Raw genomic sequence first — 228,942 nt, forward strand, 5'->3', positions numbered from 1 at the left:
CGAGATCGCCCAGATTGCCGGCCTGGTGTTTGGCGGATATCCGGCGGCGCAAAAAAGCCTGCGGCAGATCCAGGCCTCCAGCGGGTTGTTCTACGAGGTATTCCGCAAGCATGACGCCGACAACCTGCTGCTGGGCCAGGCGCGGGACGAGGTGTTGAACGAGGAGCTGGAAATCGAGCGACTGCATCGGCAACTGCTGAAAATGGCGCAATTACGCCTGGATCTGCGACAGCTGAAGCGGACCGGGCCGTTGGCGTTCGCCCTGCTGGTGGAAGGCATGCGAGAAACCTTGAGCACCGAGAAACTGGCGGACCGGATTGCGCGAATGGTCGCGGAACTGGAAAGCGCGGCGGAGGGTTGCGCATGACCGCGTCTTTATCCATCGAGCACTGTGGCCAGGTGCTCTGGCTGCTTGCGGACAAGGCCCTCTATTGGCCCTCACGTCGGGCCCTGCTGGTCGCCGATGTGCACATCGGCAAGGCGGCAAGCTACCGTGCCCTGCACCAACCAGTACCACGCGGCACCACCGAAGCGACGCTCGCCCGGCTGGATGCCTTGTTGGCGGCGCATGATTGCGAGCAATTGATCGTTCTGGGCGACTTTCTGCATGCGCGCACAGCACGGGCGCCGGCAACGCTGGCCAGGCTGCAAGCGTGGCGGGAACGACACGAAAATCTGAGGATCGTGCTGATACGCGGCAATCACGATCGCAACGCCGGCGATCCGCCGGCATCGCTCGGCATTGAGGTAATGGACGAACCTTGGCTGCTGGAACCCTTCGCCCTACAGCACGAACCCGCCCCCCATCCAACTCATCCGGTGCTGGCGGGCCATGTACACCCGGTGTTCGTGCTGCGCGGCAAGGCGCGGCAACGCCTGCGACTGCCCTGCTTCCTGATCGATGTCCAGGTCAGCCTGCTGCCGGCGTTTGGTGAGTTTACCGGGGGTTGGGAAATCGCCCCCAACGGCAGCCGGGTGTACCTGGCCGGAGCAGACCGCGTCTGGCCTGTGTAGCGACGCTCAGGCGACAGGCGCAGGAGGCGGCTCGTCAGGCAGGGTTGGCTCGCCTGGTTCCATGGGGGGCGTTTCGCCCGGTTCCGGCGGTTGCGGGGTGTCCGGGTCAGGCTGGTGGGGCACGCCCCCCGCCTGCATCGGCAGCGGGTGCGCCAGCAGTGACCATGGTAGCAACCCGACGTGGTTAGGCTGCAGAACTGCCAGCTTGGCACTGATTGTGGGGTGGAGTTTCATTGGCTGCTCCTGGCAAGGCCGCCACGCATCATGCGTACCGGCGTTATCCAGTTGGAGTGCCAAAGGCGCGGGGAATTCCCCGCGCTTGTCGGCTCAGGTACGCGGCAGGGTGACGCCGCGCTGGCCCTGATACTTGCCGCCACGGTCCTTGTACGACACTTCGCATTCTTCGTCGGACTGCAGGAACAGCATTTGGGCCACGCCTTCGTTGGCGTAGATCTTTGCTGGCAGCGTGGTGGTGTTGGAGAACTCCAGCGTCACGTGGCCTTCCCACTCGGGCTCGAGCGGGGTGACGTTGACGATGATACCGCAACGGGCATAGGTGCTCTTGCCCAGGCAGATGGTCAGCACGTCACGCGGAATGCGGAAGTACTCGACGGTGCGCGCCAAGGCGAAGGAGTTCGGCGGGATGATGCACACGTCGCTCTTGATGTCGACAAAACTGCCGGCATCGAAGTTCTTCGGGTCGACGGTGGCCGAGTTGATGTTGGTGAACACCTTGAATTCGTCGGCGCAGCGCACGTCGTAGCCGTAGCTGGAAACGCCGAAGGAGATCACCCGGCTGTCCTGTTCGCCGCGCACCTGGCGCTCGACGAACGGTTCGATCATGCCGTGTTCCTGCGCCATGCGGCGAATCCACTTGTCCGATTTGATGCTCATGGCGGGTTGTCCTGAAGAGTTGCGAGGTGAAAATTCGAGACGCGCATCTTACCGGTCCCGGCGCCCAGGTTAAAGTTCCATGCCTCATCCCGCGCCGGGCGGGGGCTGCAGCCGCCGTCGATCCGAATTTGCATAAAGCGGCTTCTGACCATTGGCAGGTTGCGGAAAGTGGGGTAAGGTGTTGCCACTGTGCTGCACGTGACACCGAGAATATCTAGTTTGATGCACGATCCTGATCGGCCCATCGCTGAATTTTCTGCTCTCTTTGCGCTCAGTCCCGGCCAGGGTTTTTCCTGACCGTTATCAAATTGTCCAAGGAGACAGAAAAATGTCCAATCGTCAACAAGGCGTTGTTAAGTGGTTCAACGATGAGAAAGGCTACGGCTTCATCACCCCTCAGTCGGGCGACGACCTGTTCGTGCACTTCAAAGCCATCCAAGCTGACGGCTTCAAAACCCTGAAAGAAGGCCAGGCTGTTACTTTCGTCGCTACCCGCGGCCAGAAAGGCATGCAGGCTGAAGAAGTTCAGATCGCCTAAGTCGATCGAAGCTTCCTAGCTTTCAAAAAAACCCGCCTTCCGGCGGGTTTTTTTATGCCTGGTCGAAAGATCGAGTCAACCTCTTCGCGGGTAAACCCGCTCCCACAGGGTCCGCGCGGTATTTGAAGGCTGCGCGATACCTGTGGGAGCGGGTTCACCCGCGAAGCAGGCGACTCGGTCTGACAGATCAATCTTCGCTGATGGTGATGCTCGGCATCGCCGGCGCCGCCGCTTCCTGCAGCACGATGCGCGCCCCTACCTGACGGGCCAGTTCCTGATAGACCATGGCAATCTGGCTTTCCGGTTCGGCGATGGCGGTCGGCTTGCCATTGTCGGCCTGCTGGCGAATCACCATCGACAGCGGCAGCGACGCCAGCAGGTCGACGCCATACTGGCTCGCCAGCTTCTCGCCACCGCCTTCGCCGAACAAGTGTTCGGCATGGCCGCAGTTCGAGCAAATGTGCACGGCCATGTTCTCCACCACGCCCAGCACCGGGATGTTGACTTTGCGGAACATCTCCACGCCCTTCCTGGCATCCAGCAGGGCCAGGTCCTGTGGAGTGGTGACGATTACCGAACCGGCCACCGGCACCTTCTGCGCCAGGGTCAGCTGGATATCACCGGTGCCCGGCGGCATGTCGATCACCAGGTAATCCAGGTCGTCCCAGGCGGTCTGGGTCACCAACTGCAGCAGCGCGCCGGAAACCATCGGGCCACGCCAGACCATCGGGGTGTTGTCGTCGGTAAGGAACGCCATGGACATGACTTCCACGCCATGGGCCTTGATCGGCACGAACCACTTCTGCTCGCGAATCTGCGGGCGGGTGCCTTCGGCGATGCCGAACATCACGCCTTGGCTGGGGCCATAGATATCCGCATCGAGAATACCCACCCGCGCACCCTCGCGGGCCAGCGCCAGGGCCAGGTTGGCCGCCGTGGTCGACTTGCCCACACCACCCTTGCCCGAGGCCACGGCGACGATGTTCTTGACGTTGGCCATGGCCGGCACCTGGGCCTGAGCCTTGTGCGCGGCAACCACGCAGTCGATCGACACCTGGGCACTGCTGACGCCCTCGAGGTTGCCGATGGCGGTCTGCAGCACCTGGGCCCAGCCGTTCTTGAACAGCCCTGCGGCATAACCCAGCTGCAACTGCACGCTGACCTGCCCGCCCTGGATATCGATGGCACGCACGCAGCCGGCGCTGACCGGGTCCTGGTTCAGGTAGGGGTCGGTGTACTGGCGAAGCACGCCTTCGACGGCGGCACGGGTGACGGCACTCATGGAGACTCCCAATGGCAAACTGAATGTAAAACAGGCGCCTATCCTAACCCGTCAATCGTCAGCAGATGCGCATGCGGGGTGAAATATCTTCGCCAGCCCTTTATAGTGGCCGATCAACCTCATTTTTACCCCGTCGCCAGATAAGTAGCCAAGCCACCATGTCCGAGCCACGTCAGATTCTCGTCACCAGCGCCTTGCCCTATGCCAACGGATCGATCCACCTTGGCCATATGCTCGAGTACATCCAGACAGACATGTGGGTCCGCTTCCAGAAGCTGCGCGGCAACCAGTGCATCTACGTCTGCGCCGACGATGCCCACGGCTCGGCCATCATGCTGCGCGCCGAAAAGGAAGGCATCACCCCGGAACAGCTGATCGCCAACGTCCAGGCCGAACACAGCAGCGACTTCGCCGACTTCCTGGTGGACTTCGACAACTTCCATTCGACCCACAGCGAAGAGAACCGCGAGCTGTCGGGCCTGATCTACGCACGCCTGCGTGACGCCGGGCACATCGCCACCCGTTCGGTGACCCAGTACTTCGATCCGGAAAAGGGCATGTTCCTCGCCGACCGCTTCATCAAGGGCACCTGCCCCAAGTGCGCGGCCGAAGACCAGTACGGCGACAACTGCGAAAAATGCGGCGCCACCTATGCGCCTACCGAGCTGAAGAACCCCAAGTCGGCCATCTCTGGTGCCACCCCGGTACTGCGTGATTCCCAGCACTTCTTCTTCAAGTTGCCGGACTTCCAGGCCATGCTGCAGCAGTGGACCCGCAGCGGCACGCTGCAGGACGCGGTGGCCAACAAGCTGGCCGAATGGCTGGACTCGGGCCTGCAGGAATGGGACATTTCCCGCGACGCGCCGTACTTCGGCTTCGAGATCCCGGGCGAGCCAGGCAAGTACTTCTACGTGTGGCTGGATGCACCGATCGGCTACATGGCCAGCTTCAAGAACCTCTGCGCACGCCGCCCGGAGCTGGACTTTGACGCGTTCTGGAACGAAGGCTCCAAGGCCGAGCTGTACCACTTCATCGGCAAGGACATCGTCAACTTCCACGCCCTGTTCTGGCCAGCCATGCTCGAAGGCGCAGGCTTCCGCAAGCCAAGCGCGGTCAACGTCCACGGCTACCTGACCGTGAACGGCGCCAAGATGTCCAAGTCGCGCGGTACCTTCATCAAGGCCCGCACCTACCTCGACCACCTGCAGCCGGAATACCTGCGTTACTACTACGCGGCCAAGCTGGGTCGTGGCGTCGATGACCTGGACCTGAACCTTGAAGACTTCGTGCAGAAGGTGAACTCCGACCTGGTCGGCAAGGTGGTCAACATCGCCAGCCGCTGCGCCGGCTTCATCCACAAGGGCAACGAAGGCGTGATGGTGGCTGGCGATGCCGCACCGGAGCTGACCGAAGCCTTCCTGGCGGCAGCCCCGTCGATCGCCGACGCCTATGAAGGCCGCGACTTCGGCCGTGCCATGCGCGAAATCATGGCGCTGGCTGACCGCGCCAACGCTTGGATCGCCGACAAGGCCCCGTGGTCGCTGGCCAAACAGGAAGGCAAGCAGGATGAAGTGCAAGCCATCTGCGCCCAGGGCATCAACCTGTTCCGCCAGCTGGTGATCTTCCTCAAGCCGGTGCTGCCGGTGCTGGCCGCCGACGCCGAGGCTTTCCTCAACGTGGCACCGCTGACCTGGAACGACCACCTGTCGCGCCTGGAAAACCACCAGCTGAACCCGTTCAAGGCACTGATGAGCCGCATCGAACCGGCCAAGGTCGAAGCCATGGTCGCCGCCAGCAAGGAAGACCTGCTGGCCGCCGAAGCCAAGGCCCCGGCCGGCAACGGCGAGCTGGCCAAGGACCCGCTGTCAGCGGAAATCGAGTTCGACACCTTCGCTGCCGTCGACCTGCGCGTGGCGCTGATCGTCAAGGCCGAGGCCGTAGCGGGTGCCGACAAGCTGCTGCAACTGACCCTGGACATCGGTGACGAGCGCCGCAACGTGTTCTCCGGCATCAAGTCGGCCTACCCCGACCCGTCCCAGCTGGAAGGCCGCCTGACCATGATGGTGGCCAACCTCAAGCCACGGAAGATGCGTTTTGGCGTGTCCGAAGGCATGGTAATGGCGGCCGGGCCTGGCGGTGAAGAGATCTACCTGTTGAGCCCGGACAGCGGTGCCAAGCCGGGCCAGCGCATCAAGTAACTGACCTTGCCGGGGGCTGCTCTGCAGCCCTTTCGCGACACAAGGCCGCTCCTACAGGGGATCGCATTTCCCTATAGGAGCGGCCTTGTGTCGCGAAAGGGCCGCAAAGCGGCCCCAATGCCTCACACCAATCCCGGACAATCGCCCCGATTCCCGGCTATCGTCATCTCATGAGCGATTATCTTCTGGTGCTGATCAGCGCCGCGCTGGTCAATCACCTGTGCCTGCAACAACAGCCAATCCCCAGGCTGCACCTGCATGTGCACGGCCTTGCCTGCGCACTGTGCATTGCCTTGGGCGTGATTGGCGCACAACTTCTGGTGCGCGGGGTGCTTGCCCCGCTGCAGGCCCAGGACCTTGCCCTGTTCCTGTTGTTGCCCTGGCTGGCCATGCTTGCCTGGGGCGTGCCATGGCTGCTGACAAGGTGGCGCCCGACCTGGCCGACAACGCAATTGCCCACGCTGCTTTTGAGCAACGCGGTAGTACTGGGGTTGACCCTGCAACAGGCAAGTGATGACAGCACATGGCTCGCTACCCTGCTGCGAGGCCTGCTGTCCGGCAGCGGCTTCTGGCTGGCGCTAGTGTTGTTCGCCGACCTGCGCCAGCGCAGCGCTCATGCCGACGTCCCCGGGGCAATGCGCGGCCTGCCCATCGAACTGCTCGGTGCCGGGGTGATGGCCATGGCGTTTTCAGGCTTCAATGGGCTGTTCGCCCAATGACTGCCAAGCCCGACCCGCGGCTCCGTACCAGCATGGGCCTGGTGTTGCTGGCTTGTGTACCTGGCCTGCTGGCGCTGTTCTGGCTGCATGGCTGGAGTTTGCTGCTGAACCTGTTGCTTTGCGCCAGTGCCGCGCTGCTGTGCGAGGGGTTGGTACTCACATTGCGAGCACAACCGTGGAACACGGCGCTGAATGATGGCAGCGCGCTGGTCACTGCCGTGCTGCTGGCCGCCGCCCTCCCCCCCCTGACGCCATGGTGGTTGCCGGTGATCGCTACCAGCGTTGCCATCGGCATCGGCAAGCAGGCCTTTGGCGGAGTCGGGCGCAACCTGTTCAACCCGGCCATGGTCGGCTATGCCTTCGTGCTGCTGAGCTTCCCGTTGCAGATGAACCATTGGCCAGGGCCAGCACCTGGCCTGCTCGACAGCCTGCAACAGGTATTCATCGGCAGCGATCAGATCGATGCCTGGGCCCGGCCGACACTGCTCGACGGCCTGCGTCACAACCGCAGCCTGACCATCGACGAGCTGTTCGCCAGCCACCCGGGCTTCGGTAGCATCGGGGGGCGAGGCAGCGAATGGGTCAACCTGGCATTCCTGTTGGGCGGCCTGTTCCTGCTGCAACGCAAGGTGATCAGCTGGCATGCGCCGGCAGGCCTGCTGGCAGGGTTGTTCCTGTTCAGCCTGCTGGGCTGGAATGGCTCGGGTTCGGACTCCAACGGCTCCCCCCTGCTGCACCTGTTCTCCGGCTCGACCATGATGGCGGCGTTCTTCATTGCCACCGAACCGGTGACCGCGCCCCGGCAGGAGTGGGCGAAGCTTGGGTTCGGCCTGGGGGCAGGCCTGCTGATCTACCTGATCCGCACTTGGGGTAGCTACCCGGACGGCACGGCGTTCGCCATCCTGCTGATGAACCTCACGGCGCCGAGCCTGGAACGCCTGGCCTTGCAGCGCCAGCGGGTTGCCCGATGAAGCGCCTGATACGTGATATGGGCGTGCTGCTACTGACTGGGGCACTGGCGCTGTCGGCCACCCTCGCTTGGCGGCACTGGACCAGCGCGGCCGTCGCCGACGCAGAGAAACAACTCAACAGCAGGCAGCGGCTGGCGGTACTGCCAGAGGGCAGTTACGACAACCAACCCCTGGACAGCCCCCTGCCCAGGCCCGCCGCACAGCGGCCAAACAGCCGGATCCTGGCCGCTTATCGGGCGACACTGGCGGGCAAACCGGTCGCCATCATCCTGGTCACCCAGGCACAAGGCTATGCTGGGCCGATCATGCTGAGCGTGGCCATCGCCGCGGACGGCCGGTTGATCGGCAGCCAGGTGGTAGAGCAACAGGAAAGCCCCGGGCTGGGTGCACGCCTGGGTGATCCGCAACTGAACTGGCTGAGGCAATTTGCCAACCGCCAGCTGGGCGATCGCTGGGCGCTGAAGCGCGACCAGGGCGACTTTGACCAGTTGGCCGGCGCAACCGTGACCTCACGGGCAGTGATCGGCGCGCTGCAGGAAGCGCTGAGTTACTTCGATGAACAGCGCAGCGTATTGCTCGAGGGCGCCACGCATGACTAGGTTCTACCTGCTCGGCGCAAGCCTGGTGCCGCTACTGGGTGCCACCCGAACATTGAGCGAAGGCGCCACCATAGGCGTGTGTGCGGTGCTGATGAGCAGCCTTCACCAGCTGTTGCTGGCACCCCTGCGCCAGCGGCTCGCTACATGGACCTATGTACTGGCCAGCCTGCTGGTATTGGCGGCCCTGGCCAGTTGCCTGCAACTGGCACTGCGTGCCTGGCTGCTGCCACTGGCACTCGCCCTCGGCCACTACCCCGCACTGCTGTGCCTGCAATGCCTGGCCATTGACCACCTGTTGCCCGGTCAAGGCCGCTGGCGCGTGCTCGCTGGCCACCATTGCGCGCTGCTCGCCACATGCCTGCTGCTCGGCGCCAGCCGCCAATGGCTGGCCGATGGTACCGGCCTGCACCTGGCTACCCTGGCCCCGGGTGGTTTGCTACTGCTTGGATTGTTGCTGGCCTTGTACAATCGCCTGCGTCCGGGTCCCGCCCAATCACACCGTCAAGGAAAGCTCTGATTTCATGAATGCCGCCAAACGCCTGGAGATCTTTCGCAGGCTGCACGAAGACAACCCCGACCCGAAGACCGAACTGGCCTACACCACCCCGTTCGAACTTCTGGTCGCCGTGACGCTGTCCGCGCAGTCCACCGATGTCGGCGTCAACAAGGCCACTGCACGCCTGTTCCCGGTCGCCAACACCCCCGAGACCATCTATGCGCTGGGCGTCGAAGGCCTGAGTGAGTACATCAAGACCATTGGCTTGTACAACAGCAAGGCCAAGAACGTCATCGAAGCCTGCCGGCTGCTGATCGAACGCCATGACAGCCAGGTACCACAAACCCGCGAAGCCCTGGAGGCGCTACCCGGCGTGGGTCGCAAGACCGCCAACGTAGTGCTCAACACAGCGTTCCGCCAGCCGACCATGGCCGTGGATACCCATATCTTCCGGGTCAGTAACCGCACAGGCATCGCGCCAGGCAAGACAGTGCTGGAGGTGGAGAAGAAGCTGATCAAGTTCGTACCAAAGGATTATCTGCTCGACGCTCACCACTGGCTGATCCTGCACGGGCGCTATGTATGCCAGGCGCGCAAGCCACGCTGTGGCAGCTGTCGGATCGAAGATTTGTGCGAGTACAAGCACAAGACCTCTGACGATTGAGCCGATAGCTGAAAACCACTTGCGGCGATTGAAAAAATCTTTTTTACCAGCGTCTGCTTTCTGGTTATAAGGACGGCCAATGGCCCCTTGGCTTGGAGCGACTCATGAGTAGCGATAAAGACGACCTGCCGATCGAAGATGATTTTGTTGCCGTGGATGACGAAGCGGAACCCCAGCTGGAAACCGCAAAGACCAACCTGAGCAAACGCCGCACCATCGACAATATGCTTGAAGAAAGGCGCCTGCAGAAGCAGCTGGCCGACTTCGACTACGATCTGTAACCCGGGCAAAGCCTCCTGGCTGGAGGCTTCACGGCCTTGGCGGTCAGTTCAACCCTTGCCGTTGCGCCAGCTCGATCAGGTCGACCAGCGACCGCGCATTGAGCTTGAGCAACAGGCGTGACTTGTAGGTACTGACCGTCTTGTTGCTGAGGAACATGCTGTCGGCAATCTCCTTGTTGGAACGCCCTCGCGCCAGCTGTTGCAGCACTGTCATCTCGCGCGCCGAAAGGCGGTTGACCATATCCGTCTCGCTTCCGCCCCTTCCTCGTGACACATGCAGGGCCTGGTTGGGGAAATAGCTGTACCCCGACAAAACGGCCTTGATGGCGCTCAGCAGTTCTGTGAGTTCCTGCTGCTTGCACACATACCCTGCCGCCCCCGCCTGCATGCAGCGCATCGAAAAGTTGCCGGGGGCCTGTGATGTCAGCACCAGCACCTTGCTGCCCGGGCTGAAGGCCGTCATGCGGCCGATCACCTCCAGGCCATCCAGCTTGGGGATACCGATATCGAGCACCACGATATCCGGCAGGTGTTGCCGTGTCAGTTGCAACGCAGCCACTCCGTTGTCCGTTTCCGCCACGACGTCATACCCATGCCGCTCCATCAGCATGCGTACGGCCAGGCGTATGACCGGATGATCATCCACGATAAGCACTTTATTCATGCGATATCCATTCATTGCTTTTGCTTTGGCACGCCAAGATAACCTACAGAGCGCTTGCTGGCGCGGCGATTTAGCGGCGAAACAAATGAACAGATGGAACCTACAACACTTACAGAAATTTCCTACACTCAATTGATGTACTTGTAACAATCAAATTCCTTGTTACCAAATGAACAGTATCACCGACCTGAAAGTGCACTCACTTGAAAACCGGCCAATACCTGATGAAATAACCACTCAAATACGCTGAATAGACATTTCGTCTGCAATTCGAGCGATTACTCTCACCCGGGAAACAATCCAGTCTTTAGTTGAGCATCGTCAAAAGGTAAAGATGTGCAAAATCGCTGGAGACGACCCATATGCACCAAGTACAACCTGTCGCCCCGCTGACGATCATTGCCATCTTCGCAGGGATTATCGAAGCCTCGGCCCTTGCCACATTGCCGTTTCTCAGCGAGTCCAGCCAAAAGCTCTACACCTGGTTCCTGGTAGGCTTCCCATTCTTCCTGACGGCACTGTTCTTCCTCACGCTCAACTTCAATTACAAGTCGTTCTACGACCCGTCGCCAAACACAAAGGCAAACGGCAAGGCGTCGACACAGAGCGATGTCGCCAAACATGCGATGCCCGGTGATACCAGCGAAGCGCTGCAGGGCGAGCCTGTCACATTCATGTTTTCCGGCCCTGATGCCTGTCGCTTGATGGAACAGCAACTACTATCCGCCCTTGCCCAACCGCCTCAACCAACGCGCACCTGGCGCTTTTGCAACCTGGACAGACGCCAGTGCGCGCAACTATCGATCAGCGCGCTTGATGGACAGGTGGCGAACGACGGCCATTGAATGCCCCAGGCTTTCCACAGGGCAAAAAAAACCCCGGCCTGCGCCGGGGTTCTTGCTGCACATGCCAGCGATCAGAGCAGCGAGCGGCCCTTGTTGGCAGCAATGCGCATACGCAGGGCGTTGAGCTTGATGAAGCCCGCAGCGTCCGCCTGGTTGTAGGCGCCGCCATCTTCTTCGAAGGTAGCGATGGTGGCGTCGAACAGCGAGTCGTCCGACTTGCGGCCGACAACGGTGACGTTACCCTTGTACAGCTTCAGGCGTACCACGCCGTTCACGTTGACCTGCGACGCGTCGATCATCTGCTGCAGCATCAGACGCTCCGGGCTCCACCAGTAGCCGGTGTAGATCAGGCTGGCGTACTTCGGCATCAGCTCATCCTTCAGGTGAGCGACTTCGCGGTCCAGGGTGATCGACTCGATGGCACGGTGGGCCTTGAGCATGATGGTGCCACCTGGGGTCTCGTAGCACCCACGCGACTTCATGCCGACGTAACGGTTCTCGACGATGTCCAGACGGCCGATGCCATTGGCACCACCGATACGGTTCAGGTCGGCCAGGACGGTGGCCGGGGTCTTCTCGACGCCGTCGATGGCTACGATGTCACCGTTGCGGTAGGTCAGCTCGATGTAGGTAGCCTGGTCCGGGGCGTTCTCGGGCGAGACGCTCCAGCGCCACATGTCTTCTTCGTGCTCGGTCCAGGTATCTTCCAGAACACCGCCTTCGTAGGAGATGTGCAGCAGGTTGGCGTCCATCGAGTACGGCGACTTCTTCTTGCCGTGGCGCTCGATCGGGATGCCGTGCTTCTCGGCGTAGTCCATCAGCTTCTCGCGGGACAGCAGGTCCCACTCACGCCATGGGGCGATGACCTTGACGCCTGGCTTCAGGGCGTACGCACCCAGTTCGAAACGCACCTGGTCGTTGCCTTTGCCGGTGGCGCCGTGGGAAATGGCGTCGGCGCCGGTTTCGTTGGCGATTTCGATCAGGCGCTTGGCGATCAGCGGACGGGCGATGGAAGTACCCAGCAGGTACTCGCCCTCGTAGACGGTGTTGGCGCGGAACATCGGGAACACAAAATCACGCACGAATTCTTCGCGCAGGTCGTCGATGTAAATCTCTTTAACGCCCATTGCCTGGGCCTTGGCACGAGCCGGCTCGACCTCTTCGCCCTGCCCCAGGTCAGCGGTGAAGGTCACCACTTCGCAGTTGTAGGTATCCTGCAGCCACTTGAGAATCACCGAAGTATCAAGGCCGCCGGAATACGCCAGTACGACCTTTTTTACGTCCGCCATGCCATCACTCCACGGGGTTGTACGGAAAGGGATCGATTCTAACGACGTTACGGATAAATTTACAGTGGGGCGACAGCTTCTGACGACAAAGCGACAGGAACTTTCGGAAGGGCGACTTACCGTCGGAAAGTATGAAGTGCCGTGTAGGAGCGGCCTTGTGTCGCGATGGGCTGCGCAGCAGCCCCGGCAATTTTCGCTGCTTGGCTGAGATCCGGGGGCTGCTGCGCAGCCCATCGCGACACAAGGCCGCTCCTACAGAAAGCCCTGCAGACTTCATGACTTGGCAGGCGTTGGCTCAGGAGCCTTTTCGACAGGTTTTTCACCCGGCTTCTCGATCACCGTCACCCGATCCAGTTCGATATTCACCCGCCGGTTACGCGCCCGGTTGGCTGCACTGTTGTTCTTGGCCAACGGGTAACGTTCGCCATGGAAACGCACGGTAATCTGCTCCTCCGGAACGCCATGGGCCTTGAGGTAGTCGGCCACCGCCAGTGCCCGGCGGCGCGACATGTCGCGATTGGTCAGGCGGTTGCCACTGTTGTCGGAGTGGCCGTTGAGCTCGACATGGTTCACCGTCGGGTCAGCCTTCATGTAGTCGAGAATCACATCCAGCCGCGCCTTGGCCGAGGCATCCAGCTCGAAGCCTCCCCCCGGGAAGCCCACCTGGGTCTGACGCACCTGATCGTAGTTCATCGGCAGCAGCTTGCCGGCACAGGCCTGATAGTCGTTGTAGGCCTTGGCAAAGCTGACCGGCAGTACCCGCACTTCCATCGGCCTGCCCGCCTCGCCGGCGTAATTGCGTATCACCGTGCTGCGCCCATCGAGCAAGCCATTGATCAGGCGACTGGCCTGGCCCTGGGAGGAACTGAACAACAGCCCGGTGCGGGCCATGCGCACGCTGCCCAGGTTGATGTCGCTGCGCCCGGGTTGCCACGGTGCAGCAGCTGCCAGCAATGTGGCCGTGCCCGCACCCAGTACGTTGCTGTCCGAGCGCAGCTGGAACACCGGCTGCTCGCCCGCGCGGCGCACGAACTCGCCACTGCCGAAACCGTCGATAGGCTGGATCAGCCGGCATTCGAACTGGTCACCCTCGACCTTCCAGGCAATGTTCTCCATGCGCGTCTGGAAGGTCAGTGCACCGGCCGGCAGGCTGGCGAACAGGGTCAACAGGGCTAGGTAACGCTGGCGCACGGGCGGCTCCACAAATTCTGACGGCTTACCTGCAGGCTATCGGACGCCTGGCTGAAAACTTGATAGCCGTGCTCCACCCAGGGTTTTCCGGTAGCATTGGCGCTTGAGTTCGACCCGCCTGGAATCCCCAATGTCCGATCGCCTGACCCTCCTGCGTCCCGACGACTGGCACATCCATCTGCGCGATGGTGCCGTCCTGCCCCACACCGTTGGCGACGTGGCGCGTACTTTCGCCCGTGCCATCATCATGCCCAACCTGGTTCCGCCGGTACGCAATGCCTCCGAGGCCGGCGCCTACCGTGAGCGCATCCTGGCCGCCCGCCCGGCTGGCAGCCGCTTCGAGCCGCTGATGGTGCTGTACCTCACCGACCGCACCAGCCCCGAGGACATCCGCGCGGCCAAGGCCAGCGGTTTCGTGTACGCCGCCAAGCTGTACCCGGCCGGCGCCACCACCAATTCCGACTCGGGCGTGACCAGCATCGACAACATCTTCCCGGCCATCGAAGCGTTGGCGGAAGTTGGCATGCCGCTACTGGTGCATGGCGAAGTGACCCGCAGCGAGATCGACGTGTTCGACCGCGAGAAGCGCTTCATCGACGAGCACATGCGCCGTGTGGTCGAGCGCTTCCCGACGCTGAAGGTGGTGTTCGAGCACATCACCACCAGCGATGCCGCGCAGTTCGTCACCGAGGCCCCGGCCAACGTCGGCGCGACCATCACCGCGCAGCACCTGCTGTACAACCGCAACCACATGCTGGTTGGCGGCATTCGCCCGCACTTCTATTGCCTGCCGATCCTCAAGCGCAACACCCATCAGGTGGCGCTGCTTGACGCAGCCACCAGCGGCAACCCGAAGTTCTTCCTGGGTACCGACTCTGCCCCGCACGCCCGTCACGCCAAGGAAGCCGCCTGCGGTTGCGCCGGTTGCTACACCGCCTACGCAGCCATCGAGATGTACGCCGAAGCATTCGAGCAGCGTAACGCGCTGGACAAACTGGAAGGCTTCGCCAGCCTGCACGGTCCGGCGTTCTACGGCCTGCCGGCCAACACCGACACCATTACCCTGGTTCGCGAAGAATGGACCGCCCCGGACAGCCTGCCTTTTGGCGAGCAGACCGTGGTCCCGCTGCGCGCCGGCGAAAAACTGCGCTGGCGCCTGCTGGAGGAAAACGCGTGAGCGAAGACCTCTACGAAGACGACCTGGACACCCAAGGCAGCAGCGGCTCGCGCCACCCGATGGCCGAGCGCTTCCGCGGCTATCTGCCGGTAGTGGTGGATGTTGAAACCGGCGGCTTCAACAGCGCTACCGATGCCCTGCTGGAAATTGCCGCAGTCACCATCGGCATGGACGAAAAGGGCTTCCTGTTCCCCGAGCACACCTACTTCCACCGGGTGGAGCCATTCGAGGGCGCCAACATCGAGGCGGCTGCGCTGGAGTTCACCGGGATCAAACTGGACCACCCGCTGCGCATGGCGGTCAGCGAGGAAAGCGCGCTGACCGACATCTTCCGTGGCGTACGCAAGGCGCTCAAGGCCAATGGCTGCAAGCGGGCAATCCTGGTCGGCCACAACAGCAGCTTCGACCTGGGCTTCCTCAATGCGGCGGTGACACGCAATGACCTGAAGCGCAACCCGTTCCACCCGTTCTCCAGCTTCGACACCGCTACGCTGGCCGGCCTGGCTTATGGCCAGACCGTACTGGCGCGGGCCTGCCAGAGCGCCGACATCGACTTCGACGGACGTGAGGCGCACTCGGCGCGTTATGACACCGAGAAGACGGCCGAGCTGTTCTGCGGCATCGTCAACCGCTGGAAAGAGATGGGCGGCTGGCGCGACTTCAACGACTGAGTTGGGATCGCATTCGCGGGTAAACCCGCTCCCACAAGGATCCACATTGGCTCAGACCTGTGGCTCTCCTGTGGGAGCGGGTTTACCCGCGAAGAGGCCGGCACAGGAAGGCACAAAAAAACCGGCCACCAGGGCCGGTTTTTTCATGCTCGCGGCAATTACAGCTTGCCAGCGTTCTCGCTCAGGTAGGCAGCAACGCCTTCCGGCGAAGCGTTCATGCCTTTGTCGCCTTTTTTCCAGTTGGCAGGGCAGACTTCGCCGTGCTCTTCGTGGAACTGCAGGGCGTCGACCAAGCGCAGCAGCTCGTCCATGTTGCGGCCCAGAGGCAGGTCGTTGACGATCTGCGAACGGACAACACCGTTGGTGTCGATCAGGAAGGCGCCACGGAAGGCCACGCCGCCTTCGGACTCGACGTCGTAGGCCTTGCAGATTTCGTGGGTCATGTCGGCAGCCAGGGTGTATTTGACCTGGCCGATACCGCCGTTGTTGACCGGGGTGTTACGCCAGGCGTTGTGGGTGAAGTGCGAGTCGATCGACACGCCGATCACTTCCACGTTGCGTGCCTGGAAGTCAGGGATGCGGTTGTCCAGGGCGATCAGCTCGGACGGGCAGACGAAGGTGAAGTCCAGCGGGTAGAAGAACACCAGGCCGTACTTGCCCTTGATGGCCGAAGCCAGGTTGAAGCTGTCGACGATCTCGCCATTGCCCAGCACGGCCGGCACGGTGAAATCGGGGGCTTTCTTACCAACGAGTACGCTCATTGTAATCTCCTGATGAGGGTGAAAAACCGTTTGCCGGGCCAGACGGGCTTGCCCGACATCCAACAAAGGCTGACCATCATACACGGCTTCTGGTGACAGGCCGACTCCAACGACGAAGCAACCGCCGGTCGCTCAAGCACGGCCATTTCAGAAACCACTTTGACAAGCATTCTCATTAACATTAAGCTCCACTCCATCGAGCCCACCAACGATGGTCAGCCTTTATGTATGTGTGTCTTTGTGTCGGCGTTACCGACGGACAGATCCGCGATGCGATCTATGAAGGATGCTGCAGCTACAAGGAAGTGCGAGCCGCGACCAACGTCGCCAGCCAGTGTGGCAAATGTGCCTGCGTGGCCAAGCAGGTGGTCCGCGAAACGTTGACCGAGCTTCAGGTCAGCCAGGCAGCCCTGCCCTACCCCGTGGAATTTACCGCGGCCTGAAAACCCAGAATTCGAAGAACCGGACCTTGCGTCCGGTTTTTTTATGTCTGCAATTCAATAAGTTAGCGCTTCAACGCGGTTCACAAACATTCTTATTTCCATTAATTTTCATTTATTATTCAAGAACTTAGGTTTGACACACCCAAGTATCGGGCTCAAACTTCCCTGTATTGGCACATCTCTACAGGGCAGGAACCCGACATGAAAGGCGACGTAAGCGTCATCCAGCATCTCAACAAGATCCTCGGAAACGAGCTGGTCGCGATCAACCAGTACTTCCTGCACGCACGCATGTACGAAGATTGGGGCCTGAACAAACTCGGCAAGCACGAGTACAAGGAATCCATCGACGAGATGAAGCACGCTGACAAACTGATCAAGCGTATTCTCTTCCTCGAAGGCATCCCCAACGTCCAGGACCTGGGCAAGCTGCTGATTGGCGAGCACACCAAGGAAATGCTCGAGTGCGACCTGAAGATCGAACAGAAAGGCCTGGTCGACCTCAAAGCAGCCATCGCCCATTGCGAAACCGCTGGCGACTTCGGCTCGCGTGACATGCTCGAAGACATCCTCGAATCCGAGGAAGAACACATCGACTGGCTGGAAACCCAGCTGGGGCTGATCGACAAGATCGGTATCGAGAACTACCTGCAGTCGCAGATGGGCGAAGAATAGAATTTCGCCCCATAAAAAAACCCGCCATGTGCGGGTTTTTTTATGTCTGCCGGAAATCAGGCCTCGGAAGCCTTGGCCTTGGCAGCCGCTTCCTTGATCAGGGTCTGCAGCTCACCCTTCTCGAACATTTCCAGCATGATGTCGCTGCCGCCGACCAGTTCACCAGCTACCCACAGCTGCGGGAAGGTCGGCCAGTTGGCGTATTTTGGCAAATTCGCACGGATTTCCGGGTTCTGCAGGATGTCGACGTAGGCGAACTTCTCGCCACAACCCATCACGGCCTGCGATGCACGCGCAGAGAAGCCACACTGCGGGGCATTCGGCGAGCCTTTCATGTAAAGCAGAATGGTGTTGTTGGCAATCTGCTCTTTGATCGTTTCGATGATATCCATGTAGCACCTCGGCTGAACTTTCCGACGCGGTCGTCGGCACGGTGACGCATTGTAACGGAAAGCCGAGCAGCATGCTCGGCCTTACCATTCCTTACGCGGCCTCTACCTGCACGGGTACGCCATTGAGGGCCGCATTGCCGGAAACCTGGTCACGCAGGCGCTCATCGGTGAGGTCGTTGGCGCTCACGCCAGGTTGCGCCTGGGCGATCTGCATGTGCACGCCCTGACGAGAGTGACCGAAGCCATGAGGCAGGCTGACCACACCCGGCATCATGTCCTCGCAGGCCTGCACCTCGACTTCAAGGTCCCCGGTACGCGAGCGGATACGAACCCGCTGGCCGTCCTGCAGCTGCCGCTGCTGCAGGTCCTGCGGGTGCATCAACAACTGATGTCGCGGTTTGCCTTTCACCAGCCGATGAAAATTGTGCATCCACGAATTGTTGCTGCGTACATGACGACGGCCGATCAGCAGCAGCTCGCCCGGCGCCGGAGGGGCTTGTTGCGCCAGCCGGCCGAGGTCGTCCAGCAGTACCTGGGGCGCCGCTTCGACTGCCTTGCTGGCAGTCGTCAGGCGTGCAGCGAGATTGGCACGCAATGGCCCAAGGTCGAGGCCATGCGGGTGCTTGTCCAGCGCTGCCAGCGACAACTGCCAGGGCGTCGCTTCACCATAGCGCCCCTTGCGCAAGGCCAGGTCGATCATCTGCGCTGGAGCCCAGGTCGGCTTCAATTCCAGCTCGGCGCGTTTGGCGAACGCTTGGGCCAGCCCGACGAAAATCTCCCAGTCATGCAATGCGCCTTCGGGCTTGGCCAGGATCGCCCGATTGAAGCGTGTCACGTTGCGCACGGCCAGCAAGTTGAACGTGCTGTCGTAATGGTCGTTTTCCAGCGCCGAGGTGGAGGGCAGGATCAGATCGGCATGGCGGGTGGTTTCGTTGATGTACAGGTCGATGCTGAGCATGAATTCCAACCCCTCCAGCGCCACATCCAGCTGGCGGCCGTTCGGCGTGGACAGCACCGGGTTGCCGGCCACCGTCACCAGCGCGCGCACCTGCCCTTCGCCGGGTGTGAGCATTTCCTCGGCCAAGGCCGCCACGGGCAGTTCGCCGCCGTACTCGGGCAAGCCCGACACCCGGCTCTGCCAAGCGTTGAAATGGCCACCCGAGGTGGTCGCCACCAGGTCGACGGCAGGCTCGGTGCACAACGCGCCGCCTTCACGGTCAAGGTTGCCGGTCACCAGGTTGATCAGTTGCACCAGCCAGTGGCAAAGGGTGCCGTAGGCTTGGGTCGAAACCCCCATGCGGCCGTAGCACACCGCCCTGTCGGCCGCGGCGAAGTCCCGTGCCAGCTGGCGGATGTCTGTCGCGGCAATGCCACAGTGCCCACTCATGGCCTCCGCGCTGAACGGCGCGATCGCTTCGCGCACCTGCTGCAGGCCGGCGACCGGCAAGTGCGAGCCGCGCGCCAGGCCTTCAGCGAACAGGGTATTGAGCAAGCCACACAACAAGGCCGCATCCCCTCCAGGGCGAATGAACAGGTGACTGTCGGCCATCGCCGCTGTTTCGCTGCGTCGCGGGTCCACCACCACCAGGCGCCCACCCCGGGCCTGCAGGGCTTTCAGTCGTTTTTCCACGTCCGGCACGGTCATGATGCTGCCGTTGGATGCCAGCGGGTTGCCGCCAAGGATCAGCATGAAACCGGTCTGGTCGATGTCCGGGATCGGCAGCAGCAGGCCATGGCCGTACATCAGGTGGCTGACCAGGTGCTGCGGCAACTGGTCCACCGAGGTGGCAGAGAAGCGGTTGCGGGTTTTCAACAGGCCCAGGAAGTAGTTGCTGTGGGTCATCAGGCCGTAGTTGTGCACGCTCGGGTTGCCTTGGTACACCGCCACGGCATTGCGCCCACGGGCCCGCTGGATCGCCCACAGCCTGTCGGCGGCCAGGGCAAAGGCTTCGTCCCAGCCGATGGCCTGCCAATGCTCGCCCACCCGCTTGTGCGGTTGGCGCAGGCGGTCGGGGTCATTCTGGATGTCCTGCAAAGCCACGGCCTTTGGGCAGACATGGCCACGGCTGAACGGGTCCTGGGGGTCGCCCTTGATCGAACTGATCAGCGCCCGCCCGTCGACGTCATGGCTGACTTCGATGTTCAGCCCACAGATCGCTTCGCACAGGTGACAGGCACGGTGATGCAGGGTCTTGGTCATGGCCGCCTCTGCCTTGTTGTTATGGAGGATGTGTAGAGGGTTGTCGAACATCGACTATGCGCCCAGCACCGGCCACCGGCCAGCGCGCTTCGTGGCGTGAATCCACCGACATCAGGCACACGATTTGCGACAGCCATTTGCCAAATTGCCGGCAAGCCGTGTACAACCCTCTGTAGCAAATAAAAAACAGCACTGCCCGTCGGGTAAAGACACCCTTTGCAACACCCTTTGATACTGGGCAGCTGTTTCCCCTCTTGGCTTCAGGCGACATTTACTTATAGTATTGCGCCTTTCCCTATTTCGTCCGCCCCCGTGCGGCTTACGCCGCAGGTCACTCCCGTTGTCAAAAAAAACCATACGGTCGACCTGCATACAGTTGCAGATAAGGTAGTCAATCATGAGCGCTAGGCACTTTCTCTCCCTGCTGGACTTCACCACCGACGAATTGCTCGGTGTGATCCGCCGCGGCATCGAGCTGAAGGACCTGCGCAAGCGAGGCGTGCTGTTCGAGCCCCTGAAGAACCGCGTGCTGGGCATGATCTTCGAGAAGTCCTCGACCCGTACCCGCGTGTCGTTCGAGGCCGGCATGATCCAGCTCGGCGGCCAGGCCATCTTCCTGTCCCCGCGCGACACCCAGCTGGGCCGTGGCGAGCCGATCGGCGACAGCGCCATCGTGCTGTCGAGCATGCTCGATGTGGTGATGATCCGTACCCACGCCCACAGCACCCTGACCGAATTCGCCGCCAATTCGCGTGTGCCGGTGATCAACGCGCTGTCCGACGAGTCGCACCCATGCCAGCTGCTGGCCGACATGCAGACCTTCCTCGAACATCGCGGCTCGATCCAGGGCAAGACCGTCGCCTGGATCGGTGATGGCTTCAACATGTGCAACTCGTACATCGAGGCAGCCAGGCAGTTCGACTTCCAGCTGCGCATCGCCTGCCCGGAAGGCTACGAGCCGGACCCACGCTTCATGGCCATTGGTGGTGAGCACGTGCAGATCGTGCGTGACCCGAAGGAAGCCGTGCGCGGCGCCCATCTGGTGACCACGGATGTCTGGACTTCCATGGGCCAGGAGGAGGAAACTGCACGGCGCCTGGCGCATTTCGCGCCTTACCAGGTCACCCGCGAACTGCTCGACCTGGCGGCACCCGACGCCCTGTTCATGCACTGTCTGCCAGCCCACCGTGGTGAGGAAATCAGCCATGACCTGCTCGACGACCCACGTTCGGTCGCCTGGGACCAGGCTGAAAACCGCCTGCATGCACAGAAGGCCCTTCTCGAATTCCTTGTAGAACCGGCTTACCACCACGCATGAGTCAACCCCTACTGCTCAACCTGCGCAACCTCGCCTGCGGCTATGGCGACCAGCGCATCGTCCAGAACCTCAATCTGCACCTGAACGCAGGCGACATCGGTTGCCTGCTGGGTTCATCCGGTTGCGGCAAAACCACTACCCTGCGCGCCATCGCCGGTTTCGAACCCGTGCACGACGGCGAGATCCAGCTGGCCGGCGAGGTCATTTCCCGGGCCGGCTTCACCCTGGCCCCGGAAAAGCGCCGCATCGGCATGGTGTTCCAGGATTACGCGCTGTTCCCGCACCTGACCGTGGCGCAGAACATTGCCTTCGGCATCGCCAAGCACCCGCGCCAGGCCGAGGTCATCGAAGAGATGCTCGAGCTGGTCAAGCTGGGCGGCCTGGGCGGGCGCTACCCGCATGAACTGTCCGGCGGCCAACAGCAACGGGTCGCCCTGGCCCGTGCACTGGCACCGGAGCCGCAACTGCTGCTGCTCGACGAGCCATTCTCCAACCTCGACGTGGAACTGCGCCGGCGCCTGAGCCATGAGGTTCGCGACATTCTCAAGAGCCGCGGCACCAGCGCCATCCTGGTGACCCATGACCAGGAAGAGGCCTTTGCCGTCAGCGACCAGGTCGGCGTGTTCAAGGAAGGCCGCCTGGAACAATGGGATACACCCTACAATCTTTACCACGAGCCGCAGACGCCATTCGTGGCCAGCTTCATTGGCCAGGGGTATTTCATCCGTGGGCAGATGATCAGCCACGAGGCGGTCAATACCGAGCTGGGTGAATTGCGCGGCAACCGTGCCTACATCATGGCGCCGGGCAGCTCGGTGGATGTGCTGCTGCGCCCTGACGATATCGTCCACGCACCGGGCAGCGCACTGCAGGCGAACATCGTCGGCAAGAGCTTCCTTGGAGCATCGACCCTGTACCGCCTGCAGTTGCCGACCGGCAGCCAGCTGGAGGCGATCTTCCCTAGCCATAACGACCATCAGGTCGGTGAGGATGTGGGAATTGCGGTCAAGGCCGATCACCTGGTGCTGTTCCCGGTCCCGGGCAGCGTGGCGGCGCAGTTGCCGCGGCAGGAGAACGGCGTGCGCCGGTACAGCTCGGCGACCTGATTCGAAATTTTGGGGCCGCTTTGCGGCCCTTTCGCCGGCAAGCCAGCTCCCACAGAATCACCACATGCCCTGAAGGCAACGCTGTACCTGTGGGAGCTGGCTTGCCGGCGATGGACTGCAAAGCAGCCCCAAGATTCTCAGCCTCTACCGATCCCGGCAAACTTGCCCTGGGTGTGCTCGGCCAGCACTACGGCCGCCAATTCCACTTCCAAGCCACGCCGCCCGGCGCTGACATGGATGGTTGCAAAGTTCTGCGCCGAGTCATCGATGAAGGTGCGCAGGCGCTTCTTCTGCCCCAGTGGGCTGATCCCCCCTACCAGATATCCCGTGGCCCGCTGTGCCGCCGCCGGGTCGGCCATCTCGCACTTCTTCACGCCCGCGGCATGGGCCAGGGCCTTGAGGTCCAGCGTACCCACCACGGGCACCACCGCCACCAGCAATTCTCCCTTCTCGCTGCTCGCCAGCAAGGTCTTGAATACCTGCTGCGGGTCGAGACCGAGCTTTTCCGCCGCCTCAAGGCCATATGACGCCGATTTTGGGTCATGTTCGTAACTGTGCACACGGTGCTCGGCACGGTGTTTCTTCAACAGGTCTAGGGCGGGGGTCATGCAGGGGCTCCGGTCGGGACAGCTCGGCGGCTACTTTAGGACAATTCCCACACCGCAGCCAGCGCACCGCAATTGCGCGCCTCTAGTACGCGGATCCGCACCTGAAATCAGCATCCAGATCGTGACCGACCGTTCACTTTCGACCTTTGACATCAGCGTTTCTTGTCTATATTTTTTCGTTTCTGAATAAATGGTGCACTTTTAAGGTGCAATTCCTACATCTGCCTGGGGTCAACGGGGATAGACTCCGGGCTTTGCTGTCGAGCGCCACGCGCCTCACAACAAAAAAAACGAGGTCATACATGACGACTGCTCTACGCCAACCTGCGCTTTCCAGCCAATGCCTGGCCGAGTTCCTCGGCACTGCACTGCTCATCTTCTTCGGTACCGGCTGCGTCGCCGCGCTCAAGGTCGCGGGCGCCAGCTTCGGCCTGTGGGAAATCAGCATCATCTGGGGCGTGGGCGTCAGCATGGCGATCTACCTGACCGCCGGGATTTCCGGCGCGCACCTGAACCCGGCGGTGAGCATCGCCCTCACCCTGTTCGCCGGCTTCGACAAGCGCAAGCTGCCCTTCTACATGCTGGCCCAGGTGTGCGGCGCGTTCTGTGGCGCAGCATTGGTCTATACGCTGTACAGCAACCTGTTCTTCGATTTCGAACAGGCCCATGCCATGTTGCGCGGTAGCGAAGCCAGCCTGGAGCTGGCCTCGGTGTTCTCCACCTACCCGCACCCATCGTTATCCACCGGCCAGGCGTTCCTGGTCGAAGTGATCATCACCGCCATCCTGATGGCCGTGATCATGGCCTTGACCGACGACAACAACGGTCTGCCGCGCGGCGCCATGGCCCCACTGCTGATCGGCCTGCTGATCGCCGTGATCGGCAGCGCCATGGGCCCGTTGACCGGCTTTGCCATGAACCCGGCACGCGATTTCGGGCCAAAACTCATGACCTTCCTGGCCGGTTGGGGCGAAATCGCCTTCACTGGCGGTCGGGACATGCCTTATTTCCTGGTTCCAGTGTTCGCACCGATCCTTGGCGCCTGCCTGGGCGCCGCGACCTATCGCGGCTTGATCGCCCGCAACCTGCCAATGGCAGCCGCTGTGAACCCTGAGACAAATGACAATCGCCAGGGCGATACTCAAGTCAATTGACGCCGGCATCACGCCCAGCCCTGACCCCCCTATTTTCGCAAGGCCTACGACCATGACAGACACCCAGGATAAGAACTACATCATCGCCCTGGACCAGGGCACCACCAGTTCGCGGGCCATCATTTTCGACCGCGACGCCAATGTGGTGGGCACCTCCCAGCGCGAGTTCGCCCAGCATTACCCGCAGGCGGGCTGGGTCGAGCACGACCCGATGGAAATCTTCGCCACGCAGAGCGCGACCATGGTCGAGGCCCTGGCCCAGGCGGGCATCAGCCATGCCCAAGTCGCGGCACTGGGTATCACCAACCAGCGTGAAACTACCGTGGTGTGGGACAAGGAAACCGGCCGTCCGGTGTACAACGCCATCGTCTGGCAGTGCCGCCGCAGCACCGAAATCTGCGCGCAGCTCAAGCGCGACGGCCATGAAGACTACATTCGCGAAGCCACTGGCCTGGTCACCGACCCGTACTTCTCCGGCACCAAGCTGAAGTGGATCCTCGACAATGTCGAGGGTGCCCGCGAACGCGCCGAGCGCGGCGAACTGCTGTTCGGCACCATCGATACCTGGCTGATCTGGAAGTTCTCCGGTGGCAAGGTACATGTCACCGACTACACCAACGCCTCGCGCACGCTGATGTTCAACATCCACAGCCTGCAATGGGACGACAAGCTTCTGGAAATCCTCGGTATCCCACGGCAGATGCTGCCCGAGGTACGCCCTTCTTCCGAGGTATACGGCCACACCAAGAGCGGCATCGCCATTGCCGGTATCGCCGGTGACCAGCAGTCGGCACTCTTCGGCCAGATGTGCGTGGAGCCGGGCCAGGCCAAGAACACCTATGGCACCGGCTGCTTCCTGCTGATGAACACCGGCGATCAGGCGGTGAAATCGTCCCATGGCCTGCTCACCACCATTGCCTGCGGCCCCCGAGGCGAAGTGGCTTACGCGCTGGAGGGCGCGGTGTTCAACGGTGGTTCCACCGTGCAGTGGCTGCGTGACGAACTGAAGATCGTCAACGACGCACTGGATACCGAATACTTCGCCAGCAAGGTCAAGGACAGCAACGGCGTATACCTGGTGCCCGCCTTCACCGGCCTGGGTGCACCGTACTGGGACCCGTATGCCCGTGGCGCACTGTTCGGCCTGACCCGTGGCGTGAAGGTGGACCACATCATCCGCGCCGCACTGGAATCGATCGCCTTCCAGACCCGCGATGTGCTCGACGCCATGCAGCAGGACTGCGGGCAACGCCTGTCCGAGCTGCGCGTGGACGGCGGTGCGGTGGCTAACAACTTCCTCATGCAGTTCCAGGCCGACATCCTGGGCACCTGCGTGGAGCGGCCGAAGATGCGCGAAACCACGGCGCTGGGTGCGGCCTACCTGGCAGGCCTGGCCTGCGGTTTCTGGAGCGGCCTGGACGAACTGCGCGACAAGGCGATCATCGAGCGCGAGTTCAGCCCGCAGCTGGATGAAACGCAGAAAGAGAAGCTGTATGCCGGCTGGAGGAAGGCAGTGGACCGTACCCGTGACTGGGAAGATCACGAGGCCTGATGCCCGGCGCGAAAGCTTGCCCAAACCCTGTGGGAGCGGGTTTACCCGCGAAGATGGCACCGGCTACGCCGGTGTTCGCGGCTGAAGCCGCTCCCACAGGGACCAGTACAGCTTTTGGGTTTTGTGCATGACGAGCGCCGCAGCAAGGACCGCGTGAAGCAACGGGCCTGTTAGTCTACTGGTCGTAATCCCCGTCCTACGGCATCATTGCAGCATTTGTCCGGCAGCCCCAAAGGACCGCCCATGAATCTGCCCCCTCGCCAACAACAAATCCTCGAACTGGTGCGCGAACGCGGTTACGTCAGTATCGAAGAAATGGCGCAGCTGTTCGTCGTTACACCGCAAACCATCCGCCGTGATATCAACCAGTTGGCCGAGCTCAACCTGCTACGTCGCTACCACGGGGGCGCGGCCTACGACTCGAGCATCGAGAACACCGCCTACGCCATGCGCGCCGACCAGATGCGTGACGAAAAGCAACGCATCGCCGAAGCCGTGGCCCGGCAGATTCCCGACCATGCCTCGCTGTTCATCAATATCGGCACCACCACCGAATCCATCGCCCGGGCGCTGCTCAACCACAACCACCTGAAGGTCATCACCAACAACCTGCATGTGGCCGCGATCCTTGCCGCCAAGGACGATTTCGAAGTGCTGGTGGCGGGTGGCACGGTGCGCCGTGATGGCGGCGTTGTCGGCCAGGCCAGTGTCGACTTCATCAACCAGTTCAAGGTCGACTTCGCCCTGGTGGGCATCAGCGGCATCGATGAAGATGGCAGCCTGCTCGATTTCGACTACCAGGAAGTGCGGGTGTCCCAGGCGATCATCGCCAATGCCCGACAAGTGATCCTTGCTGCCGACTCCAGCAAGTTCGGGCGCAACGCCATGGTGCGCATGGGCTCGATCAGCCTGGTCGACTGCCTGGTGACCGACCAGGCGCCAACACCAGCCCTCACCCAGCTGCTGAACCAATACAAGATACGCCTCGAAGTAGTTTGAGCCGCCAGCGGGCTGTAAGCGGCCCGCCATTTTCGTAAATGTTCACTTTATTGTCATCTGATCAGTTTTTTCTATAAAGACTGACTGGCGACCGGCTTTCTGTTGCGCTAGTATTTTCGAAAACGAACATCAATGTTCATATTCGATGTGAACAGCCCCAGGAGGCCTTGCCCGTGTCCCAGCCCGTTTCGTCCCAGCCCCCAGTCGCCGACTGCTATGACCTCGTCGTGATCGGCGGCGGCATCAATGGCGTGGGCATCGCTGCCGACGCCGCCGGGCGTGGCCTCAAGGTATTTCTCTGCGAAAAGGACGACCTGGCCCGGCACACCTCGTCGGCCAGCAGCAAACTGATCCACGGCGGCCTGCGCTACCTGGAGCACTACGAGTTCCGCCTGGTGCGTGAAGCGCTGGCCGAGCGCGAAGTGCTGCTGGCCAAGGCCCCGCATATCGTCAAACCAATGCGCTTCGTGCTGCCGCACCGCCCGCACCTGCGCCCGGCCTGGATGATCCGCGCCGGCCTGTTCCTGTATGACCACCTGGGCAAGCGCAAGCGCCTGGGCGCCTCGCGCAGCCTGCGCTTCGGCCCGGGCTACCCGCTCAAGCCGGCGATCACCCGCGGCTTCGAGTACGCCGACTGTGCCGTGGACGACGCTCGCCTGGTAGTGCTCAACGCCATGGCTGCCCGCGAACATGGCGCGCAGATTCGTACCCGTACCCGCTGCCTGCGCGCCGAGCGTTCAGATGGCCTGTGGCAGGTTGAACTGCAGCATGCCGACGGCAGCTTGCAGAGCATTCGCGCCCGCGCCCTGGTCAACGCCGCCGGCCCCTGGGTCGCCAGCTTCATCAAGGACGACCTCAAACTCGACGCGCCTTACGGCATCCGCCTGATCCAGGGCAGCCACATCATCGTGCCGCGCCTGTACGAAGGCGAACATGCCTACATCCTGCAGAACGAAGACCAGCGCATCGTTTTCTGCATCCCCTACCTCGACCGCTTCACCCTGATCGGCACCACCGACCGCGAATACAGCGGCGACCCGGCCAAGGTGGCGATCACCGAGCAGGAAACCGACTACCTGCTGAATGTAGTGAACCAGCACTTCAATCACCAGTTGAGCCGCAGCGATATCCTGCACACCTACTCAGGCGTTCGCCCGCTGTGCAACGATGAGTCGGACAACCCCTCCGCGGTCACTCGCGACTACACCTTGGCGTTGTCCGCAGGCGAAGGCCAGGCACCCTTGCTGTCGGTATTCGGCGGCAAGCTGACCACCTACCGCAAGCTGGCCGAGTCGGCCATGGGCGAGCTGAAGCCGTTCTTTAACCAGATGCGAGGCAGCTGGACAGCTGAGGCCGCGCTCCCCGGAGGTGAAAACATGACCACCGTCCATGCCCTGGTCGACGCCATCCTGGCGCGCTGTTGCTGGTTGCCGGTAGACATCGCCAAACGCTGGGCAGTCACCTACGGCAGCCGCGTCTGGCGCCTGCTGGATGGCGTGCATGGGCCTGAAGATCTCGGCCAGTCGATTGGCGGTGGCTTGTTCAGCCGCGAAGTGGACTACCTGTGCAACGAAGAATGGGCATGCGACGCCGAAGACATTCTCTGGCGCCGCACCAAGCTGGGGCTGTTCACCAGCGCCAGCGAACAGCAAGTACTCAGGGAGTATCTGCAACAACGCGGACAAGATCAGGCACGCATCCAAGCGGCCTGATCGGTGCCGCCTCGCAGCCTTCAGGCGCGGGGCGGTTTACACTAGGTTGCATAGCGCGAGCGCGCCCACACTTCGGTGGTCAGGATGCGCATCAAGTTCGACTCTTCTGCAGCGTGCTGCTGCATCAGGGACCGTGCTCGCTCGTCATACTCGTGTTCCTGGCCAGCCCTGGCCTGTTCTTCGAGTACCTCCAGGCGATCATGGTACGGCGCGCCCAGCACCTCGAAACGCTCCGGGAAAGTTTCGCGCAGGTAGCTCTGCCAGAAGGGGCGTTCGACAAGTGCGTCCAACATGGCAACCGGGGTCCTGGAACGCAGTACCTCAAGTTCCGCATGGCTCAGGTCGGCCATGGTCACATTGGCGAATGAGGCAAAGTGCATTTCATCGGGCGGTACCGGCAAGTCGAGTGCTCCCGCTAGCCGCGAGCGGTAGTACAACCGCACCTCGATTTCATCGACCCTGCGCAAGCCCTCCTGGCGCAACCGCTGTACATGCCTGTTGGCGATCTCGTCCAGCAAGTCCAGGCGGTGCAATTGCCGCCCCAGACGCAACAACCGATTCGCCCTCAGCTCAGTGGGTATCCCCTCGATACCCCGGTAGGCCAGGATGCCGACTTCCAGCTGGTTGAGCATCAGCAACAGGCGGTCCTCGCAACTGCGCGGCGCATCGGCTTCGCGGAACAATAACTCACGTAATGCTTCGTTGTTTTCGCAGGCATCAAGGATGCGCCATATGCGGCGACGGAAATAGCGCGGGTGGGATTCGAAATCCTCACTTTCGGCAAAGTCGGCCAGGAACCTGAACAACCCACCCGAACCAGGCTCTTCAGTCAGGCGATCCCAGGTAGCTTCCCGCTGACTCCTGAGCAGATCGCTCCTGGACATGACCCAGTTAGCCCGGGTCTGCTCATCGACCACCTCATGGGTATAAGCTGCACTGCCTCTGGCAGCCGCGTCGTTGAAACCACGTGCTTCGTCCAGATATTGCACACTGCTTTCCGTCAACGGGTTGTCATGAAGGTTCAGGCGCTGAAGACGCAAGCGCAGGCCGCGCATTTCCCGTTGCAACTCGCTGATCCTGTTGTCACGCAAATCGATATGGGCGCGCAACGTCACGTTTTCATGGACCTGGCGGATATCCACCTGCCCGGTAGAGCGTAACCGCACATCGCGAACATGCGGCAAGGCGGAGAGGTCCGGCATGCCATTGAGCGGGTTGTAGCTCAATATCAACGTATCAAGGCGGCGTAACTGGGCCAGGCGCTGGCTGCCCGTCTCGTCCATGACGATACGGTTGTTGCCCAGGTCCACCCTTCTGAGCTGGGTCAGGCGCTCGATTCCGTCCGGCACCTGGACAAGCTGATTACCGCTCAGGTCGAGATCGACAAGGTTCGGGAACAGGCTGAGGAACTGGGCGTCGATGGCCGGCAGCTGCATATTGCGCAAAGCCAGACGGCGCACATGCACAAAATCCACACCTGCCGGCAAGGTCGGCAACGCCCCTACCTGCTCGCCTTCGATGGTCAGTTCGTACTGATCGTTGCTATCGACCAACTTGCGTCGCCAACTGCGCCGCAGTGTGTCCGCAACACGGCGACGACGGATGGCATCGATCGGTGTCCGCCAGCCGGCCTGCCATTGTCGCAATGCCTCACGCAGCTCGGTGAGTTACTGGCGCGAAGTGTTTCCAGAAGGGAAGCACTGCTGTGATCCAGAATTTCCTGAGCCCCTCTGGGCGACAGGCCCTTGAATGCCTCCATCAATTGCTTCCCGTCATCCGAAGGCGTTTCACTCAGCGTTTGCAGTTCGTCCTCGAACGCAGTGCCGGTGAGGGCTGGATACCGTCGGCCCAGCTCGATGCGCTCATGGATGTCCAGCAACCGCGCCGGAGGGGCTGCATCTTCCAGGCTCAAGCGCCGCAACTGAGCAAGTTGAATGCCGGTAACTTCGAGCATTAAGCTGGCATCATCCGACAAGGTATCGGCAAAGTGCTCTCCTTGCAGTTGATCGAGCAACGCCAACACCTGCTCTTCAACAGGTGCATAACGAGGCGCTCGACCCAGCTTCACACCGCCCTCAGGCGTTACTTTTGGCGCCAACCCATCGACAAAAGGTAGCCGCCTCGCTATGTGGACCGCCCCTGCGGTCACACCTGCCAGTACCAGACCCTGCGCAACGGCAAACAGATGGTCCAGCGCCCCTTGACGATCACCCAACTGCCAGTCCTGATATCCCTCATACACCTCATCAAGCAGCTGCACCGCGCCAACGGCCAACATCAGCTCGCCCAGCCCGGGCACGAAGAAAGCTGCCATACCCATCAGGTCCAGACCCGCGCTGGCCATTTCCTGCAAACGCTTGTGCCTGGTCATTCGATCTTCAACCCCCGTCGGGACAGCGAGGTAGCAAGCGTCATCGAATATTTTTGCCATCAGCAAGGCTCGTACATGAGCGAACATGTCGCCGTCGACAGGCCGATTTCGTCCGTCCAGTTCCATTGGCTTGCCGGGCTCCGATGCGGCCAGCAAGCGCATCAGGTTCTTCTCGAACTGGCTTTTGTCCTGCGCCTTGATGAAACGGCCGAAGAACCGACGGAAAGACTGCTGCTGCAGGCGAATGAAAAAAGCGCTGTACACTTCATCCCATGAGTCGTAATAACGCAGGCTTTTTTCTGGGTCATCAGGAATCCAGACAATGATTTCGTCAATGTCTGCATCCGGCGCAGGCCGCCATTCGAAGGCGACAACCCCGACCATACATTTGCCCAGCAGATACAGTTGGCTGGGTGTCAGCGTACCTCCCCGGTATGTCGGTGAGGGCGACTTGAAGACCTTTTGCAGCCGCTGCAGATCCCGCTCGTCCAGTTCACCCTTTAACCGTCCCTGATAAAGCGAAACCTGCATCTGGGTACGCACGCTGCTCTCGAACAGCTGCTCTATCTGCCTTCCGGCCTGATGCTCAGGTTGATTGCGACCGGCCTTGGGGTGCAGGAGCCGCTTCAGGAGCGACTGATACTGCCCGCCAATGTCCAGCGTGCGAGTCAGCCTGGCAAAATCCTCATACGTCATGGCCAGCCTTACCCCGTTCGGGTCGACAAGATGGGCCTTGCGCATCAGCCATGGCAGGGTTTCATGCTCTTCGAAATTATGCAGCGCGGCCGCAAGAAGGCTCTGCCGCGTTGAATACGTGATCCTTGGCTGATAAAGCTTTTCCGCAGCCGAAGGGAGAGGAAATTCTTCGGAAACGACCACGCACGCCCGTCGTGTGTCGATATCACCAAGCCCCTGCTCCAGCAAAGCCTGCTGCAGCAGCGGGGCGGCGAAGTCTTCAAGGCCAGGGATGCTGCCAAGCAAGTGCTTCAAGTCATTTGCACTTTGTTGCTGCGCCCGCAGCGCCTGGTGATAAGCGCTGATGTGATGCTTTTCGGCAGTTGTCAGCCAAGCAGGTAGTTGCCGCGCGATCAGATGATCGATAGAGGTCGTGGGGATGCTTTGCGCAGTTGCCATGTTGGTGTTCTCCGTACCTGAAAGGTTCAGGACACCACGCTGCTGGTGCGTACTGGCGGTATATAAAGCCCCTCGGCCTGCCAGGCACCCGGACACCTTCGTTCGGATTCCCGAACAGCAACTAGCAACTCATTCGGAAACCCGTTCGAAAAAAGCGGTAAAACCTAGGCCAAAAAAGATTAATCCCATGGATTTTCGCGGCGTTATGATCGTTATCAGAGCTTGGCACGACTCATGCTCTACACTTGGTAGCCGAATGCACTCGCTTCTAGCGGTATTCGTTGAACGAAAGAGTCCGCCAACGGCTCCATAAAAAAAACAAACACGTCGAGGAAAATTTGATGCGCATCGTTCGTCAATTGCTGGGCGCCGCCATCGCGGCCGCTGTGATCGCTTCGCCGGCCATGGCCGAAGAACTGACCGGCACCCTGAAGAAGATCAAGGATTCGGGCACCATCACCCTGGGCCACCGCGACTCCTCCATCCCGTTTTCCTACCTGGCCGGCAAGCCCGAGCCCGTGGGTTACTCGCATGACATCCAGCTGGCCGTCGTCGAGGCCCTGAAGAAGCAGCTGGGCACGGACATCAAGGTCCGTTACAACCTCGTCACCTCGCAGACCCGCATCCCGCTGGTGCAGAACGGCACCGTGGACCTGGAGTGCGGCTCCACCACCAACAACGTCGAGCGCCAGCAGCAGGTCGGCTTCTCGGTCGGTATCTTCGAAGTCGGTACCCGCCTGCTGACCAAGGTCAAGGACGGTCAGCCAGCATACAAGGACTTCCCGGACCTGGCCGGCAAGAACGTGGTGACCACCGCTGGTACCACCTCCGAACGCATCCTCAAGGCGATGAACGCCGACAAGCAGATGAAGATGAACGTGATTTCCGCCAAGGACCACGGTGAAGCCTTCAACATGCTCGAAAGCGGCCGAGCCGTGGCCTTCATGATGGACGACGCCCTGCTCGCCGGTGAAATGGCCAAGGCTCGCAAGCCGGCGGACTGGGTCATCACCGGTACCCCACAGTCGTACGAAATCTACGGCTGCATGGTGCGCAAGGATGACGCGGCCTTCAAGAAAGCGGTCGATGACGCCATCGTCGGCTACTTCAAGTCGGGTGAAGTCAACAAGAGCTACGACAAGTGGTTCCAGCAGCCAATCCCGCCAAAGGGCCTGAACCTGCAGTTCCCGATGAGCGACGAGCTGAAGAAACTGATCGCCGAGCCGACCGACAAGGCTGCGGACGAGAAGAAGTCCTGACTCTCAGATAGTGGCCTGGTGCTCAACAGCACCAATCAATACTGCAGGCCACTCATTAGTGTCTAACCTTTCATCCGAGGGCGCCAAGCGCTCTCGGATGCTCGAAGGTGCCCGTGAAACAATCGTCTGAGGGGAAATCCCGATGAATTACAACTGGGACTGGGGCGTGTTCTTCAAGTCCACCGGCGTGGGCAGCGAAACCTATCTGGACTGGTACGTCACCGGCCTGGGCTGGACCATCGCCATCGCCATTTCCGCCTGGATCATCGCCTTGCTGCTGGGCTCGGTCCTCGGTGTCATGCGTACCGTGCCGAACCGTCTGGTAGCAGGTATCGCCACTGCCTACGTGGAGCTGTTCCGCAACGTACCGCTGCTGGTGCAGCTGTTCATCTGGTACTTCCTGGTGCCGGACCTGCTGCCCGAAGGCCTGCAGGAATGGTTCAAGCAGGACCTCAACCCGACCACTTCGGCGCTGATCAGCGTGGTCATCTGCCTGGGCCTGTTCACCGCCGCCCGCGTGTGCGAACAGGTGCGTACCGGCATCCAGGCGCTGCCCCGCGGCCAGGAAGCCGCCGCCCGCGCCATGGGCTTCAGCCTGTCGCAGATCTACACCAACGTGCTGCTGCCGCAGGCCTACCGGATCATCATTCCGCCGCTCACCTCGGAATTCCTGAACGTGTTCAAGAACTCGTCGGTGGCGTCGCTGATCGGCCTGATGGAACTGCTGGCACAAACCAAGCAGACCGCCGAATTCTCGGCCAACCTGTTCGAGGCCTTCACCCTGGCCACGCTGATCTACTTCACCCTGAACATGGGCCTGATGCTGCTGATGCGCATGGTCGAGAAGAAAGTCTCGGTGCCCGGCCTGATTTCCGTAGGGGGCAAATAAATGGACATGGATTTCAGCGAAATCATCCCGGCCCTGCCCGCCCTGTGGGAAGGCATGGTCATGACCCTGCAACTGATGGTCATGGGCGTGGTCGGCGGCATTGTACTGGGGACCATCCTGGCCCTGATGCGCCTGTCGTCGAGCAAGCTGCTGTCGAACGTGGCCGGCGCCTACGTCAACTACTTCCGCTCGATCCCGCTGCTGCTGGTAATCACCTGGTTCTACCTGGCGGTACCATTCGTGCTGCGCTGGATCACTGGCGAGGACACCCCGGTGGGTGCCTTCACCTCCTGCGTGGTGGCCTTCATGATGTTCGAGGCCGCGTACTTCTGCGAAATCGTCCGCGCCGGCGTGCAGTCGATCTCCAAGGGCCAGATGGGCGCCGCCCAGGCCCTGGGCATGACCTACGGCCAGACCATGCGCCTGATCATCCTGCCCCAGGCCTTCCGCAAGATGACCCCGCTGCTGTTGCAGCAGAGCATCATTCTGTTCCAGGACACCTCGCTGGTATACACCGTGGGCCTGGTGGACTTTCTCAACTCGGCACGCTCCAACGGCGACATCATCGGGCGCTCCCATGAGTTCCTGATCTTCGCCGGTGTCGTGTACTTCCTCATCAGCTTCTCCGCTTCGTGGCTGGTCAAGCGCCTGCAAAAAAGGATCACCGTATGATTTCCATCAAGAACGTCAACAAGTGGTACGGGGACTTCCAGGTACTGACCGACTGCAGCACCGAGGTCAAGAAGGGTGAAGTGGTGGTGGTGTGCGGCCCGTCGGGCTCGGGCAAATCCACCCTGATCAAGTGCGTCAACGCCCTGGAGCCGTTCCAGAAAGGTGACATCGTGGTCGACGGCACCTCGATCGCCGACCCCAAGACCAACTTGCCCAAGCTGCGCTCGCGCGTTGGCATGGTGTTTCAGCACTTCGAGCTGTTCCCGCACCTGTCCATCACCGAGAACCTGACCATTGCCCAGCGCAAGGTGCTTGGCCGCAGCGAAGCGGAAGCGACCAAGAAGGGCCTGGCCCTGCTCGACCGCGTCGGCCTCGGTGCCCACGCCAAGAAGCACCCCGGCCAGCTGTCCGGCGGCCAGCAGCAGCGCGTGGCCATTGCCCGCGCCCTGTCGATGGACCCGATCGTCATGCTGTTCGACGAACCGACCTCGGCGCTGGACCCGGAAATGGTCAACGAAGTACTGGACGTGATGGTCGAACTGGCCCACGAAGGCATGACCATGATGTGCGTGACCCACGAAATGGGCTTCGCCCGCAAGGTGGCCAACCGCGTGATCTTCATGGACAAGGGCAACATCATCGAGGATTGCCAGAAGGAAGACTTCTTTGGCAACCCGAGCGCCCGCCACGAGCGTACCCAGCACTTCCTCAGCAAGATCCTGCAACACTGATTTTGCTTCACTGAAGCGGTCGGCGCCGCTGCCCTTTCGGGCAGCAGGCGCTGGTCGTGACAAGGCCACTGTGATGAAATGCGATCCTTCGCTTCTTCTCCCTGCCAAGCCTGCCGTGAAATCCCGCCTGCTCCGCCAATTGCTGTTGCCGCCACTGATCATCCTGCTGATGGTCGGCCTGGGAACGGCCGGCTACCTGATCAGCGAGAGCAACGGTATCCGCGCCCTCAGCGAAAACGGCGAGCGCCAGCTGGAGCTGCACGCGCGCACGGTCGAGAGCGAAATCAGCAAGTACACCTACCTGCCGAGCCTGCTGGAGCTGGAAGACAGCGTCTCGCACCTGCTCACCGACCCTGACGGCGGCTCGCGGCAGGCCGTCAACGAATACCTCGAAGGCCTGAACCGGCGCAGCCGCAGCCGGGCCATCTTCGTGCTCGACACCAATGGCCGGGTCCAGGCCACCAGCAACTGGCGCGATGCCGACTCGTTCCTCGGCGAGGACCTGTCGTTCCGTGCCTACTTCCAGACCGCCGTGCGCGGCGAACCCGGGCGTTTCTACGGTATCGGCAGCACCACTGGCGAGGCCGGTTATTACCTGGCGCATGGCCTGGAGGAACACGGCAAGGTCATTGGCGTGGCGGTGATCAAAGTGCGGCTGGATACCCTGGAAGAGCGCTGGCAACGTGCGCGCCTGGAAGCGTTCGTCAGCGACGAGAACGGCATCATCATCCTCTCCAGCGACCCGGCCCGGCGCCTGAAGTCGGTACGCCCGCTGACCCCGCAAATCAAGGAGCGCCTGGCCCGTAGCCTGCAATACTACTGGTGGCCGCTGAACGAGCTGCAGCCCCTGGCCCGGGAAACACTGGCCGATGGTGTGGAAAAGCTGACCTTCCCGGCCAACAGCGAAACCGCACAGGGCAAGGCCCGCGAAATGGCCTACCTGGCCCAGACCCGGCGGCTGGTCGACACGCCCTGGCATTTTACCTTGCTGACCCCGCTGCAGGACCTGCGCCGCGAATCCATGGTACAGGGCGTCCTGGTGGGCGTGGCCTTCGCCTTGCTGGCAATCCTCGGTATCGCCTGGAACGAACGACGCAAGGTCATCGCCACCCGCCTGGCAGCCCGCGAGGCCCTGCAGGAAGCCAACAGCCAACTGGAGCGACGGATTACCGAACGCACGGCCGACCTGCGTGCCAGCAACGAGCGTCTTAAGGGCCAGATTCGCGAGCGCCGGCATGCCGAACAAACCCTGCGCCACGCCCAGGATGAACTGGTACAGGCCGGCAAGCTGGCCGCCATCGGGCAGATGTCCACCAGCATTGCCCACGAACTGAATCAGCCGCTGGCCGCGCTGCGCACGTTGTCCGGCAATACCATACGCTTCCTCGAACGCGGGGCGCTGGAAACCGCCAGCACCAACCTGCGCACCATGAACGACCTGATCGACCGCATGGGTCGCATCACCGCCAGCCTGCGTTCGTTCGCCCGGCGCGCTGACGACAGCGGCCAGGCCTCGCTTGCCAAGGCGGTTGACGCTACCCTGCAGGTGCTGGCCAACCGCATCAGCGCCTGCCACCTGCAGTTGCACAATCAGTTCGAGGACCAGCAGCTGGCGATCGACCAGACCCGGTTGGAGCAGATCCTGGTCAACCTGATCGGCAACGCCCTGGATGCCATGGCCGCCCAGCCGCTGCCGCAACTGTGGCTGGAAGGCGAGCTGCAGGGCGACAAGTACCGTTTGCAAGTGCGCGACAATGGCCATGGCATCGACGCCGAGGCGCGCAAGCACCTGTTCGAACCTTTCTTCACCACCAAACCGGGCGAACATGGCCTGGGCCTGGGCCTGACCCTGTCGGCGAGCCTTGCCGCCGCCGCCAAGGGCAGCCTCAACGTCGAGCACCCCGCCAGTGGCGGCACGGCGTTCGTCCTGGCCCTGCCCCTGGCCTCCCCCCCTAGCGAATCGGCAGAGCACCCATGACCCAAGCGCCTCTTACTGTCCTGATCGTCGAAGACGACCCGCATGTGCTGCTCGGCTGCCAACAGGCGCTGGCCCTGGAGGACATCGCCTGTGAAGGCGTGGGCAGCGCCGAGCAGGCGCTGGAACGCATCGGCGACGACTTCGCCGGCATCGTCGTCAGCGATATCCGCCTGCCGGGCATCGATGGCCTGGAGCTGCTCAACCGCCTCAAGGCCCGCGACCGCAGTCTGCCGGTGGTGCTGATCACCGGCCACGGCGATATCGACATGGCGGTGGGCGCCATGCGCAATGGCGCCTACGACTTCATGGAAAAACCCTTCTCCCCAGAGCGCCTGGTCGACGTGGTGCGCCGTGCCCTCGAACAGCGCGGGCTGTCGCGCGAAGTGGTGGCCCTGCGCCGCCAGCTGGCCGAGCAGAGCAGCCTGGAGGGGCGCATCATTGGCCGTTCGCCGGCCATGGAGCACCTGCGCGAACTGATCGCCAACGTCGCCGATACCTCGGCCAACGTGCTGATCGAAGGCGAAACCGGTACCGGCAAGGAACTGGTCGCCCGCTGCCTGCACGACTTCAGCCGCCGCCAGGGCCAACCGTTCGTGGCGCTGAACTGTGGCGGCCTGCCGGAAAACCTGTTCGAAAGCGAGATTTTCGGCCACGAGGCCAACGCCTTCACAGGTGCCGGCAAACGCCGCATCGGCAAGATCGAACATGCCAACGGCGGCACGCTGTTCCTCGACGAAGTGGAGAGCATGCCGATCAACCTGCAGATCAAGCTGTTGCGCGTGCTGCAGGAGCGCACTCTGGAGCGGCTGGGCTCGAACCAGAGCATTGCGGTGGACTGCCGGGTGATCGCCGCCACCAAGTCCGACCTGGATGCCATGGGCCAGAGCGGCCAGTTCCGCAGCGACCTGTATTACCGGCTGAACGTGGTAACCCTGGAGCTGCCACCGCTGCGCGAGCGCCGCGAAGATATCCTGCAGCTGTTCGAGCACTTCCTGCAGCAGTCGGCCCTGCGCTTCGACCGTGAAACACCTGCATTGGACAGCCAGACCCTGTCGCGCCTGATGGCCCACGACTGGCCGGGCAATGTGCGTGAACTGCGCAACGTCGCCGAACGCTATGCCCTCGGCCTGCCAGCTTTCAAGAAAGGCCCCAGCGGTGGTGCCAGCCAAGGTTTGGGCTTTGCCGAGGCGGTGGAAGCATTCGAGCGCAACCTGCTCGGCGATGCCCTGCAACGTACCGGCGGCAACCTTAGCCAAGCCAGCCAGGAGCTGGGCATGGCCAAGACCACGCTGTTCGACAAAGTGAAAAAATACGGCCTCGGCTGACCTCAATCCCAACTGGAAAGACAACGTGGACCTGGTATTCAAAGCGGCCCTGGGCGCTGGTGTGGTATTGCTGCTGGCGGTGCTGTCGAAGACGCGCAATTACTACATCGCCGGGCTGGTGCCGCTGTTCCCGACCTTCGCCCTGATCGCCCACTACATAGTCGGCAAGGGGCGCAGCATTGCCGACCTGAAGACCACCATCCTGTTCGGCATGTGGGCGATCATTCCGTACTTCGTGTACTTGGCGACCTTGTATGTGCTGGTCGACCGCATGCGCCTGGAGGTATCGCTGGCGTTGGCCACCGTGGCCTGGCTGATGGCCGCGACGGTTCTAGTGACCTTGTGGGTGCGGATGCACTGAGACTGACCGGCTGACTCCGGCCTTTGTGGGAGCGGGTTCACCCGCGAAGAATCCAGCGCGGTGTATGGCACCGGCGTTGCCGGTGTTCGCGGCTAAAGCCGCTCCCACAGGTACCGCGTAAACCTTAAACCTGTACTGCACCTGTGGAAGCAGGCGCGCCGGTTCAAAGCCCTGCGATATGCGTGTCATCCTGCCGATGTGCCTGCAGATAGGGCAACACCGCCCCCAGCAACGGCGCCTTGAACGGCTCCTGGAAGCGGTGCGCCAACCCCGGTATCAAGCGCAGCTGGCTGCCCTGGATATGCGCCGCCAAATGCACGCCATGCATGACTGGCAACAAAGGGTCGGCCGTGCCGTGCACCACCAATGTCGGCACCCTCAGCTGGTTCAATAGCTCAACCCGGCTCGGCTCGGCCAGTATCGCCATGATCTGGCGCTTGGCCCCGTCAGGGTTGAACGCCCGGTCATAGGCCACCGCCGCCTGCTGCAGCAACGCCGCACGGTCGTCACGCACGTCGGGGCTACCCAGCGCAGCCAGCAGGTCGGCCTGTTGCTCGATGGCCACTTCGCGGTTCGGTGCGCTGCGCCGGGCCAGCAACTGCACCAGCGCCGGGGCCGGCGCTGGCAGCCCCGCCGCCCCTGAACTGGACATGACCAAGGTCAGGCTGCGCACCCGCTCGGGCGCCATTGCAGCCAGGTGCTGAGCAATCATGCCGCCCATGCTCACACCCAATACATGAAACTGGCGCACACCCAATGCATCCATCAGGTGCACGCCATCATCCGCCATGTCGGTCAGCGTGTACGGCGCCGCCATCGGCAGGCCCAGCTTGTAGCGCAGCAGTTCGACCGTCAGGTTGGCCGACGGCGGCACCTGGTTCCAGCGCGACAGCCCGACATCGCGGTTGTCATAGCGGATCACCCGAAAGCCCTGTCGGCACAACGCCTCGACCACATCGTCCGGCCAGTGAATCAACTGCCCGCCCAGGCCCATCACCAGTAGCAAGACCGGGTCGCGTGGCGCGCCGACGCTCTGGTACACCAGGCTGACCGCGCCCAGTTCGGCACGCTGCACCGGCACGTGGGCGTCACAACGCTGTTCAGCAAAACCCGCAGGAACGCCGAATACAAAGAAAAGAAAAAGCCAAAAAGCCCGCATGAAAGAAACACCAGAATGCAGATCCCCAGTAGAACGCGAGTCTGATGAATTCTGTTCGGGCGCGCTGCCACAGTTCGGTGACAGTTTGATGACTCCCGCCAGGCGGTGCGGCCGAACGCCCAGTCGACAGGCACGGCAACATGAGGGAAACTCAACTCATTCCCTGTTTCCTCAAGTCCACACACCGGAGTCAGCTGTGCTGGAGATCCGTCACCTGAAAACCCTTCATGCCCTGCGCGAGGCCGACAGCCTGGTAGAGGCCGCCGAGCGCCTGCACCTTACCCAGTCGGCGCTGTCACACCAGTTCAAGGAGCTGGAAGAACGCCTGGGCCTGCCGCTGTTCGTGCGCAAGACCAAGCCGATCCGCTTCACCAGTGCCGGTTTGCGCCTGCTGCAGCTGGCCGATGCCACCCTGCCGCTGCTGCGCGGCGCCGAACGTGACATCGCGCGCCTGGCCGGCGGCACCGCCGGGCGCCTGCACATGGCCATCGAATGCCACAGTTGTTTCCAATGGCTGATGCCGACCATCGACCAGTTCCGTGACGCCTGGCCGGAGGTGGAGCTGGACCTGGCCTCCGGCTTTGCCTTCGCCCCACTGCCGGCCTTGGCCCGCGGCGACCTCGACCTGGTAGTGACTTCCGACCCGCTGGACCTGGCGGGCATCACCTACGTGCCGCTGTTCACCTACGAGGCGATGCTGGCGGTGGCCAACCAGCATCCGTTGGCCAGCAAGCCCTACATCGTGCCGCAGGACCTGCTCGACCAGACCCTGATCACCTACCCGGTGGAGCGCGACCGCCTGGACATCTTCACCCGCTTCCTGGAACCGGCCGACATCGAGCCCGCTGCCGTGCGCACCTCGGAGCTGACGGTGATGATGATGCAACTGGTGGCCAGCGGCCGTGGCGTGTGCGGCATGCCGCACTGGGCGCTGCACGAGTACAGTTCGCGCGGGTATGTGAAGGGCAAGCGCCTGGGTGAGAAAGGCCTGTTCGCCACGCTTTATGCCGCCGTGCGCACCGACATGCTCGATGCGCCATACATGCGCGACTTCCTGCTGACGGCCAAGGACACCTCGTTCGCCACCCTCGATGGCGTCAGTGCGGTGCGCTGACGGCCTGGCGGTAAAGCGGCAGGATCAGGTCGCGGGTCAGGGGCGCCAGCTGCATGGCGGGTACCTGGTCAGCGGCCAGCCACACCACCTCCTCTATCTCCGCGGCCGGCAGCACGGCTGCGGCGCTGTCGACACGAAACAGTTCGGCCTGTACCTCGAAGCCTGGCTCGTTGGCGGCCGGGGCACTGAACTGGCCCAGGTGCACGGCCTGGGCCGGGTCAATGTGCAGGCCCAGTTCCTCATGCAGCTCGCGCACCAGCGCCTGCACCGGGGTTTCGCCAGCATCGATCTTGCCGCCGGGCTGCATGAAGGCCTGGGTGCCGCGTTTGCGTACCAGCAGGGTGCGGCCTTGGGGGTCGATCAACAGGGCGGCGGCGATGCGGATGGTGTTGGGCATGGGTGGGCTCACCTGAAACAATGGCCGGGGAGGATCCCATGGGGGTCATTGGCCTGACAAGGCCGGTGTTTCCTGTGCCGGCCTCTTCGCGGGCGCGCCCGCTCCCACAGGTGCACCCACAGGGCCAGAGAGCGGCGCTGTACCTGTGGGAGCGGGTTTACCCGCGAAGAGGCCAGCACAGGTCAAAGCTTATTTCACAGACGAACGGCCCCTTGCCAACCCGCCCCACACCCTCCATAACCAACACATGAACCTGCCCGCCAAACACCACCCGGTGCTCGAGCTGTTCCACCCCGCCGTGCGCACCTGGTTCCGTCGCCACTTCGCCACGGTGACCGATGCCCAGGCCCAGGCGTGGCCGTTGATCCATGCCGGCCAGTCGATGCTGCTGGCCGCGCCGACCGGTTCGGGCAAGACCCTCAGCGCGTTCCTTGCCGTGCTCGACGAACTGTTTCGCCAGGGCCTGGAGCATCAGGGCGAACTGCCCGCACGAACCCAGGTGGTCTATGTTTCGCCACTCAAGGCGTTGTCCAACGACATCCGTCTGAACCTGCAGGCGCCGCTGGAAGGCATCAGCCAGGCCCTGGCGGACCAGGGCCTGAACGCCCCGCGCATCACCACGGCCGTGCGCAGCGGCGACACCCCACAGAAGGAGCGTGCCGCCATGCGCAAGCTGGCGCCGCACATCCTGGTGACCACACCCGAATCGCTCTACGTGCTGATGGGCTCGGCTTCGGGCCGTGAAGGCCTGGCCAGCGTGCACACGGTGATCGTCGACGAAATCCATGCCTTGGCCGGCAACAAGCGCGGCGCCCACCTGGCACTGACCCTGGAGCGCCTGCAGGCCCTGTGCAACCGGCCATTGCGGCGTATCGGCCTGTCGGCCACGCAACGCCCGGTCGAGCGAGTGGCGCAATTCCTGGTCGGCAACGACCGTCCCTGCGCAATCGTCGATGTCGGCCATGCTCGGCAGCGCGACCTGGCCATCGAGGTGCCGCCAGTGCCGCTGGGTGCAGTGATGGCTACCGATGTCTGGGGCCTGGTCTATGACCGCCTGGCCACCCTGGCGCGCGAACACCGCACCACCCTGGTGTTCGTCAACACCCGGCGCCTGGCCGAGCGCATCACCCGCCACCTCAGCGACCGCCTGGGGAAAGAGGCGGTTGCCGCGCATCACGGCAGCCTGGCCAAGGAACTGCGCCTGGATGCCGAACAACGCCTGAAAAACGGCCAGTTGCAGGTGCTGGTGGCCACTGCGTCGCTGGAGCTGGGCATCGATATCGGCGACATCGAGCTGGTCTGCCAGATCGCTTCGCCAGGTTCGATCGCGGCCTTGCTGCAGCGGGTCGGCCGCGCTGGCCACCAGGTCGATGGCGTGCCCAAGGGGCGTCTGTTCCCGACTTCGCGCGATGACCTGATCGAATGCGTGGCCCTGCTCGACTGCATACGCCGGGGCGAGCTGGACGAACTGCACATTCCTCGGGCGCCGCTGGATGTGCTGGCCCAGCAGATCGTAGCCGAGGCCAGCAACCAGCCCTGGCACGAACAGGCCCTGTTCGACTGCCTGCGCCAGGCCACGCCCTACGCCGAACTCGACCAGCAACATTACCAGGCGCTGCTGCGCATGCTCGCCGAGGGCTACAACGGCCGCCAGGGCGTGCGCAGTGCCTACCTGCACCGCGATGCGGTGAGCGGCACCCTGCGTGGCCGTCGTGGCAGCCAACTGACCGCGCTGACCAGCGGCGGCACCATCCCCGACAACGCCGACTACGCCGTGCTGCTCGAACCGCAGGCGCTGAACATCGGCAGCGTCAACGAAGACTTTGCCGTGGAAAGCATCGCCGGCGATATCTTCCAGCTGGGCAATGCCTCCTATCGCATCCTGCGGGTCGAACCAGGCCGGGTGCGGGTGGAGGATGCCCATGGCCTGCCACCGACCATCCCGTTCTGGCTGGGCGAGGCGCCGGGGCGCAGCGACGAGCTGTCTGCCGCGGTGGCCCGGCTGCAGGCGCAGATCGACCAACAGCTGGCTGACAACGACCAGGCCGAGGTGCTGGCATGGTTGCAGGGTACTTTCGAGCTGGGCGAAGGCGCCGCCAGCCAGTTGCTCGACTACCTGGCCCGCACCCGCGAAGTGCTCGGCGCCCTGCCCTCGCAGGACACGCTGGTGATGGAGCGCTTCTTCGATGAGTCCGGCGGTACCCAGCTGATCATCCATTCACCCTACGGCAGCCGCATCAACCGCGCCTGGGGGCTGGCCCTGCGCAAGCGCTTCTGCCGCACCTTCAACTTCGAGCTGCAGGCGGCGGCGAGTGAGGACGCCATCGTGCTGTCGCTGTCCTCCAGTCACAGTTTCGAACTGGACGACGTGTGGCGTTACCTGAATAGCCGCAGCGCCGAGGCGATCCTGGTCCAGGCGCTGCTCGATGCGCCGCTGTTTGGCGTGCGCTGGCGCTGGAATGCCGGCGTGACCATGGCCCTGCCGCGCTTTGTCGGCGGACGCAAGGTGGCGCCACAGATCCAGCGGATGAAGAGCGAAGACCTGATTGCCGCCGTATTCCCCGAGCAGATCGCCTGCCTGGAGAACATCGTCGGCGAGCGGCAGATTCCCGATCATCCGCTGGTCGAGCAAACCCTCGACGACTGCCTGCACGAGGCCATGGACAGCGAAGGCTGGCTGGCGCTGTTGCGGCGTATGGAAAGCGGCGCAGTGCGCCTGCTGTGCCGCGACCTGCCCGCCCCTTCGCCGCTGGCGTCGGCCATCCTCAACGCACGGCCTTATGCCTTCCTGGATGACGCACCACTGGAAGAACGGCGCACTCAGGCAGTGCTCAACCGGCGCTGGAGCGAGGTGCAGAACGGCGACGACCTGGGCGCGCTGGACGCCGATGCCATTGCCGCCGTCGCGGCCGAGGCCTGGCCGCAGCCGGGCAACGCCGACGAAATGCATGAAGCGTTGATGGGCCTGGGTGCCATCAGCCAGGACGAAGTGCAGGGCAATGCCAGCTGGGAGCTGCTGCTCAGGCAGTTGGCCAAGGCCGGCCGGGCCCTGCGCCTGGTGGATGAAAAGCTGTGGCTGGCGCGTGAGCGGTTGAGCCTGCTGCAGGCACTGTACCCCGGCTCCCGGCTGGAACCTGCGTTGCAGGTACTGCCTGGCTTCGATCAGGTCATCGAGCCGGACGTTGCGCTGGTCGAACTGTTACGAGCCCGCCTGAGCGGCCATGGCCCGCTGACCCGCGCGCAGATTGCGGCAGCACTTGGCAAGCCGCCGCAGGCCATCGAACAGGCCTTGGCCCGCCTGGAGGCCGAAGGCTATGTGCTGCGTGGGCATTTCAGCCCTGGCGCAAGCGAACTGCAATGGTGCGAGCGCCATTTGCTGGCACGCATCCATCGCTACACGGTCAAACGCCTGCGCCGGGAGATCGAGCCGGTCAGCCTGCAGGACTTCATGCGCTTTCTGTTCGACTGGCAGCACCTGGCCAACGACACACACCTGCGTGGCCCGCAAGCGGTGGCTGAGGTCCTTGGCCAGTTGCAAGGGTTCCCGAGTGCCGCCGGAGCCTGGGAAGCCGAACTGCTGCCGGCACGTATCAAGGACTACAGCCCGCACTGGCTCGACGATGCGTGCCGTAGCGGGCAGTTCGCCTGGAGCCGGCTGGCGGCGACGGTGTCGAGCAACACCCTGTCGAGCACACCGCTGGTACTGCTGCCGCGCGAGCACCTTGGCCTGTGGCGCAGCCTGGCCCCCGTGCCTGCGGTGGATAGCCTCGGCGCACGGGCGCAACGCGTCCACCAGGTGCTGAACGCATATGGCGCGCTGTTCTTCGACGAGCTGGCACACGACGCCCACCTGCTGCCCAGCGAGTTGGAAACGGCCTTGCAGGAACTGGTAGGCGCAGGCCTGGTGGGAGCCGACAGCTTCACCGGCCTGCGCAGCCTGATCACCCCGGCGGCGAAACGCACATCGCGCAACAGCCGACGCGGCCACCCGCCGCTGTCCAGCAGCATGTCCCATGCCGGGCGCTGGGCCTTGCTGCGCAGGGGCGCTGTAGACGACAGCCAGCGCCTGGAGCACATCGCCCGGGCCCTGCTTCGGCGCTATGGCGTGGTGTGCTGGCGCCTGCTGGAGCGTGAAAGCGATGTGCTGCCGCCCTGGCGTGAACTGCTGCGCTGCTATCACAGGCTGGAAGCGCGTGGCGAGATTCGTGGCGGGCGCTTCATTGCCGGGCTCGCCGGCGAACAATTCGCCTTGCCGGAGGCGGTGGGGCTGCTGCGGCAGGTGCGGCGGCGTGAATTGGACGGGGCATTGGTGGTGGTAAGTGCCAGTGACCCGCTGAACCTGGTCGGGTCGTTGCTGCCGGGGGCGAAAGTGCCAGCGGTGAGTGGCAACCGTTTGTTGTATCGCGACGGAGTGCCGGTGGCGGTGCGGGTGGCCGGGCACTATTCGTACCTGGTCGAAGCGCCGGCACAAGAGCAGGAAAGCTGGCGGCAGAAGCTACTGCGCGACACTTTCTGAATGCCTTCACGGCATGCACAGGCCCTGTAGGAGCAGCCTTGTGCTGCGAAGAGGCCATTATTGCCGAAGACAATCTGTATCCCTGCTGGCCTCTTCGCAGCACAAGGCTGCTCCTACAAAAGCCCGCGTTGGCCTGAAGACCGTTGCCAGGTCTCTGCGAGAATGATTTTCGCTACCCCGAATTTCATTTTCAGCACCGCCCAAACCGGGCTATGGTCGGGGTTTGCCCCAGGCCCTGAGCCTGACCGCGCCATCGCAAGGACCCTGTATGAGCCTGTCACTTCTCAGTCGCTATGCCCTCTTCGCCGCCTGTGTACTGTTCACCTTGGCAAGCCTGCCCTTCACCCACCACGAATGGTTGTGGCCGTTCACCCTGAGCACCGCCATCCTCAGCCTGATCGGCCTTTTCGACCTGTTGCAGCAGCGCCACGCGGTACGCCGTAATTACCCGATCCTGGGCAACATCCGCTACCTGGTCGAAGCCATTCGCCCGGAAATCCGCCAGTACCTGCTGGAGGCAGACAGCGACGCCCTGCCGTTCTCCCGCGCCCAGCGCTCGCTGGTGTATGCCCGGGCGAAGAATGAAGCCTCGGACAAACCCTTCGGCACCCTGATCGATGTGTACGAGTCCGGCTTCGAATTCATCGGCCACTCCATGCGCCCGGCGCCTTTGGCCGACCCGGCAAGTTTCCGGGTCATCGTCGGTGGGCCGCAGTGCAGCCAGCCATACTCGGCGTCGATCTTCAACATATCGGCGATGAGCTTTGGCTCACTCAGCGCCAACGCCATCCGCGCCCTCAACCAGGGCGCCAAGCTGGGCAATTTCCACCATGACACCGGCGAGGGCAGCATCAGCCCCTACCATCGCGAGCATGGCGGCGACCTGGTCTGGGAACTGGGCAGCGGCTATTTCGGCTGCCGCACGCCGGACGGGCGCTTCGACCCCGAACGCTTCGCCGCCCAGGCACGCAGCCCGCAGGTGCGGATGATCGAAATCAAGATGAGCCAGGGCGCCAAGCCCGGCCATGGCGGCATCCTGCCCAAGCACAAGGTGACCCGGGAAATTGCCGAAACCCGTGGCGTGCTGATGGGCGAAGACTGTATCTCGCCGTCACGCCACAGCGCCTTCTCCACCCCCATCGAGATGATGCAGTTCATTGCCCAGCTGCGTGAACTGTCTGGTGGCAAACCGGTAGGCTTCAAGTTCTGCCTGGGCCACCCGTGGGAGTTCATGGGCATCGCCAAGGCCATGCTGGAAACCGGCATCCTGCCCGACTTCATCGTCGTCGACGGCAAGGAAGGTGGCACCGGCGCGGCACCGGTGGAGTTCACCGACCACATTGGCGTACCACTGCGCGAAGGGCTGCTGTTCGTGCACAACACCCTGGTCGGCCTGAACCTGCGTGACAAGATCAAGCTTGGCGCCAGCGGCAAGATCGTCAGCGCCTTCGACATTGCCAGCGTGCTGGCCATTGGCGCTGATTGGGCCAACTCGGCGCGCGGCTTCATGTTCGCCATCGGTTGCATCCAGTCGCAGAGCTGCCACACCAACAAGTGCCCGACCGGTGTAGCCACGCAAGATCCACTGCGCCAGCGTGCGCTGGTGGTGCCGGACAAAGCCCAGCGGGTGTTGAACTTCCACCACAATACCTTGCGAGCCTTGGCCGAAATGCTGGCTGCTGCGGGGCTGGAACACCCGGCGCAGCTGGAAGCCAAGCATCTGGTGCGACGCATCTCGGCCACCGAGATCAAGCTGTTCTCGCAGATGCATGTGTTCTTGAAGCCGGGTGAGCTGCTGACTGGCGAGGTGAATGGCCAGTTCTATTCGCGCATGTGGCAGCTGGCGCGGGCGGACAGCTTCGAACCAAACAGCGAAGTGGCAGCCTGATAGAACCCTGGGGCCGCTGCGCGACCCTTTCGCGACACAAGGCCGCTCCTACAGGAAATCGCGACCCATGCTGCTGTCGCGGTCGCCTGTAGGAGCGGCCTTGTGTCGCGAAAGGGCCGCAAAGCGGCCCCAGCCATTTCAGATCAGGAAGCAGTACTGGCCACACCCTGCGCGTCTTTCGGCGCCAGGCGGAACGCGTAGTACAGCACCGTCAGCAGCACCAGGAACGCCGGGCCGATGTACAGCGCCACGCGGGTATCCTCGAAGTACGCCATCAGGCCGACCACCAGCACCAGGAAGGCCAGCGCCAGGTACGAGCTCAACGGCCATAGCCACATGCGGTATTTCAGCGCCTTGCGTTCAGTGGAGCTCAGGCCGGCGCGGAACTTCAGCTGCGCCAGCAGGATCATCACCCAGGTCCAGATCGCGCCGAAGGTGGCGATCGAAGTAACCCATACGAAGACCTTCTCCGGCACCAGGTAGTTGGCCAACACGCCCAGCAGCAGCGCGCCGATGGACAACAGCAGCGCGTTGCGCGGCACGCCGTTCTTCGAAGTACGGGCGAAGGCCGCCGGGGCCTGGCCGTTCTGCGCCAGGCTGTAGAGCATGCGCCCGGTGCTGAAGATGCCGCCGTTGCACGACGACAGTGCTGCAGTGATGACCACGAAGTTGATGATGCCGGCGGCGGTCTTGATGCCCAGGCGCTCGAAGGTCATGACGAACGGGCTGCCCTGGCTGCCGATCTCGTTCCACGGGTAGATCGACAGGATCACGAACAGCGCACCGACATAGAACAACAGGATGCGCCAGAACACCGAGCCGATGGCCTGCGGGATGGTCTTTTGCGGATTGCGTGCTTCACCGGCGGTCAGGCCGATCATTTCCACGCCCAGGTAGGCGAACATCACCATCTGCAGCGACATCAGCACGCCGGTCACGCCATTGGGCATGAAGCCGCCGTTGCTCCACAGGTTGGAGATACCCATTGCCACACCGTCATTGCCGAAGCCAAAGGCAATGATGCCGATGCCGCCAAGGACCATGGCAATGATGGTAACGATCTTGATCAGGGCGAACCAGAACTCGAACTCACCAAAGGCCTTGACGGCCACCAGGTTGACCGCACCCATGCTGCCCAGCGCCGCCAGGGCCCAGATCCAGCGCGGTACGTCGGGGAACCAGATGCCCATGTAGATGGCCACCGCAGTGATTTCGGCAACGCAGGTCACCAGCCACAGGAACCAGTAGTTCCAGCCAGTAAGAAAGCCCGCCAGCGGGCCGAGATAGTCCTGGGCATAACGGCTGAACGAGCCAGCGACAGGGTTGTGCACGGCCATTTCGCCAAGGGCGCGCATGATCACCAGAATGGCCAGGCCGCCGATGATGTAGGACAGCATGATAGCGGGGCCGGCCATTTCGATGGCCTTGGCCGAACCGAGGAAAAGACCGACACCGATACAGGCGCCCAGCGCCATCAGGCGGATGTGCCGTTCGCCCAGTTCGCGCTTGAGCGGGCCGCCTTCAGTGGCCTGGCCGTGGGCAGGATGGTTGCCGACTGGCATAGCAATACAACCTCATTTTGTTATTGGATTTGACCTTCGTGCAGCACCGGCCACGCCGATAGGCGAAGCGTTGGCTTGCCGGGCTGGCCTCGTGGGCCGGCCCGTGTGCCGGAATAGAGCGCCCGGCAAGGCGAAGGGGGCGAGCAGTATAGGAAGACCGTTGTAGGGATTTTCGCTGTATAAACAGGAAAATTCAGCTAGATTTCTGGGGCGCGAAGCGGACCCAAAATCGCCCGGCCACCATAGCAACATCGCCGTATCAAGAAACCCACACCAAAGCCGCATAGCCCTACGCCACTTTTCGCCGTCTCTTACAAATTTTTCACCTGACCCGCTCAACGTCTAAGCTTCAGACAAGCAAGACGAAAATACCTGGCCGGATTGAAGACTATGGGCGCACTGTGGCAATCGGAACCAAGCAGAACGGAAGCACCCGAGATACCTCCGGCCGAGACGCCACAACCCAAATCCCCCCGTCAGCGTCGGCTATGGTGGCGGCTGATCATCCTTATCCTGCTGGTGGCGCTGGTGGCCATCGGCTTCGCTGCGTATGACGAATTCCGCACCTCCAACCTGCAGTCACGGGAATTCAGCAAGCTGGCCAGCACCCTCACCTATTCGCTGCAACCAGGCCCCAGCGATGCCATCGTCTACCCTGGCGAAGGGCCGTTCGACAAACGCCTGGGCTACAGCGCCCTGAGCGAATTCCTGCCGCGCCTGCTCAAGCGCGACTACCTGATCAGCGAACAAGTGAGGTTCTCGCCGGCGTTGATGAACTACGTCGATCATGGGCTGTTCGCCCCCTATATCGAGAAAATCCAGGCAGGCCTGTCGATCACCGACTGCCGCGGCGACGTACTGTACCAGTACAACTACCCACAACACCTGTACCCGGACTTCGCTGCGATCCCGCCGGTGATCGTCAACAGCCTGCTATTCATCGAGAACCGCGACCTGCTCGACACCAAGGACCCGCGAAACAACCCGGCCGTGGACTGGCCGCGCTTCGCCAAGGCCGCCTACAGCCAGGTGGCCAAATACCTGGCCCTGCCCGGCCAGTCCGCTGGCGGCAGCACCCTGGCCACGCAACTGGAAAAGTACCGCCATTCACCGGACGGCCTGACCGTTTCCGGCGCCGAGAAGATCCGCCAGATGATTTCCGCCAGCGTGCGCGCCTACCAGGGCGGCCCCGACACTACCGAGGCACGCCAGCGCATCGTGCGGGACTACCTGAACAGCGTGCCGCTGTCGGCAGTGCCCGGGCATGGCGAAGTGCATGGCATGGCCGAAGGCCTGCGGGTGTGGTACGGCGCCGATTTCGACCAGGTCAACCAGACCCTGAATTCCACCGCCAGCGACCCCGAAAGCATGGCCGCACGCGGCCTGGCCCTGCGCCAGGTGCTGTCGCTGATGATTGCCCAGCGCCGGCCCTCGCACTACCTGTCCAAGGGTCGGCTCGAACTGGCCGAACTGACCGATGCGCACATCCGTGTGCTGGCCGCCAACAAGGTCATCGAGCAGCCACTGGCCGACGCGGCACTGGCCAGCAAGGCGGTATATCGCGATTGGGTGGCGCAACCGACCATCGTGCCGATCGTCACCAACAAGGGCATCAGCCTGGCACGCAACCGCCTGGCGGCCATGCTCAATCGCCCGCTGTACGACCTCGACCGGCTCGACGTGTCCGCCACCAGTACCCTGCAGTCCGACCTGCAACTGCAGGTCAGCCAGTACCTGAAAAACCTTGCCGACCCTGAATTCGCGGCGCAGATCGGCCTGATCGGCGAACGCCTGCTCACCGCCAAGACCACTGACCAGGTGAGCTACAGCTTCACCTTGTTCGAGCGCACCGCCGACGGCTCGCGGGTACGGGTGCAGACCGACAGCACCGACCAGCCCTTCGACATCAACGAAGGCAGCAAGCTGGAACTGGGTTCTACCGCCAAGTTGCGGGTGCTCACCACCTACCTGGAAATCATCGCCGAGCTGCACGACAAGTACGCCGGCAAGCCTGCCGCCGAGTTGAAGAAAGTCGAAGTCGCCGAACTCGACCGCATCAGCCAGTGGTCGCTGGAATGGCTGGCACAGAACAGCAAGAACCAGAGCCTGGACGCCATGCTCGATGCCGCGTTGGAGCGCAAGTATTCAGCCAACACCGGCGAAGCCTTCTTCACCGGCGGCGGCATGCATGTGTTCAACAACTTCCGCAAGGAAGACAACAGCCGCAACCCAACCCTCAAGGATGCATTGCGCGAATCGATCAACCTGCCGTTCATCCGCCTGATGCGCGACCTGGTGCGCTACGTGACCTACCAGCAGCCGTACAACCGCGTGCCGCTGCTCAAGGACGACTCCGACCCGCGCCGCCAGGAATACCTGGCCCGTTTCGCCGACAAGGAAGGCACCAACTACCTGATGCGCTTCTGGAAGAAGTACCAGCGCAAGACCTCGCAGCAGCGCCTGGACACCTTCCTCGACAGCATGCGCGTGACCCCGCAACGGTTGGCGGCCGTACACCGCTACCTGTTCCCCGAGGCAGGCCAGGAAACCTTCAACGCGTTTGTCCGTGCCCACCTCAAGGGTGACAAGATCGTGCTGGGCAAACTGACCGATGGCCGCCTGTCGGAGATGTACGACGCCTATGGCCCGGGCAAATACGACCTGCCCGATCAGGGTTATATCGCCAAGGTCCACCCGCTGGACTTGTGGCTGCTCGGTTACCTGCTGAAGAACCCCGGTTCGACCTTGACCGAAATGGTCAATGCCAGCCGCTTCGAGCGCCAGGAGGTATACGGCTGGCTGTTCAAGAGCCGCCATCAGGGCGCCCGTGACAGCCGCATTCGCACCATGGTGGAGATCGAAGCGTTCCTCGACATTCACCAGCGCTGGAAGCGCGTGGGCTATCCGTTCGACCACCTGGTACCCTCGCTGGCCACCGCCATCGGTAGCTCGGGGGATCGACCTGCCGCCCTTTCCGAGCTGGTCGGCATCATCCAGAACGACGGCGTGCGCCTGCCGACCTTGCGCATCGACACACTGCACTTCGCGGCCAACACGCCCTACGAGACCAAGCTGGTCACTGACCCGGACCGGGGTGTGCGGATACTGCCGGTCGAAGTGGCGCGCGCCCTCAAGGGCGCCATGTCGCAGGTGGTGGATGCGGGCACTGCGCGGCGTATTTCCGGCAGTTTCAAGCTGCAGGACGGTACACCATTGGTGATGGGCGGCAAGACCGGCACCGGTGACAACCGCATCGAAAGCTTTGGGGCTGGGGGCCGGCTGATCGGCTCGCGCTCGCTGAACCGTACCGCCACTTTCGTGTTCTTCCTGGGCGACAACCACTTCGGTACCTTGACCGCGTTCGTGCCGGGGCGCTCGGCAGAGGCCTTCAAGTTCACCTCGGCGCTGCCAGTGCAGGTACTCAAGGGCATGGCACCGATCCTCATGCCGTACCTGCAGCCGGGCAATCCGAATGAGTGCAAAGCGCCGCAGGTGGCGCTTAACGCGCCACGCGCTCCTTGAAGCAGCCTTGACCCGTTCACCTTGATTCGCGAAAAGGGCCGCAAGGCGGCCCAAAGGTTTCAGCAGCCGTGCAAATTGCGACGCTGACGGACCTGGAATACATAGGCGAGCACCTGAGTCACTTCTCTATCGGAATGAGTCCGTTACCAAACACCGCCGCAAAAAGTTGCGCGCGCCATATACAATCAGATAGATGCTCGGGATCACATGGTTAAAAAGGACGCGAGTACCAGTAGCTTTTCTACACCAGCAAACCATTCCCGCCTGCAGTTGCCACCCCAATCAATGTAGAAGAGCTGACTTTTTGATTCTGGCAGCCTACAAGACTCTGTGATACCTTCGCCACCGCCGTCACCCTCGCTGGCCCGGAGATCATTATGACCAACTCTCTCGATAGCTTTAACGTTCCCGAAAAGCATCGTCATAAGACTGCTATGGGATTTGTCGTGGAGTCACTGCGCGAAGCCATATTGTCGGGAGCGATAGCTGAAGGGACGCCACTGCGTCAAGAAGAGCTAGCATTGAAATTCGGCTTAAGCCGTATGCCAATCAGGGATGCCATCAGACAACTGGAGGCTGAAGGGCTCGTAACCTATGAAGTGCATAAGGGCGCCTCTGTTGCGGTTATGACAATTGCAGATATTGCCGAAATCTATGACATGCGAATCATGGCCGAGTGCACAGCGCTAGATTTCAGCTTTGATAATATCTCTGAAAGCGATTTGACTACGTTGCACGAAATTGTCAGCGAGATGGAAACAGTTATCGAACCTCATCAGCTCAGCGAGCTGAATGAGAAGTTCCACTTTATGCTGTACTCGAAGGCAGATCGACCTCGATTACTGGCTCTGATCAAGTCACTACACGACTCAGTGGACCGTCATCTGCGATTCTTATTGACCAATCTGGATTATCACAGGCAGTCGCAGCTTGATCACAGAAATATCCTGAACGCGTGTGCGAAGGGTGACCGCGTTGCGGCCCAACGATGCCTGGCCAAGCACCTTTCAGAGGGCCGGGATTCGATCGTTTCATTTCTTGAAGCCCGACGCAACAGCGGTCTTCTATAGTCGATCGCACGCATTCCATAAAACTGCATAATCTACTATTTCGCCTACAAGCCGAGGCAAGGGAAAACCGGAACACTCAAGTATTTTCGGGTACATGCTTGTGCTCGTAAAACCCGGCAGCGTATTGACTTCGTTCAGGAGAACCGTTCCGTCATTCCGCAGAAAAAAATCGACCCTGGCATAACCTGTAAGCTCAAGGCACCTAAAGGTCTTCTTTGACAACTCCTGTATGGAGCTGACTATCGATTGTGGCAACTGACAAGGTACACGGATATCCGCGGCATCAGCCACATCATATTTCGCTTGATAATCATAAAATCTCTGTCCCTCCTTGGTTACAATCTCGCCCACCACCGAGGCTAGTAATCCACCTGCAGACTCCAAGACACCGCATTCCACCTCTCTACCCAAAATCTCCACTTCCACCAACACCTTGGTATCTATCCGCGCCGCGACAGCGTAAGCCTGTGCATATTCCGATGCATTGCTAACTCTTGACACTCCTATTGACGACCCTGAAGTCGCAGGTTTTACAAAAAGAGTTGTGCTGCCCAGGCATTCGACAACCTCGTCCCATGAGCGCATGGTTCTCATAGCCATCCATGGTGCCACAGCGACTCCCGAGAACTTGAGCAACCGCTTGGTAATGTCTTTGTCCATTGACACGGCCGAACCGAGCACGCCTGATCCGACACATGGAATGCCACACATCGCTGCCAGTCCCTGGATGGTCCCGTCCTCACCCCACCGCCCGTGCAATGCAGGAAAAAGCAGATCGATGTCAACCTCTACTGCTCGTTGTCCGTTCGCCTCATATGTCAGCGAGCGCCGACCGGGACAAAGTGACACTACTGGTGCAGCGCAGTTTACCTCGCCTGGACAGGCTCTCGGCTGCCCCTGATACCTCCAAGTCCCTTCCTGATCAATCGCTATGCAGTGCACCTGATGACCTAACGCCAGGAGTGCAGTGTGAATCGCTGCGGCTGAACGTAGGGACACAAAATGTTCAGTGCTCCTTCCCCCGAAAATCAGTGCAATCACAATTTGTTTCATTTTAGCTGCCTCGCTGAATCGATTTTTGGCTACTGTATCCAATATCCAATAAGAAAAACAACAGCCAATCGCCGAAAGCGAGGTAACGAACACCATGCTCGAATCCTCCAACGGGAAGTGCTCAAACGCGTCTTCTCATAACGTGTGTGCCACCTCTACCAGACAAACAATCCGAGCCATCGCAGTTTCTGCTCCTGACTACATCAGGGGCACCAAGTCGCGTAAGGCCCTGAACAGCCCGGATCCCGTTAGCCTTTTCAACGCTTGCCGCTGCGCTGCCAATGCTGCTGTACGGGGAGATGGCGCTTGGGGTGAAAGTAACTGGGCACAGACAGGAAAAAAGCTCAGAAATAATTTTCTACTCATGTACTCACTAGATGACATGCATCTACTCAAAGATCTCTTGCAGTCTGAACAACCAAACATAGTCTTTATCGGTGCAATGACTTTGTGCATGCCCGGCGCTATCGAATGCGCAAAGCTAGTTAGAGAAACACTGGGGGGCTACACATTAATAGTGCTCGGCGGCCGCCACATAAATGAAACTATTTTCCTAACTGAAGAGAATCAGCGATTCCGATCATCAGTTATGCATCACACCGCATCACCAGGACGACTTATCAGAGACGGAAAAATACCACCACTCTTTGACATCATAATTTCCGGTGAAGCAGAACTGCTGATAAAGCGGGTCGGAGAATTAGTTACACAGGCTTCGCAACAACCGGCACCCTATATTGCTGAACATCTGGATCGGCGAATTGCCGGACGCTGGATTATTGATTTTCCACACCTTGACAAGACGCTGGTAAGCGCTGGCACTCCCCTAAAGCACGATGAACTACCATCGGTTGTGGAGACGTTTGGAATCACAGCCTCCTTTGAGGTCTTCGGTGGGCGGATGACCTCACATGTCTTTAGTGACACTGGACCAGGATGTGTCTACGACTGCGTTTTTTGTAGTGAGCGCAGGAGCGTGACCGGAAACATTCAAGAAATTAAGAGCGCCGCCGGGCGACTCTACAAACAGTTCAGAGCAACCGTCAACACGGTGAGGCAACACCACCCATACAAGAAAGCGAGTGCATTCGTTGAAGACTCCATATTTCTTAGTGGTAGCCAAAATGCAATAAGCCAACTGTGTTGCCTACTAGAGCAACAACCCCTAGATATTATTTTTGGAGGCCAATTCACCATAGATCAGATCATTAATAAGTCGGGCATAATTAAGCGCCTTGCACAGAATGGGCTCACATATGTATTTATCGGCCTAGAAACTCTAGAGCCAATTGAGATAGGTGGATTGAGCAAAGATCTTGGAAGCAAAAAAGACACTTGGGAGAACCGTTTCATACAAGTTCTAAACATACTCAAAGACAATGGAATATCCTGCGGATGCGCCCTATTGTTCGGCTTAGGCGAAACGCATACCAGTCGCAAAAAATTAGTAACGCGGCTGACACTTTCCAAAAGGGATATAGGACAACCGATCCTCATCAGTGCAAACTGGGCTGTTCGACACCCATTAAGAAATGACGACGAAAGTGATAGTGAAGATTTTCTCCGCTGGGGAACACCAGAGGGCGAACTCCTGGAGTGCTTCCACAGCTTTGGCGAAGCTTCTCTAGAATATCCTCTACCCAATGTTGCGCCACCTACAGTCACCGAGGTTAGGGAAGTTCTTCACCTCTTAAAAGAATTCGAGGCAATCCGTGTCTAACCTTAATCTCAGCAATTTGGCCCAGATAGGAATTTTTCCAGTAGGTGACACATATTCTTCGCATACACCAAGCATGGAGTGCACTACCTTCCTAGCCGATAAGGTCCAGTTGCTACCTAAAATAAACAAAAGAAACCTTATAAAGACAAACAACCAACTTTTCAACGGACTCTATTACGGAGGCGTAGATACTCCAACCACTCGCCAATTGGCTTCAAAAATAGCAAGCATTGAAAAAGGTCAATTTTCAGTACTTACGCCTTCTGGACAGTCGGCGATCAGCTTATTGCTACTGAGTTTTCTCAAACCCGGCGACCACATACTTGCCATTGACACAGTCATATACTCAACAAGATGGTTACTTGATCATTGTCAACACATGGGCGTTGCAGTCGAGTACTTCACACCCAAGGACGCGAGCACACTGGAAGCAAAATTGAGGCGTGAAACAAAACTAATTTTCATTGAGAACCCCGGCTCTATTACATACGAACTAGTTGATATCTGCACTATTATTAATTCATGCAGCGACCACCCGGCGCTGATCGTTACCGACAACACTTGGGCTGCATCGTTTTATCAGCACCCACTAGAGTTAGGTGCTGATATCAGCCTTATTTCAATGAGCAAAACGCATGCTGCAATAGAAGGTATTTCATTGGGTGCACTGATCACTCGGCGCAGAGATCTTTTTGTAAAACTTAAAACAATCTCAGCTTTAACTGGCAATCATGTTAGCTCGCACACTTGCGCCGCAGCTTTACGAGCGCTCAGCACATTGGGCGCTCGCTTATCTTTTCAGATGAACACCACTCGAATAGTCGTCAAACACCTCGAAACCTCTCCATTGTGCAAAAAAATATTACACCCTACAGCTCAATATACAGACGACACCTTACGGCACTTTAGGATAAATGGATTTAACAGCTTGTTGACCCTTGAACTCTCATGTTCTCGTGATAATTTGATAAACAGGATAAACCGTCTAAGGCTTATCAAAATTGGATATGGATGGGGAGGTTCAATAAGCGTTATAAATCTTGCTAAAACAAGCAATCTGCCATCGGCAAAGCGCTTTAACCTTAGTTCTTCTTGTGCAAGATTGTACTTAGGGCTGGAAGACCCGCACGATCTGCTCATTGACCTGGACAACATGCTTAAGAACTGAATCCAATCAGCATTTATTATGGGGCTTTATGATATGCGCACAATAGCCACAACAGAAACATATTCATTCAGTGAAAAAGCGCTTCTCGAAAAGATCTACGAATTCATTAATCTCCACAGCTTTGGCACTCTCCACATCATGGCTGGACACTTCATGTTGTTTTTTGACCATCAAGACAAACAATTACGGCCGGGCATATTTGAAGACATCCGCAACCCTATCCTGCAGGAGCAAGTTAAATCTCGAGTTGGCATATTCCCTACATACACATGGAAACTGGCAATCCAGCTCGCTGAGCATCAAAAAATAACCAACAACAAATTGGCAAAGCTCATACTTCTGATAAACGACTGGCAGTACATACCCGGCGACCAAAGCGATACTGACTACAGGACCGAGTTCTACGAACGTTTTACCAAACTACCTGACTCATACCTTTCATTACTGGAGGCGTCAAACACCATTTCAACCAAAAACATATGCGAAAGTCGAAGACACTCAATATGCTTTCCTGAAACCTGGCTGAAAAATCGCTTCCAAAATGAGGCTGCGCGCTTGGTCAAGCAAAAAAAACTTGAGAAGCGTTATCTACCGGATAGACCAGAAATGTCAGAAATTACATTTACTGATGCTTCAGGCACAACATTGCCACTAATAAGTTGCGGCATGACTGGTTGCGCTGGCGAAATAACGGAAATGATTTCTGAAGTCTATAAATCCGGATCACGTCTCCTAGTTATTTTTGCACCAAGCGAATGCCATTCACCCATCCGGAAGGGCATTGAAGTAGCACTATCACTCTATGATTTTGAGTCTGTAAGCATATTGGTAGCAGATTTGGGAGGATCTGGAGAACTTACACACGAGGAGATATTTAGCAAAGGTGCTCAAGTCGTCACCTATGAAACATGAGGAAAATACAATGTCGCAATCACCTGTTATCTACTTAGACGCCGCGTCAACTACTCCGTGCCACGATGAAGTTTTAAAGGAGATGCATGAATTCAGCAAAAACACCTTTGGAAATCCATCTTCCTCCCATCTCATGGGTCGACTTGCAAAAAGCGCCATATGCGAAAGCACTTCAACCATCGCCACTCTGCTTGGCTGCCGAACAAATGAACTTATATTTACCTCCGGAGCAACCGAAAGTAATAATATTGTTATTCTTGGGTCTGCTAAGATCAGCCACGCCAGCAACATCATAGTCTGCCCCATCGATCATAAATCCAGCCTTGCCGCGGCAGAAGAACTAGAGCGGCGAAATGTCGAAGTACGCAAAATGCGCGTAACCACAAACGGACGAGTAGACATCGAGCATCTCTACAGCCTGCTGGATGAACGCACGACTCTACTTTCAATATCATACGTCAATTCGGAAATTGGAACAATTCAGAACCTGAAAGAAATAAAAAAAGCACTTACCAAAAAGACAAATGCTTTATTTCATGTTGATGCTGCCCAGGCATTTGGAAAGATCCCCATAAATATCAAAACACTTGGAATTGATTGCGTCTCGCTTTCCGCGCATAAGATAGGCGGCCCAAAAGGTATAGGCGTTCTATATGCATCTCAAGCTGCCATTTCACGCTTGCAGCCACTGACATTTGGCGGTGGACAGTCCCCACTTCGAAGTGGGACCTTGCCTACACAGCTTATCGCTGGCTTCGGTGCTGCTGCGCGCCGCATACAACGCCAAAACCATCGCGAATCTTGGAATGCTGCCTCCCAACGCAGAGCAGCAATCCTTGAAATTTTTAACACTCATAAAATACCCTACCTGATCAACTCCCCTCGTTTTAAGTCTACTCCCCACATCCTCAATATTACCATCACCGGAATTCGTGCTGAGATACTGATCAGCCACCTTGGAAAGGTGTGCATTTCATCCGGCTCAGCTTGCAACGCTCATGATTTAAGACCTTCACATGTCATCACCGGCATAGGACATGATGCGGAAAGAGCCGCTAGTTCAATTCGACTATCATTTGCCAGCGACATGGACATTAATCTAATCCGTAGCGGAGCTGAAATCATCTGCAAAACTGTATTTGCATTGAACCAGTTCATCCACAGGAGCAATCAACATGACTAATAACATCGCCATCATAACCGGGGGCGTCTCCTCAGAGCGGGATGTTTCACTTCAAACTGCCGACGCCGTCTCCAACTCTTTGGAGCGATCAAATATTCGCCACGAAGTTTTCACGATAACTGATTTCAAAGAGCTTCTCAATTTAGATCTTAGTAAATTCACACGTGTGTTCCTGGCTCTCCATGGCGGCTTTGGTGAAAACGGAATGGCTCAGAGCTATCTTGAGGCCCTAGGGATACCCTACAACGGCCCCTCTCCCCAGACCAGCGCAATATGCATGGACAAACTGCTAACCAAGCATGTCGCACAGGGCTTAGGCATCAGCGTCGCAAACTATATGTACTTCAAAAACAAATGCACTGTTGATTTCCAAACAGTACAGGCGCGTCTGGGCAATACATGCATTGTCAAACCAAATCGCGAAGGCTGCAGTTTTGGCGTATCCCTCATCCGTGGTAATTCGTTTGATTTTTTGACAGCCATTAACAGAGCTGAAGAATTCAAAACCGGTATTCTCATCGAAGAGTTTATCACTGGGCCAGAGCTTTCAGTAAGCTACTATTATGGCTGTCTACTTCCCGTTTATACGCTCGACTTCGAAAGCGAGTTTTTCTCATACGATGCAAAGTTCACATCCACCAAAACTACGGCTACACTTGCCACTCTCGATAAAAATTGCTACCGAAAACTTAATATTGATTGCCTTGCCATTGCACAAGCGCTAGATCTCGATTACTTTCGGGCAGACTTCATAATTCACAACTCAGCACCTTATTTAATCGAACTCAACACGCTTCCTGGGTTGACTAGTCACAGCCTATTTCCAAAGGCATGCCTGGAACATGGTATTTCCTTTGACGACTTGATTCTTCGCTTAAACAATTTACACAGGAGCGGCGCACCAGGTCTAAAACATGACTTGCCACACAAAAAAATCAAATAACCCACTCTACATGCAGAATTTTCAGACCCAATGGACGCCAGGCGAGGCGCGGCAAGAAGCTTTCCAACTTGCCAGAGAATGGAAACTTTTTTTGTAGGCGCGGCCTTGTGTCGCAAAAGGGCTGCGCAACAACTCCAGTTCTTTGCGCAACTCAGCTGAAACAAAGGGGCTGCTGCGCAGCTCTTTCGCGACACGAGGCTGCGTCTACTGGATACCTATCGATAAAGTAGATGATAATCATCTGCAATTGAAGGCTTGTCTTTAGATATATCTTGAGTAATATCTTACGATATATCGCAAACGACGGAGCCTTGCCCCATGCGCGAACACACCCCCCATGACCCCTTCGAACGGCGCCCCGGCCGTGGCGAGCGCGGACCACGCGTCTTTGCCCCCGGCGACCTCAAGCTGCTGATGCTGGACCTGCTCGCCGAGCAGCCTGGCCACGGCTACGACCTGATCCGCCAGATCGAAAACCTGTTCGACGGCAGCTACAGCCCAAGCCCCGGGGTGATCTACCCCACCCTCAACTTCCTCGAAGAGGCCGAGCTGATCAGCGGCCAGGTGCAGGGCAGCAAACGCCTTTATGCCATCACCGAAGCCGGTCGCACCGCCCTGGCCGAACAGGCTGTCGCGCTGGACGGCGTGCGTATGCGCATCGAAGTCAGCAAGCGCGCCCTGCGCGGCCACGACCGCCCACCAGAAATTCATGAAGCGGTCGGCAACCTGCGCCACGCGCTGCACATGCATAGCGGCCGGTGGACACCGGAAGAAATCGAGCGGGTTCGCGACCTGCTCAACCATACCGCCAAGGCCATCGCCTCTGGGCCGGCCGAACCTGTCAGGGAGACACCCCATGAGTGACACCATTCACCGCGTGAACCACGAAATCCGCCAACGCCGCCTGCAGGTGCTGCGGGTCACCGAACTGACCCCGCGCATGCGCCGCATCACCCTCGGGGGCGCCGAGCTGCAAGGCTTCACCAGCGTGGGCAGCGACGACCATATCAAGCTGCTGTTCGCCGAAACACCGGAGCAACAGCAAGCCATCGAGGCTCGCAACCTGGGCCGAGAGGGTGGCGCACGGCCTACCATGCGCGAATACACGCCACGGCGCATCGACCTGGTGGCCAATGAGCTGGACATCGACTTCGTGCTGCACGGCGATGGCCCTGCCTCCACCTGGGCCGCGCAGGCGGCACCCGGGCAAACTCTGGACATCGCCGGGCCGCGGGCTTCGATGGTGGTGCCGGACATCTTCGACAGCTATCTGCTGATCGGCGACGAAACCGCCCTTCCGGCCATTGGCCGCCGCCTGGAGGAGTTGCCTGCGGGGCGCCAGGTGCTGGCGGTTATCCAGATCGAAGACGAGCAGGAACGCCAGCCGCTGCCGAGCAAGGCGCAGGTGGAGGTGATCTGGGTACGTCGCCAACAGGAAGACTTGCTGGCGCTGGTGAAAAACCTGACCTTGCCGCAAGGCCGGTTATACGCCTGGGTGGCACTGGAAAAAGCCCTGTCCCGCCAGGCCAAGGCACTGTTGCTGGAGAAAGGGGTGCCTGAAGATGCGCTGAAGGCTGTAGCGTACTGGCGTGCCGACGGGACTGCGGACGACGAATGATTGTTTATTGCTGCCCCGGCCTCTTCGCGGGTAAACCCGCTCCCACAAGGGCGGCGCTGTTCCTGAGGGCAGCGCAGTACTTGTGGGAGCGGGTTTACCCGCGAATGGGGCGCCACCGATCCAGCCCCAGCAGCACCAGCCCGATTCCCCAGAACCCCGCCAACACCCCCAGGGCATTGAGCATCACCTGCCCATACCCCAGGCTCGCCACATCGATGAACGGGTAGGCATATACGCCAATCTCGCTCCCCCGCCACAACGCGTAGGCAAAATACGTTGCCGGATACACCGCCCAGACCGGCAACTGCCATAGGCGCAACCTGCCCTTGGGCACCTCGCACCACCAATACAAGGCATATAGCACGGGCATCACATCATGCATCAGCTCGTCGGCCAGCCATTGCCAGCCCTGCGGTTGCCACAAGTGACGCAACAGCACGCTGTAGGCCAATGCCACCAGCACGATGCTGGCGGCCACCGCGGAACTCACTGAAGGCGACAGGAAAAAACGCTTGGCACGGCCTTCCCGGCCGAATGCCGCATAACTGAGCACCGTTGCCACCAGGGTATTGGTCAACACGGTGAAATACCCGAACACATTGATCAGGCCACCCACCAGGCTGGCCTGCTCCTGCCAACGCGCCAACAGCACCAGGTACACCTGCACGGCCAGGCCGAACCAGCCCAGCACGGCCATGCCGGTCAGCCAGGGACGGCGCGGCATGTCAGGCCTGGCGCTGCAGCTTCACGTACAACTGCTCGACCTTTTCCCGTGCCCACGGCGTCTTGCGCAAGAAAGTCAGGCTCGACTTGATGGTCGGGTTGCTCTTGAAGCAGCGCACATCGATGCGCTCGGCCAGGCCCTGCCATTGGTAGTGCGCAACCAGCTCGGTGAGGATCTGTTCGAGGGTCTTGCCGTGCAGCGCGTTGTGTTGGGCCGTGCTCATGCCAGTGCTCCGTAGGAAAGATGCGCACCTTACACGAGTGTAGTGGTGGGTGGGATCAGATGAGTCGACAGAAAAACCGCTGGCCAGGCGCAAAACCTCTGTGCTGAAATAGAGATGTTATATTGTAACAATACAAAAGCATCTGCCAAGGAACGCCCCATCCCCATGCTGTACACACCGCTTCGCCTCTCTCCTCTCGCCGTCGCACTGTGGCTGGCCGCATCACCCAGCCACGCTGTGGAACTCGAACCCCAGGTCATCACCGCCAACCCTTTGGGCAACAGCCAGCTGGCCGCCCCCAGCACCGTGCTCGACGGCGACAACCTGCTGCAACAGCAGCACGGCAGCCTCGGTGAAACCCTGAACAAGCAGCCGGGGGTCGCTTCCACCTGGTTCGGCCCTGGCGCCAGTCGCCCGGTAATCCGTGGCCTGGATGGCGACCGCATTCGCATCCTGCGCAATGGCGTCGGCGCCCTGGATGCTTCATCGCTGTCCTACGACCACGCCGTGCCGCTGGACCCGGTGACCGTCGACCGCATCGAGATCGTCCGTGGCCCCGCTGCCCTGCTCTACGGCGGCAACGCCATCGGCGGCGTGGTCAACACCTTCGACAATCGCATCCCGGATACCCCCATCGAGGGCATCCAAGGTGCCGGTGAACTGCGCTACGGCGGCGCCGATACCACCCGCAGCAGTGCTGGCAAGCTGGAAGCCGGCAACGGTGCCTTTGCCCTGCACCTGGATGCCAACAGCCGCCAGTTCAACGACCTGCGCATCCCCGGTTACGCGCGCAGTTCCAAGGTGCGCGATGCCGACGAACCCGGCAGCGAGCACCGCCTGGAAAACAGCGACGGTCGCCAGGACGGTGGCGCCGTGGGTGGCGCCTACCATTGGGACCACGGTTACGCCGGCCTGTCGTACAGCCGCTACGACAGCAACTATGGCTCGGTAGCCGAGCCAGGTGTGCGCCTGGACATGAAGCAGGACCATTACGCCTTCGCCTCCGAACTGCACGATCTGCAAGGCCCGTTCACTTCGGTCAAGGTCGATGCCGGCTACACCGACTACGAGCACCGTGAAATCGAAGAAGGCGAGGTTCACACAACCTTCAGGAACAAGGGCTATGAAGCACGTATCGAAGCCCGCCACCAACCGCTCGGGCCGGTAGAAGGCGTGATCGGTGCGCAGGTCAGCCGCAACGAATTCTCCGCCTTGGGCGAGGAAGCCTTCGTCCCGCACACCGACACCGATAGCCTGGCGCTGTTCATGCTGGAACAGTGGCAAGCCACCGAGCGCCTGAACCTGAGCCTGGGCGCACGCATGGAGCACACCCGGGTCGACCCGGATGCCAAAGGCAACGAGAACTTCGCCGACGCCGACAGCGCCAGCAGTTTCAACGCCTTCAGCCTGTCTTCCGGGGCGGTGTACCAGCTCGACCCGATCTGGGCGCTGGCCGCCAACCTCGGCTACACCGAGCGCGCCCCGACCTTCTACGAGCTGTATGCCAATGGTGCCCACGTGGCCACCGGAGCCTTTGAAGTCGGCGATGCCAGCCTGAACAAGGAAAAAGCCATTTCTGCCGACCTGGCCCTGCGTTTCGACAACGGCACCCACAAGGGCAGTGTCGGGGTGTTCTACAGCCACTTCCGCAACTACATCGGCCTGATCGGCACCGGCAACATCCGCGAGGGGCATGGCCACGACCATAACGAGGATGACCACGACCACGATCACGACCATGACGGTTTCCCGGAGTACCAGTACCAGGGCGTGCGGGCGCGCTTCTATGGCATCGAGGCCCAGGACCGCTGGCAACTGGTCGAGAACCGTTATGGCAGCTTCGCCCTGGAGCTCTCCGGCGACTACACCCGGGCGAAGAACCTCGACAATGGCGAACCGCTGCCACGTATCGCCCCGCTGCGCATGAACAGCGGCCTGGTCTGGGAGCTGGACCGCTGGCAGGCGCGGGTCGATGTGCAGCATGCCTCGTCGCAGCATCGCAAACCTGCCAACGAAACCAGCACCGACGGCTACACCACGCTGGGGGCCAGCGTTGGCTACCGCTTCGAAGTTGGCCAGAGCCAGTGGCTGGCGTTTGTGCGCGGCGAGAACCTGACTGACCAGACCGTGCGCTATGCCAGCTCGATCCTGCGCGATATCGCCCCGGCGCCGGGGCGCAGCGTGGAAGTGGGCCTGCGTACCACCTTCTAACCTGACGCGATGCCTGTGGGAGCGGGTTTACCCGCGAATGCGATGCCAGGGCCACCGCCGCATTCGCGGGTGAACCCGCTCCCACAAGGTCCCTCCTTTATCCTCCTATCATCTGTACTGTTACCAGACAAGCAACAATCCAGTGCGACAATTTGTCTTTTTTTCTTACAACTTCCTCTATATCCTCCCCGCCGCAAGCTGAATCGCTTCATCGAAACCATCTTGTTGCCATATCCATTGAAGGGCGCGCCCTTCGATGCGCTTGCCGTTTATTCAATAATCAGAAGATAGCGCTATCTCATGCTCCAACTGCCCAAAACCTGTTACATCGGCCTTGCCCTCAGTGCGCTGGCGACTCCCACCGGCGCCAGCGAGATGTTCGCCAGCGATTCCCCATGGATGCTCGGCGACTGGGGTGGTACCCGCAGCGAACTGCTGGAAAAAGGCTACGACTTCACCCTCGGCTACACCGGCGAGATGGGCAGCAACCTGCAGGGTGGCTACGACCACGACCGCACCGCGCGCTACAGCGACCAGTTCACCTTCGGTAGCCACCTCGACCTGGAAAAGATCCTCGGCTGGCACGACACCGAATTCCAGCTGACCATCACCGAGCGTCATGGCGACAACATCAGCAACGACCGCATCAACGACCCACGTGTCGGCGGTTTCACCTCGGCCCAGGAGGTCTGGGGCCGTGGCGAAACCTGGCGGCTGACGCAGCTGTGGGTCAAGCAGAAGTACTTCGACGGCGCGCTGGACGTGAAATTCGGCCGTTTCGGCGAAGGCGAAGACTTCAACAGCTTCCCCTGCGACTTTCAGAACCTGGCCTTCTGCGGCTCGCAGGTAGGCAACTGGGTGGGTGGCATCTGGTACAACTGGCCGGTCAGCCAGTGGGCCCTGCGCGTGCGCTACAACCTCAACGATGCGCTCTACGCCCAGGTCGGCGTGTACGAGCAGAACCCCTCCAACCTGGAATCGGGCAACGGCTTCAAGCTCAGCGGCAGTGGCACCCAGGGCGCGGTAATGCCGATAGAACTGGTATGGAGCCCACGGGTCAATGGTCTGAAAGGGGAATATCGCGCCGGCTACTACTACAGTAATGCCAAGGCACAGGATGTTCTCAAGGACAGCAACGGCCAGCCGGCAGCCCTCAGCGGCGCCGCCTACCGCAGCAGTTCGAGCAAGCACGGCTTGTGGCTCGGGGCCCAGCAGCAGGTGACTTCGCTGGCGTCCGACCAGTCGCGTGGCCTGAGCCTGTTCGCCAACGCCACGGTGCACGACAAGAAGACCAATGCCATCGACAACTATGTTCAGGCAGGACTGGTATACAAAGGGCCCTTCGACGCCCGCGCCAAGGACGACATCGGTTTCGCCCTCGCCCGCGTGCACGTCAACCCTGCCTACCGCAAGAACGCGCGCCTGGCCAACCAGGCCAGCGGTATCGACGACTACGACAACCCCGGTTTCCTGCCGGTGCAGGACACCGAGTACAGCGCCGAGCTGTATTACGGCATCCACCTGGCCGACTGGCTCACGGTACGCCCCAACCTGCAATACATCCGCCACCCGGGCGGGGTGTCGCAGGTCGATGGCGCCCTGATCGGCGGCCTGAAGATCCAGAGCAGTTTCTAACCCCTTTTTGACCTGACGGAGAACCTACGATGAGCACTGAAGGTGCCAACAATGGAAGCCGCTGGCTACCGCGCCTGATCGGCGCGCTGCTGTTGCTGATGGGCCTGGCCCTGCTGGCCGGTGGCATCAAGCTCAGCCAGCTGGGCGGATCGCTGTACTACCTGATCGCCGGTATCGGCTTTGCCCTGTCGGGCATCCTGCTGCTTGCCCAGCGCCGCATCGCCCTTGGCCTTTACGGCCTGGTACTGCTGGGCAGTACCGTATGGGCACTGCTCGAAGTGGGCCTGGACTGGTGGCAACTGGTACCGCGCCTGGCCATCTGGTTTGCCATCGGCGTGGTTCTGCTGCTGCCCTGGGCGCGTCGCCCGCTGATCGGCCCGGCCAGCAAGGCCAATACTGCGCTGCTCGGCGTTGCAGTGGTCGCTTCGGGCGCTTGCGCCCTGGGCAGCCAGTTCACCCACCCCGGTGAAGTGTTCGGCGAACTGGGCCGCGACAGCAGCGAGATGGCCAGCGCCGCCCCGGCCATGCCCGACGGTGAATGGCAGGCCTACGGGCGTACCGAGCACGGCGACCGCTATTCGCCACTGCGCCAGATCACCCCGCAGAACGCCTACCGCCTGGAGGAGGCATGGCGCATCCGCACCGGTGACCTGCCAACCGAAAACGACCCGGTGGAGCTGACCAACCAGAACACCCCGCTGAAGGTCAACGGCATGCTCTATGCCTGCACCGCGCACAGCCGCCTGCTGGCTCTGGACCCGGACACCGGAGCGGAAATCTGGCGCTACGACCCTCAGGTCAAGAGCCCGGTCGGCACCTTCAAGGGCTTTGCCCACATGACCTGCCGTGGCGTTTCGTACTACGACGAAAACCGCTACGTCAGCCGCGACGGCAGCCCGGCACCGAAAATTACCGACGCCGGCCAGGCCGTGGCCCAGGCCTGCCCTCGCCGCCTCTACCTGCCGACTGCGGACGCCCGCCTGATCGCCATCAACGCCGACAACGGCAAGGTCTGCGAAGGCTTCGCCAACCAGGGCGTGATCGACCTTACCACCGGCATCGGCCCGTTCACCGCTGGCGGCTACTACTCCACCTCGCCAGCCGCGGTTACCCGTGACCTGGTGATCATCGGTGGCCATGTCACCGACAACGAGTCGACCAACGAGCCATCCGGCGTGATCCGCGCCTACGACGTGCATGACGGCCACCTGGTGTGGAACTGGGACAGCAACAACCCGGACGACACCCAGCCACTGGCGCCCGGCAAGATGTACAGCCGCAACTCGGCCAACATGTGGTCGATCGCCAGCGTCGACGAAGACCTCGGCATGATTTATCTGCCTCTGGGCAACCAGACCCCGGACCAGTGGGGCGCGAACCGCACCCCGGGTGCCGAGAAGTACAGCGCCGGCGTTGTCGCCCTGGACCTTGCCACCGGCAAGGCTCGCTGGAACTACCAGTTCACCCACCACGACCTGTGGGACATGGACGTCGGCAGCCAGCCGACCCTGGTCCACCTGAAGACCGACGATGGCGTGAAGCCGGCAATCATCGTGCCGACCAAGCAAGGCAGCCTGTACGTGCTCGACCGCCGCGACGGTACGCCGATCGTGCCGATCCGCGAAATCCCCACCCCGCAAGGTGCGGTGAAGGGCGATCACACCTCGCCGACCCAGGCCCGCTCCGACCTCAACCTGCTTGGCCCCGAGCTGACCGAACAGGCCATGTGGGGTGCCACGCCGTTCGACCAGATGCTGTGCCGCATCCAGTTCCGCGAGCTGCGTTACGAAGGCCAGTACACTCCACCGTCCGAGCAAGGCTCTCTGGTCTACCCGGGCAACGTCGGTGTGTTCAACTGGGGTAGCGTGTCGGTCGACCCGGTGCGCCAACTGCTGTTCACCTCGCCCAACTACATGGCTTTCGTGTCGAAGATGATCCCGCGTGAGCAAGTTGCCGAGGGCAGCAAGCGCGAAAGCGAGACCAGCGGCGTGCAGCCGAACACCGGCGCGCCGTACGCAGTGACCATGCACCCGTTCATGTCGCCACTGGGCGTACCGTGCCAGGCCCCGGCCTGGGGCTATGTCGCCGCCATCGACCTGTTCACCAACAAGGTGGTGTGGAAGCACAAGAACGGCACCACCCGCGACAGCACCCCGGTGCCGATCGGCCTGCCGGTTGGCGTGCCGAGCATGGGCGGCTCGATCGTCACCGCTGGTGGCGTCGGCTTCCTCAGCGGCACCCTGGACCAGTACCTGCGCGCCTATGACGTGAACAACGGCAAGGAACTGTGGAAAGCCCGCCTGCCAGCGGGTGGCCAGGCCACGCCAATGACCTACAGCGGCAAGGATGGCAAGCAGTACGTGCTGGTGACTGCTGGCGGGCATGGCTCGCTGGGCACCAGGATGGGCGATTACATCATCGCCTACAAACTGGCTGAGTAATCCAGAGATGCGGCAGTGAACCTGCTGCCGCATTCGCGGGTAAACCCGCTCCCACAGATACGGCGCTGCCCCCAAGGTCGGCGCCGTATCTGTGGGAGCGGGTTTACCCGCGAAAAGGCCGGTACAGGTATCACTTCTCTCTGCGCCCTTCGTCTACCATTGAAACCCATCCCCCCGCGCCCCATCTAAGCACCATAGTCATTCACGCAGGTGCCCCATGAGCGACCAGCAGGATTTCCCGGAACATCCCGACGAACACAGCGAAGTCGAACACACCACTCCCCAGGCCGAAACCGGCCACGCCCTCGCCCTGCCCGGCCAGCAGTTGCCGGACAAGGTCTACGTGATCCCGATCCACAACCGTCCGTTCTTCCCGGCCCAGGTGCTGCCGGTCATCGTCAATGAAGACCCTTGGGCAGAAACCCTCGACCTGGTAGCCAAGACGCCAGATCACAGCCTGGCCCTGTTCTTCATGGATACTCCGCCAGAAGATCACCGCCATTTCGACACCTCGGCGCTGCCCCAGTACGGCACGCTGGTGAAGGTGCACCACGCCAGCCGCGAAAACGGCAAGCTGCAGTTCGTCGCCCAGGGCCTGACCCGGGTACGCATCCGTACCTGGCTCAAGCACCACCGCCCGCCGTACCTGGTAGAGGTCGAATACCCGCGCCAGCCCGCCGAGCCGACCGACGAGGTCAAGGCCTACGGCATGGCGCTGATCAACGCGATCAAGGAGCTGCTGCCGCTCAACCCGCTGTACAGCGAAGAGCTGAAGAACTACCTCAACCGCTTCAGCCCCAACGACCCGTCGCCACTCACCGACTTCGCCGCCGCCCTCACCTCGGCTACCGGCAGCCAGTTGCAGGAAGTGCTCGACTGCGTGCCCATGCTCAAGCGCATGGAAAAGGTCCTGCCGATGCTGCGCAAGGAAGTCGAGGTCGCGCGCCTGCAGAACGAGATCTCGGCCGAGGTCAACCGGCAGATCGGCGAGCACCAGCGCGAGTTCTTCCTCAAGGAACAGCTCAAGGTCATCCAGCAGGAACTGGGCCTGACCAAGGACGACCGCAGCGCCGACCTCGAGCAGTTCGAGCAACGCCTCGAAGGCAAGACCCTGCCGGACCAGGCGCGCAAGCGCATCGACGAAGAGATGGGCAAGCTGGCCATCCTCGAAACCGGCTCGCCCGAATACGCCGTCACCCGCAACTACCTGGACTGGGCAACCGCCCTGCCCTGGGGCGTGTACGGCAAGGACAAGCTCGACCTCAACCACGCGCGCAAGGTCCTCGACCAGCACCACGCCGGCCTCGATGACATCAAGGAGCGCATTCTCGAATTCCTCGCCGTGGGCGCCTGGAAAGGCGAGATCAGCGGCTCGATCGTGCTGCTGGTTGGTCCGCCCGGGGTCGGCAAGACCAGCATCGGCAAGTCCATCGCCGAATCGCTCGGCCGGCCGTTCTACCGCTTCAGTGTCGGCGGCATGCGTGACGAGGCCGAGATCAAGGGCCACCGCCGCACCTACATCGGCGCCCAGCCCGGCAAGCTGGTGCAGGCCCTGAAGGACGTCGAAGTGATGAACCCGGTGATCATGCTCGACGAGATCGACAAGATGGGCCAGAGCTACCAGGGCGACCCGGCTTCAGCACTGCTGGAAACCCTCGACCCGGAGCAGAACGTCGACTTCCTCGACCACTACCTCGACCTGCGCCTGGACCTGTCCAAGGTACTGTTCGTGTGCACCGCAAACACCCTGGACTCGATCCCCGGACCATTGCTCGACCGCATGGAAGTGATCCGCCTGTCCGGCTACATCACCGAAGAGAAGCTGGCCATCGCCAAGCGCCACCTGTGGCCCAAGCAGCTGGAAAAGGCCGGCGTGGCCAAGACCAGCCTCGGCATCAGCGACAGTGCGCTGCGCGCAGTGATCGAAGGCTATGCCCGAGAAGCCGGGGTGCGCCAGCTGGAGAAACAACTGGGCAAGCTGGTGCGCAAGGCAGTGGTCAAGCTGCTGGATAACCCCGAGGCCAAGCTGAAGATAGGCACCAAGGACCTGGAAGCCGCGCTTGGCATGCCCGTGTTCCGCAGCGAGCAAGTGCTTGCCGGCAAAGGCGTGATCACCGGCCTGGCCTGGACCAGCATGGGCGGCGCCACTCTGCCGATCGAAGCCACCCGCATCCACACTCTCAACCGGGGCTTCAAGCTGACCGGCAAGCTGGGTGATGTGATGAAAGAGTCAGCCGAAATCGCCTACAGCTACGTCAGCTCCAACCTCAAACAGTTCGGTGGTGACCCGGGTTTCTTCAACGAAGCGTTCATTCACCTGCACGTGCCCGAAGGCGCCACGCCAAAGGACGGCCCGAGTGCCGGCATCACCATGGCCAGCGCCCTGTTGTCGCTGGCCCGTGACCAGGCGCCCAAGAAAGGCGTGGCCATGACTGGCGAGCTGACGCTGACCGGGCAGGTGCTGCCGATTGGCGGTGTGCGCGAGAAGGTGATTGCGGCGCGGCGGCAGAAGATCTTCGAACTGATCTTGCCGGAGCCTAACCGTGGGGACTATGAAGAACTGCCGGATTATCTGCGCGAAGGCCTGACCGTGCATTTTGCCAAGCGCTTTGCCGACGTGGCGAAAGTGCTGTTCTAGCCAGCACCGGCCTCTTCGCGGGTAAACCCGCTCCCACAGGGATAGCGCAGGGCTTGAGCCCAGTGAGATCACTGTGGGAGCGGGTTTACCCGCGAAAGGGCCGGCACAGACAACACAAATCTACTCGATCATCGGTTATCCTCAGGCCATCGTCAGCCTCCGGAGCCAACATGACCGCCCCTCGTCTGCTCGTTCCCCTGAGCTTCGCCCTGCTTTCTGCCTGCGCCAATCAGCCCACCCGGCCGGTTGCACTCGATGCCGAAAGCGAATGCCCGACGCGCCTGCAGGTTGGCCAGACGCTGACCCTGACGCTGCCAAGCAACCCGTCCACCGGTTACCGCTGGCGGGTCGAAAACCCAGCCGCGAACGTGCTGCAAAGCCTCGGCCCGGAGGTGTACAGCGCCCCGGAAGAAGACGATGTGGTCGGCAGCGCCGGTGTCTCGACCTGGCGCTACCAGGCCAGCGGCACCGGCGATGGCCAGTTGGTGCTGATCTACCAGCAGCCGTGGGCTGCAGATGTTGCCCCGGTACAGACTTTCGATTGCAGGATCGTCGTCCGCTGACCGCAGCGGCTGCTCCATGAACACCCTGAGGCTGAAGCGCTGCCATGGCAAGAATCGCGGCCTTTGGCTAAAATGCGCCTCCGTTTCACCCTGTATCGAGCCCTCCGTGAGCAAACAACCCGACCGCCTTTTCGCCCAGCCCCTGGAGCAGGTGCCCGACTTCGTCTTCAACGAGGATGTGGTGCGTGTGTTCCCGGACATGATCAAGCGCTCGGTGCCGGGCTACCCGACCATCGTCGAGAACCTCGGCGTGCTGGCCGCGCGCTTCGCCCAGCCGCACACCACGCTGTACGACCTGGGTGCGTCGCTGGGCGCCGTTACCCAGTCGCTGCGCCGCCATGTGCGCAGTGACGGCTGCCGGGTTGTTGCCGTGGACAACTCAGCGGCCATGGTCGAACGTTGCCGTCAGTACCTCACCGCCCAGGACTCGATGTTCCAGGAACTGCTGCCGGTGCAAGTGCTGGAAGCCGACATCCTGGCCCTGCCCTTCGAGCCCGCCTCGGTGGTGGCGATGAATTTCACCCTGCAGTTCATCGCCCCCGACCAGCGCCTGGAACTGCTCGGCCGTATCCGCCAGGCGCTGTTGCCCGGTGGTGCGCTGATCCTCTCGGAAAAACTGCGCTTCGCCGATGATGAACAGCAGGACTTGCTCAATGAACTGCACCTGGACTTCAAGCGTGCCAATGGCTACAGCGAACTGGAGATTGCCCAGAAGCGCAGCGCCATCGAGAACGTGATGAGGCCCGATACCCTCGAAGCCCACCAGGCGCGCCTGCGCGCAGCCGGTTTCTCGAAGGTGGTGCCCTGGTTCCAATGCCTTAATTTCGCCTCTTTGATTGCCCTGCCATGATCGATCTGTCCCCCCTCGTCCGCCGCCTGGCGGGCACGCCCCTGGCTTCCTGGTCGCAAGGCCTGCAAGCGCAACTGGAAGCCAAGCTGGAGAAGGGCCACGGCGACCTCGACCGCTGGCGTGGTGCGCTGGAAGCCCTTCCCGCCCTGCAGCCGAGCGAAATCGACCTGGCCAACGGGCTGCGCCTGGACTGCGATTGCGACGACGCGACCCGCGCGCAGATGCGTCAGGCATTGATGGGCCTGTCGCCTTGGCGCAAAGGGCCGTTCGACCTGTTCGGGGTGCATGTGGACACCGAGTGGCGTTCGGACTGGAAATGGTCCCGGGTTGGCCCGCACCTGGACCTCAAGGGCAAGCGTGTGCTCGACGTGGGCTGCGGCAACGGCTACTACCAGTGGCGCATGCTCGGTGCCGGTGCCGACATAGTTGTTGGCGTCGACCCGAACTGGCTGTTCTTCTGCCAGTTCCAGGCCGTCCAGCAATACCTGCCAGAGTTGCCCGCATGGCACCTGCCGTTCGCCCTCGAAGACCTGCCGGCCAACCTCGAAGGTTTCGATACGGTGTTTTCCATGGGGGTGTTCTATCACCGCCGCTCGCCTATCGAGCACCTGCTGGCGCTCAAGGACTGCCTGGTCAAAGGTGGCGAACTGGTGCTGGAAACCCTGGTGATCGAAGGTGACGAAAACCAGGTACTGGTACCTGAGGACCGCTATGCACAGATGCGCAACGTCTGGTATCTGCCGTCGGTACCAGCCCTGGAGCGCTGGTTGCGCCGGGCCGGTTTCAGCGATGTGCGGTGCGTCGACGTAAGCGTGACCAGCGTCGAAGAACAGCGCAGCACCGAGTGGATGCGCTACCAGTCACTGGTCGACTTCCTTGACCCGAACGACCACAGCAAGACCATCGAAGGCCTGCCGGCTCCACGTCGCGCCACCCTGCTGGCACGCAAATAAAAAAAGACGCCCGGATGGGCGTCTGAATACATCTGCGCCGAGGAACTGACGCGGCGCAGGTGCTGTAACTTCAATCCTTGGCCAACTCGCGGGCCCTCTCCTGCGCCTTGCGCTCACGTTCGGCAACGGCCTGTTGCTTGTCGCCGTGCAGGCGCTGCTGGTCTTCGCGGAACGCTTGCCAGAATTGTTTCGAACGTTCCGCACCGCCCTCGGCATAAACACTGGCGCTGCCCAGGGCAAGGGTGGCCAACAGCAGGTATTTGGTCAGGTTCATCGTGGTTGCCTCGTGATAACCGATCAGACACGGCCATCCTAGCGAGGGCTAGCTAACAGCAAGGTGAGGCGCGGATTACAGTCTTGCAATGTGGCCCTGTGTTGTCAGTGCTGGCCGCTTCGCGGGTAAACCCGCTCCCACAGGAACTGCGGGGATTTTCAGCGTCTGTGAAGACCCTGTGGGAGCGGGTTTACCCGCGAAAGGACCGCAACAGACAGCCAGATAACACCAGCATTACAAATCCGTTATCTGCGCCGCACGCCCTTACTCATGCCGTAACATCCTGCCCCTTGACCCTGATGTCACTACAGGGTCGAGAATCGCCCCCCTTTCATCACACCGAGCCTCCCATGCGTCTACTGCTCATAGAGGACGAACTGCGCACTGCCGACTACCTGCAGCAGGGCCTGCGCGAGAACGGCTACGTGGTCGACTGCGCCCACACCGGCACCGATGGCCTGCACCTCGCCCGCCAGCAGCCCTACGGCCTGGTCATTCTCGACGTCAATCTGCCCGAACTCGATGGCTGGACCGTGCTGCAGCGGCTACGTGCCGAATCGACCACACGTATCATGATGCTCACCGCCCACGGCCGCCTGGCCGACCGGGTCAAGGGCCTGGACCTGGGGGCCGACGACTACCTGCTCAAACCCTTCGAGTTTCCTGAACTGCTGGCCCGCATCCGCAGCCTGCTGCGTCGCAACGATCAGCAAGTGCAGCCCAGCACCCTGCGCGTCGCCGATCTGGAGCTGGACCCCGCCCGCCACCGCGCTTACCGTGCCGGGCAGCGTATCGACCTGACCGCCAAGGAATTCGCCTTGCTGCACCTGCTGATGCGCCAGACCGGCGAGGTGCTGTCGCGCACCCAGATCATCTCGCTGGTGTGGGACATGAACTTCGACTGCGACACCAATGTGGTCGAGGTTTCGATCCGGCGCCTGCGGGCAAAGATCGACGACCCGTTCGACGACAAGCTGATCCATACCCTGCGTGGCGTCGGCTACGTGCTCGAGGCACGCTTTTGAACAACGCCAGCCTGTCACTGCGCCTGGGCCTGAGCGTGACGCTGATGGGCGCCGCACTGGTGCTGCTGCTGGCTTGCCTGGCCGTGTTCGCGCTTGATCACGAACTGGACAACCGCGCACGCAAGGACCTGGCGCGCAAGATGCTGCAGGTCGAGCACAACCTGCGCGTCGACCTGCGTAGCGAAGACCTGGGCAGCCGCGCCCATCCCTTGCTCGACCTGGTGATGGGGCACGACAACCTCAGCCTCAGTGTGCTGGCCCTGGAAGGCCGCCACCCGCACCTGCTCAGCCTGGGACCAGCGCTTGAATCGCAGGTAGGCGAGCTGCGCACCGATGCCCGCCTGGCCTTTCATGCCTGGCGCGACAGCAAAGGTAACCAGATCCTTACCGCGACCCGGCTGATGCGCCTGCGCGACGACACCCCAGTCAGGGTGATGATGTCGCTCAACCGCGCCGACGACAACGCCCTGCTACAGGCTTACCTGCATTCCACCTTGCTGGCGTTACCGCTGCTGTTGCTGCTGATCGGCGCCGGCGCCAGGTGGCTGACCCGGCGCGGCCTGAAGCCCTTGCGCCACTTCCGCCGCATTGCCGGGCAGGTGTCGGCGCAAGACTTGCAACATCGCCTGCCAGCGAGCGGCCTGCCGCTGGAACTGGCAGAGCTGGCCAGCAGCATCAATGTGATGCTCGATCGGCTCGATCAGGGGGTCAGCCAGCTGTCGCAGTTTTCCGACGACCTCGCCCATGAGCTGCGTACCCCCTTGAGCAACCTGATGGGCAAGGCCCAGGTGACCCTGGCCCGTGAACGGGACAACGCCAATTACCGCGAAGTGCTGGAAGACAGTATCGAAGAGCTGACCCGGCTCAACCGCATCATCAACGACATGCTGTTTCTTGCCCAGGTCAGCCAGCCTCAAGCCCAGGTGGTGTTGAAACCCATGGCATTGGCCGACGAAACTGCTCGGGTTGTCGAACTTTTCGCGTTCAGTGCCGAACTGAAAGACGTTGAGCTGCGTGTTCAGGGCTGGGGGACGGCACTGGGGGATCGGCTGATGTTTCAACGGGCATTGTCGAATCTGCTGAGCAATGCGATTCGGCACTGCCCCGATGGCAAGCCCGTAGAGTTGCGCATCGAGCGCCTGAGTAGTGAAATTCGGCTTTCGGTGGAAAACCAGGGGCCTGGTATTGCTGCAGAGCACCAGTCGCGCTTGTTCGAGCGGTTTTACCGGGTTGGCTCGGGGCGCTCGCGGCTGGAAGGCGGGACCGGGTTGGGGCTGGCGATCGTCAAGTCGATCATGCAGCTGCATGGCGGGCGGGTCGAGGTCAGCAGCAGCCCATTGGGGCCTACCCGGTTTACCCTGGTGTTTCCTGCCGATTGATCTTTCGCCTGTGCCGGCCTCTTCGCGGGTGAACCCGCTCCCACAGGTACCCTACAGGGCTGGGGCTTGTGCGCCCCCTCTGGGAGCGGGTTTACCCGCGAAGGGGCCGGTACAGGCGACCAACGATCAGCGCGAAGCCGCCACGATCAGCGCCTTCATCTCGGCCACAGCGGCCTTGAAGCCCACGAACAAGGCATGCGCCACCAGCGCATGGCCGATGTTCAGTTCATTGATGCCCTTGATCGCGGCCACCGCCTCGACGTTGTGGTAATGCAACCCGTGACCAGCATTGACGATCAGCCCCTGCCCCACCCCGAACGCCACACCATCGACGATACGCTTGAGCTCCTCAGCCACATCAGTCGGGGTTTCGGCGTCGGCGTACCGCCCGGTGTGCAGTTCGATGGCTGGCGCTCCAACACGATGCGATGCCTCGATCTGCCGCTCGTCGGCATCGATGAACAGCGACACTTCGGCACCGGTACGCGACAGGCGCTCAACCGCAGCCTTGATCCGTGCCTCCTGGCCCGCCACGTCCAGGCCGCCTTCGGTGGTCAGTTCCTGACGGGTTTCGGGTACCAGGCAGATGTGCGCCGGGCGAATCTTCTCGGCAAAGGCCATCATCTCTTCGGTGACGCCCATCTCGAAGTTCATGCGGGTCTGCAGCACGTCCTTGAGCAGCACCACGTCACGCTCCTGGATATGCCGGCGGTCTTCACGCAGGTGCACGGTGATGCCATCGGCGCCTGCTTCCTCGGCATCCAGGGCAGCCTTGACCGGATCAGGGTAACGCGTGCCCCGGGCCTGACGCAGGGTCGCCACGTGGTCGATGTTTACGCCGAGAAGCATGCGATTGCTGTGAGTCACGAAAGGCTCTCCTGAAGATTGAGCCCCACAGCATACGTCGTGATCAGCGCTTGCGAAACAGTTCCCGGCTGACCAGCGGTTTTCCCCCCAGGTGAACCGCCAGGGCCTGGCGCATCAGGCGCTTGGCGGCGAGCAAGGCACCCGGGGCATCCCAGTCGGCTTCGGCCAGGGCCACCAGTTCGGTGCCGCGGAACAGGCCGGGTTGCGCCAACTCCACCCGCTCCAGGCCGGCGTCCACACGCAAGCGGTACAGGCCGTCGACCGCGATCGGCTGGTCATTGACGTCGTGATGCAACGAAAACGCGTAACCGAGCTCGTCCAGCATCCGCCATTCGAATGAGCGCAGCAGCGGCTCTAGCGGGCGACCGGCGGCCAAGGCCTGCAAGGTCAGGGTGTAGTGCTCGAACAGCGCCGGGAAAGGCGCTTCGGCGGGCAGCAGGCGCATGAGCAGTTCGTTGAGGTACAACCCGCTGAACAGGGCATCGCCGTGCAGCCAGGCGGCGATGCCGGCGCTGTCCATGCGGCCGACATTCTTCAGCTCGCCACGCCCGCGCAGCTCCAGCTCCAGCGGCACGAACGGCCGCACCAGGCTGCCACCCTTGCCACGCGCACGGCGCAGCACGGCGCGCATGCGGCCCTGCGGGGTGAAAAAGTCCACCAGCGCGCTGGTTTCCTTGTAGGCACGGCTGTGCAGCACGTAAGCTGGCTGGCCAACAGGTTGTTCCATAAACGCTCTCTAAAAGCCCCAGACAACTGTGGGAGCGGGTTTACCCGCGAATGCGATGGTGAACCCACTGACGCATTCGCGGGTAAACCCGCTCCCACAGAGTAACCTGAGCCGTCAGGCGAATTTACAGGTCGCCGTAGCCCAGCGAACGCAGGGCACGCTCGTCGTCGGACCAGCCGCCTTTCACCTTGACCCACAGGTTGAGCATGACCTTGGAGTCGAACAGCACCTCCATGTCCTTGCGCGCCTCGGAGCCAATGCGCTTGATACGCTCGCCCTTGTCGCCAATGATGATTTTCTTCTGGCCGTCGCGCTCGACCAGGATCAGCGCGTGAATGTGCAGCACATGGCCCTGCTGCTTGAATTCTTCGATCTCCACGGTGATCTGGTACGGCAATTCCGCACCCAGCTGGCGCATGATCTTCTCGCGCACCAGTTCGGCGGCCAGGAAGCGGCTGCTGCGGTCAGTGATCTGGTCTTCGGGGAAGAAGTGCTCGTTCTCGGGCAGGTGCTTGGCGATCTGTGCTTCCAGCGCCTGGAGGTTGTGCCCCTGCTGCGCGGAAATCGGCATGACCTCGGCGTTCGGCAATTGCTCCTGCAGCCACTGCAAGTGCGGGATCAGCTCGGCCTTCTCTTCCATGCGATCGGTCTTGTTGACCGCGATGATCAGTGGGCCCGTCACGTACTGCACGCGCTCCAGCACCAGTTGGTCCTCGTCGGTCCATTTGGTGCGGTCGACTACGAAGATCACCACGTCGACGTCTTTCAGGGCCGCCGAGGCATTGCGGTTCATGTAGCGGTTCAAGGCCTTGTCGTTGGCCTTGTGCATACCTGGGGTATCGACGTAGATCGCCTGCACGTCACCCTCGGTCTTGATGCCGAGCATGTTGTGACGGGTGGTTTGTGGCTTGCGCGAGGTAATCGCCAGTTTCTGGCCGAGGATGTGGTTGAGCAGGGTCGACTTGCCCACGTTGGGGCGGCCGACGATGGCCACGTAGCCGCAGCGGGTCGGGTTGCTATCAGTCATTGCCATTCTCCACGCCCAGGGCGATCAATGCAGACGCGGCGGCGACTTGCTCGGCAATACGCCGGCTGACGCCCTGACCACGGCTCTTGTTGTTCAGCAGCACTACCTCGCATTCGACGAAGAAGGTACGGCAATGAGGTTCGCCCTGGATATCCACCACTTCGTAACGTGGCAGCTCACAGCTGCGCGACTGCAGAAACTCCTGCAGGCGGGTTTTCGGGTCCTTGTTGGTATCGACCAGGGTCAGCCCCTCGAACTCGTCGGCCAGCCAGGCCAGCACGCGCTCACGGGCAGTTTCCATGTCGGCGTCCAGGTAGATGGCGCCAATCAGCGCCTCCAGGGCATCGGCCAGGATCGACTCGCGGCGGAAGCCACCGCTCTTGAGTTCCCCCGAGCCCAGGCGCAGATAGTCACCCAGGTCGAAACCACGGGCCAGACGAGCCAGGGTCTCACCCTTGACCAGGCGCGCACGCAGGCGCGACAGCTGGCCTTCGCGGGCCTGCGGAAAGCGCTCGAACAGCGCCTCGCCGGCGACGAAGTTGAGAATGGCGTCACCGAGAAACTCCAGGCGCTCGTTGTTGCGCCCGGCGTAGCTGCGATGGGTCAGGGCCAGAAGCATCTGGTCCTGGTTCTTGAAGGTATAGCCGAGCTTTCGCTCCAGACGGGCAAGGGAAGCAGTCATGCGGCCACCCGTTCGTTGTTCAACGCGTTGTTCAAATCAACATCCTGAAAGACTGTTTGGCTGTGGCCCGCCGCGATGTGCGGCGAATCTCCCGATCCCTGAGAACACAGCCTATGTCAGAAATGCATTCGGCGCTGCCTGCTGGCCAGCGCCGATGGGTATCAATGGATCAGACCGACCCGCGACAGGTTGGGCAGGTGGCTGAGTTTGGGCTCTGGCCAGCTCATCCACACCGCGAAGGCCTTGCCGACGATGTTCCGGTCCGGAACCATGCCGTGCAGTTCCTTCGGGATGTTCGGATCATCCCAGTAACGGCTGTCGTTGGAGTTGTCGCGGTTGTCGCCCATCATGAAGTAATGGCCTGCCGGCACGGTCCATTGCTGGTCCGGCGGCATGCGGTAACGGCTCATTTCCTTGCGGATCAGGTGTTCGGCCTCGCCGAGCTTTTCCTTGTACAGCTCGGCGCTGCCCAGGGTGCCCGGTTCGGTGCCCACCAGTTGTTCGGCAATTGGCTGGCCGTTGACGAACAACCGCTTGTCGCTGGTGTAGCGCACCTGGTCGCCCGGCAAGCCAACCACTCGTTTGATGTAGTTGACGTTCGGGTCGCTCGGGTAGCGGAACACCATCACATCACCGCGTTGCGGGTCACCCACTTCGATGACCTTCTTGTCGATCACCGGCAGGCGAATGCCATAGGAGAACTTGTTCACCAGGATGAAGTCGCCCACTTCCAGGGTCGGTTTCATCGACCCCGACGGAATCTGGAACGGCTCGACCAGGAACGAACGCAGCACCAGCACGATGAACAGCACCGGGAAGAACGACTTGCCGTATTCAACCAGCAATGGCTCCTTGCCCAGGCGCTCGACCACCGCCATCTCGGGCTGGCTGACGCTGCCCTGGTAGTTGGCGATTGCCGCACGCCGGCGCGGGGCCAGGAACAGCAGGTCGATCAAGCCCAGCAGGCCGCAGACGAAGACGGCGATGACTAGCAACAGCGGGAAATTTAGCGACATAGGACCTAGCTATCCAACCTGAGCACGGCGAGGAAGGCTTCCTGTGGAATCTCCACGTTACCCACCTGTTTCATGCGTTTCTTACCGGCCTTCTGCTTCTCCAGCAGCTTCTTCTTACGGCTGACGTCACCACCGTAGCACTTGGCCAGTACGTTCTTTCTGAGCGCCTTGACGGTTGTCCGCGCGATGATCTGGCCGCCGATAGCTGCCTGGATCGCCACATCGAACATCTGCCGAGGGATCAGTTCCTTCATCTTTTCGGTCAACGCACGGCCCTTGTAGGCCGCGTTGTCGCGGTGCACGATCAATGCCAGGGCATCGACCTTGTCGCCGTTGATCAGTACATCCAGCTTGACCAGGTTGGCCGACTGGTAGCGATCGAAATGATAGTCCAGCGAAGCATAGCCGCGGCTGGTGGACTTGAGCCGGTCGAAGAAGTCCAGCACCACTTCGTTCATCGGCAGGTCGTAGCGCACCTGCACCTGGCTGCCGAGGAACTGCATGTCGCGCTGCACGCCACGCTTCTCGATGCACAGGGTGATGACGTTGCCCAGGTGCTCTTGCGGCACCAGAATGGTGGCGGTGACGATCGGCTCGCGGAAATCGGCGACAGCTGAAACGTCTGGCAGCTTCGACGGGTTGTCGACGGTGATGGTTTCACCGGTTTTCAGTTCCAGCTCGTAGATCACGCTTGGCGCGGTGGTAATCAGGTCCAGGTCGTATTCGCGCTCCAGGCGCTCCTGGATGATTTCCATGTGCAGCATGCCGAGGAAACCGCAACGGAAGCCGAAGCCCAGGGCGTCGGAGCTTTCCGGCATGTACTGCAGCGACGAGTCGTTCAGGGTCAGCTTCTGCAGCGCATCGCGGAAGTCCTCGAAGTCGTCGGAGCTTACCGGGAACAGGCCGGCATAGACCTGCGGCTGGATCTTCTTGAAGCCTGGCAGCACCTCGACCTCAGGGGTCGTGGACAGGGTCAGGGTGTCACCGACCGGGGCACCGTGGATGTCCTTGATGCTGGCGATAATGAAGCCCACTTCGCCGGCCTTCAGGTCGGCGGTCTGGGTGTGCTTCGGGGTGAACACGCCCACGCTGTCGACCAGGTGCACCTTGCCGGTGGACTTGACCAGGATCTTGTCGCCTTTCTTGACGCGGCCCTGGCGCACGCGCACCAGCGAGACCACGCCCAGGTAGTTGTCGAACCAGGAATCGATGATCAGCGCCTGCAGAGGGGCGTCGATCTCGCCTTCAGGCGCCGGAATGGTATGCACCAGGCGCTCGAGCACCTCGTCCACGCCCATGCCGCTCTTGGCGCTGCAGGCCACGGCGTCGGTGGCGTCGATGCCGATGATCTTCTCGATCTCGTCCTTGACGCGATCCGGGTCGGCCTGGGGCAGGTCCATCTTGTTCAGAACCGGCATGACTTCCAGGCCCTGCTCGATGGCGGTATAGCAGTTGGCCACGGACTGGGCCTCGACACCCTGGCCGGCGTCCACGACCAGCAACGCGCCTTCACAGGCTGCCAGGGAGCGTGAGACTTCGTAGGTGAAGTCGACATGGCCGGGGGTGTCGATGAAGTTCAGCTGGTAGGTCTTGCCGTCCTGCGCCTTGTAGTGAAGCGTGACGCTGTGGGCCTTGATGGTGATACCGCGCTCACGCTCCAGGTCCATGGAATCGAGCACCTGGGCTTCCATTTCGCGTGCCGACAGGCCACCGCACATCTGGATGAAACGGTCGGCCAGCGTCGACTTGCCATGGTCGATGTGGGCGATGATGGAGAAATTGCGGATATGACTCAAATCACTCACGGGTCAACACTCGAAAAGGCTGCGAGCCGGACGCCCGCCGAAAAATAGCCGGGAATTGTACCTTAAGCTGCCGGGATATGGGAGATTCCTCTATCGGGCTGTGCACAGCATTCGCCCCGGCAATTGTGAATTTTCATGAAAAAGGGCAGCCGAAGCTGCCCTTTTCTCCTTGCGAACCCGCTTACTCAGCCAGCTTGAAGGTAATGAAGCTGGCACGGCCCTGACGCAGCACGCGCATCGACACCGAACGGTTCTTTGGCAGTTCCTTGGCGATTTCGGTGAATTCCTTCGCCGAACCGATGGCCTGGTTGTTCAGGTGGCTGATGACATCACCTGGGCGCAGGCCGATCATCGCGGCCGGGCCATCCTGGACTTCCTTGATGACCACGCCGCCCTTGAGTTCCAGGGCTTTCTTCTGCTCGGCGGTCAGGTCGGCCACCGAGACGCCCAGGCGGTTGCTGCTGCGCTCTGCGCTGCCTTCGGCACCGGTACCGATGTCGGCGTCTTCGTCGGGGAGTGCGCCAACGCTGATGTCGAGGTTCTGGCGCTTGCCGTTGCGGATGATCTCCAGCTTGGCCTTTTCGCCATCCTTGAGGCTGCCGACCAGATGCGGCAGGTCGGCCGACATGATGATCGGCTGACCGTTCATGCTCAGGATCACGTCACCCACCTGCAGGCCGCCCTTGGCTGCCGGGCCGTTTTCCAGCACCTGTGCCACCAGGGCACCGGCCGGCTTGTCCAGGCCGAACGATTCAGCCAGGTCCTTGTTGACTTCCTGGATCACCACGCCCAGCCAGCCGCGGCTGACCTTGCCGTCTTTCTTCAGCTGATTGGAGACATCAATCGCCACATCGATCGGAATCGCGAACGAAAGGCCCATGAAACCGCCGGAACGGGTGAAGATCTGCGAGTTGATACCCACTACTTCGCCATTCATGTTGAACAGCGGGCCGCCGGAGTTGCCCGGGTTGATGGCCACATCGGTCTGGATGAACGGTACGTAGGTGTCGTTGGGCAGGGTACGGCCCTTGGCACTGACGATACCTTTGGTCACCGAATGGTCGAAGCCGAACGGCGAACCGATGGCCAGTACCCACTCGCCCACCTTGAGCTTCTCGGAGTCACCCAGCTTGACGGTCGGCAGGTTCTTGCCCTCGACCTTGAGCAGGGCCACATCGGTGCGCGGGTCGGTGCCGACCAGCTTGGCTTGCAGCTCGCTGCGGTCCGACAGGCGGACGATGATCTCGTCGGCATCGGCTACCACGTGGTTGTTGGTCAGCACGTAGCCATCGCTGGAAATGATGAAGCCCGAACCCAGCGACTGGGCTTCGCGCTGGCGGTCGCCACGCGGCGAGCGTGGCTGCTGCGGCATATTGCGCTCGAAGAATTCGCGGAACATCGGCGGCAGGCCTTCCAGGTCGGGCATCTGCCCGGCGGCCATGCGGCGGTCCGGCAGTTTCTGCTTGGTACTGATGTTGACCACGGCCGGCGAGGCCTGCTCGACCAGGGTAGTGAAGTCCGGCAGGGCTTCCTCGGCCTGGGCGCTGAGCACCTGGCCGAGCATCAGCACGGCGGCGAACATCGATAGGTAGGATTTCAAGCGTGGTATTGACATACGGCTCCCGTCACAACGAGCGGTAGTTTAGAAAGGCCCCTGCACAAAGCAGGAAAGGCCAGGCTCCTAGAAGCCTGACCTATAGAAAATTTGCCGATGGATTGCAAATGACAATGCTTTAATTTCATTTCAGCGGCATGCCCGCGTGCCTTGCGTCAGGCCCGCAAAAGCGCGCCATCACTGGCGCGCCTGGCCATCCTGTGGGCGCATGGACAGCGCCACACGCTCTGCGGTACCCAGCGGAATTTCGCCGACCACGGTAACCATGACCTTACCCTTGGGGGTGTTGAGGCGACGGGAAACCGCCGAAGTCGGGCCTAGCTGAGTGCGCATGTCGGTCCCGCCCTCATCCTTTACCGGCTCGAGGAACACCGAGAAACGTGCCAGGCCATCGTCATACATCAGGCTGCTGACCGTGCTGTCCTGCTTCGGATCGCGGCGTACCGAACTGTTGACCAGTTCGAAACCAGGCGGCAGCCAGTCCGAGCGCCAGCCGGCGACCGTGTCATGGGCGCTAGCGGCCACATGCTGCACCGGCTTGCACGCAGTGCTGGCGCGCAGCTGGTCATCGCTGGGCGCTGCAGTATCGAGACGGGTCATCTGGAAGCGCTCCAGCAATTGCCCCTTGTCGTTGACCATCAACGAGCGCAGCGGCAGACCGGTAGCACGGTCCAGATGCAATTCGAAGGCATAGCGGTGCTGGTCGCGCGGGGTGAGCGTCACGATCACGGCATCGCGCCCGGCGACCCGTGACTTGCCCGCCACGCTCAAGTCATACCAGCCCATCAGTTTCAGTGGATCAAGCACACGCTGCGCGGTGTCCGGGGGCGCCGTCACACCACTGGCCAAGGCCCCGCTGACGCACTCTACCTTGCCATCCAGGCGCACGATCTCCTGGGCAGTACCATCGAGCTGCAACAGCCGCTCGCTGACCTTGCCGTCGTCGACCCTGTGCCAGATCTCGTGGGAAGAGAAACTGCCGTTGCGTTCGTAGACAAAAGAGCCTTGGTAGCTCTGCTTTTGCTCGGCCTGTGCCAGCTTGCTCAGCCACTCGCTCGCCTCGGGCGAGGAGTTGGCGGCCAACGCTGGCACCGTCATGCAGCTGCCAATCAGCAGCGACAGGAGAGGTAGCGCGCGCATGATCCTCCTTACTTAACGGTTTTCCAGGCTGGCGGCGCGGGCATATGGCAATGCGGTTTCAGTGCCCTTGAGCGCAGATTCCTGGGCATGCTGGCGCAGGTAGCCTGGCAGACGCTGATCCCAGCCGGCCTGGTTCTGCAGCACGCCGTTGGCCATCGGCCCGGTCGGTTGCTCACTGCTCTCACTATAGCCTGCCAAAACGGCGGGGCCTTGTGCTTGTGGCACACTCAGGCCTTGCTGGGCAGGTTGCTGGGCAGCAAGCTCGGCGCCAGTGATCTCGTCCTGGTTGTACATGCGCACACCGGCCAGCACCGCTACGGTGACCGAGGCAGCCACCGCCAGGCGGCCAATGCTGCGCCATGGCCCTTTCTTGGCCTTGGCCGGCACGGCTTCGTCAGCCAGCGCTGCAGACACCGCCGAGGCGATATCCAGGTCAGGCAGCAGCAGCTCCTTGTGCATGGCTGCGCGGGCAACCTGGTAACGCGACCAGGTGGCTCGGGTTTCAGCATCGTCTACGGCGTTCAACACACGACGCAGTTCAAGCTCGTCCGCTTCGTTATCCATCACCGCGGACAGCGATTCCTGCAAAGCTTCACGACTCATGGCGGTTCCTCTCTTGGCTGTCGCCGCTGTCTCAGGTTTCCTGCAGCAAAGGTTGCAGGGCTTTGTCTATTGCCTCCCGAGCGCGGAAGATTCGAGAGCGCACGGTACCCACCGGACATTGCATGACACTCGCAATGTCTTCGTAACTCAGCCCGTCGAACTCGCGCAGGGTCAGCGCCGTACGCAGGTCTTCGGGCAGTTGCTGGATGGTGCGATGGACAGTGCCTTCGATTTCATCCCGCAACAACGAGCGTTCTGGGGACTCGAGATCCTTGAGACCATGATCGCCGTCGTAAAACTCCGCATCCTCGGAGCTCACATCACTATCTGGTGGCCGTCTTCCACGGGACACCAGGTAATTCTTCGCCGTGTTGATGGCGATGCGGTACAGCCACGTATAGAACGCACTGTCGCCGCGGAAGTTGCCAAGCGCACGGTAGGCCTTGATGAAGGCTTCCTGTGCTACATCCTGGGCCTCGTGGGTATCGTGAACGAACCGCACGATCAACCCGAGAATCTTGTGCTGATACTTCAGCACCAACAGATCGAACGCTCGCCTGTCGCCGCGCTGAACGCGCTCGACAAGCTGCTGATCCTCTTCCTGGGTTAGCATGAACACTCCTCAGTGAACTCGAAGGAGCGCTGCATCAGCCATCGTTCAGGCTTGCAACCATAGACTCGGGCTTTGCGCAAAAGTTCTCCCCTCCAAGCAAGTTTCCTGCAGCCCTTGGTCGGCTTGCACGAAAGACGCGGCACGGTCACGGCCGGCTACGTCGATAATCAGGTTTCGAGTACGCAGGGACAGCCCGGACAGGCCTGCCGCCCTGCGTCGCCGCGGCAAGTTGTGGCGCGTGGGCAGCCTTCATAGGATTTGCGGCCATGCCGGAAAGTTCCCACAAAGGTTGTCGCGACCAGGCAAGTGGCATGGAAATTGGCCACCGGGGGCTGCTATAAAGGCAACCCGGCCAGCTTTAACGATAGTTTCACAATGCCATCGGCGCGTGACTATTGTGCCGCGCCCCCTCCAAAGAATACTAGTGTCCCGACATGAGCCAACAATTCCAACATGATGTCCTGGTGATCGGCAGCGGTGCCGCCGGTCTCAGCCTGGCACTGAACCTCCCCAGCCACCTGCGAGTCGCCGTACTCAGCAAGGGCGACCTGGCCAACGGCTCGACCTTCTGGGCCCAGGGCGGTGTCGCGGCAGTGCTGGACAATACCGATACCGTCCAGTCGCATGTCGAGGACACCCTCAATGCCGGCGGCGGCCTTTGCCATGAAGAGGCAGTACGCTTTACCGTCGAACACAGCCGCGAAGCCATCGAGTGGCTGATCGAGCAAGGTGTGCCCTTTACCCGTGACGAGCACTACAGCGTCGACGACGGCGGCTTCGAGTTCCACCTGACCCGCGAAGGCGGTCATAGCCACCGGCGCATCATCCACGCTGCCGATGCCACCGGCGCCGCTATCTTCACCACGCTGCTGGGGCAGGCCCGCCTGCGTCCGAACATCCAGTTGCTGGAGCAGCGCGTGGCGGTCGACCTGATCACCGAGCGTCGCCTCGGCCTGCCTGGCGAACGCTGCCTGGGTGCCTATGTGCTCGACCGCAACACCGGCGAAGTGGACACCTTCGGCGCGCGTTTCACCGTGCTCGCCACTGGCGGTGCGGCCAAGGTCTACCTGTATACCAGCAACCCCGATGGTGCCTGCGGCGACGGCATCGCCATGGCCTGGCGGGCCGGTTGCCGGGTGGCGAACCTGGAGTTCAACCAGTTCCACCCGACTTGCCTGTATCACCCACAGGCCAAGAGTTTCCTGGTCACCGAAGCCCTGCGCGGCGAAGGCGCCCTGCTGCGCCTGCCCAATGGCGAGCGTTTCATGCCACGCTTCGACCCCCGCGAAGAACTGGCCCCGCGCGACATCGTGGCCCGCGCCATCGACCACGAAATGAAGCGCCTGGGCGTGGACTGCGTTTACCTGGACATCACCCACAAGCCGGCCGACTTCATAAAGAGCCACTTCCCCACCGTGTACGAGCGCTGCCTGGGCTTCGGCATCGACATCACCCGCCAGCCGATCCCGGTGGTACCGGCAGCGCACTATACCTGCGGCGGGGTGATGGTCGACGATCGCGGCCACACCGATGTGCCGGGCCTTTATGCTATCGGCGAAACCAGCTTCACCGGCCTGCATGGCGCCAACCGCATGGCCAGCAACTCGCTGCTGGAATGCTTCGTCTATGGCCGTGCCGCTGCGGCCGACATCCAGGCGCACCTGGATGAAGTAACCATGCCCAAGGCCCTGCCCGGCTGGGACGCCAGCCAGGTCACCGACTCGGACGAGGACGTGATCATTGCGCACAACTGGGACGAACTGCGGCGTTTCATGTGGGACTACGTCGGCATCGTGCGCACCAGCAAGCGCCTGCAACGGGCGCAGCACCGTATTCGCCTGCTACTGGACGAAATCGACGAGTTCTACAGCAACTACAAGGTCAGCCGCGACCTGATCGAATTGCGCAACCTGGCGCAGGTGGCCGAATTGATGATCCTGTCCGCCATGCAGCGCAAGGAAAGCCGCGGGCTGCATTACACCCTGGATTACCCGGGAATGCTGGATGAGGCCAAGGACACTATTCTTAGTCCGCTCTGAAAGTTGTAGCGCCTGCGAGATCGAGCGCCGCCCGCGCGGCGCTCGATCTCGCAGGCGCTGTAGCTGCCACGACGAACACCTGTCAGCCCTGACTCGCCCCCACCTCGCCCCACCTGCGCCGACTGAATTTCAGCCGCACCCGCAAACGCCGATGCTCATCAGCGCCCATTGCATCCCCCGGTACGCACTGGCTCTGCCCCATCCATCGCTCCGCCCGTACAAAGCGCAACACCACCAGCCCCGGCAACGCCACGCTGTCCCGGCACAAGCGCACCGGCTGCCAGCCACGGGCACGGCTGAACACCTGCCAGCCGCGCACATCACGGCGCAGGCCGACAACGGCATGCTCATGCGTCAGCAGAATACGTCGGGGAATGGCCCAGCCAGCGTGGGCAATACAGGCGATGACAACAGCAAGGGCCGGCCACCTGGGCAGCGGGCTCGCCCATACGGCGAGCCAAGCCAGTACCTGGCAACCCAGGTAGGCCGCCAGCAGCAGGCGCGAGCCTTGCCAGCGGCACTCGAAGCACTCACTTGGGCTGGACACGGTCCAGGATGATGCGGACCATGCGCTGCAGCTCCGGGTCTTCGGACTCGGTGCGTTCCATGAACCAGCCGAACATGTCCTGATCCTCGCAGCTCAACAGGCGCACGTAGAGTTCACGGTCGGTCTCGTTGAGAGTGGGGTAGACTTCCTGGGTGAAAGGCACCAGCAGTACGTCCAGTTCCAGCATGCCGCGGCGGCTGTGCCAGAAAAGCCGGTTGAGTTCAGTTTGTTCGACCATGGGGCCCTCCTCGAATGGCCCGCCAGTATACAGCCAGGCGAGCGAAGCGGCACCGGGCGTTGGTCTAGTCAACTACCTATTTTGTTACCGGCGTTCTATGATGGCCGCCAGTCTTTAGCCACCGCGATGACCCATGGCCGATTCCGCTTTCTTCTGCCCCCTGTCCCACGAGGGCATCCTCGCCGTCCGCGGCTCCGATGCAGGCAAGTTCCTGCAAGGCCAGCTGACCTGCAACATCAACTACCTCAGCCCGGAATACGCCAGCCTTGGCGCCCGCTGCATGGTCAAGGGCCGCATGCAATCGAGTTTCCGCATCCTGCCCGAAGGCAACGGCTATCTGCTGGCCATGGCCAGCGAGCTGCTCGACGCCCAGCTGGCCGACCTCAAGAAGTACGCCGTGTTCTCCAAGGCCACACTGACCGATGAAAGCGCTGCCTGGGTACGCTTCGGCCTGCAAGGCGGCGATGCAGCGCTGCAGGCCCTGGGGCTCGATGTGCCTGCGGCAGCCGGCAGCACCGTGCGCCACGACGGCTTGATCGCCATTGCCGTGTCCGCTGGCCGCGTGGAACTGTGGGTACCTGCGCAGAACGCCGACAGCGTTCGCCAGGTGCTGGCCGCCACGCTGCCCGAAGGCAGCCTCAACGACTGGCTACTGGGGCAGATTCGCGCCGGTATCGGCCAGGTCATGGGGCCGACCCGCGAGCTGTTCATCCCGCAGATGATCAACCTGCAGGCCGTCGACGGCGTCAGCTTCAAGAAAGGCTGCTACACCGGCCAGGAAATCGTTGCCCGCATGCAATACCTGGGCAAGCTCAAGCGCCGCCAATACCGCCTGGCCCTGGACCAGCAGGCCATTCCGGCCCCGGGCGCCGAGATCTTCTCGCCCACCCATGGTTCGTCGGTCGGTGAAGTGGTCATTGCTGCCAGCAACGGCACAGGCTGCGAACTGCTGGCGGTGCTCAGCGCCGAAGCGGTGGAAGACGACAACCTGCATCTGGGCAGCCTGGAAGGCCCGCGCCTGCAGGTGCTGACCCTGCCCTACGAACTGGACCGCGACCGGGAAATCCAGCGCTGACCAGCCTGCCCCGCCTACGTGGCGGGGCCGCACCACCACTGCGGTAGACACGCCCATGAACAAGCTGGCCGAGATGGTTCAAGCACAATTGCTCGATGCCATCGAAAAGGATGACCTGGTCCTGCCCACCCTGCCCGAGGTTGCCTTGAGCATCCGCGAGGCAGCTGAAGACAGCGAGATCAGCGTAGCGGCCCTGAGCAAGGTGATCGGTCGCGACGCGGCCCTTTCAGCGCGCCTGATCAAGGTCGTCAACAGCCCGCTGCTGCGCGCGGCGGTCGAGGTCACCGACCTGCACACCGCCATCACGCGGCTGGGCATCAACTACAGCTGCAACCTGGCCATTGGCCTGGTGATCGAGCAGATTTTCCACGCCCGGGCGCCGGCGGTGGAGCAGAAGTTACGTGATATATGGGCCAACAGCCTTGATGTGGCTGGCATCAGCTACGAAATATGCCGCCGCTTCACCCAGCTCAAGCCCGACCAGGCTACCCTCGGCGGGCTGGTCAACCAGATTGGCGCGCTGCCAGTGCTGATCTATGCCGAAGAGCACAACGAACTGCTGTCGGACCCTGTGTGCCTGCATTATGTGATCGAGCAGATCCAGCCGGTGCTGGGCGACAAGATCCTCAAGGCCTGGGAGTTTCCGGAGCAACTGGTCAACCTGCCGAGCCAGGTGCAGGACCTGGACCGGCAGACCGACAAGATCGACTACATCGACATCGTGCAGATCGCCCGCTGCATCAGCCAGCGCGGGCGCCACCGGCCGCTGGCCGCACTACCGGCATACCGCCATCTGGGCCTGCCGTACGGCACCGAGCTGGAAGTGGGTGAACTGATCGAGGCGCGGAGCATGTTGCGCTGACCGGTGTCAGCCTGTGCCGGCCTTTTCGCGGGTAAACCCGCTCCCACAGGACCGCCTCGCTGCTGAAGGCTGCGCTGTACCTGTGGGAGCGGGTTCACCCGCGAAAGGGCCGGTACAGGCAACACATCAATCCGCGATAAAGCTCACCCGCACCCGCAACCCGCCATTCGCACCGTCATGCAGACTCACCTGCGCCAGGTGCGCCCGGCAGATCTCGCCGACAATCGCCAAGCCAAGCCCGCTTCCCTGCGCACTGCGCCGGTAGAAGCGCTCGAACACCCGTTCACGCTCGGCCTCGGGAATCCCCGGCCCGTCATCCTCTACCTCCAGCACCGCCGGCGCCATCACCCGCAAGATCACGTTGCCACCCGCTGGCGTATGGGCCAGTGCATTGTCCACCAGGTTGCTCAACAGCTCGTTGAGCAGCGTCGGCTCCCCCTTCAGCCACACCGGCGCCTCGGCCTCCAGAGCCAGTGCCACCCCGCGCTTGTGCGCCAGCGGTGCCATGGCCATGCCCAACTCACGAGCCAACTGGCTCAAGTCCAGGCGTTGCGCCCCGCCTTCGGCAATCGCCCGCGCACCGTTCTCGACCCGCGCCAGCGATAGCAGCTGGTTGGCCAGGTGGGTCAGCCGATCAGTGCCCTGGGCCGCAGACTCAAGCGTCTGCCGCCACTCCTGCGGCTCGGCTGAACGCAAGCCCAGCTCGACACGCGCCTTCAGCGCGGCCAGTGGCGTGCGCAACTCGTGGGCGGCATCGGCGATGAACTGCGCCTGGCGCTCGAACTGGCCACGCAAACGCTCGGTGAAATGGTTCAAGGCCCGCACCAGTGGGCTCAGCTCACGCTGCACCTGTACCACCGGCAACGCCCGCAGGTCGTCCGGCTGGCGCTCTTCTACCGCCGTGCGCAGGCGCTCCAGCGGTCGCAATGCGGCACTCACGGCAAACCACACCATCACCAGCGCGCCCAGCGCCAGCATGCCCAGGCGCAGCAGCGTGTCGGTCATCAGGTCACGGGCCATGCGCACCCGCGCTTCCTCGGTCTCGGCCACACGGATTTCCGCCATGCCGTTCATGTTCGGTTCGCTGACCGCCTTCAACAGGCTGACCACACGTACATCCTGGCCCTGGTAGGTGCCGTTGTAGAAGCGGGCCAGCGCCGGGTAATCGTCGGTACGCGGCGTGCCTGGCGGCGGCGGCGGAAGGTTTTCATAACCGGAAATCAGCCGCTGCTGGATATCCAGTACCTGGTAGTAGATGCGCCCGGCACTGTCGTAGGCGAAGGTGTCCAGGGCCACATAGGGCACATCCGCACTCAGCGAACCATCGCGCTGGGACAGGCCTGCGGCAATGGTCCGCGCCGAGGCCAGCAAGGTCCGGTCGTAGGCGGTATCGGCGGCCTCGCGACCGTTCCAGTAGGCGCTCAGGCCGCTGGCCAGCATCAACACCACCAGCAACAAGGCCAGGTTGCCGAGCAAGCGCCCACGCAGGCTGCCATTGTCACGCATCGCGGTGCTCGAGCAGGTAGCCCAGGCCACGGAAGGTGACAATGGCCACCGGGTGGCCGTCGAGCTTCTTGCGCAGGCGGTGGATGTAGATTTCGATGGCGTCAGGGCTGGCTTCTTCGGCCAGGCCGAACACCTGGGCGGCCAGTTGCTCTTTGCTCATCACCCGGCCCGGACGGGCGATCAGCGCTTCCAGTACGCTTTGTTCGCGCGAGGTCAGGGTCAGGTTGTCGCCACCCAGGGTGAAACGCCGAGTGTCCAGGTCGTACACCAGCGGCCCGCAGCGTTGCTGGCGCTCGCCACCAAGCACGCTACGCCGCAGCAGGGCCTTGACCCGTGCTTCCAGTTCGGTCAGCTCGAACGGCTTGGCCAGGTAGTCGTCGGCCCCCAGGTTCAGGCCGTGGACCCGGTCCTTGACGTCGCTGCGCGCGGTCAACATCAGCACCGGCAGGGTCTTGCCACGGCCGCGCAGGCGCGCCAGCACCTCGAAGCCGTCCATGCGCGGCAAGCCGACATCCAGCACGGCCACGGCATATTCCTCGCTGGCCAGGGCCAGGTCGGCGGCCACGCCGTCATGCAGCACATCCACGGTAAGGCCATGGCTTTTCAAGGCCTGGGCCACGCTTTCGGCCAGTTGCAGGTGGTCTTCGACCAGCAGCACACGCATCGGATTCTCCCTGCTCGGGTGGGACGGTGGCGCGGAGTGTACCGCTGTCGGCAGGCCTGTGAAGCCCTGTCGACAAACCTTTCACGCTGAAAGGTTAGCGAAAGGTTGGTTACCTAGCATCGCACTACGGCTGCCCTTCGCGCCGAAAAAAGCACCAGCAAGGTGCAACGAATAAGAACAATAAACGGAGCCATCAGTGATGCTGTCATCGCAACCGCAGGCGTTCGCGCCTACCCGTTCCTTTGCCGCACGCCCCTCCGCCATCGCCAGCGCCCTTGCGCTTGCCGGTGTCGCCCCGATGAGCCAGGCCGCCTTCTTCGAAGACAGCACGGCCACCTTCGAAACCCGCAACATGTACTTCAACCGCGATTTCCGCGACGGCACCAGTGCGCAGCAATCCAAGCGCGACGAGTGGGCGCAGGGCTTCATCCTCAATTTCGAGTCTGGCTACACCGATGGCACCGTAGGCTTCGGCCTGGATGCGCTGGGCATGCTCGGCATCAAGCTCGATTCCAGCCCCGACCGTACAGACACCGGCCTGCTGCCGACCCACGATGACGGCAAGGCTGCCGATGAGTATTCCAAGCTTGGCCTGACCGGCAAGGTGAAGATTTCGCAAACCGAACTGAAAATCGGCACGCTGATCCCGGAATTGCCGACCCTGCAGCCAAACGACGGGCGCATCCTGCCGCAAACCTTCGAGGGCGGCCTGCTTACCTCGAAGGAAATCAAAGGCCTGACCTTCACCGGCGGGCGTCTGGACAAGGCCAAGGACCGCAACGACACCAACTGGGAAGACCTGGCCCTGAACAACAAGAACGGCCGCTTCGGTGGCTCGTTCAGCGCTGATAACCTGACTCTGGGCGGCCTTGATTACCAGTTCACCGATCGCATCACCGGCAGCTACCACTTTGCCCAACTAGACGACATCTACCGCCAGCACTTCATCGGCATGGTCGCCACCCAGCCATGGGGCCCAGGCACCTTCGGCGCAGACCTGCGCCTGGCCGTGAGTGACGACGCCGGTGCCGCCAAGGCCGGCAACATCGACAACACCACCGTCAACGGCATGCTCAGCTACGCCCTGGGCGGGCACAAGGTCAGCGCCGCCTGGCAGCAGCTGTCTGGCGAAAGCGCCTTCCCGTACGTCGATGGTGCCGACCCGTATCTGGTCAACTTCGTCCAGATCAACGACTTCGCCGGTGCCGACGAACGCTCCTGGCAGGCGCGCTACGACTACAACTTCACCGCGCTCGGCGTGCCCGGCCTGACCTTCATGACGCGCTACATCAGCGGCGACAACGTCAGCCGCGCCGCCGGTGGCGAGGGCAAGGAGTGGGAACGCGATACCGAGATGAAGTACGTGGTACAAAGCGGCCCGTTGAAGAACGTCGCCGTGCGTTTGCGCAACGCCACCTTCCGCTCCAACTTCGCCCGCGATGCCGACGAAGTGCGGCTGCTGGTGAGCTACAGCGTGGCCCTTTGGTAAGCCAACAGCAGTAACCCGATAACAACAATACTCACGGAGATTGACGATGACCCTTTCACTGCGCCGCCTCGTCCTCGCTACCAGCTGCCTGCTGTTGGCCGGCAATGCCCTCGCTGCCGAACCGAAACGCCCCGAATGCATTGCCCCCGCCTCGCCAGGCGGCGGCTTCGACCTGACCTGCAAACTGGTGCAGAGCGCCCTGGTGCAGGAAAAGATCCTCACCAAGCCGATGCGCGTCACCTACATGCCCGGCGGTGTCGGCGCGGTGGCCTACAACGCCGTGGTCGCCCAGCGCCCGGCCGATGCCGGCACCCTGGTGGCCTGGTCCAGCGGTTCGCTGCTGAACCTGGCCCAGGGCAAGTTCGGCCGCTTCGACGAGAACGCGGTGAAATGGCTGGCCGCCGTCGGCACCAGCTACGGCGCCATCGCGGTGAAAAGCGACTCGCCCTACAAGACCCTCGACGACCTGGTCGCGGCGTTGAAGAAAGACCCGAGCAAGGTGGTGATCGGCTCCGGCGGTACGGTCGGCAGCCAGGACTGGATGCAAACCGCCCTGATCGCCAAGGCCGCCGGTATCAACCCGCGTGACCTGCGCTATGTGGCCCTGGAAGGCGGCGGCGAAATCGCCACGGCGTTGCTGGGCGGGCATATCCAGGTAGGCTCGACCGACATCTCCGACTCCATGCCGCACATTCAGAGCGGCAACATGCGCATCCTCGCGGTGTTCTCGGAAAACCGCCTGGACGAGCCCGAGATGAAAGACATTCCCACCGCCAAGGAACAGGGCTACGACATTGTCTGGCCAGTGGTACGCGGCTTCTACCTGGGGCCAAAGGTAAGCGACGAGGACTACGCCTGGTGGAAACAGTCGTTCGACAAGATGCTGGCCTCGGAAGACTTCGCCCAGCTGCGTGACCAGCGCGAGCTGTTCCCGTTCGCCATGACCGGCGCCGAGCTGGACGTCTATGTGAAGAAGCAAGTGGCTGACTACAAGGCATTGGCCAAGGAATTTGGCCTGATCCAGTAAGCCTCCACGACCTGTCACAGCCCCCTGTGGGAGCGGGTTTACCCGCGAATGCCTCAGCTCGGACAGCACCGTTGTGGCGCCTGACGCTTTCGCGGGTAAACCCGCTCCCACAAACGAGGACTCCTTCATGATCCTGCAACGCATCTTCGCCCTGGCCCTGCTGGCGGTGTGCGCCGCCCTGGCCGTCATGGCCTGGCCTTACCAGGCGGCGTTTTCCTATGAACCGGTGGGCCCGCGCGCCTACCCGCTGTTGATGCTCGGCCTGCTGGGCCTGGGCCTGCTGTACCTGGTGTTCCGCCCCACGCCCATCGTGCGCAAGGACGACGAACCGGAACTGGACCGCGAAACCCTGACCAAGATCGCCGCCTGCGTCGGCCTGCTGATCGTTTTCGCCAGCACCTTCGAAGCCCTGGGCTTCATCCTCAGCGCCATCCTGATCGGCGTGCCCATGGCCCGCCTGTACGGCGGCCGCTGGCTGCACAGCGCCATCGTGGTGATTGGCATGAGCCTGTTCCTCTACTGGCTGTTCGACCGCGTGATGGACGTGCCCCTGCCCCTTGGCCTGCTGAGCGTACTGGAGAACTGACACATGGATACCTTGAGCTACCTGGGCCAGGGCTTCGGCGTCGCCCTTTCCCCCTACAACCTGGTCACCGCCCTTTCCGGCACGCTGATCGGTACCGTGGTCGGCCTGCTGCCGGGCCTGGGCCCGATCAACGGCGTGGCCTTGCTGATTCCCATTGCCTTCGCCCTAGGCCTGCCGCCGGAATCGGCGCTGATCCTGCTGGCGGCGGTGTATCTGGGCTGCGAATACGGTGGGCGCATCAGTTCGATCCTGCTGAACATTCCCGGCGAAGCCTCGACCGTAATGACCACCCTCGATGGCTACCCGATGGCCCGCAACGGCCTGGCTGGCGTAGCGCTGTCGCTGTCGGCCTGGAGTTCGTTCATCGGTGCGCTGATCGCCACCTGCGGCATGGTGCTGTTCGCCCCGCTGCTGGCGAAATGGGCAATCGCCTTCGGCCCGGCGGAGTACTTCGTGCTGATGGTGTTCGCCATCGTCGCTCTCGGTGGCATGGCCGGCGACAAGCCGCTGAAAACCTTCATTGCCGCACTGATCGGCCTGTTCCTGTCGGCAGTCGGCATCGATGCCAACAGTGGCGTGTACCGGTTCACCGGCGACAGCGTGCATCTGGCCGATGGCATCCAGTTCGTGGTGCTGGTGCTGGGCCTGTTCTCCATCAGCGAAATCCTCCTGCTGCTGGAAAAGACCCACCATGGCCACCAGGCGGTCAAGGCCACCGGGCGCATGCTGTTCAACTTCAAGGAAGCGGCCTCGGTGTTCGTGGTCAACATCCGCTGCGGCCTGCTGGGCTTCATCATGGGTGTGCTGCCCGGCGCCGGTGCAACACTGGCTAGCGCCGTGGCCTACATGACCGAAAAACGCCTGGCTGGTGAAAAGGGCAAGTTCGGCAAGGGCGACGCCCGCGGCCTGGCCGCCCCGGAAACCGCCATCGGTGCATCCTGCTGTGGCGCCCTGGTGCCGATGCTGACTCTGGGGGTACCCGGCTCGGGCACCACTGCGGTGATGATCGGCGCCCTGACCTTGTACAACATCACCCCGGGCCCACTGTTGTTCGAACAGCAGCCAGACATCGTCTGGGGCCTGATCGCCTCGTTGTTCGTCGCCAACATCATGCTGGTGATCCTCAACATCCCGATGATCCGCATCTTCACCCGCATTCTCGCCGTGCCGAACTGGGCGCTGGTACCGGTGATCGCCATCATCACGGCGATCGGCGTGTACGCCGTGCATGCCACCACCTTCGACCTGTTCCTGATGGTCGGCATCGGCATCATGGGCTATATCCTGCGCAAGCTGGACTTCCCGCTGTCGCCGATCCTGCTCGGCTTCATCCTCGGTGGGTTGATGGAGCAGAACCTGCGCCGGGCGCTGTCGATCTCCAACGGCGAACTGGGCATCCTCTGGTCGAGCCCGATCAGCATGTCGGTATGGGTACTGACCATTTGCATGCTGACCCTGCCGCTGCTGCGCATCTGGCGCAAACGCAGCCAGCAGCGCCGGGCGATGGCCGATGCCTGATCGCTCGTTGCCGTTGTTTGTCGCGACCGGGCTGGTCGGCCTCGCTGGCGGTTTTGCCGCCAGCAAGGTCGGCTGGCCTTTGCCGTGGATGGTCGGCTCATTGCTGGCGATCATCCTGGTGCGCTGCCTTACACCCTGGCAGCTGCCGGAAATCCCCAATGGCCGCAAATGCGGGCAGTGGATCATCGGCATCGGCATCGGCTTGCACTTCACCCCGGCTGTTATCGAACAAGTGGCCAGCCATTTTGCGCTGATCTTCTTCGGCGCCCTGTTCACTACCCTGTCCAGCGTGATCAGCGTATGGCTGCTGCGGCGCACCGGGGAAGACCGTGCCACGGCATTCTTCGCCAGCATGCCAGGCGGTTCGGGAGAGATGGTCAACCTTGGCGCGCGCAATGGCGCAGTGCTCAGCCAGGTGGCAGCGGCGCAGAGCCTGCGCGTACTGGCGGTGGTACTGTGCGTGCCGGCGCTGTTCAAGTTCCTGCTGGGTGACGGGGTACCGCTGAATCATACCGGCAGTGTGAGCTGGGGCTGGCTGGCGCTGATTGCCCCGCTGGGCGTTGCCGTCGCCCTGCTCTGGCAGCGCTTGCGCCAGCCCAACCCGTGGTTGTTCGGGCCATTGTTGGTGGCAGCCACCGTGAGCCTGGCGGGCAACCTGCAGATAACCCTGCCCAATGGCGCCAGCCAGATCGGCCAGTGGTTGATCGGCAGTGGCCTGGCCTGCCACTTCAACCGCGCGTTCTTCCGCCGCGCACCGTCGTTTCTGGGGCGTACCCTGGTGGCCACAGCGTTGTGCATGGCGATTGCCGGCAGCGCGGCGTGGGCATTGAGCGTGATGACTGCGCTGGATCTGCGCTCGCTGACATTGGGGATGATGCCGGGCGGCATTGCCGAGATGAGCCTGACGGCAGAGACCTTGCAGTTGTCAGTGCCGCTGGTGACGGCGCTGCAGGTGATGCGCTTGTTGTTCGTGCTGTTTCTGGCAGAGCCTTTGTTCCGGGTGTGGAATGCAACCCCGGAATGACTGTGACGGCCTCTTCGCGGGTAAACCCGCTCCCACAGAGACCACACAAGCCCTGAAGGTGGTGCAGTACTTGTGGGAGCGGGTTCACCCGCGAAGCAGGCGACGCGGTATGTCAGGCCATCACAACGGTGGCAACGCCCAGTTGATCGGCGCCAGCCCACGCTGCTCGAGGAAACTGTTGGCCCGGCTGAAATGCCCGCACCCCAGGAACCCACGGTAAGCCGACAACGGCGACGGATGCACCGATTTCAGCACCAGGTGCTTGGTCCCGTCGATCAGCTTCTGCTTGCTTTGCGCATGCGAGCCCCACAGCAGGAACACCACGTTCGGGCACTGCTCGCTGACCACCTGGATGATCCGGTCGGTAAAGAACTCCCAGCCCTTCTTGGCATGCGACGCGGCATTGGCGCGCTCCACGGTCATGGTCGTGTTGAGCAACAGCACGCCCTGCTCGGCCCAGCTCTGCAAGTAGCCGTGACTGGCAATCGGAATGTTCAGGTCGCGCTGCAGTTCCTTGTAGATGTTGACCAGCGACGGTGGCGTGGCCACGCCCGGCTGCACCGAGAAGCACAGGCCATGCGCCTGGCCCGGCCCGTGGTAAGGGTCCTGGCCAAGGATGACCACCTTCACCTGGTCCAGCGGCGTCGAGTTGAGCGCATTGAAGATCAACGGCCCTGGCGGGTAGATCTCTTTGCCGGCGGCGTACTCGCTGCGCAGGAACTCGCGCAACTGATGCATGTAGGGCTGGTCGAATTCGGCGCGCAAGGCGGCCTTCCAGCTGGGTTCGAGTTTGATGCGATCGTCGTCAGTCATGGGGCCTTCCATAAACAATGGCGCGACACTAGGTAAGCCCTTCCCGCTTGTCAAACGATCCGACCGACGACCGGCATGTTCGGCCAGGCAAGCCATACTTGTGCGATGACTTGCGCGAGGTAGTCCATGGCCATTCATTGCGAGGTACTCACCGGCGCCGATGGCGCCCGCATCGGCATCGCCACCCTGGATGCGCCCAAGGCGCTCAATGCCCTTAGCCTGCCGATGATCGAGGTATTGGGCGAACAGTTGCACGCCTGGGGTCGCGACCCGGGAATCGTCTGCGTACTGCTGCGCGGCAACGGTGCCAAGGCCTTCTGCGCCGGCGGCGATGTACGTGCGCTGGTGCAAGCCTGCCGCGACCACCCCGGCAGCGTCCCCCCGCTGGCCGCCACCTTTTTCGCCGCCGAATACCGCCTGGACTTTGCCCTGCATACCTATCCCAAGCCGCTGCTGTGCTGGGGCCACGGGCATGTGCTGGGCGGTGGCATGGGCCTGCTGCAGGGCGCCAATGTGCGTATCGTCACACCTAGCAGTCGGCTGGCCATGCCGGAAATCAGCATCGGCCTGTATCCGGACGTGGGCGCCAGCTGGTTTCTTACCCGGCTACCGGGCAAGCTGGGGTTGTTCCTCGGCCTGACAGGCGCCCCGATCAATGCCCGCGACGCCCTTGACCTGGGCCTGGCCGACCGCTTTCTGGGTGAGTACCAACAAGAGGCGCTGATCGAGGAACTGCTGCAACTGAACTGGCAGGAACAGACCGCTCTGCAACTGAACAGCCTGCTCAAGGCCGAACAGCACCGCGCCTGCGCCGAGTTGCCCGAGGCCCAGTGGCTGCCACGGCGACAGGTGATCGACCAGTTGCTCGACGTGGCCGACGCAGCCGCCGCCTGGCGTGCGCTGGAGGGGCTCAAGCACCACGGCGACCCGCTACTGGCCGCTGCTGGTCAACGGTTGCATGAGGGTTGCCCGCTGACCGCACACCTGGTGTGGGAGCAGATCCGCCGGGCACGGCACCTGTCGTTGGCGCAGGTGTTCCAGATGGAATACAGCATGAGCCTGAACTGCTGCCGCCACCCGGAGTTCAGCGAAGGCGTGCGTGCGCGCTTGCTGGACAAGGACAACCAGCCGCACTGGCACTGGCCCGATGTGGCGCAAGTGCCGGCGGCAGTGGTCGAGGCGCATTTTGCCAAGGTGTGGGAGGGGCGGCATCCGCTGGCGGATCTCGGGTAGCTTCGAGAAGCTGGGGCTGCTTTGCAGCCCATCGCGACACAAGGCCGCTCCCACAGGTACAGCGATGGTTTCCAATGCTGCGCCGTACCTGTGGGAGCGGCCTTGCGTCGCGAAAGGGGCACAAAGCGCCCCCGGTTTTCAGTTCACCTACCGCTGCCAACTCCTCCCTTGCCCGTGCCCGCGCCGCCCGTCTCCACGACGGTCACCATCCCCCCGCCCATTGGAATGCCAACGGTCATTCTGGTAACGCTGGCTACCACCGCGATAATCATGTCGATCCCGATCGCGCCCATAGTCATACCGCTGACGGTTGCCATAGTCATTGCGCGGGTTGCCATACCACTGCCTCATCCCCGGCTGCGGATGAGACCGGTAGTGAGGCGCAGGCGCCGAGCGGTAGTAGTAGCGCGGTGCCGGCTGGTAGTAATAGCGCGGTTGTGGTGTTACGTAATAGCGGTCATAGCGGTAATAATCCGGTGACACATAACGGTCAGAGTAGTAGTGGTCCGATCGGTAGTAGCCCCCGCTCTCGTAGTACGGAACGCAGGCGGAAGTCATCAGCCCCAGCAGGGCGATCAACAGGATTCGATAGGACATGGCGGCCTCCTGGACCGCTGGAGTGCCCGAACAGCGGCGCTGGCGAGCGTCGACGTGAAATGCGATCATCGACATTGAATAAGACAGTGCCGCCAAGGTGCAGTGCCATTTCCGCAATAATTTGATACAGGTGAGCGGCAGCCATGCCCGACAACCAGCACTGCCCTGCTTGTGGCGCCCTCAACCAGTGCAGCTTGGCCGACCCGCGCCGGGCTACCCAGGAATGCTGGTGTTACAGCGTGACCATCGACCCTGCCGTGCTCAAGGCCCTGCCCGCCGAACTGCGCGACAAAGCCTGCCTGTGCCCGCGCTGCGCCGCCGTCGAACAACAACTTGGCTCCCCCGCTTCCCACTGACCGTCTGTCATGCGCCTCGACCGTTTCCTCGCCAACCTGCCCAGCCACAACCGCCAGCAAGTCCGGCTCATGCTCGCGCAACGCCGTGTGCGGGTGGATGGCCAGGTTGTCAGCGACCCACTGGCCGAAGTGCGCGAATTCAGCCGCGTGGAGCTGGACGACCAGCTGCTGCAGGCAGGCCGCCCGGCGCGCTACCTGATGTTGCACAAGCCCGCAGGCTGCGTCAGCGCCACCCAGGACCCGCAACACCGCACCGTGCTCGACCTGCTGCCAGCCGCGTTGCGTGAGGACCTGCACATTGCCGGGCGGCTGGACTTCAACACCACCGGCCTGATGATCCTGACCAACGATGGCCAATGGTCACGGCGGCTTACCCAGCCCGCGACCAAGCTGCCGAAGCATTATCTGGTGGAAACCGAGGACGAGATTGGCGAGCACTATGTGGCCAGGTTCCTCGAAGGTTTCTACTTCGCCTTCGAAGACCTCACCACCCTGCCCGCCCAGCTGGACATCCTCGGGCCGCGCCAGGCGCGGCTGGCGATCGTCGAAGGGCGCTATCACCAGGTGAAGCGCATGTTCGGCCATTTCGACAACAAAGTGGTGGGGTTGCATCGGGAGAGCATGGGGGCGATCCGGCTGGACCCGGGGTTGCCACCGGGGGCGTTCCGTGAGCTGACGGCGGATGAAATAGCGACAGTCTAGATTGGCTGTTCCGACGCCTTCGCGGGTGAACCCGCTCCCACAGGTGCTCCATTGCCCTTGCAAGCGGCACGGTGCCTGTGGGAGCGGGTTTACCCGCGAAGAGTCCGGAACAGACATTTCGGGGTTGTCATACGACCGCTCAGCGACAAAAGTCACATTTTCCCCCGAACGGCACTTGCGGGATAACCGACCCACTGCTTGAATCCAAATCGTCAGTCCGCATGTGACTAACAAGTCACACTTGCGGTCGAAGACACTTTTTGCCGGCCACCCGGGGCCTCGATGCCTTGGGGCACGGCAAATTGCCTGCCAAAAACAATACCGTCGACGCAAGTGCCAAGGATCGACACAGGGCCCCCGGTTTCTCTTCAGGCAAATGCCTACCTGTCATAAAGAACGTGCACCCTAGGTGACGCGAATACCCTTTTTGCGCCAGGAGTCGATGACATGAGGCCAGAAATCGCTGTACTTGATATCCAAGGTCAGTATCGGGTTTACACGGAGTTCTATCGCGCGGATGCGGCCGAGAATACGATCATCCTGATCAACGGCTCGCTGGCCACCACGGCCTCGTTCGCCCAGACGGTACGTAACCTGCACCCGCAATTCAACGTGGTGCTGTTCGACCAGCCATACGCCGGCAAATCCAAGCCGCACAATCGCCAGGAACGCTTTATCAGCAAGGAGACCGAAGCGCATATTCTCCTGGAGCTGATCGAGCACTTCCAGGCAGACCACGTGATGTCGTTCTCGTGGGGTGGCGCAAGTACGCTGCTGGCGCTGGCGCACCAGCCTCGTGGCTTGAAGAAGGCAGTGGTGAGTTCTTTCTCGCCGGTAATCAACGAACCGATGCGCGACTACCTGGACCGCGGTTGCCAGTACCTGGCCGCCTGCGACCGTTATCAGGTCGGCAACCTGGTCAACGACACCATCGGCAAGCACCTGCCGTCACTGTTCAAGCGTTTCAACTACCGCCACGTCAGCAGCCTGGACAGCCACGAGTACGCGCAGATGCACTTCCACATCAACGAGGTGCTGCAACATGACTTGGAGCGGGCGCTGAATGGCGCACGCAATATCGACATCCCGGTGCTGTTCATCAACGGCGACCGCGACGAGTACACCACGGCCGAGGATGCGCGGCAGTTCAGCAAGCATGTGGGCCGCAGCCACTTCAGCGTGATCCGCGATGCAGGCCACTTTCTTGACATGGAGAACAAGACCGCTTGCGAGGACACCCGCAGCGTCATGCTGGGGTTCCTGAAGCCAACCGTGCGTGAGTCTCGTCAACGTTACCAGCACGTACAACAGGGGCAGCATGCATTGGCCATCTGAGCAGCTCGGCGTCCTGTGACTGAATCCCGCAAGTCATTGGGCGCCGACAAGCTTTTTTATAACTTGGGCTTCTAATTCGTTGAAGGTTCTGGTAAAAAGTGCTGCGCAAACGCGGGTATAGTTTAGTGGCAAAACGAAAGCTTCCCAAGCTTTAGTTGAGGGTTCGATTCCCTCTACCCGCTCCACATCGCATTCCCGCATGGCGTTCCCGCAACGTCATCGCTGTCAAAAGGAGCCCAGGCTCCTTTTTTCGTTTCCCCCCTTCCCTTTGACCTGCCCCATGGCCATTTGCCTGCCGATCCGCTTCAATGCCTGCATGGATTCGTGAAGCATTTCGAAAGGACGACGCATGTTTCTCTCCCGCTGGCTACCGGGCCTTGCCAACCTGCTGCATTACCGCCGCGAGTGGTTCCACGCCGACCTGCAGGCCGGCCTTTCGGTGGCGGCGATCCAGATCCCCATTGCCATCGCCTACGCGCAGATCGTCGGCCTGCCGCCGCAGTACGGCCTGTACGCCTGTGTGCTGCCGATGATGGTCTACGCCCTGATCGGCAGCTCGCGCCAGCTGATGGTCGGCCCAGACGCCGCCACCTGCGCGATGATCGCCGGCGCCGTGGCGCCGTTGGCCCTGGGCGAGCCGCACCGGATTGCCGAACTGTCGGTGATCGTCACCTTGCTGGTCGGGGTGATGCTGATCGCGGCCGGTGTGGCCCGGGCCGGGTTCATCGCCAGCTTCTTCTCGCGGCCGATCCTGATCGGCTATCTCAACGGTATCGGCCTGAGCCTGATCGCCGGGCAGTTGTCCAAGGTAGTCGGGTTCAAGATCGAGGGTGACGGCTTCATCCTCAGCCTGATCAACTTCTTCCAGCGCCTGGGCGAAATCCACTGGGTGACGCTGCTCATCGGCCTCGCCGCACTGGGCCTGCTGATCTGGCTGCCACGGCGCTACCCGCGTCTGCCTGCGGCACTAATGGTTGTGGCGCTGTTCATGCTGCTGGTCGGTCTGTTCGGCCTCGACCGCTTCGGCGTCGCCATTCTCGGTCCGGTGCCTGCCGGTATCCCGCAGCTGGCCTGGCCACACAGTAACCTGGCAGAAATGAAAAGCCTGCTGCGCGACGCCCTGGGTATCGCCACCGTCAGTTTCTGCAGCGCCATGCTTACCGCACGCAGCTTTGCCGCCCGACACGGCTATGCGATCAACGCCAACCACGAGTTCGTCGCCCTGGGCGTAAGCAACCTGGCTGCCGGCGTTTCCCAGGGCTTTGCCATCAGCGGCGCAGATTCGCGCACTGCGGTCAACGACATGGTCGGTGGCAAGAGCCAGCTGGTAGGCATCATCGCCGCGCTGGTCATCGCCCTGATCTTGCTGTTTTTCACCGCGCCGATGGCGTGGATCCCGCAGGCCGCGCTGGGCGCCGTGCTGTTGATGGCCGGCTGGGGGCTGATCGACATCAAGTCGCTGGGGCACATTCGCCGCCTGAGCCGCTTCGAGTTCTGGCTGTGCCTGCTGACCACGGTCGGCGTGCTGAGCCTGGGCGTGCTGCCCGGCATCGTGTTTGCCGTGACCCTGGCGATCCTGCGCCTGCTGTACAGCATCTATCAGCCCACCGACGCGGTGCTGGGCTGGCTACCGGGCACCGAAGGCCAGGTGGACATTCGCAAACACAAGGATGCCCGCACCGTGCCAGGCCTGGTGGTGTACCGCTTCGACGACGCGATCCTGTTCTTCAACGCCGACTACTTCAAGATGCGCCTGCTCGAAGCCGTGCAGAGCCAGGATCAACCCAAGGCGGTGCTGTTCGATGCCGAAGCGGTAACCAGCATCGACGTAAGCGGCATCGCCGCCCTGCGCGAAGTGCGCGACACCCTGGCGGCCCAGGGTATCTACTTCGCCATCTCCCGCGCCCGCGGCACCTTTCTGCGTATGCTGGTGCGCTCGGGGATGGCCCGGGAGATGGAAGACAGACTGCTGTTCGGCTCGGTACGGGCGGGCATCCGTGCGTATCGGGTGTGGCGTAACAGGAGTCGCAGCGCGCAGGTGGCTGGAGAAGGTTGAAGAGGTGCATTGTTGCCGCTGGCCCTATCGCCGGCAAGCCAGCTCCCACAGATATTGCACTGCTATAAGACCTGCGGTGAACCTGTGGGAGCTGGCTTGCCGGCGATAGGGCCAGTACAGGCTTCACAAGGCAGGCGCCTGGATACAACCCTCGCACACCTTGCATGACATGCTAAAGTCGCCCCGTTCCCGCTCCACCCAATGGACCCCAGCATGCCCGCACTAGACGCCACCCTCACCCCTTGGCCAGAACTCGCCGCCTGCCACCCTTGCGACGCACTGCTGCTGGGCAACGGTGCCAGCCGCGCGCTGTGGAAGCCGTTCGGCTACTTCTCGCTGTTCGAGCAAGCGCAACGTGCCGGCCGCAAGAAAGGCCTGGCCGTCAGCGACCAGGCACTGTTCAAGTCGCTGGGTACGGAGCTGTTCGAGCCGGTGCTCAGCGCCCTCAACACCACTGTGCGCACCAATGCCGCGCTGGCCATCAACTCCACCGCGCCGCTGAACCGCTACTACTCGATCAAGGAAGCGCTGATACACGCCATACGCACGGTGCACCTGCCGTGGCCACTCATGCCGGCCGTCACCCTGGCAACCCTCAACCAGGCCCTGCGCGGCTACCGCAGCGTCTATACCAGCAACTACGACCTGCTGCTACCGTGGGCCGTGCAACACGCCCCGCACGGCTTTGCCGAACTGTTCGACGAGCAAGGTTTCTTCGACGTGCGCCGCACCAGTGCCGAAGGCACCCGGGTGCTGCACCTGCATGGCGGCCTGCACCTGCTCAAACTGCCCGACGGCACCACCCGCCAACGCAGCGCCGACAGCGCCGAACTGCTCGATGGTTTTGCCGTGAACATCCCGGGCGAAGTGCCGCTGTTCGTCAACGAGGACCGCAGCGACGAGAAACTGCGCGCCATCCGCAACTCGGATTACCTGAGCTGGTGCCTGGGGCAGCTGGCGCGGGAAAGCCAGGGGCTATGCCTGTTCGGGCAGCACCTGGACAGCAGTGATCAGCACCTGCTCGAAGCCATCCGACAGGCCCGGCCGAAGCATCTGTCGATTGCCATCAGGCCGTTGAGCGAGGCATCGGTGATCAACCAGAAGCAGCATTTTGTCGACAGGTTCGGGGATATGCCGGGGACGGTACTGCACTTCTTTGATGCCAGTACGCATCCGTTGGGGCAAGCAGCGTTGGCTATTGAAGCACCGCTTACCCGCAGGTGAAGTGGACCAGCTGGGGGCCGCAAAGCAGCCCCCGTTAATGCTATCTCACAGGCATCAGGGTTTGCCCGCTGAAGCTCTCGGCCCCGTCAAGGCGCCGATGCCGTTGTCACCTGCACGGCCGGGCCAACTGCAACCGGCTCGGGCATCGCTACATCGCCACCCAGCTGGCGGATTTGCCGAATCTGCTGGACCCTGTTCAGGTTTTCCCAGGCGACGGGATAGTGCCCCGGCGACAACTCGATCGCGCTGCGGAAGAACTGCTCAGCCACATCCAGCTTGCCCTCCACCAGGCAGACATAGCCAACATCATTGCTGGCCTCGGCACGCTTTTCGACCTGTTCGAAGGCAGACACCGCCTCCTCATAGCGCCCCATGCGAGCCAGCAGCAACCCATAGTTGCGCCAAAGCGGTTTGTAGGTGCCGTCGTAGCTCACACCACGTTTGTACCGGAGCTCGGCATCGGCCCATTGCCCGGCCATGTAGTAGGAATACCCAAGGCTGTTCTGCACCAACGCCGAACGTGGATCGATGAGCTCGGCCAGGCGGTAGTAGGTCTGCGCCTCGGCGAAGTTGTCGGCCAGGTCTGCAAGCACACCCAGCCCGTTGTAAGCCTTGAGCGGGGACTTGCTGTCGACCCTGAGCGCAGCCGCCCCTGTCTGGGTGTTGGCCGGCTCCTTGACGAAGCGCTTCTGATCCACGGCAACTGCCTTCAACAGCATCACCTTGGCCTGCTCATGTTTGCGCATGGACAGGTTCAGCAGGCCCATTTCAGTCAGAGCATCGGGGTTTTCAGGCGCCTTGCTCAGTACCTCGGTGAAGGCCATCTCGGCAAGTTGGTTGTTGCCGCGTTCGCGGTGGATACGGCCAACCCAGACCAGGGCCTCATAACGTTCGGGCGCCAGTTCAAGGACGCGCAAGTACTGGTACAGCGCCTGGTCCAGGTCACCGGCCTGGTAGGCCATCGCCGCCATCTGCATCGCCTGGTCGGGCGAGCTGCTCTGCGACTGCACCTGGTAGAGCACCGAATTGCCAGCGGAGTAGACAGAACGCACCCCATTCAAGTCTGGCCCCGTGCTCTGGCAACCCGAGAGCACGGCTATCATGGTCAACAGCAAGCTGATCCTGTTCATGTCACGGACTCCCAAACGTTTTAAGTATCCCGATGATCACCGGGCCGATGGCTACCAGAAAAAAGCTTGGCCACAGACAGAAAATTAGCGGAAAGACCAGCTTGGTTCCGATTTTCGCTCCCATTTCCTCGGCAGCCTGCATGCGCCGGTCACGAAACTCTTCGGCATAGATACGCAAGGTAGCCCCTACGCTGGTGCCGAAGCGGATACTCTGCGCCAGCAGGCTGACCAAGCCCTGGATATCTTCCAGGCCGGTGCGGTCCGCCAGTTGCCTGAGCGCTTCGGTACTGGAAATGCCGGCGCGGATCTGCGCATTGACCAACGCCAGTTCCTCGGCCAGCTCGGCCTGGCTGACCGCCATTTCTTCGGCCACCCGCTCGATTGCCTGGGGCAACGCCAAGCCCGACTCCACGCAAACCACCATCAAGTCCAGGGCATCAGGAAAAGCCGCACGCAACCGCCTCTGCCGAGCCTTCTTGCGCTTGTCGACATACACTGCCGGCAGTAGCCATCCGACGGCAGCCCCCATCAGCGCCACACCAATGATCATGGTCGGGGAAAGGTTGGGAACCAGTGGCAGTGTCAACAGCAAGATACCCATTAGCATCAACGGCAGCAGCAAACGCACAGCCCAGTACACTTGTACCGCTGACGCCGAGCCATAACCCGCGTGGGTCAACAGGATTCGGGTGGCCGACACCTGCTCCTCCGCAGAGGGAGTAACGCGCCGACCGACCCGTTCCAGTAACAGCTGCAGGTTGCCGGGCGCCTCGCGCCCGGCCGCAGCGCTGGAGTGATCACGCTTGATCAATGCAAGACGGCGTTGCAGAGGGCTCTGCAGGCCCAGCACCAGTAACGTCACTGTGATCACTGCAATGACTGTGCTCATCCCGATCGCACCAACGATCAGCAGGCGTGCCAGTGCCTCACTGTCCGTCACCCTATTCAACAAACCGAGCAAATAGTCCATGACCGACGCCCCCCTGCGAGAACTGCCTAAATCTGGATACGGATGATTTTCCGAATCCAGAAAATCCCCATCAACATGGAGCCAAAAGCCCCCATGACCAACTTGTGCCCAGTAGGATCCTTGATCAGCAACGTCAAATACTCCGGGGTCGTGACAATGATCGCCGCCGCCAACACGAAAGGTACGGCCACCAGAATCCAGGCCGACATTCGCCCTTCGGCCGACATTGTCTTGACCTTGCGCTGAAAGCGGAAACGCCCGCGTATCAGGCGGCTCAGGCGCTCCAGCACTTCGGTCAGGTTGCCGCCTGTCTCGCGATGAATGAGGATCGAGGTCACCATCATCATCACGGTCATGCTCGGCACCCGCTCGAGCAAGCCAAGCATGGCCCTGCGCACATCATTACCGTAGTTGATATCGGCGAACGTCAGGCCAAACTCGTGCGCCACCGGCCCCTTGTGTTCATCGGCCACCAGGCGCAAGGTTTCATTGAAGGGGTGCCCCGCGCGCAACGCCCGGCACATGGATTCCAGCGCATCCGGCAAGTCCTCCTCGAACCTGGCGAAACGCTTGCCACGATCAGCGGAGATTTTCAGCAGCGGCAGCCAGAACGCCACGAACGCTGCCGCCAGCGCCAACCACCAGTAGGGAAAGAACATCCAGGCCAGCATCCCGGCAGCCGCCGCCAGAACGAATCCCATCAGCAATACCCGATAGGCCCGGTACTCATGCCCGGCCTGCTCGATCATTTGCGTCAGCGACGCCATGAAGGGTAACTGCTCGAGCCGCGCCTCCAGCGGAGACAAGCGGGTCAGGTACTTCTGCCGCAGCACGGTCTGCATGTTCGGCAGATGGCTTGCCCGCTCCAGAATAACCAGCCGGCTGCGGATACGTTTGCGTACCTTGCCCGCTTCGCCGAACACTGGCACCACCAACCCTTGGCTGAGGAGAAACACCGCAACGAACACCATGCCAAGAAAAATCAGGATGAATTCAACAGGTATCTGGCTCATGGTTGACGAGCCTCCATCCATTCAGGCCTGAACATCGTCAGCGGCAACTCGATCCCGCGCTTCGCCAAGGAATCGCGAAACGCTGGGACCATGCCACTTGGCCGGAAGTCACCAAGCACCTGGCCCTGCTCGCCCACACCATTGCGGACAAAAGAGAAGATCTCGGTCATGGTGATGATTTCGCCCTCCATGCCGTTGATCTCCTGCACACTGACCAACCGCCGCTTGCCATCTTCCTGCCGCTCCAGCTGGATCACTACATCGATGGCTGATGCGATCTGCTGGCGCATGGCCTTGATGGGGAATGTGGCGCCAGACATCAAGACCATGTTCTCGACCCGGCCCAACGCATCGCGCGCAGTGTTGGCATGGATGGTAGTCAGCGAACCATCGTGGCCGGTGTTCATCGCCGTCAGCATGTCCAGCGCCTCGGCGCCGCGCACCTCACCGATCACGATGCGGTCCGGGCGCATCCGCAGGCTGTTGCGCACCAGCTCACGCTGGCCCACCTCGCCGCGCCCCTCGATGTTCGCCGGCCGTGTTTCCAGGCGCACCACATGCGGCTGCTGCAGTTGCAGCTCGGCCGAGTCTTCGATGGTGACGATGCGCTCGTTATGCGGAATGAAACTGGACAGTACATTGAGCATGGTGGTCTTGCCGCAGCCGGTGCCGCCGGAGATCAGTACGTTCAGCCGTCCCCGCACGATCGCCTTGAGCAGCAAGGCGATGGCCGGCGTCAGCGCGCCCGCCTGGATCAGGCTGTCGGTATTGAGCAGGTCCACCGCAAAGCGGCGAATCGATATACTTGGCCCGTCGATGGCAAGCGGCGGGATGATCGCATTGACCCGTGAACCATCCTTGAGCCGCGCATCTACCAACGGCGAAGACTCGTCGATACGCCGGCCGAGGCTGGAGACGATGCGATCGATGATGTTCAGCAGGTGCTGATCATCGCGAAAACGCACATCGGTGCGCTGCAGCTTGCCGAACCGCTCGACGTACACCGAGTCATGCCCGTTGACCAGGATGTCGGACACCGTGTGATCGGCCAACAGCGGCTCCAGCGGGCCAAGGCCAAGCACTTCGTCGGTGATCTGCTTGATGATCAACTGGCGGCTGGCAGAGCTCACCGGAGCTGAATGCTCATCGAGCAGACGCTGGCAGATATCGCGGATCTGCCGCACGGCCTCGGCCTGTTCGAGCGAGTCGAGCAAGGACAGATCCATGACCTTGAGCAGTTGCTGATAGGTTTTTTCCCGCCACTCGGCTTCCACCGAGGTGACCTGGCTTTTCGTTTCAAACAGAATATCGGGCGCTGAATGCTCCCACGCCATCAGCGCCTCTGCCGGGTCCTTCGCGCCTGCACCCTGCTTCGACGGTGTCGATGCCTCGGCGGTGACTGCCTGTTTGCGCAAACGGTTACGAAAATCGCTAAGCATGGTTCACCCCCGAAAAACACGCTTGAAGGCGCGTTTGAACAGTCCACTGTCAGTGTCCACCTGCTTGCCAACCAATTCCTCGGCCAGCCCACGCAGCGCCTGGGTGATCGCGGAGCGAGGTGCTTGCAGGCCCAGTGGCACGCCCGTGTTCTGGCTCTGGTTGATGACGCTGAAGTCATTGGGCAGCTTCACGATGTTGGTGCAGCGCAATGCCTCGCCAATGTCCTTGAGGCTGACCGGTGCCGCCTTGTCGTAGCGGTTGACCACCACCTCCAGCTGATTGCCACGCACGCCCAGGTCATCGCGCAGGATGCGCGCCAGGGAACTGGCGTCGCGCAGGTGGTTGACGCTCTGCTGCACCACGACGTACACCCGGTCGGCCTGCTCCAGTACCGAAGCGGTGATGTGGTCGATCTGCCGCGGCAAGTCCGCCACCACCCAGTCATAGTTGGCCCGCGCAAGCTGCAGCAGCGCATCGAGCTGTTCGGCCTGGACATCCTGCGGTAGGCACAGCTCATTGGCGCGGCTGCCAAGCACATGCAAGGACGGGCTGAAATGGCTGCAGAAGCCTCGCAGTGCGACACCATCCATTTCTTTTACCTGCTGCAACACATCTAGCTGGCTGTGCGACTGCGCCACATCCAGATGATGCGACACGCTGCCAAACTGCAGGTCCAGGTCCAGCAACAGGGTGTTGCCCTTGAGGCTCAGTTGATGCGCCAGGTTGCAGGCCAGTACCGTGCCGCCGGAGCCTCCCTTGGCATTCATCACCGCGATCAGCTTGCCTGTTGCCGTGCTGTTGGTCTGGGTTTCCACGACCATACGGTTCAAGGCTGCAATAAGCTCCATGGCAACGATAGGCTCTGGCAGAAAATCGCGCGCACCGGCTTGCATCGCCAGGCGCATGCCTTCCCGATCGTCCAGCAGGCCACACACCAACAGCGGCGGGCGCTCATGGGCCGGGCGTTGCATCAGCGCTGCCAGTTCCTCACGCCACAGCTGGCCAACGCGCAGCAGCAGGAAGTCGGGCATCCGGTCCAAACCGTACAGAGGGTCGCAATGCCCATTGCTCACCTGACGAACATTCACCTCAAGGCCTGAGATGCGCTGACAGATTTCTTGCAACTGACGCAAGGCCAAGGCGTCCGAACTGCTGATCAACAGACGCATCCCGGGCTTGATGGAGGTAGCGGATACGGAAGATTCCCTAAGATTCAGCATGGCGTGATCTCCGGTACGACATCCGCCTCGGTATGACGCCCGAGGCTCTCGCGAGGTAAGGTCGCCTTGAATACTGGCAAGGTAATGGAAACGCCAAAACCTGGAATAAACAGGCTGAACTGGAAGTTCTGCAGTGTCAGTTGCACATAGCGGACAGCGGCAAACCCGGTGGCACTCACCAGGTCACCGGGGTTGGCGACCTGTGCACCGTTCTTGTCCAGGTAACGCAGGGTCAGGTCAGAGGTGTCCAGGTCGGCCAGCAGGCCACTGGCTCCGCTGTCGCCCGCACTGTTGAATATCGCCCGGCGCAGCACCACCGGGTCGCTGATATTGCATACCGCTGCCAGCCGCGCACCACGCCGAACGGACTCGTTCAGCACGTTCGCGGTGTAGTACAACCGGCCAATTTCCAGCACTCCGAACAGCAACGTGAACATCAACGCACTGACGATGGCGAACTCCACCACGTAGACGCCTTGCATGCCTCTGCGTTTCATCACAGTGCCCTCATCACAGTGGTGGCGACCAACGGGAAGTTCAGCGCCGTGCTGCCTCCGATAAAGGCCGGAATGCCGTTGGCGACCACCGGGGAAAAGACCGAGCTGATGGTCACCTGCACGTGGTCGTTGGTGCCCGCCACCTTGGCCACCTGCACGGTGGTGTTGGCCGGCATCCCGGTCAGACTGCAAGGCGGCGTGGACGGTGCTCCGTACACCGCCACGTACTTGGTCATGCACTCGAGATCGGCACCCACCTCGACCTTGCCAAGGGTCGAGTTCCAGGCCTGGCTGGCGACGAAACGCGCGGCATCCCGGCTGCCCTGCAGCAAGCTGTTGTACTGGTAAAGCATGCGGCCAAATTCGCCGAGAGCCAGCAAGGTCAGGAGCAACAGCGGCAGGGTGATCGTGAACTCGACGATTGCCACCCCTTGCTGATGCTGCGCACGCTTGAGCCGATGAATTTTCATGACACGCTCCTAGGAGTCGGTGCTCGGTGTGCCACTGCCACTGATAAAGGTTTTGTACAGCTGGATGATCTGTGGGCCGGAATCGTCTTGCGGCGTTGGCCCAGGTACACCGTCACCTTCGCATTGCTTGACGAACTGGCCGAAGATCTGCGAATCCCCACCTGAGTTGTCGGCTGGCTGCACTACATAGAAGCAACCGAAACCGATGACAGGAATCGACGTTGCACCCGAATTCTTGCCAGAGCAGTCGCCTACCACGATCTTCAGCATCCGCCGCTCGAAAACCCCACCCGACTGGCAACCCGTGCCGCCTGCAACACATGCGGCTGTCTGCGCGGAATAATCGTTGTAGTCGAACAGCGGCGTGCCGCCAGCAGACAGGTTGCCATTGCTCGAAGTGACGACCTGGCCCTGCTGCTCTACTCGGGGAGGCGTGGTTGCATCGTTGTATGTCATCACCGGGTCGCTATAGTTCGTCACCAGGTCCGGCGGATAGTCCGAATTATTGAGCGACCCGGTGTACTGGCCAAAGCGCGTGTTCAGGCCTTTGACGGAAGGGCCAACTGTGTTGCCAGGCTTGGTGGTGACGTTTTCACCGACATTGCGGCAGACCGAGGCGCCGCCGGCCATGAGTTCGCCAACTTCCTTGCCACCCGAGCCAAAATCGAGCAGCTGAAAATTGCCCGGGCCGATCGGGTCGCTGTTCTTGGAGGCTGATTTCAAGACCTCCAGGTCACCAAAGCGATAGCCCCAGAACATTCCGGTATCCGGGTTGTATTTGGTCGAGTCGCCACACACCAGCAGCGGTGCAAGATCACATGGACTGGTCGGGCTCGGCCCGGCGGTGGCAATCGCCGCCACGCTCTTGGTCCCCACGGTTCCCATACCGATTGACTGGGCGAAGCTCCAGAAAAAGCCCGCCAGTGAGTAATTCGATACCGAGACCCGCACATAGGTGGCATTGGCCGGCCCGGGGAAGGAGAAAGGCCCATAGACACTGTCTGCCAACTCCACCACAGCGAATGCTCCAGGGTTGCCGCCGATTGCCGTCGCCAGCTCATTGTTGCCTGCGGCCTTGGCATTTTCGTTCAGGGTAAAAAGCGCGGCACTGCGTGCGGTAGTGGCGGCATTGCCTGAGCCCATCACCTGGCTCAGGGTCTTGGCACCACTGAGGGCGGCGGCATCCACCGCATTCTGCAGTCGGGTCTTGTTCAACAACATGTGACCACCATCGAGCACCAACGCGGCCATCATCAGTATCGCCAACAGGGCGATCACGATGATGATAGTTACTGCGCCCCGCTGTTGGCCTGGCGGCGCGGTGAACATCCGTTGGGCTCGATGAGTCATGATCACGCCCTCGATCAGCGAGTTGAATCAGTGACCTGGATCTGGATCGGCTGACCGACCTGCTGCGCATCGCCAGTCACCCCCCTATAACCATTGATCACCTTCTCCAGCAGCGGCCCATCGACTCCAGCGGCAGGCAGTTCAGTACCTGGGTTGGCAGCTGCCTGCTTGTCGGCAATCTGTTGGTAGGTAGTCTGGTAGACGCTGTACCCCAGCGGGCCAACGCGCCCTTCGTCGTACGACATGCAACCGGACAAACCCGACAGCAGCGCGCAACACACGATCATGCTTCTCATGCTGGTTCTCTCCGATCAATTCAGATCATGGCCAAAGTTGCCACCGCTGACCCCGAGGCTGACGGGTACCGCGCGCCCAGGCTCGCTGCCCTTGGTCTTGCCGAGCAGGTAGAAGTCCAGGTCGCTGGGCTCGACGAACTTCTCGGTGGGCAGGCGCACCGCCTTGGCATCCACAGGCTTGGCCAGGTGCGGCGTTACCAGGATCACCAGTTCGGTTTCACCGTTTATGAACGACTGGCTGCGGAACAGGTGCCCGAGTATCGGCAGGTCCCCCAGCCCGGGGAAACGGCTGACGAAATCGCGGGTGTTTTCACTGATCAAGCCGGCGATGGCGATGGTCTGGCCATTGCCAAGTTCGACCGTGGACTCGGCGCTGCGCTTGGTCAACGACGGAATGACCTGGGTGACACCATCGCCCAGAATGCTGTTCAGGCCTGTGTCGAGTACCAGCGAGTTGACGTTGGAAAGCTCGCTCACCGAGACATTCAGGTTGAGGTTGATGCGCCCGGAGTCGAGCACCACCGGCAGAAACTTCACGCCGACACCGAATTCCTTGTATTCGATGGTGATGCCATCATCCTCGGTGATCGGAATCGGGAACTCGCCACCGGAAATGAACTCCGCCTGCTGCCCGGTCAGGGTGGTGAGGGTGGGTTCCGCCAGCACTTTGGCCGAACCATTGTCCTTGGACGCCTCCAGCACCACGTTGAAGAGGAAATCGTCGGACAGGAACTGGGCGAACAAGCCTTTGCCGCCACCAATCAGCGAACCTGGCGAAAGGATCGAGCCGCCACCTGGAGTCAGGCCCAGCCCTTGACCATTGTTGAACCCGCCACCGCTCCAGTTGCCAGATGAGCCAAGGGCATTGAAGCGCACGTTGAGGTTCTTGATCAGGCTGCGCTGCATCTCGGCCACTTTCACTTCCAACATCACCTGCTGGCTGCCACCGACACTGAGCAGGTTGATCACCTCCAGCGACTGGGCCGGGGCCGCCTCGGCAGCTTCACCTTTGCCTTGCACCACACTCGAGGTCTGCGCGGCATAGGTCTTGGCCACTTTCATCGCCGTGTCCATGGCGCCGGCGCTGCGCACCTGGCCACGCAGCACAAGTGCGCCCTGGGCACTGAACACCTCGATGTTCTCTTCGGGCAACAACTGATGCAGTTTGGTCTTGAGCCCGGTGAGGTCATGCACGACCTCCACATCCAGGGTCTCGATCAAGCGGTTGTTGCTGTCCCACAGCAATACGTTGGTAGCGCCCAGAGAACGGCCAAGCAGGTAGAGCTGGGTCGGGCTGGTGATCAGGATATCGGCGATATCCGGGTTGCCTACCGAGATTTTCCTGACCGGTGTACGAGTGCTGATCGTCCGCGACTTGTAGATGGGTACCTGGACTATGTTGGTGTTGGCCGCCGGCATGGCGCTGTAGCCCGCCCCCGGTTCTGCAGCCTGCGCCACGCCAGCGAACAACAGCTGCGTACCCAGCCCACACAACAGGTACAGCCCTAGTCTCTGCAAAGTATTCATTGACTACTCCCTGCAAGGTGATCTTGTTGCTGCCGAAAGTTAGCTATCGGGACGTCTTCTGCCTTAGAATCTGGCTTTCGCGACCTCGATTTCGGTCCCGCGGATGATGGTGACCGCGCCACCGTCGTTACTGCGATTTACCACCGGTTTTGGTTGGGGTTTGACTGCTGGCGGTACGGCCTTCACCGGCTCGGCAGCAGCAACGGTTGGCGCCGGCTTCTGAGCATCCAGCGGATTACGCAGGGCCAGTTGCAACTTCCCTTCCGATTGCGCCTTGACCAGGATTTCTGCCTCTTTCGCCGACATTTCCAGGGTCACCGCCCGCACTACCACCGGTTGGGTCTTGTCCGTCCCTGCCGTCTGATCCACGGCCAATACCCGCAAGTCCTGGAGGATAGTCCTGGACTCTGCGTCATTACTGCCGCCGTCACTTTGCCTGGTCGCCAGTACATCGACCCGGTTACCCGGCAAGAGGAACCCACCCACCCCGACCACATCATCCACTCGCACCGAAATGGCACGTTTGTCGGGGGCGATCAACGAAGCCAGGGTGCTGCCACCCAAGTGCTCGGCCAGGCGGGCGCTGCGCAGCACGTCGCCGCGCAACAGGGCGAAGGTGGCGATCTTGCCCAGCACCTTTTCGTTACTGTCGAAGGCATCGTCTGGTACCGCGTCCTTGGGCATGCGCACGATGGCGACCTGCTGGGCCTCGATCATCTGCCCGAACGGGATCTCCACCGTGGCGACCACCACGTTCTTCATGTTGTTGTCCGGGACGGTGTTGAGCCGACCATCGAGCCAGTTGTTGGCCATCAAGGCGGCGCCAAGCCCCAAGGACAGGGAAACGGCAACCAGGATCAGCGTACGGGCACTCATGTCTGCATCTCCTCATCCAAGGAAGTCGATCTGCACGAAGTAGCTTTGCCAGGCCCATTTCAGCTCCTGCTCCGACAACGGCCCCTCGCCCCCCAGATAACGCTGGCGGTCAAGTGCCATGTTCAGCAGGTCGCGAGGGTGGCAGGGCACCAGCGGCACGCCTTCGGCCTCGTACAGCGCCTGTAGCGCGTAACGCAACAACAACGGGTCGTAAGCCAGGCCCAGGCGTTCGCATTCCTGACGCCAGATGCGCTCGTATTCATCGACCTTCAGGTAGCTGAACTGCAGCTTGTAGCCGATGCGTCGCAAGAAGGCTTCGTCGGCCAGCTCCAGCGGGTTGAGGTTGGTGGAGAACACCAGCACCAGATCGAACGGCAGCTCGCAATGGCGCCCGCCCCCCAGGTTGAGGAAGTCGCGCTTCTCTTCCATTGGCACGATCCAGCGGTTGAGCAATTCGGCCGGAGCCATGCGCTGGCGCCCCATATCGTCGATGATGAACAGGCCATTGCTGGCCTTGAGTTGCAAGGAGGCCTGGTACTGGCGGGTATTCGGATCGAAGCGGACATCCAGTTGCTCCATGCCCAGTTCGCCGCCCGTGATCACCACCGGGCGCTTACAGCGCACCAGCCGGCGATCGATGCCTTCGTTGAGCAACAGGCTGGTGGGTTGGCCCTCCTCCTCCAGGCGCTGATGCACCTGAGGGTCATACACTTCGATGACCGACTCATTGATCTCTATGGCATGCGGTACCCAGATGGCTTCGGCGAACAGACGAATCAACCGGCTGCTGACGTATGTCTTGCCGGTACCTGCAGGGCCATAAATCATGATGGCGCGCCCGGAGTTCAGCGCTACGCCCAGCTGATCGAGCATGCTGTCCGAGAGCACGACGCCAGTGAAGGCCGTGTGCATGTCCTGCATATTGATGCGGCCATGGTGGATGGTCTGCAGCTTGAGCAAGTCACGATAGGCACTCACCGGGAAGGGCGCCGCGCCGATATAGCCGCTGCGCGCCAGTGCATCGCGGGCGGTGGCACGGCCGCGCTCGGTCAGGCCGTAGCGCAGCACCTGCCCCCCCGTTTGCACACCGACCTGGCCCAGTACTTCGACGCGGCCATCCTTGCGCAGAAAGGCCAGCACTTCTTCCACTACCGCACCGGTCAGCGCAAGGCGCTCGACCAGACGTGACAGGTCCAGCGTACCGGCGTCGTGCAAGTGCTTGCACAGCAAATCACCGAGAAAGCTTTCCGCCAGCCCAGTCTCACCGACTGTACGTGGCTGAGGTGCCAGGCTCTGCACTGCGTCCTTGTCACAGGCGCAGGCACCACTGTCTCTGAGTGCATACATTATTAGCCTCCCAGGCTATAGGCCTAGCGGCAGCCCAAACAGGCTGACAAGGGTTCCGGACAGGATCGCGACTGAATAAGGGAAAGGCTTACCTGCCACCTCATCCGCCTCCGGCGCAAAATAAGCCTGCGCCGTCAAGATCAACCAGTAGCGTTGTAATGTCTGTTTCAACTGCCCGCGCATGAGCACTATCAACATCCCGCACACGCCACCGGCAATAAGGCTAAGAAGTGCTGCCGCAAGTGCTTCATACGGATTAAGAAAAGTACCGACCATGGCCATCAGCTTGACGTCTCCGGCTGCCATGCCCCCCAGCGCGTACATCGGAATAAACACGGCAAAACCGATAAACATACCCACCACGCCATAACCCAGCCCGGTAAGTTCTGCGGAATAAACCTGACCCGCCAGCCCCAAACCCAGCCCCAGCAAGATCAAAATATTGGGAATGCGGTGGTTACGAAGATCCCCGACCACCGCAATACCCAGTAGCCCTAGCAGCACGACAATGGCGAACAGAGACTCTGCTGACATTGCTGCATCCCCCTTGGGGCTTAGTTAAAAATTTAGTTCAAGCAGTCGTACCGCCAAGCGCAGTAATCAGCAGGTTGATCTTTGTCTTCACTGCGGTTCCCAAGTTAGTAAACGCAGTAACCAGGGTGGCGGCAACCAAGCCACCTGCTATTGCATATTCAACAACGGTCAAGCCATTTTCATCTTCGACGAACTTCATCACCGAAGTCTTGATTGTTTGCAGATTCATTTCGCTCACCTCGCTAAGGACATTATTTTTATTCCCGGGCAGTGGTGTTTGCACTACCTGATGGGAATCCTAGTAAGGGGGTGACGGTAGGGGTTAGGAGATTTTTGCGAATCGCTAGGACTTTTTTGCGGCTATTGGCCAGTATCGAAAGGTGCACAAGGCCACCAGTAAAACCGGCCGGAAAACCCGAATATGAGAAGCACTTTCGTATGCATTTGCAGCTGGATCAGGGAAAGGTCCCTGGCACGCTCGTTCAAAGCCGACAAGCGGTCGTCAGGCTCAAGGGCCATTCCAACTGCCGAACTCGTCTAACATCAGGGTTTTACAAAACGCTTAGACCGCCTTAATCGAAAACGATATAAGTTAATAACCAAATTGCTCGTCGTCTTAGTAGTGTTTTGACAATACTGCTGCTCGTAGGGAACTCCCCAGCATAAGGTTAAGTCACGATGTCTAACCCGGGCACAAAGCCGCTGTTGTTGTGGTTCGATCTGACACGCGATCATTCCACCGAAGCGCTGATGGCGCAGTTCAGCCATGTCTGCGATTGCAAACTGGCGAAAGCCGTCGCGCAATCCGAACGCCAGCAGGCAGACATGATCTGCATGCATTTCGATCGCCCCGACACCCTCAACCTCAACCTGCTGCTGGAAGTGAAGCGCAACTCACCGTCAATCCCGGTCACCATGTTCACCGTGCAGCACTCCGAAGAGTTGGCCGTCTGGGCCATGCGTTCGCGGGTCTGGGAGTATCTGGTATTGCCGCTGACAAGCGGTGAGAAAAGCCGCTACATCGATGTCCTCAAGCAGCTTTGCGACATCCGCCGCGCCAGTAAGAGCTCAGGCAATGCGCAGCGCATCGATCACCTTCCCTCCTTGCCGGACAGCATTCGCCTGACCGGCGAACACCACAAGCACCAGGCGCTCAGCAAGGTGATGCCGTACATCGACCAGCACTTTCGCGAATGCGTCGATCAAAAGGACCTCGCGCAGCGCTGCGGCATGACCACGGCCCGTTTCAGCCGCCTGTTCAAAGAGGTCAACGGCGTCGGGTTTCTGGACTACATCCTGAGCAAGCGCATGAACCTGGCCATGGACCTGCTCGTCAACAGCCAGATGCCGATTACCAGCATCGGTTACGAGGCCGGCTTCAAGGACCCGTCCTACTTCGCCCGCACCTTCAAGCAGGTCAGCAACTGCACGCCCAGCGAATACCGCCAGGCCCGCCAGCTCGGAGCGTCGACCAGCGAAACCGAGCCCCTGGAGGGTTCAAATGCGCCACTGCTGGATAACGTGTTACCGAGTGCGGCGCTTCACAAGAGCCGTTGAAGAATCACACGGCAGGCAGCAACCCATCCGCCCGCAACAACGTCTCCAGGCAATGCTCCTGCACCCCATAGAACGCCTTGAGCTGCCCGATCTTTTCCAGCAACGCCCCGTTGTCCCCTGCCTGGCGCCGCTTCACCGCAAGAATCATCTTGTTCTTGTTGGTGTGCTCCAGCGAGATGAACTCGAACACCTTGGTTTCGTACCCGCAGGCTTCCAGGTACAGCGCGCGCAGGCTGTCGGTCAGCATCTCGGCCTGCTGGCCCAGGTGCAGGCCGTACTGCAGCATCGGTTGCAACAACCCCGGACTGTGCAGTTGCGGGCGGATCTGCTTGTGGCAGCACGGCGAACACATGATGATCGCGGCGTTGCAGCGGATGCCGGTGTGGATGGCGTAGTCGGTGGCGATGTCGCAGGCATGCAGGGCGATCATCACTTCGATGGCCTCGGGCACCACGCTGCGCACATCGCCACATTGGAATTCCAGGCCTGGGTGCTCCAGGCGCAAGGCGGCGGCGTTGCACAGGTCGACCATGTCCTGGCGCAGCTCGACGCCGGTTACCTGTGCGTCGCGGCCCAGGCTGTTGCGCAGGTAGTCGTGCATGGCAAAGGTCAGGTAGCCCTTGCCAGAGCCGAAATCGGCCACCCGCAGCGCCTGCTGCGCAGGCACCGGGGCACTGGCCAGGGCATGGTCGAAGACTTCGATGAACTTGTTGATCTGCTTCCATTTGCGCGACATGGAGGGGATCAGCGCGCCTTGTGCATCAGTCACGCCCAGGTCTCGCAGGAACGGCCGCGACAGCTCCAGATAGCGCTTCTTCTCGCGGTCATGGCCGCTGCTGCTGGCAGCTTCGCGTGGCACCTGTGCGCCGTGGCGCTGCAGCATTGGCTTGCCCTTCTTGCTGAAGGTCAGCTGCACCTCACCGTCGGCGTCGAACAGGTGGGCGTTGCGGAAGCTGTCCGGCAGCAGCTCGCCGACCAGCGCCTGGGCCTGGTCCAGCGCCAGGTTGCGGGTGATGTCGCGGGTCTGGTGGCGGTAGACCAGCGACAGGCACGGCTGGCCCTTGACCTGCAGCGGCTTGGCGATAATCCGTTGCAAGGTCTGGTCGGCACCGACATGGCGCGCCAAAACCAGTTTGACCAGGGTATTGCCATGCAGGGCGGCGTTCAGCAGGTCGAGAAACTGGGTGCGCGCATCCGGCGCGGATGGGGCAGAAGAACTGGCGGACATGGAAAAACGGTGCCTCGGATAGCGGGGAGCGCATGGCGCAATGCACGCATTCTACAGGGTGGCTAACTTCCTGTGGGAGATCGCCCAGTCCATTGGGCTGCGCTGTCGCGTAGAGAACTGAATTCGCAAGCGCTACGCGTACCCTGTGGGAGCGGCTTTAGCCGCGAAGAATCCAACGCGGTGCCTGGCACCGGCTAAAGCCGCTCCCACAGAGTCCCTGCTGATTCAATGAGTTATGTGCAGTTCCATAGGAGCGGGCGCGTCAAGCCATCGAGGTTCGGTTCAATCGAGAATCACCAGCCGGTTGGGCAACTCGTTACGTGCATGGGTAGGCGGCACATGCTCGCTGAGCAGTTCGCCGCACGCCTCGATGCACTCGACAAACCCCTGTAAGGTGCGGCCCTGGCGTACCTGTTCGGCAAGGCGGGCGACGATGGCTGCGCGGGCGGTGGCATCCAGATGGTGCTCGATACCACGGTCGACCAGGATCTCCACATGCCGCTCCGCCTCGCTGACGAAGATCAGTACGCCCGTGGCACCAGCAGTGCGCTGCAGGTTCTGTTCGCGAAACTGCTGGCGGGCCAGGCGCGAGGCGCGCCAGCGGCGCAGGGCCCGGGGGATCAGCCAGCCGGCCAGGCGCGGGCTGCGCAGCAGCAGGCACAAGCCGACGAACAGGAGCACATTGGCTACCAGCAAGCCACGCACGCTGGGCCAACCCAGCAGCCAGTGCAACAGGCCCGGCACGGCCAGCGCCAGCACGGCGGCCCAGAACAAAGGCCAGTAGGCATAGTCGTCGGCCCGGCGGGCCAGCACCGTCACCAGTTCGGCATCGGTGCGCCGTTCGGCACGGGCAATGGCTTCGGCGATCTGGCGCTGATGGTATTCGTCGAGGGGTGTCATGCCGTCGGTCTCTTGAGCGTTCTTATAGTTGTTGTCCCGGCACTCGGGGCTTCGTCCGCAGGCGACATATTCAGGCATAATCCGCCGCTGGAAGAAATGCCTGCAAATCGTACAACAATAGCCGCCTGAAAACTCCGGCCGCGCGCGTATCACCGTGGATACGGCAGAGGCCCCACAACGGAATTGATGATGAAACTGTCTTTGCTGGGCCTGGCCATGGGCCTTGCCAGTCAGGCGGCCCTCGCCGCCCCCTCCGCCCCGCCCCTGCAGGACAAGCAGGCGTTCATCGAACATCTGATCAGCCAGATGACCGAAGCCGAGAAAATCGGCCAGCTGCGCCTGATCAGCATCGGCCCGGAAATGCCCCGCGACAAGATTCGCGAGGAAATTGCCGCCGGCCGCATCGGTGGCACCTTCAACTCGCGTACCGCGCCCGAGAACCGGCCGATGCAGGACGCGGCCATGCGCAGCCGCCTGAAGATCCCCATGTTCTTCGCCTACGATACCGTCCACGGCGAACGCACCATTTTCCCGATCGGCCTGGGCATGGCCGCGACCTGGGACATGGACGCCGTCGCCAAGGTCGGCCGCACCGCCGCCATCGAAGCCGCGGCCGACGCCCTGGACATGACCTTCGCACCGATGGTCGACATCGCCCGCGACCCGCGCTGGGGCCGTACCAGTGAAGGCTTCGGCGAAGACACCTACCTGACCTCGAAGATCGGTCAGGTGATGGTCCGCTCGTTCCAGGGCAGCAGCCCGGCCAACCCTGACAGCATCATGGCCATCGTCAAGCACTTCGCCCTGTATGGCGCAGTGGAGGGCGGGCGCGACTACAACACAGTCGATATGAGCCTGCCAAAAATGTACAACGACTACCTGCCGCCCTACCGCGCCGCGCTCGACGCCGGTGCCGGCGGGGTGATGGTGGCGTTGAACTCGATCAACGGCGTGCCGGCCACTTCCAACACCTGGCTGATGAACGACCTGCTGCGCAAGGAGTGGGGCTTCAAGGGCGTGACCATCAGCGACCACGGTGCCATTCAGGAGCTGATCCGCCATGGCGTCGCCCGCGATGGCCGCGAAGCCGCCAAGCTGGCGATAAAGGCCGGCATCGACATGAGCATGAACGACACCCTGTATGGCGAAGAGCTGCCAGGCCTGCTGAAGTCCGGCGAAGTGACCCAGGGCGAGCTGGACCAGGCGGTGCGCGAAGTGCTAGGTGCCAAGTACGACATGGGCCTGTTCAAGGACCCGTACGTGCGCATCGGCAAGGCCGAAACCGACCTGAAGGACTACTACGGCAACGACCGCCTGCACCGCGACGCCGCGCGTGACGTGGCGCGCCGCAGCCTGGTGCTGCTGGAAAACCGCAACCAGACCCTGCCGCTGAAAAAGGCCGGCACCATCGCCCTGGTCGGCCCGCTGGCCGATGCCCCGATCGACATGATGGGCAGCTGGGCTGCCGACGGCAAACCAGCGCACTCGGTGACCGTGCGCGAAGGCCTGCGCCGCGCCGTGGAGGGCAAGGCCAAGCTGGTCTACGCCAAAGGTTCCAACGTCACCGGCGACAAGGCGATGTTCGACTACCTGAACTTCCTCAACTTCGATGCCCCGGAAATCGTCGACGACCCGCGCCCGCCTGCGGTGCTGATCGACGAGGCAGTGAAGGCGGCGAAGCAGTCCGATGTGGTGGTTGCAGTGGTCGGCGAATCCCGCGGCATGTCCCATGAGTCGTCGAGCCGTACCACCCTGGAAATCCCGGCCAGCCAGCGGGAGCTGATCAAGGCCCTGAAGGCCACCGGCAAGCCGCTGGTGCTGGTGCTGATGAACGGCCGCCCACTGTCGATTGCCTGGGAGCGCGAGCAGGCCGACGCCATCCTCGAAACCTGGTTCGCCGGTACCGAAGGCGGCAACGCGATCGCCGATGTGCTGTTCGGCGATTACAACCCGTCCGGCAAGCTGGCCATCACCTTCCCGCGCTCGGTCGGGCAGATCCCGATGTACTACAACCACACCCGTATTGGCCGGCCCTTCACGCCGGGCAAGCCGGGCAACTACACCTCGCAGTACTTCGAGGAACCCAATGGCCCGCTGTACCCGTTCGGCTATGGCCTGAGCTACAGCAGCTTCGAGCTGTCGGGGCTGAAGCTGTCGAACAAGGACCTCAAGCGTGGCGACACGCTGGAAGCCAAGGTGACGGTGAAGAACACCGGCAAGGTGGCAGGCGAGACCGTGGTGCAGTTGTACCTGCAGGATGTATCGGCATCGATGAGCCGCCCGGTGAAAGAATTGAAGAACTTCCAGAAGCTGATGCTCAAGCCTGGCGAGTCGCGCACGTTGAGCTTCCGCATCAGTGAAGAAGACCTGAAGTTCTACAATGGCCAGCTGCAGCGGGTTGCCGAGCCAGGGGAATTCAATGTCCAGGTCGGGCTGGATTCCCAGGCGGTGCAGCAGCAGAGCTTTGAATTGCTGTAACTGACACGTCGCCTGTACCGGCCCTTTCGCGGGTAAACCCGCTCCCACAGGTACTCCGCAAGCAGATGACCTGCGCGATACCTGTGGGAGCGGGTTCACCCGCGAAGAGGCCGGCCCCGATATCCAATCATCCGGATCCGCCCCCATGCCCTTTTCCGTTCGCGCCCTGCGTCTGGGGCTGATCACCCTGTTGATCGTGCTGGGCACGGCCCTCAGCGCCGGTTGGGCCATGCACCAGGCCAAGCGCCAGGCCATGGAAGCCGACGCCCAGCGTGCCAGCCAGCAGCTGGGCCTGTATGCCAACGCCCTGCACACACTGATCGATCGCTACCGCGCCCTGCCCGCCGTGCTGGCGCTGGACCCGGAACTGATCGCCGCCCTGCGTGGCCCGGTCAGCGAACCGGTGCAGGACGCCCTGAACCGCAAGCTCGAACGCATCAATGGCGCCGCCAATTCCTCCACCCTCGAACTGCTCGACCGCACCGGCCTGGCCATCGCCGCCAGCAACTGGCGGCTGCCCAGCAGCTACGTGGGCTCCAACTATGGTTTTCGCCCCTATTTCAAGCAAACCCGCAGCCAGGGTAGTGGCCGCTTCTACGCAGTAGGTGTGACCAGTGGCGTGCCGGGCTACTTTCTCGCCAGCGCGGTGGACGACGAGCAGGGCCGCTTCCTCGGTGCCATGGTGGTGAAGCTGGAGTTCCCCGAACTGGAGCGCGAGTGGCGCCAGGGCAGCGACATTCTGCTGGTCAGCGATGCCCGTGGCATCACCTTCATCGCCAATCAGGACGGCTGGCGTTACCGCGAGCTGCAGCCACTCACGGGTGCCGACCGTGCCGAGCTGGCCGAAACCCGTCAGTACGACAAGCAACCGCTGGTGCCGCTGCAGCACCAGGTGCTGACCCGTTTTGCCGCCAACAGTACCCTCAGCCGCGTGCAAGGCCCGGAAGGCAGCGCCGACTACCTGTGGGAAAGCCTGCCGCTGGAGGGTGAAAACTGGACCTTGCATCTGCTGCGCAAGCCGCAGGTGGCCGCCGACGGTCGCCATGCCGCCCTCGGTGCCGCTGCCGTGTGGCTGAGCCTGGTGTTCGCTGCGCTGTTCGTCAGCCAGCGCCTGCGCCTGGCCCGCCTGCGCCAGCGCAGCCGGGAAGAGCTCAAGCGTCAGGTCGAGGAGCGCACCCGTGAACTGCGCACCGCCCAGGAGGGGCTGGTGCAATCGGCCAAGCTGGCCGCACTGGGGCAGATGTCGGCAGCCATGGCCCATGAAATAAACCAGCCGCTGACCACCCAGCGCATGCAGCTGGAAACCCTGCGCCTGCTGCTCGACCATGGCCGATATGACGAAGCGCGCCAGGCACTGGAACCGCTGGAACAGATGCTCACACGCATGGCCGCGCTCACCAGCCACCTGAAAACCTTCGCCCGCAACAGCCCGGTCGGCCTGCGCGAGCGCCTCGACCTGGCCACCGTGGTCGACCAGGCCCTGCACCTGCTGGAAGCGCGCATTCGCAGCGAAGAAGTGGAGGTAGCCTTGTACCTGGCGCGCCCGGCCTGGGTGCGCGGCGATGCCATTCGCCTGGAGCAGGTGCTGATCAACCTGCTGCGCAATGCCCTCGACGCCATGGCCGACAAGCGTTACAAACGCCTGGAAATCCGCATCGAGCCCGATGGCGAGCTGTGGCGTCTGAGCGTGCTGGATTCGGGTGGCGGCATTGCCGAAGCCGACCTGGCCAAGGTCTTCGACCCGTTCTTCACCACCAAGCCGGTGGGCGAAGGCCTGGGGCTGGGGCTGGCCATTTCCTACGGCATCGTCCACGAGGCCGGTGGCCAGCTGCAGGCCGAAAACCTGCCTGGCGGTGCGCGCCTGAGCCTTACCCTGCCCCGTGACCTGGAGCCCGTATGTTGAATTCAGTGATCGTCGTCGATGATGAAGCCAGTATCCGCACCGCGGTGGAGCAATGGCTGAGTCTGTCCGGCTTCAGCGTGCAACTGTTCGCCCGCGCCGAAGAATGCCTGGCACACCTGCCGCGGCACTTTCCCGGGGTGATCATCAGCGATGTACGCATGCCGGGCATGGATGGCCTGCAGTTGCTCGAACGCTTGCAGGCGGACGACCCTGACTTGCCGGTAATTCTGCTGACCGGCCACGGGGATGTGCCCATGGCAGTGGAAGCCATGCGCAGCGGTGCCTACGACTTCCTTGAAAAACCCTTCACCCCTCAGCACCTGCTAGGCAGCCTGCGCCGGGCCCTGGAAAAGCGCCAGCTGGTCCTGGAAAACCGCCGGCTGCACGAGCAGGCCGACCTCAAGTCACGCCTTGAAGGCACGCTGCTGGGCATGTCCCAGGGCCTGCAACAGCTGCGTCGGCAAGTGCTGGACCTGGCCGGCCTTCCGGTCAATGTGCTGATCCGCGGCGAAACCGGCAGTGGCAAGGAGCGCGTGGCCCGCTGCCTGCACGACTTTGGCCCGCGCGCTGGCAAGCCGTTCGTCGCCCTCAACTGTGCTGCCATCCCCGAGTCGCTGTTCGAAGCCGAGCTGTTCGGCCATGAAAGCGGCGCCTTTACCGGTGCCCAGGGCAAGCGCATCGGCAAGCTGGAGTACGCCAACGGCGGCACGGTGTTCCTCGACGAAATCGAAAGCATGCCACTGGCCCAACAGGCCAAGCTGCTGCGGGTGATCCAGGAACAGAAGCTGGAACGCCTGGGGGCCAACCAGAGCATCAGCGTCGACCTGCGCATCATCGCCGCGACCAAGCCCGACCTGCTCGAAGAAGCCCGCGCCGGGCGCTTCCGCGAAGACCTTGCCTATCGCCTGAACGTGGCCGAGCTGCGCCTGGCGCCATTGCGTGAACGGCGTGAGGACATTCCACTGCTGTTCGAGCACTTTACCCGTGCCGCCGGCGAAAAGCTTGGCCGCGCAGCCCCGCCACTGTCGGGCGCGCAACTGGCGCAGTTGCTGTCGCATGACTGGCCGGGCAACGTGCGCGAACTGGCCAACGCGGCGGAACGGCATGCATTGGGGCTGGGCTCGCCGAACATCGAGGTGGCGCCTGCCGGGCAGTCGTTGAGCGAGCAGATGGAAGCGTTCGAGGCGCAATGCCTGCGCGCGGCGCTGCGCCAGCATGGGGGCGCTATCAATGCAGTGATGGAAGCGTTGCAGCTGCCGCGGCGCACGCTGAACGAGAAGATGCAGCGGCATGGGTTGGTGCGCGAGGATTTTGTTGGGCGAGAATGAGCGGAAATCCGCTTATCGCACTCGGCCGACAAGCAAAAAACCGCTCATTAGCAGGATTTTTTTGGGGCTGCCTTGCAGCCCTTCGCGGGCACGCCCGCTCCCACAGGGAAACGCGAAGAGTCAGACGTCACGCGGTCCCTGTGGGAGCGGGCGTGTCCGCGAAGGGCGCAAGGCGCCCCCATCTGGGTCACGCCGCACCCATTTGGCACACCTTCTGCAATTGCCTTGGCAAGCTGCGCTACGGCGCGCTCCACAAAAACAACGAGAAGGTATCCCTGATGGATAATGCCACCTCCCTGCCAGCCGGGGCGGCCACCGCGCCTGCCACAGAAAAAACCACCGCCAGCCGCCTGAAGTCGATCTTCAGCGGGTCCATCGGCAACATGGTCGAATGGTACGACTGGTACGTCTACGCCGCATTCTCGCTGTACTTCGCCAAGGCCTTCTTCCCGGCCGGCGACTCCACCGCACAACTGCTCAATACCGCCGCGATCTTCGCCGTGGGCTTCCTCATGCGCCCGATCGGTGGCTGGCTGATGGGCCTGTACGCCGACCGCAAAGGCCGCAAGGCCGCATTGATGGCCTCGGTGCTGCTGATGTGCGCCGGCTCGCTGGTCATCGCCCTGACCCCGGGCTACGAAACCATCGGCGTCGCCGCGCCAATCCTGCTGGTCATCGCACGCCTGCTGCAGGGCCTGTCGGTGGGTGGTGAGTATGGCACCTCGGCCACCTACCTCAGCGAAATGGCCAGCAAGGACCGCCGCGGCTTCTTCTCCAGCTTCCAGTACGTGACCCTGATCTCTGGCCAGCTCATTGCCCTGGCGGTACTGATCGTCCTGCAACAGACCCTGACCACCGAGCAGCTGTATGCCTGGGGCTGGCGCGTACCGTTCGTGATCGGTGCGCTGTGCGCCGTGGTGGCCCTGTACCTGCGTCGCGGCATGGAAGAAACCGCCTCCTTCACCAAGAAGGAAAAGGCCAAGGAAAGCCTGATGCGCACCCTGCTGCGCCACCCCAAGGAGCTCATGACCGTAGTCGGCCTGACCATGGGCGGCACCCTGGCCTTCTACACCTACACCACCTACATGCAGAAGTACCTGGTCAACACCGTAGGCATGAGCATCAGCGACTCGACCACCATCTCGGCCGCCACGCTGTTCCTGTTCATGTGCCTGCAGCCAGTGATCGGTGGCCTGTCCGACAAGATCGGTCGACGCCCGATCCTGATCGCCTTCGGTGTACTCGGCACCTTGTTCACCGTACCGATCCTCAGCACCCTGCACACCATCCAGACCTGGTGGGGCGCGTTCTTCCTGATCATGGCGGCGCTGATCATCGTCAGCGGCTACACCTCGATCAACGCCGTGGTCAAAGCCGAGCTGTTCCCTACCGAAATCCGCGCCCTGGGCGTGGGCCTGCCGTATGCCCTGACCGTGTCGATCTTCGGCGGCACTGCCGAGTACGTGGCCCTGTGGTTCAAGAGCGCGGGCATGGAGAGCGGCTTCTACTGGTACGTCACCGCCTGCATCGCCTGTTCGCTGCTGGTTTACGCGACCATGAAGGACACCAAGCAGCACTCGCGGATTACCACTGAGTGATGCTGGCCTGGCAATACTGAAAAAGGGTCGCTCCAGTGCATGGAGCGACCCTTTTTTGTGATACGCGGTAGCCTGTGAGCCGATTGACGGCCTCATTCGGCTCACGAGATGAGCCGAATAGCCGGCTTATTCGGCTCACGGAACAAATCATGCCTTCCTGGCGGAGGCCGCAGTACCCGCTACCGCATCAACACTCAGGACATCTCCAACGCCTGACGCGGTTCACGGCGCTGGTACCAGGTAGCCATCAACACCAGTACCAGCAACACCCCGCCCAGCACCGCCGAAGAGCCGATCGTGCCGAAGTCCAGGCCGCCCTTATCGTGGGGTTTGGTGAGGAAGTCGCCCAAGGTGGCGCCGAACGGCCGGGTGAGCACGAACGCAACCCAGAACAACACCACGCCTGGGATGCGTGTCCAGTAGCGGGCCACCACGACCAAGGCAATGGCGCTGCCGATCAACAACGCACCACCGGCAAAACCAAGCCCTGAGTCATCGGCCAGATAATCGCCCAGCGCGGTGCCGAGGGTGTTGGAAAACAGGATCGCCACCCAGTAGAACAATTCGCCCGTGCGGTTCTTGATGCGGGTGACATCCAGCGGGTTGCCGCTCAGGCGCCATACCAGGAAGGTCAGCAGCAGGATGCCGATGAGGATGGCCGAACCCGCGGCGTAGCCCAGGCCCAGGGTGCGGTCCATGAAGTCGGACATGGTGGTGCCGGCGGTGCTGGTGGAGAGGATCACCAGCCAGTACAGCATCGGGTGGTAGCGGCGCGAGTACAGTTGGCCGAGCAAGGTCAGCAGGAACACGCTGATCAGCAGCAGCGAGCTGAGGGCATAGCCGATGTTCAGGGTCATCGACAGCAAATCACCCGCCGTTTCGCCAAGGGTGGTAGCGCAGATCTTCATGACCCAGAAGGCCAAGGTGATTTGCGGAAGTTTGTTCATTGTTGTGCCGCTCCGGTTTGAGGTGCGGCGATGGTGCTGAGCAGCATTTGAAAAATCGGTTGGTGATGTATGAAAAATGCGTTGAGCAGCCTTCAATGACAGATTTTTCATCCTTAACGCCCGATTAATTCCACTCCCCCAAGCTGCAATGGCTGGCAGAACGTCGGCGCATGAGCAGACACATCCTGAGCCAGAACAGCTGCCTGAGCGACAAGATGTGCGCCGACATATATCGAATTATTCGATTTTCAAGCACTATTATTTGCGCTTTTTAATCAAATAAATCGGCGTAGGATCAAACCCATAGAAACAAACAACCTCAAGAACCCCCGGAGCAATGACCATGAAAAACAAACTGATCCTTACCCTGGCCCTCTCGGTTTTCGCTGCTGGCGCCTTCGCCGAAGATGGCTTCAACCGCACCAACGCCCACACCTTCGCAGCGACCCAGAGCCAATCCGCTGCCTACGCTGAAGATGGTTTCGACCGCACTGGCGGCCAGCGCTTCGCTGAAGATGGCTTCGACCGCACCGGTGGCCAGCGCTTCGCTGAAGATGGCTTCGACCGCACCGGTGGCCAGCGCTTCGCTGAAGATGGCTTCGACCGCACCGGTGGCCAGCGCTTTGCTGAAGACGGCTTCGACCGCACTGGCGGCCAGCGCTTCGCTGAAGACGGCTTCGACCGCACTGGTGGTCAACGCTTCGCCGAAGACGGCTTCGACCGCACCGGTGGCCAGCGCTTCGCTGAAGACGGCTTCGACCGCACCGGTGGCCAGCGCTTCGCTGAAGACGGCTTCGACCGCACTGGCGGCCAACGTTTCGCCGAAGATGGCTTCGATCGCACCAACGCCCACCGCATCAGCTGATCCCTGATGCGAGCACCCAGCCCGGCTTCGGCCGGGCTTGATCATTTGCAGGCGGGCACAGACTTGGCACACTAGGCGCCTTGTCCACCAGGAGGTAGGGCCAGCAAGCCCAGCACAGATGTATTACTACGAACCCGCCAAAGGCCACGGCCTGCCCCACGACCCCTTCAATGCCATCGTCGGCCCCCGCCCTATCGGCTGGATCTCCTCACAGGACCGCGAAGGCCGCCTGAACCTGGCGCCCTACAGCTTTTTCAACGCCTTCAACTACATCCCGCCGATCATCGGTTTCTGCAGCGTCGGGCGTAAAGACAGCCTTAACAACATCGAGCAGACCGGCGAGTTCGTCTGGAACCTGGCCACCCGCCCGTTGGCCGAACAGATGAACCAGAGCTGCGCACCGGTTGCCGCCGAGATAAGCGAATTCGAATTGAGCGGCCTCACCGCCACCTCGTCGAGCATCGTCAACGTGCCGCGTGTCGGCGAAACCCCGGTGGCCTTCGAGTGCAAGGTCAGCCAGATCGTCCAGCTCAAGCGGGCCGACCAGGAACTGGTGCCCAGCTGGCTGATTCTGGGTGAAGTGGTGGCGGTGCACATTGCCGAGCACCTGCTGAAGAACGGCATCTACGATACCGCTGCCGCCGAGCCGATCCTGCGTGGCGGCGGCCCGGCAGATTATTTCGAGCTGGGCAACCTGTTCAAGATGGCCCGCCCGCCGGCCTGATCACCAGATCAGCTCACCCTCTTCGCTGACGCCCTGCAGGCGTTGCAGCTCGGACGTGGCCGCTTCATCGGCGGCCACGGCGCCCTTGAACACCTGGCCGTCGAGAATCTTGTGAAAGCGCGGCGCGCCGCCCATGCCCAGGGCCTTTACCGCGATGGCTGCGTTGTAGCCGCCACCTTCCACCGGGACCATCGCCGAAACCGCTTCGAAATGCGGGAACTCCCTACGTGCCATGTTGCTATCCGCTTCGTTGATCGAGGGCCGGCATTTTACCCTATTGCCTGCTCCGGCCCTATCGCCGGCACAGGCGACAGATCAATCAAAGGTATGCAGATCCAGGCTGCTGACCACCTGTGCCTGTACCAGCTCACCAAACACCTCCAGCGTCGGCGAAGCAAAGTACCCCCTCATCGCCTGCTGATCCCGCCAGCTGCCACTGAGCAACCATAAATCGGCATCAGCCTGCGAGCGCTGCACGGTAAAACTCAGGCAACCCGGTGCCCGCAGCGAGGGCTCGAGCAGGTCACGCAGGCGCGCGCCCAGCTCCGCCGAGCGCCCGCTGCTGGCACGGATGAAAGCAAGGTGGGTGACCGGTTGTGTCGGGGTCATTGCACAATCTCCTTGAAGCAGGCGGACGGAAAAGCCAGGCTGCCAAGGTTAGGGGCCCACCCGCGCGACGCGTTAGGCCATTACTGCACGCCGATTGCCTGATCCTGCAGCACGGCAGGATCAGGCAATCGGCGTGCAGCTTTTGACTAGCGCCCGCCATTGCCCAAACCTATGCTGCGTCGGTCAGCAGAGGAAAGCCATCATGACCACCGCCACGTCCATCGACCCTAGCCTGGAACTGCAACGCCAGGAGCTGGCCGAGCTGATCCGCCGCCACGCCGGTGAGCCTCACGGCCCGGCATCGGCCATCGACGACCTGTACCTGGTGCGCTACACCGAAAACGTGCGCTCGGTACCGACCCTGGCGCAACCCGCGCTGTGCATCCTTGCCCAGGGCAGCAAAAGCCTGTTCCTCGGTGACGAGCAGTACGCCTACGACCCGCTGCACTACATGGTGGTCTCGGTAACCTTGCCGCTTAGCGGCGTCAGGCTCGATGCCAGCCCCGAGCACCCGAGCCTTGGCCTGCGCCTGGACCTGGACCCGGCCGAAATCAGCCAGCTGATCGCCGAAAGCGGGCCGATGCTGGTGCCCAACCGGCCTTCCGGTCGTGGCTTGTATGTGGAAAGAACCGATGCCGCGTTGCTCGACGCCTTGCTGCGGCTGATACGCCTGCTGGACACCCCTCGCGACATCGCGATGCTGGCGCCGCTGTTCCGCCGGGAGATTCTGTACCGCCTGCTGCGCGGGCCGCAGGGCTATCGGTTGTACGAAATCGCCTTGGCCAACAGCCAGACCCACCGGGTTTGCCAGGCCATCACCTGGCTCAACCAGAACTACCAGCTGCCTTTGCGCATCGAGGACCTGGCCCGGGAGGTCAACCTCAGCACCTCGACCTTGCACCACCGGTTCAAGGCCGTGACGTCGATGAGCCCGTTGCAGTACCAGAAGCAACTGCGCCTGCAGGAGGCGCGGCGGTTGATGCTCAATGACGGGATCGAGGCAGCGGTGGCAGCCTACCGGGTGGGGTATGAGAGCCCGTCACAGTTCAGCCGTGAATACAGCCGGCTGTATGGCGCGCCGCCGATTCGTGATGTGGCCAGGTTGCGAGCGACTGCTGGCTGAGTTTGGCTTTGCCTGTGCCGGCCTCTTCGCGGGTGAACCCGCTCCCACAGGTTTTGCACAGATACTGAAAACTGTGCAGTACCTGTGGGAGCGGGTTCACCCGCGAAGAGGCCGGTACAGACAATAGCTTCACTTCAACCCAATACAGCCCCCTGCCACTGATTCTGGTCAACCTGGATCAAGGTCGGCCCCTTGCGCTCCACTGCCTGCCCCAACGCCACCTGCAGCTGCGCCACGTCTGCCACCTGTTCCGCCGCAGCGCCCAGAGCTCGCGCCACACCGATGAAGTCCGGCGTATGGATATCCACCCCGACCGGCTCGATCGCTCGGTTGACCATGTACTTCTTGATTTCCTCGTACCCCTGGTTGTTCCACAACAGCACGATCAGCGGCACCTGCGCCTCCACCGCACTGGCCAGCTCCGGCAGGGTGAACTGCAAACCGCCATCACCAATCAGGCACACCGCAGGGGCACGCTCGTCGACCTGTTCCGCGCTGCCCAGCCAGGCGCCCATGGCAGCTGGCAATGCGTAACCCAAGGTGCCATAGCCGGTCGAGGCATTGAACCAACGGCGTGGCTGGTCCATGTCCAGCGTCAGGTTGCCGGTGTACACCGGCTGGGTCGAATCGCCCACCAGAATGGCATTGGGCAGGCGCTCGAGAATCGCATTCAACAAACGCGTCTGGCTCAGCGTCGGCTGGTCCCAACCCGCCGCCAGTGCCTGGCGCAACTTGGCCACCCGGGCTGCCCCCCATGTGCTTTCACGCACGGGTTGCGACAGTGGCTGCAAGGCGCCGAGCAGCGCCTCGGCGGCCAGTTCGGCATCGGCCACCAGCGCCAGCGCCGGCAGGTAATTGCGCACGGTCTGGTCCGGGTCGATGTCGATGCGCAACAGGCTGCCCGGGATCTCGAAACCACCTTTGAAGGTAATGTCATAGTCGGTTTCGGCCAGTTCGGTACCGATCGCCAGCACCACATCGGCCTCGGCCACCAGCGCCCGCGTAGCAGGCAGAGACTGGGTCGAGCCGATCTGCAGCGGGTGGCTGGCCGGCAGCAGCCCCTTGGCATTGATGGTCAGCGCCACCGGCGCCTGCAGGTGTTCGGCCAGGCGCGCCAGCGCAGCGCCCGCGGCCAACGCGCCGCCCCCGGCCAGGATCAATGGCCGCCTTGCATTGGCCAGGCGCTCGGCCATCTGCGCCACGGCCTGCGGCGCTGCCCCTGCGCGGCTGCTGCGCACCACGCGCCCCGGCAACAGGTGATCGGCCGGCTCGACCAGCACATCGAGCGGGATCTCGATATGCACCGGGCGCGGTCGGCCCCCTTCGAACACGGCGAATGCCCGGGCCAGCACCTGCGGCAGGTCATCGGCACTCATCAGGGTGTGGGAAAACGCCGCCACACCCGACACCAGCGCTGCCTGGTTGGGCAACTCGTGCAGCTTGCCGCGGCCGCCGCCCAGCTGATCACGCGACTGCACGCTGGAAATCACCAGCATCGGGATCGAGTCGGCATAGGCCTGGCCCATGGCAGTGGTGATGTTGGTCATGCCCGGGCCGGTGATGATGAAGCACACCCCCGGTTTGCCGCGGGTGCGCGCATAGCCGTCGGCCATGAACCCGGCACCCTGCTCGTGGCGCGGGGTGACATGGCGGATCGACGAGCCCGCCAGGCCACGGTAGAGCTCCACGGTATGTACGCCAGGAATGCCGAAGACATGGTCCACGCCATAGCCTTCAAGGAGTTTTACCAGTACTTCGCCGCAGGTTGCCATCGGGTTTCACCATGAATCTTGGTTGGGTTATGCCCTTATTGGACCCAGCCACGGCTATCGCCACAATGCAAAAAAACACATACTAGCCATGTCCTGCAATCATGGCTTGGTGCAATGAAACGCCTCCCGCCCCTACCCGCCCTGCATACATTTCTGGTCACCGCCCAGCACTGCAATTTCACCCGTGCCGGGCAGCAGTTGCATATCACCCAAGGCGCCGTCAGCCGACAGATCGCGGCCCTCGAGGAGCATCTGGGTTATGCCTTGTTCCAGCGCCAGGCCCGTGGGCTGAGCCTGACCCGTGAAGGCCAGGACTGGCTGCCAAGGGTGCAGCAAGTGTTCGCGCTGATCGAACAAGGGGTGCGCGAGGTGGGTGGACGCACCGCTACCTTGCAGCTCAAGGCACCGACCTGCGTGATGCGCTGGCTGCTGCCACGCCTGATGGAATGGCAGGCGCTACGCCCGGATGTGCCTGTAGAACTGACCACCACGGTGCAACATGGGGTGGACTTTCGCCGCGAGGGTTTCGATGCGGCTGTGGTGTATGGCGATGCGCCGAACCACGGGCTGCGCGTGCGCAAGCTGTTCGATGAACAGCTGACACCGGTGTGCGCACCGTCCCTGCAACAGGGGCCGGTACCGTTGCAGCAGGTCGAGGACCTGGCGCGACACATGCTGCTGCACCCGTCGCGAGATGAGCATGACTGGGAGTTATGGCTGCAGGCAGCCGGGGTGACACTGGGCACTCCAGGGCCGAAGCAGCATTTCGAGACGCTGGATATGGCGATGGCCATGGCCTCGCAGGGGACCGGCGTGGCGATCGGCGACTGGTCGCTGATCGGTGATGACTTGCGCGGGGGGCGGTTGTGCATGCCGTTTGCGCTGAAGGTGATGACCGGCAAGGGGTATTACCTGGTGAGCCAGAGCAAGAGCTTGCCGCCGGGGTTGGTGGAATTGCTGGATTGGCTGGAGGGCCAGGCCAGCCAGTGAGGGCCCCTTCGCGGGTAAACCCGCTCCCACAAGTAATACACCGGTATCGAAATCAGTGCAGTACCTGTGGGAGCGGGTTTACCCGCGAAGAGGGCGACTCAATAGCCGACGGTAAAACGCTGCCGCGAATGCGCCGGCTTTTCCAGTTCATCCAGCATGGCAATCGCGTAATCGGCAAAGGTGATCCAGCTCTTGCCATCCGCGCCGATCAGCAGATGATCCTTGCCCAGCTTGTAATGCCCGCTGCGCTCACCTTCAACGAACTCCGCCGACGGCGACAGGAAGGTCCAGTCCAGATTCGGCTCCCGCTGCAACGCTTCCAGAAAACGCACCCCGGCAGTGGCCTCGGCCTTGTATGCCTCGGGGAAGTCCGGGCTGTCGATTACCCGATGCCCAGACGGCAGCAACAGGCTGCCGGCACCACCTACCACCAGCAATCGCCTGACTCCGGCCCGCTTGACCGGCTCGATGATCGCGTGTGGCTCGATGGTCGAGAAATGCGCCGCACTCAGCACCGCATCCACACCCGCGACCGCCGCTTGCAGGGCTGCACTGTCCTTGGCATCCAGCGCCTGGACGGTCACCCCGTCCCGCCCCTGCAACCGCGACGGGTCGCGGGCGATGGCCAGCACACTGTGGCCACGGCGCAGGGCCTCTTCCAGCAACTGGCTGCCAGCGCGGCCAGTGGCACCGATGATTGCAATCTTGCTCATGGGATACTCTCCATCAATTGAACGGAATTACCACTTCATCTCGCCCTTGGCGACCTTGGCCCCCAACTCCAGTGAGCTTTCATCGGCCAGGCTCGGGTAACGTCGCTTCATCGCCGCGATCAACGCACCGGCGTCTTTGGTCTTGGCAGTCTCGGCATCGAAATCACCAATGTAATTCGCCGTGAAGCGCACGGCCTCGAGCGATCGGCTGCTGTCCCCCAGGTAATGCCCGGGGATGACCGTGCGCGGCGCCAACGCCTCGATGTTCGCCAGGGTGCCGAGCCAGTCGGCGTGGGACTTGGCCGTTTGCGTGTCGGCCATCCACACATGGATGTTCTCCGACACCACTACGCCACCGACCACCGCCTTGATCGACGGGACCCATACGAAACTGCGATCAGGTTGCGGGCCGTCGAGGCCGACCACCTCGAGGGCCTGCCCTTCCAGCATCAGGCGGTTGCCTTCGAGCACCTGCGGCAGCACCAGCCGCGCCGGTTTGTCCGCGCCCATCTGCGGGCCCCAGTAGGCCAGTTTGGCATCCATGGTCTGGCGGATATGGGCAACCGTGGCGGCCGACGCCAGCACCTTGGCCTCGGGGAAGGCCTGGGTCAGGGTATCCAGGCCGAAGTAGTAGTCCGGGTCGCCATGGCTGATGTAGATACTGGTCAGTTGCTTGCCGCCTGCCCGCAGGCGCTGCACCAGCTGCTCGGCCTGGGCCTTGCCGAACTGGGCATCGACGAGAATGGCGTCGTGCTCGCCGCTGACGATCACCGAACTGACCGGGAAGATCGCCTCATGCCCGGGGTTGTAAACCTCCAGCTGCAAGGGTTCGGCAGCCAGCACCGGGCCGGCCAGGGTCACACAGGCCAGCAGCAGGCCACGCAAGGGAGTGAAAAGAGACATCACAAACACCCGTCAGATGAACAATGCCCAACAGCTTAGTTGCCCAATCCGTGACAAAAAATGCGATGCTCGAACATAGTTTGTTTCTGAAACCGGGCAAATCCATGGATCGTCTCAACGCCATGCGCGTTTTCGTCACCGTCGTCGACCTGGGCAGCCAGTCGGCGGCGGCGGATCATCTGCAACTGTCGCGGCCGGTGGTGTCGCGCTACCTGGCAGAGCTGGAAGACTGGGTTGGCGCACGGTTGATGCAGCGCACCACACGCAAGCTCAGCCTCACCGCCGCCGGCCAGGAAACCCTGCCCCGCTGCCGGCAACTGCTGGAACTGGCCGGCGACTTGCAGGCCGCGGTGCAGCAACCGGATGACGCGCCCAAAGGCGCGCTGCGCATCAGTGTCAGCACCTCATTCGGCCAGGCCCAGCTGGTGGATGCAGTGGCCGCCTACGTCCGGCGCTACCCCGGGGTAAAGGTGGAGCTGCAGATGCTCGATCGCACGGTCAACCTGGTGGACGAGCGCATCGACCTGGCAATCCGCACCAGCAATGACCTGGACCCCAACCTGATCGCCCGGCGCTTGAGCGTATGCCGCTCGGCAGTGTGTGCTGCACCGGCCTACCTGCGCGAGCACGGCACGCCGCAACGGGTCGAGGAACTGAGCCGGCACAATTGCCTGACCCATGCCTACTTCGGCCACAGCCTCTGGCATTTCGAGGTGGCCGGCCAGCAGGTCGCCGTGCCGGTGGCGGGGAACATCAGTGCCAACGAGGCGATGACACTGCAGAAGGCGGCGCTGGCCGGCGCAGGTATCGCCATGCTGCCGACCTACCAGGCCGCGCAGGCCCTGCGCCGAGGCGAGCTGGTGCGCCTGCTGCCCGAGGCCAGGCCACGCGAACTGAACCTGAATGCGGTGTACACCTCACGCAAACACATGCCGGCGACCTTGCGCAGCATGCTGGATTTTCTGGTGCAGCGGTTCAAGGACGAACCGGAGTGGGACCGGGACCTGTGAGGCTTTTGTAGGAGCGGCCTTGTGTCGCGAAAGGACCGCAAAGCGGTCCCATGATCTTCGCCACATCCAATACTGTCGGGGCTGCTACGCAGCCCTTTCGCGACGCAAGGCCGCTCCCACAAGTGCTGCGCCTGCCGGTGAATCAGGTCACTCCTCGACGCTCATGTATTCCTTGGCCCAGCGGATGTAGTCCTCGGGCTGGGTGTAGGTGTGCGAGAGTTCGGTGGCGCTGAGGTTTTCCGACTTGTTCTGCTGGCCGCGCTGCAGCCGCAGGCAGTCATAGGTGGCCTTGATAGCGGCAAAGTAGGCCGCGTGACCATCGACCACGATGCGCACGCCCAAGCGTGCCAGGCGCTCGTCGTCGCGCAGGTTGGGGTTGCCGTAGGTCACCAGCATCAGCGGCACCGTCAGGTGCTCGGCAATCTTCTCGAGTTGTTCGAAGTCCTTCACCCCCACCATGCAGATACCGTCCGCTCCGGCCTTCTGGTAGCTCTGGGTACGCACGATGATTTCTTCGGTGGTGAGCACGCCAGCGTTGGTCCGGGCAATGATCGACAACGAGGAATCGACCCGAGCCTCCAGCGCCGCACGGATCTTGCCGACGCCCTCATCCACCGGGATCAGGTCGGTGGACTTGCGCCCGAACTGGGCAGGCAGCAGGGTGTCCTCGATGGTCAGCGCAGCCACGCCGGCGCGCTCCAGTTCGATGACGGTGCGCATGACGTTCAGCGCGTTGCCATAGCCGTGGTCGGCGTCCGCCAGCACGGGCAGTTGCGCCACACGACCGATACGGGTGGCCTGCTCGACGAACTCGCTGAGGGTGATAAGGGCGAAGTCCGGTGCAGCCAGCACCTGCAACGAAGCGACGGAACCACCGAGGATGCCGACCTCGAAGCCCAGGTCCGCGGCGATGCGGGCCGACATGGGGTCGAACACCGATGCGGTGTGATAACAGGAACCTGAAGCGAGCAGCTCGCGGAAGGCAAAACGCAGATCTTGATGGGAAGCCTTGGGCATGATCACTCCGCAAAATAAGTTGAAATTCGAACGGTAACTACCGACCCCTGTAATCGGGTCTACCTGGCCTGTTCCAACCGTCGTCACTTGGGCGGTCATGCTCGACATGCAGGCAGAGGAATAAAAGGTGTGGGAGACAGCGGCGTGAAAACCCTGCGGCATAATGCTGCACCAAGCTGGTGCAAGCCCCGGTTTTCAGCCTCTGTGGCATACCAACGATATCACGCAGCCATGCAGCACTGGATGAATGCGCCAATGCCGATCTTGCATAGGGGATGCAGATAGTACATAGGAAGCTACCTAACTCAGGTTACAATCCGCGTACTTCATGCTGGCCTCTTCGCGGGTAAACCCGCTCCCACAGGGACGTCGCCATCCTCAGGAGCGACACCGGACCTGTGGGAGCGGGTTTACCCGCGAAGAAGGCCCGCCGCCATATAAGGTATCCCCGTGACCGCCGCTCTGCCTCCCACCACCCTGCGCAACGTGCTCACCGCCCTGATGCTGGCGATCTTCCTCGGCGCCCTGGACCAGACCATCGTCGCTGTCTCGCTGCCAGCGATCTCGGCGCAGTTCAACGATGTCGGCCTGCTGGCCTGGGTCATCTCCGGCTACATGGTGGCGATGACCGTGGCCGTACCGATCTACGGCAAGCTGGGCGACTTGTACGGGCGGCGCCGGATGATCCTCACCGGCATCAGCCTGTTCACCCTGGCCTCGATCGCCTGCGCCCTGGCCCAGGACATGCAGCAACTGGTGCTGGCCCGGGTACTGCAGGGCATTGGCGCCGGGGGCATGGTCTCGGTGAGCCAGGCGATCATCGGCGATTTCGTGCCACCTCGGGAGCGCGGCCGCTACCAGGGTTATTTCAGCAGCATGTACGCGGTGGCCAGTGTCGCCGGGCCGGTACTGGGCGGCTGGCTGACCGAATACCTGTCATGGCGTTGGGTGTTCTGGATCAACCTGCCACTGGGGCTGGTTGCACTGTGGGCGATCCGCCGCGCCCTCGGCGGCATGCCGGCGCAGCGCCGTGAGGCGCGGGTGGACTACCTGGGCGCCGTGTTGCTGATCCTCGGTCTGGGTAGCCTGTTGTTGGGTATTACCCTGGTCGGCCAGGGCCACGCCTGGGTCGACCCGGCCGTGCTGGCCTTGTTCGCCTGCGCCACGCTGGGCCTGATGCTGTTCATCGTCCATGAGCGCCGCTGCCTGGAACCGCTACTGCCACTCGGCCTGTTCGGCAATCGCGTGGCGGTGCTGTGCTGGGGCGTGATCTTCTTCGCCAGCTTTCAGTCGATCTCCCTGACCATGCTCATGCCGTTGCGCTACCAAGGCATCACCGGCGCCGGTGCCGACAGCGCTGCCCTGCACCTCCTGCCGCTGGTGATGGGGCTGCCCATGGGTGCCTTTACCGGCGGGCGCATGACCAGCCTGACCGGGCGCTACAAACCGCAGATCCTGGCCGGTGCGCTGCTGATGCCGCTGGCCATTTTCGCCATGGCGCTGACCCCGCCGCAATCGGCCTTGCTCAGTGCACTGTTCATGCTGCTGACCGGTATCGCTTGCGGGCTGCAGTTCCCGACCTCGCTGGTAGGCACGCAAAGCGCGGTGGACAGCAAGGACATCGGCGTCGCCACCAGCACCACCAACCTGTTCCGCTCGCTGGGCGGGGCCATGGGGGTGGCGTGCATGTCCAGCCTGCTGCTGGCGCTACTGCACCAGGGCGGGTTCGAGTCGTTGGGTAATCCGTTGCTGGGGAGCCTGAAGGCCGGCGAAGTGGACCTGGTGACCCAAGGGAGGTTGCTGGAGACGTTCCGGCAGTTGCTGATGGGGAGTGCCGGGGTGGCGGTACTCGGACTGTTAGCAGCAGTGGCGTTGCCGGACCGGCAACTGCGCGGACGTTGAATGCGGGAGCAACTGTCTTGCTCAATTTCTAAAGCTTGCGCGATCCCTGTGGGAGCGGGTTTACCCGCGAACACGGGCGAAGCCCGTGCCATCCACCGCGGCGCCTGATTCGCGGGTAAACCCGCTCCCACAGAGACCTCGGCGCGCCAGCAGAACCTGAACAGCCGAGCAATCCGAAAGCATTAATCCCCCCTTAACACAAAGGGGCAACACTCCCTCACAATCCTTAACAAAGTGTCATTTGCGCAGAGCCGGGCTCAAGCGCAGCATATCCAGCCCGGTGTCGACCCATTTTTCGACATCCTTCAACAGATCGACACTGTCAGGCAGCAACAGCCAGCGCCCGATCAGGCCATCGACATAGGCAAACATGGCCACCGCCGCGCGCTCGACATCCAGCTCGCCTGGCAACTGGCCCCGGCGCACGGCATTGGCCAACGCCAGGGTAATGCCCTGGTGGCAATCCAGCACCGCACCTTGGCGCTGCTGGCGAATTTCACACATGTCATCGGTGAACTCGCACTTGTGATGCAGGATTTCATTGATACGCCGGGTTCGGGCATCGAGCACCAGCTCGTTGAACACCTGCAGCAGCAGCTTGCGCATGCAGCCAAGCGGGTCCACTTCGTCCTCGCTTTCGCTCGCCCGCGCCAGGTGGTCATGTGTTTCGTGCAGGCTGTCGAGCAGCGCCTGCACCAACTCGGCCTTGTTGTTGAAGTGCCAGTAGATCGCCCCCCGCGTCACACCCGCCAGTTCGGCGATGTCGGCCAGGGTGGTTCGCGCAACCCCGCGCTTGTAGAAGGCCTTTTCCGCCGCCTCGATGATCTGGGCGCGGGTTTCCTGGGCTTCCTCTTTGGTTCGACGGACCATGGCAGTACAAACCTCATCTGCCCCGAACGCGCGGCGCGGCGGGGAACGCTCCGGGGGCACCTCTGCAGGGCGCCTCGCGGATGAGCTAATCAAGGGCTGTGGCAGTACCTAAGTACAACCCAGCGGTATTTACAAACAACCATGAATGTAAGTATATTCCTTAGCAAGCTATTTATCCACCGGATAGCAATTTTTCCAGATCAAGACTCTTCCATTACTCTTGAGCGTCTCCCAGCTCCGACGACCCGAGGATCCTCATGCAATTCAAGCCAGCCGTTACCGCTCTGGTTTCCGCCGTCGCCCTGGCAACCCTGCTCAGTGGCTGTAAGAAAGAAGAAGCAGCGCCAGCGGCGCAGGCTCCTCAGGTCGGCGTCGTGACCATCCAGCCCCAGGCCTTCACTCTGACCACGGAACTGCCAGGCCGTACCACTGCCTACCGCGTCGCCGAAGTGCGCCCGCAGGTCAACGGCATCATCCTCAAGCGCCTGTTCAAGGAAGGCAGCGAGGTCAAGGAAGGCCAGCAGCTGTACCAGATCGACCCTGCCGTGTACGAAGCCAACCTGGCCAATGCCCAGGCCAACCTGCAAGCTACCCGCTCGCTGGCCGAACGCTATAAGCAGCTGATCGACGAGCAGGCTGTTTCCAAACAGGAATACGACGACGCCAATGCCAAACGATTGCAGGCAGAGGCTTCGCTCAAGAGCGCACAGATCGACCTGCGCTACACCAAGGTCCTGGCACCTATCAGCGGCCGTATCGGCCGTTCTTCGTTCACCGAAGGTGCACTGGTGAGCAACGGCCAGACCAATGCCATGGCGACCATCCAGCAACTCGACCCGATCTACGTCGACGTCACCCAGTCCACCGCCGAGCTGCTCAAGCTGCGTCGTGACCTGGAAAGCGGCCAGCTGCAAAAGGCCGGCGACAACGCCGCCTCGGTGCAACTGGTGCTGGAAGACGGCAGCCTGTTCAAGCAGGAAGGCCGCCTGGAGTTCTCTGAAGTCGCAGTCGACGAGACCACCGGCTCGGTCACCCTGCGCGCGCTGTTCCCCAACCCCGATCACACCCTGCTGCCCGGCATGTTCGTGCATGCGCGGCTCAAGGCCGGGGTCAACGCCAATGCCATCCTGGCCCCGCAACAGGGCGTGACCCGCGACCTGAAAGGCGCGCCGACCGCACTGGTGGTCAACCAGGAGAACAAGGTCGAACTGCGCCAGCTCAAGGCCAACCGTACCCTGGGTAGCGACTGGCTGATCGAGGAAGGCCTCAAACCGGGCGACCGCCTGATCACCGAAGGGCTGCAGTACGTGCGCCCGGGCGTAGAGGTAAAAGTCAGCGAAGCCACCAACGTCAAGAAGCCGGCCAGCCCTGATCAGGCCAACGCGGCGAAAGCAGACGGCAAAGCGGAGTAAACCATGTCGAAGTTCTTTATCGATCGCCCGATCTTCGCCTGGGTGATCGCCTTGGTGATCATGCTGGTCGGCGCCTTGTCGATCCTGAAGCTGCCGATCAACCAGTACCCCAGCATCGCGCCGCCGGCCATCGCCATCGCCGTGACCTATCCGGGCGCCTCGGCGCAGACCGTGCAGGACACCGTGGTACAGGTGATCGAGCAGCAGCTCAACGGTATCGACAACCTGCGTTATGTGTCATCGGAAAGCAACTCCGATGGCAGCATGACCATTACCGCCACCTTCGAGCAGGGCACCAACCCGGACACCGCACAGGTGCAGGTGCAGAACAAGCTGAACCTGGCCACCCCGCTGCTGCCGCAGGAAGTGCAGCAACAAGGTATCCGCGTCACCAAGGCAGTGAAGAACTTCCTGCTGGTGATCGGCCTGGTGTCCGAAGACGGCAGCATGACCAAGGACGACCTGGCCAACTACATCGTCTCCAACATGCAGGACCCGATCTCGCGCACCGCAGGTGTGGGTGACTTCCAGGTGTTCGGTGCGCAGTACGCCATGCGTATCTGGCTCGACCCGGCCAAGCTGAACAAGTTCCAGCTGACCCCGGTCGACGTCAAGACCGCCGTGGCCGCGCAGAACGTGCAGGTATCCTCCGGCCAGCTCGGCGGCCTGCCGGCCATGCCGGGTACCCAGCTGAACGCCACCATCATCGGCAAGACCCGCCTGCAGACTGCCGAGCAGTTCGAGAAGATCCTGCTCAAGGTCAACAGCGATGGTTCGCAGGTGCGTCTGGGTGATGTCGCCCAGGTTGGCCTGGGTGGTGAAAACTATGCCGTCAGCGCTCAGTTCAACGGTAAGCCGGCTTCCGGCCTGGCAGTAAAACTGGCCACCGGTGCCAACGCACTGGACACCGCCAAGGCCTTGCGCAAGACCATCTCCGACCTGGAACCGTTCTTCCCGCCTGGGGTGAAGGCAGTATTCCCGTATGACACGACCCCGGTGGTCACCGAATCTATCAGCGGCGTAATCCACACCCTGATCGAAGCCGTGGTCCTGGTGTTCCTGGTGATGTACCTGTTCCTGCAGAACTTCCGTGCCACCGTCATCACCACCATGACCGTACCGGTGGTGTTGCTGGGCACCTTCGGCATCCTTGCCGCAGCAGGCTTCAGTATCAACACCTTGACCATGTTCGCCATGGTCCTGGCCATCGGCTTGCTGGTGGACGACGCCATCGTCGTGGTGGAGAACGTCGAGCGGGTGATGTCCGAGGAAGGCTTGCCGCCCAAGGAAGCGACCAAGCGCTCGATGGAGCAGATCCAGGGGGCCCTGGTGGGTATCGCCCTGGTGCTGTCGGCGGTACTGCTGCCCATGGCGTTCTTCGGCGGCTCCACGGGTGTGATCTACCGGCAGTTCTCCATCACCATCGTCTCGGCCATGGGCCTGTCGGTGCTGGTGGCGCTCATCTTCACCCCGGCCTTGTGCGCCACCATGCTCAAGCCGCTGAAGAAGGGCGAGCACCATGTGGCCAAGCGTGGCTTCTTTGGCTGGTTCAACCGCAACTTCGACCGCAGCGTAACCGGCTACGAGCGCAGCGTGGGTACCATCCTGCGCAACAAGGCACCGTTCCTGCTGGCCTATGCGCTGATCGTGGTCGGCATGATCTGGCTGTTCGCCCGCATCCCAACCGCGTTCCTGCCGGAAGAAGACCAGGGCGTACTGTTCGCCCAGGTACAGACCCCAGCCGGCTCCAGTGCCGAGCGCACCCAGGTAGTGGTAGACCAGATGCGTGAGTACCTGCTCAGCGAAGAGTCCGACACCGTGGCTTCGGTGTTCACCGTCAACGGCTTCAACTTTGCCGGTCGCGGCCAGAGTTCGGGCATGGCGTTCATCATGCTCAAGCCGTGGGACGAGCGCTCCAAGGAAAACAGCGTGTTCGCCCTTGCCCAGCGAGCCCAGCAGCACTTCTTCACCTTCCGTGATGCAATGGTGTTCGCCTTTGCCCCGCCTGCGGTGCTCGAACTGGGTAACGCCACCGGCTTCGACGTGTTCCTGCAGGACCGCGGCGGTGTCGGCCATGCCAAGCTGATGGAAGCGCGCAACCAGTTCCTGGCCAAGGCCGCGCAGAGCAAGATCCTCAGCGCCGTGCGCCCGAACGGCCTGAACGATGAGCCGCAGTACCAGCTGACCATCGATGACGAGCGTGCCAGCGCCCTGGGCGTGACCATCGCCGACATCAACAACACCCTGTCGATTGCCCTGGGTGCCAGCTACGTCAACGACTTCATCGACCGTGGTCGGGTCAAGAAGGTGTACATCCAGGGCGAGCCGAACGCACGGATGAGCCCGGAAGACCTGCAGAAGTGGTACGTGCGCAATGGCGCCGGCGAAATGGTGCCGTTCTCCTCATTCGCCAAGGGCGAATGGACCTACGGTTCGCCGAAGCTGTCGCGTTACAACGGCGTCGAGGCGATGGAAATCCTCGGTGCTCCGGCCCCGGGCTACAGTACCGGTGAAGCCATGGCCGAGGTCGAGCGCATTGCTGGCGAACTGCCAAGCGGCATCGGCTTCTCCTGGACCGGCATGTCCTACGAGGAAAAACTCTCCGGTTCGCAGATGCCGGCACTGTTTGCCCTCTCGGTACTGTTCGTGTTCCTGTGCCTGGCAGCCCTGTACGAAAGCTGGTCGATCCCGATCGCCGTGGTGCTGGTAGTACCGCTGGGTATCATCGGTGCCCTGATCGCCACCAGCCTGCGCGGGTTGTCCAACGATGTGTACTTCCTGGTCGGCCTGTTGACCACCATCGGCCTGGCGGCGAAAAACGCCATTCTGATCGTCGAGTTCGCCAAGGAGCTGCACGAGCAAGGCCGCAGCCTGTACGACGCGGCGATCGAGGCGTGCCGCATGCGTCTGCGCCCGATCATCATGACCTCGCTGGCGTTCATCCTCGGCGTGGTACCGTTGACTATCGCCAGCGGCGCCGGCGCCGGCAGCCAGCACGCCATCGGTACTGGCGTGATCGGCGGCATGATCAGTGCGACCGTGCTGGCTATCTTCTGGGTACCACTGTTCTTCGTCGCAGTGTCGTCACTGTTCGGCAGCAAAGAGCCGGAAAAAGACGTCACCCCTGAAACTCCACGTTATGAGGCTGGGCAATGACCAAGTCTTTGTTGTCCCTGGCAGTAACCGCTTTCATTCTTGGCGGCTGCTCGCTGATCCCTGACTACCAGACCCCGGAATCGCCGGTGGCTGCGCAGTGGCCGCAAGGCCCTGCGTACTCGCCGACGCAATCGGCGGAAGTTGCCGCCGCCGAACAGGGCTGGCGCCAGTTCTTCCACGACCCGGCACTGCAGCAACTGATCCAGACATCGCTGGTCAACAACCGCGACCTGCGCGTTGCCGCGTTGAACATCGATGCCTACCGTGCGCAGTACCGCATCCAGCGTGCCGACCTGTTCCCTGCGGTTTCGGCCAACGGCAGCGGCAGCCGCCAACGCGTACCGGCAAACATGTCGCAAACCGGCGAAGCAGGCATCACCAGCCAGTACTCGGCCACCCTGGGCGTCAGCGCCTATGAGCTGGACCTGTTCGGCCGTGTGCGCAGCCTGACCGAGCAGGCCCTGGAAACCTACCTGTCCAGCGAGCAGGCGCGTCGCTCCACGCAGATCAGTCTGGTGGCCAGCGTGGCCAACGCCTACTACACCTGGCAGGCCGACCAGGCGCTGTTCAAGCTGACCGAAGAAACGCTGAAGACCTACGAGGAAAGCTACAACCTCACCCGTCGCAGCAACGAAGTCGGCGTAGCCTCGGCACTCGACGTCAGCCAGGCGCGTACCGCCGTGGAAGGCGCCCGGGTCAAGTACTCGCAGTACCAGCGCCTGGTCGCCCAGGACGTCAACAGCCTGACCGTGCTGCTGGGCACCGGCATTCCCGCCGACCTGGCCAAGCCGCTGGAGCTCGATGCCGACCAGCTGGCCGAAGTACCGGCCGGCCTGCCGTCGGACATCCTCCAGCGTCGCCCGGACATCCAGGAAGCCGAGCACCTGCTCAAGGCCGCCAATGCCAACATTGGCGCGGCCCGCGCAGCGTTCTTCCCGAGCATCAGCCTGACCGCCAATGCCGGCAGCCTGAGCCCCGACATGGGCCACCTGTTCTCGGGTGGCCAGGGCACCTGGTTGTTCCAGCCGCAGATCAACCTGCCGATCTTCAATGCCGGCAGCCTGAAGGCCAGCCTGGACTACTCGAAGATCCAGAAGGACATCAACGTCGCCAAGTACGAAAAGACCATCCAGACCGCCTTCCAGGAAGTCTCCGATGGCCTGGCGGCGCGCAAGACCTTCGAAGAGCAGCTGCAGGCGCAACGCGATCTGGTGCAGGCGAACCAGGACTACTACCGCCTGGCCGAACGCCGCTATCGCATCGGTATCGACAGCAACCTGACCTTCCTCGACGCCCAGCGCAACCTGTTCAGTGCCCAGCAGGCGCTGATTGGCGATCGCCTGTCGCAGTTGACCAGCGAGGTCAACCTGTACAAGGCGCTTGGCGGTGGCTGGTACGAGCAGAGCGGGCAGGCCAACCAGCAGGCATCGGTGGAAGCGCCGAAGGGCTGATTGAAGCTGCCAAAGCATCAAGCCCACCCTCGCGGTGGGCTTTTTGTTTTCTGTTGCCTGAACCGGCCTCTTCGCGGGTGAACCCGCTCCCACAATGTTTTGCATAAATGCTGAAGGCTGTGCAGTACCTGTGGGAGCGGGTTTACCCGCGAAGAGGCCAGTGCAGGAGAACAATTAACCAACCAGAACATTCCGTTCGATTATCGCCCGTTTCCGTTTGCGGCGAATTGCCTCACCCCAGCCCGACCCCGCACCATCCTCCCCACGCAACGTTGCCCCGGTTCATCCCAAAAGACCCGCACCTGCAGGCCGCATCCTGCAGCGTACCGGCTCGCCCATAAAAACAAGAGATCCACGACAGATGAGCACTTTGCAACCCGCACGCCAGCTGCTGCCCGGCCTGTTGGCCATGTCCTGCGCATTCCCCGTGTTCGCCGCCGACGAAGGTGGTTTCCTGGAGGACGCCAAGGCCACCCTCAACCTGCGCAACTTCTACATCAACCGCAACTTCGTCGACCCGGCCCACCCGCAGGCCAAGGCCGAAGAGTGGACGCAGAGCTTCATCCTCGACGCCCGCTCCGGCTTCACCCAGGGCACCGTAGGTTTCGGCGTGGACGTTCTGGGCCTGTACTCGGTCAAGCTCGATGGCGGCAAAGGCACTACCAACACCCACCTGCTGCCAGTGCATGACGACGGCCGCCCCGCCGATGACTTCGGCCGCCTGGGCGTGGCACTGAAAGCCAAGCTGTCCGAAACCGAGCTGAAAGTGGGTGAATGGATGCCGGTACTACCGATCTTGCGCTCGGACGATGGCCGCTCGCTGCCGCAGACCTTCCGCGGCGGCCAGCTGACTTCGAAAGAAATCGCTGGCCTGACCCTGTACGCCGGCCAGTTCCGCGGCAACAGCCCACGCAACGACGCCAGCATGGAAGACATGTCGCTGAACGGTAAGGCTGCCTTCACCTCCGACCGTTTCAACTTTGGCGGCGGCGAATACACCTTCAACGACAAGCGCACCATGATCGGCCTGTGGGATGCCCAGCTCAAGGACATCTACCGCCAGCAGTACCTCAACCTGGTGCACAGCCAACCCTTGGGCGACTGGACCCTCGGCGCCAACCTGGGCTACTTCATCGGCAAGGAAGACGGTGCCGAACGCGCCGGCGAACTGGACAACCGCACCGCCTCGGCCATGCTCTCGGCGCGCTATCAGGGCCACACCTTCTACGTCGGCCTGCAGAAAGTCAGCGGCGACGACGCCTGGATGCGAGTGAATGGCACCAGCGGCGGCACCCTGGCAAACGACAGCTACAACTCCAGCTTCGACAATGCCAAGGAACGCTCCTGGCAGGTGCGCCACGACTTCAACTTCGCCACCGTCGGCGTGCCAGGCCTGACCCTGATGAACCGCTACATCAAGGGTGACAACGTCACTGCGGGTGGCGTGGACGATGGCAAGGAATGGGCACGGGAAACGGAACTGGCATACGTGGTGCAGTCGGGCAGCTTCAAGGACCTGTCGGTGAAGTGGCGCAACTCCACCATGCGCCGGGACTTCAGCACCAACTCGTTCGATGAGAACCGGTTGATCGTGAGTTACCCGCTGAATCTTCTTTGAATTCTTCGCGGGTAAACCCGCTCCCACAGGCTCATCACAGTTTCAGAATCTGTGGTGAACCTGTGGGAGCGGGTTTACCCGCGAAGAGGCCAGAAGTCACATTAAATAACCTGAAGCTATAAACAAATCAATAAACCTTCTTTGACGACATATGCAGCAACCGCTTGAATAGGCTCCTGATCCCCGCCCCAGAGCCGTGAAATGGACCTCCGTCAGCTGCGCTACTTCATCGCCCTCACCGAATACCGCAGCTTCGTCCGAGCAGCCGAGGCCATGGGCATCACCCAACCTGCCTTCAGCCGTGCCATCCAGAGCCTGGAACACAGCTTTGGCTGCCCACTGGTCGACCGCGCCAGCAAAGCCTTGCCGCCCACCCCCGAAGGCTTGGTGGTGCTGCAACATGCCCGGCGTCTGGTTCAAGGTGCCGCACAGCTGAGCAACGAAGTGCTGCAGATGACCAAGCTAGACGCCGGCGAGCTGCATTTTGGCAGCGGCCCGGCGCTGGCCGTGCGCCTGGTGCCCGATGCCCTGCGCCACTTCCTCGAACGCCACCCGGGCATCCGCACCTCGCTGCTGGTGGACAATGCAGAACGCCTCGGCCAGGCCCTGCGCCGCGAGCAGATCGAATTTTTCGTCGACGATATCCGCCCGTTCGAAGCCGACCCCAACTTCCACACCGAACCCCTTTCACCGCGCCCCGGCCTGTTCTTCTGCCGCCCGGGGCACCCGTTGCTGGCCAAGGACAGCCTGTCGACCAACGACCTGTTCAGTTACCCCCTGGCCAGCGCCCTGCTCGCCCCCGGCGTGCGCAAGCGCCTGGCCAATCTGAGCGGGCGCAGCGATTTCACCCCGCACCTGCAAACAGAGCACCTGGCCGTGCTGCGCAGCGTGGTGCAGGCCACCGATGCCATCGGCACCGCCAGCGAGGAAGCCGTGGCCGAAGACCTGGCCAGCGGCAGCCTGGTGCGCCTGCACTGGCGCAACCTGCCACCCGCGCTGGAAGTGCTGAGTGTGCGCTGTGGCGTGGTCAGCCGCAGCGGTTACCGGCTATCGCCGGCGGCACGCGCGATGATCGAGACGCTGGTGGGGCTGGATATGCCAGTGCGGGCTGCTGCCATTCGCTGAGCTGATGATGGTGGTGGCTGCGGGCTATCCTGAGCTATATCGGTCGCCTGTGCTGGCCCTTTCGCGGGTAAACCCGCTCCCACAGGGACAGGGCAGCCCTCAGGAGTTGTGGTGACCCTGTGGGAGCGGGTTTACCCGCGAAGAGGCCAGAACAGGCAACACACCCCGACCAGGCAAACCAGGGAGGCACAACAATGAAAACCCTCGTCGACCACCTGAGCCAATACGCCAGCTACCACCGCGACCCACGCAACATCGCCACCCACTTCGTCGGCATCCCCATGATCGTGCTGGCGGTCACCATCCTGCTGTCGCGACCTGGCTGGGAGGTAGCCGGCATTTGGCTTTCCCCTGCCCTGCCGGCGGCGGCAGCCTCGGTCTGGTTCTACCTGCGCCTGGACCTGCGCTTCGGCCTGGTGATGGGGTTGTTGCTGGGGCTATGCCTGTGGGTCGGCCAGGTGCTGGCAATGCAGACGACAGCGCTGTGGCTAGGCGCCGGGCTGGGGGCATTCGTGGTGGGCTGGATAATCCAGTTCGTCGGCCATTACTACGAAGGCCGCAAGCCGGCGTTTGTAGACGATGTCAGCGGCCTGATCATCGGGCCGTTGTTCGTGGTGGCAGAAGCGGCATTCATGCTCGGCTTGTGCCCGGCCCTGAAGCAAGCCGTGGAAAGCAACGCCGGCCCAGTGGCCATGCGGCAGAAGAATGCGGCCATGTAAACATTCCATGGCCCTATCGCCGGCAAGCCAGCTCCCACAGGGACTGCACTGCCCTCAAGCCTGATGCAATCCCTGTGGGAGCTGGCTGCCGGCGATAGGGCCGGTACAGGCATTACTGCTGTCGCGACTCCACGCCCAGCTCATCCCACACCGACTCAGCCATGTGGAAGGTGGCATTGGCCGCCGGAATGCCGCAGTAGATCGCGCTCTGCATCAGCACTTCCTTGATCTCGTCGCGGGTCACGCCGTTGTTGGCCGCCGCGCGCAGGTGCAGTTTCAGCTCGTCGTTGCGGTTCATGCCAATCAGCATGGCGATGGTGATCAGGCTACGGGTATGGCGCGGCAGGCCCGGGCGAGTCCAGATGTCACCCCAGGCATGGCGGGTGATCATCTCCTGGAATTCGCCGTTGAAGTCGTTGAGCTTCTCCAGGCTGCGGTCCACGTGGGCATCGCCAAGCACTGCGCGGCGTACTTGCATGCCGGCGTCGTAACGTTGTTTCTCGTCCATGGCGGTATCCTCAGTGAGCCAGCAGGAAGTCGAGCACGCGGCGGCTGAACGCCTCGCCGATCTCGACGTTGGACAGGTGCGCCGCCGGGAAGTCGACGTATTCGGAACCCGCGATACCAGCCTGCATGAAGCGGCCGTGCTCCGCAGTGGTCACCACGTCCTCGGTACCGGCAACGATCAGCGCCGGCACCTGAATACGGCCCAGTTGCTCGCGGTAGTCGGCATCACGCACCGCCGCGCAATTGCCGGCATAACCTTGCGGGCTGGTTTGCGCCAGCATCTGGCAGATGCGCTGGGCCTGCGCTGGCTGGGCCTGGGCGAAGGCCGGGGTGAACCAGCGGGCGATGGAGGCATCGCGCAAGTCGACCATGGCCTGCTGGCCACCCTTGAGCACGGTGTCGATACGGGTGTTCCACACCTCGTCGTTGGCGATCTTGGCGGCGGTATTGCACAGGGTCAGGCTGCGCAGGCGCTCGCCGGCATTGATGCCCAGCCACTGGCCGATCAGGCCACCCATCGACAGGCCGACGAAATGCGCCTTGGCGATGTCCAGGCCATCGAGCAGGGCCAGCACGTCACGGCCCAGCTGTTCGATGCTGTAGGGGCCTTCAGTGACCAGCGACCCACCGTGGCCACGGGTGTCGTAGCGCAGCACACGCAAGTGCTGGCTCCACAGTGGAATCTGTGTGTCCCACATGCCCAGGTCGGTGCCCAGCGAGTTGGACAGGACCAGCACCGGGGCGTTTTCCGGGCCATCGATCTGGTAATTCAAAACGCCATCGGCCAGTTGCAAGTGCGCCACAGCGGTCTCCTTCAGGCAGTGAAACGTTGATGTTCGGACACGGCACGCGCCACCCAGACGCGGGCCTGGCCCAGGTAATGGGCAGGGTCGAGCAAGCGATCGAGTTCTTCGGCGGACAGCTCGGCGCTGACCTGCGGCTCTTCACCCAGCACGGTGCGCAGATGGCGCTGTTCGGCCACGGCGCGCTGACAGCACTGCTCCAGCAGGTGGTGGGCGTGGTCGCGGCCCAGGCGCTGGGCGAGGACGATGCTCACCGCCTCGGCCAGCACCAGGCCCTGGGTCAGGTCGAGGTTACGGCGCATGCGCGTGGCATCCACTTCCATGCCCTCGGCAATCACCTGGGCCTGGCGCAGCGCCCCGGATACCAGGCAGCAGATGTCAGGCAGGGTTTCCCATTCGGCATGCCACAGGCCAAGGCTGCGCTCGTGCTCCTGGGGCATGGCGGCGAACAGCGTCGAGACCAGCCCCGGCACGCGGGTAGCGGCACCGATCAGCACCGCGGCGCCGACCGGGTTGCGCTTGTGCGGCATGGTCGAAGAACCACCCTTGCCCGGCGCGGAAGGCTCGAACAGTTCCCCTGCCTCGGTCTGCATCAGCAGGCTGACATCACGGCCGAACTTGCCCAGGCTACCAGCGACCAGGCCCAGCACCGAGGCAAACTCCACCAGGCGGTCGCGCTGGGTGTGCCAGGGCTGCTCGGGCAGGGTCAGCTTGAGCTGCTCGGCCAAGGCTTCGGCCACGGGCATCGCCTTGCTGCCCAAGGCCGCCAGGCTGCCCGAGGCACCGCCGAACTGCAGCACCAGCAAGCGAGGGCGCAGCTCCTGCAGGCGCTGGCGGTGACGGGTCAACGCGCCCAGCACACCGGCCAGTTTCATCCCTAGAGTTACCGGAGTGGCGTGCTGCAGCCAGGTGCGACCCACCAGCGGTGTGTCGGCGTACTGCAAGGCCTGACGCGACAAGGTATCGGACAGCTTGCCGAGGTCGGACTCGATCAGGTCGAGGGCAGCACGCAGCTGCAGGACCAAGCCGGTGTCCATCGCGTCCTGGCTGGTAGCGCCCAGGTGCACGTAGCGCTCGGCCTCGGGCACGCCACTGGCAATCACCTTGCCCAACGCCTTCACCAGTGGGATCGCTGAGTTGCCCGCAGTGGCGATGGCGTTGGCCAGCGCGCCAACGTCATAGCGCTCGGCGTGGCACGCCGCCTCGATGGCCGCTACCGCGCTATGCGGGACCAGCCCGGCAGCCGCCTCGGCCCGCGCCAGCGCTGCTTCGAAATCGAGCATGCCCTGCAGGCGGCCACGGTCGGAGAAGATCTCGCGCATGGCCGGTGCGGTGAAGTAGGCGTCGAACAATTGGTTGGTCATGCCACGTCCTTAATCATCGTGGTGCAGGTACGCGGCCTGCTTCGGCAGGCGCAGGCTGAACAGGAAGGCAATCGCCATCATCGCCGTGACGTACCAGTAGAAGGTGTTTTCCATGCCCAGGGTCTTCAGGCCCAGGGCAACGTATTCGGCCGAACCGCCGAACGCCGCGTTGGCCACTGCATAGGCCAGGCCCACACCCAGCGCACGCACCTGCGGCGGGAACATCTCGGCCTTCACCAGGCCGCTGATCGAGGTGTAGAAACTGACGATACACAACGCCAGGCTAATCAGCACGAAGGCCATGAACGGGCTGCTCACGGTTTTCAGCGCCATCAGCAACGGCACGGTGAACAGCGTACCCAAGGCACCGAACAGCATCATCGAATTACGCCGGCCGATGCGGTCGGACAGCATGCCGAAGAACGGCTGCAGCACCATGAACAGGAACAGCGCGCCAGTCATCACGTAGCTGGCGTTCTTTGCGGTCATGCCGGCGGTGTTGACCAGGTACTTCTGCATGTAGGTGGTGAAGGTATAGAAGATCAGCGAACCGCCTGCGGTATAGCCGAGCACGGTGATGAAGGCCGCCGCGTGGTCGCGGAACAGGCCCTTGATGGTACCGGCGTCCTTGTCCTGACGGGTTTCGGCGCTGCTGGTTTCATGCAGCGAGCGGCGCAGCATCAACGAGATCAGCGCGGCGATGGCACCGACCACGAACGGAATGCGCCAGCCCCAGGCGCGCAGCTCTTCTTCGGTGAGCAGTTGCTGCAGGATCACCACCACCAGCACCGCCAGCAACTGGCCGCCGATCAGGGTCACGTACTGGAACGAAGCGAAGAAGCCGCGCTGGCCGCGAAGTGCCACTTCACTCATGTAAGTGGCAGTGGTGCCGTATTCGCCGCCTACCGACAGGCCCTGGATCAGCCGGGCCAGCAACAGCAGCGCCGGGGCCCAGGTGCCGATGCTGGCATAGGTGGGCAGGCAGGCGATCATCAGAGAGCCGAAGCACATCATCAGCACCGAGATCATCAGGGAATTCTTGCGACCATGGCGGTCAGCGAGGCGGCCGAAGATCCAGCCACCGATCGGGCGCATCAGAAAGCCTGCGGCAAACACGCCCGCCGTGTTCAACAACTGCACGGTCGGGTCATCGGAGGGGAAGAACGCCGGGGCAAAGTAGATCGCGCAGAAGGCATAGACGTAGAAGTCGAACCATTCCACCAGGTTGCCTGAAGAGGCACCAACGATAGCGAAGATGCGTTTGCTGCGTTCTTCGCCGGTGTAATAGGTTGAGGTCATGGTGAGTTTACTCCTGGAGGGTCGCAGGTAATTCTAGACACACCTGGTAACACCCTCGTTCCGCTATTTGCCTGGCAATTGGCCTTGAGACGCATGTGCCGGCCTCTTCGCGGGTAAACCCGCTCCCACAGGGAATGCGTGGTTCCCTGTGGGAGCGGGTTTACCCGCGAAGAGGCCAGTACAGGTCAAACCCGCTCGATGGCCAATGCCAAACCTTGGCCAACCCCTACACACATGGTCGCCAGGCCTTTACGCCCACCGCTCTTCTCCAGCTGGTGAAGCGCGGTCAGCACCAGGCGCGCACCGCTCATGCCCAGCGGGTGGCCCAAGGCAATCGCGCCGCCGTTGGGGTTCACCTGCGGTGCATCGTCGGCCACACCCAGCTCACGCAGCACCGCAAGCCCCTGGCTGGCAAAGGCTTCGTTGAGCTCGATCACATCGAAATCATTCACCGCCACACCCAGGCGCTCGGTGAGCTTGCGCACCGCCGGCACCGGGCCAATACCCATCACCCGCGGCGCAACGCCGGCACTGGCCATGCCCAGCACCCGGGCACGTGGGGTCAGGCCGTGCTTCTTCACTGCCTCGGCCGAAGCCAGGATCAACGCCGCAGCTCCGTCGTTCACGCCCGAGGCGTTGCCGGCGGTGACGGTCTTGTCCGGGCCGTTGACCGGCTTGAGCTTGGTCAGGGCTTCCAGCGTGGTTTCCGGGCGCAGGTGCTCGTCACGCTCGACGATGGTCTCGCCCTTCTTGTGCGCGATACGCACCGGCACGATCTCTTCGGCGAAGAAACCGGCGGCCTGGGCGGCAGCTGCCTTCTGCTGGCTGCGCAGGGCGAAGGCGTCCTGGTCAGCACGCGAAACCTGGTAATCGTCGGCCACGTTGTCGGCGGTTTCCGGCATGGAGTCCACACCGTACTGGCTCTTCATCAGGGGGTTGATGAAACGCCAGCCGATGGTGGTGTCTTCGAGCTTCATGTTGCGCGAATAGCCGCTTTCGGCCTTGCCCATGACGAACGGGGCGCGCGACATCGACTCGACGCCGCCGGCGATCGCCAGCTCCATTTCGCCGCTGGCAATGGCACGGAAGGCGGTACCGATGGCATCCATGCCCGATGCACACAGGCGGTTCAGGGTAACGCCCGGGATGCTCTGTGGCAGGCCGGCCAACAGTAGCGCCATGCGCGCCACGTTGCGGTTGTCTTCACCGGCCTGGTTGGCGCAGCCGAAGAACACTTCGTCAACCTGATCCCATTGCACGCTCGGGTTACGCTCGATCAGCGCCTTCAGCGGCACGGCGGCCAGGTCGTCGGCCCGCACGCCGGCCAGTGCGCCGCCGAAGCGGCCGATCGGGGTGCGGATGGCGTCACAGATGAATACGTCGCGCATCAGGCTTCTCCTGCCACCTGGCCATGGGCCGCGGCGGTACGGGCTTCGAGGTTACGCAGGGCGGACAGCTCGACTTCGGTAGGTGCGGCAGTGGTCTGCACATCGTCGGCAAAGCGAATCGCCCAGCCAGTGGCGGCGATGATCTGCTCGCGGGTCACGCCCGGGTGGATGGCAGTGACCACGAATTCGTGGGTGCCGGCTTCCGGCTCCATGATGCACAGGTCGGTGATGATGCCGACCGGGCCCTCGCCTGGCAGGCCAAGGCGTTTGCGCGAGTCGCCGCCTTCACCGTGGCCAACCGAGGTGATGAAGTCCAGCTTGTCGACGAAGGCTCGCGGCGACTGCTTGAGGATGATCAGTACCTGCTTGGCGGAACCGGCGATTTCCGGCGCGCCACCGGCGCCCGGCAGGCGGGTTTTCGGCGCGTGGTAGTCACCGACCACAGTCGTGTTGATGTTGCCGAAGCGGTCGACCTGGGCGGCGCCGAGAAAGCCGACATCGATGCGCCCGCCTTGCAGCCAGTAGCGGAAGATCTCGCCGGTCGGCACCACAGTGTCAGCGGTTTCCGCCAGCTCGCCGTCGCCGATCGACAGCGGCAGCACGCTTGGCTTGGCGCCGATCGGGCCGGATTCGTAGATCAGCACTACGTCTGGCGAAGAGGTCAGGCGCGCCAGGTTGGCAGCCTTGGATGGCAGGCCGATGCCGACGAAGCACACAGCACCGTTGCGCAGGCGACGGGCTGCGGCGACGGTCATCATTTCGGAAGTGGAGTAGCTCATTGTGCGGCCTCCGCAGTGCTGGCCAGCTTGGCCTTGAATTCGTTGAAATCGGCAGTGCCACGGATGTAGGTGTCGATCCAGGCAGTGAACGATTCGCGGCTACGCGCGATCGGGTCCCAGGCCTGGTAGAAACGGTTGTCACGCTCGTAATAGCCGTGGGCATAGGACGGGTGCGCACCACCAGGCACCAGGCATACCGCGCTCAGCGCCCAGGTCGGCAGCACGCAGGCGTTCATCGGGGCCTGCAGGTCGTCGACAATTTCCTCGACGGTGACGATGCAGCGCTTGGCGGCCAGGGCAGCTTCCTTCTGTACACCGAGAATGCCCCACAGCAGCACGTTGCCTTTGCGGTCGGCCTTTTGCGCGTGGATCACGGTCACGTCCGGGCGCACCGACGGCACGGCTGCCAGCACTTCACCGGTGAACGGGCAGGTGACGCTCTTGATCAGCGGGTTGACCTTTGGCAGGTCGGAGCCGGCGTAGGCACGCAGCACGGCGAACGGCAGGCCAGAAGCACCGGCGACATAGGCGTTGGCCAGGTCGGCGTGGCTGTGTTCTTCGATTTCGATGGCGTGAGGCCACTGCTTCTCGACGGCATCACGCAGGCGGTGCAGCGAACCGACACCTGGGTTGCCACCCCAGGAGAAGATCAGCTTGCTGGCGCAACCGGCGCCGATCAGCTGATCGTAGATCAGGTCCGGTGTCATGCGCACCAGGGTCAGGTCGCGCTTGCCCTGACGGATGATCTCGTGGCCGGCGGCAGTCGGGATCAGGTGGGTGAAACCTTCGAGGGCGACGGTATCGCCATCCTGGATGAACTGCTTCACGGCTTCGTGAAGCGGGAGAATTGCAGCCATTTGGAGACTCCTGGTCAGGGTGCTTCGGTGAGCTCAGATTAAGGAGACTGGCGGGTGGCTTACAATCCGATAATCGACTATTCGTGCGATTATCGAACTATTTGTTATCCTGCTACTCATTCTCCACGGTGTCGAATTCTTCGCAGCACAAGGCTGCTCCTACATGGGGCGGCGTCGCCTGTGCAGGAGCAGCCTTGTGCTGCGACGGGCCGCAAAGCGGCCCCTGCGTCTCAGGTCGCGTCAGCGTGGCTCACCAACCCCTTCACGATCACACCCACCGTCGCCAGCCCCGCCGGCACCAGCAACGCCGTCAGCACCTGTTCGAAGTTCCAGCCCAGCCCCAGCAGGGTCGCGCCACTCCAGGCCCCGAGAATCGCCCCGAAACGGCCGATACCCAGCATCCACGATACCCCCGTGGCGCGGCCCTGGGTCGGATAGAAGCGCGCCGCCAGCGACGGCATCGCCGACTGGGCGCCGTTCACGCACATGCCGGCAACCAGCACCAACGTGGCCAACACGGTGATATTGCCCAGACTCTGCCCCACGGCGTAGGCGAACACCCCGGCCAGCAGATAGAAAATGCCGATCACCTTGTGCGGATTGAAGCGGTCCATGGCCCAGCCCACACCGACGGCACTCAGCACGCCACCAAACTGGAACAGTGCGCCGATGAAGGCAGCCTGCTCCATGCTCGCGCCACTGTCGCGCATCAAGGTGGGCAACCAGCTGGTCAGCAGATAGACGATCACCAGGCCCATGAAGTAGGTCAGCCACAACAGCATGGTGCCCATGCCGTAGGTACCAGAGAAGATCAGCGCAAACACGTTGCGCGCAGCCACCGCCTTCTGCTCCGGCACGCAGAAGCTGCCCGCCTCGGCCACCACCTGCGGCGCGATGGGCGACAAGGTCTGGCGCACCTTGTCCGTGCCCCGGTTGCGCACCACCAGGAACCGCGCCGACTCCGGCAGCCATACCATCAGCACCAGCGCCAGCAGCAACGGCAGCACGCCACCGATCACCAGCAGGCTGTGCCAGCCGTAAGCCGGAATCATCTTGGCGGAAATGAAACCACCACCGGCCATGCCCAGGTTGAAACCGCAGAACATGCTGGTCACCAGCAGCGACTTGAGGCGCTCTGGGGTGTATTCAGACAGTAGCGTGGTGGCGTTGGGCATGCCTGCGCCAAGGCCCAGGCCGGTCAGAAAGCGCAGCACCAACAACTGGTCGACATTGGTGGCATAGGCCGAGGCCAGGCTGAAGCCGCCGAATACGAGCACCGCCCCCACCAGTACGCCCTTGCGGCCAAAACGATCCGCTAGCGGGCCAGAGCCGAGGGCACCGAAAACCATGCCGATCAATGCAGCACTCATCACCGGGCCGAGGCTGGCGCGGTCAATCCCCCACTCCTGTGACAGGGCCGGGGCGATGAAGCCCATGGCGGCGGTATCCAGGCCGTCGAGGAAGACGATCAGAAAGCACAGCAACACCACCCGCCATTGGTAGCGGGACAGCGGCTGCTGATTGATGAACGACTGGACGTCGAGGCTTTTGCCGACGTTGGATTGCGCTTGGTTCATTATTGTTATCCAGAATGAGGGGCACAGCCTGGCCGCTGCAGCGATCAAACGTTACAGAGGACAAGGATTTGGGAGATTGCGGCCGGCGTCAGCCTGGATATAACAATACTGCGCGCGGGTGCGGCCGCGACAGCGAGGGGACAGTAATCATGGAAAGTGCCTCTTGTGTTTTTCTTGTTCGATCGGCGCAGCCGACCGTTGCGAGAGACATTAATCAGCGGGCGGGGGTGAAGCAATTCGCCGCGAACGACACTGTGCGTTTATCGCACAGGAAAGGGTTTTGCCTGTTCAAAATTTGAAAGGGGCGCTTTGCGCCCCCAGCGAGCTCAGCCAAACAACTGATGGCAAAGGTCCCGGCTGGCCGCCAGCAGGATCGGCAAGAACCGCTGCTCCAGCTCACTGCGCGTCACCCGCCCGACATGGGTACTCACATTCAACGCCGCCAACACCTGCCCTGAGGCGTCATACACCGGCACCGCAATCGAGCGCAGCCCCTGCTCCAGCTCCTGGTCCACCACGCACCAGCCCTGCGCGCGCACCTGCTGGATACAGGCGAACAGCGACTCGGCGTCATGCAAGGTACGGCTGGTACGCGCCTTGAGGTCGGCACGCTCCAGGTATTCACGCAGACTGGTGTCGTCCATGGCCGCCAACAGAATACGCCCCATCGAGGTGCAATAGGCCGGCAGGCGCCCACCCACCGACAGGTCGACCGAAATCAGCCGCTCCACGGTGGCCGAACGGGCTATATAAAGGATGTCGTCACCTTCGAGCGTGGCCATGTTGGCCGCCTCGTGCAGCTGGTCGCTGATGCGGTCCAGGTAAGGCTGGGCAGAAATCGCCAGCGGCGTCGACGACAGATACGCATGCCCCAGCGTCAGCACTTTGGGCAACAGCGAATAGGTGCGCCCGTCGGTGGTGGCGTAACCCAGCTTGATCAAGGTGTGCAGGCAACGGCGTACCGCCGCACGGGGTATTTCGGTGCGGTGGCTGATCTGGGCGATGGTCAGGTGGCGCTTGCGTTCCTGAAAGGCCTGGATAACGGCCAGGCCTCGCGCCAGGGAGGTCATGAAGTCAGGGTCGCCGGTAAAGGCCTGGATGCGCTTTGCCGGGGAAGCCACGATCGGCGGTGCCAAAGCTGCCGAGGTAGGTCGCCCCTGCTCCGGGTTGGCCGGCTCTGGATTGACGGAATCGTTGGCCAGGGTTTCGTCACTCATCGCACACCTCAAAAAAACGCCCACTCGTGCGATTATCGAACAAACGGCCGATAATCGCAATTGACCGCTGACACTTTTACTTATACCTTTCTCATGCCACTTGTGGCTTCTTTGGAGAGACTGGTCAGGTACCCACCGTAGAAGTCCCAGGCAACGGCCTCGTCTTTTGGCGAGGCCGTTTTTCATTACACTCCCGATCGACAGCCCCGCTACGGCGTTGCAACGAACTTTTGTCCGTCTTGCCTTTCAAACTTGTACGAAAGGCCCAAACTGTTGTCGGATGCATTCCGTTACTTGCGTCCGGTGATGTCAGGGTTGGGTAAATAACGATGTTCGGCGAAATATCGATTGCTATAATCGACTGCGCAGGCCTCAACGATTCCGTGGTAATGGAACCTTCCGCTGTATCAAGCCGTTGCGGCCAGCAAGGCATGCGCACCGCTGCACAACGCCATTAACAACTGTCATCAAACTTAATTCAGGTGCTACTGTGACGAAAGATGAACTGCGCGCGGAACTCGAGCGCCAGGCTGAACGTTACAAGGATGTTTACGGTGGCGAAGTCACCACCTACGCCGCCCAACCGGATCCGGAACGCAAACCTTGGCGCAAGCGCGCCAGCGTGCGCGACCAAGCCTTCAGCCAGGAACTGGAACGTATGGAAAAGGAACTGCGCAGCGACACTCCCTGATTTCCAGGACCAAGCCAGCGCGTCGTCGCCCGGCCAACCCGGGCGCGCTCGATCTTTACTGCCCGGCTGAAGGTGAAATGGAATTACACAAATTTCATACGGCCGTTTGAACAGTAGCGAGGCGGCTTTTTAACCAGCGTTTTGCCGGTTTTCGCCAGTTTTTGTGCGTTTTAGCCGACATTTCCCTGCCTTAACGTCGCTCCGAGCACACCACGCTCGTGTCAGGAAGATTGCCGTCGGTCTGTCGCGGATGCATCGATTGCCAAGGTTTTCTGGCATAATCCCGCCCCCCTAAGACCGCCAGACAACCTTCATGATCGAATTATTCAGCGGACTGGATGCCTGGGTGTTGGTGAGCCTGCTGCTCGCCTTGACCTTCGTGCTCGCCTTCGAGTTCATCAATGGCTTTCATGACACCGCCAACGCGGTAGCTACCGTCATCTATACCAAGGCCATGCCGCCGCACCTTGCCGTGTTCTTCTCCGGCGTGTTCAACTTCCTTGGCGTTCTGCTCGGCGGTGTCGGGGTGGCCTATGCCATCGTGCACCTGTTGCCGGTAGAGCTGCTGATCAACGTGAACACCGGACACGGCCTGGCCATGGTCTTCTCGCTGCTGGCTGCGGCCATCACCTGGAACCTGGGCACCTGGTACTTCGGTATCCCCGCCTCCAGCTCGCACACGCTGATCGGCTCCATCCTCGGCGTCGGCCTGGCCAATGCCCTGATCAACGACATCCCGCTGGGCGACGGTGTCAACTGGCAGAAGGCGATCGACATCGCCATGTCGCTGGTGGTCTCGCCAATGGCCGGCTTCGCCGTTGCCGCCCTGGTGCTGATCGGCCTTAAGTGGTGGCGCCCGCTGTCGAAGATGCACAAGACCCCCGAGCAGCGCCGCAAGCTCGACGACAAGAAGCACCCGCCGTTCTGGAACCGCCTGGTACTGGTCGTTTCGGCAATGGGCGTGAGCTTTGTGCACGGTTCCAACGACGGCCAGAAAGGTATCGGCCTGATCATGCTGGTGCTGATCGGTATCGTCCCGGCCAAGTTCGTCCTCGACCTGAACAGTACCACCTACCAGATCGAGCGTACCCGAGACGCCACTCTGCACATGAGCCAGTTCTACCAGCGCAACGCCGCCACCCTGGGTGAGTTCCTGGCACTGGGCAAGGCCAAATCCAGCGACCTGCCGGAGCAGTTCAGCTGCAACCCGCAGCAGACCGAGCCGACCATTGCCGCGCTGCAATCGTCACTGCAGGGCGTGACCGACTACCACAGCCTGAGTGCCGACAAGCGTGTCGAAGTGCGCCGCTACCTGCTGTGCCTGGACGACACGGCGAAGAAGGTCGGCAAGCTGCCAGGCCTGGAAGCCCGTGAAAAGGCCGACCTGGAAAAACTGCGCAAAGACCTGACCGCCACCACCGAGTACGCCCCGTTCTGGGTGATCGTGGCCGTCGCCCTGGCTCTGGGCCTGGGCACCATGGTCGGCTGGAAGCGCGTGGTACTGACCGTCGGCGAAAAGATCGGCAAGCAGGGCATGACCTATGCCCAGGGCATGTCGGCGCAGATCACCGCGGCTTGCGCCATCGGTATGGCCAACGTCTTCGCCCTGCCGGTATCGACCACCCACGTGCTGTCGTCCGGTGTGGCCGGCACCATGGTCGCCAACAAGAGCGGCCTGCAAGGCGGCACCGTGAAGACCATCCTGCTGGCCTGGGTACTGACCCTGCCTACGTCGATGGGCCTGGCGGCCGGCCTGTTCTGGCTGGCGTCCAAAGCCATTGGCTGAGTGATACGGTTCTGAAAGAGGCGGCCTTCGGGTCGCCTTTTTTCTGTACGGCCTCTTCGCGGGTAAACCCGCTCCCACAGGTAATGCACAGCTCTTGATATCTGTGATGAACCTGTGGGAGCGGGTTTACCCGCGAAGGGGCCGGTACAGGCAAACTACCTTTTCTTTCCCCCCAGCAACGACCCCATCAACCCCCGCACCAACTGCCGCCCCAACTGGTTGGCCGCCTGGCGCACCGCCGACTTGATAGCCTGCCCTGCCGCACTCTGCAAGAACTCACCAGCCTTGTCGGCAAAGCTCTCTTCATCCGCCTTGGGTTGCGGCGCCGGCTCCACTGGTTCGCCCTTGCGCTGGGTCAACATCTCATACGCCGACTCACGGTCCACCGGCTTGTCGTAACGCCCCGCCAGCGGCGAATCGGCAATCAGCGCACTGCGCTCAGCCGCGCTCAACGGCCCGATACGCGACTGCGGTGGTGCAATCAGTACCCGTTGCACCATCGCCGGCGTGCCCTTTTCTTCCAGCGTCCCCACCAGCGCCTCGCCAATCCCCAGTTCAGTCAGTACCGCCAAGGTTTCGAACGCCGGGTTGGGACGGAAGCCATCGGCCACCGCCCGCAGCGACTTCTGCTCCTTGGCGGTAAATGCCCGCAAGCCATGCTGAATGCGCAAGCCCAACTGGGCCAGCACCGCATCCGGCAAGTCCCCCGGCGACTGGGTGACGAAGTACACTCCAACGCCCTTGGAGCGGATCAGCCGCACCACCTGCTCCAAGCGATCCTGCAATGCCTTGGGCGTATCGTTGAACAGCAAGTGGGCTTCATCGAAGAACAGCGCCAGCACCGGCTTGTCGGCATCACCGCGCTCGGGCAGTTGCTCGAACAACTCGGCCAGCAGCCACAACAGGAAGGTCGCATACACCTTGGGGGCTTCGTGAACCAAGCGGCTGGCGTCGAGCAGGTGAATACGCCCACGGCCATCCGGGTCTGGCCGCAGCAGGTCCTCGAGCTGCAACCCGGGCTCACCGAACAGCGCCTCGGCGCCCTGCTGCTCCAGGGTCGCCAACCGGCGCAACAGGGCCTGGGTGGAGGCCGTGGTCATGAGCGCGCTGTCTTCGCCCAGCAGTTGCGGGTTGTCCTTCAGGTGCGCGAGCAGCGCCTTGAGGTCCTTGAGGTCGAGCAGCAGCAGGCCTTCTCGGTCGGCCACCTTGAACGCCGCATACAGCGCCGCCTGCTGGCTGTCGGTCAGTTCCAGCAGGTTGCCCAGCAGCAGCGGCCCCATTTCACTGAGGGTGGTGCGCAGCGGGTGGCCGGACTGCCCGGCAATGTCCCACAGGCTCACCGGGTAAGCCTGTGGCCTGTGCCCCAGCCAGGGCATGCCGGCGATGCGCTCGGCCACCTTGCCCTGCGGCGCACCAGCAGCGCCCAGGCCGCACAGGTCGCCTTTGACATCGGCGGCGAACACCGCAACCCCCGCATCACTGAACGCTTCCGCCAGATGCTGCAGGGTGACGGTCTTGCCGGTACCCGTCGCGCCCGCTACCAGGCCATGGCGGTTAGCCAACCTCATGGCTTGCCCAACCGGCTGGCCATCCGGGCCAGCGCCTACAACGATGGTCGAAAATTCCGACATCTCTTTAATCCTCTGCTCAAGCTTTACCGTAATTCGGCCGATACCTGTGGGTGATATTCGCCTTAATAGAGAGGAACAACCGAAAAGGGACTTTTCGGGATGTTGCACTGCTTTGCGACTCCACGCGTGCAAACGCCTGATATGAAACCTTAGCGGAACCGATTACGCCATGAACAAAAGCCTTCGTTTCAGCCACAAGATTCTTTTGGCAGCGTCACTGATCGTGATACTCGCCTTCAGCCTTTTCACGCTCTACAACGATTACCTCCAGCGTAATGCGATCCGCGAGGACCTTGAAAACTATCTGGCTGAAATGGGCGCTTCCACTTCGACCAATATCCGCAACCTGTTCGAAGGCCGTATCAAGCTGGTGGAAAACCTGGCACAGAACATTGCCCAGGACCCGACCAACGCCGAAACCCTCATGGGCCAGAATGCACTGGTTTCCAGTTTCCTCACCGTCTACCTGGGCAAGGTCGATGGTGGCTTCAGCGTGCGCCCTGACTCGAAAATGCCCGACGGCTACGACCCACGCACCCGCCCCTGGTACAAGGACGGCATGAACGCCGCCGGCGCGACCCTGACCGAGCCGTACATCGACATGACCACCAACAAGATGGTCATCGGCATCCTCAGCAAGGTTTCCACCAGTGTCGGCGTGGTCGGTGGCGACCTGGCCCTGGATGGCCTGGTGCAGATCATCAACTCGCTTAACTTCGGCGGCATGGGCTACGCCTTCCTGGTCAACGATCAAGGCAAGATCCTGGTACACCCGGAAAAAGACCTGGTGATGAAGTCGCTGTCGGACCTGTTCCCGCAGCACACGCCAAAACTGACCGGTGAACTGACCGAAGTGCAGAGCGAAGGCCAGGCCCGTCTGCTGACCTTCACCCCGATCACAGGCCTGCCTTCGGCCAACTGGTACATCGGCCTGTCGGTGGACAAGGACAAGGCCTTCTCGATGCTCAGCACCTTCCGCACCTCTGCGGTGATCGCCACGCTGGTGGCTGTGGTGATCATCATCGGCCTGCTCGGCCTGCTGATCCGCGTGCTGATGCAGCCGCTGCACACCATGACCCGCGCCATGGAAGACATCGCCGAAGGTGAAGGCGACCTGACCAAGCGCCTGCGCATTCACAACCACGACGAATTCGGCATCCTGGGCAGCGCCTTCAACCGTTTCGTCGAACGTATTCACAGCTCGATCCGCGAAGTGTCTTCGGCCACCGAGCAGGTCAACGAAGTAGCCCTGCGGGTCATCAGTGCGTCGAACTCGTCGATGACCAACTCCGACGAGCAGTCCAACCGTACCAACAGCGTGGCCGCCGCCATCAACGAACTGGGTGCCGCCGCCCAGGAAATTGCCGGCAACGCCGCCCAGGCGTCGCAGCATGCCAGTTCGGCGCGGTTGCTGGCCGAAGAAGGGCAGCAGGTGGTGGAGCGCAACATTGCGGCAATGAACCGCCTGTCCGACCTGATCGTCACCTCCAGCGCACACATCGAGACGCTGAACAGCAAGACCGTCAACATCGGCCAGATCCTCGAGGTGATCACCAGCATTTCCCAGCAGACCAACCTGCTGGCGCTGAACGCAGCCATCGAAGCAGCCCGTGCCGGTGAGGCCGGGCGTGGTTTTGCCGTGGTCGCCGATGAAGTACGCAACCTGGCGCACCGCACCCAGGAATCGGCGCAACAGGTGCAGACCATGATCGAAGAACTCCAGGTCGGCGCCCGCGAGTCGGTCGAGACCATGGACCAGAGCCAGCGCCACAGCCAGGACAGCATGCAGATCGCCAACCAGGCCGGTGAGCGGCTGGACAGCGTTACCGTGCGCATCGGCGAGATCGACGGCATGAACCAGTCGGTGGCCACCGCCACCGAAGAGCAGACCGCCGTGGTCGAGGCGATCAACATGGACATCAACGAGATCAACATGCTCAACCAGGAAGGCGTGGAAAACCTGCAGGCCACCCTGCGCGCCTGCTCCGACTTGGAGCAGCAGGCTGGCCGCCTGAAGCAGCTGGTGGGTAGCTTCCGCATCTGATCTCAATCCGCGTCGCCCGCTCCCACAGGAACTGCACACCCCTGAGGCCTGTGTAACTCCTGTGGGAGCGGGTTCACCCGCGAAGAAGCCCACACCGCTCTCCCGCTTTCCCCTGCCCCGCCCAACCCCGATCGAACAAACTATCCTTCTGATAGGTCAACCTTTAGGCGCGTCATCGCCGGCCCGTTAGCGCCGGATGACAGACCCGAAGACGATCCCGGAGGGATGCTGATCGTGCACATCGCCGACATCACCATGTTCTACGCCCCCGCCAGTGGCGGCGTACGTACCTATCTTGATGCCAAACACCACCGCCTGGGCGCCATCCAGGGCGTCCGCCACAGCTTGCTGATACCCGGTGCCAGCGCCCAGCACGCCGACGGCATCTACCAGGTGCCCGCACCGCCGCTGCCGTTCGGCAATGGCTACCGTTTCCCGGTGCGCCTGGCCCCCTGGTGCAATGTGCTGCGCCGGCTCAAGCCCGACCTGATCGAAGTCGGCGACCCGTACTTGACCGCCTGGGCTGCGCTGGAGGCGCGACGCAAGCTCGATGTGCCGGTAATCGGCTTCTACCATTCCGATCTGCCGCTGCTGGTCAGCAACCGCATGGGCAACTGGTTCACCCCCAATGTCGAGGCCTATGTCAGCAAGCTGTACGGCAATTTCGACCGGGTCCTGGCCCCTAGCCAGGTCATGGCCGACAAGTTGCGCCGCCTGGGGGTACGCGATGTGCACGTGCAGCGCCTGGGCGTGGACCTGGCTACCTTCCATCCCAGCCAGCGCGACCCACGGTTGCGTGCCGAGCTGGGCATTGCCGACACCAGTCGCCTGCTGATCTACGCCGGCCGTGGTTCGCGGGAAAAGAACCTGCCGGTGCTGCTCGACTGCATGCAGCACCTGGGCCACCCCTACCACTTGCTGCTGGTGGGTTCGAACATGCCCGCCAACGTGCCGCAGAACGTGAGTGTGATCGATCACTTCTGCCCGGCACCGGAAGTCGCCCGGCTGATGGCCAGCGCCGACCTGCTGGTGCACGCTGGTGACCAGGAAACCTTCGGCCTGGTCATACTCGAAGCGATGGCCAGCGCCACGCCGGTGGTGGCGGTGCGCGCCGGTGCTTTCGGCGAAATCGTCAACGAACAGTGTGGGCGCCTGTGCCGTCCCAACGATGGCCAGGCCATGGCGAGGGCCGTGCAAGAAGCGTTCGAAGCCGGCGTGCGCAAACTCGGGGCGCAAGCCCGTCGCCATGCCGAGCAGCAGTATTCGTGGGACCAAGTGGTCACCGGCCTGCTGCAACATTACCAGGCCGTGCTTGGCCACCAGCCGCAGGTCCGCGCCCATGGCTGAGCCACTGCCGCCAGCGCGCAGCCTGATGCTGGTGCTGCACGATGTCGCACCAGAGACCTGGCCCGACTACCAACCCTTCGTCCAGGCCGTCGATGCCATCGGCGGCATTCCCATGACCTGGCTGGTGGTACCGGACTTTCACCACCGCAACCCGCTGCAGCGCTCGCCCAGCTTCTGCCGCTTGCTCGAGCAGCGCCTGGCCCGGGGCGACGAGCTTGCCCTGCACGGCTTTTATCATGCCGACAACGGCCCGCCGCCGCGCACGCCCGGCGAATACTTCATGCGCCGTATCTATACCCATGAAGGCGAATTCTACGCCCTCGACCAGCAGCAGGCCCTGCAACGCCTGGAGCACGGCCTGGCTCTGTTCGCCCAGCAGGGTTGGCCAGTGGCCGGCTTCGTCGCGCCCGCCTGGCTGATGAGCGAAGGCACCCGCCAGGCACTGCGCCGTCTGCCGCTGCGCTACACCAGCACGCCACAGCACCTGTACCGTTTACCGGACTTCACCGCGATCAAGGCTCCGGGGCTGGTCTGGAGTGCCCGCAGCAGCTGGCGCCGCGGCCTGTCACGGGTGCTGTGCGACTGGCAATGCCGGCGCTGGCGCGGCGCCCAGACCCTGCGCCTGGGCCTGCACCCGGTGGACATGCGCCATCGCGCGTCCCGCGACTATTGGCTGAACACCTTGCACACGCTACTGGCACAGGGCCGCGAGCCCCTGACCAAGTCCACCTGGCTCGACCGCCAGGCCAGCCCATGAACCGACTGGTCTGGCTGGCCCTGGCACTGCTCGGCGCCGTGCTGGTTCCGGCCCTGTTAGGCGGCAGCGAGTTGCTGCCGAGGCTGCAGCGCTTCGCGCCCAGCCTGATGCTGACCCTGCTGGGCATGATCCTGCTGTGCTGGGTCATCAACGCCATCCGCCTGCGCCTGCTGCTCGGCCAGCAAGGGGCAAGGCTTGGGCGCATGCGCAGCCTGGGTGTGGTGATGGCCACTGAGTTCGCCATCTGCACCACTCCAGCCGGCAGCGGTGGCCCCTTGACCCTGATGGCCCTGCTGGCACGCGACCGTATCGGCCCGGCGCGCAGCGGCGCGGTGTTTGCCATGGACCAGCTGAATGACCTGGTGTTCTTTTTCTGCGCAATGCTGGCGATTGCCGGCTATGCGCTGTTCCACAGCCTGGGCCGCAGCCAGGAAAGCATGTTGCTGGGCAGCGCGCTGATGCTGTGCACGGCTCTGGCCGGGGTAATCGGCCTGCTGCGTTACCGGCGCACGGTGATGCGCGTGAACGGCAGATTGCTGCGCCGCCTGGGCGTGAGCCGCCAGCGCAAACGCCGCTGGGCGCGCAAAGTGCTGCGCTTCATCGACGCACTGGCGCAGACCTGGCGTCTGCCCAAGCGCACGCTGACCTTGGTGTTCACCCTGACCTGCGCCCACTGGGGCCTGCGCTACAGCGTGTTGTACCTGGTATTGAGGGGGTTGGGAGTAGACCTCGCGTGGATCCCCAGCTTCCTGGTGCAGATGCTGTCGCTCAGTGCCGGCCAGTTCAGCCTGCTGCCTGGCGGCGCCGGTGCCGCCGAGCTGACCTCGGCCAGCCTGCTGACGCCGCTGGTGGGCAGTTCGACCGCAGCTGCGGCGATCCTGATATGGCGGGCAGTCACTTACTACTTTTATCTGCTGGCGGGTGGGCCGGTGTTTGTGTGCCTGCTGGCGCGCCCGCTGCTGGAGCGCTGGCGGCGTCAGGCGGGTTGAGCTGCTGCCAAAGTTCGGCGGCGCCAGGGAAATCGGTGCCATCGGTGTCGGCCAGGGCTTCGGGGTCGTAGCGGGCCAGGCAGCCTTCACCGAGGGTGGGTGGGGGTGAGGCGGTGGGTTGGTTGCGCTGCTTGGCCATCGGCTTATCCCTCAGATTGCTGGGGGCGCTTCGCGCCCCTTTCGCGACACAAGGCCGCTCCTACAGGAGTTACGCGACGCAGTGCCGGTACGCGATCCCTTGTAGGAGCGGCCTTGTGTCGCGATGGGCTGCAAAGCAGCCCCAGAACCTCACAGGCAACCAGTCTGTATCAGTCAAACACCACAGTCTTGTTGCCATGTACCAGCACCCGGTCTTCCAGGTGATAACGCAGGCCACGGGCCAGCACCATCTTCTCCACATCACGGCCAAAGCGGACCATGTCGTCGATGCTGTCAGCATGGCTGACACGCACCACGTCCTGCTCGATGATCGGGCCTGCGTCCAGTTCTTCGGTGACGTAGTGGCAGGTCGCGCCGATCAGCTTCACACCACGCAGCGCAGCCTGGTGATACGGCTTGGCGCCGACGAACGACGGCAGGAAGCTGTGGTGGATGTTGATCACCTTTTCAGCATAGTCCTGGCACAGTTGCGGCGGCAGAATCTGCATGTAGCGGGCCAGCACCACCACATCGGCGGCGTGCTCCTGCACCAGGCGCGAAACCTCGGCAAAGGCCGGGGCCTTGTCCTTTGGGTCGACCGGTACATGGAAGAACGGAATACCGTGCCACTCGACCATGCTGCGCAGGTCGTTGTGGTTGGAGATCACGCAAGGGATCTCGCAGTCCAGCTCATCGGTGTGCCAGCGGTGCAGCAGGTCGGCCAGGCAGTGCGACTCGCGGCTGGCCATCAGCACCACGCGCTTTTTCTGCGCCGAGTCGGTAATGCGCCAGGTCATGGAGAACTCTTCAGCGATCGGCGCAAACGCCTCGCGGAAGGCTTCGATACCGAACGGCAGCGATTCGGCGCGGATTTCATGGCGCATGAAGAACCAACCGCTCTGCTCATCGGAGTGGTGGCTGGCTTCGTTGATCCAGCCATTGTACAGGGCCAGGAAATTACTGACTTTCGCCACGATGCCAACACGGTCGGGGCAGGCGATCACCAGACGATAGGTGCGCATGAATGAGACTCCAGAACTTCGCAAAGGCGCTCATTCTAGCGGCCCGCCAGGAAAAACGCAGTATTGATCGCAGCGGCAGTGGCCTGCGATCCTGATGAGACGCACTGCGGACATTCTCTGACAGACATGACGAAATGCAGGGTTAATTGTAAATTTTTGTTCACCTTGAAAATGGTTGTCACAGCTTAGTTAACAGTTAATTGCCCAACAATATGTTTACTTGCGAGTATTGCCTGTCTATTATTGCCCCACACATTTCTGAACACGCATTAAGGAACACTCCATGTCCCTGATCAACGAGTACCGCGCTACCGAAGAAGCCATCAAGGAACTTCAGGCCCGCCTGGCCAACCTGTCGCAGGATGACAAGCTGAAGAAAGAACTGGAGTTCGAAGGCAAACTGCGCACACTGATGGGCGAATACTCCAAGTCGCTGCGCGACGTGATTGCCCTGCTCGACCCAGAGTCGAAACTGAGCAAGGCACCTCGTGGTGCGGTCAAGACTACCGCCACCAAGCGTGCGCGCAAGGTCAAGCAATACAAGAACCCGCACAACAATGAAGTGATCGAAACCAAAGGCGGCAACCACAAGACCCTGAAAGAATGGAAAGCCAAGTGGGGTGGCGATGTGGTTGAAAGCTGGGCGACCCTGCTGGACTGATTGTCCGCACACGCCTGCTGCTTGTCGCAACAAGAACGCCGGCATATTGCCGGCGTTTTTGTTTGCCCGCGTTTTGTGTCAGCGCTCAGCCAATTGCAAACTGTGCCTGCAACTGCCGAGCATGTACCTGCCACGCCTCCAGCACACGCCGCCCCGCCTCGTCGGCGCCCTCCCAGGCCTGCTGCCGCGCCTGTTCGAAGTCGCCCAACGTATTCGGCGCGCCCCACCGCGGGTCGCTCAGGCGCTGCTGGCAGAAGCTGAACCAGCGCTGCCGCTCTTCGCCGGTCAAGGTCTCGGGGAAGTTGCGCGCCCGATAGCGGAACAACAGTTCAGGCAGGCGCGGGTCATCGAACATCCATTGCCCACGGCCCAACTGAGCCGGTTCCAGTGCACGAACTTGCTCGCACAAGCGGCGGTCACGGTCCCTCAGAAAACCGTCATACAACTGTTGTTCCGGGTCTTCGCTCAAGGCGAAGTCTTCCTTGCCATAGATGTGTTCCAGCTTGTCTTGCCATTGCGCCTGTTGCTTGGCCAATTCTTCGCCGCGCAATTGTAACAACGTCAAGTCCAGACCCAGCCGTCGTTGATCGGCCGGGCGCAATACCGAAAGTGGTGCCAGTACCGGGCAGCGATTGATCTGCACCAATTTGAGCGGAACGGGTAATTCGCCTTCGGCCAGTTCTTCATGGCGGGTATACAAACGCTGGCGTAGAACTTCAGCACTATCCCGTAACAACGGTAGGGCTTCCTGATGCAGGTCGCACACAATCAGTGCATTGCGATTATGCGGGTGCCAAGCCAATGGCAATACGACACCAAGGTAATTGCGTGCCGCCGAGAAGCGCCCGGATATATGCACCAGAGGCTGCAACAAACGGATCTGCTCCATCACTTTATGCTTGCTGCGCAACTGGAACAGCCAATCATACAACTTGGGCTGTTTTTGACGGATCAGGCGGGCCAGGGCGATGGTTGCCCGCACGTCGGAAAGCGCCTCGTGAGCATGCCCGTGGTCGATGCCATTGGCCTTGCTCAGCAGTTCCAGGCGCAGGCTGGTGCGCCCGTCCTGTTGCGGCCACTCGATGCCGTCCGGGCGCAATGCATAGGCCGTGCGCACGATGTCGATCAGGTCCCAGCGGCTGTTGCCGCCCTGCCACTCGCGCGCGTAAGGGTCGAAAAAGTTGCGGTACAGGCTGTAGCGGGTCACTTCGTCGTCGAAGCGCAGGGTGTTGTAGCCAGCACCGCAGGTGCCAGGGTGCGCCAGTTGCGCATGTACCCGGGTCATGAACTCGGCTTCGCACAAGCCCTGCTCGGCCAGCAGTTGCGGGGTAATACCGGTCACCAGGCAGGCGGCCGGGTGCGGCAGGATATCGTCGGAGGGCCGGCAATAAAGGCTGATCGGCTCGTCGATTTCGTTGAGGTCGAAGTCGGTGCGCACGCCGGCCACCTGTAGCGGCCGGTCACAGCGCGGGTTGATGCCGGTGGTTTCGTAGTCGTGCCAGAAAATGCTGGAGGTCACGGGGTCGTCCTGTATCGAGGTCGACCCGATTCTAGCGCGATTCTGGCCTGAGCCAGGATGCGCAGACTCAGACGGAAGCGTTGGCCGGGTTGAAGCTGAAAAAGTCGCGCAACGAGCGGACGAATTCGTCGTACTCGCGAGGGGTCTGCAGCAGCATGAAGCCGGAATCGTAATGCCCCGGCGTCTGGTCTTCGCGGCACCACAGGCAACTGGCGGTGAGGTTGACGAACTGATGCCCGCCCCCGACCAGCGGCAGACGCAACTGCAAGTCGTAATCGGGCCCGACCAGCACAGGCAACTGGCTGATCAGCATGAGCCCGTCCTCGGAAGCATTGCCCAGCTGGCCGATCAGCTGACCGGTACAGCGGTTGAACACCTGCAGGACACAAGGCAGTTGATGGCGTTCGATGTGGCGCTTGTTGAACATGATCGCGATTGCAGTCCGTATCCGGAGCCAGGAATACGTGGAACTGGCGGTTGTTGTAACAGCTGAGTTACAGATTAGCCCAGTGCACGCGGCAAATCCTGTTAAATAAAATGCACCTTGGTGTTAACGCCAAGGTGCGGCGCTTGCCGGGGTGGCCACGGCGGCTTCGGCGCCGCGCAAATGGCCGAGTTTATCCAGAGTCTGCAGGCGCGCCTGGGCGCGATAGGCGTATTCGTTGCCCGGGTACTGCTGGATCAGGTACTGGTAGGTCTGCGCGGCATCCACGTACAACGCCTGGCGCTCCAGGCACTGGCCGCGCAGCAGCGACACCTCGGGGTGGATGAACGGTCGCGCACGGCTGGTGCGGTCGACCTGTGACAGCTCGAGCATGACCCGCGCGCAATCGCCACGGTCGTAGGCGCGGTAGGCATTGTTCAGGTGGTGGTCCATGGACCAGCGGGTGCAGCCGACGGCGCTGGCCGCCAGGGCTAAAACGATCAGGGCTCGCATGGGGGTCTCCTTTGATGCCAGTGTATCGGCCTTTGCCGGCAAATCTTCACACCCTTTTGCAAGGATACCCTGCCCGTTCAAATGCCACCCTGCCTTGGTCGCAGGTAGTGCAACGGAACAATGACTACAGCGAGATTCAGGAGTAGCCTTTCGCTGCGCTTCACTATAGGAGTCTGTGCATGAGCATCCGCCGTACCAAAATCGTCGCCACCCTTGGCCCCGCCAGCAACTCGCCGGAAGTGATCGAACAGCTGATCCTCGCCGGCCTGGACGTGGCACGCCTGAACTTCTCCCACGGCACTCCGGACGAGCACAAGGCCCGCGCGCGCCTGATCCGTGAAATCGCCGCCAAGAACGGCCGCCATGTTGCACTGCTGGGCGACCTGCAGGGTCCGAAGATCCGCATCGCCAAGTTCGCCAACAAGCGCATCGAATTGAAGATCGGTGACAAGTTCACCTTCTCCACTGCCCACCCGCTGACCGAAGGCAACCAGGACATCGTCGGTATCGACTACCCCGACCTGGTCAAGGACTGCGGCGTTGGTGACGAATTGCTGCTCGACGATGGCCGTGTGGTGATGCGCGTCGAAACCGCCACCGCGGATGCCCTGCACTGCATGGTGATCATCGGTGGCCCGCTGTCGGACCACAAGGGTATCAACCGTAAAGGCGGCGGCCTGACCGCACCGGCCCTGACCGAGAAGGACAAGGCCGACATCAAGCTGGCCGCGGAAATGGACCTGGACTACCTGGCCGTGTCCTTCCCGCGTGACGCCAGCGACATGGAATACGCACGCAAGCTGCGTGACGAAGCTGGCGGCAGTGCCTGGCTGGTGGCCAAGATCGAACGCGCCGAAGCGGTGGCCGACGACGAGACCCTCGACAAGCTGATCCTCGCCTCCGACGCCGTGATGGTTGCCCGTGGCGACCTGGGCGTGGAAATCGGTGACGCCGAGCTGATCGCCATCCAGAAGAAGATCATCCAGCACGCCCGCCGCAACAACAAGGCGGTGATCGTGGCGACCCAGATGATGGAGTCGATGATCCAGAACCCGATGCCGACCCGCGCCGAAGTGTCCGACGTGGCCAACGCCGTGCTGGACAACACCGACGCGGTGATGCTGTCGGCCGAAAGCGCCGCTGGCTCCTACCCGATCGAAGCCGTCCAGGCCATGGCCCGCATCTGCCTGGGTGCCGAAAAGCACCCGACCAGCCAGAAGTCCAGCCACCGCCTGCACACCACCTTCGAGCGTTGCGACGAAAGCATCGCCCTGGCGGCCATGTACACCGCCAACCACTTCCCGGGCGTGAAGGCGATCATCGCCCTGACCGAAAGTGGCTATACCCCGCTGATCATGTCGCGCCTGCGTTCGCACGTGCCGATCTTCGCGCTGTCGCCGCACCGCGCCACCCAGGCACGCGCCAACATGTTCCGTGGCGTCTACCCGATCGCCTTCGACCCGGCTTCGCTGCCGGCCGACAAGGTGAGCCAGGCGGCCGTCGACGAACTGCTCAAGCGTGGCCTGGTTGAGCAAGGTGACTGGGTCATCCTGACCAAGGGTGACAGCTACCACACCATCGGTGGCACCAATGGCATGAAGATCCTGCATGTCGGTGATCCGCTGGTCGGTTGATCTGCTCCATAGAGGGCTGCTCTGCGGCCCTTCGCGGGTGAACCCGCTCCCACAGGTACAGCGCTAGCCCCAGGCCTGCCACTAACCCTGTGGGAGCGGGTTTACCCGCGAACAGGCCAGCCCAGGCAACACACATGCCTCAGGCATGCTCGACAAACACATCGGCAAACACTTGCCCTCGTGGCACCCCTGCAATGAACAGCCGTCGGGCAAACCGCTCGACAGTCCCCGGTGCCCCGCACACCAGCGCTACCGTCTGGCGCGATGACGGCCGCAGCCCGGCCAACGCTTCATCCAACTGCTCTGCCAGTACCAACTCGACATTCACACCCGCCATCTCTCGCAACGGCTCGGCCAGATAATGCCCGGCGCCCTCGCGCGCCACATGCATCACCCTGATTTCCCCTTGGTGCCCCTGCCGCAATGCCTCGCGCAAGATGCCCCACAACGGCGCCAGCCCGGTCCCCGCCGCCAGCAACCACAGCGGCCGCTGCTGCCAGTCCGGGTCGTAATGCAAGGCCCCACCCCTGAGCTCGCCCAGGCGCAGCACATCACCCAGTTGCAAGCCACGGGCCCTGTCACAAAAGGCACCGGGGCGCTGACAGTCGATATGGAACTCGAGAAAATCATCTTCGCCCGGCAGGCTGGCCAAGGAGTAAGGCCGCGCTACCGTGCCATTCCACAGCACCACATGCTGCCCCGCCTGGTAACGCATTGCCCGTTCGGGACGTAACCGCACCCGCAGCACATCGCCGAACCAGTCCAGGGCACAGACCTGCGCCGGCACGCCATCCTGCTGCGGGTCGAACAGCGCCAGGCACAGGTCTTCGACTACCTGGCACTGGCAGGCCAGGCGCCAGCCCTGGGCGTGCTTGTCCTGCGCCAAGGCCTGGGGCAAGGCGTCCAGCGGTTGCCCGGCCAGGCAGTGCACCAGGCAGGCATGGCAACTGCCAGCGCGGCAGCTGTAAGGCACGTTGAGCCCGGCATCATTCAAGGCATCGAGCAGGTTGCTGCCGGTCGGCACCGCCCAGCGGCGCTCGCCTACGCAAAGTTCGGGCATTGTCAGCTATCTCTTCCAGCTGTTGATTTTCTGGGGGCGCTTTGCGCCCTATTCGCCGGCAAGCCAGCTCCCACAGGTAATGTGCAAACCTCAGGCATGGTGCAATCCTGTGGGAGCTGGCTTGCCGGCGATGGGCTGCAGAGCAGCCCCTTCCAAAGCATCCTATCTCTTCAGCGAGCCAGCAAGAACAATGCCTGCCCCCTGCCGACCATGGTCCAGACCACACGCAGGTGTTTCACACGGTGAGGCACGCTATACTGCCGCGCCTTTTTGCGTCGGCCATGCCGCCGGCGCGCCTTTGCCAGGCGTTTCGACATGCTGGTCGGCACCGTCGAGCGTCTCTATGAATGTTCCCGTCTTTAAGAGGAGCGCGCTGCATGACCGTGATCAAGCAAGACGACCTGATTCAGAGCGTCGCCGACGCCCTGCAATTCATCTCGTACTACCACCCCGTCGATTTCATCCAGGCCATGCACGAGGCCTATCTGCGTGAAGAATCGCCCGCTGCCCGCGATTCCATCGCCCAGATCCTGATCAACTCGCGCATGTGCGCCACCGGCCACCGCCCGATCTGCCAGGACACCGGTATCGTCACCGTGTTCGTGCGCGTGGGCATGGACGTGCGCTGGGACGGCGCCACCCTGAGCGTCGACGACATGATCAACGAAGGTGTGCGTCGCGCCTACAACCTGCCTGAAAACGTCCTGCGCGCCTCGATCCTGGCCGACCCGGCCGGTGCCCGCAAGAACACCAAGGACAACACCCCGGCAGTGATCCACTACTCCATCGTTCCCGGCGACAAGGTCGAGGTCGATGTCGCAGCCAAGGGCGGCGGCTCGGAGAACAAGTCGAAGATGGCCATGCTCAACCCGTCCGACTCGATCGTCGACTGGGTACTGAAGACCGTCCCGACCATGGGCGCTGGCTGGTGCCCGCCTGGCATGCTCGGCATCGGCATCGGCGGTACTGCCGAGAAAGCCGCCGTGATGGCCAAGGAAGTGTTGATGGAGTCCATCGACATCCACGAACTGAAAGCCCGTGGCCCGCAGAACCGTCTGGAAGAAATCCGCCTGGAGCTGTTCGAGAAGGTCAACCAGCTGGGCATCGGCGCCCAGGGCCTGGGTGGCCTGACCACCGTGCTCGACGTGAAGATCATGGACTACCCGACCCACGCCGCTTCGCTGCCGGTGTGCATGATCCCCAACTGCGCCGCCACCCGCCACGCCCACTTCGTGCTCGATGGCTCCGGCCCGGCCGAGCTGGAAGCGCCGTCGCTGGACGCCTACCCGGAAATCGTCTGGGAAGCCGGCCCGAGCGCCCGTCGCGTCAACCTCGACGCCATCACCCCGGAAGAAGTCGCCAGCTGGAAGCCAGGCGAAACCATCCTGCTCAACGGCAAGATGCTGACCGGCCGCGATGCCGCGCACAAGCGCATGGTCGAAATGCTCAACCGTGGCGAAGAGCTGCCGGTGGACCTGAAAGGCCGCTTCATCTACTACGTCGGCCCGGTCGACCCGGTCGGTGACGAAGTGGTAGGCCCAGCTGGCCCGACCACCGCCACCCGCATGGACAAGTTCACCCGCCAGATCCTCGAGCAGACCGGCCTGCTGGGCATGATCGGCAAGTCCGAGCGCGGCCCCACCGCCATCGAAGCGATCAAGGACAACAAGGCCGTGTACCTGATGGCCGTCGGCGGCGCCGCCTACCTGGTGGCCCAGGCCATCCGCAAGTCGAAGGTCCTGGCCTTCGCCGAGCTGGGCATGGAAGCGATCTACGAGTTCGAGGTCAAGGACATGCCGGTGACCGTCGCCGTGGACAGCAACGGTGAGTCGGTACACATCACTGGCCCTGCCCTGTGGCAGAGCAAGATCGCCCAGAGCCTGGCAGTCGAAGTGAAGTAAGCCTGATGTAACAGCGTCGCCTTTTTCGCGGGTAAACCCGCTCCCACAGGGACAGCACAAGCCTCAAGGCTGCGCGATACCTGTGGGAGCGGGTTCACCCGCGAAGAGGCCGCCCTGTTCTACACAATTCTTTCGAACTGCTCCGGCCAGTCCCTGCGGGTAAACACCTGCCCTTCCCGCCTCACCCGCCGCACCTCTTCCAGATCCACCTCACACACCAGCCACTGGCTGCAAACCGGACTCAGCTCTTCACTCAGCGCCACCACCCCATCCCCCGGCATCCCATGGTCCGGCGGCACGAACAACCCTGCCCGGCCGATATTCTCGTCCAGCGCCGGCGACCACGGCGCCAGCCCGACAGTAGGGCTCTGCAACACCGCAATCTGGTTCTCCAGCGCCCGCGCCTGCGCGCCAATGCGCACCCGGTGGTAACCCGCCTCGGTGTCGGTGCAACTTGGTGCAAGGATCAGGTCGGCACCACCCTCGGCCAGGCACCGGGCCAGCATCGGGAATTCGTTGTCGTAGCAGATCAGGATCCCCAGGCGCCCCAGTTCGGTGTCAAACACCTGCAGCCCCTGGCCCGCGGCTATGTCCCACTGCTCCCGCTCGAAACGGGTCATCATCAGTTTGTCCTGGAAGCCCAGCACACCGTTGGGGCCGAACAGCCAGGCACGGTTGCGGTAGCGCCCATCGCTGTCCAGTACCGGTACGCTACCTGGTTGCAGGTAGATACCCCAGCGCCGGGCGAGGCCCTCGCACAAGGCCTTCCAGGGCTCGATCAACGGCTGGATATCGGCAATGGAGGCCTTCAGGTCACCCCGTTGCTCGGCACTCAGCTGCCCGCTGAGTACCAGCCCGGCGTACTCCGGCAACAGCAGCAGGCGGGCCCCCGCTTCCACCGCCTCGGCGCACAGGCCTTGCAGGTGGTCGGCGTAGGCCTCCCAGGTTTCATGCAGCTCGATAGCGTACTGGCAGGCCGCCAGGCGGATCATATCGGCAGTTCCTTGAGCCAGAACGACATCAGCTTGTCAGAACTCTCCTGCTCGTCCAGGTCGCGCCAGGCGTAGCTGGTGCGCAGCGACGGGTCATGCAGGAAGCCGCGGTTACGCCAGAAGCCATGCAATGGCTTGTAGTCCGCTGGCCGCCGTGGATGCACGCCTGGCCGTTCGACCGCGCAGAACGCGCAGTAATCGAACTCGGCCAGTTTGTGTGCGTAGGACTCGCGCTCGATGAAAAAGCGCACCCCCAGGCCTTGGCCACGGTACTCGGGCAGTACCACCGATTCACCGAAGTAGTACACGCTGGCCGGGTCGCGCCCCTGGGCCAGGAACGGCTGCTGGAACTCGGGGGCGACATCCACCAGCGGCAGGCCGGTGGAGGCGCCGACCACCTTGCCGTGGTCCAGCGCCAGTACCACCAGGCTGCGCCCGGAGCGGGCATAGGTGGCCAGGTAGTCGGCCTCGTACTCCGGGGTGCCGTCATAAAGGTAGGGAAACTCGCGGAACACGGTAAGGCGCAGGCGAGCGAGGTCATCGATGTAAGGCGCGATAGCGGCGCCGTGCAACAGGCGTATTTCCATGCTTGGCGGTCGTTTTGTCGATGTGGATGACGCGCTCGGCTAAGCCGGGCTTGAGGGGAAACCCTATCATCCGGAGCAACGACCCGCCTTTTCCCTCCACGACAGGTATTGTTCCATGACCGCTACCGAACTGGTAAATGCTTACTACGCCGCCTTCAACGCTGGCGACATGCCGGCCTTTCTCGCCCTGCTCAGCGAGGATGTGATCCACGACATCAACCAGGGCGAGCGGCAGATGGGCAAGGCCCGGTTTGCAGCGTTCATGGACAAGATGAACCGCTGTTACCGCGAGCGCCTGGCCGACATCGTGGTGATGCAGAACGCCGACGGCAGCCGCGCGGCGGCGGAATTCACCGTGCATGGGGAATATCTGGCCGATGACGAAGGGTTGCCGGCGGCCAACGGGCAGACCTATGTGCTGCCGGCGGGGGCGTTCTTCTATATCCATTGCGGGAAGATTGCCCGGGTGACCAACTACTACAACCTCAATGACTGGGTCGAGCAGGTAGGTTGAGCCTGGCAGGGGTGTATTGCCTGTACTCACCTCTTCGCGGGTAAACCCGCTCCCACAAGGTCGCCACAAATTCCAAAAACCTGTGCAATCCCTGTGGGAGCGGGTTTACCCGCGAAGAGGCCCGATCAGGAGATGCGGGTACCAAGCACCTTGAGGAATGCCGCCAGCCACGCCGGATGCGCCGGCCATGCCGGTGCCGTCACAAGGTTGCCGTCCACATGCGCCTGGTCCACCGCGATATCGATGAACGTGCCGCCCGCCAGCCGCACTTCCGGCGCACACGCCGGGTACGCACTGCATTCGCGCCCCTCCAGCACACCCGCCGCCGCCAACAACTGGGCACCATGGCACACCGCCGCAATCGGCTTGCCGGCCTGGTCGAACGCCCGCACCAGCTCCAGCACCTTTTCATCCAGACGCAGGTACTCCGGTGCCCGGCCACCGGGGATCAGCAACGCGTCATAACCCTCGGCACGCACCCGCACGAAATCGTAATTCAGGGCAAAATTGTGCCCCGGCTTTTCGCTGTAGGTCTGTTCGCCCTCGAAATCATGAATCGCGGTACGCACGGTCTGCCCCGCGACCTTTTCCGGGCATACCGCATGCACGATGTGCCCGACCATGCTCAGCGCCTGGAACGGCACCATGACCTCGTAATCTTCGACGTAGTCACCGACCAACATGAGAATTTTCTTCGCCGTCATCGCACCCACTCCTTCGATTGCCTTGAGACAGTCACTGCACGATAGCCGGTCTCAGTCGCGACGGTCGAGCAGGTTGACCACCAACCGGTCCAACCAACCCCACAACCGCTGCTTCATCCGGCGCCACAGCGGCCGGGCATTCCAGTGGCCAAGGTCGACTACCTCGCTCAAGGCGAAATCACGCTCGAAACTGGCCTGCACGGCTGCCGTCAGAGGCGGGTCGAGGGCCTCGATATTGGCTTCGAGGTTGAAGCGCAGGTTCCAGTGATCGAAGTTGCACGAGCCGATACTGACCCAGTCGTCGATCAGCACCATCTTCAGGTGCAGGAAACACGGCTGGTACTCGTAGATGCGTACCCCTGCGCGCAACAAACGCGGGTAATAGCGGTGCCCGGCGTAACGTACCGATGGGTGATCGGTGCGTGGCCCGGTCAGCAGCAGCCGCACATCGACCCCTTTGCCGGCAGCCCGGCGCAGCGACCGGCGCACGCTCCAGGTCGGCAGGAAATAAGGCGTTGCCAGCCAGACTCGCTGCTTGCCGCTGTTGATCGCCCGCACCAGCGAATGCAGGATGTCCTGGTGCTGGCGGGCGTCGGCATAAGCCACCCGGCCCATGCCCTGCCCCTGCGCAGGCACCTTGGGCAGGCGCGGCAGGCCAAAGCCCTCGGCGGGGCGCCAGGCGGTACGACGGTTGTTGGCGTGCCACTGGCGATCGAACAGCAACTGCCAGTCGCTCACTACCGGCCCCTGCATCTGCACCATCACCTCGTGCCATTCACTGGTCGCCTCACCCGGCGTCCAGAACTCGTCGGTGACACCCGTGCCGCCCACCACTGCCCAGCGCTCGTCCACCAGCAGCAACTTGCGGTGATCGCGGTACAGGTTGCGCAGGCCACGCTTCCAGCGCAGGCGGTTGTACCAGCGCAGGTACACACCTGCGTCCAGCAGGCGCTGACGCAACTTGCTGTTGAAAGCCAGCGAGCCATAGTCGTCGAACAGGCAGCGCACCCGCACGCCGCGTCGGGCAGCCTGCTCCAGCGCTTCGACCACCGCATCCGCGCAGTCACCAGCCTCGACCAGGTACAGTTCCAGGTCGACCTGGAACTCGGCGCGCACGATCGCCATGAGCATGCGCGGAAAAAACTCGGGGCCGTCGATCAGCAGCTCGAACTGGTTGCCATCCCGCCAGGGAAAGACCGGCCCCGGCATGTCAGCGGGCGGTGAAGATCAGCACCGCGCTAACCGGCACCGACGGGTTGATGGACTTGAGCCCGGCTAACTTGCGCAGGCGTTGCAGCCCCGGCAGCAGGCCGAAATCCTCGGCGCGCAGCACCAGAGGTTCGAGGGTCACCACCTGGAAGCGTCGCTCGTCCAGGCGGGTGGCCAGCAGCAGGGCGTTGTAGCTGTGCGACTGGCCATGCAGGGTCACGGTCAACGGCAGGCGCAGTTCGATCTGGGCACCGTTGGCCAGGTCGTTGATCGGCCGCAGGTCCAGTTGCGCCTGCACCTTGGCTTCGGCAAAGCGCTCGACCTCGAACAGGTCCTCGCGCATGCGTTCGTCACGCAGCGGAATACCGCTGCTCACCGAGTCCATCTCGATGCGCAACCCGGCCACACCCTTGCGGTCGACCGTGCCATGCAGCACCAGGAACCGGTGCACTTCGGCGGTGTTACCGTTTTTGCCGGTAATGAACGAAAGGCGCGAAGACTCGCCATCGAGGTGCCAGTTGGCATGGGCGGGTAGGCAAAAAGCCAGCAACAGGGCGGGCAGCAGGCGGGGCAGCTTGAACATGACAGATCTCGTGAAACCAGGCCGCCAACCTTACCCGCCCGCCTTCACGGCAGCAAGCGGCAGCCCTCGCGTGGACCTTGCCAGGCGGCCTGGTTGCGTCGCCCCAGGCCTTCGGCGGTGACCTGCCGCTGTTGGCTGTCTTCCTCCAGCACGCTCAGCGGCAGCCATTGCTTCACATAGCCTTGGCAATACGCCGGCTCGAAACCCATGACGAAGCGGCACGAGCAATATTCCTTGGCCGAGTAGGCCGAAAGAATGCCGGGGAAGTCCGCCAAGGCCTGGCGCTCGTGCCAGGCCCAGTACGCCACCCCCAGCAATACCACCAGCAGCACCCGCTTCATGTCCCCTCCCCGGCCAGCACCGCGAGTATCCGCTTGAGCAGTTCGTCGTGCTGGTAGCTGCCGTCGCGGTCATCGGCATAACGCACGATCACCAGCTTTTGCGCGGGCAGCACGTACAGCGCCTGGCCCCAGTGGCCAAGGGCTGCATAGGTGTCTGCGGGCGCACTCGGCCAAGGCCGTGCAGCGTCGGCCAGCGGCTGGTTGAGCCACCAATGGCCACCGGGGTTGGCCTCACCGGGCAGCGCTTCGGCCCCGGCAAACGGCGTGCGGTTGAAGGCCACCCAGGGCTTGGGCAGCAATTGCCGCCCCTGCCAGCGCCCGTCACGCTGCATCAGCAGGCCGATGCGCGCCAGGTCGCGAGCGCTGAGGTACAGGTAGGACGAGCCCACGTAGGTTCCCGCGCGGTCCCGCTCCCATACCGCGCTGTCGATGCCCAAAGGGGTGAACAGCGCATGCCATGGGTAGTCGCGGTACTGACCGGCATCGAGCATGCCACGCAACGCGGCGGCCAGCAGGTTGCTGTCGCCACTGGAATAGAGAAACCGCTGGCCCGGGCTGGCCACCGCTTCCCGCGCTGCCGTATAGGCCGCCATGTCCTCGCGGCCACGGGTATACAGCATGGCCACCACCGAGGACTTGAGCGGGGCGTACTCGTAGTCCTCCTGCCAGTCCAGGCCGCTGGCCCAATGCAGCAGGTCGGCCATGCGTACGCCAGGATGGGTGCGCATGGCCGGGTAGAAACGGGCGACCGGGTCCTGCAGCTGAAAGCGACCTTCGCCCTGGGCTACGCCCAATAGCGAGGCGAGTACGCTCTTGCTGATCGACCAGGTGAGATGGGCAGTGGCGGCGGTGCTGGGGGCGGCGTAGCGTTCGTGGAGGATACGGCCGTCGCGGATGATCAGCAGGGCGTCGGTGCGGATGCCGCTGCGCTCGGGGGTGGTGCGGGCGGGGAAGGCGTATGCGTCGACGGCTTGCCAGTCGAGAGGGGGGTTGTCGATTGGCCAGTCCGGCTGCGGCCAGTCCTCGGCCCAGGCGCAACCCGTCAGCATCGCCAGTGTCAGCAGGAGAGCCTTCATCATGTCCGCCTTTTTTGGGGGCTGCTATGCAGCCCATCGCCGGCAAGCCAGCTCCCACAGATATTGCACAGTCCTTGAGGTCGATGCGGTCGGTGTGGGAGCTGGCTTGCCGGCGATGGGCCGCAAAGCGGCCCCACGATTCATGGAATCACACAAATCTGACAGGCATTCATGACAATCCCGCAGCAACCCAGGCCTTGTTCAGCCGCTTCTCCCGCGCCGCCGCCGCCAGTGCCATTACCCCCTGGTCACGCTGCCAGATCTGCGCCCACTGCGCCGGCCCCGCCGCCAACGCAGCATCGATCTCCCCTCGCAGCGCCTGGAACTGTGCAAACAATCCCCCCAGCAACAAATGGCAGCCAACGCTATCGGCGCACTGCCGGCTACCTTCGGCACACCCGGCCAGCAGCCCAAGCAACTGCAGGCGCAGGGCCTGTGGCCAGGCGCACTCCTGCCCCACGCCATACAGCCAGGCCGTCAACGCCGTAAGCACATACAAGTCCTCCAGCGAACGGAACGGCTTCACATAGGCATCCCAGCCATCACCGGCCAGCAACTCGCACGCCGCCTGCTCCAGCACCAGTCGCCCATGACCCACCTCCGGCATCAGCGGCAGGGTAGGCAGCGCTTCCAGCGTCACACCGGGCTCCCCGGGGTAGACCACCGCCAGGCTCAATTGTGGTGCCGCCCCAGTCGCCTCGCAGCGTGCCGCCACCAACAACCATTCCGCCTCCAGGCCTGCGGTGACGAAATCCTTGCTGCCGCTCAGCCGCAAGCCGTCCAGGCGCGTGTGCATGTCCGCCGGCCGCACGCTGCGCCGTTCGGTGGCACACAGGGCACCGAGGCTGGGTGGGGCACTGGGCCATAGCACGCGCAAGGCGGCCTGGTAGCCGACCAGGAAGGCCAGGCCCGGGGTGCTCATCGCGCGCCCGCCGAGCACCGCCAGTTCGAACGGGGCAACCGGGCCAAGGCGTTCGAGCAGGGCGGCATAGGTTTCGCCCAGGGTGCCCGCCAGCGCTTGGCGAAGCGGGTCGTTGAGTCGTTGCAACCAGGCCATCGGTCGGCTCCTTGCTGAAGGGCTTTCAGTTGAGGCTCAGGGGATGTCACGCAAGCATCACCAAAGATTCACAGGGGTGACACCCCATCTACCTAGGCTGACTTTGCACAACAAAGCCGACCGGCCGCAACCCTTCATGGCTGGCTTATGGAGACTCGTAATGACTCGGATCGCTCACGCTGGCGACAACAGCACCGAACGCCGTCTGCAAGCCGAACGCCTGGTTGGCGCCGCGGCCCTGCAGGAAGCCCAGGCCCTGCGCTACAAAGTGTTCAGCGCCGAATTCAAGGCCAAGCTCAAAGGAGCCGAGCAAGGCCTGGACATGGACGACTACGACGTGCACTGCCGCCACATTGGCGTACGCGACCTGAACACCGGTGAGCTGGTTGCCACCACCCGCCTGCTGGACCATCAGGCCGCCAGCAGCCTGGGCCGCTTCTATAGCGAAGAAGAATTCAGCCTGCACGGGCTGTTGCAGCTGCAGGGCCCGATCCTGGAGCTGGGCCGTACCTGCGTAGCCCCCGACTACCGCAACGGCGGCACCATCGCCGTGCTCTGGGGCGAACTGGCCGAAGTGCTCAACGAAGGCCGCTACAGCTACCTGATGGGCTGCGCCAGCATCCCCATGCAGGATGGCGGGGTACAGGCCCACGCGGTGATGCAGCGCCTGCGTGACCGCTACTTGTGCACCGAGCACCTGCGCGCCGAGCCAAAGAACCCGTTGCCCAACTTGCCCCTGCCGAACAACGTCATTGCCGAAATGCCACCGCTGCTCAAGGCGTACATGCGCCTGGGCGCGAAGATCTGCGGCGAGCCATGCTGGGACGAAGACTTCCAGGTGGCCGACGTGTTCATCCTGCTCAAGCGCGACGAACTGTGCCCACGCTACGCCCGCCACTTCAAGGCAGCGGTCTGATGCCGAAGCTGCGGGTAATGGCCCGCCTGACTCGACTGCTGCTGGTACTGCTGCTGGGCATGCTGATGGCCAGCGTGATTGCCCTGGGCGAACGCCTGGGGTTCAAGGCGCCCATAGAGCGCCGCCAACGCTGGACCTGCCTGTTCATGAAGCGCCTGGTCACTACCTTGCCCTTCGATGTGCGGGTGATCGGCGAGCTGCCGCAGCGGCCGATGCTGTGGGTCAGCAACCACGTGTCCTGGACCGATATCCCCCTGCTCGGCATGCTGCTGCCGCTGTCGTTCCTGTCCAAGGCCGAAGTGCGCCATTGGCCGGTGGCCGGCTGGCTGGCGGAAAAGGCAGGCACTCTGTTCATCCGCCGTGGCGGGGGCGACAGCCAGCGCCTGCGCGAGCAGATCGCCGGGCAACTGGGCCTTGCCCGGCCACTGCTGATCTTCCCGGAAGGCACCACCACCAGCGGCCGTACCCTGCGCACCTTCCATGGCCGCCTGCTGGCAGGCGCCATCGACCGTGGCGTGGCGGTGCAGCCGGTGGCCATCCAGTACCTGCGTGAAGGCCAGATCGACCCGATTGCGCCGTTCATTGGTGACGATGACCTGGTGTCGCACCTGATGCGCCTGTTTGCCCTGCCGCGGGGCGAGGTGTGCATTCACCTGTTGCAGCCGATCGGCAGCGTGGGCAAGGAGCGAGCGGTGCTGGCGCTGCAGGCGCAGCAGGCGATTCACCTGGCGTTGTTCGGGGTTGGAGAAGTCGAGCTGGCGCCACGGCGGCAGGCGCGGGCTGCCTGAATTGTTGCACTGCCTGTTCTGGCCCTTTCGCGGGTGAACCCGCTCCCACAGGGACCGCGCTCATCCTGAGTTCTGTGGTGTACCCGTGGGAGCCACTGCAATAGCAGTCCTGAGGTCTGTGGTATAGCTGTGGGAGCCACAGGGATGGCACTCATCCTGAGGCCTGTGGTGTCCTGTGGGAGCGGGTTTACCCGCGAAGAGGCCAGCAATGCCAACCCGGCACTAACTGCCAGACAACCGGCCAGCCGCAGCAAAGGCCTGCAACTGTGGATAAAACGCCCTGAAGTCCGCCAACAATGGCTCATACAACCGCTCCAGCTCCCCCATCACCCCAACCATCCCTTCCGGCCGCGACAAGCGCCGGGCGATGCCGTTGAACACCTGCTCCAGCGTGGCAAAGTCGCCATATGCCCCCAACCAGTCATCCGCTGCCATGAACGGCGCAATCCGCGCCAGCCGCCCCGGCAACTCGGGCTCCGCCAGCAATACCCGATAAAAGGCCCCAGTGAACTGCTCCAGCGGCTGCTCGGCATAATCCCGCCAATGCCGCGCCAGGCAATGGTCGAAAAACACATCCAGAACGATGCCGGCAAAGCGCCGCCGCTCCCGTGGAAAACGCGCCAGCGCCGCCAACACCAACGGGTGCTGGTCGGTATAGCTGTCGATATGCCGGTGCAGCCGGATGGCCGCCTCCAGCGCAGGTGGGAAGCGCCCTTCCAGTGAGCCTTTGACAAAATCGCCATACAGACTGCCAAGCAGTTGTTGCGGCGCCGGGCCGCCCAGGTGCAGGTGTGCGAGGTAGTTCATCAGCGCAGTCTAGCACCGCCAGCCAGCATATCGTTATAACGCGATATAGCGATTCATACTGAGCTCAGAACCTCTTGGTATTGGTATATCGGCAAAGCGCGATTTACATTTCGCTCCATCGCGATATACCGCTACAACGAGCCTCAACCCATGCCTCTCGATCTCGACGAAATCATAAAAGCGCTGGCCCACCCGGTCAGGCGAGAAATCCTCAGCTGGCTGAAGGACCCGGCGACGCAATTCCCCGACCAGTACCACAGCACCGAGAACGGTGTGTGTGCCGGGCAGATCGACCAACGCTGCGGCCTCTCGCAGTCAACCGTCTCCGCCCACCTGGCCACCCTGCAGCGCGCCGGGCTGATCAGCAGCCAGAAGATCGGCCAATGGCACTTCTTCAAACGCAACGAAGCCACCATCCAGGCGTTTCTCGAACAACTGCGCCAAGCACTCTGAACAGGCAGGTAACCGTCATGACCACGCTTTTCGATCCGATCACCCTGGGCGACCTGCAACTGCCCAACCGCATCATCATGGCCCCGCTCACCCGCTGCCGGGCCGACGAAGGCCGCGTACCCAACGCGCTGATGGCCGAGTACTACGTGCAGCGCGCCAGCGCCGGGCTGATCCTCAGCGAGGCGACCTCGGTCAGCGCCATGGGCGTCGGCTACCCGGATACCCCCGGTATCTGGAACGACGAGCAGGTGCGTGGCTGGAACAATGTGACCAAGGCCGTGCATGCCGCCGGCGGGCGCATCTTCCTGCAGCTGTGGCATGTTGGCCGCATCTCCCACCCCAGCTACCTGAACGGCGAGCTGCCGGTAGCCCCCAGTGCAATTCAGCCTAAAGGCCATGTAAGCCTGGTACGCCCGCTCAGCGACTACCCCACCCCGCGCGCGCTGGAAACCGAAGAAATCATCGACATCGTCGAGGCCTACCGCAGCGGCGCCGAGAATGCCAAGGCTGCCGGTTTCGATGGCGTAGAGATCCACGGTGCCAACGGCTACCTGCTCGACCAGTTCCTGCAGAGCAGCACCAACCAGCGCACCGACCGCTACGGCGGCTCGCTGGAAAACCGTGCGCGGCTGCTGCTGGAAGTGACCGATGCAGCCATCGAGGTTTGGGGCGCCAACCGCGTCGGCGTGCACCTGGCACCGCGTGCCGATGCCCATGACATGGGCGATGCCGACCGCGCCGAAACCTTTACCTACGTGGCCCGCGAGCTGGGCAAGCGGGGTATTGCCTTCATCTGCTCGCGGGAAAAGGAAGCCGATGACAGTATCGGCCCGCTGATCAAGGAAGCGTTCGGTGGCCCGTACATCGTCAATGAGCGGTTTGACAAGGCCAGTGCCAATGCGGCCCTGGCCAGTGGCAAGGCTGACGCCGTGGCGTTTGGCGTGCCGTTCATCGCCAACCCCGACCTGCCGGCGCGGCTGGCGGCGGATGCGCCGTTGAACGAGGCGCGGCCGGAGACTTTCTATGGCAAAGGGCCGGTGGGGTACATCGACTATCCGCGGTTGTGATTGAGGGCCATTCGCGGGCACGCCCGCTCCCACAGGATCAGCGCAATCTTCAAGCTTGTCGCTGTACCTGTGGGAGCGGGCGTGCCCGCGAAGAAGGCTCAGGTGGTTTCAGGGCCGGGCATTGATCTGCTGCTGAAGGTTCTGAACCTGGCTCTGCAAGGTATTCAGGTTACGGGTCGTCTGTGCCCTGAAGGCATCGAACTCCTGCACCGAAGCACCACCGGAGGCCGCCGCGGCCGGGCGGTTGTCGATCTGGCTCTTGAGCACCAGAATATCCTGTTCCAGGCCCTGGATGGCCGCGCTCGGGTTACCCTGCTTCTTCAGCGCCGCCACCTCGCTGCTCAGGCTCTTGAGCTGCCCATCCAGCTTGGCGCCATCGACCTGCGCGGCCTTCAGCGCAGCGACCTGTTCGTTCAGCCCCTTGAACTGGGTATCCAGCTTGCCCCCATCGACCTGGCCCGAGCGCAATGCGGCCAGTTCGCCATTCACCGCCTTCAACTGCGCCTGCAACTGGCTTTGCAGCTCGGTCACGGCCTTCTGCTGTTCACGGGTATCGGCCAGCACCTGCTCAAGGCGCTTGCCCAGGTCGCCGGTCTGCCCGGCCACGCCCTTCTGCAACTGGCGCAATTGCAGCTTCAGCGCTTCGCTGTTGGTAGTGGCGCCGGATTCGCTGGCCGCCACCTTGCCACTGATCGCCTGCAGGCGCCCGGCCGCTTCTTCGCTGATGCGGGCGAAGCTTTCCTGGGTCGCCACCAGCTGCTGCTCCATTAGCGAGATCTGCTGGAAGCTCCACCAGCCAAGGCCCGCCAAGGCGATGAACGAGGCGCCGAGCAATGCCCAGAGCGGCGCCGTGCTGGCACCGCGAGCGGCTTTCTGGCGGCTGCGCACCACGTGCGCCGGCATCAGTTCGTCATCGTCATGGGTGCCGGCACGCAGGGTAGGCACGTCATCGTAGTCATCGTGAGCATGGTTACGCATGGATACATTCAACCGCGGTAGTCGCAAAGAGGCACGAGTATAAACCGCCAGCGCGGCGCGTTGATGACCATTGTCGGCCGAGCGGCCTCACTGCCCCGGCGGCTGATGCTTCCACCAGGCGCAGAATTCATCCAGCGCCGTCCACAGGCTGACCTTGGGCTGGTAATCCAGGTACTGTCGAGCACGGCTGATATCCAGGGTGAAATCGCGGCTCATCACCTGCATCCCCAGGCGCGACAGGGTCGGTTGCGGGCGCCCCGGCCACAACATGCAAGCCGCCTCGTTCAGCGCGGCCAGGCTGTAACCCAGGCCGTAGGAACGGTAACGGGTAACCTGCGGCAGCTGCATCTGACGCATCACGTAGTTGACCACGTCCCACAGCGGCAACGGCTGGCCGTTGCTGATGTTGTAGGCCTGGCCCAGCGCCCGGTCGTCGACGAACAAGGCACTGAGCAGCGCTTCGTTGAGGTTGTGCACGCTGGTGAAATCGACTTTGTTAAGGCCGTTGCCGATGATTGCCACACGCCCCTTGCGCTGCATCTGCATCAGCCGCGGGAAGATACTGGCATCGCCCGCGCCAGTGACGAAGCGTGGGCGCAGTGCCAGTACCTCGAGGCCAAACTCCTGGGCGCCGAATACCTTCTGCTCGGCCATGTGCTTGGTTTGCCCGTAGTGGTCGTGAAAGCGGCGCGGCACCTGGTCTTCCCGGATGTCCAGGCGCGAGCGGCCATTGAAGTAGATCGACGGCGAAGACAGGTGTACCAGGCGTCGCACGTGCTCCTTCAAGCAGCCCTCGACCACGTTTTCGGTGACCACCACATTGCCTTGGTAGAAATCCTGATAGCGCCCCCAGTTGCCCACTGCGCCAGCACAATGCACCACCGCATCGACGCCCTGGCACAGGCGGCGGGCCAGTTCGGCATCACCCAGGTCGCCGGAGATGAACTGGGCGCCGCGCTTGACCAGGTGCTCGACCCCTTCGGCTCGACGGCCGCTGACCCGCACGTCCAGGCCCTGCTCCAGGGCAAAGCGCGCAAAGCGCCCGCCAATGAAGCCGCTCGCGCCGGTGACCAGAATTCGCATGTAAGACTCCGTCTTGCCAGATTTCAGATGCAACTGACGCCAGCCGTGGCTACAAGGGCACCAGCCAATGCCGTGCGGTGTGCCGCAGGTGGTCGGTCAGTTGCGCGAGCAGTTGCCCGCCATTGCGCCAATGATGCCAGTACAGCGGCACATCGATGGGGGTATCGCTGCAGATTTCCACCAACTGGCCGCTGGCCAGTTGCTCGCGTGCCTGCAGTTCCGGTACCAGGCCCCAGCCCAGACCCGCTTCGGTCATGCGCAGGAAGCCTTCGGACGATGGGCACAAGTGGTGCAGGAAACCGTCCTCGATGCCCAGCGATGCCAGGTAGCGGTGTTGCAGGAAATCGTCCGGGCCGTAAACGATCGCAGGGGTACGGGCCAGGCGGCTGGCAGCGAAACCCTGCGGAAAATGCCGCGCCATGAACGCGGGGCTGGCCAGCGCGCGGTAGCGCATGGCACCCAGTGGCAGGCTGCGCGCGCCGGCCACCGGCCGCTCGCTGCCACACAGGCAGGCCGCCACTTCGCCCGCACGCATGCGTTTCAGGCCCACTTCCTGGTCTTCCACCACCAGGTCGGTCAACACGTTCTGCTGTGCGCAGAACTTGCCCACTGCGCCGGCCCACCAGGTGGCCAGGCTGTCAGCGTTGATGGCAATCCGCAGGCGCTCCGGCATGCCCTCTTCGTCCAGCGCCGGCACCTGGCGCTGCAGGTCGCGTTCGAGCAGGCGCACCTGCTGCACATGGTTCAGCAACTGGCGGCCGACTTCGGTCGGGCTTGGCGGCGTGGCACGCACCAGCACCGGCTGACCGACCCGCGCCTCGAGCAGCTTGATGCGCTGGGAGATGGCCGACTGCGACAAGCCCAGCACCTGCGCCGCGCGTTCGAAACCGCCCTGCTCGATCACCGCGGCGAGGGCGGCCAGCAGCTTGTAGTCGAACATCGATTTTCCTAATGAGGGATCAGCTTTATTTGTTTTTCTTATACAGCGTGATTCATCACAATGAATCGCCCCTGGTTTCGTAGACACCTCCAAGCCTCATAATGAGGCCCAAATAGGAGGTGCCATGAGTCGTCAGCGTTACCCCGAAGAATTCAAGATCGAAGCGGTCAAGCAAGTGACCGAGAAAGGCAAACCTGTCGCCGATGTCGCCCAGCGCCTGGGCATGTCCGTGCACAGTCTTTACGCCTGGATCAAGGTCTACAGCAAGCCCCAAGAGCAGCGTCAGCAAGACGACGATCAGCAGGCCGAACTGCGCAAGCTACGCGCTGAACTCAAGCGCGTGACGGAAGAGCGAGACATCTTAAAAAAGGCCGCCGCGTACTTTGCCAAGGAGTGCGGCTGAAGTACGCCTTCATCAAGAAGCACTCGACTGATTACCCGGTGCGGCGCCTTTGCCAAACCCTCAAGGTGCACCCCAGCGGCTATTACGCCTGGCTGGCCGAGCCTCAATCTGCCCGAGCAAAAGAAGATCAACGTCTGCTTGGCTTGATCAAAGACGCTTGGCTGGAAAGCGGAGGTGTATACGGCTACCGCAAAATTCACGATGACCTGCGTGAGCTGGGAGAGGAATGCGGCCGAAATCGAGTCAGGCGCTTGATGCAGGCGGAGGGGCTGCGTTCTCAAACGGGCTATCGGCGGCGTCCAGGGTTCTATGGTGGAAAACCAACAGTGGCCTCGCCCAACCACCTCGCGCGGCAGTTCAAGGTAAGTGAGCCGAACAAGGTCTGGGTGACAGATATCACTTACATCCGCACCTATGAAGGGTGGCTCTACCTCGCGGTAGTGCTGGATCTGTTCTCACGCCAAGTAATTGGTTGGTCAATGAAGCCAAGGATGTGCAGCGACCTGGCTATCGACGCGATGTTGATGGCTGTTTGGCGACGCAAGCCTCAGCAGCAAGTTATGATTCACTCAGATCAAGGCAGTCAGTTCAGTAGCTCGGATTGGAAAAGCTTTTTGAAGGCCAACAATGTAATCAGCAGCATGAGCCGGCGGGGAAACTGCCACGACAATGCCGTAGCCGAGAGCTTTTTCCAGCTTTTGAAGCGAGAGCGAATCCGACGAAAGATCTACACAACCCGTGAAGAAGCCCGAAGTGATATTTTCGATTACATCGAGATGTTCTATAACCCTAAACGCCGACACAGCAGTGCTATGCAGCTGTCTCCAGTAGAGTATGAGAAACGCTATTTCCTGAGCTTGGAGAGTGTCTAGAAAACCAGGGGCGATTCACAATGACCAGCATCTTTTAGCTTCTTTGGAGAGCACGCCATGTGGCAAAGCTATCTCAACGGCATGCTCGTGGCCTTCGGCCTGATCATGGCCATCGGTGCACAGAACGCCTTCGTCCTCGCCCAGAGCTTGCGCCGCGAACATCATTTGCCGGTGGCGGCACTGTGCATCGTCTGTGACGCCATCCTGGTAGCTGCCGGAGTGTTCGGCCTGGCCACTGTGCTGGCGCACAACCCAACCTTGCTGGCTATCGCCCGCTGGGGTGGCGCGGTGTTCCTGATCTGGTACGGCGCCAAGGCTTTGCGCAGCGCCTGCTCCAAGCAAAGCCTGCAACACCAGCAAGGCCAAGGTGCCCGCTCACGCCGCGCGGTACTGCTCAGTGCCTTGGCGGTGACCCTGCTGAACCCGCACGTGTACCTCGACACGGTGCTGCTGATCGGCTCACTGGGCGCCCAGCAGACTGCTCCTGGTGCCTACGTGGCCGGCGCCGCCAGTGCCTCGCTGCTGTGGTTCTCGACCCTGGCGATCGGCGCGGCCTGGCTGGCGCCGTGGCTGGCCCGGCCGGCGACCTGGCGCATGCTCGACCTGATGGTGGCGGTGATGATGTTTGCGGTGGCGGCGCAGTTGATCTTCAACTGACCGATGGGCTGGTCGCAGCATCTTTATTGCCTGTGAGATCGAGCGCCGCCCGCGCGGCGCTTCGCGGGGCAAGCCCGCTCCCACATTTGTTGCAACGTGGCCATGCCTGTGGGATAGGCGTTGTCCGCCTTGGTGCATGACTTGAGACAGATGGGGCGGCAGCAGCGCCAGTCGAGAAATCGGGTAAGAGCAACCAGGCAGGCAACCATGGCCTGACAGGTTCGGCACGTTGCAACAAATGTGGGAGCGGGCTTGCCCCGCGAAGCGCCGCGCGGGCGGCGCTCGATCTCACAGGCAACACAAACACTCCGGCGAACGCCACCGGTCAGTACGCCCCCACCGCTCTGGAACCTCTATTCCCTATCTTTGTTGCGTGGTTATGCGCCGGGCCCGGTGCTATGATCCAGCCCTTGCGTCGCAAAGAGTACAAACTCGCCGACGCTCATCGGGCCGCCCGTGATCGGCCTTGCGCAAACCGCAAACAGACCTGAATCAGGAGATCCACCATGGCTTTTGAATTGCCGCCGCTGCCGTACGCCCACGATGCCCTGCAGCCGCACATCTCCAAGGAAACCCTGGAGTATCACCACGACAAGCACCACAACACCTATGTCGTGAACCTGAACAACCTGGTCCCAGGCACCGAATTCGAAGGCAAGACCCTGGAAGAGATCGTCAAGAGCTCTTCGGGCGGCATCTTCAACAACGCCGCTCAAGTCTGGAACCACACCTTCTACTGGAACTGCCTGGCACCAAACGCCGGTGGCCAGCCGACCGGTGCCCTGGCTGACGCCATCAACGCCGCTTTCGGTTCCTTCGACAAGTTCAAGGAAGAGTTCACCAAGACTTCGGTTGGCACCTTCGGTTCCGGCTGGGGCTGGCTGGTGAAGAAGGCTGACGGTTCCCTGGCCCTGGCCAGCACCATCGGCGCCGGCTGCCCGCTGACCAGCGGTGACACCCCGCTGCTGACCTGCGACGTCTGGGAACACGCCTACTACATCGACTACCGCAACCTGCGTCCGAAGTACGTCGAGGCGTTCTGGAACCTGGTCAACTGGGCCTTCGTTGCCGAACAGTTCGAAGGCAAGACCTTCAAGGCCTGAGTCATTCAGCCCTGAACGAAAAACCCGGCCCGGTGCCGGGTTTTTTTATGCCTGTAAGGCCCTCTTCGCGGGTGAACCCGCTCCCACAGGTTCGGCGCCGCTTGTTGACTTGATGCTATCCCTGTGGGAGCGGGCGTGCCCGCGAAGAGGCCGGCACAGATTTCACCTTCAACCCACCAGCAAACGCTTGCTCAGCCCGCATAGCACGCTAACATCAAACCTCTGGAAGATTGATACAGCGCACTCAAGTTGCGGGGTCAGGCAACCGATACACTACTGATGGTCGGCCGATAGTGTATCGTCATCGTTGATGGCAAAATGATGCCATGCGCATGGATTAAGGAAACCCCATTGAAGCTGGAATTGCGGAACAGCTTGTCGGTCAAGTTGCTCAGGGTCGTGCTGCTGTCGGCGCTAGCGGTCGGTGTCGTGCTCAGCTGTGCGCAAATCGTCTACGACACCTACAAGACCCGCCAGGCCGTCAACAACGATGCCCAACGCATCCTCGACATGTTCCGCGACCCCTCGACCCAAGCGGTATATAGCCTGGACCGCGAAATGGGCATGCAGGTGATGGAAGGCCTGTTCCAGGACGAATCGGTACGCATGGCCTCCATCGGCCACCCCAACGAAACCATGCTCGCAGAAAAGTCCCGCCCGCTGCAGGACATGTCCATGCGCTGGCTGACTGACCTGATCCTCGGCCAGGAACGCACCTACACCACGCAACTGGTTGGCCGCGGCCCCTACAGCGAATACTACGGCGACCTGAGCATCACGCTGGACACCTCGTCCTACGGCGAAGATTTCCTGATCAACGCCGTGATCATCTTCATTTCCGGCGTGCTGCGGGCCCTGGCCATGGGCCTGGTGCTGTACCTGGTCTACCACTGGCTGCTGACCAAACCGTTATCCAAGATCATCGAGCACCTCACCCAGATCAACCCCGACCGCCCCAGCCAGCACCAGCTACCGCTGCTCAAGGGCCATGAGAAGAACGAGCTGGGCCTGTGGGTAAATACTGCCAACCAGCTGCTGGCCTCGATCGAGCGCAACACCCATCTGCGCCACGAGGCGGAGAACAGCCTGCAACGCATGGCCCAGTACGACTTCCTCACCGGCCTGCCCAACCGCCAGCAGTTGCAGCAGCAACTGGACAAGATCCTCGTCGACGGTGGCCGCCTGCAACACCGTGTGGCGGTGCTATGCGTCGGCCTGGACGACTTCAAGGGCATCAACGAGCAGTTCAGCTATCAGGTCGGCGACCAGCTGCTGCTGGCCCTGGCCGACCGCCTGCGCGCCCACAGCGGGCGCCTGGGCGCCTTGGCACGCCTGGGCGGTGACCAGTTCGCCCTGGTGCAGGCCAATATCGAGCAGCCTTACGAGGCGGCGGAACTGGCGCAGAGTATCCTCGACGACCTGGAAGTGCCGTTCGACCTCGACCAGCACCAGCAGATCCGCCTGCGTGCCACCATCGGCATCACCCTGTTCCCGGAAGACGGCGACAGCACCGAGAAGCTGCTGCAGAAAGCCGAACAGACCATGACCCTGGCCAAGGCCCGTTCGCGCAACCGCTACCAGTTCTACATCGCCAGCGTCGACAGCGAGATGCGCCGCCGTCGCGAGCTGGAAAAGGACCTGCGCGAAGCCCTGCCGCGCAACCAGCTGTACTTGGTGTACCAGCCGCAGATCAGCTACCGCGACCACCGCGTGGTCGGCGTCGAAGCACTGCTGCGCTGGCAGCACCCGGAGCTGGGCATGGTGCCGCCAGACCAGTTCATCCCCCTGGCCGAACAGAACGGCAGCATCATCAGCATCGGCGAATGGGTGCTCGACCAGGCCTGCCGGCAACTGCGCGAATGGCACGACATGGGCTTCAGTGACCTGCGCATGGCGGTCAACCTGTCCACCGTGCAGCTGCACCACAACGAACTGCCGCGGGTGGTCAACAACCTGCTGCAGGCCTACCGCCTGCCACCACGCAGCCTGGAGCTGGAAGTCACCGAGACCGGCCTGATGGAAGACATCAGCACCGCCGCCCAGCACCTGCTGAGCCTGCGCCGCTCCGGAGCACTGATTGCCATCGACGACTTCGGCACCGGCTACTCGTCGCTCAGCTACCTGAAATCGCTGCCACTGGACAAGATCAAGATCGACAAGAGCTTCGTCCAGGACCTGCTGGACGACGATGACGACGCCACCATCGTTCGCGCCATCATCCAGTTGGGCAAGAGCCTGGGAATGCAGGTGATCGCCGAAGGCGTGGAAACCGCCGAACAGGAAACCTACATCGTCGCTCAGGGTTGCCACGAGGGCCAGGGCTACCACTACAGCAAGCCGCTGTCGGCCCGTGAGTTGACCAATTTCCTCAAACAGGCGCAGCGAAATCAGGTTTCGATGCTCTGAGCCGCCTGACCGGTTACAGGCCATGACTGGCATTTACACGAATTGCATGCCCGCCCCCTTTACAGCAAATGCAAATCTTTCGCATGATGTTGCCGTTTCGCGTGCCACGGCGCACGGTCCACCCCTTGGTCCAACCACACGACGCAGGAAAACCAATAATGATTCGAATGCCTCTGGCCTCCGCCAGTCTGCTGGCCATTGCCATCGCTCTCGCCGGTTGCGGTGAAGGCAAGGACGACAAGGCCGCCGCGCCGCAAGCCCAGGCACCTGCTGCCGCCAGCACCACCGCTGCGGCGCCCGGGGCTGTCGACGAAGCCGCCGGCAAAGCCGTGGTCAAACATTACGCCGAGCTGGTGTACGCCGTGTACAGCGATTCGCTGAGCACCGCCAAAACCCTGCAGACCGCAGTCGACGCGTTCCTGGCCAAGCCGAACGACGAAACCCTGAAGGCAGCCAGGGAAGCCTGGGTCGCCTCGCGCGTACCGTACCTGCAGAGCGAAGTCTTCCGCTTCGGCAACACCATCATCGACGACTGGGAAGGCCAGGTGAACGCCTGGCCGCTGGACGAAGGCCTGATCGACTACGTCGACAAGAGCTATGAGCACGCCCTGGGCAACCCGGCGGCCAACGCCAACATCATCGCCAACACCGAGATCCAGGTGGGCGAAGAGAAGGTCGACGTCAAGGACATCACACCCGAGAAGCTGGCCAGCCTGAACGAGCTGGGCGGTTCCGAAGCCAACGTCGCCACCGGCTATCACGCCATCGAGTTCCTGCTCTGGGGCCAGGACCTGAACGGCACCGGCCCGGGCGCGGGCAACCGTCCGGCGTCGGACTACCTGGAAGGCAAGGGCGCCACCGGTGGCCACAACGACCGCCGCCGTGCCTACCTGAAAGCGGTCACCGACCTGCTGGTCAAGGACCTCGAAGAAATGGTTGGCAACTGGGCGCCGAACGTCGCCGACAACTACCGCGCCAAGCTGGAGGCCGAATCGGTCAACGACGGCCTGCGCAAGATGCTGTTCGGCATGGGCAGCCTGTCGCTGGGCGAACTGGCTGGCGAGCGCATGAAGGTTTCGCTCGAAGCCAACTCGCCGGAAGACGAGCACGATTGCTTCAGCGACAACACCCACTACTCGCACTTCTACGACGCCAAGGGCATCCGCAACGTCTACCTGGGCGAGTACACCCGCCCAGATGGCAGCAAGGTGACCGGCCCGAGCCTGTCGTCGCTGGTGGCCAAGGTAGACCCGGCCGCCGACGCCACCCTCAAGGCCGACCTGGAAGCCACCGAAGCCAAGATCCAGGTGATCGTCGACCACGCCCTCAAGGGCGAGCACTACGACCAGCTGATCGCGGCCGACAACGCAGCCGGCAACCAGATCGTGCGTGACGCCATCGCTTCCCTGGTCAAGCAGACCGGTGCGATCGAGCAGGCCGCCGGCAAGCTGGGCATTGCCAACCTGAACCCCGATACCGCGGATCACGAGTTCTGATCCTGCTGTAGCGGTGCAGGAAGAGGCGGCCTTCGGGTCGCCTTTTTTCTGTGCCGGCCTCTTCGCGGGTGAACCCGCTCCCACAGGGACTGCATGATGCTGTAGGAGCAGCCTTGTGCTGCGAAGAGGGCAGTATGACAAAAGGTTTTCTATGGCGGTAATGGCCTCTTCGCAGCACAAGGCTGCTCCTACAGGTCTGTGCGGGTCGAGGTGGGAGCGGGTTCACCCGCGAAGAGGTCGTCACAGGCAACAGATGAACATGGCCAACTGACACCGATTTCATCCAGCAATTGCAAATTGCTCTTATTCAAACTCCCTCACCCTGCTAAGCTTGCACGCCGGTTTTTCGCTCACGCCCAGGATTCTCGATGTCCTTGTCGCTGTCCCGACTCTCCCCCTTGCTGCTGGCCTTTGCCCTCGCCGCCTGTGACGACGCCCCGCGTTTCACCCAGGCCGAGCCTGGCGAAGCGTTGTCGGGCGGCAAAGCCACCGTGCAGCGCACTGACCGCAATGCCTATTCCCTGCCTTCGGCCAACCTCTCGCCCGAGCGGCGCCTGGACTTCGCCGTAGGCAACAGCTTCTTCCGCAACCCCTGGGTGATCGCCCCGTCCACCACCACCGCCCGTGACGGCCTGGGCCCGCTGTTCAACACCAATGCCTGCCAGAACTGCCACGTGCGCGACGGCCGCGGCCACCCGCCAGAGCCGGGCGACAGCAACGCCGTATCGATGCTGGTACGCCTGTCGATCCCCGACCAACCCTACCTGGCCAAGGTGGTCGAACGACTCGGCGTGGTGCCAGAGCCGGTCTATGGCACCCAGCTGCAGGACATGGCCATCCCCGGCGTGACGCCGGAAGGCAAGGTGCGGGTGAGCTACACCCGTGAAACGGTGTCGTTCGAGGATGGCCACCAGGTCGAGCTGCGCAAGCCGGCCCTGCAGATCACCCAGCTCGGCTATGGCGTGATGCACCCCGACACGCGCTTTTCGGCACGGGTGGCGCCGCCGATGATCGGCCTGGGCCTGCTCGAAGCCATCCCCGAAGCCGACTTGCTGGCCAATGAAGACCCCGACGACCGCAACCGCGACGGCATCCGTGGCCGGGCCAACCGGGTGTGGGACGACGCCCAGGGCAAGACCGTGGTCGGCCGCTTCGGCTGGAAGGCCGGGCAGCCCAACGTCAACCAGCAGAACGTGCACGCCTTTGCCGGCGACATGGGCCTGACCACCACCCTGCAGCCCAACGATGACTGCACCCCTGCTCAGGCCGACTGCCTGGCCGCGCCCAACGGTGACGGTGCCGATGGCGAGAAGGAGGTCAGCGACAACATCCTGCGCCTGGTCACCTTCTACACCCGCAACCTGGCCGTGCCGGCCCGCCGCGACGTGGGTTCGCCGCAAGTGCTGGCGGGCAAGAACCTGTTCTACCAGGCCGGCTGCCAGGGCTGCCACACACCGCAGTTCACCACCGCCGCCAATGCCGCCGAGCCGGAGCTGGCCAACCAGTTGATCCGCCCCTACAGCGACTTGCTGTTGCATGACATGGGCCCGGGCCTGGCCGACGAGCGCACCGAATTCGCCGCCAACGGCCAGGACTGGCGCACCCCGCCATTGTGGGGCATTGGCCTGAGCGAGACGGTCAGTGGCCACAGCCAGTTCCTGCACGACGGCCGCGCCCGCAATTTGCTCGAAGCCGTGCTCTGGCACGGCGGCGAGGCCGAGGCAGCGCGCAATTTCGTACTCACTTTCAATGCCGAGCAGCGTGCCGCGCTGCTGGCTTTCCTGAACTCACTTTAAAAAGCGCAAAGGAGCCGGGCATGTTCCGACCCAAACTGTTGTTCACCAGCCTCGCCGCACTCGCCCTCGGCGCCTGCTCGCCGCAGGACCCGCAAGCCGTGACCTCCGCTGCCATCGCCAAGCAGGTGATCCTGCCCACCTACAGCCGCTGGGTCGAAGCCGACCGCACGCTGGCCGCCAGCGCCCTGGCCTACTGCGAAGGCAAGGAAACCCTGGACAAGGCCCGTGCCGACTTCCTCAACGCGCAAAAGGCCTGGGCCGAACTGCAACCGCTGCTGGTCGGCCCGCTGGCCGAAGGCAACCGCGCCTGGCAGGTACAGTTCTGGCCCGACAAGAAAAACCTGGTCGGTCGCCAGGTCGAGCAGTTGGTCAACGCCGACAAGCCGGTCGATGCCGCCACCCTGGGCAAGGCCAGCGTGGTGGTACGTGGCCTGTCGGCCTATGAGTACATCCTGTTCGACAGCAAGCCGGACATCGCCACTGCCGAGCAGAAAGCCCGCTACTGCCCGTTGCTGGTGGCCATCGGTGAACACCAGAAGGCCCTGGCCGAAGAGATCCTCAAGGGCTGGAACAGCACCGACGGCATGCTCTCGCAGATGACCAAGTTCCCCAACCAGCGCTACGCCGATTCCCACGAGGCCATTGCCGACCTGCTGCGCGCCCAGGTCACCGCCCTGGACAGCCTGAAGAAAAAGCTCGGTGCACCGATGGGCCGCCAGAGCAAGGGTATCCCGCAGCCACTGCAGGCCGAAGCCTGGCGCAGCCACAGCTCGCTGAAGAGCCTGGAGGCCAGCCTCAAGGCCGCCGAAGCGGTCTGGCTCGGGGTCGACAACCAAGGCCTGCGCGGCTTGCTGGCCAGCGATCAGAAAGCCCTGGCGGACAAGATCGACGCCGCCTACGCTGCCTCGCTGAAGCTGCTGGCCGACAACCAGAAAACCCTGGGCGAGCTGCTGGCCGACGACGCCGGCCAGCAAACCCTGAACCAGATCTACGACAGCCTCAACGTCGTCCACCGCCTGCACGAAGGCGAGCTGGCCAAGGCGTTGAACATCCAGCTGGGCTTCAATGCCAACGACGGTGACTGATCATGCTGCGACGCCAGGCCCTCAAACTCGGTAGCGTATTGCTCAGCGCCCTCACCCTGGGCGGCTGGAGCCTGTTCCGCAACAAAGGCAGCGAGCCCCTGCTGCTGTCGGCGCGTGACGACGGCGACGGCAAGCACTATGCGGTCGGGTTCCGCCTGGACGGCACCCAGGTGTTCAGCACCCAGGTCGCCCAGCGTTGCCATGCCATCATCCACCACCCGCAACTGCCGATCGCCCTGTTCGTCGCCCGCCGCCCTGGCACCGAAAGCTACCTGGTCGACCTGCGCGACGGGCGCCTGCTGCAGACCGTCACCTCGCAGCCGAACCGGCATTTCTACGGCCACGCGGTCATTCACAAAAGTGGTGAATGGCTGTACGCCACCGAGAACGACACCACCGACCCTGGGCGTGGCGTGCTCGGTGTGTACCGTTTCGAAGGCGAGCGCCTGGTCCACACCGGCGAGATTCCGACCCACGGCATCGGCCCGCACGAGGTAGCCTGGCTGCCTGACGGCGAGACGCTGGTGGTGGCCAACGGCGGTATCCGTACCGAAGCCGAAAGCCGGGTGGAGATGAACCTCGACGCCATGGAGCCGAGCCTGGTGCTGATGCAGCGCGACGGTACCCTGCTGAGCAAGGAAACCCTGGCCCAGCAGATGAACAGCGTGCGCCACCTGGCGGTGGGCAGCGATGGCACCATCGCCGCCTGCCAGCAGTTCATGGGCGATGCCGATGAAACTGCCGAACTACTGGCGATCAAGCGCCCGGGCGAGCCGTTCAAGGCCTTCCCGGTACCGGAGCGACAATTGCAGGCCATGGCCCAGTACACCGCCAGCGTGGCTATCCACAGCGAGCTGCGCCTGGTGGCGCTGACCGCGCCACGGGCCAACCGCCTGTTCGTCTGGGACCTGGACAGCGGCGCGGTACGGCTGGATGCGCCAATGCCCGATTGCGCGGGGGTGGGTGCGGTGCAGGACGGCTTTGTCGTCACCTCCGGGCAGGGCCGTTGCCGGTTCTATGATTGCCGCAAGGCCGAACTGGTCGGGCAACCGATGAACCTGCCGTCCGGTTTCTGGGACAACCACCTGCATCTCGTCTGATTTTCGGGTTGGCTGTACTGGCCTCTTCGCGGCTAAAGCCGCTCCCACAGGAATAGCGCAACCCGTTGACTGCGCGGTCCCTGTGGGAGCGGCTTTAGCCGCGAAGGGGCCGACACAGGCATTCCACTCCCCTTCCCCCCAAAAACAGTCAATACTTCCCCCATCCACACGTGGGCAGGATCGCCCGTTGTCGTGTCCAAGCGAATAACAACCATATCCAAGGAACCGGACCTATGCTGCGCCGCCGCATGCTCATCATGTTGGCCGTGGTTCTGCTGATCGTGCTGGCCCTGGGGGGCTACAAGGCCTTTTCGATCTACCAGCAGATCCAGATGTTCACTGCCCCCAAGCCGCCCATCACCGTGGCGGCCGCCTTGGCCGAACAGCGCTCGTGGCAAGAGCGCCTGCCCGCCGTCGGTAGCCTCAAGGCGCTACAGGGCGTGGAGCTGAGCCTGGAGGTGGAAGGCATCGTCAAGGCCCTGCATTTCGACTCGGGCCAGCAGGTCAAGGCAGGGCAGCTGCTGCTGCAACTCAACGACGACCAGGAAACCGCCCTGCTTGGCACCGCCCAGGCCGACCTGGGCCTGGCCAAGGTCGATTTCGGCCGCGGCAGCCAGTTGGTCGGCGACTCGGCCATCTCCCGCGGCGAGTTCGACCGCCTCACCGCCCAGTACCGGCGCAACCAGGCGGTGGTCGACCAGCTCAAGGCATCGAAGACCAAGAAAAGCATCAGCGCCCCGTTCAGCGGCACCATCGGCATTCGCCAGGTGGACGTCGGCGACTACCTGGCCACCGGCACGGTGATCGCCACCCTGCAGGACACCTCCAGCCTCTACGTCGACTTCAACGTACCGGAACAGGCCCTGCCGCACCTGAGCCTGGGCCAACAGGTACTGGTGCAGGTGGCCGCCTACCCGGGCCAGACTTTCCCCGCCCGCCTCAGCGCCATCAACCCCAAGGTCGAGGAAACCACGCGCAACCTGCTGGTGCGCGCGACCATGGCCAACCCGGACGGCAAGCTGTTGCCGGGCATGTTCGCCAGCCTGCTGATCCTGCTACCCAACCCGCAGCCACAAGTGGTTGTGCCAGAAAGCGCCATCACCTACACGCTGTATGGCAACTCGGTGTACGTCGCAACGCCAAAAAAGGACAAGGACGGCAAGCCGCAAAACGATGACAAGGGCCAGCCGCAGCTCACCGCCGAACAGCGCGCGGTGCAAACCGGCGAGCGCCGTGACGGTATGGTGGTGGTCCGCAAGGGCCTGCAGGCCGGGGAGCAGGTGGTCACCGCCGGCCAACTGAAGCTCACCCCCGGTGCCGCGATCCGCATCGGCCAGGACAAAGCCCTCAAGCCCGCACAGGGCGCGCCGGGCAAGGACTGACAGGAGGCTGGCATGGCGTTCACCGACCCGTTCATCCGCCGCCCGGTGCTGGCCAGTGTGGTCAGCCTGCTGATTCTGCTGCTGGGCTTCCAGGCCTGGAGCAAGCTGCAGATCCGCCAGTACCCGCAAATGGAAAACGCCCTGATCACGGTAACCACCGCCTACCCCGGCGCCAACGCCGAGACCATCCAGGGCTATATCACCCAGCCGCTGCAGCAAAGCCTGGCCAGCGCCGAAGGCATCGACTACATGACCTCGGTGAGCCGGCAGAACTTCTCGATCATTTCCATCTACGCACGCATCGGCGCCGACAGCGACCGGTTGTTCACCGAACTGCTGGCCAAGGCCAACGAAGTGCGCAACAAGCTGCCCCAGGACTCGGAAGACCCGGTCCTGAGCAAGGAAGCCGCCGATGCCTCGGCGCTGATGTACATCAGTTTCTACAGCAAGGAGATGAGCAACCCGCAAATCACCGACTACCTGTCGCGAGTGATCCAGCCCAAGCTGGCTACCCTGCCGGGCATGGCCGAAGCGGAAATCCTCGGCAACCAGGTGTTCGCCATGCGTATCTGGATCGACCCGGTGAAACTGGCAGGCTATGGCCTGTCGGCCACCGATGTGACCAATGCCGTGCGCCGCTACAACTTCCTTTCCGCAGCCGGCGAGGTGAAGGGCGAATACGTGGTCACCAGCATCAATGCCAGCACCGAGCTGAAGTCGGCAGAGGCGTTCGCCGCCCTGCCGGTCAAGACCAGTGGCGACAGCCGCGTGCTGCTGGGTGATGTGGCAAGGGTCGAGATGGGGGCGGAAAACTACGACACGGTCAGCTCGTTCGACGGTACCCCATCGGTGTACATCGGCATCAAGGCCACACCGGCCGCCAACCCGCTGGACGTCATCAAGGAAGTGCGGCGCATCATGCCCGAGCTGGAAAGCCAGCTGCCCTCGGCGCTGAAGGTATCGATCGCCTACGACGCCACGCTGTTCATCCAGGCCTCCATCGACGAAGTGATCAAGACCCTCGGCGAAGCGATATTGATCGTCATCGTGGTGGTGTTCCTGTTCCTCGGTGCCTTGCGTTCGGTGCTGATCCCGGTGGTGACCATTCCGCTGTCAATGATCGGTGTACTGTTCTTCATGCAGATGATGGGTTACTCGCTCAACCTGCTGACCCTGCTGGCCATGGTGCTGGCCATCGGGCTGGTGGTGGACGACGCGATTGTCGTGGTGGAGAACATCCACCGGCACATGGAAGAAGGCAAGTCGCCGTTCGACGCCGCCCTCGAGGGCGCCCGCGAAATCGCCATGCCAGTGGTGTCGATGACCATCACCCTGGCGGCGGTGTATGCACCGATCGGCTTCCTTACCGGGCTTACCGGCGCACTGTTCAAGGAGTTTGCCCTGACCCTGGCCGGTGCGGTGATCATCTCCGGCATCGTTGCCCTCACCCTGTCACCGATGATGTGCGCGCTGCTGCTGCGCCCGGAGCAGAACCCCAGTGGCCTGGCCCACCGCCTGGACATGCTGTTCGAACGCCTGAAGGTGCGCTACCAGCGACTGCTGCACACCACCCTCGACAGCCGCCCCGTCGTGCTGGTGTTTGCCGTGATCATCCTGTGCCTGATTCCGGTGCTGCTGAAGTTCACCCAGAACGAACTGGCGCCCAACGAAGACCAGGGCGTGATCTTCATGATGAGCAGCTCGCCGCAGCCGGCCAACCTTGATTACCTCAACGCCTATACCGACGAATTCACCCCGCTGTTCAAGGCTTTCCCCGAGTACTACTCATCGTTCCAGATCAACGGTTTCAATGGCGTGCAGACCGGCATCGGCGGCTTCCTGCTCAAGCCCTGGAACGAGCGCGAGCGCACGCAGATGGAGCTGCTGCCACTGGTGCAGAGCAAGCTCGAGGAAATCAGTGGCCTGCAGATCTTCGGCTTCAACCTGCCGTCGCTGCCCGGCACCGGCGAGGGCCTGCCATTCCAGTTCGTGATCAACAGCGCTGGCGACTACCCGGCACTGCTGGATGTGGCCCAGCGAATCAAGGCCCGCGCCCAGGAATCCGGCAAGTTCGCCTTCCTCGACATCGACCTGGCCTTCGACAAGCCCGAGGTGGTGGTGGATATCGACCGGGCCAAAGCGGCGCAGATGGGGGTGTCGATGGACACCTTGGGCAGCACCCTGGCGACCTTGCTGGGCGAGGCGGAAATCAACCGCTTCACCCTCGAAGGCCGCAGCTACAAGGTGATTGCCCAGGTCGAGCGGCCGTACCGCGACAACCCCGGCTGGCTGAACAACTACTACGTGAAGAACGACCAGGGCCAGTTGCTACCGCTATCCACCCTGATCACCCTCAGCGACCGCGCGCGCCCGCGCCAGCTCAACCAGTTCCAGCAGCTGAATTCGGCGATCATCCAGGGGGTGCCCATGGTCAGCCTCGGCGAGGCGCTGCAGACCGTGCAGGCTATCGCCCGCGAAGAGGCGCCGGAAGGCTTCGCCTTCGACTATGCCGGCGTGGCGCGCCAGTACGTGCAGGAAGGCAGCGCACTGTGGGTCACCTTCGGCCTGGCGTTGGCGATCATTTTCCTGGTGCTGGCGGCCCAGTTCGAAAGCTTCCGCGACCCGCTGGTGATTCTGGTGACGGTGCCGTTGTCGATCTGCGGCGCGTTGCTGCCGCTGTTTCTCGGCATATCGAGCATGAACATCTACACCCAGGTAGGGCTGGTGACGCTGATCGGGCTGATCAGCAAGCACGGGATCCTCATTGTCGAGTTCGCCAACCAGCTGCGTGAGGAACGCGGCCTGAGCGTGCGCGAGGCGATCGAGGAAGCTGCGGCGATTCGCCTGCGGCCAGTGCTGATGACCACGGCAGCGATGGTGTTCGGCATGGTGCCGCTGATCCTGGCGACCGGAGCGGGGGCGGTCAGCCGCTTTGACATCGGTACGGTGATTGCCACGGGGATGTCGATTGGTACGCTGTTTACCCTGTTTGTGTTGCCTTGTATCTACACCCTGCTGGCGCACAAGGCGCAGGTCAAAGAACCCGCTGTAGCCTGAACCGGCCTCTTCGCGGGTGAACCCGCTCCCACAGGTACAGCGTCAGGTTCGGATATTGTGCAGTTCCTGTGGGAGCGGGTTCACCCGCGAAGGGGCCGGCAAGGCAGATGCAAAAATGCCAGAGGCCCCGAAATCGCGAGGCCTCTGGCATTTCTGACTGCACCGGGTTCAACCGAACGGCCGCAACCCCTGACGCAAGCCGAAAAGGAACAGCAACAGGTCCTGATCCGGCGCGGCCTTGGCCTGTTGCTGCGGCTTCACATCCCGCGGCAACGCGCACTGGTCGGCCAGCTCGGCCTTGCTGAACACTGTCGGCCTCGGCTCTTCCCAAGCAGCCACCGCCACGGTGGTCACCGCCAGGCCAGCTACCAGGAACAAAGCTCGAGCTATTTCTAGTTTCATTGCTCTAACCCTTTGACAGCGCTGCCAAACGCCATCTGGTAAAAGTAGAGCAGTGTTTGCCATTCCGCGTCATTCAGCGACGAATGGCGGCGCAGTTGGCGCAGGTCATTGCCCGCCGCGCGCTGGCAACTGATGCGCCGCCGGCATTTTTCCAGGTCCAGCAGGGCGACCTCGACGCGGGCCTGCTCGCCCTCGCCAATCACCTTGATGAATACATGCTTGCCATACAGGCAGCCGTGCTGCCAATGCCCCAGATGCATGCGCGCCAGGTTGTCCGCCAGGTCCTTGAGCATGCGCTCATGCACCACCTGCGGATAACGCTCGCGGGCACCTTCGGCATGCCAGGTGTCGAGTTCGACGAAACCGTCGAGTGCTTCGCTCACCAGCAGCGCACGCCACTGGTGGTCGGCACCACGCTCGGCGCCACAGAAGACGATGCGCGGTACACGCACGCCCAGTTGCTCGAAGCTGTTCAACGCATCGAGCTCACGCAATACGGTCGGCCGGCCGAAAGGGTGCAGCACGCTGCGGTAGATATGCCCGACCTGGCGCTTGGCATACAGCAGCTTGCCATTGCCATCGTCGAGGCGTTGCACACCACTCTCGCCACCACGGCGCTGGTTAGGCTCCTCGACCCACTCGCCCTGCTGGCGCCAGTAAAAATCGAACCGCGACTCCCCTTTCTGGGCTACAGCCATCAAACACTACCCCTTACGCAATACATAGACCCGCCACATGGCATAGAACGGCAGAAAGTCGAGGCGTTCCTGGATTCTGAAGCCGGCGGCTCGGAATTCTTCTTCGACCGTGTCGGCCGGTAACACAAAGCGGTTCTGGTAATTGTCCTGGTCGCCTTTCCTGGCGCTGCGACGCTGTTCCAGCTTTTTTCGGCGCCAGGCCTTGAAGTTACCATCCACCCACAATGACAGGATCACACTATCACGGCTAACCCGTTGAAATTCCGACAGAATGGTCTTTCTGTGCGCTGCTTCGCCGATGTGGTGGAACAAGCGCATGCAGAAGATGCTGTCCACCGAGTTGTCCGGCAAGTCGATGGCAAATGCCGATGTCTGCAAAGGCCGTACCCGTGCCACCACCTCTGGCGCTTGCGCGGCACAGGCTGTCTCGATCATCGCTTCGGAGTTGTCGGCGCCAATGATCACCCGGTTGGGCTTTTCTGCCAGCAATGGCCAGAAGCGGCCGGCGCCGCATGGCAGGTCGAGGACCAGGCCAGGCTCACCAGCCAATGCCAAGGCGCGGCGCGCCAACTGCTCATCACGCTTGTGGGAAAGGCGTCGCGCCAGGCCATCCTGGTGCTTGAGAAAGTACTCACGCGCATGTTCTTTGTCGTACTTCTCGGAAAATTCAAGCTTGATGGGGCTACGCATTGGGCATCTCCTGACTCCATTCCGCCCACATTAGGTAAGCAAGCGTAGGAATCAGGTCATGCTGATGTGAAAAATATGTTGAGCGCCGAATGACCTGTTACAACAGATTACTCGACCAAAGCCTCTGGGTCGCCCTTGGCTGCGGTATTGCTCAGGTCCACCCTGAAACGGCAGCCGTGCGGCAAGGTCGAGGTCAGGGTGACATGCCAGCCCTGGTCATCGCAGATCCGCTGTACCAGCGACAGGCCCAGGCCCAGGCCCTCGCCGCGCCGCTCATCGCCGCGCACGAACGGCCGGAACATCGCCTCGCGCTGCTCCTCCGGGATGCCCACGCCGCTGTCCTCCACGCTGAAGCCGTTGGCTTCCAGGCTCAGGCGGATATAGCCGCTATCGGTGTAGTGCGCGGCATTGCGCAGCAGGTTGCCCATCACCGACTGCAGGAAGGTAGCGTTGTACAGCACTGGGCTGGCACTGACGCGGCCATCGAAATACAGGGCCAGGCCCTTCTGCTCGATAGTGTCGCGCCAGACCCCGACCAGTTCATCAGCCACCTCCCGCAGGGTGGCCCGCGAAGCCACCGCGCCCTCGTCGCGCTGTGCCCGGGCCAGCATCAGGAAGGTCTTGACCAGTTCGCGCATTTCTTCCGTGGCTCTGGCCACGCGCTCCACCTGGCTGCGCGAGCGGGCATCCAGCGTCGGGTTTTCCATCAGCAGTTCGCATGAGGTAGCAAGCACCATCAAGGGCGTACGCAGTTCATGGCTGACGTCGCTGGTGAACAACCGTTCGCGGGTCAGCGCATCGCGCAGGCGGCCCAGGGTATCGTCAAAGGCGACCGCCAGCTGGCCGACTTCGTCCGCGGCATAGTCCGGCGCAAGCGGCGGGGCCAGGCCCAGCAACTGGTCACGGTGGCGTACCTGGCGCGCCAGGCGGATAACCGGCGCCATCACCCGACGCGCCACCAGCCAGCCAAGAATGACCGCCAGCACCAGGCTGAGCACGAAGCCCACCACCACCACCGCGAACAGCAGGCGTTCGCGTTCCTCGAAGTCGCTCTGGTCCTGCAGCAGTACGTAACGGCGGCCGTCGACGATCTCGACCATGGCGTGGTACGACAACTGGTCGCGGAACACCTCATGGAAGCCTCGGTCGAGGTGGCGCAGGTCTTTGGGCAGCTCGAAATCGTCACGCCCGCCGCTGAAGTAGAACAGCTGGTCGGGGCGTGGCCGGTGGCTCCAGTCACTGACGCTGTCCATGCGCAGCAGGCGCTGCAGGTCGCCCCCCAATACCGTGGAAATCAGCCGTTCTTCGACCAGGTGCACAGTGCCGACGATGCCGAAGGCGAAGGCCCCGGCCACCAGCGCGCTCATCAGGGCAAAGGCGATGATGATGCGCTGGGCAAGGCTTTGCTTAAACTCCATCACGGCCCTCGGCGAGGCGATAGCCGACGCCATGGACGGTATGCAGCAGCGGTTTTTCGAACGGCTTGTCGATTACCTGGCGCAGCTGGTGCACGTGGCTGCGCAGGCTGTCGCTGTCAGGGCAGTCATCCCCCCAAAGGGCTTCTTCCAGCACTTCGCGACGCAATACGTGCGGGCTTTTCTGCATCAGCACCGCCAGCAGCTTGAGGCCGACCGGGTTGAGCTTGAGCAGGCGGCCCTGGCGGGTGACTTCGAGCGTGTCGAGGTCATAGCTGAGGTCGGCCACCTGCAAGGTGCGGCGCCCGCCGCCCTGGGCCCGGCGCAGCACCGCTTCGATGCGGGCGGCCAGCTCCGACAGGGCGAAGGGCTTGAGCAGGTAATCGTCGGCACCGGAGCGGAAGCCCTGCAGGCGGTCGTCCAGTTGGTCGCGGGCGGTGAGCATGATCACCGGCGTGTCGCGGCGGGCGTCTTCGCGCAGGCGCTTGCACAGTGTATAGCCGTCGATGCCCGGCAGCATGATGTCGAGCACTATCAGGTCGTAGTGCTCGGTGGCAGCCAGGTGCAGGCCGGACAGGCCATCCTGGGCGCAGTCGACGGTGTAGCCCTTCATCCCCAGGTAGTCGGCCAGGTTGGCCAGGATATCGCGGTTGTCTTCAACCAAAAGAATGCGCATCGGTTTCTCCTGTGCGGCGCTTCTCGCTGTGGTGCGCGGCAGGCGCAGCTTAAGGCCTATGCCTGCAGGGTGCCAGCCCCAGGGAAAATTCAGCGCACTTGACGGTTTTTTCACTGATCCTTCACGGACACAGGATAGCGGGCGGCCGACAATGCCCGATCTTTTTCGCGCCCTGGAGCCGCCATGCAGCAACCAACCCGCCCCCGCCCGATCAATTTCTGGCTGTACCTGGGGCTACCCCTGGCGACGGCGTTGGGCCTGATCCTGCTGGAACTGACCTCGGTCGACATGGACATTGCCAACCTGTTCTTCGACCCCGCCGCCGGGCAATTCATCGGCCGCCACAGCTATTTGCTGGAGAACATCCTGCATGACCGGGTCAAGCAAGGGGTGATCCTGCTGGGAGTGATGTCGCTGGTGACCTTTGCTGCCAGCTTCTTCTGGAAGCGCCTGTTCGGCTGGCGCCGCGAGCTGGGCTGCCTGGTGCTGGCACTGGGCCTGTCCACGGCGTTTGTCACACCGCTGAAGAAAGTGACCCAAGTGCAATGCCCGTGGAGCCTGACCCAGTTTGGCGGGAAGGAAACCTACAGCAAGCTGCTGGAGCCGCGGCCAGCGACCGACAAGCCCGGGCTGTGCTGGCCGGGCGGGCATGCCGCAACCGGGTTCTGCCTGTTCGGGCTGTTCTTCATGTTGCGCGATCGCAAGCCGAGGCTGGCGCGGGTGGCGTTGGCGGTGGCCTTCGTGGCGGGGTCGGTGCTGTCGCTGGGGCGGATGATGCAGGGGGCGCACTTCCTGTCGCATAACGTGTGGACGGCGGTGTTCTGCTGGTTGATCGGGTTGGGGTCGTATTACCTGGTTCTTTATCGGCGGGGGATGGCTGAGGTATCTGCCGCTGAGCGTAGCGTCGCCTGACCCAGGGGGCCGCTTTGCGGCCCATTCGCGACACAAGGCCGCTCCTACAGATTACGCGATCCCTTGTAGGAGCGGCCTTGCGTCGCGATGGGCTGCGCAGCAGCCCCAATGGCCCCAACAGGAAAACAAAAAAGCCCCGGCTCTCGCGAACCGGGGCTTTTTGATGGCGCAGGGGGTAAGGCTGGCTTACATCATGCCGCCCATGCCACCCATGCCGCCCATGTCAGGCATGCCAGCAGCTGGCTTGTCTTCCGGCAGGTCGGCAACCATGGCTTCGGTGGTGATCATCAGACCGCCGATCGAAGCAGCAGCTTGCAGCGCCGAACGAGTGACCTTGGCTGGGTCCAGGATGCCCATCTCGATCATGTCGCCGTATTCGCCGGTAGCAGCGTTGTAACCGAAGTTACCCGAGCCTTGCTTGACCTTGTCAGCGACAACGCTTGGCTCATCGCCGGCGTTGGCAGTGATCTGGCGCAGCGGCGCTTCAACGGCGCGACGCAGCAGGGCGATACCGACGTTCTGGTCTTCGTTGTCACCTTTGAGGTTGACAATGGCAGCCAGGGAGCGAACCAGGGCCACACCACCGCCAGGCACCACGCCTTCTTCAACGGCTGCACGGGTAGCGTGCAGGGCGTCTTCAACGCGGGCTTTCTTCTCTTTCATTTCAACTTCGGTGCCGGCACCAACCTTGATCACGGCAACACCGCCAGCCAGCTTGGCCAGACGCTCTTGCAGCTTCTCACGGTCGTAGTCCGAGGAAGTTTCTTCGATCTGGGCACGGATCTGCTTGACGCGTGCTTCGATCTCGCCGTCGGCGCCAGCGCCGTCGATGATGGTGGTGTTTTCCTTGGACAGGATGACGCGCTTGGCGTTACCCAGGTGCTCCAGGGTAGCGGTTTCCAGGGACAGGCCGATTTCTTCGGAGATGACCTGGCCGCCAGTCAGGACGGCGATGTCCTGCAGCATGGCCTTGCGGCGGTCGCCGAAGCCCGGAGCCTTGACCGCAGCAACCTTGACGATGCCGCGCATGTTGTTGACTACCAGGGTAGCCAGGGCTTCGCCTTCAACGTCCTCGGCAACGATCAGCAGTGGGCGGCCGGCCTTGGCAACGGCTTCCAGAACTGGCAGCAGCTCACGGATGTTGGAGATCTTCTTGTCGACCAGCAGCAGCAGCGGGCCTTCCAGCTCGGCAACCATGGTGTCCGGCTTGTTGACGAAGTACGGCGACAGGTAGCCACGGTCGAACTGCATGCCTTCCACGACCGACAGTTCGTTTTCCAGGCCCGAGCCTTCTTCAACGGTGATCACGCCTTCTTTACCGACCTTTTCCATGGCTTCGGCGATGATTTCACCGATGGAGTTGTCGGAGTTGGCGGAGATGGTACCTACCTGGGCGATGGCCTTGGAGTCGGCGCATGGCTTGGACAGGTTCTTCAGCTCGGCGACGACGGCAGCGGTGGCCTTGTCGATGCCGCGCTTCAGGTCCATCGGGTTCATGCCGGCAGCGACGGCTTTCAGGCCTTCGTTGACGATGGCCTGAGCCAGAACGGTAGCGGTAGTGGTGCCGTCACCGGCAGCGTCGTTGGCCTTGGAAGCAACTTCCTTGACCAGCTGGGCGCCCATGTTTTCGAAAGCGTCTTTCAGCTCGATTTCCTTGGCAACGGAAACGCCGTCCTTGGTGATGGTCGGCGCGCCGAAGCTCTTGGCCAGCACCACGTTGCGGCCTTTCGGGCCCAGGGTCGCTTTTACCGCGTCAGCCAGAACGTTGACACCAACCAGCATTTTCTTACGAGCGGAGTCGCCGAATTTTACGTCTTTAGCAGCCATGATCGTTTAATCCTTGGAAATTCTTTGGAGTAACGGGAAGTCGGGGGAAATCAGCCTTCGATAACGGCGAGGATTTCGTTTTCAGCCATGACCAGCAGGTCTTCGCCATCGACTTTCACGGTGTTGCTGCCCGAGTAAGGGCCGAAAACCACTTTGTCACCCACTTTCACGGCCAGCGCGCGAACTTCGCCGTTGTCCAGGATGCGACCGGTGCCGACGGCGACGACTTCGCCGCGGTTTGGTTTTTCAGCGGCCGAACCCGGCAGGACGATACCGCCAGCGGTTTTCGATTCTTCTTCGCTGCGACGGATGACTACGCGGTCATGCAGAGGACGAAGCTTCATTGTCGATCTCTCCCAAAGTGTGGTTTTCATCGGCCGGTGTCGACACCGGCGGGTTAATGCTATCCGGCGTTGCCGGAAGGCCGCTCGCCCAAGGCGAACCGCCTGAGTAATGACTGGTGTTGCCACCAGAAACCTTGCGGTGACCACTACATGAGGCCGCCATATTCAATTACAAGGCTTGTTTCAGAAAATTTTTCATTAGCGCCTTGGCCCCGCAAAAAGCTGCGGCCGCTGCGCGCCCCTTTCGCGACACAAGGCCGCTCCCACAGGAGGTGTGCATTCCCTGTGGGAGCGGCCTTGTGTCGCGAAAGGGCCCAAAGCGGCCCCCCAGCTATTACTTGTCGCGGCGCTCGTACTCGCCCTCGATCACGTTCGGGCGATGGCCGCCATCCTGTGGGCGTGCCTGGAACGGGTCGTCCTGGAAGGCGCGCTGGCGCATGGCCTGGGCCTCGGCACGCTGGCGCATCTTGCGCGCAGCCAGGTGACGGGTGAAGGGCAGCAGGCACAGCAGGCCCAGCACGTCGCTGATGAAACCAGGCAGCAACAGCAGGCCACCACCAACGGCCAGCATCATGCCCTGGAACATGTCCTCGGCGGGCAGCTCGCCACGCTGCAGGCTTTCACGGGCGCGCAATGCGGTGGCCAGCCCGGCTACGCGCATCACCAGCACACCCAAGGCGGAGCCGGCAATGATCAGCAACAGCGCCGGGAAGAAACCGATGGCGGCACTGACCTTCACGAAGACGAACAGCTCCAGCACGGGAAACAGGAGAAACAGCAGTAGAAAAGCACGCATCAAAGCATTCCTCGTCGGAAGAGAACCTTCCTGTAAGACCAACAGATGGATGCGTGCGCTCGGCTTTTCAACCCTCGACTTCCGTCGCAACCGGCCACTGGTCGGCGCGAGCCAGCAAAACCAGGGCTTCGCGGACTTGTGTCGGCGTGTTGCAAATACTCGGGAAAGGCAGCCAGTGCAACGCTTGGCCGATACGCAGGTGCATGCCTTCGCTGTCCACCCCGACCATCTGCGCTGGCGCACGGCTTGGCAAATCGGCCAGCTGCACATAATGGGCGATGGCGTTGGCGTGGTCGTTGTTCATGTGCTCGACCATGCTTGCCTCGGTTTTGCCGGCGAACGGGTTGGCCAGGGTCACCTGGTCGAGCCAGTGGATCGCGCCGAAGCCGCCGATGTAGCGGTGGCGCACTGGCTGCAGCACCCAGAAGTCGAAGTCGTGGGCCTTGTGGTAGTTGGCTGCTTCCGGGAAATAGCGGTAGTAGCGCTCGGCGGCGGCCTCGATGGCGGCCTCCTCCACCAGCTTGTGCGCCTCGGCCATCACCGTCAGGCGCCCCACCGCCTGTACGTCCTCGGCTTCGCGCTCACCCACCAGCAGCGAGCACTTGGGGTCTTTCTGCAGGTTGTGGGTGTGCTGGGCGATGCGGCTGATGAGGATCAGCGGATTGCCCTGGGCATCCAGGCAGTACGGCACGACAGAGCCGAAGGGGTAGCCGGGCATCGACTTGGAATGAGTCGAGAGCACGCCGCGGTATTCCTTGAGCAGCAGTTCCCGGGCGGGGCGGATGGCGTTGGTACTCACTTGGGGGCGGCTCCTGATGGCGGGCTGGATGGGACAAGATAAGCATTATCAGATCCAGTGCCAATGGGGCTGCTTTGCAGCCCATCGCGACGCAAGGCCGCTCCTACAGGACTTACGCGATCCCCTGTAGGAGCGGCCTTGTGTCGCGATGGGCCGCAAAGCGGCCCCAAAAGACTCACCAGGTAACGCCGAAGCCAGCTGTATAGCGGGTCTTGTCCAGGTCACTGTCCCGCGTACCGGTGATGATGTCCTTCTCCGCCTTGAGGTTGAGCGAGGCCCACTCGGTGACCTTGTAGCGCAGGCCAACCTCGGCATCCAGCGCATAATCGGCCACGCCACCCAGTGGCTTGGCGAACTCGCCGTTGGTGAACAGCTGCACGTTCTTGCCGATCAGGTAGCGGGTGTAGTCCCACTTCACCGCCGCGGAATAGAAGTTGTCCTTGGCGCCATCCTGGTATTCGAAGTCGGTGCGGTTGATCAGCGAACCCAGCGAGAAGGCGCCCAGCTCGTTGTCCCAGAACTGGTAACCCGGGCCGGTACCCACGGTGCGCTGGCGGGCGAGGTCTTCGATGCGGTCACGCTTGTACTCCACGCGCCCCTGCCAGAACCACTTTTCGGTGAGGAAGCGGTCCAGGGCGTACTCGGCACTCCAGTTGTCGGTGGTGGTGACGTCGTCCTTGGTCTCGCGGTTGTACTCGCCTTCGGCGTTGTGCCGCCAGCGGCCATGGCGGGCGCTGGTCTTGAAGCCGACGTCGTAGTCGTCGGTGTCATTCTCGGCGCGCTTGTAATCCAGTGCCACGTCGACGTTGCCTTTCCACACGAAATCCTCGACCAGGGGCTTGGGCTTCATGATCTGCTCGATGCTGGCCAGCTCCACGGTCTTCGGCGCCTCGCCATTGGCCAGGGTCACCTTGCCGGGCTCGGCAGCCTTCAGCGACTTGGCGCGCTCACCGCTGTAGGCGTCCTGCTTGACCAGCATCTCCTGGTCGCTCTCCAGGGTCTGGACCTCTTTCCAGTCCAGGGCGATGGAACCGCCATAGGGGGTTTCCAGCAGCAGCTTGCCGCCGTCGAAGACTTTGATCTTGCCGCTGAGCCGGTCACCGTTTTTCATCCACACGGTGTCGGCGAACACCGGGGAGGCGCACAGGGAAACAGCAAGCAGGCACAACAGGGATCTAGAATACATAAGCGGGCTATGATCTGCGGACTACGGGTTCGATTTGGCGAAAAAAGCCGGGCATTATCCAGATAACCACGACCAGAGCAAGGAAAGACCGGGAGCATGCCGTTGAGTTCAACTCTCATTTGCCAGACCGCCGGTCCGGTTTCATCTGCAGCCCAGTGGGGGCCTGATGTCTGACGGATATGAGCACGCCCTGGAATCCGCCGAGGGCCGACGAACGGCGCTGTATTCGGTACTCGGCCAGGTGCCGGCCGGCAAGGTCGTCAGCTATGGCCAGCTGGCCGAGCTGGCGGGGCTTGGGCGGGCGGCACGCTGGGTCGGGCGCACCCTTGGGCAACTACCTGCAGATACTCGCCTGCCCTGGCACCGGGTGCTTGGCGCTGGTGGCCGGCTGAGCCTGGCACTGGGTACCCCCTCGGGGGATGAACAAAGGGCGCGACTGCGCGCGGAGGGTGTGAATGTAACCAACAATCGTGTGGATATGACGCGCCATGGCTGGCGCCCGATGGAGCACAGCGGTTAGAGTGCGCGCTTTGTTTTCGCAAACTTGAGGCAGATGTTGGCCCATGCCCCGTAAAACCTGGCGCGCTGCGCTTGCTGCATATGCCAGCCCGTCAACCTTGGTACTTTTGCTGCTCGGCTTCGCCGCCGGTCTGCCCTACATGCTGGTGTTCTCCACCCTTTCGGTGTGGTTGCGCGAAGCGGGCGTGGCCCGCGAGACCATTGGTTACGCCAGCCTGATCGGCCTGGCCTATGCCTTCAAGTGGGTGTGGTCGCCGCTACTCGACCAATGGCGCCTGCCGCTGCTCGGCAGCCTTGGGCGTCGGCGTTCGTGGCTGCTGCTGTCGCAGGCGCTGGTGGTGGTCGGGCTGGTAGGCATGAGCCTGTGCGACCCGCAGCAACACTTGTCATGGCTGATCGCATTGGCGGTGTTGGTGGCCTTCGCCTCCGCTACCCAGGACATCGCCGTCGATGCCTACCGCCTGGAAATCGCCGACGACCAACGCCAGGCTGCGCTCGCCGCCAGCTACATGGCCGGCTACCGCGTGGCGGCCCTGCTGGCCACGGCCGGTGCCCTGTTCTTCGCCGAATGGTTCGGCTCTACCGGCTTCAGCTACCTGCACAAGGCCTGGGCCGGCACCTACGTCATGTTTGCAGTGATGATGCTGCCCGCCGTGTTCACCACCCTGATCATGCGCGAACCGCCCGTACCCATGCGTACCCAGCTGTCGGCAGCGCGCTATGGGCTGGTGCACCAGCTGGCATCGGTGTTCGTGCTGATCATCCTGCTGGTTTCGGTACCGGCCAGCTTCACCCAGATGTTCAACACCGGCTGGTCCAGCGTCATCTCCGGTGATGCAACGCCACTGGACCTGTTGCTGGAAGACCGCGCCTTCCTGCGCCTGATCCTCTACGTACTGCTGACCTGGGCGTGCCTGTCGAGCCTGGGCCGTCGCGGCCTGGCGCCGGTGCTGACCCCGGTCAACGACTTCATCGCACGCTACCGCTGGCAGGCCCTGCTGCTGCTCGGCCTGATCGCCACCTATCGCATGTCGGATACGGTGATGGGCGTAATGGCCAACGTGTTCTACATCGACATGGGCTTCACCAAGGACCAGATCGCCAGCGTCAGCAAGATCTTCGGCCTGATCATGACCCTGGTCGGCGCCGGGATCGGTGGCCTGCTGATCGTGCGCTTCGGCATCATGCCGATCCTGTTCATCGGCGGTGCTGCCTCGGCGGGCACCAACATCCTGTTCCTGATGCTGGCCGACATGGGCCCGAACCTGCAAATGCTGGTGGTGACCATCTCGCTGGACAACTTCAGCTCCGGCATGGCCACCTCGGCCTTTGTCGCCTACCTGTCGAGCCTGACCAACTTGAAGTTCTCGGCTACCCAGTACGCGTTGCTCAGCTCGATCATGCTGCTGTTGCCAAGGCTGATCGGGGGCTATTCGGGGGTCATGGTAGAGAAGTTCGGTTACCACGACTTCTTCCTGATCACTGCCCTGCTGGGCGTGCCCACCTTGATCCTGATTGCTCTGCAGTGGCGCCAGGAGGCGGGGCCGGGTAAACCGGTGGGCGAGGAAAGTTCAGCAGCGCAAAGGCCCTGAAGAGGCTGTACCGCCTGTATCGGCCTCTTCGCGGGTAAACCCGCTCCCACAGGGACTGCACAGCTCTCGAGGGCAGTGCTGTACCTGTGGGAGCGGGTTTACCCGCGAAGAAGCCGGTTCAGGCAATGAAGATTACTGGGTAACAGCCCCGGCTCGCCCACCCACCACAAACCACAATGGCCACAGCGCCAAGGCCCCCGCCACCCCCGCCGCCAGGGCAAAGTGCAGCAAGCTGGCCCCGGCACCAATCATCGCCAGTAGCGCCCCACCCAACCCCAGCAAGGCAATGGTGATCATCCCCAACATGGCCGAGACCAGGCCCTTGCTCTGCTCGCTGGCGAACAGCGTCATGCGATACAGCACCGCGTTGGCCACGCCCAACCCCAGCGCGTACAGCGACATGCCCGCCACCACGCTGGTCACGCTCGGCCAGTACCAGGTCGCCAGCACCATCAGGCACAGCCCGGCCAGGTATGGCCACAATGCACCACGCACCAGTGCCGGCAGCGGATAGCGGTCGGCGATGCGGTTGATGATCAGGTTGCCAAGGATCAACCCGCCGAACACCGGCAACTGCCACAAGGCGTATTCCATGGTGCTCAACCCCTCGTCGTGGATCAGCAGCACCGGTGACAGGCCGATCCAGCCAATCAGCGGCAGACCGACCAGGCCCAGGGCCGCGCTACCAGCGACAAAGCGGCGGTTGGCCAGCAACTGGCCGTAGCCGGCCAGCAGCGGCAGCAGGTGGATCGGCGTGAACGCCAGGCGAGAGCCGTCACGACGCTCCACACCAAGCGTTTCCGGCATCAGCCGGTACAGCAGCAGCCAGGCCAGAACCGCGCCAATGGCAAAGGCCACGAACAGCCAGCGCCAATCCAGCCACTGCAGCAGCAAGGTGCCCACCAGCGGCCCGAGCAATGGCGAGAGCAAGGCGATATTGGCCAGCAGGGCCATCATGCGCACGGCGTCCGCCTCGCTGAAGGCTTCGTTCAGGGCCGGGTAGCTGACCGTGACCACAAAGCCCAGGCCGATGCCCTGCAGCAGGCGCAGCAGGTTGAACAGGCCGATGTCATGGACCCAGAAGGTGGCCAGGCAGGCCAGGCCGAAGAACGCGCAGCCGATCAGCAGCAGCGGACGCCGGCCATAGCGATCGGCCAGCGGACCGATCAGCCATTGCAGCACTACGCCCCCCAGCAGGTACAGGTTGAGGGCATGGGGAATGTACTCGGGGCTGGCGTTCAGGTCGCCGACCACCACCGACATGGCCGGCATGACGGCATCGCTGGCCAGGTAGGTGAGCAGCTCGAACAGGGCCAGGGTCAGGCCGAACAGCAAGGCGCGCAGCGGGGTGATGTACAGCAGTGGTTTCATGATGGCGTATCAGGTGTGGCAGGTGGGGTCAGGCTATATGCCAGAAATGGCGGGGTATTGCTGTGAACAAGTGTAAAAAGCCGGGGCCGCTTCGCGCCCCATCGCGACGCAAGGCCGCTCCTACAAGGGTTACGCGATTCCCTGTAGGAGCGGCCTTGCGTCGCGAAGGGGCGCGAAGCGGCCCCAACCGATGACAACGCGGTATTACTGCGCTGCAGTCTCCTGCACCACGCGAATCACACGCTGCGGGAACGGAATGTCGATCCCTTCGGCCTTCAACCGGTCACGCGCATGCTCGTTGAGCATGAACATCACATCCCAGTAATCGGCGGTCTTGGTCCACAAGCGCAAGGACACGGTGATCGAACTGTCGCCCAAGGTTGCGACCACTGCCTGCGGCGCCGGGTCGGGCAGCACGCGTGGGTCCTGCGCAAGCTCCAGCAGCACGTTGCGCGCCTTCTGCAGGTCGGCCTCGTAGTCCACGCCCACATCGAACACCACCTTGCGCGTCGGCTGGCGGTTGGTGTTGGTGATGATGCCGTTGGACAGGCTGCCGTTGGGCATGATCACGGTCTTGTTGTCACCGGTGCGCAGCACGGTGTGGAAGATCTGGATGCTGTCGACGGTGCCGGCCACGCCTTGCGCCTCGATCCAGTCACCGATGCGGAACGGGCGGAACAACAGGATCAACACGCCACCGGCAAAGTTCGCCAGGCTTCCTTGCAAGGCCAGGCCGATGGCCAGCGTGGCACCGCCAATCGCCGCCACGAACGAAGTGGTCTCAATGCCGATCATCGAGGCAACGCTGATCGCCAGCATGACCTTGAGGATTATGTTGGCCAGGGTGCGGATGAAGCCCTGCAGCGCCGGGTCTTGTACGCGCAAACCCACCAGCCTGGCGAGTCGATCGCTGACCACGTTGGTAAGCCACCAGCCAATCGCCAAGGTCAGCAGTGCCAGCAGCAGGCGGCTGCCGTATTCCATGATCAAGGGGACCCAGGTCTGCGATTGGCGGACCAGCTGATCGACTTCAGCGTTCAAATCCATATTCATCTCCTGATGCCGAACGGCATGTACACGTATAGCAGGCCGCCCTCGGTTCGGCGGCCTTGGCCCCCATGGACATCATTACGCCATCGGGGTTCCGGACAACCCTGCGATCAGTCGCGGAAGTTGTTGAACTGCAATGGCATGTCGAATTCCTTGGTACGCAGCAGGGCAATGGCTTCCTGCAGGTCGTCACGCTTTTTACCGGTAACGCGTACCTGCTCGCCCTGGATGGCGGCCTGCACTTTCAGCTTGCCATCCTTGATGGTGGCGACGATCTTCTTCGCCAGGTCCTTGTCGATGCCTTCGCGGAATTTGGCTTCCTGTTTCTTTTCCTTGCCCGAGGCGTACGGGTCCTTGGTTTCCAGGCACTTTACGTCAATCTTGCGCTTGACCAGCGCCAGGCGCAGGATTTCCAGCATCGCTTCGAGCTGGAACTCTTCCTCGGCGGTGAGCATCACGGTCTGCTCTTTGTCCTTGAACTCGAAGGTGCCCTTGCCCTTGAGGTCGTAGCGACGGTCCAGGTCCTTGATGGCGTTGTCGACCGCGTTCTGCACTTCGTGCTTGTCCAGTTCCGATACCACGTCGAACGAAGGCATGGTTGTTCTCCCAAAATAAAAGCGCGCTCAGGCTGAAGATGGAGCGCGCTGGGTTTGACGGTTAAAATGCGGGCTCATTATAACGGGTTGCGAAACGCATATGAGCAGCACCTGGCATATTCTCGGCGCCGGTAGCCTGGGCAGCCTGTGGGCTTGCCGCCTGGCGCGCGCGGGCAAGGCAGTGCGCCTGATCCTGCGTGACGGGCAACGGCTGCAGGCCTACCAGCAGGCCGGTGGCCTGACCCTGGTCGAACAGGACCAGCCCCGCCACTACGCCATCCCCGCCGAAACCGCGCAGGCACGCGGCCCGATCCATCGCCTGCTGGTGGCCTGCAAGGCCTACGACGCCGCCCCGGCCATCGCCGGCGTGGCAGCGCGTCTGGCCGAGGGCGCCGAAGTGGTGCTGCTGCAGAACGGCCTGGGCAGCCAGGACGAGGTCGCCGACCTGGTGCCCCACGCGCGTTGCATCTTCGCCTCAAGTACCGAAGGGGCGTTCCGCAAGGGTGACTGGCAGGTACGCTTTGCCGGCCACGGCTTCAACTGGCTGGGTGACCCTCGCAACCCGACGACCCCGGCCTGGTTCGATGACCTGCATCAGGCCGGCATCCCCGCCGACTGGACGGTGGATATCCTCACCCGCCTGTGGCGCAAGCTGGCACTCAACTGCGCCATCAACCCGCTGACCGTGCTGCATGACTGCCAGAACGGCGGGCTGCTGGGACATCTGGGCGAAGTGGACGCCCTGTGCGCCGAGCTGGCCCAACTGCTGCGCCGCTGTGGCCAGCCAGAAGCGGCAGACGGGCTGGACGAAGAAGTACAGCGGGTAATCCTCGCCACTGCGGCCAACTACTCTTCCATGTACCAGGATGTACGCGCAGGCCGGCGCACCGAGGTGCACTACCTGCTTGGCCACGCCTGCCGCGCCGCCGGCCGACATGGCCTGCAGCTGCCAGAGCTGGAACGCCTGCTGCAGCGCCTGGTCGATAACCTGCGTGCGCGTGGTTTGCCCTGCGACTGACGCGGCCCTTTCAACCGGATACGGATATTGCCTAACCCATGACCTTGCGCCAACGCCTGGAAAACCTCCCGGTCGGGCAGAAGCTGCTGGCAGCCCTGCTGGTGTTGCTGGTGACCATCCTGCTGGTGGCCAACCTCACCTTCATCAGCGCCGCCTACTGGATCACCCAGGAAAGCATGGCGCCACAGGCACTGCACACCATCGGCCGGCTGGTGGCCAACCCGCAGCTGGCGGCACGCGCCG

The 228,942-nt window shown here is 62.4% G+C and carries 207 protein-coding genes, 1 tRNA gene and 3 pseudogenes (2 of these 211 cut by a window edge); 111 read left to right on the forward strand and 100 right to left on the reverse strand.

Going from position 1 to position 228,942, the window contains the following annotated elements; genetic code table 11:
- Together R9B85_RS06865 and pdeM are read left to right on the forward strand one after the other, a co-directional pair.
- Positions 1-367 carry the 3' end of a ligase-associated DNA damage response DEXH box helicase gene (locus tag R9B85_RS06865; protein ID WP_423770923.1) on the forward strand. The gene continues 2,105 nt to the left of window position 1, outside the view, so the window shows 367 of its 2,472 coding nt (coding positions 2,106-2,472); its start codon lies off the left edge, out of view; the stop codon is at positions 365-367.
- Entirely contained in the window at positions 364-1,014 is a 651-nt protein-coding gene (gene pdeM / locus R9B85_RS06870) for a ligase-associated DNA damage response endonuclease PdeM (protein ID WP_112250619.1), read from the forward strand. The genes R9B85_RS06865 and pdeM overlap by 4 nt, the downstream gene beginning before the upstream one ends.
- A 6-nt stretch (positions 1,015-1,020) precedes the next feature.
- On the opposite strand, the gene R9B85_RS06875 is transcribed toward pdeM, so the two are convergent.
- The gene (locus R9B85_RS06875; protein ID WP_085625918.1) at positions 1,021-1,248 is read right to left on the reverse strand and encodes a hypothetical protein; all 228 of its coding nucleotides are present in this window, start codon (positions 1,246-1,248) and stop codon (positions 1,021-1,023) included.
- A 93-nt stretch (positions 1,249-1,341) separates the two neighbouring features.
- Positions 1,342-1,908, reverse strand: coding sequence for a dCTP deaminase (gene dcd, locus R9B85_RS06880; protein WP_003258001.1), 567 nt, complete (start codon positions 1,906-1,908; stop codon positions 1,342-1,344).
- 328 nt (positions 1,909-2,236) lie between these two features.
- Between dcd and R9B85_RS06885 the strand changes: the two genes are divergently transcribed.
- Positions 2,237-2,446, forward strand: a complete 210-nt coding sequence (locus R9B85_RS06885) for a cold-shock protein (protein ID WP_056802159.1) — start codon at positions 2,237-2,239, stop codon at positions 2,444-2,446.
- A 187-nt stretch (positions 2,447-2,633) separates the two neighbouring features.
- On the opposite strand, the gene apbC is transcribed toward R9B85_RS06885, so the two are convergent.
- The gene (gene apbC / locus R9B85_RS06890; protein ID WP_112250617.1) at positions 2,634-3,728 is read right to left on the reverse strand and encodes an iron-sulfur cluster carrier protein ApbC; all 1,095 of its coding nucleotides are present in this window, start codon (positions 3,726-3,728) and stop codon (positions 2,634-2,636) included.
- Positions 3,729-3,886: 158 nt separating this feature from the next.
- Between apbC and metG the strand changes: the two genes are divergently transcribed.
- The 7 genes from metG (at position 3,887) to R9B85_RS06925 (ending at position 9,656) form a co-directional block, all read left to right on the forward strand.
- Positions 3,887-5,926: a methionine--tRNA ligase gene (gene metG / locus R9B85_RS06895; RefSeq protein ID WP_112250615.1), complete on the forward strand. Its 2,040-nt coding sequence runs from the start codon at positions 3,887-3,889 to the stop codon at positions 5,924-5,926.
- A gap of 170 nt (positions 5,927-6,096) precedes the next feature.
- Positions 6,097-6,645 carry an Rnf-Nqr domain containing protein gene (locus R9B85_RS06900; protein ID WP_112250613.1) on the forward strand — a complete coding sequence of 183 codons (549 nt, stop codon included), beginning with the start codon at positions 6,097-6,099 and terminating at the stop codon, positions 6,643-6,645.
- The gene (locus R9B85_RS06905) at positions 6,642-7,616 is read left to right on the forward strand and encodes an RnfABCDGE type electron transport complex subunit D (protein ID WP_112250611.1); all 975 of its coding nucleotides are present in this window, start codon (positions 6,642-6,644) and stop codon (positions 7,614-7,616) included. The genes R9B85_RS06900 and R9B85_RS06905 overlap by 4 nt, the downstream gene beginning before the upstream one ends.
- Entirely contained in the window at positions 7,613-8,215 is a 603-nt protein-coding gene (locus R9B85_RS06910) for an RnfABCDGE type electron transport complex subunit G (protein WP_112250609.1), read from the forward strand. The genes R9B85_RS06905 and R9B85_RS06910 overlap by 4 nt, the downstream gene beginning before the upstream one ends.
- Complete coding sequence (locus tag R9B85_RS06915) at positions 8,208-8,732, forward strand: Rnf-Nqr domain containing protein (protein ID WP_112250607.1); 525 nt, start codon at positions 8,208-8,210, stop codon at positions 8,730-8,732. The genes R9B85_RS06910 and R9B85_RS06915 overlap by 8 nt, the downstream gene beginning before the upstream one ends.
- 4 nt (positions 8,733-8,736) lie before the next feature.
- The gene (nth, locus tag R9B85_RS06920) at positions 8,737-9,375 is read left to right on the forward strand and encodes an endonuclease III (protein WP_112250605.1); all 639 of its coding nucleotides are present in this window, start codon (positions 8,737-8,739) and stop codon (positions 9,373-9,375) included.
- Positions 9,376-9,479: 104 nt separating this feature from the next.
- Entirely contained in the window at positions 9,480-9,656 is a 177-nt protein-coding gene (locus tag R9B85_RS06925; protein WP_207877365.1) for a PA3496 family putative envelope integrity protein, read from the forward strand.
- 43 nt (positions 9,657-9,699) lie between these two features.
- Here R9B85_RS06925 and R9B85_RS06930 read toward each other — a convergent pair whose 3' ends face one another.
- Positions 9,700-10,320, reverse strand: coding sequence for a response regulator transcription factor (locus tag R9B85_RS06930; RefSeq protein ID WP_112250603.1), 621 nt, complete (start codon positions 10,318-10,320; stop codon positions 9,700-9,702).
- A 362-nt stretch (positions 10,321-10,682) separates the two neighbouring features.
- Here R9B85_RS06930 and R9B85_RS06935 point away from each other — a divergent pair, with 362 nt between their 5' ends.
- Positions 10,683-11,165, forward strand: coding sequence for a hypothetical protein (locus R9B85_RS06935; RefSeq protein ID WP_112250601.1), 483 nt, complete (start codon positions 10,683-10,685; stop codon positions 11,163-11,165).
- A gap of 71 nt (positions 11,166-11,236) precedes the next feature.
- Here R9B85_RS06935 and R9B85_RS06940 read toward each other — a convergent pair whose 3' ends face one another.
- Both R9B85_RS06940 and R9B85_RS06945 read right to left on the reverse strand, forming a co-directional pair.
- Positions 11,237-12,454 (reverse strand): argininosuccinate synthase, encoded by a 1,218-nt coding sequence (locus R9B85_RS06940; protein ID WP_112250600.1) that lies wholly within the window; start codon positions 12,452-12,454, stop codon positions 11,237-11,239.
- A gap of 273 nt (positions 12,455-12,727) precedes the next feature.
- Positions 12,728-13,645 (reverse strand): flagellar protein MotY, encoded by a 918-nt coding sequence (locus tag R9B85_RS06945; protein WP_112250599.1) that lies wholly within the window; start codon positions 13,643-13,645, stop codon positions 12,728-12,730.
- A gap of 130 nt (positions 13,646-13,775) precedes the next feature.
- On the opposite strand from R9B85_RS06945, the gene pyrC reads away from it, so the two are divergent.
- A complete protein-coding gene (pyrC, locus tag R9B85_RS06950; protein ID WP_112250598.1) occupies positions 13,776-14,822 on the forward strand; it encodes a dihydroorotase in 1,047 nt (348 codons plus the stop codon).
- A gap of 59 nt (positions 14,823-14,881) precedes the next feature.
- Positions 14,882-15,493 (forward strand): ribonuclease T, encoded by a 612-nt coding sequence (rnt, locus tag R9B85_RS06955; protein ID WP_230388460.1) that lies wholly within the window; start codon positions 14,882-14,884, stop codon positions 15,491-15,493.
- Between the two features lie 158 nt (positions 15,494-15,651).
- Here the strand turns inward: rnt and R9B85_RS06960 are convergent, their stop codons facing one another.
- Positions 15,652-16,254, reverse strand: coding sequence for a peroxiredoxin (locus R9B85_RS06960; RefSeq protein ID WP_003254945.1), 603 nt, complete (start codon positions 16,252-16,254; stop codon positions 15,652-15,654).
- Positions 16,255-16,478: 224 nt separating this feature from the next.
- On the opposite strand from R9B85_RS06960, the gene R9B85_RS06965 reads away from it, so the two are divergent.
- Both R9B85_RS06965 and bfr read left to right on the forward strand, forming a co-directional pair.
- Positions 16,479-16,697 (forward strand): bacterioferritin-associated ferredoxin, encoded by a 219-nt coding sequence (locus tag R9B85_RS06965; RefSeq protein WP_003254947.1) that lies wholly within the window; start codon positions 16,479-16,481, stop codon positions 16,695-16,697.
- Positions 16,698-16,898: 201 nt separating this feature from the next.
- Positions 16,899-17,372 (forward strand): bacterioferritin, encoded by a 474-nt coding sequence (gene bfr / locus R9B85_RS06970; RefSeq protein WP_003258014.1) that lies wholly within the window; start codon positions 16,899-16,901, stop codon positions 17,370-17,372.
- 56 nt (positions 17,373-17,428) lie between these two features.
- On the opposite strand, the gene grxD is transcribed toward bfr, so the two are convergent.
- Together grxD and R9B85_RS06980 are read right to left on the reverse strand one after the other, a co-directional pair.
- A complete protein-coding gene (gene grxD / locus R9B85_RS06975) occupies positions 17,429-17,764 on the reverse strand; it encodes a Grx4 family monothiol glutaredoxin (RefSeq protein WP_003254949.1) in 336 nt (111 codons plus the stop codon).
- Positions 17,765-17,855: 91 nt separating this feature from the next.
- Complete coding sequence (locus R9B85_RS06980) at positions 17,856-19,964, reverse strand: molybdopterin-dependent oxidoreductase (RefSeq protein WP_112250597.1); 2,109 nt, start codon at positions 19,962-19,964, stop codon at positions 17,856-17,858.
- A gap of 397 nt (positions 19,965-20,361) precedes the next feature.
- On the opposite strand from R9B85_RS06980, the gene argF reads away from it, so the two are divergent.
- A complete protein-coding gene (gene argF / locus R9B85_RS06985; protein WP_112250596.1) occupies positions 20,362-21,282 on the forward strand; it encodes an ornithine carbamoyltransferase in 921 nt (306 codons plus the stop codon).
- Positions 21,279-22,388, forward strand: a complete 1,110-nt coding sequence (locus R9B85_RS06990; RefSeq protein WP_025340392.1) for an ABC transporter ATP-binding protein — start codon at positions 21,279-21,281, stop codon at positions 22,386-22,388. Before argF ends, R9B85_RS06990 begins: the two co-directional genes overlap by 4 nt.
- Positions 22,389-22,525: 137 nt before the next feature.
- On the opposite strand, the gene ybaK is transcribed toward R9B85_RS06990, so the two are convergent.
- Positions 22,526-22,996 (reverse strand): Cys-tRNA(Pro) deacylase, encoded by a 471-nt coding sequence (ybaK, locus tag R9B85_RS06995; protein ID WP_105945838.1) that lies wholly within the window; start codon positions 22,994-22,996, stop codon positions 22,526-22,528.
- Positions 22,997-23,298: 302 nt separating this feature from the next.
- Between ybaK and R9B85_RS07000 the strand changes: the two genes are divergently transcribed.
- The 4 genes from R9B85_RS07000 to glpD all read left to right on the forward strand — a co-directional run bounded on the left by R9B85_RS07000 (position 23,299) and on the right by glpD (position 28,413).
- A complete protein-coding gene (locus R9B85_RS07000) occupies positions 23,299-24,150 on the forward strand; it encodes an MIP/aquaporin family protein (protein ID WP_112250595.1) in 852 nt (283 codons plus the stop codon).
- A gap of 52 nt (positions 24,151-24,202) precedes the next feature.
- Positions 24,203-25,702, forward strand: a complete 1,500-nt coding sequence (gene glpK, locus R9B85_RS07005; RefSeq protein WP_423770924.1) for a glycerol kinase GlpK — start codon at positions 24,203-24,205, stop codon at positions 25,700-25,702.
- Positions 25,703-25,945: 243 nt separating this feature from the next.
- Positions 25,946-26,701, forward strand: a complete 756-nt coding sequence (gene glpR, locus R9B85_RS07010) for a DNA-binding transcriptional repressor GlpR (RefSeq protein ID WP_046614760.1) — start codon at positions 25,946-25,948, stop codon at positions 26,699-26,701.
- Positions 26,702-26,874: 173 nt separating this feature from the next.
- Positions 26,875-28,413: a glycerol-3-phosphate dehydrogenase gene (gene glpD / locus R9B85_RS07015; protein ID WP_215520778.1), complete on the forward strand. Its 1,539-nt coding sequence runs from the start codon at positions 26,875-26,877 to the stop codon at positions 28,411-28,413.
- Positions 28,414-28,454: 41 nt separating this feature from the next.
- Here the strand turns inward: glpD and R9B85_RS07020 are convergent, their stop codons facing one another.
- Positions 28,455-29,966 carry an NEL-type E3 ubiquitin ligase domain-containing protein gene (locus R9B85_RS07020; protein ID WP_258392793.1) on the reverse strand — a complete coding sequence of 504 codons (1,512 nt, stop codon included), beginning with the start codon at positions 29,964-29,966 and terminating at the stop codon, positions 28,455-28,457.
- A complete protein-coding gene (locus R9B85_RS07025; RefSeq protein ID WP_423770925.1) occupies positions 29,936-31,918 on the reverse strand; it encodes a dermonecrotic toxin domain-containing protein in 1,983 nt (660 codons plus the stop codon). Before R9B85_RS07025 ends, R9B85_RS07020 begins: the two co-directional genes overlap by 31 nt.
- Positions 31,919-32,259: 341 nt before the next feature.
- Here R9B85_RS07025 and R9B85_RS07030 point away from each other — a divergent pair, with 341 nt between their 5' ends.
- The 7 genes from R9B85_RS07030 to R9B85_RS07060 all read left to right on the forward strand — a co-directional run bounded on the left by R9B85_RS07030 (position 32,260) and on the right by R9B85_RS07060 (position 39,133).
- A complete protein-coding gene (locus tag R9B85_RS07030) occupies positions 32,260-33,177 on the forward strand; it encodes a glutamate/aspartate ABC transporter substrate-binding protein (RefSeq protein ID WP_112250592.1) in 918 nt (305 codons plus the stop codon).
- Between the two features lie 142 nt (positions 33,178-33,319).
- Complete coding sequence (locus R9B85_RS07035) at positions 33,320-34,066, forward strand: amino acid ABC transporter permease (RefSeq protein ID WP_112250591.1); 747 nt, start codon at positions 33,320-33,322, stop codon at positions 34,064-34,066.
- On the forward strand, positions 34,067-34,738 hold the full coding sequence (locus R9B85_RS07040; RefSeq protein ID WP_075046155.1) for an amino acid ABC transporter permease: 672 nt from the start codon (positions 34,067-34,069) through the stop codon (positions 34,736-34,738).
- Complete coding sequence (locus R9B85_RS07045) at positions 34,735-35,469, forward strand: amino acid ABC transporter ATP-binding protein (RefSeq protein WP_003258023.1); 735 nt, start codon at positions 34,735-34,737, stop codon at positions 35,467-35,469. Before R9B85_RS07040 ends, R9B85_RS07045 begins: the two co-directional genes overlap by 4 nt.
- A gap of 73 nt (positions 35,470-35,542) precedes the next feature.
- Entirely contained in the window at positions 35,543-37,447 is a 1,905-nt protein-coding gene (locus R9B85_RS07050) for a sensor histidine kinase (RefSeq protein WP_207877361.1), read from the forward strand.
- Positions 37,444-38,772: a sigma-54-dependent transcriptional regulator gene (locus R9B85_RS07055; RefSeq protein ID WP_112250589.1), complete on the forward strand. Its 1,329-nt coding sequence runs from the start codon at positions 37,444-37,446 to the stop codon at positions 38,770-38,772. Before R9B85_RS07050 ends, R9B85_RS07055 begins: the two co-directional genes overlap by 4 nt.
- Positions 38,773-38,797: 25 nt before the next feature.
- A complete protein-coding gene (locus R9B85_RS07060) occupies positions 38,798-39,133 on the forward strand; it encodes a GlpM family protein (protein ID WP_112250588.1) in 336 nt (111 codons plus the stop codon).
- 163 nt (positions 39,134-39,296) lie between these two features.
- On the opposite strand, the gene R9B85_RS07065 is transcribed toward R9B85_RS07060, so the two are convergent.
- A complete protein-coding gene (locus tag R9B85_RS07065) occupies positions 39,297-40,292 on the reverse strand; it encodes an alpha/beta fold hydrolase (RefSeq protein ID WP_112250586.1) in 996 nt (331 codons plus the stop codon).
- Positions 40,293-40,488: 196 nt separating this feature from the next.
- Here R9B85_RS07065 and metR point away from each other — a divergent pair, with 196 nt between their 5' ends.
- Complete coding sequence (gene metR / locus R9B85_RS07070) at positions 40,489-41,406, forward strand: transcriptional regulator MetR (protein WP_003258025.1); 918 nt, start codon at positions 40,489-40,491, stop codon at positions 41,404-41,406.
- Here the strand turns inward: metR and R9B85_RS07075 are convergent.
- The gene (locus tag R9B85_RS07075; protein ID WP_112250584.1) at positions 41,390-41,803 is read right to left on the reverse strand and encodes an NUDIX hydrolase; all 414 of its coding nucleotides are present in this window, start codon (positions 41,801-41,803) and stop codon (positions 41,390-41,392) included. The genes metR and R9B85_RS07075 overlap by 17 nt on opposite strands.
- Positions 41,804-42,050: 247 nt before the next feature.
- Here R9B85_RS07075 and R9B85_RS07080 point away from each other — a divergent pair, with 247 nt between their 5' ends.
- Together R9B85_RS07080 and R9B85_RS07085 are read left to right on the forward strand one after the other, a co-directional pair.
- On the forward strand, positions 42,051-46,319 hold the full coding sequence (locus tag R9B85_RS07080; protein ID WP_112250582.1) for a DEAD/DEAH box helicase: 4,269 nt from the start codon (positions 42,051-42,053) through the stop codon (positions 46,317-46,319).
- Positions 46,320-46,587: 268 nt separating this feature from the next.
- The gene (locus R9B85_RS07085; protein WP_112250580.1) at positions 46,588-48,207 is read left to right on the forward strand and encodes an FMN-binding glutamate synthase family protein; all 1,620 of its coding nucleotides are present in this window, start codon (positions 46,588-46,590) and stop codon (positions 48,205-48,207) included.
- A 143-nt stretch (positions 48,208-48,350) separates the two neighbouring features.
- Here R9B85_RS07085 and R9B85_RS07090 read toward each other — a convergent pair whose 3' ends face one another.
- A complete protein-coding gene (locus tag R9B85_RS07090; RefSeq protein ID WP_423770926.1) occupies positions 48,351-49,769 on the reverse strand; it encodes an amino acid permease in 1,419 nt (472 codons plus the stop codon).
- Positions 49,770-50,159: 390 nt separating this feature from the next.
- Between R9B85_RS07090 and R9B85_RS07095 the strand changes: the two genes are divergently transcribed.
- Together R9B85_RS07095 and R9B85_RS07100 are read left to right on the forward strand one after the other, a co-directional pair.
- A complete protein-coding gene (locus tag R9B85_RS07095; RefSeq protein ID WP_423770927.1) occupies positions 50,160-53,291 on the forward strand; it encodes a transglycosylase domain-containing protein in 3,132 nt (1,043 codons plus the stop codon).
- Positions 53,292-53,668: 377 nt separating this feature from the next.
- On the forward strand, positions 53,669-54,361 hold the full coding sequence (locus R9B85_RS07100) for a GntR family transcriptional regulator (protein WP_423770928.1): 693 nt from the start codon (positions 53,669-53,671) through the stop codon (positions 54,359-54,361).
- Here the strand turns inward: R9B85_RS07100 and R9B85_RS07105 are convergent.
- Positions 54,356-55,510, reverse strand: coding sequence for a D-alanine--D-alanine ligase family protein (locus R9B85_RS07105; RefSeq protein ID WP_423770929.1), 1,155 nt, complete (start codon positions 55,508-55,510; stop codon positions 54,356-54,358). The genes R9B85_RS07100 and R9B85_RS07105 overlap by 6 nt on opposite strands.
- Here R9B85_RS07105 and R9B85_RS07110 point away from each other — a divergent pair.
- The 7 genes from R9B85_RS07110 to R9B85_RS07140 all read left to right on the forward strand — a co-directional run bounded on the left by R9B85_RS07110 (position 55,509) and on the right by R9B85_RS07140 (position 62,958).
- Positions 55,509-57,134 carry a B12-binding domain/radical SAM domain-containing protein gene (locus R9B85_RS07110; protein WP_423770930.1) on the forward strand — a complete coding sequence of 542 codons (1,626 nt, stop codon included), beginning with the start codon at positions 55,509-55,511 and terminating at the stop codon, positions 57,132-57,134. The two genes, R9B85_RS07105 and R9B85_RS07110, sit on opposite strands and share 2 nt — an antisense overlap.
- The gene (locus R9B85_RS07115) at positions 57,127-58,302 is read left to right on the forward strand and encodes an aminotransferase class I/II-fold pyridoxal phosphate-dependent enzyme (protein WP_423770931.1); all 1,176 of its coding nucleotides are present in this window, start codon (positions 57,127-57,129) and stop codon (positions 58,300-58,302) included. Before R9B85_RS07110 ends, R9B85_RS07115 begins: the two co-directional genes overlap by 8 nt.
- A 33-nt stretch (positions 58,303-58,335) precedes the next feature.
- A complete protein-coding gene (locus R9B85_RS07120) occupies positions 58,336-59,214 on the forward strand; it encodes an LPD16 domain-containing protein (RefSeq protein ID WP_423770932.1) in 879 nt (292 codons plus the stop codon).
- A 10-nt stretch (positions 59,215-59,224) separates the two neighbouring features.
- On the forward strand, positions 59,225-60,397 hold the full coding sequence (locus R9B85_RS07125; RefSeq protein ID WP_423770933.1) for a cysteine desulfurase family protein: 1,173 nt from the start codon (positions 59,225-59,227) through the stop codon (positions 60,395-60,397).
- Positions 60,390-61,340, forward strand: coding sequence for a D-alanine--D-alanine ligase family protein (locus tag R9B85_RS07130; RefSeq protein ID WP_423770934.1), 951 nt, complete (start codon positions 60,390-60,392; stop codon positions 61,338-61,340). Before R9B85_RS07125 ends, R9B85_RS07130 begins: the two co-directional genes overlap by 8 nt.
- A 318-nt stretch (positions 61,341-61,658) precedes the next feature.
- A complete protein-coding gene (locus R9B85_RS07135) occupies positions 61,659-62,204 on the forward strand; it encodes a PadR family transcriptional regulator (protein WP_313856231.1) in 546 nt (181 codons plus the stop codon).
- A complete protein-coding gene (locus R9B85_RS07140) occupies positions 62,197-62,958 on the forward strand; it encodes a siderophore-interacting protein (RefSeq protein WP_423770935.1) in 762 nt (253 codons plus the stop codon). The genes R9B85_RS07135 and R9B85_RS07140 overlap by 8 nt, the downstream gene beginning before the upstream one ends.
- A gap of 94 nt (positions 62,959-63,052) precedes the next feature.
- Here R9B85_RS07140 and R9B85_RS07145 read toward each other — a convergent pair whose 3' ends face one another.
- Positions 63,053-63,682: a Pr6Pr family membrane protein gene (locus R9B85_RS07145; protein ID WP_112250573.1), complete on the reverse strand. Its 630-nt coding sequence runs from the start codon at positions 63,680-63,682 to the stop codon at positions 63,053-63,055.
- A 1-nt stretch (position 63,683) separates the two neighbouring features.
- Complete coding sequence (locus R9B85_RS07150; protein WP_003252112.1) at positions 63,684-63,905, reverse strand: VF530 family DNA-binding protein; 222 nt, start codon at positions 63,903-63,905, stop codon at positions 63,684-63,686.
- 165 nt (positions 63,906-64,070) lie between these two features.
- On the opposite strand from R9B85_RS07150, the gene R9B85_RS07155 reads away from it, so the two are divergent.
- The 7 genes from R9B85_RS07155 to cmoB all read left to right on the forward strand — a co-directional run bounded on the left by R9B85_RS07155 (position 64,071) and on the right by cmoB (position 75,196).
- Entirely contained in the window at positions 64,071-66,116 is a 2,046-nt protein-coding gene (locus R9B85_RS07155) for a TonB-dependent receptor (RefSeq protein WP_423770936.1), read from the forward strand.
- Between the two features lie 300 nt (positions 66,117-66,416).
- Positions 66,417-67,751, forward strand: a complete 1,335-nt coding sequence (locus tag R9B85_RS07160; protein ID WP_112250567.1) for a carbohydrate porin — start codon at positions 66,417-66,419, stop codon at positions 67,749-67,751.
- A 29-nt stretch (positions 67,752-67,780) separates the two neighbouring features.
- Positions 67,781-70,192, forward strand: coding sequence for a glucose/quinate/shikimate family membrane-bound PQQ-dependent dehydrogenase (locus tag R9B85_RS07165; RefSeq protein WP_112250565.1), 2,412 nt, complete (start codon positions 67,781-67,783; stop codon positions 70,190-70,192).
- A gap of 217 nt (positions 70,193-70,409) precedes the next feature.
- Complete coding sequence (gene lon, locus R9B85_RS07170) at positions 70,410-72,830, forward strand: endopeptidase La (protein WP_112250563.1); 2,421 nt, start codon at positions 70,410-70,412, stop codon at positions 72,828-72,830.
- Positions 72,831-73,000: 170 nt separating this feature from the next.
- The gene (locus tag R9B85_RS07175; protein WP_215520785.1) at positions 73,001-73,393 is read left to right on the forward strand and encodes a protease inhibitor I42 family protein; all 393 of its coding nucleotides are present in this window, start codon (positions 73,001-73,003) and stop codon (positions 73,391-73,393) included.
- Positions 73,394-73,499: 106 nt separating this feature from the next.
- Positions 73,500-74,243 (forward strand): carboxy-S-adenosyl-L-methionine synthase CmoA, encoded by a 744-nt coding sequence (gene cmoA / locus R9B85_RS07180; RefSeq protein ID WP_112250559.1) that lies wholly within the window; start codon positions 73,500-73,502, stop codon positions 74,241-74,243.
- Entirely contained in the window at positions 74,240-75,196 is a 957-nt protein-coding gene (cmoB, locus tag R9B85_RS07185) for a tRNA 5-methoxyuridine(34)/uridine 5-oxyacetic acid(34) synthase CmoB (protein ID WP_252378889.1), read from the forward strand. Before cmoA ends, cmoB begins: the two co-directional genes overlap by 4 nt.
- Before the next feature lie 70 nt (positions 75,197-75,266).
- Here the strand turns inward: cmoB and R9B85_RS07190 are convergent, their stop codons facing one another.
- Entirely contained in the window at positions 75,267-75,470 is a 204-nt protein-coding gene (locus tag R9B85_RS07190) for a hypothetical protein (protein WP_112250555.1), read from the reverse strand.
- Between the two features lie 350 nt (positions 75,471-75,820).
- Between R9B85_RS07190 and R9B85_RS07195 the strand changes: the two genes are divergently transcribed.
- Both R9B85_RS07195 and R9B85_RS07200 read left to right on the forward strand, forming a co-directional pair.
- Positions 75,821-76,495: a heavy metal response regulator transcription factor gene (locus tag R9B85_RS07195; RefSeq protein ID WP_423770937.1), complete on the forward strand. Its 675-nt coding sequence runs from the start codon at positions 75,821-75,823 to the stop codon at positions 76,493-76,495.
- Positions 76,492-77,874, forward strand: coding sequence for a heavy metal sensor histidine kinase (locus tag R9B85_RS07200; RefSeq protein WP_423770938.1), 1,383 nt, complete (start codon positions 76,492-76,494; stop codon positions 77,872-77,874). Before R9B85_RS07195 ends, R9B85_RS07200 begins: the two co-directional genes overlap by 4 nt.
- 126 nt (positions 77,875-78,000) lie before the next feature.
- On the opposite strand, the gene pdxJ is transcribed toward R9B85_RS07200, so the two are convergent.
- The 10 genes from pdxJ to rpoE all read right to left on the reverse strand — a co-directional run bounded on the left by pdxJ (position 78,001) and on the right by rpoE (position 87,969).
- A complete protein-coding gene (gene pdxJ, locus R9B85_RS07205; protein WP_256474674.1) occupies positions 78,001-78,723 on the reverse strand; it encodes a pyridoxine 5'-phosphate synthase in 723 nt (240 codons plus the stop codon).
- A 61-nt stretch (positions 78,724-78,784) separates the two neighbouring features.
- On the reverse strand, positions 78,785-79,468 hold the full coding sequence (recO, locus tag R9B85_RS07210) for a DNA repair protein RecO (protein WP_326433586.1): 684 nt from the start codon (positions 79,466-79,468) through the stop codon (positions 78,785-78,787).
- A 124-nt stretch (positions 79,469-79,592) separates the two neighbouring features.
- Complete coding sequence (gene era, locus R9B85_RS07215) at positions 79,593-80,495, reverse strand: GTPase Era (RefSeq protein WP_015271595.1); 903 nt, start codon at positions 80,493-80,495, stop codon at positions 79,593-79,595.
- On the reverse strand, positions 80,488-81,177 hold the full coding sequence (gene rnc / locus R9B85_RS07220; RefSeq protein WP_112250542.1) for a ribonuclease III: 690 nt from the start codon (positions 81,175-81,177) through the stop codon (positions 80,488-80,490). The genes era and rnc overlap by 8 nt, the downstream gene beginning before the upstream one ends.
- Positions 81,178-81,338: 161 nt before the next feature.
- Positions 81,339-82,193 carry a signal peptidase I gene (gene lepB, locus R9B85_RS07225; RefSeq protein ID WP_003258486.1) on the reverse strand — a complete coding sequence of 285 codons (855 nt, stop codon included), beginning with the start codon at positions 82,191-82,193 and terminating at the stop codon, positions 81,339-81,341.
- A gap of 5 nt (positions 82,194-82,198) precedes the next feature.
- Positions 82,199-83,998 carry a translation elongation factor 4 gene (gene lepA / locus R9B85_RS07230; protein WP_112250540.1) on the reverse strand — a complete coding sequence of 600 codons (1,800 nt, stop codon included), beginning with the start codon at positions 83,996-83,998 and terminating at the stop codon, positions 82,199-82,201.
- Between the two features lie 181 nt (positions 83,999-84,179).
- A complete protein-coding gene (locus tag R9B85_RS07235; RefSeq protein ID WP_370290353.1) occupies positions 84,180-85,580 on the reverse strand; it encodes a DegQ family serine endoprotease in 1,401 nt (466 codons plus the stop codon).
- 210 nt (positions 85,581-85,790) lie between these two features.
- A complete protein-coding gene (locus tag R9B85_RS07240) occupies positions 85,791-86,753 on the reverse strand; it encodes a MucB/RseB C-terminal domain-containing protein (RefSeq protein WP_112250538.1) in 963 nt (320 codons plus the stop codon).
- A 12-nt stretch (positions 86,754-86,765) separates the two neighbouring features.
- Positions 86,766-87,356 (reverse strand): sigma-E factor negative regulatory protein, encoded by a 591-nt coding sequence (locus R9B85_RS07245; RefSeq protein ID WP_112250536.1) that lies wholly within the window; start codon positions 87,354-87,356, stop codon positions 86,766-86,768.
- A 31-nt stretch (positions 87,357-87,387) separates the two neighbouring features.
- Complete coding sequence (gene rpoE / locus R9B85_RS07250; protein WP_003252049.1) at positions 87,388-87,969, reverse strand: RNA polymerase sigma factor RpoE; 582 nt, start codon at positions 87,967-87,969, stop codon at positions 87,388-87,390.
- Between the two features lie 434 nt (positions 87,970-88,403).
- Here rpoE and nadB point away from each other — a divergent pair, with 434 nt between their 5' ends.
- Complete coding sequence (gene nadB, locus R9B85_RS07255) at positions 88,404-90,008, forward strand: L-aspartate oxidase (RefSeq protein WP_112250534.1); 1,605 nt, start codon at positions 88,404-88,406, stop codon at positions 90,006-90,008.
- A gap of 82 nt (positions 90,009-90,090) precedes the next feature.
- Here nadB and R9B85_RS07260 read toward each other — a convergent pair whose 3' ends face one another.
- Complete coding sequence (locus tag R9B85_RS07260) at positions 90,091-90,555, reverse strand: protein YgfX (RefSeq protein ID WP_112250532.1); 465 nt, start codon at positions 90,553-90,555, stop codon at positions 90,091-90,093.
- Positions 90,539-90,793 carry a succinate dehydrogenase assembly factor 2 gene (locus R9B85_RS07265; protein ID WP_003252043.1) on the reverse strand — a complete coding sequence of 85 codons (255 nt, stop codon included), beginning with the start codon at positions 90,791-90,793 and terminating at the stop codon, positions 90,539-90,541. Before R9B85_RS07265 ends, R9B85_RS07260 begins: the two co-directional genes overlap by 17 nt.
- A 133-nt stretch (positions 90,794-90,926) precedes the next feature.
- Between R9B85_RS07265 and R9B85_RS07270 the strand changes: the two genes are divergently transcribed.
- Together R9B85_RS07270 and R9B85_RS07275 are read left to right on the forward strand one after the other, a co-directional pair.
- Entirely contained in the window at positions 90,927-91,868 is a 942-nt protein-coding gene (locus R9B85_RS07270) for a YgfZ/GcvT domain-containing protein (RefSeq protein WP_112250530.1), read from the forward strand.
- A 55-nt stretch (positions 91,869-91,923) separates the two neighbouring features.
- Positions 91,924-92,730 (forward strand): HDOD domain-containing protein, encoded by an 807-nt coding sequence (locus R9B85_RS07275; protein WP_015271603.1) that lies wholly within the window; start codon positions 91,924-91,926, stop codon positions 92,728-92,730.
- 126 nt (positions 92,731-92,856) lie between these two features.
- On the opposite strand, the gene R9B85_RS07280 is transcribed toward R9B85_RS07275, so the two are convergent.
- Entirely contained in the window at positions 92,857-94,236 is a 1,380-nt protein-coding gene (locus tag R9B85_RS07280; RefSeq protein WP_112250526.1) for a sensor histidine kinase, read from the reverse strand.
- Positions 94,229-94,900, reverse strand: a complete 672-nt coding sequence (locus tag R9B85_RS07285) for a response regulator (protein WP_112250524.1) — start codon at positions 94,898-94,900, stop codon at positions 94,229-94,231. The genes R9B85_RS07280 and R9B85_RS07285 overlap by 8 nt, the downstream gene beginning before the upstream one ends.
- Positions 94,901-95,099: 199 nt before the next feature.
- On the opposite strand from R9B85_RS07285, the gene R9B85_RS07290 reads away from it, so the two are divergent.
- From R9B85_RS07290 to R9B85_RS07310, 5 genes are all read left to right on the forward strand, one after another.
- Entirely contained in the window at positions 95,100-96,389 is a 1,290-nt protein-coding gene (locus R9B85_RS07290) for an OprD family porin (protein ID WP_423770939.1), read from the forward strand.
- Between the two features lie 40 nt (positions 96,390-96,429).
- The gene (locus tag R9B85_RS07295; RefSeq protein ID WP_370290216.1) at positions 96,430-97,416 is read left to right on the forward strand and encodes a Bug family tripartite tricarboxylate transporter substrate binding protein; all 987 of its coding nucleotides are present in this window, start codon (positions 96,430-96,432) and stop codon (positions 97,414-97,416) included.
- Positions 97,417-97,543: 127 nt separating this feature from the next.
- On the forward strand, positions 97,544-98,002 hold the full coding sequence (locus R9B85_RS07300; protein WP_112250518.1) for a tripartite tricarboxylate transporter TctB family protein: 459 nt from the start codon (positions 97,544-97,546) through the stop codon (positions 98,000-98,002).
- Positions 98,003-98,005: 3 nt separating this feature from the next.
- Positions 98,006-99,520, forward strand: coding sequence for a tripartite tricarboxylate transporter permease (locus R9B85_RS07305; protein WP_112250516.1), 1,515 nt, complete (start codon positions 98,006-98,008; stop codon positions 99,518-99,520).
- Positions 99,513-100,544 (forward strand): AbrB family transcriptional regulator, encoded by a 1,032-nt coding sequence (locus R9B85_RS07310; RefSeq protein WP_112250514.1) that lies wholly within the window; start codon positions 99,513-99,515, stop codon positions 100,542-100,544. The genes R9B85_RS07305 and R9B85_RS07310 overlap by 8 nt, the downstream gene beginning before the upstream one ends.
- Positions 100,545-100,664: 120 nt before the next feature.
- On the opposite strand, the gene ung is transcribed toward R9B85_RS07310, so the two are convergent.
- Positions 100,665-101,357, reverse strand: coding sequence for a uracil-DNA glycosylase (gene ung, locus R9B85_RS07315; RefSeq protein ID WP_044047153.1), 693 nt, complete (start codon positions 101,355-101,357; stop codon positions 100,665-100,667).
- Positions 101,358-101,483: 126 nt separating this feature from the next.
- Between ung and R9B85_RS07320 the strand changes: the two genes are divergently transcribed.
- Positions 101,484-102,590 carry an enoyl-CoA hydratase/isomerase family protein gene (locus tag R9B85_RS07320; protein WP_423770940.1) on the forward strand — a complete coding sequence of 369 codons (1,107 nt, stop codon included), beginning with the start codon at positions 101,484-101,486 and terminating at the stop codon, positions 102,588-102,590.
- 147 nt (positions 102,591-102,737) lie between these two features.
- Here the strand turns inward: R9B85_RS07320 and R9B85_RS07325 are convergent, their stop codons facing one another.
- A complete protein-coding gene (locus tag R9B85_RS07325) occupies positions 102,738-103,187 on the reverse strand; it encodes a hypothetical protein (RefSeq protein ID WP_112250508.1) in 450 nt (149 codons plus the stop codon).
- A gap of 143 nt (positions 103,188-103,330) precedes the next feature.
- Between R9B85_RS07325 and R9B85_RS07330 the strand changes: the two genes are divergently transcribed.
- From R9B85_RS07330 to R9B85_RS07345, 4 genes are all read left to right on the forward strand, one after another.
- Positions 103,331-103,543, forward strand: coding sequence for a cysteine-rich CWC family protein (locus R9B85_RS07330; protein WP_133975080.1), 213 nt, complete (start codon positions 103,331-103,333; stop codon positions 103,541-103,543).
- A gap of 9 nt (positions 103,544-103,552) precedes the next feature.
- Positions 103,553-104,245: a pseudouridine synthase gene (locus tag R9B85_RS07335; protein ID WP_112250504.1), complete on the forward strand. Its 693-nt coding sequence runs from the start codon at positions 103,553-103,555 to the stop codon at positions 104,243-104,245.
- A 447-nt stretch (positions 104,246-104,692) separates the two neighbouring features.
- Positions 104,693-105,580, forward strand: a complete 888-nt coding sequence (phaG, locus tag R9B85_RS07340; protein ID WP_215520791.1) for a (R)-3-hydroxydecanoyl-ACP:CoA transacylase — start codon at positions 104,693-104,695, stop codon at positions 105,578-105,580.
- Positions 105,581-105,691: 111 nt separating this feature from the next.
- A tRNA-Gly gene (locus tag R9B85_RS07345) sits at positions 105,692-105,765 on the forward strand.
- Between the two features lie 40 nt (positions 105,766-105,805).
- Here the strand turns inward: R9B85_RS07345 and R9B85_RS07350 are convergent.
- Positions 105,806-105,931, reverse strand: a complete 126-nt coding sequence (locus tag R9B85_RS07350; protein WP_256474633.1) for a hypothetical protein — start codon at positions 105,929-105,931, stop codon at positions 105,806-105,808.
- Here R9B85_RS07350 and R9B85_RS07355 point away from each other — a divergent pair.
- Positions 105,930-107,636, forward strand: coding sequence for a SulP family inorganic anion transporter (locus R9B85_RS07355; protein ID WP_423770941.1), 1,707 nt, complete (start codon positions 105,930-105,932; stop codon positions 107,634-107,636). The two genes, R9B85_RS07350 and R9B85_RS07355, sit on opposite strands and share 2 nt — an antisense overlap.
- Positions 107,637-107,849: 213 nt before the next feature.
- Positions 107,850-108,860 carry a DUF4917 family protein gene (locus R9B85_RS07360; RefSeq protein WP_313856274.1) on the forward strand — a complete coding sequence of 337 codons (1,011 nt, stop codon included), beginning with the start codon at positions 107,850-107,852 and terminating at the stop codon, positions 108,858-108,860.
- Positions 108,861-108,946: 86 nt separating this feature from the next.
- Here R9B85_RS07360 and R9B85_RS07365 read toward each other — a convergent pair whose 3' ends face one another.
- The 14 genes from R9B85_RS07365 to R9B85_RS07430 all read right to left on the reverse strand — a co-directional run bounded on the left by R9B85_RS07365 (position 108,947) and on the right by R9B85_RS07430 (position 121,759).
- Positions 108,947-109,990, reverse strand: coding sequence for a tetratricopeptide repeat protein (locus tag R9B85_RS07365; RefSeq protein WP_423770942.1), 1,044 nt, complete (start codon positions 109,988-109,990; stop codon positions 108,947-108,949).
- Between the two features lies 1 nt (position 109,991).
- Positions 109,992-110,960 (reverse strand): type II secretion system F family protein, encoded by a 969-nt coding sequence (locus tag R9B85_RS07370; RefSeq protein WP_313856278.1) that lies wholly within the window; start codon positions 110,958-110,960, stop codon positions 109,992-109,994.
- Between the two features lie 26 nt (positions 110,961-110,986).
- Positions 110,987-111,973, reverse strand: a complete 987-nt coding sequence (locus R9B85_RS07375) for a type II secretion system F family protein (RefSeq protein WP_423770943.1) — start codon at positions 111,971-111,973, stop codon at positions 110,987-110,989.
- Positions 111,970-113,412: a CpaF family protein gene (locus R9B85_RS07380; protein ID WP_252378648.1), complete on the reverse strand. Its 1,443-nt coding sequence runs from the start codon at positions 113,410-113,412 to the stop codon at positions 111,970-111,972. Before R9B85_RS07380 ends, R9B85_RS07375 begins: the two co-directional genes overlap by 4 nt.
- 3 nt (positions 113,413-113,415) lie before the next feature.
- A complete protein-coding gene (locus R9B85_RS07385; RefSeq protein WP_313856282.1) occupies positions 113,416-114,633 on the reverse strand; it encodes an AAA family ATPase in 1,218 nt (405 codons plus the stop codon).
- Positions 114,627-115,130, reverse strand: a complete 504-nt coding sequence (locus tag R9B85_RS07390; protein ID WP_313856284.1) for a pilus assembly protein — start codon at positions 115,128-115,130, stop codon at positions 114,627-114,629. The genes R9B85_RS07385 and R9B85_RS07390 overlap by 7 nt, the downstream gene beginning before the upstream one ends.
- Positions 115,130-115,600, reverse strand: a complete 471-nt coding sequence (locus R9B85_RS07395) for a TadE/TadG family type IV pilus assembly protein (protein ID WP_133975103.1) — start codon at positions 115,598-115,600, stop codon at positions 115,130-115,132. Before R9B85_RS07395 ends, R9B85_RS07390 begins: the two co-directional genes overlap by 1 nt.
- Positions 115,601-115,609: 9 nt before the next feature.
- The gene (locus tag R9B85_RS07400) at positions 115,610-116,953 is read right to left on the reverse strand and encodes a TadE/TadG family type IV pilus assembly protein (protein WP_390899146.1); all 1,344 of its coding nucleotides are present in this window, start codon (positions 116,951-116,953) and stop codon (positions 115,610-115,612) included.
- An 11-nt stretch (positions 116,954-116,964) separates the two neighbouring features.
- Complete coding sequence (locus R9B85_RS07405) at positions 116,965-117,246, reverse strand: hypothetical protein (RefSeq protein WP_133975105.1); 282 nt, start codon at positions 117,244-117,246, stop codon at positions 116,965-116,967.
- Positions 117,247-117,261: 15 nt separating this feature from the next.
- Positions 117,262-118,773, reverse strand: a complete 1,512-nt coding sequence (locus tag R9B85_RS07410) for a type II and III secretion system protein family protein (RefSeq protein ID WP_313856290.1) — start codon at positions 118,771-118,773, stop codon at positions 117,262-117,264.
- A gap of 63 nt (positions 118,774-118,836) precedes the next feature.
- Positions 118,837-119,649: a Flp pilus assembly protein CpaB gene (gene cpaB / locus R9B85_RS07415; protein ID WP_423770944.1), complete on the reverse strand. Its 813-nt coding sequence runs from the start codon at positions 119,647-119,649 to the stop codon at positions 118,837-118,839.
- Between the two features lie 12 nt (positions 119,650-119,661).
- On the reverse strand, positions 119,662-120,996 hold the full coding sequence (locus R9B85_RS07420) for an AAA family ATPase (RefSeq protein ID WP_423770945.1): 1,335 nt from the start codon (positions 120,994-120,996) through the stop codon (positions 119,662-119,664).
- Between the two features lie 15 nt (positions 120,997-121,011).
- Entirely contained in the window at positions 121,012-121,530 is a 519-nt protein-coding gene (locus tag R9B85_RS07425; protein ID WP_313856296.1) for an A24 family peptidase, read from the reverse strand.
- 37 nt (positions 121,531-121,567) lie between these two features.
- The gene (locus tag R9B85_RS07430) at positions 121,568-121,759 is read right to left on the reverse strand and encodes a Flp family type IVb pilin (RefSeq protein ID WP_313856298.1); all 192 of its coding nucleotides are present in this window, start codon (positions 121,757-121,759) and stop codon (positions 121,568-121,570) included.
- A 449-nt stretch (positions 121,760-122,208) separates the two neighbouring features.
- On the opposite strand from R9B85_RS07430, the gene R9B85_RS07435 reads away from it, so the two are divergent.
- Positions 122,209-123,087: a response regulator transcription factor gene (locus tag R9B85_RS07435; RefSeq protein ID WP_215520797.1), complete on the forward strand. Its 879-nt coding sequence runs from the start codon at positions 122,209-122,211 to the stop codon at positions 123,085-123,087.
- 4 nt (positions 123,088-123,091) lie between these two features.
- Here R9B85_RS07435 and R9B85_RS07440 read toward each other — a convergent pair whose 3' ends face one another.
- Together R9B85_RS07440 and R9B85_RS07445 are read right to left on the reverse strand one after the other, a co-directional pair.
- Positions 123,092-124,315: a class I SAM-dependent methyltransferase gene (locus R9B85_RS07440; protein ID WP_423770946.1), complete on the reverse strand. Its 1,224-nt coding sequence runs from the start codon at positions 124,313-124,315 to the stop codon at positions 123,092-123,094.
- 282 nt (positions 124,316-124,597) lie between these two features.
- Positions 124,598-125,215, reverse strand: a complete 618-nt coding sequence (locus R9B85_RS07445; RefSeq protein ID WP_207877334.1) for a TPM domain-containing protein — start codon at positions 125,213-125,215, stop codon at positions 124,598-124,600.
- A gap of 186 nt (positions 125,216-125,401) precedes the next feature.
- Here R9B85_RS07445 and bglX point away from each other — a divergent pair, with 186 nt between their 5' ends.
- The 4 genes from bglX to R9B85_RS07465 all read left to right on the forward strand — a co-directional run bounded on the left by bglX (position 125,402) and on the right by R9B85_RS07465 (position 132,522).
- The gene (bglX, locus tag R9B85_RS07450) at positions 125,402-127,693 is read left to right on the forward strand and encodes a beta-glucosidase BglX (protein WP_207877332.1); all 2,292 of its coding nucleotides are present in this window, start codon (positions 125,402-125,404) and stop codon (positions 127,691-127,693) included.
- 145 nt (positions 127,694-127,838) lie between these two features.
- The gene (locus tag R9B85_RS07455; RefSeq protein WP_112250470.1) at positions 127,839-129,596 is read left to right on the forward strand and encodes an ATP-binding protein; all 1,758 of its coding nucleotides are present in this window, start codon (positions 127,839-127,841) and stop codon (positions 129,594-129,596) included.
- Positions 129,590-130,924, forward strand: coding sequence for a sigma-54-dependent transcriptional regulator (locus R9B85_RS07460; RefSeq protein WP_252378658.1), 1,335 nt, complete (start codon positions 129,590-129,592; stop codon positions 130,922-130,924). The genes R9B85_RS07455 and R9B85_RS07460 overlap by 7 nt, the downstream gene beginning before the upstream one ends.
- A gap of 278 nt (positions 130,925-131,202) precedes the next feature.
- A complete protein-coding gene (locus R9B85_RS07465; RefSeq protein ID WP_075046206.1) occupies positions 131,203-132,522 on the forward strand; it encodes an MFS transporter in 1,320 nt (439 codons plus the stop codon).
- 194 nt (positions 132,523-132,716) lie between these two features.
- Here the strand turns inward: R9B85_RS07465 and R9B85_RS07470 are convergent, their stop codons facing one another.
- Positions 132,717-133,469 (reverse strand): hypothetical protein, encoded by a 753-nt coding sequence (locus R9B85_RS07470; protein ID WP_423770947.1) that lies wholly within the window; start codon positions 133,467-133,469, stop codon positions 132,717-132,719.
- Between the two features lie 343 nt (positions 133,470-133,812).
- Here R9B85_RS07470 and R9B85_RS07475 point away from each other — a divergent pair.
- Together R9B85_RS07475 and R9B85_RS07480 are read left to right on the forward strand one after the other, a co-directional pair.
- Positions 133,813-134,175 (forward strand): annotated as a pseudogene (locus R9B85_RS07475) (heme utilization protein); the annotation flags it as partial.
- 277 nt (positions 134,176-134,452) lie between these two features.
- A complete protein-coding gene (locus tag R9B85_RS07480; RefSeq protein ID WP_112250462.1) occupies positions 134,453-135,058 on the forward strand; it encodes a flavin reductase family protein in 606 nt (201 codons plus the stop codon).
- On the opposite strand, the gene R9B85_RS07485 is transcribed toward R9B85_RS07480, so the two are convergent.
- Positions 135,059-135,292 (reverse strand): hypothetical protein, encoded by a 234-nt coding sequence (locus R9B85_RS07485; RefSeq protein ID WP_112250460.1) that lies wholly within the window; start codon positions 135,290-135,292, stop codon positions 135,059-135,061.
- A gap of 81 nt (positions 135,293-135,373) precedes the next feature.
- Positions 135,374-135,667, reverse strand: coding sequence for a putative quinol monooxygenase (locus R9B85_RS07490; RefSeq protein ID WP_112250458.1), 294 nt, complete (start codon positions 135,665-135,667; stop codon positions 135,374-135,376).
- Positions 135,668-135,869: 202 nt separating this feature from the next.
- Between R9B85_RS07490 and R9B85_RS07495 the strand changes: the two genes are divergently transcribed.
- On the forward strand, positions 135,870-136,790 hold the full coding sequence (locus tag R9B85_RS07495; RefSeq protein WP_112250456.1) for an AraC family transcriptional regulator: 921 nt from the start codon (positions 135,870-135,872) through the stop codon (positions 136,788-136,790).
- A gap of 134 nt (positions 136,791-136,924) precedes the next feature.
- Here R9B85_RS07495 and R9B85_RS07500 read toward each other — a convergent pair whose 3' ends face one another.
- On the reverse strand, positions 136,925-138,562 hold the full coding sequence (locus R9B85_RS07500; RefSeq protein WP_112250454.1) for a 5-guanidino-2-oxopentanoate decarboxylase: 1,638 nt from the start codon (positions 138,560-138,562) through the stop codon (positions 136,925-136,927).
- Between the two features lie 114 nt (positions 138,563-138,676).
- Between R9B85_RS07500 and R9B85_RS07505 the strand changes: the two genes are divergently transcribed.
- A complete protein-coding gene (locus R9B85_RS07505; protein ID WP_112250452.1) occupies positions 138,677-139,552 on the forward strand; it encodes a LysR substrate-binding domain-containing protein in 876 nt (291 codons plus the stop codon).
- Positions 139,553-139,650: 98 nt separating this feature from the next.
- Here the strand turns inward: R9B85_RS07505 and R9B85_RS07510 are convergent, their stop codons facing one another.
- Together R9B85_RS07510 and R9B85_RS07515 are read right to left on the reverse strand one after the other, a co-directional pair.
- Complete coding sequence (locus R9B85_RS07510) at positions 139,651-140,265, reverse strand: NAD(P)-dependent oxidoreductase (RefSeq protein ID WP_112250450.1); 615 nt, start codon at positions 140,263-140,265, stop codon at positions 139,651-139,653.
- Between the two features lie 27 nt (positions 140,266-140,292).
- The gene (locus R9B85_RS07515) at positions 140,293-141,168 is read right to left on the reverse strand and encodes an MBL fold metallo-hydrolase (protein ID WP_112250448.1); all 876 of its coding nucleotides are present in this window, start codon (positions 141,166-141,168) and stop codon (positions 140,293-140,295) included.
- Between the two features lie 104 nt (positions 141,169-141,272).
- Between R9B85_RS07515 and R9B85_RS07520 the strand changes: the two genes are divergently transcribed.
- The gene (locus R9B85_RS07520) at positions 141,273-142,178 is read left to right on the forward strand and encodes a LysR family transcriptional regulator (protein WP_207877326.1); all 906 of its coding nucleotides are present in this window, start codon (positions 141,273-141,275) and stop codon (positions 142,176-142,178) included.
- A 147-nt stretch (positions 142,179-142,325) separates the two neighbouring features.
- Here the strand turns inward: R9B85_RS07520 and R9B85_RS07525 are convergent, their stop codons facing one another.
- Positions 142,326-143,195, reverse strand: a complete 870-nt coding sequence (locus tag R9B85_RS07525; protein WP_423770948.1) for an isocitrate lyase/PEP mutase family protein — start codon at positions 143,193-143,195, stop codon at positions 142,326-142,328.
- Positions 143,196-143,645: 450 nt separating this feature from the next.
- Here R9B85_RS07525 and R9B85_RS07530 point away from each other — a divergent pair, with 450 nt between their 5' ends.
- Positions 143,646-145,097, forward strand: a complete 1,452-nt coding sequence (locus R9B85_RS07530; protein ID WP_112250445.1) for an MDR family MFS transporter — start codon at positions 143,646-143,648, stop codon at positions 145,095-145,097.
- 237 nt (positions 145,098-145,334) lie between these two features.
- Here the strand turns inward: R9B85_RS07530 and ttgR are convergent, their stop codons facing one another.
- Positions 145,335-145,967 (reverse strand): efflux transport transcriptional regulator TtgR, encoded by a 633-nt coding sequence (gene ttgR / locus R9B85_RS07535; protein WP_112250444.1) that lies wholly within the window; start codon positions 145,965-145,967, stop codon positions 145,335-145,337.
- Between the two features lie 257 nt (positions 145,968-146,224).
- Here ttgR and ttgA point away from each other — a divergent pair, with 257 nt between their 5' ends.
- From ttgA to R9B85_RS07565, 6 genes are all read left to right on the forward strand, one after another.
- Positions 146,225-147,379 carry a toluene efflux RND transporter periplasmic adaptor subunit TtgA gene (gene ttgA, locus R9B85_RS07540; RefSeq protein WP_112250443.1) on the forward strand — a complete coding sequence of 385 codons (1,155 nt, stop codon included), beginning with the start codon at positions 146,225-146,227 and terminating at the stop codon, positions 147,377-147,379.
- A gap of 3 nt (positions 147,380-147,382) precedes the next feature.
- A complete protein-coding gene (ttgB, locus tag R9B85_RS07545; RefSeq protein ID WP_112250442.1) occupies positions 147,383-150,535 on the forward strand; it encodes a multidrug efflux RND transporter permease subunit TtgB in 3,153 nt (1,050 codons plus the stop codon).
- Entirely contained in the window at positions 150,532-151,986 is a 1,455-nt protein-coding gene (locus R9B85_RS07550) for an AdeC/AdeK/OprM family multidrug efflux complex outer membrane factor (protein ID WP_207877322.1), read from the forward strand. Before ttgB ends, R9B85_RS07550 begins: the two co-directional genes overlap by 4 nt.
- Before the next feature lie 361 nt (positions 151,987-152,347).
- Positions 152,348-153,604 carry an OprD family porin gene (locus tag R9B85_RS07555; RefSeq protein WP_112250440.1) on the forward strand — a complete coding sequence of 419 codons (1,257 nt, stop codon included), beginning with the start codon at positions 152,348-152,350 and terminating at the stop codon, positions 153,602-153,604.
- Positions 153,605-153,805: 201 nt separating this feature from the next.
- Complete coding sequence (locus tag R9B85_RS07560; protein WP_133975160.1) at positions 153,806-154,729, forward strand: LysR family transcriptional regulator; 924 nt, start codon at positions 153,806-153,808, stop codon at positions 154,727-154,729.
- A 194-nt stretch (positions 154,730-154,923) separates the two neighbouring features.
- Positions 154,924-155,448, forward strand: coding sequence for a DUF962 domain-containing protein (locus tag R9B85_RS07565; protein ID WP_215520804.1), 525 nt, complete (start codon positions 154,924-154,926; stop codon positions 155,446-155,448).
- A 112-nt stretch (positions 155,449-155,560) separates the two neighbouring features.
- On the opposite strand, the gene pcaC is transcribed toward R9B85_RS07565, so the two are convergent.
- From pcaC to pcaR, 9 genes are all read right to left on the reverse strand, one after another.
- Entirely contained in the window at positions 155,561-155,956 is a 396-nt protein-coding gene (pcaC, locus tag R9B85_RS07570; protein ID WP_003259581.1) for a 4-carboxymuconolactone decarboxylase, read from the reverse strand.
- Positions 155,957-155,966: 10 nt separating this feature from the next.
- Positions 155,967-156,758, reverse strand: a complete 792-nt coding sequence (pcaD, locus tag R9B85_RS07575; protein WP_252378663.1) for a 3-oxoadipate enol-lactonase — start codon at positions 156,756-156,758, stop codon at positions 155,967-155,969.
- Between the two features lie 11 nt (positions 156,759-156,769).
- Positions 156,770-158,122, reverse strand: a complete 1,353-nt coding sequence (locus R9B85_RS07580; protein ID WP_207877318.1) for a 3-carboxy-cis,cis-muconate cycloisomerase — start codon at positions 158,120-158,122, stop codon at positions 156,770-156,772.
- A 9-nt stretch (positions 158,123-158,131) separates the two neighbouring features.
- Entirely contained in the window at positions 158,132-159,421 is a 1,290-nt protein-coding gene (locus R9B85_RS07585) for an MFS family transporter (RefSeq protein WP_423770949.1), read from the reverse strand.
- A gap of 185 nt (positions 159,422-159,606) precedes the next feature.
- Complete coding sequence (pcaF, locus tag R9B85_RS07590) at positions 159,607-160,812, reverse strand: 3-oxoadipyl-CoA thiolase (protein WP_423771056.1); 1,206 nt, start codon at positions 160,810-160,812, stop codon at positions 159,607-159,609.
- Positions 160,809-161,588: a CoA-transferase subunit beta gene (locus R9B85_RS07595; RefSeq protein ID WP_112250428.1), complete on the reverse strand. Its 780-nt coding sequence runs from the start codon at positions 161,586-161,588 to the stop codon at positions 160,809-160,811. The genes pcaF and R9B85_RS07595 overlap by 4 nt, the downstream gene beginning before the upstream one ends.
- Positions 161,585-162,445 (reverse strand): CoA transferase subunit A, encoded by an 861-nt coding sequence (locus tag R9B85_RS07600; protein WP_015271654.1) that lies wholly within the window; start codon positions 162,443-162,445, stop codon positions 161,585-161,587. Before R9B85_RS07600 ends, R9B85_RS07595 begins: the two co-directional genes overlap by 4 nt.
- A 230-nt stretch (positions 162,446-162,675) precedes the next feature.
- Complete coding sequence (locus R9B85_RS07605; protein ID WP_112250426.1) at positions 162,676-164,022, reverse strand: MFS transporter; 1,347 nt, start codon at positions 164,020-164,022, stop codon at positions 162,676-162,678.
- Positions 164,023-164,348: 326 nt separating this feature from the next.
- Positions 164,349-165,239 carry a pca regulon transcriptional regulator PcaR gene (gene pcaR, locus R9B85_RS07610; RefSeq protein ID WP_423770950.1) on the reverse strand — a complete coding sequence of 297 codons (891 nt, stop codon included), beginning with the start codon at positions 165,237-165,239 and terminating at the stop codon, positions 164,349-164,351.
- Positions 165,240-165,729: 490 nt separating this feature from the next.
- On the opposite strand from pcaR, the gene R9B85_RS07615 reads away from it, so the two are divergent.
- Together R9B85_RS07615 and R9B85_RS07620 are read left to right on the forward strand one after the other, a co-directional pair.
- The gene (locus R9B85_RS07615; RefSeq protein WP_003259583.1) at positions 165,730-165,930 is read left to right on the forward strand and encodes a hypothetical protein; all 201 of its coding nucleotides are present in this window, start codon (positions 165,730-165,732) and stop codon (positions 165,928-165,930) included.
- 313 nt (positions 165,931-166,243) lie between these two features.
- Positions 166,244-167,716: an inorganic phosphate transporter gene (locus R9B85_RS07620; RefSeq protein WP_112250422.1), complete on the forward strand. Its 1,473-nt coding sequence runs from the start codon at positions 166,244-166,246 to the stop codon at positions 167,714-167,716.
- A gap of 155 nt (positions 167,717-167,871) precedes the next feature.
- On the opposite strand, the gene R9B85_RS07625 is transcribed toward R9B85_RS07620, so the two are convergent.
- Positions 167,872-169,347, reverse strand: a complete 1,476-nt coding sequence (locus R9B85_RS07625) for a helicase HerA-like domain-containing protein (protein ID WP_207877316.1) — start codon at positions 169,345-169,347, stop codon at positions 167,872-167,874.
- 169 nt (positions 169,348-169,516) lie between these two features.
- Here R9B85_RS07625 and R9B85_RS07630 point away from each other — a divergent pair.
- The 5 genes and pseudogenes from R9B85_RS07630 to R9B85_RS07650 all read left to right on the forward strand — a co-directional run.
- Positions 169,517-170,533, forward strand: a pseudogene (locus tag R9B85_RS07630) (HAMP domain-containing protein); the annotation flags it as partial.
- 261 nt (positions 170,534-170,794) lie between these two features.
- A pseudogene (locus R9B85_RS07635) lies at positions 170,795-171,391 on the forward strand (methyl-accepting chemotaxis protein); the annotation flags it as partial.
- A 225-nt stretch (positions 171,392-171,616) separates the two neighbouring features.
- On the forward strand, positions 171,617-172,738 hold the full coding sequence (locus tag R9B85_RS07640; RefSeq protein ID WP_112250416.1) for a glycosyltransferase family 4 protein: 1,122 nt from the start codon (positions 171,617-171,619) through the stop codon (positions 172,736-172,738).
- On the forward strand, positions 172,731-173,495 hold the full coding sequence (locus tag R9B85_RS07645; RefSeq protein WP_215520809.1) for a DUF2334 domain-containing protein: 765 nt from the start codon (positions 172,731-172,733) through the stop codon (positions 173,493-173,495). The genes R9B85_RS07640 and R9B85_RS07645 overlap by 8 nt, the downstream gene beginning before the upstream one ends.
- Positions 173,492-174,484 carry a lysylphosphatidylglycerol synthase transmembrane domain-containing protein gene (locus tag R9B85_RS07650; protein ID WP_207879957.1) on the forward strand — a complete coding sequence of 331 codons (993 nt, stop codon included), beginning with the start codon at positions 173,492-173,494 and terminating at the stop codon, positions 174,482-174,484. Before R9B85_RS07645 ends, R9B85_RS07650 begins: the two co-directional genes overlap by 4 nt.
- A gap of 308 nt (positions 174,485-174,792) precedes the next feature.
- Here R9B85_RS07650 and purU read toward each other — a convergent pair whose 3' ends face one another.
- A complete protein-coding gene (gene purU, locus R9B85_RS07655; RefSeq protein ID WP_023662871.1) occupies positions 174,793-175,644 on the reverse strand; it encodes a formyltetrahydrofolate deformylase in 852 nt (283 codons plus the stop codon).
- Positions 175,645-175,927: 283 nt separating this feature from the next.
- On the opposite strand from purU, the gene mvaT reads away from it, so the two are divergent.
- Positions 175,928-176,305, forward strand: a complete 378-nt coding sequence (gene mvaT / locus R9B85_RS07660; protein WP_003259590.1) for a histone-like nucleoid-structuring protein MvaT — start codon at positions 175,928-175,930, stop codon at positions 176,303-176,305.
- Between the two features lie 85 nt (positions 176,306-176,390).
- Here mvaT and sbcB read toward each other — a convergent pair whose 3' ends face one another.
- The 3 genes from sbcB to R9B85_RS07675 all read right to left on the reverse strand — a co-directional run bounded on the left by sbcB (position 176,391) and on the right by R9B85_RS07675 (position 178,761).
- A complete protein-coding gene (sbcB, locus tag R9B85_RS07665) occupies positions 176,391-177,824 on the reverse strand; it encodes an exodeoxyribonuclease I (protein WP_112250402.1) in 1,434 nt (477 codons plus the stop codon).
- Positions 177,825-177,891: 67 nt separating this feature from the next.
- Positions 177,892-178,251, reverse strand: coding sequence for a PilZ domain-containing protein (locus R9B85_RS07670; protein ID WP_112250400.1), 360 nt, complete (start codon positions 178,249-178,251; stop codon positions 177,892-177,894).
- A gap of 123 nt (positions 178,252-178,374) precedes the next feature.
- Positions 178,375-178,761, reverse strand: coding sequence for a tetratricopeptide repeat protein (locus R9B85_RS07675; protein ID WP_252378671.1), 387 nt, complete (start codon positions 178,759-178,761; stop codon positions 178,375-178,377).
- A 179-nt stretch (positions 178,762-178,940) separates the two neighbouring features.
- Between R9B85_RS07675 and pyk the strand changes: the two genes are divergently transcribed.
- Positions 178,941-180,395: a pyruvate kinase gene (pyk, locus tag R9B85_RS07680; RefSeq protein ID WP_423770951.1), complete on the forward strand. Its 1,455-nt coding sequence runs from the start codon at positions 178,941-178,943 to the stop codon at positions 180,393-180,395.
- A gap of 139 nt (positions 180,396-180,534) precedes the next feature.
- On the opposite strand, the gene R9B85_RS07685 is transcribed toward pyk, so the two are convergent.
- Entirely contained in the window at positions 180,535-181,455 is a 921-nt protein-coding gene (locus tag R9B85_RS07685; RefSeq protein ID WP_313856347.1) for an iron-sulfur-binding ferredoxin reductase, read from the reverse strand.
- Between the two features lie 377 nt (positions 181,456-181,832).
- Here R9B85_RS07685 and R9B85_RS07690 point away from each other — a divergent pair, with 377 nt between their 5' ends.
- Positions 181,833-183,356, forward strand: a complete 1,524-nt coding sequence (locus R9B85_RS07690; protein WP_112250390.1) for a fumarate hydratase — start codon at positions 181,833-181,835, stop codon at positions 183,354-183,356.
- A gap of 119 nt (positions 183,357-183,475) precedes the next feature.
- Here the strand turns inward: R9B85_RS07690 and R9B85_RS07695 are convergent, their stop codons facing one another.
- A complete protein-coding gene (locus tag R9B85_RS07695) occupies positions 183,476-184,348 on the reverse strand; it encodes a carbon-nitrogen hydrolase family protein (protein ID WP_207879953.1) in 873 nt (290 codons plus the stop codon).
- Positions 184,345-184,935, reverse strand: a complete 591-nt coding sequence (locus R9B85_RS07700; RefSeq protein ID WP_112250386.1) for a GNAT family N-acetyltransferase — start codon at positions 184,933-184,935, stop codon at positions 184,345-184,347. Before R9B85_RS07700 ends, R9B85_RS07695 begins: the two co-directional genes overlap by 4 nt.
- Before the next feature lie 115 nt (positions 184,936-185,050).
- Between R9B85_RS07700 and R9B85_RS07705 the strand changes: the two genes are divergently transcribed.
- Complete coding sequence (locus R9B85_RS07705; RefSeq protein WP_015271666.1) at positions 185,051-185,449, forward strand: nuclear transport factor 2 family protein; 399 nt, start codon at positions 185,051-185,053, stop codon at positions 185,447-185,449.
- Positions 185,450-185,574: 125 nt separating this feature from the next.
- Here the strand turns inward: R9B85_RS07705 and R9B85_RS07710 are convergent, their stop codons facing one another.
- The 6 genes from R9B85_RS07710 to R9B85_RS07735 all read right to left on the reverse strand — a co-directional run bounded on the left by R9B85_RS07710 (position 185,575) and on the right by R9B85_RS07735 (position 190,419).
- On the reverse strand, positions 185,575-186,153 hold the full coding sequence (locus R9B85_RS07710; protein WP_375149757.1) for a DJ-1/PfpI family protein: 579 nt from the start codon (positions 186,151-186,153) through the stop codon (positions 185,575-185,577).
- A gap of 51 nt (positions 186,154-186,204) precedes the next feature.
- On the reverse strand, positions 186,205-187,362 hold the full coding sequence (locus R9B85_RS07715; protein WP_423770952.1) for a phospholipase D-like domain-containing protein: 1,158 nt from the start codon (positions 187,360-187,362) through the stop codon (positions 186,205-186,207).
- A gap of 1 nt (position 187,363) precedes the next feature.
- Complete coding sequence (locus R9B85_RS07720) at positions 187,364-187,945, reverse strand: YceI family protein (protein ID WP_423770953.1); 582 nt, start codon at positions 187,943-187,945, stop codon at positions 187,364-187,366.
- Positions 187,946-187,989: 44 nt separating this feature from the next.
- Entirely contained in the window at positions 187,990-188,286 is a 297-nt protein-coding gene (locus R9B85_RS07725; RefSeq protein WP_112250382.1) for an amidase, read from the reverse strand.
- Positions 188,283-189,362 carry a serine hydrolase domain-containing protein gene (locus R9B85_RS07730; RefSeq protein ID WP_423771057.1) on the reverse strand — a complete coding sequence of 360 codons (1,080 nt, stop codon included), beginning with the start codon at positions 189,360-189,362 and terminating at the stop codon, positions 188,283-188,285. The genes R9B85_RS07725 and R9B85_RS07730 overlap by 4 nt, the downstream gene beginning before the upstream one ends.
- 169 nt (positions 189,363-189,531) lie before the next feature.
- Entirely contained in the window at positions 189,532-190,419 is an 888-nt protein-coding gene (locus R9B85_RS07735; RefSeq protein WP_207879943.1) for an acyl-CoA dehydrogenase, read from the reverse strand.
- 160 nt (positions 190,420-190,579) lie between these two features.
- On the opposite strand from R9B85_RS07735, the gene olsB reads away from it, so the two are divergent.
- Both olsB and R9B85_RS07745 read left to right on the forward strand, forming a co-directional pair.
- A complete protein-coding gene (gene olsB / locus R9B85_RS07740) occupies positions 190,580-191,335 on the forward strand; it encodes an L-ornithine N(alpha)-acyltransferase (protein WP_207879941.1) in 756 nt (251 codons plus the stop codon).
- The gene (locus R9B85_RS07745; RefSeq protein ID WP_423770954.1) at positions 191,335-192,123 is read left to right on the forward strand and encodes a lysophospholipid acyltransferase family protein; all 789 of its coding nucleotides are present in this window, start codon (positions 191,335-191,337) and stop codon (positions 192,121-192,123) included. Before olsB ends, R9B85_RS07745 begins: the two co-directional genes overlap by 1 nt.
- Before the next feature lie 222 nt (positions 192,124-192,345).
- Here the strand turns inward: R9B85_RS07745 and R9B85_RS07750 are convergent, their stop codons facing one another.
- On the reverse strand, positions 192,346-192,930 hold the full coding sequence (locus tag R9B85_RS07750) for an ACP phosphodiesterase (protein WP_112250370.1): 585 nt from the start codon (positions 192,928-192,930) through the stop codon (positions 192,346-192,348).
- 150 nt (positions 192,931-193,080) lie between these two features.
- Here R9B85_RS07750 and R9B85_RS07755 point away from each other — a divergent pair, with 150 nt between their 5' ends.
- Positions 193,081-193,383, forward strand: coding sequence for an ArsR/SmtB family transcription factor (locus R9B85_RS07755; protein ID WP_003258229.1), 303 nt, complete (start codon positions 193,081-193,083; stop codon positions 193,381-193,383).
- A 17-nt stretch (positions 193,384-193,400) separates the two neighbouring features.
- A complete protein-coding gene (locus R9B85_RS07760; RefSeq protein ID WP_015271676.1) occupies positions 193,401-194,450 on the forward strand; it encodes an alkene reductase in 1,050 nt (349 codons plus the stop codon).
- Positions 194,451-194,558: 108 nt separating this feature from the next.
- Here R9B85_RS07760 and R9B85_RS07765 read toward each other — a convergent pair whose 3' ends face one another.
- The 3 genes from R9B85_RS07765 to R9B85_RS07775 all read right to left on the reverse strand — a co-directional run bounded on the left by R9B85_RS07765 (position 194,559) and on the right by R9B85_RS07775 (position 197,451).
- Complete coding sequence (locus R9B85_RS07765) at positions 194,559-195,428, reverse strand: ATPase (protein ID WP_207879800.1); 870 nt, start codon at positions 195,426-195,428, stop codon at positions 194,559-194,561.
- 87 nt (positions 195,429-195,515) lie between these two features.
- A complete protein-coding gene (locus R9B85_RS07770; RefSeq protein ID WP_112250366.1) occupies positions 195,516-196,511 on the reverse strand; it encodes an NAD-dependent epimerase/dehydratase family protein in 996 nt (331 codons plus the stop codon).
- A gap of 49 nt (positions 196,512-196,560) precedes the next feature.
- A complete protein-coding gene (locus R9B85_RS07775; RefSeq protein ID WP_112250364.1) occupies positions 196,561-197,451 on the reverse strand; it encodes a LysR family transcriptional regulator ArgP in 891 nt (296 codons plus the stop codon).
- Positions 197,452-197,575: 124 nt separating this feature from the next.
- On the opposite strand from R9B85_RS07775, the gene R9B85_RS07780 reads away from it, so the two are divergent.
- The 10 genes from R9B85_RS07780 (at position 197,576) to R9B85_RS07825 (ending at position 212,808) form a co-directional block, all read left to right on the forward strand.
- Positions 197,576-198,726, forward strand: a protein-coding gene (locus R9B85_RS07780; RefSeq protein WP_423770507.1) for an IS3 family transposase whose coding sequence is annotated in 2 segments (ribosomal slippage) — positions 197,576-197,810 and positions 197,810-198,726 — 1,152 coding nt in all. Because the reading frame shifts where the segments join, the coding sequence is not laid out codon by codon here.
- A 57-nt stretch (positions 198,727-198,783) separates the two neighbouring features.
- Complete coding sequence (locus R9B85_RS07785) at positions 198,784-199,383, forward strand: LysE/ArgO family amino acid transporter (RefSeq protein WP_112250362.1); 600 nt, start codon at positions 198,784-198,786, stop codon at positions 199,381-199,383.
- Positions 199,384-199,889: 506 nt separating this feature from the next.
- Positions 199,890-200,486 carry a superoxide dismutase gene (locus R9B85_RS07790; RefSeq protein WP_013974076.1) on the forward strand — a complete coding sequence of 199 codons (597 nt, stop codon included), beginning with the start codon at positions 199,890-199,892 and terminating at the stop codon, positions 200,484-200,486.
- Positions 200,487-200,837: 351 nt separating this feature from the next.
- Entirely contained in the window at positions 200,838-202,892 is a 2,055-nt protein-coding gene (locus R9B85_RS07795; RefSeq protein ID WP_166674302.1) for a putative bifunctional diguanylate cyclase/phosphodiesterase, read from the forward strand.
- 158 nt (positions 202,893-203,050) lie between these two features.
- Positions 203,051-204,388 carry an imelysin family protein gene (locus tag R9B85_RS07800; protein WP_112250358.1) on the forward strand — a complete coding sequence of 446 codons (1,338 nt, stop codon included), beginning with the start codon at positions 203,051-203,053 and terminating at the stop codon, positions 204,386-204,388.
- Between the two features lie 368 nt (positions 204,389-204,756).
- Complete coding sequence (locus tag R9B85_RS07805; protein ID WP_112250356.1) at positions 204,757-206,184, forward strand: di-heme oxidoredictase family protein; 1,428 nt, start codon at positions 204,757-204,759, stop codon at positions 206,182-206,184.
- A 20-nt stretch (positions 206,185-206,204) separates the two neighbouring features.
- Positions 206,205-207,269, forward strand: coding sequence for an imelysin family protein (locus tag R9B85_RS07810; protein ID WP_112250354.1), 1,065 nt, complete (start codon positions 206,205-206,207; stop codon positions 207,267-207,269).
- Positions 207,270-207,271: 2 nt separating this feature from the next.
- Entirely contained in the window at positions 207,272-208,369 is a 1,098-nt protein-coding gene (locus R9B85_RS07815; protein WP_207879796.1) for a DUF1513 domain-containing protein, read from the forward strand.
- A gap of 233 nt (positions 208,370-208,602) precedes the next feature.
- A complete protein-coding gene (locus R9B85_RS07820) occupies positions 208,603-209,751 on the forward strand; it encodes an efflux RND transporter periplasmic adaptor subunit (protein WP_207879794.1) in 1,149 nt (382 codons plus the stop codon).
- A 12-nt stretch (positions 209,752-209,763) separates the two neighbouring features.
- On the forward strand, positions 209,764-212,808 hold the full coding sequence (locus tag R9B85_RS07825) for a multidrug efflux RND transporter permease subunit (protein WP_112250348.1): 3,045 nt from the start codon (positions 209,764-209,766) through the stop codon (positions 212,806-212,808).
- Between the two features lie 168 nt (positions 212,809-212,976).
- Here the strand turns inward: R9B85_RS07825 and R9B85_RS07830 are convergent, their stop codons facing one another.
- From R9B85_RS07830 to colR, 5 genes are all read right to left on the reverse strand, one after another.
- Positions 212,977-213,210, reverse strand: a complete 234-nt coding sequence (locus R9B85_RS07830; RefSeq protein ID WP_112250346.1) for a hypothetical protein — start codon at positions 213,208-213,210, stop codon at positions 212,977-212,979.
- On the reverse strand, positions 213,207-213,908 hold the full coding sequence (locus R9B85_RS07835; protein ID WP_112250344.1) for a lipopolysaccharide kinase InaA family protein: 702 nt from the start codon (positions 213,906-213,908) through the stop codon (positions 213,207-213,209). Before R9B85_RS07835 ends, R9B85_RS07830 begins: the two co-directional genes overlap by 4 nt.
- A gap of 6 nt (positions 213,909-213,914) precedes the next feature.
- Positions 213,915-214,598 (reverse strand): class I SAM-dependent methyltransferase, encoded by a 684-nt coding sequence (locus R9B85_RS07840; RefSeq protein ID WP_112250342.1) that lies wholly within the window; start codon positions 214,596-214,598, stop codon positions 213,915-213,917.
- A 107-nt stretch (positions 214,599-214,705) separates the two neighbouring features.
- The gene (locus R9B85_RS07845; protein ID WP_112250340.1) at positions 214,706-216,016 is read right to left on the reverse strand and encodes a sensor histidine kinase; all 1,311 of its coding nucleotides are present in this window, start codon (positions 216,014-216,016) and stop codon (positions 214,706-214,708) included.
- Positions 216,006-216,689, reverse strand: coding sequence for a two-component system response regulator ColR (gene colR, locus R9B85_RS07850; protein WP_003255215.1), 684 nt, complete (start codon positions 216,687-216,689; stop codon positions 216,006-216,008). The genes R9B85_RS07845 and colR overlap by 11 nt, the downstream gene beginning before the upstream one ends.
- 183 nt (positions 216,690-216,872) lie before the next feature.
- Between colR and R9B85_RS07855 the strand changes: the two genes are divergently transcribed.
- Positions 216,873-217,601 carry a phosphatase PAP2 family protein gene (locus R9B85_RS07855; RefSeq protein WP_423770955.1) on the forward strand — a complete coding sequence of 243 codons (729 nt, stop codon included), beginning with the start codon at positions 216,873-216,875 and terminating at the stop codon, positions 217,599-217,601.
- Positions 217,602-217,787: 186 nt separating this feature from the next.
- Here R9B85_RS07855 and groL read toward each other — a convergent pair whose 3' ends face one another.
- The 5 genes from groL to R9B85_RS07880 all read right to left on the reverse strand — a co-directional run bounded on the left by groL (position 217,788) and on the right by R9B85_RS07880 (position 222,553).
- Positions 217,788-219,428 carry a chaperonin GroEL gene (groL, locus tag R9B85_RS07860; RefSeq protein WP_085626533.1) on the reverse strand — a complete coding sequence of 547 codons (1,641 nt, stop codon included), beginning with the start codon at positions 219,426-219,428 and terminating at the stop codon, positions 217,788-217,790.
- A gap of 50 nt (positions 219,429-219,478) precedes the next feature.
- Positions 219,479-219,772 (reverse strand): co-chaperone GroES, encoded by a 294-nt coding sequence (locus tag R9B85_RS07865; protein WP_003260750.1) that lies wholly within the window; start codon positions 219,770-219,772, stop codon positions 219,479-219,481.
- A gap of 334 nt (positions 219,773-220,106) precedes the next feature.
- Positions 220,107-220,568, reverse strand: a complete 462-nt coding sequence (locus tag R9B85_RS07870; protein WP_207879790.1) for an FxsA family protein — start codon at positions 220,566-220,568, stop codon at positions 220,107-220,109.
- A 67-nt stretch (positions 220,569-220,635) separates the two neighbouring features.
- Positions 220,636-221,367, reverse strand: a complete 732-nt coding sequence (locus R9B85_RS07875) for a HugZ family protein (protein ID WP_112250334.1) — start codon at positions 221,365-221,367, stop codon at positions 220,636-220,638.
- Positions 221,368-221,542: 175 nt separating this feature from the next.
- Positions 221,543-222,553: a DUF481 domain-containing protein gene (locus R9B85_RS07880; protein WP_112250332.1), complete on the reverse strand. Its 1,011-nt coding sequence runs from the start codon at positions 222,551-222,553 to the stop codon at positions 221,543-221,545.
- A gap of 166 nt (positions 222,554-222,719) precedes the next feature.
- On the opposite strand from R9B85_RS07880, the gene R9B85_RS07885 reads away from it, so the two are divergent.
- Together R9B85_RS07885 and R9B85_RS07890 are read left to right on the forward strand one after the other, a co-directional pair.
- Positions 222,720-223,073, forward strand: coding sequence for an MGMT family protein (locus R9B85_RS07885; RefSeq protein WP_075046251.1), 354 nt, complete (start codon positions 222,720-222,722; stop codon positions 223,071-223,073).
- 43 nt (positions 223,074-223,116) lie between these two features.
- Complete coding sequence (locus R9B85_RS07890; RefSeq protein WP_112250330.1) at positions 223,117-224,664, forward strand: AmpG family muropeptide MFS transporter; 1,548 nt, start codon at positions 223,117-223,119, stop codon at positions 224,662-224,664.
- A gap of 132 nt (positions 224,665-224,796) precedes the next feature.
- On the opposite strand, the gene R9B85_RS07895 is transcribed toward R9B85_RS07890, so the two are convergent.
- The 3 genes from R9B85_RS07895 to R9B85_RS07905 all read right to left on the reverse strand — a co-directional run bounded on the left by R9B85_RS07895 (position 224,797) and on the right by R9B85_RS07905 (position 227,681).
- Positions 224,797-226,035 (reverse strand): MFS transporter, encoded by a 1,239-nt coding sequence (locus R9B85_RS07895; protein ID WP_423770956.1) that lies wholly within the window; start codon positions 226,033-226,035, stop codon positions 224,797-224,799.
- A 204-nt stretch (positions 226,036-226,239) separates the two neighbouring features.
- On the reverse strand, positions 226,240-227,082 hold the full coding sequence (locus R9B85_RS07900; protein ID WP_046616540.1) for a mechanosensitive ion channel family protein: 843 nt from the start codon (positions 227,080-227,082) through the stop codon (positions 226,240-226,242).
- A gap of 113 nt (positions 227,083-227,195) precedes the next feature.
- Positions 227,196-227,681, reverse strand: coding sequence for a YajQ family cyclic di-GMP-binding protein (locus R9B85_RS07905; RefSeq protein WP_016713577.1), 486 nt, complete (start codon positions 227,679-227,681; stop codon positions 227,196-227,198).
- Between the two features lie 100 nt (positions 227,682-227,781).
- Here R9B85_RS07905 and R9B85_RS07910 point away from each other — a divergent pair, with 100 nt between their 5' ends.
- Positions 227,782-228,699: a putative 2-dehydropantoate 2-reductase gene (locus tag R9B85_RS07910; RefSeq protein WP_423770957.1), complete on the forward strand. Its 918-nt coding sequence runs from the start codon at positions 227,782-227,784 to the stop codon at positions 228,697-228,699.
- 38 nt (positions 228,700-228,737) lie between these two features.
- On the forward strand, positions 228,738-228,942 hold the start of the coding sequence (locus tag R9B85_RS07915; RefSeq protein ID WP_112250327.1) for a sensor histidine kinase. The gene runs 1,826 nt beyond the window's last position; only the first 205 of its 2,031 coding nucleotides appear in the window; it begins with the start codon at positions 228,738-228,740; its stop codon lies off the right edge, out of view.

It is taken from the genome of Pseudomonas sp. NLJ1 (genome assembly GCF_049486705.1).
In the GTDB taxonomy this organism is placed as follows: domain Bacteria; phylum Pseudomonadota; class Gammaproteobacteria; order Pseudomonadales; family Pseudomonadaceae; genus Aquipseudomonas; species Aquipseudomonas inefficax.

Bases quoted from the DNA above. Each gene is read 5' to 3' on its own strand.
- R9B85_RS07410 (WP_313856290.1), bottom strand. From the start codon at position 118,773: ATGAATACTTTGCAGAGACTAGGGCTGTACCTGTTGTGTGGGCTGGGT.
- R9B85_RS06965 (WP_003254947.1), top strand. From the start codon at position 16,479: ATGTATGTGTGTCTTTGTGTCGGCGTTACCGACGGACAGATCCGCGAT.
- R9B85_RS07810 (WP_112250354.1), top strand. From the start codon at position 206,205: ATGTTCCGACCCAAACTGTTGTTCACCAGCCTCGCCGCACTCGCCCTC.
- bfr (WP_003258014.1), top strand. From the start codon at position 16,899: ATGAAAGGCGACGTAAGCGTCATCCAGCATCTCAACAAGATCCTCGGA.
- R9B85_RS07290 (WP_423770939.1), top strand. From the start codon at position 95,100: ATGCTGTCATCGCAACCGCAGGCGTTCGCGCCTACCCGTTCCTTTGCC.
- R9B85_RS07375 (WP_423770943.1), bottom strand. From the start codon at position 111,973: ATGAGCCAGATACCTGTTGAATTCATCCTGATTTTTCTTGGCATGGTG.
- R9B85_RS07335 (WP_112250504.1), top strand. From the start codon at position 103,553: ATGCGCCTCGACCGTTTCCTCGCCAACCTGCCCAGCCACAACCGCCAG.
- mvaT (WP_003259590.1), top strand. From the start codon at position 175,928: ATGTCCCTGATCAACGAGTACCGCGCTACCGAAGAAGCCATCAAGGAA.
- R9B85_RS07380 (WP_252378648.1), bottom strand. From the start codon at position 113,412: ATGCTTAGCGATTTTCGTAACCGTTTGCGCAAACAGGCAGTCACCGCC.
- R9B85_RS07300 (WP_112250518.1), top strand. From the start codon at position 97,544: ATGATCCTGCAACGCATCTTCGCCCTGGCCCTGCTGGCGGTGTGCGCC.
- R9B85_RS06930 (WP_112250603.1), bottom strand. From the start codon at position 10,320: ATGAATAAAGTGCTTATCGTGGATGATCATCCGGTCATACGCCTGGCC.
- R9B85_RS07175 (WP_215520785.1), top strand. From the start codon at position 73,001: ATGACCGCCCCTCGTCTGCTCGTTCCCCTGAGCTTCGCCCTGCTTTCT.
- R9B85_RS07455 (WP_112250470.1), top strand. From the start codon at position 127,839: ATGCCCTTTTCCGTTCGCGCCCTGCGTCTGGGGCTGATCACCCTGTTG.
- R9B85_RS07670 (WP_112250400.1), bottom strand. From the start codon at position 178,251: ATGTTCAACAAGCGCCACATCGAACGCCATCAACTGCCTTGTGTCCTG.
- R9B85_RS07110 (WP_423770930.1), top strand. From the start codon at position 55,509: ATGCTCGAATCCTCCAACGGGAAGTGCTCAAACGCGTCTTCTCATAAC.
- R9B85_RS07265 (WP_003252043.1), bottom strand. From the start codon at position 90,793: ATGGTCGAACAAACTGAACTCAACCGGCTTTTCTGGCACAGCCGCCGC.
- R9B85_RS07370 (WP_313856278.1), bottom strand. From the start codon at position 110,960: ATGGACTATTTGCTCGGTTTGTTGAATAGGGTGACGGACAGTGAGGCA.
- R9B85_RS07365 (WP_423770942.1), bottom strand. From the start codon at position 109,990: ATGAACAGGATCAGCTTGCTGTTGACCATGATAGCCGTGCTCTCGGGT.
- pcaC (WP_003259581.1), bottom strand. From the start codon at position 155,956: ATGGACGAGAAACAACGTTACGACGCCGGCATGCAAGTACGCCGCGCA.
- R9B85_RS07050 (WP_207877361.1), top strand. From the start codon at position 35,543: ATGAAATGCGATCCTTCGCTTCTTCTCCCTGCCAAGCCTGCCGTGAAA.
- R9B85_RS07600 (WP_015271654.1), bottom strand. From the start codon at position 162,445: ATGGCTGCAATTCTCCCGCTTCACGAAGCCGTGAAGCAGTTCATCCAG.
- R9B85_RS07580 (WP_207877318.1), bottom strand. From the start codon at position 158,122: ATGACCAACCAATTGTTCGACGCCTACTTCACCGCACCGGCCATGCGC.
- rnc (WP_112250542.1), bottom strand. From the start codon at position 81,177: ATGACTGCTTCCCTTGCCCGTCTGGAGCGAAAGCTCGGCTATACCTTC.
- R9B85_RS07155 (WP_423770936.1), top strand. From the start codon at position 64,071: ATGCTGTACACACCGCTTCGCCTCTCTCCTCTCGCCGTCGCACTGTGG.
- R9B85_RS07830 (WP_112250346.1), bottom strand. From the start codon at position 213,210: ATGAAACTAGAAATAGCTCGAGCTTTGTTCCTGGTAGCTGGCCTGGCG.
- R9B85_RS07855 (WP_423770955.1), top strand. From the start codon at position 216,873: ATGCAGCAACCAACCCGCCCCCGCCCGATCAATTTCTGGCTGTACCTG.
- R9B85_RS06875 (WP_085625918.1), bottom strand. From the start codon at position 1,248: ATGAAACTCCACCCCACAATCAGTGCCAAGCTGGCAGTTCTGCAGCCT.
- R9B85_RS07745 (WP_423770954.1), top strand. From the start codon at position 191,335: ATGCCGAAGCTGCGGGTAATGGCCCGCCTGACTCGACTGCTGCTGGTA.
- R9B85_RS07525 (WP_423770948.1), bottom strand. From the start codon at position 143,195: ATGCCCAAGGCTTCCCATCAAGATCTGCGTTTTGCCTTCCGCGAGCTG.
- R9B85_RS07105 (WP_423770929.1), bottom strand. From the start codon at position 55,510: ATGGTGTTCGTTACCTCGCTTTCGGCGATTGGCTGTTGTTTTTCTTAT.
- R9B85_RS07725 (WP_112250382.1), bottom strand. From the start codon at position 188,286: ATGAAGCGGGTGCTGCTGGTGGTATTGCTGGGGGTGGCGTACTGGGCC.
- R9B85_RS06900 (WP_112250613.1), top strand. From the start codon at position 6,097: ATGAGCGATTATCTTCTGGTGCTGATCAGCGCCGCGCTGGTCAATCAC.
- R9B85_RS07490 (WP_112250458.1), bottom strand. From the start codon at position 135,667: ATGACCCCGACACAACCGGTCACCCACCTTGCTTTCATCCGTGCCAGC.
- R9B85_RS07100 (WP_423770928.1), top strand. From the start codon at position 53,669: ATGACCAACTCTCTCGATAGCTTTAACGTTCCCGAAAAGCATCGTCAT.
- R9B85_RS07440 (WP_423770946.1), bottom strand. From the start codon at position 124,315: ATGTCCGCCAGTTCTTCTGCCCCATCCGCGCCGGATGCGCGCACCCAG.
- R9B85_RS07885 (WP_075046251.1), top strand. From the start codon at position 222,720: ATGTCTGACGGATATGAGCACGCCCTGGAATCCGCCGAGGGCCGACGA.
- R9B85_RS07405 (WP_133975105.1), bottom strand. From the start codon at position 117,246: ATGAGAAGCATGATCGTGTGTTGCGCGCTGCTGTCGGGTTTGTCCGGT.
- R9B85_RS06925 (WP_207877365.1), top strand. From the start codon at position 9,480: ATGAGTAGCGATAAAGACGACCTGCCGATCGAAGATGATTTTGTTGCC.
- lepB (WP_003258486.1), bottom strand. From the start codon at position 82,193: ATGTCGCTAAATTTCCCGCTGTTGCTAGTCATCGCCGTCTTCGTCTGC.
- recO (WP_326433586.1), bottom strand. From the start codon at position 79,468: ATGGAACAACCTGTTGGCCAGCCAGCTTACGTGCTGCACAGCCGTGCC.
- R9B85_RS07430 (WP_313856298.1), bottom strand. From the start codon at position 121,759: ATGAATCTGCAAACAATCAAGACTTCGGTGATGAAGTTCGTCGAAGAT.
- R9B85_RS07905 (WP_016713577.1), bottom strand. From the start codon at position 227,681: ATGCCTTCGTTCGACGTGGTATCGGAACTGGACAAGCACGAAGTGCAG.
- R9B85_RS06940 (WP_112250600.1), bottom strand. From the start codon at position 12,454: ATGGCGGACGTAAAAAAGGTCGTACTGGCGTATTCCGGCGGCCTTGAT.
- R9B85_RS07140 (WP_423770935.1), top strand. From the start codon at position 62,197: ATGAGTGACACCATTCACCGCGTGAACCACGAAATCCGCCAACGCCGC.
- glpR (WP_046614760.1), top strand. From the start codon at position 25,946: ATGAATCTGCCCCCTCGCCAACAACAAATCCTCGAACTGGTGCGCGAA.
- pcaR (WP_423770950.1), bottom strand. From the start codon at position 165,239: ATGAGTGACGAAACCCTGGCCAACGATTCCGTCAATCCAGAGCCGGCC.
- rpoE (WP_003252049.1), bottom strand. From the start codon at position 87,969: ATGCTAACCCAGGAAGAGGATCAGCAGCTTGTCGAGCGCGTTCAGCGC.
- era (WP_015271595.1), bottom strand. From the start codon at position 80,495: ATGACTGATAGCAACCCGACCCGCTGCGGCTACGTGGCCATCGTCGGC.
- R9B85_RS07080 (WP_112250582.1), top strand. From the start codon at position 42,051: ATGAACCTGCCCGCCAAACACCACCCGGTGCTCGAGCTGTTCCACCCC.
- R9B85_RS07435 (WP_215520797.1), top strand. From the start codon at position 122,209: ATGTCTAACCCGGGCACAAAGCCGCTGTTGTTGTGGTTCGATCTGACA.
- R9B85_RS07190 (WP_112250555.1), bottom strand. From the start codon at position 75,470: ATGAACCTGACCAAATACCTGCTGTTGGCCACCCTTGCCCTGGGCAGC.
- ttgR (WP_112250444.1), bottom strand. From the start codon at position 145,967: ATGGTCCGTCGAACCAAAGAGGAAGCCCAGGAAACCCGCGCCCAGATC.
- R9B85_RS07605 (WP_112250426.1), bottom strand. From the start codon at position 164,022: ATGAACCAAGCGCAATCCAACGTCGGCAAAAGCCTCGACGTCCAGTCG.
- R9B85_RS07560 (WP_133975160.1), top strand. From the start codon at position 153,806: ATGGACCTCCGTCAGCTGCGCTACTTCATCGCCCTCACCGAATACCGC.
- R9B85_RS07825 (WP_112250348.1), top strand. From the start codon at position 209,764: ATGGCGTTCACCGACCCGTTCATCCGCCGCCCGGTGCTGGCCAGTGTG.
- R9B85_RS07045 (WP_003258023.1), top strand. From the start codon at position 34,735: ATGATTTCCATCAAGAACGTCAACAAGTGGTACGGGGACTTCCAGGTA.
- R9B85_RS07640 (WP_112250416.1), top strand. From the start codon at position 171,617: ATGCTGATCGTGCACATCGCCGACATCACCATGTTCTACGCCCCCGCC.
- R9B85_RS07285 (WP_112250524.1), bottom strand. From the start codon at position 94,900: ATGCGTGTGCTGCTGGTCGAAGACCACCTGCAACTGGCCGAAAGCGTG.
- R9B85_RS07805 (WP_112250356.1), top strand. From the start codon at position 204,757: ATGTCCTTGTCGCTGTCCCGACTCTCCCCCTTGCTGCTGGCCTTTGCC.
- phaG (WP_215520791.1), top strand. From the start codon at position 104,693: ATGAGGCCAGAAATCGCTGTACTTGATATCCAAGGTCAGTATCGGGTT.
- R9B85_RS07710 (WP_375149757.1), bottom strand. From the start codon at position 186,153: ATGACGGCGAAGAAAATTCTCATGTTGGTCGGTGACTACGTCGAAGAT.
- R9B85_RS07910 (WP_423770957.1), top strand. From the start codon at position 227,782: ATGAGCAGCACCTGGCATATTCTCGGCGCCGGTAGCCTGGGCAGCCTG.
- R9B85_RS07500 (WP_112250454.1), bottom strand. From the start codon at position 138,562: ATGGCAACCTGCGGCGAAGTACTGGTAAAACTCCTTGAAGGCTATGGC.
- R9B85_RS07160 (WP_112250567.1), top strand. From the start codon at position 66,417: ATGCTCCAACTGCCCAAAACCTGTTACATCGGCCTTGCCCTCAGTGCG.
- R9B85_RS07775 (WP_112250364.1), bottom strand. From the start codon at position 197,451: ATGTTCGACTACAAGCTGCTGGCCGCCCTCGCCGCGGTGATCGAGCAG.
- R9B85_RS07755 (WP_003258229.1), top strand. From the start codon at position 193,081: ATGCCTCTCGATCTCGACGAAATCATAAAAGCGCTGGCCCACCCGGTC.
- R9B85_RS07320 (WP_423770940.1), top strand. From the start codon at position 101,484: ATGGCCATTCATTGCGAGGTACTCACCGGCGCCGATGGCGCCCGCATC.
- R9B85_RS07000 (WP_112250595.1), top strand. From the start codon at position 23,299: ATGACGACTGCTCTACGCCAACCTGCGCTTTCCAGCCAATGCCTGGCC.
- R9B85_RS07865 (WP_003260750.1), bottom strand. From the start codon at position 219,772: ATGAAGCTTCGTCCTCTGCATGACCGCGTAGTCATCCGTCGCAGCGAA.
- R9B85_RS07075 (WP_112250584.1), bottom strand. From the start codon at position 41,803: ATGCCCAACACCATCCGCATCGCCGCCGCCCTGTTGATCGACCCCCAA.
- R9B85_RS07485 (WP_112250460.1), bottom strand. From the start codon at position 135,292: ATGGCACGTAGGGAGTTCCCGCATTTCGAAGCGGTTTCGGCGATGGTC.
- R9B85_RS07495 (WP_112250456.1), top strand. From the start codon at position 135,870: ATGACCACCGCCACGTCCATCGACCCTAGCCTGGAACTGCAACGCCAG.
- R9B85_RS07675 (WP_252378671.1), bottom strand. From the start codon at position 178,761: ATGCGAGCCCTGATCGTTTTAGCCCTGGCGGCCAGCGCCGTCGGCTGC.
- ttgA (WP_112250443.1), top strand. From the start codon at position 146,225: ATGCAATTCAAGCCAGCCGTTACCGCTCTGGTTTCCGCCGTCGCCCTG.
- glpK (WP_423770924.1), top strand. From the start codon at position 24,203: ATGACAGACACCCAGGATAAGAACTACATCATCGCCCTGGACCAGGGC.
- pyk (WP_423770951.1), top strand. From the start codon at position 178,941: ATGAGCATCCGCCGTACCAAAATCGTCGCCACCCTTGGCCCCGCCAGC.
- R9B85_RS07360 (WP_313856274.1), top strand. From the start codon at position 107,850: ATGCCCGCACTAGACGCCACCCTCACCCCTTGGCCAGAACTCGCCGCC.
- R9B85_RS07520 (WP_207877326.1), top strand. From the start codon at position 141,273: ATGGATCGTCTCAACGCCATGCGCGTTTTCGTCACCGTCGTCGACCTG.
- metG (WP_112250615.1), top strand. From the start codon at position 3,887: ATGTCCGAGCCACGTCAGATTCTCGTCACCAGCGCCTTGCCCTATGCC.
- R9B85_RS07090 (WP_423770926.1), bottom strand. From the start codon at position 49,769: ATGCCAGTCGGCAACCATCCTGCCCACGGCCAGGCCACTGAAGGCGGC.
- R9B85_RS07565 (WP_215520804.1), top strand. From the start codon at position 154,924: ATGAAAACCCTCGTCGACCACCTGAGCCAATACGCCAGCTACCACCGC.
- cpaB (WP_423770944.1), bottom strand. From the start codon at position 119,649: ATGAGTGCCCGTACGCTGATCCTGGTTGCCGTTTCCCTGTCCTTGGGG.
- R9B85_RS07515 (WP_112250448.1), bottom strand. From the start codon at position 141,168: ATGTCTCTTTTCACTCCCTTGCGTGGCCTGCTGCTGGCCTGTGTGACC.
- R9B85_RS07085 (WP_112250580.1), top strand. From the start codon at position 46,588: ATGAGCCTGTCACTTCTCAGTCGCTATGCCCTCTTCGCCGCCTGTGTA.
- R9B85_RS07305 (WP_112250516.1), top strand. From the start codon at position 98,006: ATGGATACCTTGAGCTACCTGGGCCAGGGCTTCGGCGTCGCCCTTTCC.
- R9B85_RS07870 (WP_207879790.1), bottom strand. From the start codon at position 220,568: ATGCGTGCTTTTCTACTGCTGTTTCTCCTGTTTCCCGTGCTGGAGCTG.
- R9B85_RS07310 (WP_112250514.1), top strand. From the start codon at position 99,513: ATGCCTGATCGCTCGTTGCCGTTGTTTGTCGCGACCGGGCTGGTCGGC.
- R9B85_RS07835 (WP_112250344.1), bottom strand. From the start codon at position 213,908: ATGGCTGTAGCCCAGAAAGGGGAGTCGCGGTTCGATTTTTACTGGCGC.
- R9B85_RS07715 (WP_423770952.1), bottom strand. From the start codon at position 187,362: ATGCCGGGGCCGGTCTTTCCCTGGCGGGATGGCAACCAGTTCGAGCTG.
- R9B85_RS07025 (WP_423770925.1), bottom strand. From the start codon at position 31,918: ATGGCAACTGCGCAAAGCATCCCCACGACCTCTATCGATCATCTGATC.
- R9B85_RS07420 (WP_423770945.1), bottom strand. From the start codon at position 120,996: ATGTATGCACTCAGAGACAGTGGTGCCTGCGCCTGTGACAAGGACGCA.
- ung (WP_044047153.1), bottom strand. From the start codon at position 101,357: ATGACTGACGACGATCGCATCAAACTCGAACCCAGCTGGAAGGCCGCC.
- R9B85_RS07790 (WP_013974076.1), top strand. From the start codon at position 199,890: ATGGCTTTTGAATTGCCGCCGCTGCCGTACGCCCACGATGCCCTGCAG.
- R9B85_RS07760 (WP_015271676.1), top strand. From the start codon at position 193,401: ATGACCACGCTTTTCGATCCGATCACCCTGGGCGACCTGCAACTGCCC.
- R9B85_RS07595 (WP_112250428.1), bottom strand. From the start codon at position 161,588: ATGAGCTACTCCACTTCCGAAATGATGACCGTCGCCGCAGCCCGTCGC.
- rnt (WP_230388460.1), top strand. From the start codon at position 14,882: ATGGCCGAGCGCTTCCGCGGCTATCTGCCGGTAGTGGTGGATGTTGAA.
- R9B85_RS07270 (WP_112250530.1), top strand. From the start codon at position 90,927: ATGGCCGATTCCGCTTTCTTCTGCCCCCTGTCCCACGAGGGCATCCTC.
- bglX (WP_207877332.1), top strand. From the start codon at position 125,402: ATGATGAAACTGTCTTTGCTGGGCCTGGCCATGGGCCTTGCCAGTCAG.
- dcd (WP_003258001.1), bottom strand. From the start codon at position 1,908: ATGAGCATCAAATCGGACAAGTGGATTCGCCGCATGGCGCAGGAACAC.
- pyrC (WP_112250598.1), top strand. From the start codon at position 13,776: ATGTCCGATCGCCTGACCCTCCTGCGTCCCGACGACTGGCACATCCAT.
- R9B85_RS07445 (WP_207877334.1), bottom strand. From the start codon at position 125,215: ATGACACCCCTCGACGAATACCATCAGCGCCAGATCGCCGAAGCCATT.
- R9B85_RS07690 (WP_112250390.1), top strand. From the start codon at position 181,833: ATGACCGTGATCAAGCAAGACGACCTGATTCAGAGCGTCGCCGACGCC.
- R9B85_RS07555 (WP_112250440.1), top strand. From the start codon at position 152,348: ATGAGCACTTTGCAACCCGCACGCCAGCTGCTGCCCGGCCTGTTGGCC.
- R9B85_RS07750 (WP_112250370.1), bottom strand. From the start codon at position 192,930: ATGAACTACCTCGCACACCTGCACCTGGGCGGCCCGGCGCCGCAACAA.
- R9B85_RS07880 (WP_112250332.1), bottom strand. From the start codon at position 222,553: ATGTATTCTAGATCCCTGTTGTGCCTGCTTGCTGTTTCCCTGTGCGCC.
- R9B85_RS06990 (WP_025340392.1), top strand. From the start codon at position 21,279: ATGAGTCAACCCCTACTGCTCAACCTGCGCAACCTCGCCTGCGGCTAT.
- R9B85_RS07065 (WP_112250586.1), bottom strand. From the start codon at position 40,292: ATGCGGGCTTTTTGGCTTTTTCTTTTCTTTGTATTCGGCGTTCCTGCG.
- R9B85_RS07395 (WP_133975103.1), bottom strand. From the start codon at position 115,600: ATGAAAATTCATCGGCTCAAGCGTGCGCAGCATCAGCAAGGGGTGGCA.
- R9B85_RS07040 (WP_075046155.1), top strand. From the start codon at position 34,067: ATGGACATGGATTTCAGCGAAATCATCCCGGCCCTGCCCGCCCTGTGG.
- R9B85_RS07645 (WP_215520809.1), top strand. From the start codon at position 172,731: ATGGCTGAGCCACTGCCGCCAGCGCGCAGCCTGATGCTGGTGCTGCAC.
- R9B85_RS07625 (WP_207877316.1), bottom strand. From the start codon at position 169,347: ATGTCGGAATTTTCGACCATCGTTGTAGGCGCTGGCCCGGATGGCCAG.
- cmoB (WP_252378889.1), top strand. From the start codon at position 74,240: ATGATCGATCTGTCCCCCCTCGTCCGCCGCCTGGCGGGCACGCCCCTG.
- R9B85_RS06905 (WP_112250611.1), top strand. From the start codon at position 6,642: ATGACTGCCAAGCCCGACCCGCGGCTCCGTACCAGCATGGGCCTGGTG.
- R9B85_RS07585 (WP_423770949.1), bottom strand. From the start codon at position 159,421: ATGACCTCAACCTATTACACCGGCGAAGAACGCAGCAAACGCATCTTC.
- R9B85_RS07890 (WP_112250330.1), top strand. From the start codon at position 223,117: ATGCCCCGTAAAACCTGGCGCGCTGCGCTTGCTGCATATGCCAGCCCG.
- R9B85_RS07820 (WP_207879794.1), top strand. From the start codon at position 208,603: ATGCTGCGCCGCCGCATGCTCATCATGTTGGCCGTGGTTCTGCTGATC.
- R9B85_RS07145 (WP_112250573.1), bottom strand. From the start codon at position 63,682: ATGCCGCGCCGTCCCTGGCTGACCGGCATGGCCGTGCTGGGCTGGTTC.
- R9B85_RS06935 (WP_112250601.1), top strand. From the start codon at position 10,683: ATGCACCAAGTACAACCTGTCGCCCCGCTGACGATCATTGCCATCTTC.
- R9B85_RS07895 (WP_423770956.1), bottom strand. From the start codon at position 226,035: ATGAAACCACTGCTGTACATCACCCCGCTGCGCGCCTTGCTGTTCGGC.
- R9B85_RS07510 (WP_112250450.1), bottom strand. From the start codon at position 140,265: ATGAGCAAGATTGCAATCATCGGTGCCACTGGCCGCGCTGGCAGCCAG.
- R9B85_RS06980 (WP_112250597.1), bottom strand. From the start codon at position 19,964: ATGACCAAGACCCTGCATCACCGTGCCTGTCACCTGTGCGAAGCGATC.
- nth (WP_112250605.1), top strand. From the start codon at position 8,737: ATGAATGCCGCCAAACGCCTGGAGATCTTTCGCAGGCTGCACGAAGAC.
- R9B85_RS07350 (WP_256474633.1), bottom strand. From the start codon at position 105,931: ATGCGTCGTCCTTTCGAAATGCTTCACGAATCCATGCAGGCATTGAAG.
- grxD (WP_003254949.1), bottom strand. From the start codon at position 17,764: ATGGATATCATCGAAACGATCAAAGAGCAGATTGCCAACAACACCATT.
- R9B85_RS07785 (WP_112250362.1), top strand. From the start codon at position 198,784: ATGTGGCAAAGCTATCTCAACGGCATGCTCGTGGCCTTCGGCCTGATC.
- R9B85_RS07235 (WP_370290353.1), bottom strand. From the start codon at position 85,580: ATGTTCGCCGCCGTGCTGATGCTCGGCCAGGTGCTCAGCGCCCAGGCC.
- R9B85_RS07845 (WP_112250340.1), bottom strand. From the start codon at position 216,016: ATGGAGTTTAAGCAAAGCCTTGCCCAGCGCATCATCATCGCCTTTGCC.
- R9B85_RS07150 (WP_003252112.1), bottom strand. From the start codon at position 63,905: ATGAGCACGGCCCAACACAACGCGCTGCACGGCAAGACCCTCGAACAG.
- R9B85_RS07275 (WP_015271603.1), top strand. From the start codon at position 91,924: ATGAACAAGCTGGCCGAGATGGTTCAAGCACAATTGCTCGATGCCATC.
- R9B85_RS07245 (WP_112250536.1), bottom strand. From the start codon at position 87,356: ATGAGTCGTGAAGCTTTGCAGGAATCGCTGTCCGCGGTGATGGATAAC.
- R9B85_RS07055 (WP_112250589.1), top strand. From the start codon at position 37,444: ATGACCCAAGCGCCTCTTACTGTCCTGATCGTCGAAGACGACCCGCAT.
- R9B85_RS06910 (WP_112250609.1), top strand. From the start codon at position 7,613: ATGAAGCGCCTGATACGTGATATGGGCGTGCTGCTACTGACTGGGGCA.
- R9B85_RS06960 (WP_003254945.1), bottom strand. From the start codon at position 16,254: ATGAGCGTACTCGTTGGTAAGAAAGCCCCCGATTTCACCGTGCCGGCC.
- R9B85_RS07035 (WP_112250591.1), top strand. From the start codon at position 33,320: ATGAATTACAACTGGGACTGGGGCGTGTTCTTCAAGTCCACCGGCGTG.
- R9B85_RS07735 (WP_207879943.1), bottom strand. From the start codon at position 190,419: ATGGCCTGGTTGCAACGACTCAACGACCCGCTTCGCCAAGCGCTGGCG.
- R9B85_RS07695 (WP_207879953.1), bottom strand. From the start codon at position 184,348: ATGATCCGCCTGGCGGCCTGCCAGTACGCTATCGAGCTGCATGAAACC.
- R9B85_RS07465 (WP_075046206.1), top strand. From the start codon at position 131,203: ATGGATAATGCCACCTCCCTGCCAGCCGGGGCGGCCACCGCGCCTGCC.
- R9B85_RS07840 (WP_112250342.1), bottom strand. From the start codon at position 214,598: ATGCGTAGCCCCATCAAGCTTGAATTTTCCGAGAAGTACGACAAAGAA.
- R9B85_RS07280 (WP_112250526.1), bottom strand. From the start codon at position 94,236: ATGCGTGACAATGGCAGCCTGCGTGGGCGCTTGCTCGGCAACCTGGCC.
- pdxJ (WP_256474674.1), bottom strand. From the start codon at position 78,723: ATGCTTCTCGGCGTAAACATCGACCACGTGGCGACCCTGCGTCAGGCC.
- R9B85_RS07900 (WP_046616540.1), bottom strand. From the start codon at position 227,082: ATGGATTTGAACGCTGAAGTCGATCAGCTGGTCCGCCAATCGCAGACC.
- R9B85_RS07550 (WP_207877322.1), top strand. From the start codon at position 150,532: ATGACCAAGTCTTTGTTGTCCCTGGCAGTAACCGCTTTCATTCTTGGC.
- R9B85_RS07685 (WP_313856347.1), bottom strand. From the start codon at position 181,455: ATGCCCGAACTTTGCGTAGGCGAGCGCCGCTGGGCGGTGCCGACCGGC.
- R9B85_RS07765 (WP_207879800.1), bottom strand. From the start codon at position 195,428: ATGCGTAACCATGCTCACGATGACTACGATGACGTGCCTACCCTGCGT.
- R9B85_RS07325 (WP_112250508.1), bottom strand. From the start codon at position 103,187: ATGTCCTATCGAATCCTGTTGATCGCCCTGCTGGGGCTGATGACTTCC.
- R9B85_RS07800 (WP_112250358.1), top strand. From the start codon at position 203,051: ATGATTCGAATGCCTCTGGCCTCCGCCAGTCTGCTGGCCATTGCCATC.
- argF (WP_112250596.1), top strand. From the start codon at position 20,362: ATGAGCGCTAGGCACTTTCTCTCCCTGCTGGACTTCACCACCGACGAA.
- ttgB (WP_112250442.1), top strand. From the start codon at position 147,383: ATGTCGAAGTTCTTTATCGATCGCCCGATCTTCGCCTGGGTGATCGCC.
- R9B85_RS07505 (WP_112250452.1), top strand. From the start codon at position 138,677: ATGAAACGCCTCCCGCCCCTACCCGCCCTGCATACATTTCTGGTCACC.
- apbC (WP_112250617.1), bottom strand. From the start codon at position 3,728: ATGAGTGCCGTCACCCGTGCCGCCGTCGAAGGCGTGCTTCGCCAGTAC.
- colR (WP_003255215.1), bottom strand. From the start codon at position 216,689: ATGCGCATTCTTTTGGTTGAAGACAACCGCGATATCCTGGCCAACCTG.
- R9B85_RS07770 (WP_112250366.1), bottom strand. From the start codon at position 196,511: ATGCGAATTCTGGTCACCGGCGCGAGCGGCTTCATTGGCGGGCGCTTT.
- lon (WP_112250563.1), top strand. From the start codon at position 70,410: ATGAGCGACCAGCAGGATTTCCCGGAACATCCCGACGAACACAGCGAA.
- olsB (WP_207879941.1), top strand. From the start codon at position 190,580: ATGACTCGGATCGCTCACGCTGGCGACAACAGCACCGAACGCCGTCTG.
- R9B85_RS07480 (WP_112250462.1), top strand. From the start codon at position 134,453: ATGTATTACTACGAACCCGCCAAAGGCCACGGCCTGCCCCACGACCCC.
- R9B85_RS07720 (WP_423770953.1), bottom strand. From the start codon at position 187,945: ATGTTCAAGCTGCCCCGCCTGCTGCCCGCCCTGTTGCTGGCTTTTTGC.
- R9B85_RS07815 (WP_207879796.1), top strand. From the start codon at position 207,272: ATGCTGCGACGCCAGGCCCTCAAACTCGGTAGCGTATTGCTCAGCGCC.
- R9B85_RS07120 (WP_423770932.1), top strand. From the start codon at position 58,336: ATGCGCACAATAGCCACAACAGAAACATATTCATTCAGTGAAAAAGCG.
- purU (WP_023662871.1), bottom strand. From the start codon at position 175,644: ATGCGCACCTATCGTCTGGTGATCGCCTGCCCCGACCGTGTTGGCATC.
- R9B85_RS07125 (WP_423770933.1), top strand. From the start codon at position 59,225: ATGTCGCAATCACCTGTTATCTACTTAGACGCCGCGTCAACTACTCCG.
- pdeM (WP_112250619.1), top strand. From the start codon at position 364: ATGACCGCGTCTTTATCCATCGAGCACTGTGGCCAGGTGCTCTGGCTG.
- R9B85_RS07165 (WP_112250565.1), top strand. From the start codon at position 67,781: ATGAGCACTGAAGGTGCCAACAATGGAAGCCGCTGGCTACCGCGCCTG.
- R9B85_RS07470 (WP_423770947.1), bottom strand. From the start codon at position 133,469: ATGAACAAACTTCCGCAAATCACCTTGGCCTTCTGGGTCATGAAGATC.
- R9B85_RS06915 (WP_112250607.1), top strand. From the start codon at position 8,208: ATGACTAGGTTCTACCTGCTCGGCGCAAGCCTGGTGCCGCTACTGGGT.
- R9B85_RS07095 (WP_423770927.1), top strand. From the start codon at position 50,160: ATGGGCGCACTGTGGCAATCGGAACCAAGCAGAACGGAAGCACCCGAG.
- R9B85_RS07135 (WP_313856231.1), top strand. From the start codon at position 61,659: ATGCGCGAACACACCCCCCATGACCCCTTCGAACGGCGCCCCGGCCGT.
- R9B85_RS07130 (WP_423770934.1), top strand. From the start codon at position 60,390: ATGACTAATAACATCGCCATCATAACCGGGGGCGTCTCCTCAGAGCGG.
- R9B85_RS07700 (WP_112250386.1), bottom strand. From the start codon at position 184,935: ATGGAAATACGCCTGTTGCACGGCGCCGCTATCGCGCCTTACATCGAT.
- R9B85_RS07390 (WP_313856284.1), bottom strand. From the start codon at position 115,130: ATGAAACGCAGAGGCATGCAAGGCGTCTACGTGGTGGAGTTCGCCATC.
- R9B85_RS07460 (WP_252378658.1), top strand. From the start codon at position 129,590: ATGTTGAATTCAGTGATCGTCGTCGATGATGAAGCCAGTATCCGCACC.
- R9B85_RS07425 (WP_313856296.1), bottom strand. From the start codon at position 121,530: ATGTCAGCAGAGTCTCTGTTCGCCATTGTCGTGCTGCTAGGGCTACTG.
- R9B85_RS07385 (WP_313856282.1), bottom strand. From the start codon at position 114,633: ATGCTGAATCTTAGGGAATCTTCCGTATCCGCTACCTCCATCAAGCCC.
- R9B85_RS07240 (WP_112250538.1), bottom strand. From the start codon at position 86,753: ATGCGCGCGCTACCTCTCCTGTCGCTGCTGATTGGCAGCTGCATGACG.
- R9B85_RS07195 (WP_423770937.1), top strand. From the start codon at position 75,821: ATGCGTCTACTGCTCATAGAGGACGAACTGCGCACTGCCGACTACCTG.
- R9B85_RS07650 (WP_207879957.1), top strand. From the start codon at position 173,492: ATGAACCGACTGGTCTGGCTGGCCCTGGCACTGCTCGGCGCCGTGCTG.
- groL (WP_085626533.1), bottom strand. From the start codon at position 219,428: ATGGCTGCTAAAGACGTAAAATTCGGCGACTCCGCTCGTAAGAAAATG.
- R9B85_RS07355 (WP_423770941.1), top strand. From the start codon at position 105,930: ATGTTTCTCTCCCGCTGGCTACCGGGCCTTGCCAACCTGCTGCATTAC.
- ybaK (WP_105945838.1), bottom strand. From the start codon at position 22,996: ATGACCCCCGCCCTAGACCTGTTGAAGAAACACCGTGCCGAGCACCGT.
- R9B85_RS06885 (WP_056802159.1), top strand. From the start codon at position 2,237: ATGTCCAATCGTCAACAAGGCGTTGTTAAGTGGTTCAACGATGAGAAA.
- R9B85_RS07330 (WP_133975080.1), top strand. From the start codon at position 103,331: ATGCCCGACAACCAGCACTGCCCTGCTTGTGGCGCCCTCAACCAGTGC.
- R9B85_RS07620 (WP_112250422.1), top strand. From the start codon at position 166,244: ATGATCGAATTATTCAGCGGACTGGATGCCTGGGTGTTGGTGAGCCTG.
- nadB (WP_112250534.1), top strand. From the start codon at position 88,404: ATGAGCCAACAATTCCAACATGATGTCCTGGTGATCGGCAGCGGTGCC.
- R9B85_RS07705 (WP_015271666.1), top strand. From the start codon at position 185,051: ATGACCGCTACCGAACTGGTAAATGCTTACTACGCCGCCTTCAACGCT.
- R9B85_RS07030 (WP_112250592.1), top strand. From the start codon at position 32,260: ATGCGCATCGTTCGTCAATTGCTGGGCGCCGCCATCGCGGCCGCTGTG.
- R9B85_RS07730 (WP_423771057.1), bottom strand. From the start codon at position 189,362: ATGAAGGCTCTCCTGCTGACACTGGCGATGCTGACGGGTTGCGCCTGG.